Consider the following 222,354-nt stretch of genomic DNA (forward strand, 5'->3'; position numbering starts at 1 on the left):
CAAAAAATGCGCGGTCAAAATTCTCCCCGTCGCCTGAGGCGGCCTGACTGGATGGTGGTCGCGGCAGGTGTCCTGCTGTTTGTCGCGACGGCGGCGATCGCCCAGGTGGTGCCGCAAACCGTGCCGCAGCTGGAGGGGCCGACGCCGTCCATGGCGACGGATGCCGCAGCACCGCTGCCGAAATGGATCGTCGACGACAAGCGCCGGATGCGCGCCTATCCCGACCAGCCGCCGGTCATCCCGCATTCGATCGAGGGCTACGAGCTTTCTGTCAATGCGAACCGTTGCCTGTCCTGCCACAAGCGCGAGTTCACGCAGAGTTCCGGCGCTTTGATGATCAGTGTGACCCATTACATGGACCGCGACGGCCAGATGCTCGCCGACGTTTCGCCGCGGCGCTACTTCTGCACCGCCTGCCACGTGCCGCAGGCCGACACGCAGCCGCTGGTCAACAACGTCTTCAAGGACATGAGCGAGATGGGTGTCAAGCCCGCCGGAAGCGAGTGACGCCATGATCGCATGGATCAAGAAGATCGTTCTCTGGGCCTGGAATATCATCGCCACACCGGCGGGCACGCTCGGTCTCGGCTTCCTGACGCTCGGCGGCTTCGTCGGCGGCGTGATGTTCTGGGGCGCCTTCAACACCGCGCTGGAGCTGACCAACACCGAGCAGTTCTGCACGTCCTGCCACGAGATGCACGACAACGTCTATCAGGAGCTGACGCGCACCATTCACTTCTCGAACCGCTCCGGCGTGCGGGCCTCCTGCCCAGACTGCCATGTTCCCCACGAATGGACCGACAAGATCGCCCGCAAGATGCAGGCCTCGAAAGAGGTGTGGGGCAAGATCTTCGGTACGATCAACACGCGGCCGAAGTTTCTCGAAAAACGCCTCGAACTGGCGCAACGCGAATGGGCACGGCTGAAGGCCAACGACAGCCTCGAATGCCGCAACTGCCATTCGTCGATTGCAATGGATCTGCAAAAACAGACGCAGCGGGCTGCGGAGATCCACACGCGCTATCTGCTCCCCGGCCGGGCCACCTGCATCGATTGCCACAAGGGCATCGCGCATGAATTGCCCAACATGGAAGGCATCGATCCCGGCTGGAGGATGCCGCCGGAAGTCGAGGGGAAGAGTGCGGCGAACGCGACGCCGATCGGCGACCTGAGCCGTGCGATGGCGGAGTTGCACGCCGAGGCGTTCTGACCGGCAGGGAGGCCGCCCGGTCTGAGTGAGCGCCTGCATCGCCACAGCATGGCGGCGACGCGGGTGGGCATGCATGACGCCACGACAAGTGACGCACACCGCCACTGCAGCGGCGGTATGCCACCCGAGCCAAGCGTCGTAGCTTTAGGCGACCCTATTGAGCTTCCTGACAGGCCTTCAGCGCCTTGAAGGCAGCATCAGTTCCGGCAAGCTTGACGACAACCGGATTGCCCCCTTCCGGGGTAATCGTAACGGCATTCTTTTTGGCAAGATCGTAGATGAAGTCAGCATTATTCACCCACACGTACGCTCCGCGGTAGCCTCCGATCACCTGGCCCTCGGCTTCACCGCTGAATTTTTGCCCGTCGACGTCAAAAAGAACCGGAATTTTCTTGCCGGAGGCGACATTGGCATCGGCCTTTGTGTAGAGCGCCATGTAGCCGCGCATCTTACCCTTCGCATCGATGCCCATCTGGATCTGCGTCCCGTCGGCGTTGGCCTTCTTGATCAGGCATCCGGGGCCCATGTCGTCCTTCACCAGGATCTCCCAACCGGCTTCCGAACCGTATTTCTTCTGGGCGATCGCCCCCGTCGCAGCCAGGGCCGAGAAGGCCAGGGCCATTCCCACGATGATCTCGCTTCGCATGACAGGCTCCTTTCTGTTCGGCTCGTCCCGAGCCGAAGCGCACAAAAGACCTCAGTTGAGCGGGACACCGTGCGCGACCGGCCGGTGTCGATTTTACGCCGTCATTCTCCCGCGTCGCAGCGCGCGGCTGCTCGCAAACAAATGCATCCCTATCCCTGTTGGGACGAGAAGACATGGATGAGGTTTGAGTTGTCTGCTGCCTTCAACTCCTACGTCGCTCGGGCCGTCCGCAGCGCTTCATGGTTGGGCAGAACAGGGCGCAATATGCCACTATCAAGGCTCAAAATCCAGCCGAAGCAGCGCAAATCGAAGTTCAAGCGGCGACAGCATTGCCGCATTGCGGCGTTGGAACACGGCGCCGCGCCACGGTAAGCTGCTGTATCGGGAGGTCTTTTGGGCCACGCCCGAGCGCCCAGAAGACTCTGGCCGGATGCGCTTGAGGGGCCATGCGCGACTGAGCCGATCCGGCTCAGTTCGTCATCCTGTCGGGCGTCCACGGCGGGTCATAGGTGAGCGTAACCGCGACGTCGCGCACGCCGTCGACGCCGGCCGCACAGGTGCGCACCGCCTCCTGCAGAAAAGCCGCGGCCGGACAGCCCGGCGTCGTCGTCGTCATCGAGATCGCCACGTTGCCGTCCTCGTCGTCGGCGATGTCGTAGATCAGGCCGAGGTCGACGACGTTCTTTCCCAGTTCGGGATCCATGACGATCGTCAAGGCTTCGCGAATTCGCCGGTTCAGCTCCGTTCGTTCGATCTGTGCCATCTATGTCGCCTTTCCCAGGCGAATCATGATGCGATAGGTTTCGCCCGTCTCGTCGAAATTGCCGAACCACTGATGCCCGCGCTTGGCAAGCTCCGGGTACAGCAGCAGTGGCTCGCGCGACAGAAGCGCGAAGATGACCTCGCCTGGCTGCCGGGCCTCCGCTTCAGAAAGGATCTGCACCAACGGTTCGGGCGGGGCCAGGTCGGTCAGGTCCAGCTCCACGACGGGATCGGGCCAAAGCTCGGGCGCATCGGCCTCCTCGGAGAGCTGCACGTCGGGCAATGCCCTGGGAATGAAACGGACCTCGAAGCCGCCTTCGATCTCGTTCACTTCATGGTCGAAACCGCGACTGTCCATGACGGCATAGAGCGGCTGAGGTCGGAAGGGCGCCAGAAGCCTCAACCCCTGTCCTGGCTGGAGGGCGCTGACGGCGCTCATGATCGCCTGAAACGGCTCGCCGCCATTCTGCAGGAGGGGTCTGACGTCAAGTTCCGCGAAGTTTTCGGTCATTGTCATCTCCAATAGGAAGAAACAGGCGGGGCCGCGGCACGCCCGGCGGCAGGCGTATCTCGGGCGGTGCCCAGGAGAGCCGGCGCGCGCGCATAAATTCGACGATCAGGCCCAGGGTTGCAAGGATCTGCAGCACCCCCGCGGCCATGAAAAGCTCAAGCTCATGGACGAACAGCGCCAGCGCCGAGACGGCTACGGTGATGATGTACAGACCGAACCACCAGGCTGCTCTTTTCTCGTTGACGAGATCCTGCACCCGCGGCACCGCCGTCTTGCCCAGAACCGGACCGTAGCATTCCATCCAGGTCAGAAAAGGGACGATCTTGTAGAGCTGCCCGAGGCCCAGCGAGGTAAGCCAGCCCATGGCCAGCACGTAGACGAGCACGCCAGCGTTGTCGGCGAGGGTGCCGCTAACAGCAAAGGCGGCAAAAAGGATGGCGGATAACAGCAGAAACGCCACGGCAGCCAGGCTGATCAGCGTGTTGAGCTCCGCCGTCTTGCGCCGGCGTTGCCGGAAGATGCTGACGACATCGTACGCGTAAAGACCGAGACCGACGAAGGAGACGGCTGCGGCCGCATAGAGCGGCAAGGCCCTCGGCGCCTCGATTCCCGTCAGCACGGTCGCGATCGCAACGAGCAGCAGCGCGATGACGGCGGCGGCAAAGACCAGGCGGGTCGTCCGGCGGTCGCGTTCCGGCGCCAACAGAAACATGGCGAGCAGGCGATAGGACACCCCCATGGCCATGATCGTCATCCAGCCGATCAGGCCGATCGCGGCATGCAGGCCGATGCCGTCGAGCACAAGGTTGAGCACATGCGTGTCCTCGACCAGTCCGGACAGGACTGCGGTGAAGCACAGGCCCAGCAACACCGTCATTGCCATGGCGGCCAGCCCGACGGCGACGAAGCGTGCGGGAAGACCGATCGGCCGCGCCGACCAGATCGTCTCGCCGATGCTTGTCGAAAGGGCCGCAAACCCGCCGACCAGAAGCACGCCGCCGGCCGGCAGGACGAGTGGGTCGACGGCCAACCGCCCGTTCAGGCCGAGAAACCCCGCAAGCAATGCCAGCAGGCCGGAAACGATCAGGACCAGCGCGGGCAGCGCCAGAGAAGGAGCCTTCAGCGGCTTGGCCACGAGCACCGGAACGAACTGCAGGAGCGCGCCGGAAAACAGCAGTCCCAGCCAACCAATGGCGATGGTATGAACGATGATCAGCGTCTCCGGCGCCTCGACGGGCAGCACGGGGTAGCCGAAGCCTGCTGTCAGCAGGACCTCGCCGGCGAGCAGGAACGCCAGTGCGACAGCAAAATAGGACATCGTCCAACGGGACAGCGTGGCACCGGGCATTTCGTCACCTCGTCGATACAAGGCCGGTTATTGGCTCAGTGTCCGCAACTGCAGCCGCAACCCGAACTCTGGTTGCGCTGGATTTCCACTCGCCAGACCTGCGGACCCTGCTCGAGATACTGCCACTGGAACTGATCCGGATAGCGGGTCGCAATCTGGTAGTGCAACGGACGCGGATCGTGATCGCTCGTCACATGCATGATGCCGCCCGGCGCCAGCGCGGCCAGCACACCGAAGATCTTCGGGTGGCGATCCGGCGGGGCAATCGTCCGGACATCGATCAGCGGAATGTTTTCGGAGTTTGACATGGTGTTTCCCATTGGCCCCTGTCGAGTTCGTCGGGCGACTGGACCGACATCACCCCACCTCGAAAACCTAGCGATGCGCTGCCCGCTTCAATTTGTCGCCGGGCAAACAATAGTCAAAAACCGCTCCGCGGCATTTGCGATTCATCAAAGACTGAGTGTTGTTGCCCCCCTAGGGTCGCCTGCAGAGCCAACGAGCAGAGAAATCCGATGTCCCAAGCCATCATGGAAAAATACGGCGAGGCGCGATTGCCCCGCTACACCAGCTATCCGACCGCACCGCATTTTGCGCCACTTGCGGACAAATCGGTCTATTCCGACTGGCTCTGTGCCATTCCGGGCGGCGAGCGGACCTCGGTCTATCTGCACATTCCCTTCTGCCGGTCGATGTGCTGGTACTGCGGCTGCCATACGACGATCACCGAACGCGATCGTCCGATCCTCGACTATCTCGACGTGCTGCACCAGGAGATCGAACTGGTGGCGAAGACGAAGGGAGAGACCTTTTCGGTCGGCGAGATTCACTTCGGCGGCGGCACGCCGACGATCATCAAGCCCGGCGAGTTCGTGTCGCTGATGGATGCGCTGCGAAGCCGGCTCGGCTTTACCGGTCAGGTGAACACGGCCGTGGAGATCGATCCGCGCACCCTGACCGAAGAGATGGCCGCAGCGCTCGGCCAGTCCGGCGTGACGCGCGCAAGTCTCGGCGTACAGAGCTTCGACCCGGTGGTTCAGAAGGCGATCAACCGGATCCAGAGCGTCGAGACCACCAGCCTCGCGGTCGAGAACCTGAGAAAGGCCGGCGTCTCGGCCCTGAACTTCGACCTGATCTACGGCCTGCCGTTTCAGACCGTCGAGTCCTGCGTGGCGACCGTCCAGGCTGCGGTCGGCTTGCGCCCGGATCGCCTTGCCGTGTTCGGCTACGCCCATATCCCGACCTTCAAGAAGCACCAGCGCATGATCGACGAGGCGGCGCTTCCCGATGCCGTACAGCGCAGCGCGCAGGCCGAAGCGATCGCCGCCGCGCTTGTTGCCGCGGGCTACGATCGCATCGGTTTGGATCACTTCGCCCTGCCGGGTGACGAACTCGCGCTCGCCCAGCGGGAGGGCCGCCTGCACCGCAATTTCCAAGGTTACACCACCGACGATTGCTCGACGCTGATCGGTCTTGGCGCCTCGTCGATCGGCAAGTACGCGCAGGGCTACATTCAGAATGAAGTGCCGCCCGGCCTCTACGCCGGTCGTATCGCCAGCGGCGAGCTTGCCGCCGCCAAGGGGTACAGCCTGACGGCCGAGGACCGGTTCCGGGCCGAGCTGATTGAACGGGTGATGTGCGACTTTTCCGTCGACGTCGCGTCGATCGCCTCCAGGCACGGTTTCGAGCCGCAGGCCGTGCTCGAAGGCAACGCCGTGCTCGATGAACTCGAGCAGGACGGACTGATCGCGGTCGACAACGGTGTCGTCCGGGTGGAGGAGCGCTATCGCTTCATCGTCCGCTCGGTCGCCTCCGCGTTCGACGCCTACCTCGGCAAGAGCGCGCGCACTTTCAGCAAGGCGGCCTGAACCCGCGTCCATCCCATAGCGAACCGAAAGCAGAAGAAGGCCCAGCATTCCGCCGATGCTGGGCCTTCAGTGCAGAGGAAGTCCAAGTGGAGCCAACCTTTGGACTTCCCCGCGCTCACATCGCGGAAACTGGTCCCCCTAGACCGTCAGTCCGCGATAGATCGTGGGCAACGCCACCGGCAGCTTCGAGATGTCGCCGACAAGCGCAAATCCGTTCCGGCCGAAGAGGGTCGGCAGGTAGTTGTTGGCATCGCGGTCGACGGTGACCGCGAACACGCTGGTGCCGGCGCGGCGCGCCTCCTGCACGGAGCGACGGGTGTCCTCCAGGGCGAAACGACCTTCGTAGTGGTCGATGTCGTTCGGCTTGCCGTCGGTCAGCACAAGCAGCAGCTTCTTCCGGCTCGGCTGCTTTTGCAGTTCCGCGTTCGCATGCCGGATCGCCGTTCCCATGCGGGTGTAGTAACCCGGCTTCAGGCCGGCGATGCGATCCTCGATCGTGCCATTGAGCGTCTCGCCGAACCCCTTGATCGTTTCGATGCGCACCCAGGAGCGGCGCCGCGACGTGAAGGTGAGAATGGAGTGGGTGCTGCCGCAAGCCGCCAGCCCGTGCGCTAGCACGAGCAGGGCCTCCTTTTCCACGTCGAGGACGCGGCGGTCGTCCACCCATGCGTCCGTCGACAGCGACACGTCGACAAGGATCGTCGTCGCCAGGTCCGGCGCGACCGGCCGGCTCGCCAGGTGGATGCGGTCGCTGCCCTGGCCGCCGGCGGCAAGGTCGGCACGTGAACGGATGACGGCATCGAGATCCAGTTCCGCCCCGTCCAGTTGCGCCTTGAGGAGTTCATGGCGAGGACGCAGCACCTCGAACTGCCGCCGCACCTTGCGCATGAGCGCCCGGGTCTCGTCGTTCGGGGCGCTTCTCTCTCCAAGGGTGGTCGCAGGCACGGCGAGGACGTTCGTGTAGTTGTCGAGATAGCGACCCTTGCGGTAGTCCCACTCCGGATAGCTGATTTCGGCGGCGATGGCGGAAAGATCGACCATCTCCGGCGGCAGATCGAGATCGAAGCGGAACTTCGACGAGGGCCGTTCCTTGCGCTGGCCGAGCTTCATCTCGTCGAGGTCGTCCGCCGCCTTGCTGTCGCTCTCTTCGCTGTCGTCCGTCGGTCGATCGACATTGACCATCTCGGCCATCGCCAGGATCTTCTCGAAGCGGTTGAGGATGAAGGGGCTGCGGTCGGAAACTCGATCCTCGTCCGTCTGTCTCGTCGCCAGGTAGCGCGCGTTGCCAGCCATTGCCGGCCCTTCCGGGCCGTTCCGGCCGGCGTCTTCGGTCTTCGTCGCCGTTTCCGCGCGGACATGGAACTCCGGCCACAGCGGCACGCCCATCATCGGCTGGTAGCCGGCCGGTGCGTGATGCGGAAAAATCGCTGGCGGGGTGCCATCGGCAATCCCGCCGCCTTTCCGCAACAGGCCGAGGATGCGGTTTTCCACCAGTTGCTCCACGGCGGGAAGGATGCCGCGGGTGCGTTCCTTCAGGATCGCGCGACACAGCCGCCCATAGATCTGCCGCAGCCCCGGCAAGGCGTCGAGGACGTTTGCGACCGTTCGCTGCGCCGCTTCGATCCGTTGCAGGTCGCGGTGCAGCGGGTCCGTGGCGTCGGGCTCAGCCAGCTCCATCGCCGCCATTGCCGCGGCGAGCCAGATGTAGAGATCGCGGTTCAGTTGCCGGTCGGGAAAGTGGTCGATCACCGGCGGCAGCATGGCCGTGGCGTGGTCGCGGGTGGCGCCGGCGACCTTCTCCTCGCCGAGCCCCACCAGTTGTCTTATCCGCAGGCGATGGCGCGAGGTGCGCGCATGGGCCGGCGTCAGCTGGACCGCCGACTCTCCGCCGAAGCCTCTAAAGCAGGTGGGGAGGATCGGCTTCAACTCGTCGAAGGAAACCGCATGCTCGGGATAGCGTGGCATGCTCGCCGTCGTTCCGACGAGCCGATGCCAGAACTTGCCGACCGTTTCCTCCAGTTCGAGAAAGTCGAGCATGGCCAAGCCCTCAGTTGATGACGGCGTTGGTGACTTCGACCAGCGCGGCGCGGATGTCCGGCTCGTCTGTGAGCGGTTCGATCAGAGCGGCCAGGACCGCTTCCTTCACCGGCATCCCGCTGTCGATGAGGGCCGCGCAGTAGACCAGCAGGCGCGTCGAGACGCCCTCCTCGAGGTCATGGCCCTTCATCGCCCGCAGCCGATAGGCAAGATCGACCAGCGGCGCGACCTTGGCGGCGTCCAGCCCGCTTTCGATCGCGACGACAGCAATCTCCTGTTCACGCGGCAGGAAGTCGAATTCGATGGCGACGAAGCGCTGCTTCGTCGAGGGCTTCAGCGCCTTCAGGATGTTCTGGTAGCCGGGATTGTAGGACACCACGAGCATGAAGGTGTCCGGCGCCTCCAGCGTCTCGCCGGTGCGCTCCAGCGGCAGGATCCGGCGGTCGTCGGTGAGCGGATGCAGAACGACGGCGACGTCCTTGCGGGCTTCAACGATCTCGTCGAGGTAGCAGACGCCGCCGTTGCGCACGGCGGTCGTCAGCGGACCGTCGACCCAGACCGTGTCGCCGCCCTTCAGGAGATAACGGCCGGTCAGGTCGGCGGCGGCGAGGTCGTCATGGCAGGAAACCGTCGTCAGCGACAGGCCGAGGCGGGCGGCCATGTGGCTGACGAAGCGGGTCTTGCCGCATCCCGTCGGCCCTTTCAGCAGCAATGGCAACTGCCGCACCAGCGCGGTCTCGAACAGCGCGCATTCGTTGCCTTTGGGCACGTAGTGCGGGATATTTTCCTGCGAATGCAATAGCGGGGTCTTCAGAAGGTTCATGGCGGAATTCCTAGAAAGAGAAGGGGGTGAATGCGGCTCCGTCGGGTACGGAGCCGCATTCCCTCATTCGGCCGGCTGGATTGCCGAGGAGACGCGGGGATTGCGCTCCTTGCCCGGCACGAACAGGGCCCAGAGGAACATCAGCGCGGAGATCAGGACGACGACACCCGAGCCGAGGCGGATCCAGTAGAACAGGGCGAGCTGGTCCTGCACGTCCATGTAGCTCTCGCCGAGGACGCGCTGCAGGTGGACCTGAAGCACGCCGGCAAAGGTCAGTGCGAAGGTCATCACCGACATGGCGGTGCACATGATCCAGAAGCTTGCGATTGACAGCCACTGGTTGTACGGCGCGCGGCCGCGGATCTCGGGAACCGCATAGGCCATGATCGCGAGGTTGAGCATCACGTAGGCGCCGAAGAAGGCGAGGTGGCCGTGGGCGGCGGTGACCTGGGTGCCGTGGGTGTAGTAGTTCACCGACGACAGCGTGTGCAGGAAGCCCCAGACGCCGGCACCGAAGAAGGCCATGACCGAGCAGCCGATCGACCAGAGCAGGGCGGCGCGGTTCGGGTGCTTGCGGCCGGCCTTCCAGGTCATGACGAAGGTGAACATGACCATGGTGAAGAACGGTGCGACTTCAAGGGTGGAGAAGAGCGAGCCGATCCACTGCCAGTAGCCCGGAGCGCCGATCCAGTAGTAGTGGTGGCCGGTACCCAGGATGCCCGAGAACAGCGCCAGGCCGACGATGACGTAGAGCCACTTCTCGACGACCTCGCGGTCGACGCCGGTGAGCTTGATCATCAGGAAGGCCAGAACCGAGGCCATGATCAGCTCCCACACGCCTTCGACCCAGAGATGGACGACGTACCACCAGTACATCTTGTCGAGGGCGAGATTGATCGGGTTGTAGAAGGCGAACAGGAAGAAGATCGCGACACCCCAGAGTCCGAAGATCAGGATGTTGGTGACCACCGTCTTGCGTCCCTTCAGAACCGTCAGCGTGATGTTGTAGAGGAACATCAGGCAGACGACGACAATGCCGACCTTGATCGCAAACGGCTGTTCTAGGAACTCGCGCCCCTCGTGAACGTGGAGAAGATAGCCGACGACGGCGATCGCCGCGGCGACGAGGAAGAGCCAGAACTGCACGATGGCGATCTTGGTGCTGTAGAGCTCGGTTTCGGCCTCTTCCGGAAGCAGGTAGTAGGTCGCGCCCATGAAGCCCATCAGCAGCCAGACGATCAGGGCGTTGGTGTGGACCATACGGACGATGTTGAACGGCAGGAGTTCGGCGAGCGTGTTCGGCAACACGTAGATCATGCCGGCGAGCACCCCGAACAGGACCTGGGCGAGAAACAGGCCGAGCGCGCCGTAGAAATACAGCATCGCGACCTTCTGGGTTTGATATTTCATGTGAAGGTTCCTTTCCCGGTCAGCCGGCGTCGTTCGGCGGCCACTTCTGCGTCTTGATGCGGCTCGTCCATTCCAGGAAATCCGCCAGATCGTTCAGTTCCTGCTCGGTGAGATTGAATTGCGGCATCTGGCGTCGGCCCTCGATGCCTGACGGCTGTGCAGCCATCCAGCCCTTCAGGGTTTCGCGGGCGGCCTCCGGATCGGTGTCGCCGCCCCAGCGTTTCCAGACATTGCCGATTTCAGGCGCGTAATAGGCGCCTTCGCCAAGCAGCGTATGGCAGTTGATGCAGGAGTTTTTCTCCCAGACATGCTTGCCGCGTGCGACGGAGTCCGTGAGCGTCGACTCATCGGTGGACGTCGTGCGGATGTAGAAGTGGCTATGGGCGGTGAGCCCGATGAAGATTGCGAAAAAGAAGGCCGAGCCGCCGTAGAAGACGTTTCGGGCTCCTGTCTTTGTGAGGCGTTCCGCCATTCCAAGGTCCCCTTGATTTGAGCGGCCGCATCGTCCCCATGCGCCGAGCCGTCATGCTCGCCGCAACCTCCGGGTACGACCGGACGCAAACGACCATCAGTTCCTTCGGATTTTTCCCGGGTCGCTTCTTTGCGATTTGGCAAAGAAGAAAACGGTGAGGGGAGGCGGGGCCGCGGCAGGAAATGGCGACGCGTTTGACGCTCCGGCGGGAGGCCGAAACGCGGCTTTGCGGGCATGTCGGGGAGTGTCGGCGCAGCATTTCGCTGGCGCCTGCGCGTTCATGCGGAGTGATCGCTCAGAGCGTATCGAGAAGGCCGGCCGCGAGCGACTTCGCCAGGATTGCGACCGCGAAAAACACCGGCCAGGCAAGAAGCGCTGCTGCGAGCCCGGGACGTTCGCCGCGCAGGTGCATGAAGTCCAGGATGATCAGGCGAGCCTTGAAGAGCGTCAGGGCGAGAATGACGATGACGGCGGCAAGCGGCAGTGCTTCATGCTTCCATTGCGCGGCGATCAGCCCGGAAACGATGCCCATCATCAGGATCCAGTTGGTGCTGGCAAACAGCGAGGCGGAGGACGTGGCTCTCATCGACATCACCCGAAGTAGATCAGAGGGAACATGACGAGCCAGACAAGATCGATGACATGCCAGACGGTCGTCAGGATCAGGATGTTGCCGCGCTCGGGCCTCCGGGCGACAAGCACGAACAGGCCGGCGACGAAGGCAACGTGCGCCAGATGGAAACCGGTAATCATGAAGTACAGCTCGAAGAAACTGCTGAAGGTTTCGTCGCCGGCATATTTCCATTCCGAGCTGTATTCGATGAACTTCAGGGCGACGAACAGAAAGCCCAGTGCCGCGGCCAACAGGAGGCAGACGCGCTGCTGCAACAGGCTGGCGCCTTTGCGGGCCGCGAGCGCTGCCTGCCATCCGCTTGTGATCAGGACGATCGTGTTGATGCTGGCGATGCGGGACGACAGGTGCAACTGGGCCGCATCGAAGGTCTCGGCATGAAGGATCGACATGACGAGGTAGCCGAACAGGAGAATGCCGAAGGCGGCCAGTTCGCTCCAGACGAGCACCCAGAGCAGCAGGTCGCCGCCTTCGTCGGTGGAGTCGGCCTGTGACAACGGCGCCATCGTCATATCAATCTCCAGCTCTGTTTGCGCCTTGATTGACGCATTCCGGCGGCCCGCTCTTTGCCTTTTCGCAAAGACGGACGCAGGCGGGGCGCTAGCATTGGCAAAAATCAAGAGGTTCCTGATATGTCCGACGCCCAGGCCGGCCTGCTCGTAGCTACCCCCGTCATCGTCGCCTTCGCGATCGCCCTTCACCGGATGGGTGTGCTGCAGCGGTACAGTGCGGTCGCTGCGGTTCTTTTTTCCGTCGCGATCGCCACGGTGCTGTTTCTGCAGCAGTGAGGTCGGGCCGGGCGGACCGCGGGAAAAATCGGTCGATCCCTCAGCCTGGCGCTGGCGAGCGACGATCTGCGCGATCAGCTTCGCATGCGGGCGCTGAGCACCGGGCGCGGGATCGGACGGCGCAGGGACGCCAGGTGGGCCTTGAGAAAGAGCGCCCAGCCTGCCATCCACAGCAGCGCGGCAACGGGCACCGGATCGAGCCTATCCGCCGGAAACAAACCGGCGGCGATCCGGACCGGCGCCGACAGCCACACGAGCGCGAATGCGGAGGCGAGGGTCGGCGAAAGCACAAGCCTTTCGCCCTGCCGCAGCATCGCCGCCCGCCCCATGATCGCAAGCATCATCGTGCCCATCGCGCCCATGGTCAGGCCGTGCAAGGCCGTGGCAACCCCGATGACGTCTGGCGCAACCAGGGCATGCCCGACCAGCAGCAATCCTGCCGGAAGCCAGGCCCAGGCGAGGTGCAGCAGGAAGAGCGCCGGATAGCGGATCGTCGCCCTCGGCCGCCATTTGGCCATCCGGACGAATTGCAGGACGGCCGACGCGACGAGACAGACGCCGGCAGCGATGTCCATTCGCGAAAGGGCCAGGCAAATGCCCGCTGACAGTGTCCCGATTGCGGCCGCCGACAGCCTCTGGCTGTCTCGCAGGCGCGCCGGGATTTTCGCGCGTTCGAGCCAGTGGCGGGTGAAGGCAGGCACGGCGCGCCCACCGATGCCACTGATCAGAAACGCAAAGGCCAAGACGGCTGCGAGCAAAGTCCCGCCGGTGCGCAAGCCGGCCGGATCGAGGAGCAAACCGCAGTCAGCCGCGGTGAGGCCGATGACGGGTGCGAGAATCCATGTCTTTGACCAGAGACCGGCGGAGAGCAGTGTCCAGGCGAGAAACCCTGCGAGGAAGAGAAAGTAGGCAAGTGTGGCGACCAGTTGCAGGCCAAGGGGCAGCGATCCGGCCGCAGCAAAACCCAGGCGGGAAAGCAGCCACAGCGCCGTGAAAACCATCGTTGCTCTGCAGGAAACCTTTCGTCCGGTCCAGGCCGGCAAGGCCGTCAGCAGATAGCCACCGGCCGCGGCGCCGCCCATGCCGAACATCAGTTCGTGCAGATGCCAGAGGACGGGATCACCTCCGATTCCGCCCGGAAGCAGCCAGACAGCAGGCGCCGCCACCGCCCATAGTCCTGCTAACAGGAACAGTGGACGGTGCGGCGCCTGCCAGAACGGATGGGTCGCCCGCGTCAGGGAGGCTGTCAGGCGGGAATACCGCTGCGCTCGAAGCGCGGGAACAGCACGCCGTCTTCGAGATGCATGTGGGTCACGAGGTCGTCGCAGAATTTACGCACGCCGGTGTAGAGCGCGGTCCAGGACCCGCAAGCGCCTGCCGGCAGTGCCAGGCCGTGCGTGGCATGTTCGATCGCGGCCAGCAATTTCGCCGTATCGTCATGCTCGTCGCGCATCTGGGCCAGCGGGTGATCGATCATTGGACTGCCGCCGCGCCGCATCATCGGAAACAGCAATTGTTCCTCCCGGTGCATATGGCCATCGAGATCCTCGCGCATGGCGATCAAGGCGTCGGCCAGGCCCAGCGGCGCGTTCGGATGGTCGCCATGCACGCGCTCCACCTTCTGCGCCAGCGGGATCAGCCATTCGAGTTCCTCCCGGTGAACCTGGTGATAGCGATTGATGAGGTGGTCGATCAGTTCACCGGTTTCCGCCGGCGCATCGCGGCCCGCGGCTGCCACCAGCGCCTCAAGCTCGGCTGCCAGCGCTTCGGGCACCAGCCCGGCTTTGCCTGCGGCATCGGCCAGCGAAACATTGCCGCCGCAACAGAAATTGATGCCGGCGCGGCGAAAGAGTTCGGCGGCACCGGGCACTTCCGCGGCGAGGGCGCTCACGGTCTTGTCCAGGGAAATGTCGGTCATCAGTGTCTCCTTCGCCGAGTGGCTTGATTGTCTGTGCCCGTGAACTCGCGGTCAGCGGGCGGGGCGGAAGCTCGCGATCCGGGTCGGATCGGTTTCGATGCGGCCGGCGCCGATCAGGTCCAGGCAATAGGGAACGGCGGCAAACACGGTATTGAGGCTGAGCCGGATCGAGGCCGGGTTGCCGGGAAGATTGACGATCAGGGTCTTGCCTCTGATCCCGGCGGTCTGCCGCGACAGGATCGCTGTCGGCGTCTGCTGGAGGCTGGCGCGACGCAATTGCTCGCCAAAGCCCGGTAACTCCTTGTGCAGGATGGCGATGGTGCCCTCCGGCGTCTCGTCGCGCGGCGAGGGGCCCGTTCCGCCTGTGGTGAGGATGAGATCGACGCCGTCCTCGTCGCAAAGCGCTGCAAGCGTTGCGCTCACACTGTCTCGCCCATCCGGAATGAGCCGCAAGGCCGTCTCGAAGGGCGTGGTGATGACGGCGCGCAGCCAAGCCTCGATCTCCGGGCCACCCAGGTCAGGATATTCGCCGCGGCTTGCGCGGTCCGAAACGGTGACGATTGCGATTTTGGTGGTCTGTTGAGTTTCCATGGCCGGGTCCCTTTCTTGCTGGATCAGCCTTGCCAGGGCAGGGCGATCGGCCCCGAGGGCAATGCCAGGAGATCGATGGCGCGGGCGGCAAGGTGATCGACGATCTCCTCGACTGTCTTTGGCCGGTGATAGAAAGCCGGCACCGGCGGCATGACGATCGCGCCCATTTCCGTCACCGCGCACATGCTGCGCAGATGACCGAGATGCAGCGGCGTTTCGCGGGCCAGCAGCACCAGCCGGCGCCGCTCCTTCAACTGCACGTCGGCTGCGCGGGTCAGCAGCGTGTCGGCCCGGCCCGTGGCGATCGCCGACAGTGTCTGCATCGAGCAGGGGGCGACGATCATGCCGCGGACCGGAAAGGAACCGCTGGCGATGTTGGCGCCGACATCGGCGATGGGATGATGCCGATAAATGCGCTGCAACAGGTAGTCCAGGGCGTCGGGTCCGTATTCGAGATCCAGCGTCCGCCGCGCGGCATCGGACACGACGAGGTGGGTCTCGACATCGGCGATCTCCGCCAGCCGCTCGACGATCCGAACCGCGATCGCAGCGCCCGAGGCGCCGGAAATGCCGACGACGATGCGTTCCGTCATGGCCCGACCTCTGCCAGCCCGAGCGAGGCCCAGATCCGGTCGACCTTCGAGGCGACGTCGGGTGACATCTTCAACACCTGTCCCCACTCGCGGTCGGTTTCGGTGCCGATCTTAGTGGTGGCATCGAGCCCGAGCTTGCCGCCGAGCCCCGATCGCGGGGAGGCGAAATCGAGATAGTCGATCGGCGTGTTCTCGATGACCATCAGGTCGCGACTTGCATCGAAGCGGGTCGACAGCGCCCAGATCACGTCCTGCCAGTTCTTCACGTCGATGTCGCTGTCCACCGCGATGATCAGCTTTGTGTAGTTGAACTGCGGCAGGATCGACCACAGCCCCATCATGATCCGCCTGGCCTGCCCCGGATAGCGCTTGTCGATCGAGACCACCATCGCGCGGTAGGAGCAGCCTTCCGGCGGCAGCCAAAGGTCGCGGATCTCGGGGAACTGCCGCTTGACCAGTGGCACGAACAACTCCGTCATCGCCTCGCCCAGCCGGGAAGGCTCGTCCGGCGGGCGGCCGGTGTAGGTGGACAGGTAGATCGGGTTCTTGCGCATGGTGATCGCCGAAAGCGTCATCACCGGGAAGCTCTCGACGGAATTGTAGTAGCCGGTGTGGTCCCCATAGGGACCTTCGTCGGCCGTCTCGCTCGCCGAAACGGTGCCTTCCAGCACGATCTCGGCGTTTGCAGGCAGCGGCAGCGGAATGGTCGCCCCTTGTGCGATCTCCTGGCGCTTGCCCTTGAGCAGCCCGGCGAAACTCAGTTCGCTCATGCCGTCCGGCAGCGGCATGACGGCCGAAAGGATCGTCGCGGGGTCCGCGCCGATCGCAACCGCCACCGGCATGTCGCGGCCGAGCGCCTGCCAGAGGCGATGGTGTCGTGCGCCGCCGCGATGGGCGAGCCAACGCATGATCAAACGGTTCCGCCCGAGTTTCTGCATGCGGTAGATGCCGACATTGACGTCGCTCGGGTCGTCCGGCGCTTGGGTGATCACCAGCGGCCACGTGACGAGCGGCGCGGGTTCTCCGGGCCAGCAGCTCTGGATCGGCAAGCGATCGAGATCGAGTTCGCCGTTGCGCCAGATCACCTGCTGGCAGGGCGCGCGCGCCACCGAACGCGGGTTCATCGACAACGCCGCCTTCAGGTGCGGCAGCTTATGCCAGGCGTCGCGCATCGAACGCGGCGGCTTCGGATCACGCAGGTCGGCGAGGAAGGCGGCCAGTTGCGGCAGGCCGCCCTTGCCCAGGCCAAGCCCCCACTCGATCCGCTCCCGGGTCCCGAAGAGATTGGCGAGCAGCGGAATTGGCTGCACGTTGCCGGCGGCGTCAACCGGCTTTTCGAACAGGAGTGCCGGGCCCTCGTCGGCCAGCACGCGCCGATGGATTTCGGTGATTTCATGCACCAGCGAGACGGGACGGGAGATGCGCTTCAGCCGTGCCCGGCTCTCGAGCGTGGCGACGAACTCCTGGAGGCCGGAAAAGCTGCGCGGGATGGGAACATCGGCTTTCATCGTTGAAACCTTGCCGAGGAAATATTCGAGCGTCTTTGCGTTGGCGCAAACTGGTTCGGCGTGCCGTTCCGTAGATTTGCGGCAGTCGTTCATTGCCGAAGGTTCGCCGCATGACACTTCCGCCTGCCTTGGTCACGCCGATCTCCGCCGCCCCGCTGTGGCTGGTCGAGCGTGTCGCAAGGACCATCTTTGCCGGGGTCCTCAGGGCTCACCCCGACCTGTTCGAGCGCCTCGGCGAGTATCGGCAAATGCGCTACTGTTTTACGCCCTCCGACCTGCCGTGGAATTTTCTGGTCGTTCCGGCGACCCGGACGCTCAACGTTTCGCGCAAAGCGCAGAAGCCGGCTTCGGACGCCTGCATCGAGGGGCCGCTCGTGCTGCTGCTGGGTCTGCTCGAGGGGCGGTGCGACGCCGACGCCCTGTTCTTCTCGCGCGACCTTTCCGTCACCGGCGACATGGAGGCGATGCTGGCGCTGCGCAACGCGCTCGATGACAGCGCCATCGACCTCCCGGACGAACTCGCTGCGCTGGCCGGACCACTGGCGCCGTTCGTCAAGGGTACGGCGCGCTACATCCGCAAGCAAGCGCTGGCAGGAAAGGCCGCGTCATGGAACTGATCTGTCCCGCTGGCACGCCGTCGGCCTTCCGCGAGGCCGTCGATGCCGGTGCCGATGCCGTCTATTGCGGCTTCCGCGATGAAACCAATGCCCGCAATTTCCCCGGCTTGAACTTCAGCCGCCAGGAACTGCGCGACTCGATCGGCTATGCGCGGAAAAAGAACGTCCAGACTTTCATCGCGCTCAACACCTTCATGCGGGCCGGCGACGAGGCGCTCTGGTACCGGGCGGCCGACGATGCCGCTGAAATGGGCGCCGACGCGCTGATCCTCGCCGACTTCGGCCTGATGGCCTATGTCGCGGAAAAATACCCCGAGCAGCGACTGCATGTCTCCGTGCAGGCTTCGGCCTCGAACCGGGACGCCATTCAGTTTCTCATCGACGCCTTTGGCGCCAGGCGCGTGGTGTTGCCGCGCGTTTTGACGGTCCAGGACATCGCCAGGCTGACGCGGCAGATCGACTGCGAGGTGGAAGTCTTCGCCTTCGGCGGGCTGTGCGTCATGGCGGAAGGGCGCTGTTCGCTCTCGTCCTATGCCACCGGCAAGTCACCGAACATGAACGGCGTCTGCTCGCCCGCAAGCCACGTGAAATACCGCCAGGACGGCAAGACGCTTGTCTCGGAACTGGGCGACTACACGATCAACCGCTTCGCTCCCGGCGAGGCCTCCGGTTATCCGACACTCTGCAAGGGCCGCTTCGAGATCGGCGACACGCACGGCTATGCCTTCGAGGACCCGGTGTCGCTGGATGTCGTCGACCATATCGACGCGCTGAAGGATGCGGGGGTCTCGGCGCTGAAGATCGAGGGGCGCCAGCGCGGCAAGGCCTATGTCGCCGAGGTGGTCTCGACCCTGAAACGGGCGCTGGCAGCCGAGCCGTCGGAGCGATCCGCACTTGTTTCGCGCCTCCGCACGATGAGCGAGGGCCAACGCACCACCTCCGGTGCCTACGAAAAGCGCTGGCGATAGGGGACAACATGACGACTGCGTTCAAGCCGACGCTGAGCCTCGGCCCGGTCTATTATCTTTGGGACGGTCCGAAGTGGCGCGACTTCTATTTCCGCATCGCCGACGAGGCGCCCGTGGAGCATGTGGTCCTCGGCGAAACCGTCTGTTCCAAGCGCCAGCATTTCACCGAACCCCATATCGCCGAGGTCATCGAGCGGCTCGAGGCCGCTGGCAAAAGGGTCACGCTTTCAACGCTTGCCATGGTCACGCTCGAGCGCGAGAGCCGGCATGTGCGCGACCTGATCCGCGACAGCGACCATCCGATCGAGGCCAACGACCTCTCGGCGCTCGGCCTGATCAAGGGAAAACCGCATTCGATCGGTCCGCTGGTGAATGTCTATAGTGCGGCAACGGCAAGGGTGCTCGCCGCCCGCGGTGCCGACAATATCTGCCTGCCGCCGGAACTGCCGATGCGCTCGATCGAGAACATATTGCAGGCGATGCCCGGCTTTTCCTTCGAGATCTTCGCCTTCGGACGGATGCCGCTCGCGATCTCGGCGCGTTGCGCGCACGCCCGCTCCAAGGGGCTGACGAAGGACAACTGCCAGTTCATCTGCGGCGAGGAGTCGGACGGCCTGCCGCTGCGGACCCTTGACCGCCAGTCGTTCCTGGTTCTCAACGGCGTGCAGACCATGTCGAACACCTGCGTGGTCCTGCTCGACGAACTGGCGTCCCTTGCGGCGGCCGGGACCGCGCGGGTGCGCCTGTCGCCGCAGGACTGCGACATGGTCGCGGCGGCCCGGCTGTATCACGCGGTGCTTGACGGAAGCATGGAGGGCGAGGAAGCGATCGCCGGGCTGGCGGAGGTCTATCCGGGCGCGGTCTTTTCCAACGGTTTCTATCACCAGAGGGAAGGGGCGGCATGGGTGGCACGAGGCCGTGACGCCGCTCTGGGGCACGGCTGAGCGTCGACGCCCGCGGCAGGCATGTCGCCTGAAAGACCTGCGAAGTGCTTTCGGACGGCCTGTCTGCGGAAACCTCACGCACCGGACAGCGATGCTGAAGTTCGTCCTCAGATCATGGTGATCCGTTTGCTCGTCGAACCGCGGCGGTCAATGCGGCTCAGGGCCAGCGCCACCGTCAACCGGCCGACCTGAAGCATCGGATCCGTTCCCCGCCCACTCGTCCGCGCGGATTTCGCGTTCCAGCAGGTCGATGAAGTGGCCCATGTCGGCGGAGGCGGTTGTCTGTGACATCAAGATGTCCAGCAAGCCGTCCCTGTCGGTGCAGCGCGGCTGCTGTCTCATCGGGCGGTCCTCATTGTAGGCTTTGGGCCTGCGGTATGTTCAGCCGGCGCTATTTTTTTCCGTGTCGCCTTCGAGGCGCAGCATCTCCCGGAGCAAGGTCGAGCCGAGCGCGGCTTCGGATGCAATGTCGTGGAGCAGCAGGCTGGCTTCGGAGAGTTCGCCTTGGTCGGCCGCCGCAGGGTCGAAATCGCCAAGCAGATCGAGCAGCCCCGTGACCTTGCGCTTCTGGGCCCGTACGGCCTCCGAAAGGCGCTTCTTTTCCCGGCGCTGCTCGAAGTGCTCAAAACCCCGGATGGCGTCGGCCACCCGATCGCGGCACCGGCAATCCAGGGCACTGTCGAGGACAACCGACCGCACCCGCCTTATGGCACCCAGGATGTCGTCTCGTGGACGAGGTCCGTCGCCCTCTCCGACATGGAGCGTAAGATGCGGTTCCTTCATGCCTGCCCCCCGGGGCGGGTGTGTCGACGATCTCGTTTGTCTTGCCGGATCGCCCACCGAGACGAGCAATCCGGGCTCTCGTGTCGCCGTTGCCTTACAGGCCGGCAGAGGCAATCGCCGCGTCGAGGCGCTCGCGGGCCTTCTTCGGAAGCTTGCCGGTCTTGACCGCGTCGATATTTGCCGGAGCGTCGTCGACGACGACCAGGGCAACCATGCCCATGCCGACATGCGGCGTGCATTTGACCGCATAGGCGCCGGAGGTGTCGAAGGTGACCTTGATCGCCTCATTGATCTTGCCCTTGAACGGCGCCGCGCCGTCGGGGATCATATCCTTGATGGATTCGACGTTGTGGGACTTGTCGGTCGGAACGAAGGTGACCGTGTCTCCCTTGGCAATCTTGATGGAGGCCGGTTCGAAGACCATCGCCCCATCCTTGCCCTTGTTCAGCATGTGGATCTCATGGTCCGCGGCAACAGCGTAGCCGCCGAGAGCGGCGGTCAAAAAAGCAGCGCCCGCCAAAGAACGAAGGATCATGCGCATTTTGTATACTCCTGCATCGGAAGCCCCACCGGCTTCGTCAGGAGCAGATTACCGCGGTGCGAAAGGTAATCTTTGACATAACGCAAACAATCAACGCGCAAGCGCAACAGCGGCTGCGTCAATCCTTCGCATGGTCGGCCAGGGCCGTCAGGCCGGTGATGTCGAGGATGATCAGCTTCTGGCGTCCGCCTTCGACGAGGCCCTTGCCTTCCCAGGCGCTGAGAATGCGCGACACGGTGTGAAGCGTGGTTCCCGTCATCTCGGCGATATCCTGCCGGGAAATGGGGAAGTCGATCCTGACGCCCGGGCCCTCCTTCTTGCCCGCCTGTTCGGCAAGGCGCAGGACGGCGTGGGCGACCCGGCGTTCGACCTCCTGCGTCGACATTTCGCGGATGCGCGTGTGCGCTTCCTCCAGTCGCTGACCGATCGTCTGCATGGCGGTGACGGCAAGGCGCGGATTCCGGTCGATGAACTGCGGCCAAAGCTCGGTCGGCCAGCAAAGCGCAATGCTCTCGGAGACCGCCAGCGCCGTTCCGGGGTAGTCCGATCGCTGCAGGGCTTTGGCGAAGCCGAACAGATCTCCGGGATGGACGACGCGCACGATGATCTGCTGGCCGTCCTCGGTCACCTGGGTCACCTTGAGCCGGCCGTGCAGCAGGAGGAAGAAATGCGTTGCCGCAGCCCCCTGCTCGAACACCGCCTCGCCCGTCGGCACCCGGCGGGGCACCGCGTGGCCCAGGAACTTGTCCAGATCCGCGTCGCTCATCCGGTCGAACAGCGCAATGGATCTGACCAGGCTCTTATCGATCTTCACGGTTCCCACTCCATCGCTGACCCTTACCGTTCTACGGTCAGAACGGACTGCGTTGCAAGGGCAATAGCAGCCGGGCCGGCCCTGCATTGATCTGGATCAGACGGAGAAGGGGGCGGCCCCGATTTCCCGAACCAGGTCAGCCCATCGTTCTCAGGCATTACAGGTTGATGCCCCTGTCGCGCAGCGCTTTCAGCAGCGGCGCATACCATTCGGTCGATTTGACCAGTCGGAAACCGAGGTTGTCCGGCGGTGTGCCGACGGCGCAGCCACCACCCTTCGGATCGCGGACGAACGAGGTCATCGGGGCGCGATGGTTGCCCACCGTGACATAGACGCCGCAGATGTCCTCGCTGCTGACAACCGCGCCGTCTTTGTCCAACTTGACGCGGCGATGGCAGGTATTGGTCCACTCCCAGACGTTGCCGCCGAAGTCGGACAGGCCGTACTCGTTCTCGCCGTAGCTGCCGAGAATGCGCGGCACGGGATCCCGTTTCGAGCGCTCGGCCGCCTCGCGGCGATAGTCCGCAAGCCAGCGGATGGCGGGGTTGGTGCCATCATCCTCCAGCCCGAAGGCATCGTCGGGGAAGTCCGTTCCTGCCGCGAATGCCAACTGGCGGTCGGTCGGCAGCGTCCACAGCTCGCCGGTCTTTGCCGACAGCCACTTCGCATAGGTCTGCGCGTCGTCGTAGTTCACGCCGGTCACCGGCACGTTCCCGACCGTGTAGGAGACCCCTTCCGGCGACTTGCAGATACCGTCGGAAACGCAGACGCCGTATTCGGCCAGCGAGACCTGATGCTTCATGATGGTCAGCGGCCGGCTTTCGGTGACGGTCTGCATCGGCGCATCGATTGCATAGGTGCCGCGGATGAACTCGCCGTCGCTGCGATAGGAGAACGTGCGCGGTGGAATGGTGACCGTCTGCGGCGCAAACAGTGCTGCTGTGGACGGTTGGGGTGTGAAAAAGCCCGTCTGGTGCGCGATGCCGGCGGTGAGACCGGCCAGGATCGCAACGGGAACAAGCGTCTGAAGCAACGGGTTCGATAGTGCTGCTTGGAATGTTGACATCGTCGCCCCCCAGAGGCGAGAGCCGCCGTGAGCGGCCGGAATGCCGATAAAGGCGCCGCACGGCGAGGCCGGACGGGCCAGGGCGATACGGGCCCGTCTGGCGAGCCCGTATCCGGTTTGTTAGCCGTTACGACTGCGACGGGGCCAGGACGGCGGTCATCAGGTCGTCGTTCCAGTCACCGGTGACGGTGAAGTGGCCGGCGGCGCCGAGCTCGAACGCCTCGATCAGGTTGTGGTTCACGTAGGCGTAGATGCCGGGCTGCTCGAAGGTGTAGAAGGCAGCGCCTGCGGTTCCCCCCGGAATGAACCAGGTTTCCTGGTCGCGGTCCGGCACGTTGTTGAACTTGCCGGTCTGCCAGACGTAGTCACCGTGTCCGCCGATCAGGTGCGGGCGGGTGTCGCGGTTTGCCTGCGAGTGGACGATCAGAACCTTCTCGCCCACCGCCGCCTTGAGCGCATTCTCGCCGGTCAAGGCACCGACGGCACCGTTGAAGACCACGTGGCTCGGGGTCAGCGTACGCATCACTGCGAGCGTGTCGGCATAGGCATCGCCGGCGGTTTCGTACTTCTTGAAGTTGCCGTCTTCATCCTTCGGCACATAGAAGTCCTGTTCGCCCACATAGTAGACGCGGTCGTAGACGAGTTCCTTGCCGTGGCCGTCGGTCAGGCCTTCGCGCGGCAGCACCATGATCGCGCCGTTCATGCCCGAGACGACGTGCCAGGGGACCATGCCGGGAGGTGCGCAGTGGTAGACGAAGACGCCGGCCTTAGTGGCCTTGAAGCGCAGGATGGCCTTTTCGCCGGGGTTGACGATCGTCAGCGCACCGCCACCGAGCGCACCCGTTGCCGAGTGAAAGTCGATGTTGTGCTGCAGCGTGTTGGTTTCCGGGTTGATCAGCGTCAGTTCGACATAGTCGTCCTGGTGCACGACCATCAGCGGACCGGGTACCGAGCCGTTGAAGGTCATCGCGTGCACTTCGGTGCCGGCGTCGTCGAGGATCATCTTCTTCTCTTCGATCGTCAGCGTGAACTCGACGATCTTCGGGCCGCCCTCGGCCTTCTGGGTGTGTTCGTGGACAAACGGAGGCTTGACGAGATCAACCTTGACGCGTGGCAGGTGCGACAGATCGGTCGGGTTCATCTTGGCGGGCGCCTCTTCGGCCTGCGCAAATGTCGCAGTCACAATCGGCGCCACAGCGCTTGCAAACGCGGCTCCAGCCAGCATCGTACGTCTGGTTACCTGGAATTGGTCGGTCATCGGTCTTCTCCTTAGACGAGACCGGGGCTATCCCCCGATCTGTTGGAGAGGAATTTACGCCACTCGCCATGGTGGTCTTTGATCCACCACAAACTTTCGCATCTCCTTTGCTTGCGAGATGTCAACGACCCACGCAATCCTTTGCTTAAGTTTGGGGCCTGCGCAGGAGGGGCGATCCGATGGCAGCGACGTCGCAATCGAAGAGATCCGGAGGCATTCCGCGGGGGCTTTCGCAAACCGGTCCGGTGCTCTTTTCCTATGGCTTCCGGCCGTTCTTCCTCGGCGGGGCGCTATGGGCCTTCGCTGCCATGGCGCTCTGGATCGCAGCACTCTCCGGGCTCGAATTTGCCGGAGAATACGGCGTTTCCCACTGGCACGCGCACGAGATGCTGTTTGGCTACACCTCGGCAATTCTCACCGGATTTCTGCTGACGGCCGTACCGAACTGGACGGGCCGACTGCCGGTTTCGGGCTGGCCGCTGTTCTGGCTGTTTCTGCTATGGCTGGCCGGACGGCTGGCGCTTGTTGCCTCCGACATGATCGGCGTCCGCGTCGCGGTCGTGGTGGACCTGCTCTTCCTGCCGGTCATGCTTCTTGCCTGTCTGCGCGAAGTTGTCGCAGGCCGCAAGTGGAACGATCTGAAGGGGATCACCGCGCTGCTGGCGCTTTCTCTCGCCAATGCCGGCTTTCACTACGAAGTGCTTGCCGGCGGCCAGACTGACCGGGCCTATCGGCTTGCGATCGCGGCCTATGTCGGTCTGATCATGATTGTCGGCGGACGAATCGTCCCGAGCTTTACGCGCAACTGGATCAACCGGCTCGGCCGCAAGGATTTCCCGGCGCCCTCCAGCGGCTTCGACACCGCCGCGACCACCGCTGGCGTCGCCTGCCTTTGCGTGTGGGTGACGCTGCCCGAAAGCCGCCTGACCGCGGCGGGCGCTTTGGTGGCGGCCGCGTTTCATGTCGTGCGCCTGCATCGCTGGCGTGGCTGGACGACGCTCTCGGAAATGCTGGTCGCGATCCTCCATGTGGCCTATCTGTTCGTGCCGCTCGGCTTCTTCGCGATCAGCATGGCGGCGCTCGGCATCCTCGATCCAAAATCTGCCTTGCATGTTGTGACGATCGGCACGGTCGCCATGATGATGCTCGCCGTGATGACGCGCGCAACCCGCGGTCATACCGGCCGTAACCTTGCAGCCTCGCGCATGACGACCTTTTCGTATCTGACGCTGGTGCTGTGCGCGTTGGTGCGCCCGGTGGCAGGCTTTGTCCCTGACCATGCACCGGCGATCTACGGCGTTTCCGGTGCCCTGTGGCTGGCAGCCTTCGCCCTGTTTCTCATCGAATACGGTCCGATGCTGGCGCGCACGCGCCGAAAGATCTGATCGGCGCGGACGGAACAATCTGCGTGGAGGATCACCGCTTCTTGATGTAGATCCCCGCTTCCTCCGCGGCTCTGATGAAGGCTTCGCGGGCGATCTGTCTCGGCGCCCCGCTCACCAGGACGGCGCGGAAGACGCGCTTGGCTTCGCTATAGGCAATACCTTGCTTGTCGGGCCACCGTTTCAGGCATTCCGACGCTTCAAGAGTACTTCGCACTTTCTGGAAACGACCGGGGCCGGCCAACTCCAGTTCCACAGATTTCGTCCAGTACATCGGATCCATTATGCCACTCCTCCAGTCCCTCGATGGGAAAGAAACGGGCCAGGGCAAGCAGAGTTCCCCAAGACACGCTTTGGCCGCGATCTGCTTCACCGGCATACTATTGCGGTTCGTTCTGTCTAACGGGCGGTAACAGCCTTTCCTTCCCCGGCAAATCTCCCGGTTGACGGTGGAACAGCACCACGCTGAGCACGATTGCTGCCAAGGCGCACAACAGGGCCACGAAGACGAAGCCGGACTTGTCCATGACGCACTCTAGCACCGCCAGGGCGGCAGAGAATTGCGATGCGTCAAAAAATCGGGTCGCTTTTTTCGCGCTTGCTGCTCGTTTTGGCAGCCGATCGAGACGGTGTGTTGCGCGCCGAGCCTATTGCACCCGGGCGCGCAGGCGGTCGGTGACGAACTCCATGACCAGCACGATGACGAAGATCACCAGAATGATGGTGGATGCATTCTTGTACTGGAAGAGATCGAAGGCGACCTTCAACTCCTGACCGATGCCGCCGGCGCCCACCAGGCCCAGCACCACCGAGGAGCGCACCGCCTTCTCCAGCGCGAACAACGTCGTGTTGATCAGCGACGGCATGGCATCCGGCAGCACGGCCCCGCACAGCACCGAGAGCCGGCTTGCGCCGATTGCGAACAGCGCCTCCTGCGGCTTCTCGTCGGCATCCTCCATGGCTTCGGCAAAGAAGCGGCCGCAAAAGCCGATCGTGTCCACCATGATCGTCATCGTTCCTGCCACCGCGCCCAGCCCGACGGAAGCAACGAAGATCAGCGCCCAGACCAGGTCGGGCACGGTGCGGAAGAGCGAGACGAGCATCTTGAAGACATGCCGGAAGGCGCCCGCCGGCGAGATGGCCTTGGATGACAGCCAGGCGATCGGCAGGCTGATCGCGACCCCGAGGACCGTTCCGACAAGCGCGATCTGGAACGTCTCGATCATCCGCCAAAACACGCGCTGCAGGAAGGCGCCCTCGAGATTGGGCGGCAACATGCGCCCGACCAGTTCCGCCATCCGGGGCCCGCCCTGGGCGAGTTGCGCCGGCGACGGCGCCACCTGCTGCAGCGACGCGACCAATAGCGCCCCGGCCGCCACCAGCAGCGCGAAGGTCAGCGGCGAAATGCGCGGCAAGCGCGCCGGCAATGTGCCCTCAGCCATGGAAGGCCTCCTGGAGCGTTGCGCGCGTCAGGTTCGCGGTCGGCTGGTCGAAGAGGATGGAGCCGGATTTCAGGGCGATGATGCGGTCAGAAAACTCGAGCGCATGGTCCATGTCGTGTGTCGTGTAGATCAGCGTGGTGCCACTGTCTTGCGACAGCTGCGAAAAGAGGGCCATGACATCGCGGCCGGAGGCCGGATCGAGGCTTGCCGCCGGCTCGTCGGCGATCAGGAGCTTGGGTTTTCGGACCAGCGCGCGGGCGATTGCGACCCGCTGCGCCTGGCCGCCGGACAGCTCGTCCGCCCGTGCCGCGGCCTTGTGGCAGAGACCGACCTGGCTCAGCGCCTCGTGCGCCTCATTGCGCCATTGCTGGCGAGAAATCGATTGATGCCAAGCGTGCCAGGCACCCGCCAGGCCGAGCTTGCCATGCACGACGTTGGTGAGCACCGACTGCCGGGAAACCAGCCCATGATGCTGGAACACCACGCCGATGCGCTGCCGCAATTTTCGCAGCTGGCGCGACGAAGGCCTGATGCCGATGCTTTCGCCGAGCGTGCTCACCTCGCCGCCGTTGAGCGGCAGGAGCCCGATCAGGCATTTGAGCAGAGTGGATTTACCAGCACCGTTGGAGCCGATCAGCGCCACCCGCTCGGTCGCCGACACGGTCAGCCCGATGCCGGAAAAGACCGTCTTCCCGTCCGCATATTTCTTCGTAACGCCGCGGGCGCAAATGATCTCGCTCATGATGTCTGTCCTGGCCGCTGGATAATCGCTGGTTGCGACGAAGGCAGCCGGCTGATCCGGCTGCCTTCAAGGTCGGGGTGCGAAGTGCTCAGTTGACGAAGTCGGTGAAAGTTTCGACGCCGATGGTGCGGTACATCGAGCGGACGTAGTCGTAGTCGCTGTCCGTGACGTCGGTCAGGAAGAAGCCGCCCTTGAACTTCTGATTGTCTTCGCCGGTAAGGACCGCCTGCATCAGCTCGTTGCCCTTGGCTGCGAAGGCATCGCGCACGGCGTTGAACACGTCGTCAGGGATGTCCTTGCGCGCGACCAGGATGTCGTTCGGCAGGTCGCGGCCGCGGGCGATCACAGCGAAGGCCTTGTCCGGAAATGCTTCGCGGACCGAAGCGAGGTGGCCGAAGTTGAGACCGATGGCAGCAATGTCGCCGCGGGTGAGGGCCTCGGCGGCAACGTTGCGGGAGATGATGACCGGTTCGTAATCGAGGCCATACTTCAGGCCGAAGTCGGCGAGCGCCTGGGCCGGCCCGAGATGCTGCGAGGTGGAGCCGACGGAACCAAAGGCGACCTTCTTGCCCTTCAGGTCTTCGATCGAGCGGATCGGACCATCGGCCAGAACCGCGATCTGCGCGAAGTAGTCCGGGCGCTGCCAGGCCACGACGATCTTCGGCTGGCTCAGTTCCTTCATGACGACATATTCGGCGGGGCCGGTCAGAACCAGATCGACCTGGGCCGAATTCAACGCCTCGACGGCCGTGGTGCGGGAGGCGACGGGATAGAGCTCGATCTCGAGACCGGTGGCTTCTTCCAGCGCAAGCTCGAAGCCCCCTCACTCTTGCTGCAACGCTTCAAGACCCTCGATGTCGGTGACGGCGAATTTGACGGGATCGGCAAGGGCCGGCATTGCGGTTGCAAGCGTAAGCGCAAGGGCGGCTGCGAGTTTGCGGATCATGATTTTTCCTCTGCTGTGTAGACAGGATGCGATCGACGCGATACCTGTATAGACAGCAGATGACGCCTGCATGACACCTTGCCATGAGATGAATGACCCATAAGGATCGCAGATGCACTGGACCATCAGGGGCGGCCGCGCGCTCGCCGGAAACCGCTTGTCGTCCACCGACATTCACGTTGCAGGGGGGAAGATCGTCCCGGCTCCCGACCGCGAGGCGCAGGTCATCGAGGCGAACGGCCTTCTCGTGCTCCCCGGTATCGTCGACATCCACGGCGATGGCTTTGAACGGCAGATCATGCCGCGGCCTGGCGTGCGCTTCGACACGGCGCTTGCGCTTCGCGACACCGACCGGCAGTTGGTGGCAAACGGCATCACTACCGCCTTTCACGGCGTCACCATCTCGTGGGAACCGGGGCTGCGATCGGCGGAGGCGGCGGCGGACCTGATCGCGGAAGTGACGCGAATGCGCTCCTCGCTGCGATGCGATACCCGCCTGCACCTGCGCTGGGAAACCTTTGCATTGGATCAAATGCCGATGGTCATGCAGTGGCTGTCGCTCGACCCGAGGCCGATCCTTGCGCTCAACGACCATACGACCGGGACGGTCATGAAGGGCACGATCGCCCGCAAGATCGGCCAGATGGCATCGCGCTCCGGGCTGAGCCAGGAGGCCTATACGGCCTTGCTCGACAGCGTCTGGTCGCGGCGCGCCGAGGTGCCGGCCGCCATCGAGGAGCTTGCCAGTGCAGCCAGATCGTCTGGCAATATCCTGCTCGCCCACGACGAGGCGTCGCCGGAGGAACGGCTGAAATTCCGGCAGCTGGGCGCCGTGACCTCCGAATTTCCGCTCAATCGCGAGACCGCCGAAGCGGCCCGGGCGGCGGGCGAACACATCGTCCTCGGTGCCCCCAACGTCGTGCGCGGCGGCAGCCACAACGGCGCACTCGACGCAACGGACGCCGTGCGCTCCGGGTTCTGCAGCGTGCTTGCAAGCGACTATCATTACCCGTCGCCGCTGCACGCCGCCTTCAAGCTGGCCCGGCCCGACTTCGACGATCTGGCCGAAACATGGGCGCTGGTGTCGGCCAACGCCGCGATGGCAGCCGGCCTGGAGGACCGGGGCATCCTGCAACCGGGCATGCGGGCCGACATCATCCTGGTCGACGCGCGCGACCCGGCGCATCCGCACGTGGTGGCAACGATGGTGGGCGGCGACCTGGTCTATTCCGCCGGCGGTCATGGAGTGTCTGTTCCCTCCCTGTCACGAAATGCGGAAGGGGTCCCGGCATGAAGGCCAGCACCGGCTCCGCTCCCGGAATCGAAAAAGGCACTGACCTTCTGGCCGGCTTCGCGGACGTCGTCCGGCCACGCAGCGATATGCCGATCTGGCAGCAGATCTACGGCCACATCCTCGGGCTGATCGAAAGCGATTTCCTCACGCCGGGCAGCCAGTTGCCGGGCGAAAACCACATGGCCGAGAAACTCGGCGTGACGCGCATCACGCTGCGGCGCGCCTTGCAGCAGTTGCAGCGCGAAGGCCATCTCACCGCCCGCAAGGGCGTCGGCATTTTTGTGCGCAGTCTGCCCTCCGTCTTCACGGTTCGGGACGACCGCCCGTTCCTGGAAAATTTCAATGCCGGCGGCAAGGCGGTCGTGACGCAGACACTGGTCCTGTGCCGCGAACCCGTCACGGCGGCTGCAGCAAGCAAGTTGGCTCTCGCCGCGGATGCGGAGATCATCCGCCTCTGCCGGATACGGAGCGCCGACGGCCACCCGCTGTATGTCAATACCAAGCTTTTTCCCGCCAGTCGCTTCCCGGACTTCGAGTCCGTCTATCAGCGGCAGCAATCGGTGACCGATGTCTTCCGAGCCCATGGCCTCACCAAGTATCATCGGCACGAAACCCGTGTCAGCGGCGGTTTTGCCGCTCCGGATGAGGCCGATATGCTGAAGCTGACGCCGGGAACGCCGGTTTTCCGGGTAAACGCCCTCAATCACGACGAACGCTCCCGACCGATCGAGTGGACGCTCGGGTGCTGGCCGCTTACATCCGTGGAATTCGTGTTCTGACGCCTCGCACGCAGCAACGGAGAACGTTTGGCGGCATCTGGGTGGCGGGCGAGTCCCGAAACTGCATTCCGGTGAGGGGACCTTGGCCCCCTCAACCGCCATGTCATCAATTGCCGTTATGATCGGCTACCGCTCCGCGATTCTCCGCCTTTCTTTCCGGCTTCCGAAGCGCGTTCCGGGTCGTTCTTGAAGTTTCCGCTCGATTCCTTTCCGCCCCTCGATGCGGCTTCGCGTTGCTTGTCGTCATCCATCGAGGCAAACCCGCGCTTCGAGGTGTCGGAGCGCTGGTTGCGGTCTTCATGCTTCTGTTCGGGCATTTTCTTTCTCCATGTTCATTCATGAGTACTTGAGTTGCCTGCGCAGGCAGTTCCCTAACAGCCTGGGGGAGGTCTGGTTCCGTGGCCCGTAGAGATTTTATTGGATTGCCGGAGGCAAAAGTGCGCACAGCAACATCGAACGTTGAAAGGCGCCTCGCATGCGCGCGGCGGGGACAGTCCTCCGGATTTAGATAGAATTGGCTATCGTCCGACGCATGGCGGAGGCGTACACTGGCACTCTTGGCATAACCCGATGCCCTGCTAAGCCGCGATCGTGACCGGTCTCTGCCCGCCGTGGGCTTGACCTGTCTTGCATCGAGTTCATTGTGCCTGTGACATTCCACGCATTTCGCATCAACGCTCCCACGCGAGTGCGTTAATCCGGCGGACATGGCGATGAAAACCGTACTCAGCCCCGAGGAGATGGGTATATTTTTCCCCCAGGATCTGGAGGAAATCCAACGGATCTTTCAAAAACTCTGTGACGAGCGCGGTCTGGCCCGGGGCAGCGAAGGAGCCAGCAGTCTGGCGCGCTCGATTCTGGTGTATTACAGTCAGGGCGTCAGAGACCCGGCCGCCCTGGAGCGGTTGTTGCGCGGTCCTCCCGGTAAAAGTCACCGGGCGCCATGAAGCCAGGTCGAAACGTCTACACCCCATGGCAGTGGCGGCGCTTGCGCTTGCGCTTGCGCTTGCCTCTTCATTTTCTCTCAATTGCGAACGATTCATCGCCGCGGCGCGCTGCCGGCAATGCGTCTCTTTTTGCAGAGCGAGACTCTGGACGTTCAACAAGCCGGCGCGTTGCTCAGGGGCAAATTGTGAGCGCCGGTCCTGATCCACCCATCATCAATCAGCGTACCGTGAAGGTCTCCAACAATGTTGTCGACGCAGGGCCTTTCGAGACAAGGCGTAAGCGCGTTGCGCAATCAGACGGACAGGAGAATTCACCATGGACAGCATCACCGGTACTGTTGTTGCGGCCAGCGGATCCAGCGGGTACGATCAAAATGGTAACGACTTCGATATCCTGCGCGATCTTCTAATCACGGCAGACAAGATATCTGCGGAACCTTTTGGCGGGATCGGATTGGTCGCAGCGCTCGATACGGTTCCGAACCTGACGACCTTCGCGCCCAACGACAATGCCTTCCGCGACCTCGCTTCCTCCATTGCGGCCCTGACAGGAAACAAGACCCCCACCGGCGAAGGGCAAACGATCGGGTTTCTTGCCGACACGTTGACGCTGTTGGGAAAGGGCGATGCATCCGGTCTGCTGACCGATATCCTGACTTATCACGTCGCGCCGGGTGAGTTCAGACTGGCCGACGTCCTAGCGCTCGGCGACGGCGCGGCCGTGCCGACGCTTCAGGGAACGAATCTGCAAACGGATCTGGACACCACGCCGCCCAGCATTATCGATCGGGACGATGGCGTGCGCAATCCGGGCATCATCGCCACAGATATAGAAGCATCGAACGGAGTTATCCATGTGATCGACGGCGTTCTGTTGCCGGTGTCGGTTTCGAGCATACTGTCCAAGCCAGGGACGGATCTCAAGATCGGCGATCAAGGCGCGGATCATTTTTCCACCGGGATGGGCAATGATTTCGTCGACGGCAACGGCGGCCGCGACATCATGTGGCTCGGGTCCGGTAACGACGTCGCGATTGGCGGCGAAGGAAACGACTGGATTTCCGGCGGAAGCGGTGTGGATGTGCTGCTGGGTGAAGCCGGCCGCGACAAGATCTATGGCGGCGCCGGACAGGATACCATCGATGGCGGCGCCGGTCGTGACTGGATCGCCGGCGGATCGGGAGGCGACATATTCGTCTTCAAGCACGGCAGCAATCGCGACGTAATTGTCGACTACCGCGATGGAAAGGACACAGTGGATCTGTCGGGCTATGTCGGCATCGACGGGTTCGATGACCTTACGGTTCGCGACGGCTGGCTTGGCGCCAAGATCGAGCTCGACGACGGTGACAGCATCACACTCGTGGGTGTGCGCAAGAGCCAGATCGACGCTGGTGATTTCCTGTTTGCAGACGCCGCCGTCGCTTGAGGCATTGCGCAATCCTGGTGTGCTGCCCCGCCTTGCGTCATCCCAGCGATGGGATGACGCCCAATGCAAGGCGAAATCGCAAAGGCAATGCATCCCAAGCTCCGCCCCCCCAACCCACTGAAGGCCTGCCGTTTACAGTTATTGCCTGTCTGGTCCGATGACCTGCACCGGCAGCCAATGTGGCTGCGATCCTGTGTTTGCCTGAGGGAAGGAGCCTCCTGCAGCGCTGGCGAGGGAGCAGAGCTCCTAAGCATGGCACTCGCAAATCCTGAAAGCAGATCGGGTGAGGAAGCAGCAGATGCATAATTGTTGCGCTGCAGGAGGCGTACGAGAAGCAATCGTGCAGTTTCATCGCCTCATTTCGAAATTAAGCTTCCAATCTGCCTGTTCTGAGACTAGACTGAAATAAATAGTCGGCACTTGAGCCCCGTTTCGATCGCGTCCACCCACGCGCATCGTCGGGGCTTTTTGTATGGATTTTTGATGAAGCGCATCGTAGACATAGGCGTACTTCTGTCACGCGAAGGCATGTATGCCGCATTGTCACGCGCCAGTCGCGCCGGTGTGTTTCGTGGCGTGGACGAGGTGAATGCCGATCCGAGCCTCGACGTTTCCTTTCGCGTCGTCGAGCGTGACCCGGAAGGCCGACTCGATCGCTATGCGCCGCTTTGCCGCGAAATCCTGCGCGGGTCCGAGGCCCGCCACATCTTCGGCTGCATCACCTCTGCCAGCCGAAAGGAGGTTATTCCCGAGCTCGAGCGCTTCGACGGGGTTCTCTGGTACCCGGTGCCTTATGAGGGATTCGAAGCATCCGAGCGCGTCGCCTACATGCACTCTTGCCCCAGCCAGCACCTGCTGCCGCTTCTCGACTGGGCGCTACCGACGCTGGGCACGCGCACCTATCTCGTCGGCTCCAACTATATCTGGGGCTGGGAAATGGCGCAGATAGCCCGCGAACGGGTCGCGGCGGCCGACGGCCAGGTGCTCGGTGATCGCTACCTTGCGATCGGCGACACCGACCTCGATCACATCATCCAGGACATCCGTGCGCTGAAGCCCGATTTCATCCTGAACTCGCTGATCGGAGAGAGCTCCTACGCGTTCCTGGCACGGCTTTCCGAGCTGAAGCGGGCGCCTGAATTCGCCCATCGCCTGACCGTCCTGTCGTGCAATTTCACCGAATGCGAGATCGGCGCTGCCGGCGACGCGGCCGAGGGGCTGATCTCGGCCGGCCCCTGGTTCGAGCCGGACGGCGGCACCGGCGGGTCGTTTCACGAGATGGCGCGGCAATCCGTGCATGAGCTGGCTTTGCTGCTCCAGGGGCGTCCGGGGGCGGAGGGGCTCTCCCTTGCCGAGGCGCTCAATGCGGCCATGCGCGCCGGCCACACGCCGCGGCTCGACCCTGCCCATCTCCATGCGCGTCAGCCCGCCATCATCGCCCGGCTCGAGAACGGCCGGTTTCACGAGATCAAGCGGTTGCCGGCCCTGCGCGCCGACCCCTATCTCACGCACCGTTCACAAACCTCTCATGGCGGCTCGATGCTGAAGGTGGTTTCATGACGCGCATCAGGACCGAAAACCTTGGTGGCGCGATAGCCTGGATCCTGCATCGACCGCACCCCTCCGTGCAGGGGCTCATCCGCCAGCTCGGCGTGATCGGGCTTCAGGTTCGCGAGGCCTGGCCGGAGCTTTCGGCCGAGGCGATCGGGGCGGACTTCATCTTCTACGACGCAGACATGGGGCACGACGGTCAGTTCCCCTGGGCGCCGGGCCAATCGCCGATGCCGATGATCGCGCTGATCGGGTCGGAGGCGCCCGGCCGGCTGAAGTGGGCGATGGAGATGGGCGCGCACGCACAGATCCTCAAGCCGATGAGCGACAAGGGCGTTTATGCCGCGCTCCTCGTCGCGCGCAGCAATTTCGACCGCGCCAACGCATCCGAGGCGCTGATCGCCGACCTGCAGAACCGGCTGTCGGCCCGGCAGACGATCGTGCGCGCCGTCATGATCTTCGTGATGAAGGGCAAGACGGAAGCCGAAGCCTATGACCTGTTGCGCCAGACCGCCATGGCCTGGCGCGTGACGATCGAAACCGCCGCGGAGCGGCTGGTTGCGAACCATTCGAACGAGAGGGGCACCGACGATGGCAGACGCATCGATCTCGCCTGAACCATTGGTCGCGCCGGAGAACGGGCCGTCCGTGCTGCGCAGGCTTGCGCAGCGCAAGCTCGCCCTGCTGGGATTGCTGATCATCCTCATCTGCGTCGGCGGGGCGGTGTTCGCCAGGTGGATCGCGCCGCTGGATCCCTACGAGCAGTTCTTCGACGGCCTGACGATCGAGGGCGCGCCGCTGCCGCCGAACGCGACGTTCTGGTTCGGCACGGATCTCTTGGGGCGCGATCTCTTCTCGCGCATCCTCTACGGTGCGCAGACCTCGCTGGTGATCGGCCTGGTCGCCAATGGCGCAGCCCTTCTGATCGGCACGATCGTCGGCGTGACCGCGGGCTATTTCCGCGGCGTGGTCGGCGCGGTGCTGATGCGCTTCACCGACCTGATGATGGCATTTCCTGCGCTTCTTCTCGCGATCTGCCTGGCCGCGATCTTTTCGCCGTCGCTGTGGATCGTCGCGATGGTCATCGCCTTCGTCAACTGGGTGCAGACGGCTCGCGTGATCTTCACCCAGACCTCGTCGCTCGCCGAGCGCGACTACATCGCTGCGGAGAAGACGCTCGGCGCCGGCCACGGCCGCATCCTCTTCATGCACATCCTGCCGCATCTGATCCCGACGCTGATCGTCTGGGGCACGCTCGGCATTTCGACGACCGTCCTGCTCGAGGCGACGCTGTCGTTCCTCGGCATCGGCGTTCAGCCGCCGATCCCGTCGTGGGGCAACATCATCTTCGAGAACCAGACCTACTTCCAGTCCGCACCTTGGCTCGTCTTCATTCCGGGCGCAGCGATCCTGCTGCTCGCGCTTGCCTTCAACCTCGTGGGCGACGCACTGCGCGACATTCTCGATCCGACACAACAGGGGCGTGACTGATGGCTGCCTATATCCTTAGACGCCTCGTCCAGTCGGCGCTGATCCTGCTCGGCGTCTCGTTCATCACCTTCGTGCTGCTCTACGTGCTGCCGGCAGACCCGGTGCGGCAGATCGCCGGCCGGTCCGCCACCGCGGCGACGGTCGAGAGCATCCGCCAGCAACTCGGGCTCGACCAGCCGTTCTTCGTCCAGTACGCAAATTACTTGCTCAACCTTGTACAGGGCGATTTCGGCCGCTCCTACCTGCAGAAGACCGAGGTGGCCGAGCTGATCGCTTCCCGTCTGCCGGCAACGCTTCTCCTGCTCGTCGCGGCCATTGGCTGTGAACTGCTGATCGGCCTGCCGCTCGGCATCATCGCCGCGCTCAATCGCGGCAAGGCGATCGACAACAGCCTGATGCTGACGAGCTTCCTGACCGTTTCCGCGCCGCAGTTCGTCGTCGCCTTGCTGCTGCTGTTCGTCTTCGCCGTGAAGCTCGGCTGGTTTCCGATCGGCGGCTACGGCACGTTCGCGCATCTCGTGCTGCCGGCGCTGACGCTCGGCATCCTTGGTTCGGGCTGGTATTCGCGCATCATGCGATCCTCGATGATCGATGTGCTGCGCGCCGACTTCATCCGCACCGCGCGAGCCAAGGGCCTCGGCCGCAGCAAGGTCATTCTCGGCCATGCGCTGCCGAACGCGATCCTGCCCATCATCGCCATGATCGGCATCGACATCGGCCTGTTCATGTCCGGCATCGTCGTTGTCGAGAGCGTGTTCGGCTGGCCCGGCATCGGCCAACTGGCCTGGCAGGCGATCCAGCGCGTCGACATCCCGATCATCATGGGCGTCACGCTCGTGTCCGCCTGCGGCATCGTCATCGGCAACCTCATCGCCGACCTGATCTCGCCGCTCATCGATCCGCGCATCAAGCTGCGCTGAACAATCAACCAACTGGAGGGACTATAAATGAAGAAGTTCTTACTTTCGACCGCGCTGGCAGGCATCCTCGCCATGCCCGCTCTTGCCCCGGCGAAGGCCGAGGAGCCCAAGCACGGCGGCAACATGATCGTCACCTACAAGGACGACGTGGCGACCCTGGATCCGGCGATCGGCTACGACTGGCAGAACTGGTCGATGATCAAGTCGGTCTTCGACGGCCTGATGGACTACGAGCCGGGCACCACGACCCTGCGTCCGGGCCTCGCTGAAAGCTACGCGATTTCCGATGACGGCCTGACCTACACCTTCAAGATGCGCCCGGGTGTCAAGTTCCACAACGGCCGCGAACTGGTTGCCGACGACGTCGTCTATTCGATCAACCGCGTCGTCAACCCGGCGACCCAGTCGCCCGGCCAGGGCTTCTTCGCCATGATCGAGGGCTACGACGCAGCGGCAGAAGGCAAGGCCGACACCGTTTCCGGCGTTTCCGCTCCCGATGCCGGCACCGTCGTCTTCAAGCTGTCGCGTCCGGACGCCACCTTCCTGCACGTGATGGCGCTGAACTTCTCGTTCATCGTCCCGAAGGAAGCCGTCGAGGCGGCCGGCGCCGATTTCGGCAAGAAGCCGGTCGGCACCGGCGCCTTCAAGCTGACCGAATGGACGCTCGGCCAGCGCCTCGTGTTCGAGAAGAACGCCGACTACTGGATTTCGGGCGTGCCTTACCTCGACAGCTTCACGGTCGAGGTCGGCCAGGAGCCGGTCGTTGCCCTGCTGCGCGCGCAGAACGGCGAAGTCGACATTCCGGGCGACGGCATTCCGCCGGCGAAATTCGTCGAAGTCATGAAGGACAAGGCCCAGGCCAGCCTCGTCGTCGAGGGCGGCCAGTTGCATACCGGCTACATCACCATGAACGTCACGCAGGCTCCGTTCGACAAGGTCGAGGTGCGCCGCGCCGTCAACATGGCGATCAACAAGGATCGCATCGTCCAGGTCATCAATGGCCGTGCCGTTCCTGCCAACCAGCCGCTGCCGCCGTCCATGCCGGGCTACACCAAGGGCTATGAAGGCTACAAGTACGATCCGGAAGGCGCCAAGAAGCTGCTCGCCGACGCGGGCTACGCGGACGGCTTCGCGACCGAGCTGTTCGTCATGAACACCGACCCGAACCCGCGCATCGCCCAGGCGATCCAGCAGGACCTCAAGGCGATCGGCATCAACGCTTCGATCAAGTCGCTGGCGCAGGCCAACGTGATCGAGGCCGGCGGCGCCGGCACGGCTCCGATGATCTGGTCGGGCGGCATGGCGTGGATCGCCGACTTCCCGGATCCGGCAAACTTCTACGGCCCGATCCTCGGCTGCGGCGGTGCCGTCGAAGGCGGCTGGAACTGGGCGAAGTACTGCAACGAGGATCTCGACAAGATGGCTGCCGAAGCAGACTCCATCGTCGACCCCGCCAAGGTGGACGAGCGTCTCGCCAAGTGGTCGGAGATCTACATGAAGGTGATGGAAGACGCGCCGTGGGCGCCGGTGTTCAACGAGCAGCGCTTTACCCTGAAGTCCGCCCGCATGGGCGGTGACGACGCGCTCTACGTCGACCCGGTCTCGATCCCGGTCAACTACGACTACGTCTTCATCAAGGAGTAACCTCGGTTATGTGCAAGCACTGCAACCACACGATCCACGCCCATCAGCACCATTTCGGCTGGGACAATTCCTTTGCCCCCGCCCTTAAGGCTGCGCCGGGTGAGACGATCCTGTTTCAGTGCCTCGACAGCTCTGGGGGCCAACTCGGCCCCCAGTCCACCGTCGAGGACGTGAAGGCGCTTGATTTCGCCAAAATCAACCCGGTTTCCGGGCCGATCTACGTCGATGGTGCCAAGCCGGGCGACGTCCTCAAGGTGACGATCGAGAGCTTCACGCCGCAGCTTCGCGACGGCGCGGGCTTCGGCTGGACCGCCAACATCCCGGGCTTCGGCCTGCTCGCCGACCAGTTCACCGAACCGGCCCTCAATGTCTGGAAGTTCGACGCCGCCAGCATGGAACCGGCGCTGTTCGGCAAGAACGGCCGCGTGCCGCTGAAGCCGTTTGCCGGGACCATCGGCAACGCGCTGGCCGAAAACGGCCACCACTCGGTCGTCCCGCCGCGCCGGGTCGGCGGCAATCTCGATATCCGTGACCTTGCGGCCGGCACCACCCTCTATCTGCCGGTCGAGGTCGAGGGCGCGCTGTTCTCCGTCGGCGATACCCACGCCGCTCAGGGCGATGGCGAAGTCTGCGGCACCGCGATCGAGAGCCCGTTCGACGTCGTGCTGACGCTCGACCTCATCAAGGACCAGCCGCTGAAGACGCCGCGCTTCACGACGCCGGGTCCGGTCACGCGGCATCTCGACGCCAAGGGCTACGAGGTCACGACCGGCATCGGTCCGGACCTGTGGGCCGCGGCCAAGGACGCCGTCGCCAACATGGTCGATCTTCTCGCGACGACGCAGAAGATGGATCCGGTCGACGCCTACATGCTCGTTTCGACCTGCGGCGATCTTCGCATTTCCGAGATCGTCGACATGCCGAACGTCGTGGTCAGCTTCTACTTCCCGAGGGCCGTCTTCGAATGACCGCAGCCATGCTTTCTCCCGCAGTCGATGCGGCCGTCGACGTCGTATTGTCAGTGCGCGACCTGCAGGTTTCCGCCCGCTCGGACCAGGGGCTGGTTCCGCTGGTCGAGGGGCTCAGCTTCGATCTTCATCGGGGCGAGACGCTTGCGATCGCGGGGGAAAGCGGCTCGGGCAAGTCGATCACGTCGCTTGCCTGCATGGGGCTTTTGCCCGCGCCCGCGGTCCGGGTGACGGGCGGCTCCATCCGCTTCGGCGAAACGGAACTGACGACCTTGCCCGAGAAGAAGATGCAGGCGATGCGCGGCGCGCGCATCGCCATGATCTTCCAGGAGCCGATGACCGCGCTCAACCCGGTCATGAGCATCGGCCGCCAACTCGTGGAGGCCATTCGCGCCCACGAGCCGCTGTCGGTGTCACAGGCGCGTGCCCGCGCACTCGAGGCGGTGAAGGCCGTGCGCCTGTCGCAGCCGGAAAAGCGGCTCGAACAGTATCCGCACGAGCTTTCGGGCGGCATGCGCCAGCGCGTGATGATCGCCATGGCGATCGCGCTCCGCCCCGCCGTCCTCATCGCCGACGAACCGACGACGGCGCTGGACGTGACGGTACAGCGCGAGGTTCTCGACCTGCTGCGCGACCTGCAGAAAGAACTCGGAACCGCCGTCATTCTGATCACCCATGACATGGGCGTCGTCGCCGAGATGGCCGACCGCGTCATCGTCATGCGCAAGGGCAAGATGGTCGAAGCGGCCCCGACCATCGACCTCTTCGATGCTCCCAAGGAGCAATACACCCGCGACCTGCTCGCAGCGGTGCCGCGCATCGGCACCGGCGCGTTAAGGCCGCAGCATGAGGCACGCGACATCCTCGTGCGCTACGAGGACGTGTCGGTGAACTTCCCCATCCGGCAGGGCCTGCTCGGCCGCGTGGCCGCGCGCGTCCACGCCGTCGAGCACGTGTCGCTGGAAATCTTCCGCGGCGAGACGCTGTCTCTTGTCGGCGAATCGGGCTGCGGCAAGTCGACCATGGCGAAGGCGCTGGTCGGCCTCGTGCCCCATACCGGCCGGATCGAGATCAACGGCCAGGCGCTGAGCGACCTCGATGGCCGGGGCCGCAAGGCGATCCGCCGCGACCTGCAGATCGTCTTCCAGGACCCGATGGCGGCCCTCGATGCGCGGATGACGGTCGGCGAGCTGATCCGCGAACCGCTGGTCATTCACGGCATCGGCACGCCGGAGGAGCAGAAGGCGCGCGTGCGCGAACTGCTGGAGCGCGTGGAGTTGTCGCCGAACGTCTACAACCGCTACCCGCACCAGTTCTCCGGCGGCCAGCGCCAGCGCGTCTGCATTGCGCGTGCGCTGGCGCTGAAACCGAAGCTGATCGTCTGCGACGAGAGCGTGGCTGCGCTCGACGTGTCGATCCAGGCGAAGGTGCTGGACCTGCTGCGCGACCTGCAGAAGGAAAGCGGCGTCACCTACCTGTTCATCAGCCACGACATGGCGGTGGTGGAGAACATCTCCGACCGCGTCGCCGTCATGTATCTCGGCCAGATCGTCGAGATGGGAACGCGCGCGCAACTGTTCGGCAATCCTCAGCATCCCTATACCAGGCGCCTGTTGGAAGCGGTGCCGGTTCCGGACCCGCGCCGCGAACGTCAACCGGGCCTGCGGCTTTCGGGCGAGATCCCGAGCCCCGTCTGGAAGGTCGGCGAGGCCCCGGAAAAGGTGAACCTCGTCGACATCGGCGGCGGCCACCTCGTCGCGAAGCCAATCCTAAATCACGCGTGATTCCACTCCCGACCCGCGAAAGTAGGCGATGACTAGAGCGGAGACTCAACGTAGGATGAAGTCCCGCAAGCCACGTCCCGCCTGTGGTTCGCCTTCGAACCGGCAGATAACATGCATGTGGGCGTGGAAGACGTGCTGCCCACCGACCTCACCCGCGTTCCAGCCCAGAGTGAAGCCAGCGGGCTTGAACTGCCCTAGATGAGCGCGGGCCTCCTCCATCATCTCGCCAAGGTCACCCCATTCCTCAGGCGTCATCTCGAACGGGTTCTCGACATGTCTGCGGGTCACAACTAATGCGCCCGGATAACTGTGGTGCGGCTTGTCCATCAGAAGGGGAGATCGGTTCTCGGCAATCGGCTTCTGGTCCGGTCGCACCACTTGCAGGCGTGTGATTTGGTTGGCATAGCTTGTCCGTGACGTCATATCGCGAGAAATTTAACGGCCATGACCGACCCTGCCAATACATCCTCCACTAGAAGCCAACCGGCTGCCTTTGCGGGCGGCACGATCATCGGCATGCTGGGAGGTCTGATCGGCCTCGGTGGTGCTGAATTCCGGTTGCCGCTGCTGATCGGCCTCTTCCACTTCGCGGCGCTTGAGGCGGTTATCCTGAACAAGGCGATGAGCTTGGTGGTGGTTGCCACGGCCTTGCCGTTCCGGGCTGCTACGGTGCCCTTGAGCGAGGTCGCCTCTCATTGGCCGATCATGGCCAACCTCTTGGCCGGAAGCCTCCTGGGGGCTTGGTTCGGGGCAGGATGGGCCACTCGGCTCAAGTCGGAGACGCTCTATCGGGTCATCGCTACGCTGCTGGTCCTGATCGCCATCGCGTTGGTGTTCGGGCATGGTGCAGCCGCTGGTCAGCCGCTTCTCACTGGGGCGCTGCAGTTCATTGCGGGCGTGATCGCTGGTTTCTGTATCGGCATTGTCGCGTCCCTTCTAGGAGTGGCCGGTGGCGAACTGCTCATTCCCACGCTGGTCCTGTTGTTCGGGGCAGACATCAAGCTCGCTGGCAGCCTCTCGCTGGCGGTCAGCCTCCCGACCATGATCGTGGGTTTTGCCCGCTACAGCCAGGACAGCAGCTTCGCCATCCTCGGTAAGAACCGGATGTTCGTCGCGGTCATGGCCGCAGGCTCAATCCTCGGAACCTTCCTCGGTGGCCAACTCCTCGGCTTGGTACCGAACACGTTCCTGCTGCCGCTGCTCGCGGTCATCCTGCTGATCTCGGCGGTGAAGGTCTGGCGACATAGCTAGGAGCTTCGGGCGTCCGTGCTATCGAGAGACCAGAACTCGCGTCTATTGAGGTACAAGTTCGGGTACGGACTGAGGTACGAACCCTTGGGCAAGGTATTGATTTTATTGCGTGAAAAATAGATGGCTGGGGAACCTGGATTCGAACCAGGACTAACGGAGTCAGAGTCCGTGGGTCTACCGTTAACCTATTCCCCACCAGCCGGCTGCGACCGAGATGGCCTGTGCCTGTGAGGCGGGCTTATAACCAAAAGGCTGGCGGATGCAAATAGGGGTCTCGATTTTTTTTGTGGGTACGCCCGGCGCATCTTTTGAGGACGCCCGCGCGACAGCATCTGCCGAGTTCGCCGGCTCGGCTGCGGTTGCAGGCCGCGTCAAGCATGCTGCCGCACAGAAAAGCAATTGTCCAAAGCGGTCCGCGCTGGTAAGGTCTCGGCAACGAAAATCGAGAGAGCGCCTGCTGCAGCTCTATAGGCTTTGCGCGGCGCGATAGGCAGACACGTGAACGACCCCGACCACGGCCAGAGGCCGTCCGTTTCCGGGGGGCAGGCCACGGGTGGACCGGCAAGACCAAAGCGGTCGCGCCGCCGCAAGGGAAAGCCAAAGCGGGCACAAGGTCCGTCTTCCGGCTCCCTTTCCCCGGGCAACGATTCCAGCCACAGTCTGGAAACCCGCCCCCAAACCGTCGCCAAGGATGGCGAAGCTGTGCGCAAGCGCAAGCGTCGTCGCCGCGGCAAGGGTGGCGGCCAACCCAACCCGGCAACGCCGGCCGGTGCCGGGTCTCCCGCGCCAGCCGTCTCGGAGCGATCCGGGCAGGGGCATTCGGGCCGGCCGCCCCATCACCAGCGCGGCCTGCAGGGCCGGCCGCTGAAGGGTCCGGAACGGCCACCGGAGGCCGTCGGGCCGTCGCTGAAGTCCGTGCCGTCGTCGGTCGCGCCCCAGCCGTTTGCGAAAACAGCCGGCCGTGCCGGCGGCCAGCCATCGGCGGTCAGCGGATCGCGCGGCGAGCAAAACGACACCTCGCTCTACGCCGCGCTCGACCTCGGCACCAACAACTGCCGGCTGCTGGTCGCGCAGCCCACCCGCCCCGGCCAGTTCCGCGTCGTTGACGCCTTCTCGCGGATCGTGCGGCTCGGCGAAGGGCTGGCCGCAAGCGGCCGGCTGTCCGACGAGGCGATGGACCGCTCGGTCGAGGCTTTGAAGATCTGTGCGGCCAAGCTCAAGAGCCGCAACATCCGCCGCAGCCGGCTGATTGCCACCGAGGCCTGCCGGCGGGCGGAGAACGGCGAGGCCTTCCTCGATCGCGTCCGGTCGGAGACCGGCCTGGAGCTCGAAATCATCAACCGGGAGACGGAAGCGCGGCTTGCCGTTTCCGGCTGCTCGTCGCTGGTCGGGCGCGAGGCAAAATCCGTCGTCCTGTTCGACATCGGCGGCGGCTCGTCAGAAATCGCGGTGATCCGCATCGGCGAAAATCGCTCCAGCCGGCTGGCCAACCACATCACCCACTGGACATCGCTTCCGGTCGGCGTCGTGACGCTGTCGGAACGCCATGGCGGCCGCGACGTGACGCCCGAGAGCTTTGCGGCCATGGTCCGTGAAGTGGAGGCCATGCTTGCCGATTTCGACTGCTCGGCGCAGGGCGCCCATGCGGCAACGGAGGACTTCCATCTGATCGGAACGTCAGGAACCGTCACGACGCTCGCCGGAGTGCATCTCGACCTTCCGCGCTACGACCGGCGCCAGGTGGATGGCGTATGGCTGTCGGATGCGGAAGTGACTGCCATGCAGGCCCGCCTGCTGTCGTGGGACTTTTCCGCGCGCGCCGCCAATCCATGCATCGGTCCCGACCGCGCCGATCTTGTTCTGGCCGGCTGCGCCATTCTCGAGGCGATCCGCAACCGCTGGCCCTCGACGCGCATGCGCGTCGCCGATCGCGGCCTGCGCGAGGGGCTTTTGACCGACATGATGGCCGACGACGGCGTCTGGCGACGCGGCCGCCATCGCCGGCAGAACCGCAGCCAATCCGGCAGATCGGAAGGACGAGAAAAATGACCAAGCCTCCTGTCGGCGGCAATCGCTCCGGCCGCAAGCTCGGCCAGAAGGTGAAGAAGGGCAAGCTCAAGGCGTCCTCGCGGCGCTGGATCGAGCGCCACATCAACGACCCCTACGTACAGCGCGCGCGGCTCGAGGGCTATCGCGCGCGCGCCGCATTCAAGCTTCTGGAGATCGACGAGAAACACAAGATCCTCGAGGGTGCCAGGCGCATCATCGACCTGGGGGCGGCGCCGGGAAGCTGGTCGCAGATCGCCGCCAAGGTGACGAATTCGACCGACGCCGATCCCCGCGTCGCGGCAATCGACTTTCTCGAGATGGACCTGCTGCCCGGCGTGAAGATCCTGCAGATGGATTTCCTCGATCCGCAGGCGCCGGAGAAGCTGAAGGAGGCGATCGGCGGCACGCCCGACCTCGTCATCTCCGACATGGCGGCTCCGACCACGGGGCACCGGCAGACCGACCATTTGCGCACCATGCACCTGTGCGAGGTCGCCGCCTACTTCGCCGTCGAGGTGCTGGCGGAGGGCGGCCACTTCCTGGCGAAGACGTTCCAGGGCGGCACCGAGCGCGACCTGCTCAACATGCTCAAGCAGAATTTCAAGCAGGTCATCCATGTCAAGCCGGCGGCCTCGCGCGCCGAATCGGTCGAGATGTTCCTGCTCGCCAAGGGCTTCAAGGGACGCGGCAAGTCTTCCGCCGCGACGGCAGCCGAGGCGGCGGAGGAGGCGTGATGCTTCTCTATGTGACCGTCGGCACGAACGACCTCGAACGGGCCGGAAGATTCTACGACGCGGTGCTGCCGTTGCTCGGGTATCGTCGCCAGAAGCAGGCACAGGGCGAGATCGGCTATGGCGCGGACGACGACGTGCGCTGCCGTTTCTGGGTGGTCGAGCCGTTCAACCGCGAACCGGCGACCTTCGGCAATGGGGTGACGGTCGCCCTCGACGCGCCAAGCCGCGCTGCGGTGGACGAATTCCACGCCGCCGTATTGTCGAACGGCGGAACGGACGAGGGCGCGCCGGGCATTCGGCCGTACCATCAGGATTTCTACGCCGCCTTCGTGCGCGACCTCGACGGCAACAAGCTGTCGATCGTATGCGAGCGTCCCGAGTGACGTCGGCTATTTGATCGCCGCGGACTGTTCCTTCGTGCCGATCCGGTGGCCGGAGACCGAGGCGCCGGCATTGCGTGCCATGGTCAGGAACGGCACGACGGCGATGAGCGTCAGCACCGCGATGATCATGAAGGCGACGTGAAAGTCGCGCAGCTGGAGTTGTGTGCCCGTGAGCATCGACTGGACCTCCAGGATCGTACCGGCGATCGCGACACCGAGCGCCAGGCTCATCTGCTGCAGCACCGCACTCATCGAGGTCGCCTTGCTGGCGTCTTTGTCGGTAATGTCTGCAAACGACAGAGCGTTGACGCTGGTAAAGAAGAACGAGCGCGCGAAGCCGGCCAGAAGCAGGACAAAGGACATCAGTGCCACCGATGTGTCCGGCGTGAAGAGGCTGTTGACGGCGGTGAGGACGGCGCCGGCGATGGTTGCGACGATCAGCGTCGTGCGGAACCCGACAAGCGTCAGGACGCGCTTGGCGATAAACTTCGTCGTGATCGCGCCGACCGCGCCGGTGAAGGTGATGAGGCCGGACTGAAACGGCGAAAAGCCGAAACCGACCTGCAGCATCAGCGGCATCAGGAAGGGGATCGCGCCGACCGAGAGCCGGAACAGCGTTCCGCCGATCGCGGCAGCGCGGAACGAGCCGTCCCGGAAGAGGTTCAAATCCAGAAGCGGCGCCGGGTGGCTTCGGGCATGGCGCACATAGAGCCAGCCGGACAACAGCCCCGCGGTCGTCGCGGCGAGACCGATTTCCGGTGGAAGGGCCGGCAGGCTGATGACCGACAGGCCGAACATCGTGCCGCCCGCGGCGACGGCGCCGAGCAAAAAGCCCTTGATGTCCAGCCCGGCAGGCCGGGCGGATTGGATCTCCGGCAGGTAAATGCCCGACAACACGTATCCGACGATGCCGACCGGCACGTTGATGAGAAAGATCCAGTGCCAGGCGAAATAGGTGGTGATGAAGCCGCCGAGCGGCGGTCCGGCGAGCGGGCCGACGAGGGCGGGAATCGTCAGCATCGCCATGGCCGAGACGAGGTCGCTGCGCGAGGTGCTGCGCACGAGAACGAGACGCGCCACCGGCGTCATCATCGCCCCGCCCATGCCCTGGACGAAGCGCGAGACGACAAAGGAAACCAGGCTGTTCGACACCGCGCAGAGGATGGAACCGAACACGAAGACGAGGATCGCCAGCCGAAAAATGCGCTTGGCGCCGAAGCGATCCGCCATCCAGCCGGAGAGGGGGATGAAGATGGCGAGCGACACCATGTAGGCCGTCAACGCCAGCTTCAGCGTGATCGGCCCGACACCGAGATCATGGGCGATTGCCGGCAGCGAGGTGGCGATGACGGTCGAATCCATCTGCTCCATGAAAAGCGCGACGGCAAGGATGAGGGGGACGAGACGGTTCATGCAATAGGCCGCGGATCGGAACGGGGGAACAGGCGTTCAAAGTGAAAGACATGGTTTCGGTGCGTTGCCGCCCGGCAGTCGTTCGCCTTTTGCGCCTGCTTCCATCCGCTGTCAAACCGGTCACGGGCACTTTGCTATTTCCATTCCGTCACGAACGTGTTACGAGCCCTCGCCAACTTCCAAGACTTATCTTGCAAGCGACCAGGTGGACCGTTCCCAAGCGCTCCCTTGGCCCGCAGCCTATTACACCGAAGGGATTGGCCATGGCACGCATCGTAGAAACCGCAACCGGACTGGAAGCACTCACCTTCGACGACGTGCTGTTGCAGCCGGGTCACTCGGAGGTCATGCCGGGTCAGACGAACATCGCCACCCGCATTGCCAGGGATTTCGACCTCAACCTGCCGATCCTCTCATCGGCGATGGACACGGTCACCGAGGCGCGGCTGGCGATTGCCATGGCCCAGGCCGGCGGCCTCGGCGTGATCCACCGCAATCTCACACCTGCCGAGCAGGCAGAAGAGGTCCGCCAGGTGAAGAAGTTCGAAAGCGGCATGGTGATCAATCCCGTCACGATCGGCCCTGACGCCACGCTCGCCGATGCGTTGGCGCTGATGAAGACGCATGGCATTTCGGGCATTCCGGTGGTCGAGGACGCCACCAAGGGCGTTGCCGGCCGGCTCGTCGGCATCCTGACGAACCGCGACGTCCGTTTCGCGTCGGATCAGAAGCAGAAGATCTATGAGCTGATGACGCGGGAAAACCTCGTCACGGTCAAGGAGAATGTCGAGCAACAGGAAGCCAAGCGCCTCCTCCACAAGCACCGCATCGAAAAGCTTCTTGTCGTCGATGCCGACGGGCGCTGCGTCGGCCTGATCACGGTCAAGGACATGGAGAAGTCGCAGCTGAACCCGAACGCCTCGAAGGACGCGCAGGGCCGGCTTCGCGCTGCCGCGGCGATCTCGGTCGGCGACGACGGCCTCGAACGGGCCGAGCGCCTGATCGATGCCGGCGTCGATCTTTTGGTGGTCGATACGGCGCACGGCCATTCGCAGCGCGTTCTCGACGCCGTGTCGCAGGTGAAGAAGCTCTCCAACTCCGTCCGCATCATGGCCGGCAACGTCGCCACCGTCGACGGCACGAAGGCGCTGATCGACGCAGGCGCGGACGCGGTCAAGGTCGGCATCGGCCCGGGCTCGATCTGCACGACCCGCATTGTCGCCGGCGTCGGCGTTCCGCAACTCGCCGCGATCATGGCGGCGGTCGCAGCCGCGCGTGACGCCGATGTGCCGGTCATCGCCGACGGGGGCATCAAGTTTTCCGGCGACCTTGCCAAGGCGATTGCCGCCGGCGCCTCGGCCTGCATGGTCGGCTCGCTGCTCGCCGGTACGGACGAGAGCCCGGGCGAGGTGTTCCTCTATCAGGGCCGCTCCTTCAAGGCTTATCGCGGCATGGGTTCGGTCGGGGCGATGGCGCGCGGCTCGGCCGACCGCTACTTCCAGGCCGAGGTACGCGACACGCTCAAGCTCGTTCCGGAGGGCGTCGAAGGCCAGGTGCCCTACAAGGGCCCGGTGTCGGGCGTCCTGCACCAGCTCGCCGGTGGCCTGAAGGCGTCGATGGGCTATGTCGGCGGCCGCAACATCAAGGAATTCCAGGAGAAGGCGACGTTCGTACGCATTTCCGGCGCAGGCCTGCGCGAAAGCCACGCGCACGACGTCACCATCACCCGCGAGAGCCCGAACTACCCGGGTGCGATGGGCTGATCCGAACGATCTGGATGAAAACAAAAGGCGGCGGCATCGAAGGTGGCCGCCGCTTTCCTTTGATGCAGTGATAGCGACCGGGGAGAGGGATCCACTTCGCATCGTCATTCACTGAGTGGTCGAGCACGCCCCCGATCAGCAAGCAGTGCGTGCAAGCCCTTTCCTCGCTAATTCCCCGTGGTTATAGAGGCGCTGGCGGCACTTCCGCCGCCTGACTGGGGGAAACGTCATGAAACATACATTGGCACTCGCGTTGCTCGCCTTCGGCCTTTGCGCGCCCGCGGCCGCGCAGACGGTTAGCGCCGGCACCTATACCGTCGAGGGCACCAATCTCGATGGATCGAGCTACGGCGGCACGGCCACCATCACGCTCGAAAGCGACACGACCTGCTCGATCGAGTGGCAGACCGGCGATACGGCATCGCAGGGCGTCTGCATGCTCAACGACAATGCGTTTGCTGCGGCATACGTGCTCGATGATGCGATCGGTCTTGTCGTCTACGAGGTCAAGCCCGGCGGTGTTCTTGAAGGCGTCTGGACGATTACTGGTCAGGACGGGTCGGGAACGGAAGTGCTGACGCTGAAAAAATAGCAGTCTCGAGCAATCCTCTGTGCAAGGCGGGCTGCTGAAACTCCCGCCTTTTCTTTCTCTTCCGACCGTTGATGTCCGATGCCGCATCCTTGCAAGCGACGCAGCACGAATCACGCAACCGTGAGGAGGTGTTGCTCGGACATTGGTCCCGCCTTGGCATATTCTTTCGCGCGAGCGCCCGACGGAGGCGCAAGGGAACGCGGGAGAAGACTTCATGGAACCGACACCGAAGATCACGCAGGCGATGATCGACGCCTATGACGAATACACCCATCTGTCGCTCGACCGCCGTCGCTTCATGGAGCGGCTGACGGCGCTTGCCGGGTCTGCGGCAGGTGCTGCCGCCATCGCGCCATTGCTGGCCGCCAACAGTGCCAGCGCCCAGATTGTGGCGGAAGGCGATGCGCGCCTGATTGCCGAGGAGGTGTCCTTCGCCGCGCGGAAGGGGCAGATGAAGGGCTATATCGCCCGCCCGAAGGATGCACAGGGCCCGCTCGGCGGCGTCATCGTCATCCACGAGAACCGCGGCCTCAACCCGCACATCCGCGACGTGGCGCGCCGCATGGCGCTGGAAGGGTTCGTGGCGCTGGCGCCCGATTTTCTGTCGCCGGACGGCGGCACGCCCGCCGACGAGGACAAGGCCCGCGAAATGATCGGCAAGCTCGACCGTGGCGCGACCGTCGAGAACGCGGTCGCGACCGCCGCCTATCTGTCGGAACTGGATTTGGTGAACGGCCAGGTTGGCGCCGTCGGCTTCTGCTGGGGTGGCGGGCTGGTCAACCAGATTGCGGTCGCCGATCCGAACCTGAAAGCCGCCGTCGCCTACTACGGAGCTCAGCCGCCGGCCGAAGCCGTACCGAAGATCAAGGCCGCGGTGATGCTGCACTATGCCGGCCTCGACGAGCGGATCAATGCGGGCATCGATGCCTACAAGAAGGCGTTGGACGAGAATGGCAAGACCTATGAGCTGTTCGTCTACGAGGGGGTGAACCACGCCTTCAACAACGACACCTCAACCGCCCGCTATGACAAGGCGGCCGCCGAGCTGGCCTGGAAGCGGACGGTCGAGTTCCTCAAGAAGAATTTGTCCTGACGAACAGACAAACCGCGCCTGCCTGCGCGACCGGAGCGTTGTAATCTCCCGCTGTCTCGGCGTCCTGGCAAAGGCCGGGGCGCTTCGCCGGCCTGTCAGGATTTCACCACCCTGGCATCATGTGCCCCGGACGCAGGCGCGACAGCCGCGGGAATTGCTTCACGTCCGCCTCCGGCAGGTCGTCGTTGACGGCGAGCGGGGAGATATTGTCGAGGCAGGCGGTGATGTGGCTGGTGATCGCATTCATCAGCGACGGCGACAGGCCCGGCCGCTTCATGATGCCGATCTGCACAGGCGCCAGCGGCGGGAAGCCATCCGCCTGGGTCAGCACCTTCATGCCCGGTCTCAATGCCGACTCCGGCAGGACCGAAACCGCCATGCCGGCCATCACGGCCGCCGCGACGACGGTGGAGGACCAGCTCGTGAACAGAACCTGATAGTCCCGGCCGACGGAATCGAGCGCGGCACAGGCGACCTGCCGCCACTGGCAGTCGCGCCGGCCGACCGCAAGCGGCACCGGCGCGTTTTCCGGCAGCGGATGATTGGCCGACATGACCCAGCAGAGCGGCTCCGTCCGGACCACGTCGGACTGACGCTGGCGCGGGTTGTGGGTGACGAGCGCGATGTCGAGCTCGCCCTTGCTCATCTTTTCGGCGAGATCGACCGAGGGTTCGCAGACGATATAGAGCTCCACGTTCGGGTGCGTCTTGGCGAACCGCATGATGATCTCGGGCATGTAGCGGTCGGCATAGTCGTCGGGCGTTCCGATCCGAAGCGTGCCTTCCAGGCGATTGTCGTCAAAGGCAGCGATCGCCTCGTTGTTCAGGCGGATCATCCGCCGGGCGAAATTCAAGAGCCGCTCGCCTTCCGCCGTCAGCCGGTTGCCTCGCCCGTCCTTCATGAACAGTTGCTTGCCGATGCGTTCTTCAAGCCGCCGCATCTGCATCGAAACGGCGGACTGGGTCTTGAAGACCCTTTCCGCCGCCCTGGTGAAGGAGCCGGTGTCGGCGATTGCGACGAAAGTCTGGAGCTGATCGATGTCTAGCGGCGCGGACATGGCGACATTCCATAAGAGGGTTTGATTGATACTATTAAAAACATTCGTTGGACTGATCAATGTCTATCTGCGACAAAGAGACACAAAGTGAATTGCCCCGGTGCCGGCTCTTTATTTTGACTTCGGTCCCACGTGCCGGTGGGGTGGGAAGATTACATTGAAGTATTGAGAGAATTTGACCGCCAGTCGTGCCGATTGGCGAAACGAATATGGCTATGCGCGCAGTTTTCCGCCGAGTGAGGCGATGCGCCCTGCCGGAAAGGAGAAATGCCATGCGCATGATTGAAAGCCTAAATGGTCTCGAGGTTGCCGCCTATCGTTCGTCCGCTCCCTCCGTTCTTGCCCGCTTTCGTCGGGCCACGACACGGATCGTGCGCACCTGGCGGAACCGTTCGGCGCTCAATCGGCTGAACGATCTCGACGATCACATGCTGCTCGATATCGGCCTGCGGCGGGAGGATGTGCGCAACGCGCTGATCTCCTCCTATTACTGGGCCGATCCCGACATGCACCTGACGATCACGGCGCGTGACCGCGCCCGCAGACATTTGCGGAGCGGTCGTCCCGACTAGGGCGCCTCCCAGCTTCCCCGCAGGGTGAGAGCCAATAGCCCTGCCGCTTGCCCGGCGCGCGACCCCCCAGGTCCCGCCGGGCTTTTTCTTTGCGAGGTGCTGGGCAAGTCAGTCCGGCTTCTTGTCCGGTTCCGGTGATCTCGTTGACGATGCTTTGCTCATCGTGTCGAAGATGCCTTCAATGCTCTTCTGGTAATCCTTCTGCATCTCGATCCCGGTGTCGAACATGGTCGTCACGAGTTGCGTCAGCGAATCCGCCGGCGTCGCCTTGTCATCGGCGGGCGCTTCGGGTGATTTTCCGCCCATGGCCGTCATCATGTCGGTAAAGGCCTTGGCGAACGGATTGTCGAGGAAGGGATTTTCGGCCGGCTTCTTGTCGGAACCGGTGCCGAAGAAGGCCTGGGTGAAGGGATTGTTGAAGGGGTTGGTCTGAGGCTCCGGCTTCTTTGCCATGCCGGTCGCCTCCATCCACTGCCGCATGGCCGCAGCGAAAGGATTGTCCGTGTCCGGCTGCATGGCCGCGAAGAACGGCGCGAACGACTGCTTGAGCAACCCGCCCATCAGCGTGCTGGCGACCACCGGCAGCATCTGCTTGTAGATCTCCTGGCCAATGCCGGTCATCTGCGCCGCTTGCGCGGCGACTGCGCGCGAAACCTCCTTCGAGCCGAAAAACTGACCGAGGAGATCGTTGCCTTCTTCAATGCCCTTCGGCGTGAACGCCTTCGTCATGTCGTCGAAATACTTGGCATAGTCGCCTGAATAGAGCGCCTTGAGAAACGAACCGAAATCGTAGGGATTGGCGGTGCTGCGCTTCAGCCCTTCCGAGAAGGCCGGCATCAGGGCCGCAATGGCGTCGTTCGCCTGCTTTTGCGCCAGCCCGAACTGTTTCGCCATCACATCCAGCGCGCCGCCGTTCTGTGCCTGCAGCATCAAGTCGTAAAGCGGGATCATCGCCGGTCCTTTCGTCATCGGTGCGGGCATTCCGCATGCGACACGCACCTGCCGGCGCTGGGCGCCGCGGCGGGTGCGGGAGCATGCCTGTCGCACTATAACGGGAATATGCGGGACGAAAACCGCTTTCTTGGGTGTGGGCTTTCGGCGGTCAGTACTGGTAATCAGCAAAGACCGGTTCGACGGACCGGTTCCAGCGGCCGTTGTAGAGCGCCAGCATGTCTTCTGCGAGCGTCGACTTCTTGGCCAGGACCTCGTCCAGCGGCGCAAGGAACACCGATTCGTCCACACCGTCGTCGTTGACCCTGCCGCGTGCGACAAGGCCGGAACGAGCGATCGACAGCACCTCGCGGCCGATGTCCCAGAGCGTCACGCCCCGGTGCCTTGCATCGAGCCCTTGCGCGGGAACTGCATCGCGGAGGGCGGTGACCTCCTCGACCGTCCAGTCGCGCGTCAGGTCCTCGGCGGCCGAAAGGGCGCTGTCGTCGTAGAGCAGCCCCACCCAGAAGGCCGGCAGCGCGCAAATGCGCCGCCAGGGGCCGCCATCGGCGCCGCGCATCTCCAGGAAGCGCTTGAGGCGCACGTCCGGGAACAGCGTGGAGAGATGGTTGGTCCAGTCGCCCATGTTGGGCTCCCAGTCGGCGATCTCGCCCTTGAGTGCCCCGGCCATGAACTGGCGGAAGGTGATGTGCGTGCAGTCGTGATACTTGCCGTCGCGCACGACGAAATACATCGGAACGTCCAGCGCCCATTCGACGTAGCGCTCGAACCCGAAGTCCGGAGCGAAGGCGAAGGGGATCAGGCCGGAACGGTTGTTGTCCGTGTCGCGCCAGATGTCGCCGCGCCAGGAAAGAAGTCCGTTCGGCTTGCCCTCGGTAAAGGGGGAGGAAGCAAAGAAGGCGGTGGCAAGCGATTGCAGCTTCAGCGACACCTGGATCTTGCGACGCATGTCGGCTTCGGAGGAGAAGTCGAGGTTCACCTGGATCGTGCAGGTGCGGTACATCATGTCGAGGCCGTGGGAGCCGACCTTGGGCATGTAGCGCGTCATGATGTCATAGCGCGACTTCGGCATCCGCGGCGTCTCGGCGAGCGACCATTTCGGGCTGCCGCCCATGCCGAGGAAGCGGATGCCGAGCGGCTCGGCCACGTCGCGCAGCGTCGCCAGATGCTGGTTCGACTCCTTGCAGGTCTCGTGGATGGTTTCCAGCGGCGCACCGGAAAGCTCGAACTGGCCGCCGGGTTCCAGCGAGATCGCTCCGGCGCCGGCCGGGCCGGCAAGCCCGATGATGTTGTCGCCGTCCATGATCGGCTCCCAACCCGTCTTGGACTGCATGCCGGCCAAGAGCGCGGAGATGCTGCGCTCGCCGAAATAGGGAACCGGGCCGTTGTCGGCGGTGAAGAAGACAAACTTCTCATGCTCCGTGCCGATGCGAAACGCGTCCTTCGGCTTGCATCCGGAGGCCAGGTATTCGGTCATGTCCGCTGTCGAGCGAACCGGCGTCTGGTCGGTGGTATCACGGGCCATGGGCGTCTTCTTGTCAGGTGGGCGCCGGCCGACTGGCCGGGCAAGTGGAGGGTGCTTGAACCGTATTTAAGTGCGGTGCAAGCGAATTTCTTTCAAGATGCCATCAAAAAAACGGAAAGCTCGTCCTTGGCGCAGGCAATGTCGCTGCCGCGAAACTGGCTATTTCCAGTCGCCAATCGTGGCCTGGATGACGGCCAGGGCCGCGACTGCGGCGGTGTCAGCCCTGAGGATGCGCGGGCCGAGCGGGATCGGCGTCACGAACGGCAGGTTGCGCAAAATGGCCCGCTCGCCGTCGGAGAAGCCGCCTTCCGGGCCGACCAGAAGCGCCAGCTTGCTCTCCCGCACCGCATGGAGCGCGGGCAGGGGGTTCTGGCTGTCATGGCCCTCGTCGCAAAACAGGATGCGTCTATCCTGCGGCCAGTCCTGAAGGAGGTCGTCCAACCGCCGGGAGGCTGCGACCTGCGGGATGGCGAGGATTCCGCACTGTTCGGCGGCCTCGATCACATTCGCCTCGATCCGGTCCAGGCTGGTTATCTTGCCTTGCACGTGCTGCGTCATGACCGGCTGCAGCACGCCCGCGCCCATCTCCACGGCCTTTTGCACGAGATAGTCGAGGCGACCGACCTTTAAAGGCGCGAAGAGATAGTGCAGGTCGCTCGATGCGGGCTGCGGCCGCGTCTGTTCCATGACGGTCAGCAACAGGCGCTTGCGGGTCGGGTAGGAAAGTTGCGCCCGCCACTCGCCGTCGCGGCCGTTGAAGACCAGAACCTCCGTGCCTTCCTCCGCCCGCAGCACGTTGGCAAGGTAGTGGAACTGATCCTTCGCCGCCTCGAACACGGAGCCTTGGGAAAGGCCCGGTTCGACAAAAAGGCGTTGCATGCGGTAGTTGGCGCGCATTGTGATCCCTCTCAGCCGAACAAGGTGTTGAGCAGGCTGAAGAGGATGGCGGCGGCCATCGCGGTCAGCGGCACGGTGATGATCCAGGCCGCGACGATGGTCATGAAATGCGAGCGCCGCACCAGACGCCGCCGCCGGACTTCATCGGGGTTGCGATCCTCCAGTTCCTCAAGATCGACGATGCCGCCGCGCCTGCGGATGTAGTCCAGGCGGCGTTTCGAATTGCGGGTGTACCATTCGCGGAAGAACCCGACACCGAAGACGGAGCCGACGGCGATGTGGGTCGAACTGACCGGCAGGCCGAACGCTGAGGCGACGAGGACCGTCGCCGCCGCCGAAAGTGCCACGCAATAGGACCGCATCGGGTTGAGCTTGGTGATGTCCTTGCCGACGAGCTCGATGAGCTTCGGCCCGAACAGCAGCAGCCCGATCGAGATGCCAAGCGCGCCGATCAGCATCACCCACTGCGGCACGGCGTGACCGAAGCTGCTCTGTGCCGTCTGCGAGGCACGGACGATCGCCGCAAGTGGGCCGACCGCGTTCGCCACGTCGTTCGCGCCATGGGCGAAGGAGAGCAGGGCGGCCGAAATGATCAGCGGAATCCGGAAAAGCTTGCGCAGCGACTGGTTGCGATTCTCCAGGCCGATCGATTGCCGCGCGATGAAGGGGACGCTTGCCGCATAGGTCAAGGCGCCTGCGGCCAATCCGAGCAGGACGCTCGTGCCGAGGCCGACATCGAGCAGATGATTGAGCGGGCTGATCAGCAGATAGGCCGTGAAGCTGCCGCTCATCAGCCCGATCAGCACCGGCACCCAGCGGCGGGCGGCGTCGATCTTGTCGTCGCGATAGACGATCATCTCCTTGATGAAAAACAGCAGCAGGGCCGCGATCACGCCGCCGAGCAGGGGTGAGATGACCCAACTCGCGGCGATGCCTGACATCAGTTTCCAGTCGACCGAATCTGCACCGGCGGCAACAATGCCCGCGCCCATCACGGCGCCGACGATCGCGTGTGTCGTCGAGACCGGCGCGCCAAGCCAGGTGGCGGCGTTGATCCACACCGCGGCGGAAAGCAGCGCGGCGAGCATGGCGCGGACCAGCATCTCCGGAGGCATCGACGACTGCGCGACGATTCTCTCCGAAATGGTCGAGACCACTTCGCCGCCCGCAAGCATGGCGCCAAGCGTCTCGAAGACGGCCGCGATGGCAAGGGCCGCCGCCATCGTCAGGGCGCGCGAGCCGACCGCCGGGCTGACGTTGTTGGTGACGTCGTTAGCGCCGATGTTCATGGCCATGTAGGCGGCGAGGGCGGCGGCGGCGACAATGACTGCGGCGTCTGGTCGGTCGATCACGAAAGCGCCGGCGACGATCATGGCGAGCGCAAGGAAGATCAAGCCGGTGCCGGGTGCGAGCAGGCCTCTCGAAATGAAATGCGTCGCCTCCTCGAGGCGCGTCAGCTTGTCGAGATCCTTGTCAAGAGTAGGCTTTCCCAACCGCGTGGGGGTATTGTCCATCCACATGCTCCAGAAGTCATCGTGGCACTACTGCCTCAGCACATCGAGAGCAATATGGCGTGGTGTTCAGGCCTGCGCATTTTTGTCCGAAACAGGCTGGTGCGGAGCAAGCCCGTTGCGTCCAAAATCCAAAATCAGCTTCTTCAAGCCTGGTTCGGCGACGCGCGCGGCGGCCTCGGAGTAACTGACCCATTCCAGGCGGCGCTCGCCTTTTTCCGGAAAGTTCTTGGAAAGTTCGTCCACTTCCAATGAGTAGACTTGCACCTTGCAACGCACCTTCAGCCCCTGGGAAAGGACCTTGTGATATATGTAGTGACCGATCGGCTCCTTTTGCACCCTGCCCTTGACGCCGGCCTCTTCAAAGGCTTCGCGCTCGGCGACGGCATAGGACGGCCGCCCCTCCATCGGCCAGCCTTTCGGTATGACCCAGCGTCCAGTGTCACGGCTGGTGATGAGAAGCACCTCGATCTCGCCCCGCTTCTTCCTCAATCGGAAGCACAGCGCAGCGTACTGAATCCGGGCCGGTCGCCGGAGCATCAGCCGCACGTCGCTGGCAATTCGGGTCAGGATGGTCAATCTCTTCTTCATTCCTTCTATTCGCTGCTGAGGCTGATTCGTTTTGGACACCTTCGTGGAGTATGGGCGCATTTGTGTGACTGTAAACGGCTGCCTCACCGGTGTTCCCGCCGACCGCCGTCAATAGCGACGAAAAGCACGGGCTAATCGCCCCTGCCGACCGAGCGTTGCTGCATGCGCAGTTGCGAAATGCGCTGCCACTCGCCCGTGCGTTCCGCTTCGCGGATGGCGCCAGCGATATAGTCTATATGGGCCTGTGCGGCCGCCTTTGCCATAACGGGATCGGCGTGAATAATGGCATCGCAGATCGCTTCATGCTGTTCGAGCAGGTCGCCGCGCGCCTTGTCCGAAGCAAACACCAGATGCCGGTTGAAGAAGATTCCCTGCTCGAGCAAGCGGTAACAGGCCCGCAGAGTATGCAGGAGGATGATGTTGTGGGCGGCCTCGCCGATCGCATTGTGCAGGCTCACGTCGGCGGCAAGCTCGTCTTCGAAGCGACCACTTGCGTGGGCCCTCTGCATGTCCTCCAGAATGGTTCTCAGAGCCTGCCTGTCATAGGCCGTTGCCCTCTGAGCGGCGAGTTCGGCGGTCATCCCTTCGAGCGCACGGCGGTATTCGAGAAAATCGATCGTGGCACGCCGGTGACGGGCGATCAGGTCGATCACCGGCCTGGAGAAGATCTGGCCAATGATATCAGCCACATAGGTGCCGCCGCCATGATGGCTGACGAGAAGGCCGCGGGCCTCCAATTCCTTCAGGGCCTCGCGCAGGATCGGCCGCGACACGTCCAGCCGCTTCGAAAGCTCTCGTTCGCCAGGCAACCGGTCGCCGTCGCGCAGGACCCCTTGCAGCAGGAGCAGTTCGATCTGGCGTACGACCTCGTCCGCCGTACGGCCGTGGCTGACGCGGGCGAACAGGTCGAAGGAGGTGTCGGCATGCAGGTTTTCCATGACTGGAGGATAGCAGCCCGCCATGACTGGTCAATAAACTTGTCCACCGGTGCGGGTCGCGAGCGATCGCTCGGCGTGACTGGTCACGCTGTTCTTGCCAGGACAGACGGACACAATGGCCGCAAGAGTCTTGTGGATGGCTTGGATATTCAACACCCTGCGTCAATGCGCCATTCTTCCCGCGCATTTGTCATTTGCTAAACAAGCGAAGGTGGATGCAGCACGAGGGGGACGATGCAGGCATGACCAATGGAAGCTTTGCCTTTCCAACCGCTGCGGCCCGGGCGCAGGCTCTGGGCGAGATACACGCCAGGCCCTACGCGCTGGTGCCGTCGCCGCGCGTCATCTTTCAGCTCGCTTTCCTGACCGAGGGTGGCACGGTCGTCGACCATGCGGTGCTTTCCGACCTCTCCCGTTCGCGCGGGATTTCGCCGCCGGCGCGCGACGCCAGCCACCATGCGATGAGCTGGGGGCATGGGACGCTGCGCTGGGAGCGCCATACCGAGTTCTCCACCTACTTCTGGGACTGCCCGGTACCGGAGAAGTTTGGCGGCGTGGTTCCCGTCCACCCGTTCGGCGACAGTTTTGCGCCGCCGGGTACGCTGATCTCCGGCGTTCGCCTGGAGATCCGCCCGGACACGCCGCAGACGCGCGAAGCAATCGACACTTTCGACCCGACGAGCCTTTGCTACAGCGAGGTCAAGGACGGGCAGGCGGTGATCTTGACCGACTTCCGCCAGAACGGCGACGGGCTGACGCAGATCCTGGTGATCGACCGGGGCATGACGGAAGCCGGGCGCGGCGCGCTGGTGCAGCGCTTGCTCGACATCGAGACCTACCGGACACTGGCGATGATGGGCCTGCCGCTCGCCCAGTCGCTGTCGCCGGAGATCCGCCGCATCGAGGACGGGTTGACGGCCGTGACGCAGCGCATGAAGCAGCATGCGCGCGACGAGGCCGATCAGATGCTGTCCGAGATCACGCGCTTGGCCGCCGAACTCGAGGCCAATGCGGCGCTGAGCCTCTATCGCTTCGGTGCCAGCCGCGCCTATTACGGCATCGTGCAGGAGCGCATCCGGACGCTGGCGGAGACCGCCATTCCCGGCTACGAGACGCTCGGCTTCTTCCTCGAGCGGCGGCTGGCGCCGGCCATGCGCACCTGCCAGTCCGTCGAGGAGCGGCAGGCGAACCTGTCGCGCAAGCTCGCGCGTGCGACGGCGTTGTTGCGCAGCTGGATCGACGTGGAACTGGAGCAGTTGAACACGGGCCTGCTCAACTCGATGGACCGGCGCGCCAAGCTGCAACTCCGCCTTCAGCAAACCGTCGAGGGGTTGTCGGTCGCAGCGATCTCCTACTATGTCGTCGGCCTGTTCGGCTATCTCGCCAAGGCTGCGCACGGTCTCGGACTGCCGGTGAAGCCGGAAACGCTGACGGGGCTCTCCGTACCCATCGTCGTCCTTGGCATGTGGTTGCTGGTCCGGGCGATCCGGCGCAGGCACGCCGAAGAGGACGCGCACTGACGATCAGCCAGGCACCCGGCCATGCTCCCAGTAGGGTGTCGGGCCATAGAGGTCGGCGAGGTAGTCGATGAAGACGCGGACCTTGGCCGGAAGGAACTGGCGGCTGGCGTAGATCGCGGAGAGCACGACGTTGCGCGACCCTTCGTACTGCGGCAGCACCTGCACCAGCCGGCCGTCCCGCAGCTCCGGGCCGATGTCCCAGGTCGAGCGCAGCGCGATGCCCATGCCGGCGGTCACCGCCTCGCGCACGACCTCGCTCGAATTGGTGATCAGCCTTCCCTGCGGCCGATAGGTTACTGCGCCCTCCGGCCCCTCCAGCCGCCAGACGTCCTGGCTGTGCGGCGGCAGGCAGGTGTGCTGCGCCAGATCGGCGATCGTGCGCGGCGCGCCGCGGCGTTCCAGGTAGGCAGGGGAAGCGGTGAGCACGCGCCGCACCGGGGCAAGCCGGCGGGCGACGAGCGAGGAATCCTCCAGTTCGCCGATGCGGATCGCCAGGTCGAACGCTTCGCCGACGATGTCGGAAAAATCGTCCGTCAGCACGAGGTTGACGGTCAGGTCCGGATTGGCCTCCATGAAGGGCATCAGATGCGGCGCGATGTGCATCCGGCCGAAGGAGGTCGGGGCGGAGATCCGCAGCATTCCGCGCATGGCGCCGGCGCGCCCGGATACGAAGGCTTCGGCCTCCTCGATGCCGGCGAGGATGCCGAGAATGCGCTCATGGAAGCCGTGCCCGGCTTCCGTCAGCGAGACCTGCCGGGTCGTGCGCTGCAACAGCCGCGTGCCCAGCCGTTCCTCCAGCCGCTTGATGCGCTTCGAGACGACGGCGGGCGAGAGCCCCAGTGCCCGCCCGGCGGCGGACATGCTGCCGGTGCTCACGACGCGCGAGAATATTTCCAGATCGCCCAAATTCGTCATAAATGAGATCCATTTTCGCCACGGCGGAGATAATCCTTAGCATTTGCCTGGTCCTGGGCACAGTGGTAAAGAAAAAATACCATTTGCAGGATTGGGAGATCTCAGGGATGGAGCAGATCGGCTTTCTGCCGCCGAAGCCGGCCGTGTTGTCACGGCGGCGCGAGATCGTCGGGGATCTTCTGGATCTGTTGCCGGAGGGATGCCTGGTGCATGAGCCGCGTGCGCTGGTGCCGTTCGAGACCGACGCCTTCGTTTCCTACCGGCGCGTGCCGCTGGCAGTGGCTCTGCCGGAGACGACCGCCCAGGTCGCAGCCGTGCTGAAATACTGCCATCGCTACGGCATTCCCGTCGTGCCGCGCGGAGCGGGGACATCCTTGTCTGGCGGCGCGATCCCGCAGGAAGACGCCGTCGTTCTGGGGCTGTCCAAGATGGCGCGCATCCTCGAGGTCGACTACGCCAACCGCACGGCCATTGTCCAGGCCGGGGTGACCAACCTTGCCATTTCCGAGGCGGTCTCCGCTGACGGTTATTTCTACGCCCCGGACCCAAGCTCGCAACTCGCCTGCACGATCGGCGGCAACATCGGCATGAACTCCGGCGGCGCCCACTGTCTGAAGTACGGCGTGACCACCAACAACCTGCTCGGCGTGAAGATGGTGCTGGTGGACGGCACGGTGATCGAGCTTGGCGGCAAGGCGCTGGATGCGCCGGGTCTTGACCTGCTCGGTCTCGTCTGCGGTTCCGAAGGCCAGCTCGGCGTCGTCACCGAGGCGACCGTGCGGCTGATTGCCAAGCCCGAGGGCGCCCGGCCGGTGCTGTTCGGCTTCGACAGCTCCGAGGCGGCCGGCGCTTGTGTCGCCGACATCATCGGCGCGGGCATCATCCCGGTCGCGATCGAATTCATGGACAAGCCGGCGATCGAGATCTGCGAGGCCTTTGCCCAGGCCGGGTATCCGATGGACGTCGAGGCGCTGCTGATCGTCGAGGTCGAGGGCTCCGAGGCCGAGATGGATGGCATGCTGGAGAACATCATCGCGATCGCCCGCCGCCACGGCGTCAAGGTCGTCAAGGAGAGCCAGTCGGCCACGCAGGCCGCGCTGATCTGGAAAGGCCGCAAGTCCGCCTTCGGCGCAACAGGGCGGATCGCCGACTACATCTGCATGGACGGCACCGTGCCGCTCAGCCAGCTCTCGAACGTTTTGCGCGGCACCGCCGAGATCGTCGCCCGCCACGGCCTGCGCGTCGCCAACGTCTTCCACGCCGGCGACGGCAACATGCATCCGCTCATCCTTTTCAACGCCAACGACCCCGAGGATGCCGCGCGCGCGGAAGCAGCCGGCAACGACATCCTCAAGCTCTGCGTCGACGCCGGCGGCTGCCTCACCGGCGAGCATGGTGTCGGCATCGAGAAGCGCGACCTGATGCGCCACCAATTCACCGAGGCCGACCTGATCCAGCAGATGGGCGTGCGCGCGGCCTTCGATCCGCAATGGATCCTCAATCCCTCGAAAGTCTTCCCGCTGGAGGGGCGTCCGGACGCATGACCATGATCCATGATCCCTTGTCCGAGGAGGCCGCCTCCCGGATCGTCCGCGCCGCTGCCGCCTCATCCGCACCGCTCGAAATCCGCGGCGGCGGAACGCGCACGCTTCCGCTCGGCCAGGCGAGCCGGGACGTGCTGTCGTCGGCCGGCCTGTCCGGCATCGTCGCGTACAATCCGGCCGAGATGACGATGACCGCGAAGTCCGGCACGCCGCTGGACGAGGTCGCCGCGGCCCTTGCCGAAAGACGGCAGATGCTGGCCTTCGAGCCCCTCGACCTGCGTCCGGTGCTTGGCACGGGCGGAATTCCGACCATCGGTGGGGTCTTTGCGACCAATGCCTCCGGCCCCCGCCGCTTCGTCGCCGGTGCGGCGCGCGACAGCCTTCTCGGCGTCCGCTTCGTCAACGGCACCGGCGAGATCGTCAAGGCCGGCGGACGGGTGATGAAAAACGTTACCGGGCTGGACCTGACCAAGTTGCTGGCTGGCTCGCGCGGCACGCTCGCCTTCCTGACGGAGGTGACGTTCCGGCTGCTGCCCGTTGCGGAAACGGCGGCCACCATCGTCATCTCCGGCCTGAACGATGCGGAAGCCGCAGCGGCGATGGCGACGGCGATGTCGATGTCGGTGGAGGTGTCCGGCGCGGCGCACCTTCCTGAAAGCGTCTGCGGACGGTTCGTCGGCGGCCGTCTGCCCGAGGGAGCGGCGACGGTGCTGCGGATCGAGGGCCTTGCCGCCTCGGTCGCGGTGCGCGCCGAGAAGCTGAAGACGGCGTTGGCATCGTTCGGCGCGATCTCGTCCCTGAATGCCGAAGACACGGGGCTGCTCTGGCGCGAGGTTCGCGACGTCCACCCCTATGCCGACGGCACGGCCCGCCCGGTGTGGCGCGTCTCCGTCGCGCCGACGGCAGGCCACCAGCTCGTCGCAGCCCTCCGTCTGGAAACGGGCGTCGACGCCTATTTCGACTGGCAGGGCGGCTTGGCGTGGTTGCGCATGGAGGCAGATCCGGAAGCCGAACTGGTGCGCCGCTACATCAAGGCGCTCGGGGGTGGGCATGCCACGCTGATGCGGGCGGCGCCGGCGGTGCTGGCCGCGACGCCAGTCTTCCAGCCGCAGGCCGAGGCGATCGAGCTTTTGAGCGCGAGGATCAAGGAAAAGTTCGATCCGGCGGGGACCTTCCTGGGCGTATCGGTGGGCGAGGCGTAGACGATGCAGACCAATTTCACCGCCGAACAGCTTGCCGACCCGCACGTCGCAACCTCCGAGCAGATCCTGCGCAAGTGCGTGCATTGCGGCTTCTGCACCGCCACCTGTCCCACCTATGTGACGCTCGGCAACGAGCTCGACAGCCCGCGCGGCCGCATCTACCTGATCAAGGACATGCTGGAGAACGGCCGGCCGGCCGACGAGCAGGTGGTGACCCACATCGACCGCTGCCTGTCGTGCCTTTCCTGCATGACCACCTGTCCCTCCGGCGTCGACTACATGCATCTGGTCGACCACGCCCGCATGCACATCGAAAACACCTATCGCCGCCCGTTCTGGGATCGGGTCACCCGCAACCTGCTCGCGGCCGTACTGCCCTATCCGCGGCGCTTCCGGCTGGCCCTGCACGCTGCCGCGCTCGGTAGGCCCTTCGCTGGCTTGTTGAAGCGGGTAAAGGGGATGGAACCCTTCGGCGCCATGCTGGATCTGGCGCCGCGGCATGTGCCGAAGCGGTCGTCAAGTGCGCGGCCGGGTACACACCCGGCGGCGGGAACGAAACGCGGCCGGGTCGCGATCCTGTCCGGCTGCGCGCAGCCGGTTCTGAAGCCGGAGATCAACGAGGCGACGATCCGGCTTCTGACCCGCCTCGGCGTCGAGGTCGTGGCGCCGGCCGGCGAGGTCTGCTGCGGTTCTCTCGTGCACCACATGGGCCGCGAGGAGCAGGCGCTCGAGGCAGCGCGCCGCAACGTCGACGTTTGGCTGCGCGAGATGGAAAACGGCGGCCTTGACGCGATCATCGTCACCGCGTCCGGCTGCGGCACGACGATCAAGGACTACGGCTTCATGCTGAGGCTCGATCCGGCCTATGCTGAAAAAGCCGCGAAGGTGTCCGCACTCGCCAGGGACGTGACGGAATATCTCGCCACGCTCGACCTGCCGCCGCAGGAAACGAAGCGTCTCACCGTCGCCTACCACTCCGCCTGTTCGATGCAACACGGCCAGAAGATCACGACGCTGCCGAAAACGCTCCTGAAAAACGCCGGCTTCACCGTGCGCGATCCGGCCGAAGGGCACCTGTGCTGCGGCTCCGCCGGCACTTACAACATCCTGCAGCCGGAAATCTCCGCCAAGCTGAAGGCGCGCAAGGTGAAGAACCTGGAGGCGACGAGGCCGGACGTGATCGCCACCGGCAACATCGGCTGCATCACCCAGATCGCCACCGGCACCGAGGTGCCGATCCTGCACACGGTCGAGCTGCTGGATTGGGCCTATGGCGGCGAGAAGCCGGCGGGGCTGGCCTAGGCGGTCGGAGGTGTGTCTCGGTTCCGCACGCCTGCGTGGGGAGCGAAGACATTCATCTTCCCGCGGCATTTGTTGGAGTTTCTCATGCGTTTACGCAGTCTTGTTTTTCTCGTGAGCCTGACTTCGCTGGCTTCGACGGCCACCGCCCATGCGACCGGCGGCTTTGGCTGCACGATTGACGACGACAATCTGAAGCTCGAGATCGAAAGCGCATTCGGCCACGGCAACGGCGCTCCCCTCCTGAATTTCCGCGGCCAGTTCACCCTCCCGCCGGCGATCGCGCCGAAGGGGCTGGAACGGGTGACGCTGGACCGCGCCAACCTTCCGCAGAACTGGCTCCATCAGGACGAACTGCGCCTGCTGATCTACGTCGAGACTGTTGGCGATCTGCCGTTTGCCTCTACAGAAATCGTGATCATGACGAAGGCGGGTGATGACGACATCGCCTACGATGGCGAATACGAAATGCGACTGTTCACTGCTGCAGGCGAGGGGGAGGCGACCCAGAGACGGGGCAAGGTCAGTTGTTCGGTCGGTTGAGGCCGGACCATTCGCTCGTAAATGTTTGCAGCGCGCAGCCGCAGGCCGCGCGCTGCAAACTGGCAGGGTTTGCCCGCCTCAACCGCCGAAGCTGCCGAAGATCGTGCGCAGCACGTCGACGCCGCGGTCGTCGTAGCTGACCTTGCCCTGCTTGTTGCCGGGGCCGACGACGACCACCTTTGCGCCTAGGTCGGCGCGCTCGTAAAGGTGCTCGACGTCCTTGTTCATCATGCGGATGCAGCCGGACGACATGTTGAGGCCGATCGACCAGGGCTCGTTGGTGCCGTGGATGCGGAACGCCGTGTCATGGCCGGCCTTGCTGTAGAGATAGAGCGCGCGGGCGCCGAGCGGGTTGTTGATGCCGCCTTCCATGTAGGCGGGCAGGATCCGGCCCTTCTTGCGCTCGCGCGCGATCATTTCCGGCGGCGGCGTCCAGCCCGGCCACTCGGCCTTGCGGCCGACCTTGACGACGCCCGACCAGCCGAAACCCTCGCGGCCGACGCCGATGCCGTAACGGATCGCCCGATTCTTGCTTTCGACGAGATAGAGAAACTTGTTGTTGGTATCGACGATGATCGTGCCCGGCCGCTCGTCCGTCACCAGCCGCACCATGCGCCGATGGTACTTTGGCGCGACAGGCTTTTGCTGCGCCACCTGAAGGATGTCGGTGGACGCCACATTAGGCAGTCCGGCCGATCCAGCGGTGAAAGCGTTCGCGGATGCCACCGGCAACACGGATGCGAGCGCGACCCCCGCTGCCAGCAGCATGTGCACCAGTTTCGTCATTTCATCGTCCTCTCGATCCCGAAGTCGCGCGGAGGCTAGCGAAGTTTTGCTGCTTTTCAAGCGGAGCAGCCGCGGACCGAGGTATTGTTGAGGCAGTATAGCACCAGTAATGCGTTGGGTGTTGCCCATGGCACACAGCACAAGGGCGGCACGATTGCCGCCCTTGTCGATAGTTCATCCGTCGATACTGGCTAGTCGGCGAACCGCCGCCTTCGACACCCCGCTCAGATCACGATGACCTTGGTGCCGACATTGACGCGTTCGTAGAGATCGACCACGTCCTCGTTGCGCATGCGGATGCAGCCGGAGGAAACCCCGTAGCCGATCGTCCAGGGGGCATTGGTTCCGTGGATCCGGTACAGCGTCGAGCCGAGATACATGGCGCGCGAACCGAGCGGGTTGGCGGGACCACCTTCCATGAACTCGGGCAGGTATCGACCCTTGGCGGCCTCGCGCGCGATCATTTCCTTCGGCGGCGTCCAGCTCGGCCATTCCTTCTTGGCGGTAACCTTATGAGTGCCGGCCCATTCGAAGCCGGGCTTGCCGACGCCGACGCCGTACCGCCGCGCCTTGCCGCCGTCGAGAACCAAGTAGAGGAAGCGATTGTTGGTGTCGATGACGATCGTACCGGGTTTGTGGGCGCTTTCGTAGTCGACGATTTGCGGCAGGTACATTGGATCGATCTGGGGCCTGGCCGGTTGCGCGCCGTTCACGGCGGCAAGCTGCACGCCGGCGGTGTTCGGATGCACGAACCGCTTTTGCCGTGCCGTCTGGCGAGTGTCGGGCCTGCGCGTCGAGACGGCCGGCCGGACGCCCTGGCCGCTCAGTTGCATGACCCAGGGCGCGGTGAGGTCAGGGCTGACGACCACCGGTGGCCGACTGGCGTAGCGGTCGCTCGCCTCAGCCACCGGAATGGCGCAAAGAAGGCTGGCGGAAAGCAGAAGGGATTTTCTCAGCATGGGGCGTACTCTCAACCTTTCGCCGGACATGATGGTCCGTCACCCGGATGGGCGGCGGAATGTCGAACGCAAATGCGCGCCATCTTGGCGCATCGTCCGCGATGCTCGCACCTGGCCGGAAGCGAAAGGTAAATTCCCGTTCATTAAATGGCACTGGAACCATGAAAGCTTCGGGTAGGGTTATTGTCGCCTTTCCGAATCTGGTTGATGAATGGTAAAGGGGAACAAAGAGGAAACACGGAGAGCGAAATGACAGAGAAAGGCATTGTCACGGGCGAGGATGGTCGGCAGCGTTGCGCCTGGCACGGCAACCTGGAGGATTACCGCCGGTATCACGATGCGGAATGGGGGCGTCCAGTCACCGATGACGTTCGCCTGTTCGAGAAGATCTGTCTTGAGGGTTTTCAGTCCGGCCTGTCCTGGCTGACGATCCTGCGCAAGCGCGAGAACTTCCGTGCCGCCTTCGCCGGCTTCGACTTCGACCGGGTGGCCGCCTTCGGTGACGACGACATCGCCCGCTGCCTTGCCGATCCCGGCATCGTGCGCCATCGCGGCAAGATCGTCTCCACCATCAACAATGCCCGCCGGGCGCAGGACATGCGTGCCGAATTCGGTTCGCTGGCGAGCTATTTCTGGAGCCACGAGCCGCCGGCCGGGGAACGGCCGGCCGTCATGGACTATGAGACGCTGATCGCCAATCCGAGCACGCCGACCTCCGTGCGGATCTCCAAGGACCTGAAGAAGCGCGGCTGGACCTTCGTCGGGCCGACCACCGTCTATGCCTTCATGCAGGCGATGGGGCTGGTCAACGATCACCTCTCGGGGTGCTACTGCCAACCGGAGGTCGAACGCCTCCGCCAGGCAATGGACAGACCGGCCAGGATCGCGTCCGTGCGCTAAGAAGCCGTGCCGTCGACGGCAGTTGCGGTTTTAATTTCTGTGGGACGAACGTCGTCGTTTCAACCGGGTTTGTCGGATCGCGTGTATTTTGCGGCGAATCATGTATCGTTCCGGTTGCGGAGCGCTCAGATCAACCGGGAAGTTTTTGCGTTTCCAGCCCGGGTGCACCGTTCAGTGCTGAATGATTTGGCCAGCGGGGACGTCATGGCGCAAGACGGAAACAGACTTGAGGTTTGGGCCTGCAACAAGGCTCAGGAAATCGTTCTGCGCGAGGGGTTCGACCTCATCCGCTCGGCACGAACCGGCAGCAGCATTGAAATTCGACAGCACAGCCTGACCCTGGCCAAGGCAATCGCGGCTTCGCTGCTCGAGGCATCGGCTGCGACCGATAAGCAGTTTACCTCTGCGGGGGAATGACCAGCCGGCCTGCGATCGAGCCCGGCTGCAGCTGCGCCGGGCCCGTCGCCCTTGCTGTTACTTGGCGTTCTTTTCCAGCCAGGCCTTCATCATCTCGATTTCGCCTTCCTGGGCCTTGATCACGTCTTCGGCCAATTTGCGCATGGCCGGGTCCTTGCCGTATTCGAGCTCGATCCTCGCCATGTCGATTGCGCCTTGGTGATGGGCGATCATGCCGCGGGCGAAGTCGACGTCGGCATTGCCGCTGAACTCGATGTCCATTCCGGCATGCATCCTGGCGTTGGCCTCGGCGAAGGCCTTGCTGGAGGGTCCGTTGTCCCCCTTCGGCTCGGCCACCTGCATGGTGCTGCCGTTCGACATCTGATGGCTGGAGTGGTCCTGCGCAAAGGCGGGGAGCGCGAAAGAGAGCGCCAGGGCTAGGCCCGGTGCGACGTATCTGATGGTCATTGGAGTGTCCTATCTGAATGGGATGTCTGCGGGGCAGCGCCCCGTGTGGCAAGGTTCGTCAGAAGGCGGGGCTTCGGGGTGGTGGTTCCAGCGGCAGGACATATCCGCCGGTCAATGTGTCGCTGATCGCGACGGGGCGGGTTGGGCGAACCAGCGGCGGTGCGATCCGCGCCGCCTCGGCCACAACGGCAAAACAGGCCGAGCACAGCAGCGGGTGCACCGCCTTGTGCTTCTGGTCGCCGTGATGGGCGTGCTCGTTGTCGGCCCTATAATCGGCGTGTTCGCTTGCCACCGCGGCCGCGTGCAGCGACGCTGCCATAGCGGGCGTCCAGCCGGCCAGGAGGGCGGCGACAAAGGCCAGGATCACGAACAATCTTCTCACGTCGCTGATGTAGGACGGCAATCTGGAGGTGAAAAGTCCCCGACCGGCTTTTTTCGGCGGGTTCCGAGTGTGATCGCCGGCACTCTCATCCCGCGGATCGCGGCTCCGGCATCTGCGGTCGCCCTTGCCGCACCCGGCCCAATCCGCTAGGGAAGCCTCCAAAAGCGATATCAGCATTTTTGGGCGCCCCGATGAGCGAAAAGCAGAAGAAACCGCAGAAACTGAAGGCCCGCCTGCCGCGCGGCTTCGTCGACCGTTCCGCCGCCGATATTCGCGCCGTCGACGAGATGACGGCAAAAATCCGCGAGGTCTACGAACGCTATGGTTTCGACCCGGTCGAGACGCCTTTGTTCGAATATACCGATGCGCTCGGCAAGTTTTTGCCCGACAGCGACCGCCCGAACGAGGGCGTGTTCTCGCTGCAGGACGACGACGACCAGTGGATGTCGCTTCGCTACGACCTGACGGCGCCGCTCGCCCGCCATGTGGCCGAGAATTTCAACGAGATCCAGCTGCCCTACCGCACCTATCGCGCCGGCTATGTCTTCCGCAACGAGAAGCCGGGACCGGGGCGTTTCCGGCAGTTCATGCAGTTCGATGCCGACACCGTCGGCGCCGCCGGCGTCCAGGCGGACGCCGAGATGTGCATGATGATGGCCGACACGATGGAGGCGCTCGGCATCAGGCGCGGCGACTACGTCATCCGCGTCAACAACCGCAAGGTCCTCGACGGGGTGATGGAAGCGATCGGCCTCGGCGGCGACGACAAGGCCAATGCCCGCCTGACCGTGCTGCGCGCCATCGACAAGCTGGACAAGTTTGGCCCCGAGGGCGTGCGCCTGCTGCTCGGCGAAGGCCGCAAGGACGAGAGCGGCGATTTTACCAAGGGTGCCGGGCTCGGCGCCGAGCAGATCGAGAAGGTACTCTTCTTTGTCGGTATCAAGGACTACCTCGAGAGCGCGGACCACCTGGCTGAACTTGTCGCCGGAACCGCCAAGGGACCGGAAGGCGTGGATGAACTCAACCAGATCGCCCATCTGGTGACGTCCGCCGGTTACGAGTCTGACCGCATCAAGATCGACCCTTCGGTCGTCCGTGGTCTCGAATATTACACCGGCCCGGTCTTCGAGGCGGAGCTGCAGTTCGCGGTCACCAACGAGAAGGGCGAGAAGGTCGTGTTCGGCTCCGTCGGCGGCGGCGGCCGCTATGACGGGCTCGTCTCGCGGTTCATGGGCCAGCCGGTGCCGGCGACGGGTTTCTCGATCGGCGTTTCGCGCCTGATGACGGCGCTGAAAAACCTCGGCAAGCTCGGGCAGGACGAGGTGGTGGCACCGGTGCTCGTCACCGTCATGGACGGCGACGCCGAGAGCATGGGCCGCTATCAGCGCTTCACCCAGGCTTTGCGGGCTGCCGGCATCCGCGCCGAGATGTACCAGGGCAACTGGAAGAAGTTCGGCAACCAGCTGAAATACGCCGACCGCCGCGGCTGCCCGATCGCCATCATCCAGGGTGGCGACGAGCGCGCGCTCGGCGTCGTGCAGATCAAGGACCTGATCGAGGGCAAGCGGCTTGCCGGCGACATCGAGGACAACGTCACCTGGCGCGAGGCGCGCGTGGCGCAGGTGGTGGTTTCGGAAGAAGACATGATCCAGCGCGTGCGCGAGATCTTGGCCCACCAGGCCGACGATCGTAGCCGGGCGGGCAGGGGCTGAGGGAAGGCGTTTAATGCCGCTGATCAATCTCCCGACCTTCGCCCCCGACCTGCTCGCCGATTTCGCCAGCCTGGGCACGGAGCGTGTCGACACGCCGGTGATCCAGCCGGCCGAACCGTTTCTCGACATGGCCGGCGAGGATCTGCGCCGGCGCATCTTCATGACCGAGAGCGAGACCGGGCAGAGCCTGTGCCTGCGGCCGGAATTCACGATTCCTGTCTGTCTGCGCCATATCGAGACCGCGACCGGGACGCCCCGGCGCTACGCCTATCTCGGCGAGGTGTTCCGCCAGCGGCGCGAGGGCGCGAACGAGTTCTATCAGGCCGGCATCGAGGATCTGGGCGAAGGCGACGTTGCCCGCGCCGATGCGCGCGCCGTCCATGATGCGCTGTTCGTGCTCGGCAACCGGCTGCCTGGGCGCACGTTCCGCGTCGTGCTTGGGGACCAGAGCGTCTTCGAGGCGGTCGTGGCCGCCTGCGGGCTGCCTTCGGGCTGGCAGAAGCGCCTGATCCATGCTTTCGGCAATCAGGATCGGCTGCGCAAGCTCCTGTCGGAGCTGTCGGAGCCCGTCACGAAGGGGGTGTTCGGTCCGGAGGTCGAACGCCTGGCGGGCCTTGGCCTCATCGAGGACGAGGCGGCGCTTGCCCGCCACATCGACGAGACGATGCAGGCGACGGGCTACTCGACCAACGCCAGCCGCAGCCCGGTCGATATTGCCCGGCGTCTTCGCGAGAAGATGACGCTGGCGAGCACCCGCCTGGACGCCGGCACGCTGGACACCCTTCGTGCCTTTCTTGCCATCGAAGCACCCTTTGCGGATGCACCCAAGGTCCTGTTCGATTTTGCCCGCACGGCTGGCCTTGCCATCGACGAGGCGCTGCCGCGGTTTGAGGCCCGGGCGAAGGCGCTGGCCGACGCGGGCGTCGATCCGGCGTCGATCACCTACCGCAGCGCGTTCGGCCGGCCGCTCGACTATTACACCGGCCTCGTCTTCGAGATCACCGCCAACGGCAATCCGGCGGTGCTGGCCGGCGGGGGGCGTTTCGACCGGCTAATGACGCTGCTCGGAGCGACGACGCGCATCCCGGCCGTGGGCTTTTCGCTTTGGCTCGACCGTATCGAACAGGCGATTTCGGAAGGTGCCTCCGCATGACCATCACCATCGCGCTTCCTTCCAAGGGCCGCATGAAGGAGGACGCCTCGGAGATCTTTTCCAGGGCGGGCTTCACGATCACCTCTGTCGGCAACGACCGCTCGTATCGCGGACGCGTTGAAGGCCGCGACGACATCGAGATCGCCTTCCTCTCAGCGTCGGAAATCTCCCGCGAGATCGGCAACGGTTCGATCGATTTCGGTGTCACCGGCGAGGATCTGGTGCGCGAGGGCCTGGCTGAGGCCGACGCCCGCGTCGAGTTCTGTGCCCGCCTCGGCTTCGGCCACGCCGACGTCGTCGTCGCGGTGCCGGAAATCTGGCTCGACGTCGACACCATGGCCGATCTCGGCGACGTGGCCGCTGATTTCCGCGCCCGCCATGGCCGCCGCCTGACAATCGCGACCAAATACTGGCGGCTGACGCAGCAGTTCTTTTCCGGCAACCATGGCATCCAGCTCTATCGCATCGTCGAGAGCCTCGGCGCCACCGAAGGTGCGCCGGCCTCGGGCTCGGCCGACATCATCGTCGACATCACCTCGACCGGCTCGACGCTTCATGCCAACCACTTGAAGATACTGTCCGATGGCGTGATCTTGAAATCCGAGGCCTGCCTCGTGCGCGCCCGCAAGCCGGAGCATGCGGCAAATCCGGTGGTGGCGGAGATCATCCAGGCGGTCCGCAAGGTTCTTTGATAGGGGGACTGGCCCGGGCAGAAGCCGCAACCTATGTAGGGGGCTCCGATCAAAAAAGGAGTTGTCCGTTGGCTGACCTTTCCACCTTCCCGATCACCAACAAGTGGCCCGCAAAGAACCCCGATATCATCCAGCTCTATTCGCTGCCGACTCCGAATGGCGTGAAGATCTCCATTGCGCTGGAAGAACTCGGCCTGCCTTACGAGACTCACCGCGTCGATTTCGGGGCCAACGAACAGAAGTCTCCGGAGTTCGAGTCCCTCAATCCGAACGGCCGCATCCCGGCGCTGATCGATCCGAACGGTCCCGATGGCAAGCCGATCGGTCTGTTCGAGTCCGGTGCGATCCTCTACTATCTCGCCGAGAAGACGGGCAAGCTGATCCCCGGCGATGCCGCGGGCCGCTACGAGACGCTGTGCTGGGTGATGTTCCAGATGGGCGGCGTCGGGCCGATGTTCGGCCAGTTCGGCCATTTCTACAAATATGCCGCCGAGAAGGTCGCCAACAATTCCTATCCGATGGAGCGCTATCGCGACGAGGCCAAGCGGCTGCTCGGCGTGATGGAGGGCCGGTTGAAGAACCGGCAGTGGATCATGGGCGACACCTACACGATCGCCGACATCGCGCTGTTCCCGTGGGTGCGCGGTGTGGATGTGTTCTACGGCGGCCGAGACGTCATCGGCTTCGACGATTTCCCAGCCGTGATGGACTGGCTGGAGCGCTGCCTCGCCCGTCCGGCCTCAAGCAGGGGTATCGACGTCCCCGCCAAGGAGTGACGCGCCGCGCGATCGCGCGGCGCGGCGGCGCGTTGACGCCGCCGGTCGCCGCGCGCTACCTCTGACGAAACGCAGCAACGCAGGAACAGCATCGTGACCGGAAGATTGGTAGTCGTCGGCGGCGGCCAGGCCGCGTTTGCGCTGGTTGCAAAACTGCGGGCGCTGAAGGACATGCGCCCGATCACGATCGTCAGCGCCGAAGCGAGCCTGCCCTACCAGCGCCCGCCGCTTTCGAAGAAATACCTCCTCGGCGAGGCCGATCTCAGCCGGCTGCAGTTCCGCCCCGAAAGCTGGTATCCGGAAAACCACGTCGAGCTCAGGCTTTCGACGGAGGTGACCTCGATCGACCGGACGGCCAAGACCGTCACGCTGTCCGACGGATCCACGATCGACTATGAGCACCTGGCGCTTGCGACGGGTGCGAGGCCCCGCCGGCTTCCCGCAGAGATCGGTGGCGACCTGACGGGCGTCTACACCGTGCGCGACTATCTCGATGCCGACCGGCTCGGGCTCGAGATGACCGAGGGGCGCAAGGCGTTGATCGTCGGTGGCGGCTATATCGGCTTGGAGGCGGCCGCGGTCGCCCACGGCAGGGGACTCGGCGTCACCGTCATCGAGATGGCCGACCGGATCCTCCAGCGCGTCGCCTCGCCGGCGACCGCGACGATCCTCAAGGCGATCCACACTGCCCGTGGCGTCGATGTCCGCGAGAAGACGGGCCTCGTCCGCCTCCTTGGCGAAAACGGCCGCGTCACCGGGGCGGAACTCTCGGATGGGACGGTCCTTCCCGCCGACATCGTCATCGTCGGGATCGGCATCACGCCGAACGATCAACTGGCGCGCGACGCCGGCCTCGAGGTCTCGAACGGCATTGTCGTCGACGCGTTTGCCCGCACCTCCGACCCGGCGATCTTTGCGATGGGCGACTGCGCGATCCTGCCCTTCGAGGGCAAGATGGTCCGGCTGGAATCCGTGCAAAACGCCGTCGACCAGGCGGAGGCCGCCGCCGCCGTCATCGCTGGCGGCGATGAGCCCTACGTGCCGAAGCCGTGGTTCTGGTCGGATCAGTACGATGTGAAGCTGCAGATTGCCGGCTTCTGCATGGGCTATGACGACACGCTGGTCCGGCCGGGCCCACGGGAGGGAAGCGTGTCGGTCTGGTATTTCCGCGAGGGGCGTTTCATCGCTGTTGACGCGGTCAACGACGCAAAGGCCTATGTGGTCGGCAAGAAGCTGCTTGAGCTCGGCCGCAGCCCGGATCGGGCGCAGCTCGAGGATCCCGCCTTGGATCTGAAGACGCTGACACTTTGACCGACCCGGTCACTGCGACATGAAGCAGTGGCCGACGCGGTCGAGCTGGAAGCGCGGAAAAAAGAACACGCCGATGATCGTGCCCGCATAGCGCTGCTCGAGGCCGGTCGATTCGCCGATGCAGAACACCGGTTGGCGCGGTGCGCCCGTCACGTTGATGATCGTCGAAAAGCAGAAGTTCGAAGATGCCGTCGCCGCCTGCTCGAACAGCTCAAGCACGCGGCCTCGATCCTGCGGCTCATAGCAGCGCACGAGGTTGAGAAGGCCGCAATTGCGCTGGTCCAGCCCGTGCAATCGCGCAGCTTTGTCACCCAAATGAAAGAGGCCGTTCGACAGGTCGCCCGTCCAGCGCTCAGTGATGCAGTATTGCGTCAGCAGCTCATTGTCCGAGGAATCGAAAGAGACGGAATTGGGTACGAATGGCGAAGCGAAAGCGGTCTTGGCAATCTTGAACACATCTAACCCCAACCGGCAGGTCCGGCTCGACCACTGATACCGCCTTGTCGCCGCGGCAGTGCAAGCAAAATCATCGTCCCGGGTGAGCTGCGGCTTCACCCAATTTCTATCACGACCCCTGTCCGGCGCTTGGAGAGAGGCCCGTGAACTGTGGTCCGCCGGCGGGCCCACGATCCTGCCGGCAACTCCACTATGATCGGTCGCTTTATGATTTCAACGGGCAGTTTGGCGCACGGTTAACGCGCTACCGCTCCGTGTCATTCTACCGGCTGCTCCCCTCGCCAGTCTATCGCTCGCTTGAGGGGCTTCTATACTGCGTTTTCTGCAATCGGCAAGAACGCGGACTGAAATAGATCAGTTCCCGCAAGTTAAATTCGGCCATAGAAGTGGCAAACATCAACAAAAAGGGCGGCCCGAAGGCCGCCCTCTGTATGCCTTAGACTTTCGTCTAATTACATCATTCCGTCCATGCCCATGCCGCCCATGCCGCCCGGCATGCCGCCCGCAGCTTCCTTCTTCGGCAGCTCGGCGATCATGGCTTCGGTGGTGACGAGCAGGCCGGCAACCGAGGCTGCGTCCTGCAGCGCGGTGCGGACGACCTTGACCGGGTCGACGATGCCCATGGCGATCATGTCGCCATACTCGCCGGTCTGGGCGTTGTAGCCGAAGTTGTCGTCGTTCTTGTCGAGGATCTTGCCGACAACGATCGAGGCTTCGTCACCAGCGTTCTCGGCGATCTGGCGGGCCGGAGCCTGCAGCGCGCGACGAACGATGTTGATACCGGCTTCCTGATCGTCATTGACGCCCTTGACGGTGATCTTGACGGAAGAGCGCAGCAGGGCAACGCCGCCGCCCGGTACGATGCCTTCCTGAACGGCCGCACGGGTCGCGTTCAGAGCGTCGTCGATGCGGTCCTTCTTTTCCTTCACTTCGACTTCCGTCGAGCCGCCGACGCGGATGACGGCAACGCCGCCAGCGAGCTTGGCCAGGCGTTCCTGCAGCTTCTCGCGGTCGTAGTCGGAGGTGGTCTCTTCGATCTGGGCCTTGATCTGCGCGACGCGGCCTTCGATCTCGGCCTTCTGGCCGGCACCGTCGACGATCGTCGTGTTTTCCTTGGAGATCGAAACCTTCTTCGCACGGCCGAGCATGTCGAGCGTGACGTTTTCGAGCTTGATGCCGAGGTCTTCGGAGATCACCGTGCCGCCCGTGAGGATGGCGATGTCTTCGAGCATGGCCTTGCGGCGATCGCCGAAGCCCGGAGCCTTGACGGCAGCGATCTTCAGGCCGCCACGCAGCTTGTTGACGACGAGCGTTGCGAGTGCTTCGCCTTCGACGTCCTCAGCGATGATGACGAGCGGCTTGCCGGTCTGGACGACGGCTTCGAGAACCGGGAGCATCGCCTGCAGGTTGGAGAGCTTCTTCTCGTGCAGGAGAACGTAGGCGTCTTCGAGATCGGCCACCATCTTTTCCGGGTTGGTCACGAAGTAGGGCGACAGGTAGCCGCGGTCGAACTGCATGCCTTCGACGACTTCGAGTTCGGTTTCGGCGGTCTTGGCTTCTTCAACCGTGATGACGCCTTCGTTGCCGACCTTCTGCATGGCTTCTGCAATGTCGAGGCCGATCTGGCGCTCGCCGTTTGCGGAAATCGTGCCGACCTGGGCAACTTCTTCGGAAGTGTTGATCTTCTTGGCCTTGGCCTGCAGATCCTTGACGACTTCGTTGACAGCGAGGTCGATGCCGCGCTTCAGGTCCATCGGGTTCATGCCGGCAGCAACGGCCTTGGCGCCTTCGCGAACGATCGCCTGGGCCAGAACGGTTGCGGTGGTGGTGCCGTCACCGGCGATGTCGTTGGTCTTCGAAGCGACTTCGCGGACCATCTGGGCGCCCATGTTCTCGAACTTGTCTTCGAGTTCGATTTCCTTGGCGACGGAAACGCCGTCCTTGGTGATGCGCGGCGCGCCGAAGGACTTGTCGATGATGACGTTACGACCCTTCGGGCCGAGCGTGACCTTCACTGCGTCTGCGAGGATGTCGACGCCACGCAGCATCTTTTCGCGCGCGGTGCGGCCGAACTTGATTTCTTTGGCTGCCATTTTCAAAACTCCTGGTTTCGAAAAGCCGGATGACCCGGCTGGGATTTAGGGAAGGTACGGGGAAAACCGGCGATCAGCCGATGATGCCCATGATGTCGGCTTCCTTCATGATCAGAAGGTCTTCGCCGTTGAGCTTGACTTCGGTGCCCGACCACTTGCCGAACAGGACGCGATCGCCGACCTTGACGTCGAGAGCGATGATCTTGCCGCTTTCGTCACGAGCGCCCGAACCGACGGCAACGATTTCGCCTTCCTGCGGCTTTTCCTTTGCGGTGTCCGGAATGATGATGCCGCCCTTGGTCTTTTCCTCGGACTCGACGCGACGTACGACGACGCGGTCGTGCAGCGGACGGAAGTTGGTGCTTGCCATTGTCTAATCCCTCGATCAAATGACATGTCCGGATCGGGACCGATCCGGTTGGATGGGTGTTAGCACTCGCCGTTGGTGAGTGCCAGCGAATTCGAGATAGGCGTGGAGCCGGGGCGAGTCAAGAAACGGCCTTCAAAAATCTTTCGTACAGTTTGGTTACCACGCGACCATGACACCCGTGACAAACGACCTGCCAAAAAAAGCCGTACCGCCGCATCCCTCCTTTCGCGAGGCGCTCGCCGTCTGGGCCAAGATCGGTCTTTTGAGTTTCGGCGGCCCCGCCGGCCAGATCGCGCTGATGCACAAGGAACTGGTCGACGAGCGCCGCTGGATCTCGGAGAGCCGGTTCCTGCATGCACTGAACTACTGCATGCTGCTGCCGGGCCCGGAGGCCCAGCAGCTTGCGGTTTATATTGGCTGGCTCCTGCATGGCACGCGCGGCGGGATCGTGGCGGGGACGCTGTTCGTCCTGCCTGGTTTCCTCGTCATCTGCGCCCTGTCGGCGGCCTATGCGCTGTTCCAGCGAACCGATTGGCTGCAGAACCTGTTCTTCGGCCTGAAGGCCGCGGTGCTGGCGATCGTGCTCGAGGCACTGGTTCGGGTTGCAAGCCGCGCCCTGAAAACCCCGTTCACGCGCCTGCTGGCGGCGGTCGCCTTCATCTGCCTGTTCTTCCTTGCGCTGCCGTTTCCGCTGGTCATCGCCGCCGCAGGGATCTGCGGCTATCTTGTCGCGCGAACGTCGCCGGGGCTCCTGCAGCCGCCGGTCGGTCACAAGGCGCACGCGCCGGACATGCCTTCCGTGATTGGCGACGCGTTCCCCGACAGGCGACGCAGATTCGGCGCGACCGTCGGCATCGTCATAGCCGGTGCCGTCCTCTGGGCGGCGCCCTTCGTCGTCCTGATGCTTCTCCCGGAGGGACCGGGTGCCTTTGCCGCCATCGGCGTCTTCTTCTCAAAGATGGCGGTCGTCACCTTCGGCGGCGCCTATGCGGTGCTCGCCTATGTCGCCCAGCAGGCGGTCGAGACCTATCACTGGCTGAAGCCGGGCGAGATGCTGGACGGGCTGGCGCTGGCAGAGACGACGCCGGGGCCGCTGGTTCTCGTCCTTTCCTTCGTCGGCTTCCTTGCCGCTTTCCGCGATACGGCAGGGCTCGATCCGCTCGCAGCAGGCCTGCTGGGGGCGTTTCTCACCACCTGGGTCACCTTCGTTCCCTGTTTCCTGTGGATCTTCCTCGGCGCGCCTTACGTGGAGCGCCTTCGTGCCAATGCAGCGCTGTCAGGGGCGCTTGCGGCGATCTCCGCCGCCGTCGTCGGCGTCATCCTCAATCTGGCGGTGTGGTTCGGTCTGCACGTGCTCTTTCGCGAAGTCGGCAGCTTGCGGCTTGGCCCGATCTCGATGGCGCTGCCGGAGCCGGGCTCGCTCGACGCGCTCTCCCTTCTCCTGACGGTCGCTGCGGCCGTGATGCTGTTCCGGCTACGCCTCGGCATCGTCTACACGCTGCTTGTCTGTGCGGTGGCGGGGTTCGCCCTCAACGCGCTCATTTAGTCGCGGCGGTGGCAAAATTGTCGGCAGGCCCTTGTTTTCTCGATCCGGCTTTGCGATGTCAGCCGGGCTTATCAGGATCGGGAAACAGCATGGCCAAGCGCATTCAGTCCTTCCGCGAGATCACGGACCAATACGATGTCGTGCTCTGTGACGTCTGGGGCGTGCTGCACAACGGCGTGGAAGCCTTTGCGCAGGCCTCGGAGGCATTGGCGCAGGCACGTGCCGCCGGGCTGACCGTCGTGCTGATCACCAACTCGCCGCGCCCCCGGCCCGGCGTGAAAGTGCAGATCCGCGGACTTGGCGTGCTGGACGAGGCCTACGACCGCATCGTCACCTCCGGCGACGTGACCCGCTCGCTGATCACCGCCGGCCCGGAAAAGATCTATTTCATCGGTGCACGCAAGGACGAGGCGCTGCTGGAAGGGCTTGGCGTGGAGGCCGTCTCGGCGGAAGAGGCGGGCATCGTCGTCTGCGCGGGCCTGCGCAACGACGAGAAGGAAACGGCGGACGATTATCGCGCAGAGCTGGAGACGCTCGCGGCCCGTCATCTGCCCTTCATCTGTGCCAATCCCGATCTGGTGGTGGAGCGCGGTCACCGGCTGATCCCCTGCGCCGGCGCGCTCGCCAAGCTCTATGCAGAGATGGGCGGAAGCACGCTGATCGCCGGCAAGCCGCATCGTCCGATCTACGAGAAGTCGCTGGAGGAGGCGCGCGAGGTGCGGGACGGGTTCGACCTTTCCCGCGTGATCGCGATCGGCGACGGCATGCCGACCGACGTGCGCGGCGCCGAAGCCTTCGGCCTCGATGTGCTCTATATTTCCGGCGGCATCCACGCCAAGGAGTACGTCAAGGACGGCACGACCGACGAGGCCAGGCTGGACGCGTTCCTGGCCCGCGAACAGGCGACGCCGAAATGGTGGATGCCACGATTGCAGTGATTGGACGGCGAGACGCATGACCGTATTCCATCGCAACGAAACCAGGGAGCCGCTGCCCGAGCATCTGCGCGCGGGCGTGATTGCGATCGGCAATTTCGATGGCGTTCATCGCGGTCATCAGTCGGTCTTGCAGCGGGCGCTGGACATTGCGAACGCGCGCGGCGTGCCGGCGCTTGTCCTCACCTTCGAGCCGCACCCCCGCACGGTCTTCCGACCCGATCAACCCGTCTTTCGCCTGACGCCGGCGCACCTGAAGGCGCGGATCCTGGAGGGGATGGGGTTCTCGGCGGTGATCGAATATCCCTTCAACCGGCAGTTTTCGCAGACGGCGGCAGCAGACTTCGTCCGCCAGGTGCTGATGGACTGGCTGCACGCCAGCCACATCGTCACCGGCTTCGACTTCCATTTCGGCAGGGGCCGGGAGGGCGGGCCGGCCTTCCTGATGGCGGCCGGCGAGGAAAACGGCTTCGGCGTGACCCTGGTCGATGCCTTCCGCGACGAGAATGCCGAGGTGATTTCGTCGAGCCGTATCCGCGAGTTGCTTGCCAAAGGCGACGTCGCGGAGGCCGCGGGCCTGCTCGGCTACCGCTACACGGTCGAAACCCAGGTGATCGGCGGCAAGAAGCTTGGCCGGACGCTCGGCTTTCCGACCGCCAACATGCAGCTTCCGCCCGAAGTGGAACTGCGCACCGGCATCTATGCAGTTCGCTATCGCCGCGCCGATGGGACGCTGTTCGACGGCGTTGCCAGCTTCGGCCGCCGCCCGACGGTGGACAGCAACGGCGCGCCGCTGCTGGAGACCTTCGTCTTCGACTTTTCCGGTGACCTCTATGGCGAGACCTGCACGGTGTCCTTCTTCGAGCACCTGCGCGACGAGCTCAAGTTCGACGGTCTCGACGCGCTGGTCGTGCAGATGAAGCGCGACGAGGAAGAGGCACGCGCACTGCTTTCCGGCGTGCGCCCGCTCGGGGCGATCGACAGGATGCTCTGTTTCTGAAAGAAGAAATCGTGCGGCCACGCCCGCTGCACCTTTTCAATCGGCCGAAAACGCCGTAATACCGCGCGTCATGATGTTCTACCGGCTGACCATCGACCTGCGAATTAGTGGCCCGGCCTTCCGCGCGCTCTGAGCGAGGCCGGAAGGTCCGGGATTTCGGGCGTTCCGAACCGCGCCCCCGCCGTCACCGACAGACAGATCCCCTCTTGCAGCGCGACAACTCGCGCGATGAAGCGATAGCCAAGCCATGACCGACACGCCCGAGAAGATCGACTATTCCTCCACCCTCTACCTGCCGCAGACGGATTTTCCGATGCGCGCCGGCCTGCCGCAGAAGGAGCCGGAGACGGTGGCCCGCTGGCAGAAGATGGACCTCTACAAGAAGCTGCGCGCCTCCGCTGCCGGCCGGGAAAAATTCGTCCTGCACGACGGCCCGCCCTATGCCAACGGCAACATCCACATCGGCCACGCGCTGAACAAGATCCTCAAGGACGTCATCAACCGCTCGTTCCAGATGCGGGGCTATGACGCCAACTACGTTCCCGGCTGGGACTGCCACGGCCTGCCGATCGAGTGGAAGATCGAGGAGAAGTACCGCGAGAAGGGCAAGAACAAGGACGAGGTGCCGGTCAACGAGTTCCGCCAGGAATGCCGTGACTTCGCCTCCGGCTGGATCAAGGTGCAGACCGAGGAGTTCAAGCGCCTCGGCATCGAGGGCGACTTCGAAAACCCCTACACGACGATGAACTTCCACGCGGAGGCTCGCATCGCCGGCGAACTGATGAAGATCGCCAAGAGCGGCCAGCTCTACCGCGGCTCCAAGCCGATCATGTGGTCGGTGGTCGAGCGCACCGCGCTCGCCGAGGCCGAGGTCGAGTATGCCGACGTCGAGAGCGACATGATCTGGGTGAAGTTCCCGGTCAAGGAAGGCCCGGAGGCGCTTGCCGGCACCTTCGTCGTCATCTGGACCACCACCCCGTGGACGATCCCCGGCAACCGGGCGATCGCCTATTCCTCGCGCTACGCCTACGGCCTCTACGAAGTCGCGACCGCCGAGAACGATTTCGGCCCGCAGCCGGGCGAAAAGCTGATCTTCGCCAAGCGGCTGGCCGACGAATCCGCCGCCAAGGCCAAGCTGACCTTCAACCTCGTCCGTGACGTCGAGGCCGACGAACTGGCCGCGATCACCTGCGCCCATCCGCTGCACGGCCTCGGCGGCGGCTACGACTTCAAGGTGCCGCTGCTCGACGGCGACCACGTCACCGACGACGCCGGCACCGGCTTCGTCCACACCGCCCCCGGCCATGGCCGCGAAGACTTCGATGCGTGGATGGACTCCGCGCGCGCTCTAGAAGCCCGCGGCATCTCCTCGGCGATCCCATTCACGGTCGACGATGCCGGTTACTTCACGTCTGACGCGCCCGGCTTCGGTCCGGATGCGGAAGGTGGCGCAGGCCGCGTCATCGACGACAAGGGCAAGAAGGGCGATGCCAACGAGCGCGTCATCAAGGCGCTGATCGCCCGCCATGCGCTGTTCGCGCGCGGTCGCCTGAAGCACTCCTATCCGCATTCCTGGCGCTCCAAGAAGCCGGTGATCTTCCGCAACACGCCGCAGTGGTTCGTCTACATGGACAAGGACTTCGGCGACGGCACGACGCTGCGCTCGCGCTCGCTGTCGGCGATCGACGATACCCGCTTCGTTCCCGCCGCCGGCCAGAACCGCCTGCGCGCCATGATTGAGGCACGCCCGGACTGGGTGCTGTCGCGCCAGCGCGCCTGGGGCGTACCGATCGCGATCTTCGCCGACGAGCAGGGCGAAATCCTCGTCGACGACGCGGTCAATGCCCGCATCCTCGAGGCCTTCGAGAAGGAGGGCGCCGACGCCTGGTTTGCCGATGGGGCCAAGGAGCGTTTCCTCGGGTCTGATCACGACCATGGTCGCTGGCAGCAGGTGATGGACATCCTCGACGTCTGGTTCGATTCGGGCTCGACGCACACCTTCACGTTGGAGGACCGCCCGGACCTGAAGTGGCCGGCCGACGTCTACCTGGAAGGCTCCGACCAGCATCGCGGTTGGTTCCATTCGTCGCTGCTGGAAAGCTGCGCCACGCGCGGCCGCGCGCCCTATGACGCCGTCGTCACCCATGGCTTCACCATGGACGAGAAGGGCGAGAAGATGTCGAAGTCGAAGGGCAACGTCGTCGCGCCGCAGGACGTGATGAAGGACGCTGGCGCTGACATCCTGCGCCTGTGGGTGATGACCACCGACTACTGGGAAGACCAGCGCCTCGGCAAGACGATCATCCAGACCAACATCGACGCCTACCGCAAGCTGCGCAACACGATCCGCTGGATGCTCGGCACGCTCGCCCACGACAAGGGCGAGGAGATCGCCTACGCCGACATGCCGGAACTGGAGAAGCTGATGCTGCACCGGCTGTCGGAACTCGACCAGCTGGTGCGTGAAGGCTACGACGCCTTCGACTTCAAGAAGATCGCTCGCGCCCTGATCGACTTCTCCAACGTCGAGCTGTCGGCCTTCTACTTCGACGTGCGCAAGGATGCGCTCTACTGCGACGCGCCCTCGAGCCTGCGCCGCCGTGCGGCGCTGGCCGTGATCCGCAAGCTGTTCGACTGCCTGGTGCTGTGGCTGGCGCCGATGCTGCCGTTCACGACGGAAGAGGCCTGGCTGTCGCGCAAACCCGATGCCGTCTCGGTCCACCTCGAACAGTTCCCGGCAATCCCGGCCGAATGGAGGAACGACGCGCTGGAAGAAAAGTGGGAGAAGATCCGCGCCGTCCGAACCGTCGTCACCGGCGCGCTCGAGATCGAGCGTCGCGAGAAGCGGATCGGCTCGTCGCTGGAAGCGGCCCCGACCGTCTACATCACCGATCCGGCATTGATGGCGGCGCTGGAAGGCGAGGATTTCGCCGAGATCTGTATCACGTCGGCGATCACGCTCGTTGCCGGCGAGGGGCCGGCCGAGGCCTTCCGTCTGCCGGAGGTCGCCGGTGTCGCCGTCGAACCGAAGCTGGCCGAGGGCAAAAAATGCGCCCGCTCCTGGCGCATCACCACCGATGTCGGCTCGGATCCGGACTATCCGGACGTTTCCGCACGTGATGCGGCTGCGTTGCGCGAGATCGGCTTCCGCACAGCCGCCTGAAGGCTCAGCCAGACGAAAGGTTGTGCACAAGACAGGCAAGATACCGGATGAATTGCGCTTTTGCGCCTCATCCGGTATTGCTGCCTGAAAATCGTCGGATTTTTCGCCCAACGCACGGCATTCGAGGGCCGTAAATGGCGCGATTCGCCGGCTTTGCTGGGAAAGGTTTGCATGAGAATGACGCGAGGAATTCGACTGGGCGCCACCGTGGCGCTGCTTGGCGCATGCGCTGTTCTTTCCGGCTGCATCGGCGGCCCGACCTATGGGACCGACAAGACCAGCGGCGAGCAACTGATGGACGACATTGGCAACTCGGTGATGCTCAGGCCGCCGAGCGGCAGCGACAAGAAGATCGCCTACCAGCCGCGCGGCGCGCTCGTGGTCCCCAAGGACCAGGGGCAGCTTGTACAGCCGCAGAAATCGCTTGCCTCCACCGCCGACAATCCGCAGTGGGTGGAAAACCCAGAGGACATGCGCGAGCGTCTCAAGGCGGAAGCGACCGAGAACGAGCGCAAGATCGGCTACAATTCGCCGCTGCAGACGCAGCACAACACGATGCGGCAGCTCTCGACGAAGGAGCAGACGGAGCAGTATCGCGAGGCGCGCCGTGTGCAGCAGGGCCTCTACTCCGACAAGCGCCGCTATCTGAGCGATCCGCCGCTCGACTACCGCAAGCTGCCCGAAGAAGCCGCCGCCGATCTCGGCGAGCCGGAGATGAAGAAGGAGCGCCGGCGCCTGAAGGAGGCCAAGATGGCCAACAGCGGCACTAAGACGTGGTGGCCGTTCTGATCCGATGAGCTACCGTATTCGCAACGCGACCGCCGCCGATGCGGCGATCATCCTGCGTTTCATCACCGAACTGGCCGTCTACGAGAAGGCGGGGCATGAGGTCGAGGCGACCGTCGAAACGCTGGCGGAATCGCTGTTCGGTCCCGGCTCCGTGACGCGCGCCGTCATCTGCGAAAGCGAGGCGGGTGAACCGGTCGGTTTCGCTGTCTGGTTCTACAACTATTCCACCTGGCAGGCCCGCAACGGGCTCTATCTCGAAGATCTCTACGTCACGCCGGAGCATCGCGGCGCCGGTGTGGGGCGCCAACTCCTGCGGCATCTGGCCAAGGTTGCCGTGGCCGAAGGCTGCGGCCGCTTCGAGTGGAGCGTGCTCGACTGGAACGAGCCGGCGATCCGCGCCTACGATGCGATCGGCGCCGAGCCGCAGAACGAATGGATCCGCTACCGTCTGACCGGGGACAAGCTGAAGGCATTTGCCGGCGGCTGAGTGTCATCGGCGAGCGGCAAAGAAGTCCTTGAGTATTTCGGACGCTTCCTGTCCGCCGATTCCCGAATAGACCTCGGGCGCGTGGTGGCAGGTGGATTGGGCGTAAAAGCGCACGCCGCTGTCGACGCCGCCGCCCTTGGGGTCCTCGGCGCCATAGTACAACCGCCTGAGCCTGGCAAAGGAGATGGCGGCGGCGCACATGGTGCAGGGTTCAAGCGTGACATAGAGGTCCGCCTCGTTGAGCCGCTCGTTGCCGAGGACTTCGGCGGCTTCGCGGATGACCAGGATTTCGGCATGGGCGGTGACGTCGCGATCCTCGCGCGTGCGGTTGCCGGCGCGAGCGACGACCTTTCCCTCATGGACGAGAACGGCGCCGATCGGCACTTCGCCGCGCTCGGCGGCCTGACGCGCCTCCGCCAAAGCCTGGTCCATGAACCTATTCGTCATGCCCAATTGAGAATTCCTCTTAACCCCGGTCGCCTGACCTGATACGACACGCCAAAACGGTAGGCAAACAACATATGACATCGAGAGACAAGCCAAAACGCCCGGGCGCAAAGCCCTTCGACCGCGATCGCAAGCCGCGTGACGGCGCCGGCAAGCCGGATGGCAGGAAGCCGTTCGGCGCGGGTGCAAAGGCGTCAGGCTTTGCCAAGTCCGAACGGGGTTCGTCCAAGCCGCAGGGATCGTCGAAGGGCGAAAAGCGCGACTTTGGCAAGAAGGCGGGAGCGCGCGCCCCGGCGGCCGCCGGCCCGTCCACCGGGCAGGAGCCCGAGCGCATTTCCAAGCTGCTCGCGCGCGCAGGCGTGGCCTCGCGCCGCGACGTCGAGCGCATGATCATGGACGGAAGGGTTCGGGTGAACGGCGTCGTGCTCGACACACCGGTCGTCAACGTCACCTTCGCCGACCAGATCGAGGTGGATGGCGTTCCCATCCGCGGCATCGAGCGCACGCGTCTGTGGCTCTTCCACAAGCCCGCCGGCCTGGTGACCACCAATGCCGATCCCGAAGGTCGCCCGACCGTGTTCGAGCACCTGCCGGAGGATCTGCCGCGCGTGATGTCGGTCGGCCGTCTCGACATCAACACCGAAGGCCTGCTTCTTCTGACCAATGACGGTGGCCTTGCGCGCGTCCTCGAACTGCCGACCACGGGCTGGCTGCGCCGCTATCGCGTGCGCGCCCACGGCAAGATTGACCAGGAAGCGCTGGACCGGCTCAAGGATGGCATTGCCGTCGATGGCGTGCTCTACGGCGGCATCGAGGCGACGCTGGACAAGGTTCAGGGTGCAAACGTCTGGATCACGATGGGGCTTCGCGAAGGCAAGAACCGAGAGGTCAAGAACGTGCTCGGCGCGCTCGGCCTGGAGGTGAACCGCTTGATCCGTATTTCCTTCGGGCCGTTCCAGCTCGGCGACTTGCCGGAAGGACAGGCGCTGGAAGTTCGCGGCCGCACGCTGCGCGATCAACTCGGCCCGCGGCTGATCGAGGACGCCAAGGCGAACTTCGAGGCGCCGCTGTTCGAGCACCAGCACGACGACAAGGAGGAAACGCCCGCGCACGCCGATAAGGGTGGACGTGAGGCGCGTCAACCCGCGCCATTCCGCGAAAAGGACGGCGACCGCCGGGAAAAGGCGAGAGCGCGGCTGGATACGAAGCGCGACAACCGGTTTGGCGACAAGCGGGACGACAAGCGCGGACGCGACCGCGACGATGACCGCTTTGCCGACCGGCCGAAGCGCGAGCCGGGCAATCGGGCCCGCAAGTCGAATGTCTGGATGGCGCCCGGCGCCCGTCCCGTGGCGGAGCGGGGTCAGAAGGCTGCCGAGGGTGAGGAAGCGGTCAAGCGCACGCCGCGTGACCGGCCGGAAGGCGCTCCCAAGACGAAGCGCTATGGCCGGACCCGGGATGGCGAGGCGACGAAAACGGCCCACAAGTTCGATCCCGACCGGAAAAAGCCCGGCGGCCGTTTCGAGGAACGTGGTGATCGCGACCGCAGCAGCCGCAACCGCGACCTTGGCGGGCGCGGTCCGCGTGTTCTTGGCGCCGGGGATGAAGGCGGCGAATGGATCCGCGCCAGCGAACCGGAAGCGCCTTCGCGTGACGATCGCGGCGGTGGGTTCGGCCGCCCGCGCTCCGGGGCCGGCGATGCGCGTGCTCCGCGTGAGTTTGGTGATCGCCCTGGACGCGACGACCGCAAGCCGCGCGGCAAACCCTTCGGCGATCGCGGTGGCGACAAGCCGTTCGGCAAGCGCGAGGACAGGCCGTTCCGTGGACGTGAAAACGACAGGGGCGAACGCTCTTTCGGCGACAAGCCTTCCGGCGGCCGAGGCGGCGAGCGCTCTTTCGGTGACAAGCCTGCTGGCGGGCGCGGGGGGGAGCGGTCGTTCGGCGGCAAGCCGGGCGGCAAGTCCTTTGGCGGCAGACCGTCCTTCGGCAAGCCGGCCGGTGGCCGACCGGGCGGAAAGCCCGGTGGTGGCAGGCCTGCGGGTAAGCCTGGTGGCGGTCGCCCGGCCGGCGGCAAGCCACGCGGCCGGGGGAACTGACGCGCCGTGCGCATCGTGGGTGGAACATTGCGCGGCCGACCGCTCGCCACGCCGAAGAGCAATGACGTCCGGCCGACCACCGACCGCACGCGCGAGAGCCTCTTCAACATCCTGGCGCACGCCTATCCCGAGCATGTCGACGGCGCCCGTGTTCTCGACCTGTTCGCCGGAACGGGCGCCGTCGGTCTCGAGGCGGTCTCGCGCGGCGCGCGCGCCGTGCTGTTCGTCGAGCAGGGTGTGGAGGGCCGCGGCCTGATCCATACGAACATCGAGGCATTCGGCCTGCAGGGCAAGGCCAAGATCTTCCGGCGCGATGCGACGTCATTGGGTACGGTCGGGACGATGGAGCCATTCGACCTCTTGTTCGCCGACCCGCCCTATGGTCTCGGTCTGGGCGAGAAAGCCCTTGACGCGGCGGCAAAGGGTGGATGGCTTGTGCCCGGCGCCCTTGCCATTCTGGAAGAGCGCGCCGATGTGACGCCCGCCGTTGTCGAAAGCTACGAGCCGCTGGAGGTTCGCACGTTCGGCGACACGCGCATGCATTTCTACCGGTACGCGCCCGCCTGAGGACTTGCGGGCAGAGGAGGTTCGATGCTGGACGATGCCCCCAAGCCGGAAACGTCAAAGAGCAGCGCGCGACACGCGACGCCGACGGTTGCGCTCGCCCTTGGCGGCGGCGGTGCGCGCGGCCTTGCGCATATCCATGTGATCGAGGTCCTTGACGAGCTCGGCATTCGGCCGCAACTGATCGCCGGATCGTCGATTGGCGCGATCATGGGGGCGGCCATGGCCGCCGGCCTTAGCGGCAAGGAAATCCGTGAACACACGCTTGCCGCCGTCGGCCGCCCGGCTGAAGCGCTCGGCCGTATCTGGGGCCTGCGGCCGGCCACGCTTGCCGAAGCATGGATAAACGGGTTTCGGATCGGACAGTTTAATCTGGAGCGCGTTCTACGGGCCTTCCTGCACCCGCAGATACCCGATCGTTTCGAGGACCTGCGGATTCCGCTGAAGGTGATCACGGCCGATTTCTACGAGCAGTGCGAGCGGGTGCAGGAACGCGGCCCCCTTTACCCGGCGCTTGCAGCCTCCGCCTCGCTTCCGGCCGTGTTTCTTCCCGTTCGGATCGACGGGCGCATTCTCATCGACGGCGGCTTGTGGAACCCGATACCGTTCGATCACCTGGCCGGAGCGGCGGATATTACCATTGGCGTCGATGTTGTCGGCAGGCCGACAGGCGACGAGGGCGCGATCCCCAACAGCATCGACAGTCTCTACGGAGCAAGCCAGCTGACGATGCGCGCGATGATCGCACTCAAGCTGGAGCAATGCCGGCCCGACATATTGCTCCAGCCCGAGGTCGGCCGGTTCAGGGTTCTTGATTTTCTGCGGGCGAAAGACATTCTCGACCAATCCGCCGGTGTGCGCGACGATCTCAAACGGGCGCTGGAAATGCGGCTTTCGGGGAAAGCCGACGGGCAGGAGTAGCAGGCAGCGTCAGTCGGCAACCGTCTGTGCCATCACTGCCATGCCCTCTTCTTCGTCGTCCGCCACCTGCTCCGTATGCTTCGGCTTGATCAGCGGCTCAGGCCGCACGGGGCGGGAGTGCAGCATGTGCCGGCCCGCCGTCAGGCCTTCGGCCGCCTGCAGGATCAGGCGCTCTTCGTCGCGGCGGCGGATATCGTCGCTGATCGCCAGCGCCTCGTCGTCGCCGACACCGAGTCCCTCCAGGGTCTTGCGGCCGAACAGCAGACCGGACTCGAAGGTCTCACGCACTTCGACATCCACGCCGCGGGCCCGGAGCGACAGGGTGTGGATGCGGTCGTAGGAGCGGACGTAGACCCGCGCGTTCGGGTAGTCCGACTGCACGAGGTCGACGATCCGGTCGGTGATGTCGGCCTTGTGCGTGCAGACGGCGACGATCTTCGCCTTCTCGATACCGGCCGCCCGGAGCACCTCCTTGCGCGTCCCGTCGCCGAAATAGATGCGAAAGCCAAAGCTCGCCGCCTGCCGGACGCGGTCGGCGGAGAAATCGATGACGGTCACGTCGCGCCCGCCTGCCAAAAGGATCTGCGCGGCGATCTGGCCGAAACGCGAAAAGCCGATCATCAGCACGTCCGACCCGGCGCCTTCGAAGTCCTCCTCGATCTCCTCGCGGCCGTCCTCCCGGATGAGCACGCCGGCCAGAAGCGAGGCGATCGGGGTGAGCGCCATCGAGAGGGTGACGATCACCACCAGCAGCGAAGCAACGGCTGACGAGAAGACGCCCGCAGCCGCCGCGGCTGTGAACAGCACGAACCCGAACTCTCCGCCCTGCAGCAACAGCAGCGCCACCCGTACCGCGTCGTTGTGGGGCGAGCGCCCCATGCGGCAGATCAGATAGATCACGATGGCCTTGGCCAGCATCAGCGTCGGCACCGCGATGAGGATGACCTGGTAGTTGCGGAACACCACGTCGATGTCGAGCGATAGCCCGACGGCCATGAAGAACAGGGCAAGCAGGATCCCGCGAAACGGTTCGATGTCGGCCTCCAGTTCGTGCCGATAGGAAGATTCCGACAGGAGCACGCCGGCGAGAAAGGCGCCCATGGCCATCGACAGGCCGGCGAACTGCAAGAGCGTCGCCGAGCCGAGGACCACGAACAGGGCCGCCGCGATCATCGCCTCACGCGCGCCGGTGCGGGCGATGATCTGGAACAACGGATTGAGCACATAGCGCCCGATCATCAGCATGGCGGCGATGGCGGAGATGGCGACGAGGAAGTCTTGGAGCGCCGTGGTCGTGTCTTCCGGTGCCTGCGTCGCCAGGAGCGGGATCAGGGCCAGCAGCGGAACGATGGCAAGATCCTGAAATAGCAGCAGCGAGAAGGACCGCTGACCGTAGCGCGTGTTGGTGTCGCCTTTTTCGTCCAGGATCTGCAGCGCGAATGCGGTCGAGGAAAGGGCGAGACCAAAACCGATGATCAGCGCCGCCTGCCACTTCTCCACGCCGATCAGCAAGACAAGCGCCGTCAGTACAAGTCCGGTCGCCAGGACTTGTGCGGTGCCGAGACCGAAGATCTCCCTGCGCATCTGCCAAAGCCGCGAGGGTTGCAGTTCCAGCCCGATGATAAAGAGCAGGAAGACGATGCCGAGTTCGGCCACCCCCAGGATCTCCTCGCCGTCGTGGATATAGTGCAGGATCGGACCGATCACGACGCCCGCCGCGAGGTAGCCGAGAATGGTGCCGAGCCCGAGCTTCTTGAAGATGGGCGCAGCCAGAACCGCGCCTCCGAGAAGGAGCAATGCTTCGGCAAACAGGGCATGCGTATTTGCCATGCGAGTAAAGGTCCTTCGGAGTGTTAGAACGGTGCGGGCCAAGAATCACGGGTTCGACCCTTGATGCCTCTGCCAGTGCACAATAAATGGGGCAGGAATGAAAGGCCAAATCATGTCCGAGACCATCGATTCCGAAAGCCTTCTCGCCCGCGCCGGGGACCTCATCGATCATGCGATGAGAGCGGGCGCAGATGCTGCCGACGCGGTCGTCGTGCGCGGCCGCTCCCGCTCCGTCACGGTCCGCCTCGGCAAGGTGGAGGGGACGGAAGCTTCTGAGAGCGATGACTTTTCGCTTCGCGTCTTCATCGGCAAGCGGGTGGCGAGCGTTTCGGCCAATCCCGGGTTCGACCTCAAGCTTCTGGCGGAGCGTGCTGTCGCGATGGCTAAGGCTTCGCCCGAGGATCCCTTCGCCGCTCTGGCTGATCCGGCGGACCTGGCGAAGACCTGGCCCGATCTGGAGCTGTTCGATCCGACCGATGTCTCTTCCGACGATCTGGCGGAAGCCGCCCTTGCCATGGAGCAAGCCGCGCTGGATGTTGCCGGGGTGACGAACTCCAGCGGCGCAGGCGCCTCGGCCGGCATGGGCGGGCTCGTGCTCGCCACCTCGCACGGGTTCTCCGGCGCCTATTCGGCCAGCCGCTTCGGCCGCTCCGTCAGCGTGATCGCGGGCGAGGGCACCAAGATGGAGCGCGACTACGATTTCGACAGCCGGCTCTATTTCGCCGACCTGCGCGGCGTCGACGACGTCGGTCGCACGGCGGGCGAGCGCGCGGTCAGGCGTCTCAATCCCCGCCAGGTGCCGACGGCCAAGGATGTGACCGTCGTGTTCGATCCGCGCATGGCGCGCGGCATGGCCGGTCACATCGCCAGCGCCATCAATGGCGCCTCGGTGGCGCGCAAGACCAGTTTCTTGCGCGACAAGATGGGCAAGCAGGTGCTGAAGGCAGGGCTTTCGGTAACCGACGATCCGCTGATCGTCCGCGGCTCGTCCTCGCGCCCGTTCGACGGCGAGGGCGTCACTGGCGAGCGCCTGGTGATGATCGAGGATGGGGTCTTGAACCATTGGTTCCTGTCGACCTCGACGGCGCGCGAGCTTGGCCTGCACACCAACGGCCGCGGCGTGCGCGGCGGCACCGCCGTCAGCCCGGCCTGCACCAATTTCGCGCTTGAACCGGGCGATGTCCTGCCCGAGGATCTCATCCGCTCGATCGGCACAGGTTTCTACGTGACCGAACTCATCGGGCACGGCGTGAACATGGTGACCGGCGAATACAGCCGCGGGGCCTCCGGCTTCTGGATCGAGAACGGCGAGTTGGCCTACCCGGTTTCGGAAGTAACGATTGCATCCAATCTGACGGACATGTTCATGCGGATGACACCGGCCAACGACATCGACAGGAAGTTCGGCGTGGCCGCACCGACGCTTGCGATCGAGGGCATGACGCTCGCTGGCAAGTGAGGATGGCCGCAAGCCCGGGTCGAATGGAAACTGGAGCACACATGCCGGTCGGCAGCAATCAGTCCCAGTGGGAAGACGATCTCAACCTGCTGCTCGAAGCGGCGCAGGCTGCCGGCGCACGCGCGATGGAGTATTTTCGCAACGGGCCGGAGGTCTGGTGGAAGAATGAGGGGCGTTCGCCCGTCAGTGCCGCCGACATCGCCGCGAACGACATTCTCAGGTCGACCCTGCTTTCGGCGCGGCCGGGCTATGGCTGGCTGTCGGAGGAAACGGACGATGATCCGACGCGTCTGTCCCGCGAAACGCTGTTCGTGGTCGATCCGATTGACGGCACGCGCGCTTTCATCGCCGGAAAGGATCAATGGTGCGTCAGCGCGGCTGTGGTGCATCAGGGCCGGCCCGTTGCCGGCGTGCTGGTGGCGCCCGCACTGGGCGAGGTCTTTGCCTCGAGGGTCGGCGGAGCGACCCTGAGGAACGGATTGCAGGTTTGCGTGTCGGAGCCGGATGGAGAGCGCCCCTTGCGAATGGCTGGGGCGGCGGACATGGTGGTGCGGCTGGATCGCCGCGCCCTTGGCACGATCCAGCCCATTCCGCACGTTCCCTCGCTTGCCTATCGTCTGGCCATGGTGGCGGACGGCAGGATCGATGGCACGCTGGTCAAGGTCAATTCGCACGACTGGGACCTTGCCGCTGCCGATCTCATTCTCGCCAATGCGGGCGGTGGATTGGTGACGCTCGATGGTGCCGCGCTCACCTACAACCGCGCCGATGTCCGCCATGACGTCCTGTGCGCGGCCGGCAATGCCTGGCTCGGAAGATTGATTAGCGCCTCATGCGACCTTGCCGGCCATTGACCTTTTTGCACGGATGGCCCAAATCCGGTGTGAAATAATATCACAATTGAAGAGAGCACCATGACAGAGACTGGCGACAACAAGCAGCGCCTGCATCTCGTTTTCGGCGGCGAATTGACGACGCTGAAGGACGTGCAGTTCCGCGACCTCGACAACCTCGATATCGTCGGGATCTATCCCGACTATGCGAGCGCTCTGGTGGCGTGGAAGTCGAAGGCGCATCAGACCGTCGACAATGCGCACATGCGCTATTTCATCGTGCATATGCACAAGCTGCTCGATCCGGAAAACGCTTGACGCCTTCATTTTGCCTTGCGGCTGCTCTTGATGCCGCGGGGCAACCAATGACCGAGACCCCCATGAACGCTTTCGGACGGATCAACGCAGCCGGCAGGTGCCGATGAGCAATGCTCTCGCGCGCCTGGCGCTCTCCGCCTATCGCTGGGTCGGCCTCGGCCTCTACCCGGTCATGCGCCCCTACCTGGCCTACCGGGCTGCGAAGGGCAAGGAGGAGCGGGGCCGCCGCAGCGAGCGCTTCGGCCGCGCGAGCGTCGAGCGGCCGGCCGGACCGCTGGTCTGGATCCATGCGGCGAGCGTCGGGGAGACCAACGCGGTGTCGCCGCTGATCCGGGAGGTGCGCCGGCGGGGGATCAGCGTCGTGCTGACCACCGGTACCGTCACATCGGCCCGCGTTGCCCGGGAACGACTGGGCGATAGCGTCATCCACCAGTACGTGCCGCTCGACCTGAAACCCGTGATCGGGCGCTTTCTCGACCATTGGCAGCCGGACCTGGCGATCATGGTGGAATCGGAGATCTGGCCGATGACCATTCTGGAGCTTGGTGCGCGGCACATCGCCCAGGTGCTGGTCAACGGGCGGATGTCCGACCGCTCGTTTGCGCGCTGGAAGAAGCGCCCGGCGATCGCCGACGCGTTGTTCGAGAAGTTCGCCCTTGTCATTGCCCAGTCGGACGCGGACGCAGAACGCTTCCGCACCCTCGGCGCCCTGCCGGTGCTCGTCTCCGGCAACCTGAAGGTCGATACCGACGCGCCTCCGCATGATCCCGCCGTTCTCGCCGCCTACCGCAGCCAGCTCGGCCCCCGGAAGACCTGGGCGGCGATCTCGACCTTCGACGGCGAGGAACTGGCGGCGGGCACCGTTCACGCCATGCTGAAGGAGCACCTCGGGATTCTCACCATCATCGTGCCGCGCCATCCGGAGCGTGCAGACGCGATCGAGGAGGCGCTTGTCGCCAGGGGGCTGAAGGTGGCGCGCCGGACGCGCAACGATCCGCTCACGGCGGACACCGATGTTTTTCTGGGGGACACGATCGGCGAAATGGGCCTCTACCTGCGCATGACGGAAATTGCTTTCGTCGGCCGCTCGCTTTTCGGCGAGGGCGGGCAGAACCCGCTCGAGCCGGCGATGCTTGGCTGCGCCGTTCTGTCCGGCCCGAATGTCCAGAATTTCCGCGATAGCTATCAACGGCTTGCCAAGAGCGGCTGCGCCAGGATGGTGCGCGACGTCGAGATGCTGGCCAAGGGTGTTGGCTATCTCCTCGTCAACGACGACATGCGCCACAAGATGATCGCCGCCGGACAGGATTCGTTGCAGGAGATGCGCGGTGCGCTGACGGAAACGGTGCGCGGCCTCGAACCCTATCTCAACCCCTTGACGGTAAAGGCGCGCCTCCATCCACGCGAGGCCCCATGAGCGACATCACCATGGAAAAGACACGGACGATTTCCGGCATCCTGTTCGACAAGGATGGAACGCTGCTCGACTATGCGAAAAGCTGGGTTCCGGTGAACTACGAACTCGCGCGCATCGCCGCCAAGGGCGACGAGGGCCTGGCCCGCCGATTGCTCGTCGCCGGCGGCATGGACCCGGATACCGGTCACGTCGCGCCGGATACGCTGCTTGCCGCCGGCAATACCGTCGAGATCGCCGAGGGCATGGTTGCCGCCGGTTCGCCGATGACGGTGGTGGAGCTTTCGACACTGTTCGACGGGCTTTTCGCCCAATCGGCGTCGCTGGCTGTGGCCGTGACCGACCTCGCCGGGTTCTTCGCCGCGCTGCACGGCAAGGGCTATCGCCTCGGCGTCGCCTCGAGCGACAACGAGCAGTCCATCCGGCAGACGGCGCGCCGCTTCGGGTTCGACCAGTATCTCCACTACGTGGCCGGCTACGACAGCGGCTTCGGCATCAAGCCGGAGCCGGGCATGGTGTTGGGCTTCTGCGCCGCGACCGGCCTCGATCCGCACGAGGTCGCCGTCGTTGGCGACAATAACCACGACATGCACATGGGACGTCGCGCCGGCGCCGGGTTGACGGTCGCGGTTCTCACGGGAACCGGTTCGCGAGAATCCCTGGCGGCGGCTTCCGACTATTGCCTCAACGACATCACCGAATTGCACGCACTGTTGCCCGACGACGGTGCACCGCGCCGGGTAATCGCCTGAAACCGTTGCATTCCTTCGTTTTCCGGGCATTGTTAGGCATGTGTCCCGCAAGTGGGAACCGGTTTCGGGACAAATGCGAAAAAACAAGGGTCCAAAGCGTGGCAAGCGAATCTGAAAGTTCGCGACACGCTTTGGTGCGATTGCGGCGGGCTTGGGCAGCGGAATGCGCCGCAATCGAGACTTTACCCAGCCATGTTCGCAGGGGCTTGCCGTCGCAAGGCGATCGGATCGGGGGATGGAATGGTTTCTGAGGCTCCGCCGTTCTGGTGGATGAAGCCGGATTGGCGCGCCTACGCGCTGTGGCCGGCGTCGCGGCTCTACGGCTTGATTGCCGGGGCCCGCATGCGGCGTGCGCGCCGGACCGCCATTCCGGTGCCGGTCATCTGCGTCGGCAATTTCACCGTCGGCGGCGCCGGTAAGACGCCGACCTCGATCGCGCTTGCCCGTGCCGCCAAGGCGCGCGGCCTGCGCCCCGGGTTTCTCAGCCGAGGCTATGGCGGCTCGCTGGACGTCATCACCGTGGTGGATCCTGATCGTCACCGCGCCCGCGATGTCGGCGACGAACCGCTGCTGTTGGCGCGCGAGGCACTGACAGTGATCTCGCGTCGTCGCGTCGGCGGGGCGCGGCGGCTCGTGGACGAAGGCGTCGACCTCATCATCATGGACGACGGGTTCCAGAGTGCCCGGCTTGTCTTCGACCATGCGCTGCTCGTCGTCGACTCGCGGCGCGGCATCGGCAATGGCTACCTGATACCGAGCGGTCCCGTGCGGGCGCCGCTGTCCGAACAGATGCGGCAGGCGTCGGCTCTTCTGGTGATCGGCGATGGAAACGCGGCAGACGCGCTGATCCGCCAGGCGTCGCGGGCCGGCAAGGCGGTCCATACGGCGACGCTTGCGACCGTCGATGTGTCGGACCTCGTCGACAGGCCGGTGCTGGCCTGGTCGGGGCTTGCCGACAACGAAAAGTTCTTCCGCACTGTCGAGAGTACCGGCGCGTCGCTCTACGACACCCGCAGCTTTCCGGATCACCACCACCTCTCCGACGACGAGGTTGCCGACATCCTCGACCACGCCGAGGCGCATGGCTACGGCATCGTGACGACGGCCAAGGACAGCGTGCGCCTTGCGGGCGGGCACGGGCGATCGGAGGAACTGAGGGCGAAGAGCCGCGTGATCGAGGTCGAGATCCGGTTCGATGACCCGCGCGCACCGGACAAGATCATCGAGGCGGCCCTGGAAACTGCCCGCAAGCGCAGGCTAGGAACCCCGCGAAACCGCTGAAGGCGTGAACGGCAGGCGCGCGTCCCGCGCTTTTGCGGACCTCAGCCGGCCTGATTTGGAAGCGCGCCGGCGCGTTTTTCCGCTTCGAAGGATGCGGCCGCATCGACATAGGCCTCCTGGCGGGCAACGCTCCAGTAGCGCAGCTCGTCGATAGGAATCTGTTCTCCGGTCACGGCGCAGACAACGTAGGCGCCGGGCATCAGGATCTGGAAATCGCCATCGAGGTAACGGATCTTGGCCTCACGGCTTCCTTCAATTCGGTTCATCGTCCGCGTCTCCTGTTGCCTGCGCCTGCTGGCCGGGAAGGGGCGTCGCGAGGCGCTCATGGTCGGCAGGTTCCTGTTTGCCGTCTCGCCCTGTGCTCCGGCATGGCCGTCATTCCTGTGCCATATCGTGGCGTGTCGCCGAACGCCAGCGGTTTCAGCTTCTGCCGAACAAGCGTTCGATGTCGGCGAGCTTCAGTTCGATGTAGGTCGGCCGGCCATGGTTGCATTGGCCGGAGCCCGGGGTGGTTTCCATCTGCCGCAAAAGCGCGTTCATTTCCTCCGGCCGCATGCGCCGCCCCGAGCGCACCGAACCGTGGCAGGCCATGGTCGCGGCAAGATAGTCAAGCCGGCTGGCAAGCCCGTTCGCCGTGTCCCATTCCGCGAGTTCGTCGGCGAGCTGCCGGACCAGGCCGGCGGCATCCATCTCGCCGAGCATCGCCGGTGTCTCCCGGACGGCGACTGCGCCCGGCCCGAAGCGCTCGATGCCGAGGCCCAACCTCGCGAAAGCCTCCGCATGGGCGACGAGGCGGTCGCAGTCGTCCTCCGGCAGATCGACGATTTCCGGAATGAGAAGCGCCTGCGCCGGGATGGGGCGCGCATGCAGCGCGGTGCGCATCGCCTCGAAGACAAGCCGTTCATGCGCGGCATGCTGGTCGACGATGACGAGGCCGTCCTCGGTCTGCGCGACGATATAGTTTTCGTGCAGTTGCGCCCGCGCTGCGCCGAGCGGATGACGCTGCGGTTCCACATCGGCGGCGGGCGCGGCCATCGGAGCCAACGGCTCGGTGCGCGCCGAGGGCTGGATGCCCATGTCGAAGCCGGCCTGGTCGAAGCCGGCCTGGCGGGTCTCCGAAAAACCGTTCACGGCAGGCTGGCCCGCGAGCGGCCGATAGGGGGAGGTCGACGGGCTCCAGGCCTTTGAGGGGCGAGCCGTCTCCGGCCGGAACGCCCGCATCAACCCGGCAGCGCCGGACGTGGCGGCGCGGTCGCCCTCGCGCGTGAGCGCCTGGCGGATCGCCCCGATGATCAGACCACGCACCAGTCCGGGATCGCGAAAGCGAACATCCGACTTCGCCGGATGCACGTTGACGTCGACCAGTTCCGGGTCGATGGCGATTTCGAGGACGGCGACCGGATAGCGACCGCTCGGCACCGTCTCGGCATAGGCCCCGCGCAGCGCCGACCAGATCAACTTGTCCTGCACCGGCCGCCCGTTGACGAAGGCGAATTGCTGCAGACTGTTGCCGCGGTTGAAGGTCGGCACCCCGGCAAAGCCGGTCAGCCGCACGCCCTCGCGTTCGGCATCGATCTCGATCGCGTTGTCGCGGAAATCCTTGCCCAGCACCTGGGCGATGCGGGCCAGCCGGTCGCTTCCGGTGGCCGGCAGCTCCAGCGTCGAGCGGTCCGGCCCGGACAGCACGAAGCGAATCGCCGGGAAGGCGATCGCCATCCGGCGCACCACCTCGGTGATGGCGGCGGCCTCCGCCTTCTCGCTCTTCATGAATTTCAGCCGCGCGGGCGTGGCAAAGAACAGGTCGCGCACCTCGACCACCGTGCCGCGATTGGCCGGCGTCGGCCGCACCGGTTCCACACGCCCGCCGACCACGGTGATCTCCGAGCCTTCGGGAGCATCGGCCGTCCGGCTCTGGATCGACAGCTTCGCCACCGAGCCGATCGAGGGGAGGGCCTCGCCACGAAAACCGAGCGTGCGCACGTCGTCGAGACTGTGGTCGATCTTCGATGTGCAATGGCGCCTGACAGCAAGCGCCAGATCGCCGGGCGACATCCCCGAGCCGTTGTCGCTCACCCGCAGGAGCGTCTTGCCGCCGCCCGCCGTGGCGATCTCGATCCGGGACGCCCCCGCGTCGATGGCGTTTTCGATCAGTTCCTTGGCCGCGCTTGCCGGCCGCTCGATGACTTCGCCGGCGGCAATCTGGTTGATCAGGGTTTCGGAGAGCTGGCGTATCGACATGGTCGCATTTTCCGGGATTCGCGCTCGCGTGAAAAGGGTCAAAGTTTCAGGGTTCCGCTTCTCCCGGCTTTTCCGCCGGGAGCGGATTTTCGTGCCGCTTCCGTCGCTTAATTCGACTTTAATAAAATGCTGCCAAGCTGCCGCTCTGGCTTGTATGAGCACAAGCTGGCCGGATCTACCGGCGGACCATTTCAGCGCTGCTGGCCGCTGAATTCCTCGCGTCCAAGGGCATTCTGCCTGATCAGCATGGTTGGCGTAATCGCATGGGCGGCGGGGACTGCAGAGAATGAACGATGGTGCGTCCATCGACGCAGACATCCAATCCGGTATGTTCGACGCGGCGTGCGACCTCCTGGGCGTGGGTGTGTTCGTTTATGACCGAAACGATTGCCTCGTCTTCGCCAGCCGGCAGATCCACCGTTTCCTGCCGATCCCCCCCGATGTCGTGCGACCCGGCGCGCGCCTGCGCGATGTGCTGGGCGCCATCTTCGACGCGGGCATTCGCTACGGCATTCCTCCGGAACAGCGGCACAAGGTGATCAATCGCGAGGAATGGATCTCGGCGCGCATATCCGCCCATTGGCGTGAGCAGCACGAGATGGTGGAGCGGCTTGGCAAGGACCGCTGGGTGCTGTTTCGCAAGCGCCGCCTGCCGAACGGCTACAATATCTCGACGTTGAGCGACGTCTCGGAGCAGCGCAAGCAGGAAGAGCAGTGGCGCGCCGATCTGGAACGGGTCGCGCTGACCGAGCAGGTGCTCGACACGCTGCCGCATCCGCTCATCGTCAAGGACAAGAATCTCGCCTACGTCGCCGTGAACAAGGCGTTTTGCGCCATCCATGGTTCAGAGAGCGGGGCGATCCTTGGCCGCACGGTTTGGGATCTGGTTGATGCCGAAAATGCGACGCGCATCGACACAAGCGACCGCGACGTTCTGGAAACCGGCATACCTTTTCGATGCGAAGAGCGTATCGTGGGAACAGACGGCAGCCACCTTTACGTCGTCACGCGCAAATACCGGATCGGTTCCCCGGACAACTTCATTCTCATCACGATCATGGACGACGTGACCCATATCGTGGAACCGAAGGAAGAGATGGCGGCGGATGGTGTCACCTTGCGCGCGACGACCCGATTCCGCAAAGCCGAAGTCTGCTTCGATCCGGTTCGTGAGGCGGAGACGCGGCTGTTGCTGCAGTGGTGCCAGGACGACGAGACAGATATCGCCGGCAAGCGGATCCTTCTGGTGACACCGACGCGGCGGACCGAAGAGTTGCTGATCGGCCAGTTGCAGGCGCGCGGCGCCGACTGCGGCGCGGTCCGCTCGCTTGACGAGTTTTATGCCGTTCTCGACGCCGCGAACAGTTACGGCGTTGGCCTCGACCTCGTACTGGTCGACGACACCATGGATGGCTACGAGGCCATCGCCGAGGCCGGCGGCCTATCGGTGCGGGTCGTCACGCCGGACCGGATCGGGGTCGACTTCTTTCGGGCACTGGTGGAGCCGCATGCGGCGGCGGAGGCCATGCCGACCGATGTTCTCACCCCCTCGGCGCTGTTCGACGACTGGTATATCGCGACAGACGCCGACGCGATGATCGTTCAGGGCGATATCGAGGTGCTGGTCGCCGAGGACAACCAGATCAATCAGTTCGTCTTTTCGCAGATCCTGGAGGGCATGGGCGTCTCGCACCGGATCGCTGAGAACGGCGAGGAGGCGGTCGCTCTGTGGCGCAAGCACCAGCCGCGACTGGTGCTCATGGACATTGCCATGCCTGTCATGAACGGTCTGGATGCAACCCTCGAGATCCGCGAGGCGGAGAAGACGCTCCACACCCGGACGCCCATCGTCGCGGTGACCGCCCAGGCGTTGAACGTCGACATGCAGAACTGCCTCGATGCCGGCATGGACGACTACATCACAAAGCCGGTCAGCCCGGACATGATCGAAAGCGTCTACAACCGGTTCGTGACGCAGAGACGCGCGCAGAACGCCGCATGAGGGCGCGAATCCCCGTCAACTCCCCACTTTTCGGGGGTGACAGGGGCGATCGTGAAATCGCCTGCTATGTCTTTGTTAAGTCTCGTGCCTCATCCTGGCATCCGCAGATGGTACGTATCGGGAAAGTCGGTAAATGAAATCGGGTGAGTATTCGGATACGGACGTTTCCACGAGCGATCTGCATGCCATGGCCTACACGGACCCGCTAACGGGTCTGGGCAACACCTACCGCCTGCGCGACAAGGTGCGCCAGCTCGCCGCGGAACGTGCGGACGATCCGGCACCCTTCGCCGTAGGGATCGCCAATCTCGACGGGTTCAAGCCGATCAACGATCTGTTCGGACCCGAGGCCGGCGACGAGATCCTCTGCCAGGTCGCCCATCGCCTGAAAGCCTGCATTCCGGACGGAGCGACGGTAACGCGCCACGGCGGCGACGAGTTCGCCTTTCTGTTCCCGCTCGTGTTCGAGCGCAAGGGCGCTGAAAAGCTCGGGCATATGCTGCGCGAAGTGCTTTCGGCGCCGTTCGATCTCGGCGACCGCAATGTCCGGCTGTCGGCGTCCTTCGGGCTTGCGATCTACCCCTTTGCCGGCGAGGACTTCACCGACCTCTTGAAGAGCGCCGACACCGCCCTCTATCGTTCGAAGCGTCGTGGCCGCGGGCAGGTGACCGTCTATTCGCAGGAAATTGCCCAGGAGATGAAGCGCGCCACCCATCTGGAGCAGGCGCTGCGCAACGCGATCATGGCCAACGAGGTCGATGTGCATTTCCAGCCGATCGTCAGCCTGCGCAACGACATGGTGGTCGGCTTCGAGGCGCTTGCGCGCTGGTGCGATGCCGATCTCGGTTACGTGTCGCCGGCCGTTTTCGTGCCGCTTGCGGAGGAGCGCGGCTTTATCGATACGCTCTCCGACACGTTGCTGCGCAAGGCGGCGGAAGCGGCGCTGTCCTGGCCGAAGGAACTGTTTTTGTCCTTCAACCTCTCGTCGGCGCAACTGATGGACCCGAAGACCAGCCTGACGACGCTGGCGATCCTCAACCGGGTCGGGCTGGACCCGCGGCGGCTTGAGCTCGAAATCACCGAGACGGCAGTCATGACCGATGCGGCGACGGCGCAGAAGATCGTGGCGGAGCTGCGCGGCGCGGGCGTGCGCGTCTCGCTGGACGATTTCGGCACCGGCCAGTCCAGTCTCGGCCGCCTGCGCGATTTCACCTTCGACAAGGTGAAGATCGACCGTGCCTTCGTTTCACGCATTTCCGACGACCGCGTGTCCGAACACATCATCAAGGCAATCGTCGCCATGTGCGAGGGGCTCGACCTGGAGGTCGTGGCGGAAGGTATCGAGGATTTCTCCGAGGCGCTGAAACTGAAGGCGCTCGGCTGCGGCATGGGGCAGGGCTATTTCTACGGCAAGCCTGCCGACGCGGTCGCGACGATGCGCTTCCTGGCCGACCGCTACATGCGCATCGAACCCGAATTGGCGCACGGCTGAAGCCCGTTCCGGCGATGAGCGGTTAACCATCTGTTTTCCATCCGCCTTAGCCGGAAATAAAGCCACCGGACCTAACGTTACGGCATCCAAACAAGAATAAGGGGCAAATGGGATGCTACAGAACATCAAGGATATGCCAGTCCGGACCAACGACCGTTCAAAGGTGCGAATTTTCGCTACGGTGAAAGTGATGCACGAGAAAAGCCGTGCAAGGGTCGTCGACCTTTCGCCGACCGGCATGGCGCTCGATATCGAAAAGCCGATCCGGATCATGCCCGGTCAGATCGTCACCATCGAAAGCGAGGAACTGGGCCAGTTGACGGGGACGGTTCGCTGGTACAACAACGGCCGCCTCGGTATTCAGTACAAGCTCAACACCAATGCGCTGGCGCAGATTTCCTCCTACTTCCGCTTCTTCCACGAGGAAGTGAAGCCCGTCATGCGCCGCTGACCGACCGCGTCAGCTATCTGTCGGCGGACGCTCCCGCCTGCCTTCCGCCAGCAGCCAGTCGCGCACGCGCCGCGCCTGGCTGTTGAGTTCCCGAGACCGCGGCCAGACCACGTAGAAGGCCAATCCCGTCTCCAATACGTGCCCGCCGACTGGCACCAGTGCGCCGGATCCGATCTGCTGGGCGATCAGGTGCTGCCAGCCGAGCGCGATGCCTTCGCCCGCCAGAACAGCCTGGATCACGAGCACATAGTCGTTGATGGCGAGGCGCCGGGATTGTGCCGGATAGCGCAATCCCGCGCTTGCGAACCACTCCGGCCAGTCGCAGGCCTGCCGCACCGGCTCCTCCAGATGGATCAGCGGCTGGCGCAACAGCTCTTGCGGTGTCCTCGGCATGCCATGCGCGTCAATAAAGGCGGAACTGGCGACGGCGGTGATCACCTCAGGGGCGAGCAGGGCGGCATGGTAGCGCGGCCATTTGGCGGGATCGCCGCCGCGGATGCCGAGTGGAATCGGCTCCTCCTCCAGGTCGAGGTCGCGGACGCTCGTCTGGATCCGGAGATCGATTTCCGGAAGATCCTCGCGCAGCTTTGCCAGCCGCGGCAACATCCACATCGAAGCAAACGCCGTGGAGGCGGCGAGGGTCACGTTGACCTCGCGCCCCTTTGCGCGGATGTCCTCGGCCGACTTCTGGATCCGCCAGAGGCCGACCGAGACCTCGGTGTGGAAGCGTTCGCCCGCGTCGGTCAGTGCCACGGCACGATGGACGCGGTGGAAGAGCGGCACGCCGAGCTGCTCCTCCAGGCCGCGGATGGCGTAGGAGACTGCGGCCTGGGTCATGCCAAGTTCCTTGGCCGCATGGGTGAAGTTCTGGTGGCGCCCGGCCGCCTCGAAGACGATCAGGCTGGCTGCGGAAGGCAGAAGGCGGCGAAGTGTTTCCATAAATCCAGCTTATATCTGCCCCAAGTTTTTTCCAGCGTTACAGGGGCATTATTCCCGTCTAGCCTCCCTTGCAGTTATGGAGGAAGACATGGTGGCGACGGCGACAGTTGAAAACGCGACACGGCGCGGGAGAGGAGGACGGCCGCAGCGCCGCGAGGGAACCGCCCAGGTGAAGGGTGTCCCCTACATCCAGCGCAACATCCCGACCTACGACATCCTGTCAGAGGAAAACCTGCAGAAGATCGAGCGCACCGCCGACCGGATCCTCGCCGAGGTCGGCATCGAGTTCCGCGACGATCCGGCTGCGATCGATCACTGGAAGCGGGCCGGCGCCAAGGTCGACGGCCTGCTCGTGCGCTTCGAGCCGGCCATGCTCAACGAGATCGTGTCGACCGCGCCCGCACAGTTCACGCAGTTTGCCCGCAATCCTGCCAACAATGTCGAGATCGGCGGCAACAACGTCGTCTTCTCTCCGGCTTACGGTTCGCCTTTCGTCATGGATCTCGACAAGGGACGGCGCTACGGCACGATCGAGGATTTCCGCAACTTCATCAAGCTGGCCCAGTCCAGCCCCTGGCTGCACCATTCCGGCGGCACGATCTGCGAACCGGTCGACGTGCCGGTCAACAAACGCCATCTCGACATGGTCTACAGCCATATCAAGTATTCCGACCGGGCCTTCATGGGGTCGATCACGGCGGAGGAGCGGGCGGAAGATTCGATCGACATGGCGCGCATCCTGTTCGGCGCCGATTTCGTCGACAAAAACTGCGTCATTCTCGGCAACGTCAACGTCAACTCGCCGCTTGTCTGGGACGGCACCATGACGCGGTCGCTGCGGGCCTATGCCCGTGCGAACCAGGCCGCGGTGATCGTCCCCTTCATCCTTGGCGGCGCCATGGGTCCGGTGACGAATGCCGGCGCGATCGCCCAGTCCTATGCGGAAACCCTTGCCGGCTGTGCGCTGACTCAGCTGGAACGCAAGGGCGCGCCGGTTATCTTCGGCAACTTCCTCTCCTCCATGTCGCTCCGGTCCGGCTCGCCGACCTTCGGCACGCCGGAACCGGCCATCGGCTCGATGGTGATCGGCCAGCTCGCCCGGCGGCTGAAGCTGCCGTTGCGCTGCGCCGGCAACTTTTCCAATTCGAAGCTGCCGGACGGGCAGGCGGTGCAGGAAGGGCTGATGTCGATGCTGTCGGCGATCCATTGCGGCGCAAACTTCATCCTGCATTCCGCCGGCTTCCTCGACGGTCTGCTCGCCATGTCCTACGAGAAGTTCGTGATGGATGCCGACCTGTGCGGGGCGCTGCACTCCTATCTCGCCGGCGTCACGGTCGACGACAACACGCTGGCGATGGACGCCTTCCTGCAGGTCGGGCCGGGCAGCCACTTCCTGGGCTGCGACCACACGATGCGCAACTACCAGACCGCCTTCTGGGATTCGACGCTATCGGACAACGAACCCTTCGAGAAGTGGAGCGGGGAGGGTGGCTCCACGGATATTGCCACGCGCGCCAATCGGCAGTGGAAGAAGATGCTTGCCGAATACGAGGCGCCGCCTTTGGATGAAGCCATCGACGAGGCGCTCTGCGACTATGTCGAACGACGCAAGGCCGGGATGGCCGATGCGTGGTACTGACCATCCCGCCGTTGTGAGCGGCTGACGGCCGCGTAACGAACAAGCCCGGCAGACCTCATGGGTTGCCGGGCTTGGCGCTCCTGCCGCCCGCTTAGTTCGCGGGTTCCGTTGTCGGAGCCGGAGCCGGTGTCGCGGGAGCCGGCGCCATGGTCGTAGAGCCGGTTGCGGTCGTATCGACCGTGGAGCGTTCGGCGACCTTCTGCGTCAGCGTCTTGAACTCCGGCGCTGCCTGCAGGCTTTCCGCCGTTTCGGTGGTGGTCAGCTTGACCTCGCCGCCATCGGGCGCCTGGGCTATCGATATGTTGCCGAACGGTACGGCGACCCACTTCTCGCCGATCCCCAGGAAGCCGCCGACACCGATGACTGCAGCGGTGATGCCGCCGTCCTTCTCGATGATCAGGTCGTGGATCGAGCCGATGCTCTCGTCCGCTGCGTTATAGACGGACTGGCCGATATAGGTGTTGGCGCTGATCTCATCCGGCGACTGCTCGGTCAGATAGGTCTTGTCCATCGCAGTCGTGACAGCCGGGTCCGTGGATGGCGTCGTCTGGGCGTTGTCCATCGGTTTGACCGGATCGGCACTGGCGTCAGGCATGGCCGGCGACTGATCCGTCTTCATCTGCGTGTGCGTCTCCGGCTGCGCGGGTTGCGTCGTGTCCTGCGCGAACGCTGCCGGAGCGACGGCCGCGCCGAGGAGAATTGCACCAGCGGCCACGGAAGTGAGAAGCGTCTTGGTCATGATAACCCTGCCTTTCTTCTGCGTTGGATATCAAGGGCGGCGGATGCTTTGCTGCTCGTCCGTCCGCACCAGTTGATGTTTCCAGAACTCGCTTGCCGACGAATGGTTCCGCAGAAATGGCGTTCCCAAGCCGTTTCGCCAATGAAAACAGCTTCGGACGACAAGCCGAAGCTGCAACATGAGCGGCGATCGTGCCGGTTTCAGAGCCGGAAGGCCGGTTCGAACCGCCCCCTCACGGCGATGCCGAGTTCGAATGTGCGGCCCGCTTCCGGATCCGCTGCCCGCGCGCGCTCGTCCATCCCCTGCCAGGCCGAAGTGACAAGCAGCCGGTCCGCCGCGGCGCCAATGAAAGCCGGGCAGGTCGCCTGTGTCGCCGGCACCGCGTAGCGCCGGACCCTCATGCCATCCGGCCGGTACACGTCGATGGTCGCGGCACCCCAGCGGGCGTTCCAGATCAGCCCGTCCGCATCGCAGACCGCGCCGTCTATGCCGCCGGGCTCGCCCTTGTGCTGGCTGAGCACCTCGGGCGCACCGACCGGCAGGCCGGTCCTTGGATCGACCGCGACGCGCATCAGGTCGTTGACGGTGGTATCGGTGAAATAGGCGGTGGCGCCGTCCGGCGAAAAGCAGATGCCGTTCGGGATCGTGATGCTGGAAAAGAGCCGCGTCACCACGCTGCCGGCGACATGGTAGATGGCGCCGGCGTCCTTCTCGGCATTATATCCCATCGTCCCGATCCAGAGCGCGCCGCTCTGGTGCACGCGGCCGTCGTTGGATCGGTTGCCGGGCTTGTCCTCGATCGTGGCAAAGTGTTCGAGCTTTCCCGACTCTGTTTCGCGAACGAAAAGACCCTGGTCGGAGGCGATCAGCTGGCGCGACGGGTCAATCGTGGCGATGACGCTGCCCATGAAGGGCAGGTCGTGGACCCGCTTCGTCGACGAGGACACGTGCAGTTCGTGCAGCTTGCGGGCGGTGATGTCGAACCACCAGGCGGTGTCGGTCGCGGGATCGTAGCTCGGCCCTTCGCCGAGTTCGCTCTCGACCGGACACAGCGTCCGGCCGGTGAAGGGGACGATGTCCGTCATGTCAGCCTCCATAGACGCGGTCATAGGCTGCGATCGTTGCGCGGGCGCGCGTGGCGACGTCCGCGGCGGCCATGCCCGGCTGGTAAAGGCTCGAACCGAGGCCGAAGCTGCTGATGCCCACCTTTGCATAGTCGGCGAAATTTTTCTCCGAAACGCCGCCTACCGCAGCGATTTCGAGATCGGCGGGCAGAACGGCGCGGATCGCGTGTATGCCGGACGGCCCGAGCACGCTGGCGGGGAAGAACTTGAGCCCGCTGGCACCTGCCCGCGCGGCAGCAAGGGCTTCGGTCGGCGTGAAGACACCCGGCATCGTTACCATCCCCTTGGCCGCGGCGAGCGAGATCACCGCCGGTTCGACATTCGGGCTTACCATCAGGCGTCCGCCGACGGCGTCGAGGTGTTCGACCTGATCCGTCGTCAGCACCGTTCCGGCACCGATCAGGCAGCCGTTCGGTGCCATTTTCGCGGCGGTCTCGATCGAACGGAACGGATCGGGCGAGTTCAGCGGGATCTCGATCGCCGTAAAGCCGGCTTCGATCAGGGCGCCGACGACCCCCTCGGTCTCGGCGGGCTTCAGCCCGCGCAAAATGGCGATGAGCGGACGCTTCATCGCGGGAAAGGGGATGCGGTTCATAGGCAATCGTCCTTCGGGAGACTGGCGATAAAAGTTCAAAGGGCCCAGAGGCTGCGCGCGGCCACGGCGAGCCCGGCGCGGACGGCATTATCGGCGTCGACGATCATCGGCTTGACCCCGGCGCAATCCAGTGCGCTTTCATAGAGCGAACCAAGCGCGCCCGAGGCGACGAGGACCACGGGCGCCCCCGGCTGGCCAGCGTCAAGCGCGCCTGCGATTTCAAGGCCGATCAGGGTGCCGGAGATCAGCGCTTTGGCATCCGCCGGGGATAGACCGTTAAGGAGTGCCCCCGATCGGGCACCGAAGAGAAGGCTGGTTGCAGCAGTCGGATTGCGGATGACCTCCTCGACGGCCTGCCGAAAGGCGTCGCTGCCGCCGTCAACTGCACCTGCGTCGGCGATCGAGTGCTTGAGGATCGTGTGCCTTGCAACGGCGTCGAAAAGCTCTCCGGTCATGAAGGTGTGGAACCGGGTCACCAAGCCGTCCGCGACATGCACCCACTTGCTGTGGGTGCCGGGCATGCAGACGAGGCTGTGCGCATCGGTCAGATCGTTAAGAGCGCCGAGGAGTTGTGTTTCTTCTCCGCGCATGACGTCGGGATGCGCGCTGTCGCGCTGGGCAAGGCCCGGCAGGATGCGGATGTCGGCTGCAACATCGGGCACGCGCACGGCGGCAAAGGGAATCGTGGAAAGCGCGGCGGGAACGTCGAGGTAGCCGGCCTCGACCCAACCCTGCCGGGCGCCGGCCATGCCGCAGATGATCACCGGCAGGTCTGCGGGAGCCGATACGGCTTGGCGATGGTTCGCCAGCACCGCGCCAAAGCCGGTCGCCGCCGCCGCCGTCATGCCTTCGTTGCTGCGCCGTTCAGCAAGGACGCTGCCGTCGCTGCCGATCAGCCACAGACGAAAACTGGAGGTGCCCCAGTCGACTGCGACATAGGCTGGTTTCACCATCAAAATACCCCTCTATCGATGGATTGCGCGGTCAGCGCGCCGCGATCTCGTAGTTCCGGAGAGGATGCGGCGCGCACCGGACATGGCGGTCTCCTTGCCGACTTCAGAATGAACGCGATAAGGTGTTCCAGTATATGGAATTCGGTTTGAATATATGGAATTATGTTCACCAGTTCGAGCTTGTCAAGCGATCGCGCGGAGGGGACATGGCCAGGCGGAATGGGGTGGAATCCGGTGCTTCGAACACGGGGACACTCGGCAAGGCGATCGCCGTCCTCGAACTGGTCGCACTTTCGGACCGGCCGATGCGCTTCACCGAGATCCTGGAGCGGGCGGGTCAGCCGCGCGGCACGCTGCACCGCCAGTTGAGCCACCTGCTCGAAGAGGGGCTGCTCGACCTCAACGCCGACCATTGCTACGAGCCCGGCCTTCGCTTGCTGAAGCTTGCCTCCAGCGCCTGGGCGCGCAGCGACCTGCGCCGATTGGCAGCCCCGCATTTGCAGACACTGCATGAACTGACCGGCGAGACGGTCCACCTCGGCGTGCTGAAAGGCGCGGAGATCATCTATCTCGACAAGGTTGAAAGCCGCCAGGCGGTGCGGATGACTTCGCAGATCGGCAAGGCCTCGCCCGCCTATTGCACCGGGGTCGGCAAGGCCGCCCTTTCAGTCTTGCCGGAGCCGCATCTGGCCGATCTTCTGCGCGATGCTCCGTTTCGGTGCTTCACGGCGCAGACGATCACCAGCCTCGGAGCGCTGAGGGTGGAACTCGAGGCGATCCGCACGGCGGGATATGCCTTCGACCGGGAAGAGCACGAGCCGGGAATTCGCTGCGTGGCGGCTGCGATTGCCGATCCAGCGCTAAGCTTTGTGGGAGGTGTGTCGGTGACAGGACCTGCATACCGCGTCGGCGAAGAGGTGCTGCAGGCCTGGGCACCGCTGGTCCAGAGGGTGGCGGCCACGATCACCGAGGAAATTGCCGCCCGGCTCGGCCCCTCTCGCTAGCCGGAGCCATCGGATGGCAGCAGTCTCGAAGCCATTTTACGGTAAATTAGCAAAATGCGCTGGACGGACTTCGGGGGCGTGGTTAGCTTCCACTTCTGAGTGAACATTTCTGGGTGCTTCGTCGTTGCCTTGCGAGGAAGAAGCCGCGCCAAGGCATGTTCCTGGAGGAAAGGTACGAAGTGTGCCGGGCCGGTTTGCGTCCCAACGCTTGCACGCCGCGGTTCACGGCAGAAAGACTTGGAATGACCGAACATCTTCTTGGGATGGCATCACGGACTCCGCCTCACTGGGCGCGTCGCTTTGCCGAGGTCGGTTCGGAACGCGACGTGTCCACGCTCCTGTCCCATGTGACGAACGAGTATGGCCTTTCCCACTACCTCCTGATCAATGTTCCCGCCAGCGCATCGACTGAAATTTCGCCCCATGTCCTGATGACGACCTGGCCTGACGAGATGCTGCGGGGGTACGACCAGGCGGAATTGATCCTGGGCAGTCCGGTCATTCACCATCTGCGGCGCAGCACGAATCCATTTACCTATGACATGATCAGCACCAACAGCGCCCGGCATGATGGCAAGGCGCAGATCGCCATTCGCCTGTTTGCGCAATACGGTCTGCCCCGGGGTGCGTATTTCCCCGCCCACAATCCCCTCGGACAGCGTGGCGCCCTTGCATTTGGCGGCAGCCGATCCGTGCTGACCCACATGGAGATGGCGGAATTGAACGCGATCGCCAACCTCGCCTTCACCAGGGTGCTCGAGTTTCGCAGTGAGGCCCGGGTGAGTGCATCGCTGTCGCGCCGCGAAATTGAATGCCTGTCCTGGGCATCGGCCGGCAAGACGAGCGCCGAGATGTCCGAAATCCTTGGCCTGTCCGAATATACGGTCAATCACTACCTGAACCGGGCAACGCGCAAACTGGATGCGGTCAATCGCGTTCAGGCGGTTGCCAAGGCAATTCGCGCCGGGCTGCTGAATTGAGCGTTGTGGAGGCGCGGCGCGGTTGCGAATGCCGCCGATCCAAGCAAAAGCTTGCAGGGGGCGCAGAGCAAGGATGCAGAACGACATGACGGCGGAAGAAGAAGCTCGCGAGGAACCGAACGGCATTGATGCCAGCGCCGAGATTGCGGCCCTCGAGACTCAGTTCGACGTGATGCGTTTTCTGCGGCGAACGGGTGAAACTTTTTCGTTAAAACACTTCATCGTCTTTCTGCTCCCCGGTTTCGACGCGGAAAAGCTGGCCACGCACTCCATTGTCAGCAATTTTCCCTCGGAGGTCATCGCCAGGTATGATGCCCTCAATCTGGTTCGCCGCAGCCCCGGTATACGCAAGCTCCGGGCGTCGACGGTCCCGTTCTCCCTCGACTTGGCAAATTGGGTCGACGATGCCGGGCAGGACGAGGATCTGACCGACCTCGCAGAATTTTTTCAGCGTCATGGCATGCAGGCGGCACACGTCTTCCCCGTTCACGACGCGCTTGGCAATCGCGGCGCGATTGTCTGGAGCGGCGAGAAGCGCGCGCTGGGCTTTGATGATCGGCTGTTGTTGCAGATGATCTCGATACAGGTGTTCAATCGCCTTGCGGAGATCGGCGCAGCCTGGAAAACCGGGCAGGTGGTGTTGACGGAGCGCGAGATCGAGTGCCTGAGCTGGACTGCCGCCGGCAAGACGAGCCTGGAGATTGCCGAGATCCTCGGCCTCTCCGAACACACGATCAATCACTACCTCAATCAGGTGACGCGCAAGCTCGGGGCGGTGAACCGCACCCAGGCCGTGGTCAAGGCGATCCGTCGCGGCTTCATTGCCTGAAGTGCTGCGGCGCGGCGCAGTGGCGTCGCTGCGGCACGGCATTGACCGGGCATCTTGCCGCACCGGCCGGCATCGAACGGGCAAGCGTGCCGAATACCGTTCCGCTTCGACCGGGAATGCGCTATCAAGGCGCCAACGAAGATCGGCGAGGTTTGCATGACGGACGTTTCGAAGGACCTGGTACTGGAAAAGCTCAAGTCGGTTCGCGGGCCGGACATGGACGGCAATATCGTCGACCTCGGGCTGGTCTCCGACGTGTTCATTTCCGACGGCAAGGTCTACTTCTCGATCACGGTCCCGGCGGAGCGGGCAAAGGAGCTTGATCCCATGCGCGCCGCGGCGGAGCGTGTGGTGCGCGACATCCCCGGCGTGAAGGCGGCGATGGTGGCGCTGACGGCCGACAAGAGGGCCGGCGCGGGATCGGCACCGGTGACGCGACCGGCGCCGCAGGCGGCACATGCGCACGGCGCACCCGGCCAGCAGCCGCAGCGCGCCAAGACGGGAGTCCCCGGCGTTGGCGCCATCATCGCGGTTGCCTCGGGCAAGGGCGGCGTCGGAAAATCGACCACCTCGGTCAATCTGGCGCTTGCGCTTAAGGCCAACGGCCTTCGCGTCGGTATTCTCGACGCCGACATCTACGGCCCCTCGATGCCACGCCTTCTCGGGATTTCCGGCCGTCCGCAGCAGATCGAAAACCGCATCATCAAGCCGATGGAAAATTACGGCATCAGGGTGATGTCCATGGGCTTCCTCGTCGATGAGGACGTGGCGATGATCTGGCGCGGCCCGATGATCCAGTCGGCATTGATGCAGATGCTGCGGGAGGTGGCATGGGGTGAACTCGACGTTCTGGTCGTCGACATGCCGCCGGGAACGGGCGACGCCCAGCTGACGATGGCGCAGCAGGTGCCACTTGCCGGTGCCGTGATTGTGTCCACGCCGCAGGACCTGGCGCTCATCGACGCCCGCAAGGGTCTGAACATGTTCAACAAGGTCGAGGTGCCGGTGCTCGGGTTGATCGAGAACATGAGCTATTTCATCGCGCCTGACACCGGTAACCGCTACGACATCTTTGGCCATGGCGGCGCGCGCAGGGAAGCCGAAAAGATCGGCGTTCCCTTCCTCGGCGAGGTGCCGTTGACGATGGAGATCCGCGAAACGTCGGACGCCGGAACCCCGGTTGTGGTCTCGGATCCGGAAGGGGTGGCGGCGAAGACCTATCGCGAGATTGCCGCTTGCGTGTGGAGCGAGCTGAAGGCACGGCAGGCGACTGGCGCCCACGCCGCGCCGAGCATCGTCTTCGACTGAGGTCGGCCGTTTCCGCCCGTCACCGTCAAGGGGCGGGGACTTGATTTCGGAACCGCGCTGCGCAATATGCGCATCCGCCCTGCCGACCGCTTGGCGTTAATTTGGGCAAAGGTGCGCGTTTGGTCTTCTTCGGAGCCGCCCGCAGGTGATAACGGTCTATCGTTCCAGCGGGGAAGCTGTGCTTCTTTCGCCCGAAATGCTGGCGGATTCCCATGCGGTTCCGCCGGATGTCGTTTGGGTGGACCTCCTCTCGCCGACCCATGAAGAAGATGCTTTCGTCGAGAAGATCCTCGATATCGACGTGCCCACACGCGACGAGTTGAAGGATATCGAGCCGTCGAGCCGGCTCTACACCGAGAACGGCACGGTCTACATGACGGCCTCAGTGGTCTGGAAGGCTGATAGCGATCACCCGGAACTGACCGACATCGCCTTCATCCTGACGGATCGTTGCCTCCTGACGATCCGTTATGCCGAACCTCGCTCGTTCGAGCTCTTCCGGGCGGCCATGCCGCGGTTGGCGGGGGGCTGCGGCACGGGCACGGCAATCATCACGCGTCTGTTGGAAACGATCGTCGATCGAACGGCCGAGATTCTCGAGGTGTCCGTCGCAACGGCAGACAAGCTCTCGCTGGAAGTGTTCAGCGACAGGCGCCATACGCATCGACGGGCGCCGCGCTATCTCGAAGAGCGGCTGGTGGCGGTTTCCGCCCTGCATCGGCTGGTGGCGAAGACACGCGACAGCCTGATGTCGCTGTCGCGGCTGATGATATTCCTCTACACCGTGCCGCCGTTGCAGGCGGACCTGGACAGTCGGGAACTGTGCCGCACCGTTTCGCGCGACATCCAGTCGCTTTCCGAGCACGCGAACTTCATCGCGAGCAACATCTCGTTCCTGCTCGACGCCTCGCTGGGCTTGATCAATCTGGAGCAGAACCAGATTATCAAGATCTTTTCCATCGCATCGGTCGTGTTGCTGCCGCCGACCCTGATCGCGTCGATCTACGGCATGAATTTCGAGTTCATGCCGGAACTGCACCTTGCCTACGCCTATCCGTTGTCGCTGGGCGCGATGGTTGTGTCAGCTGTGGTACCCTTTTTCTTCTTTCGCTGGAAAGGCTGGCTCTAGGGCCTGTTCAAAACGATGTCGCACTCCGAAGCACACGCAGCAAACGGCGGTGGCCGTGCACGCACGCTGTTTTTCCTGGCGCTCGGCTCGGTCGGTGTCGTCTATGGGGACATCGGCACCAGTCCACTCTATGCCTTCCGCGAGGCGCTGCGCCCGATTTCCCGCGACGGCGTCACGTGGGACGAGGTCGTGGGGCTGATCTCGCTGGTGATCTGGACGCTGACCATCATCGTGACCCTGAAATACGTGCTTTTCCTGCTGCGCGCCGACAATGGCGGGGAGGGCGGCACGCTGTCGCTGCTAGCCCTGCTGCGCAAGACGGCGAACGGACACAAGGCGGTTCTCTTCTTCATGGGGCTCACCGGCGCGGCGCTCTTCATCGGTGACGCCATGATCACGCCGGCGCTGTCGGTGCTTTCCGCTGTCGAGGGCCTGAAGCTCGTCACACCCGATCTGTCCGATTATGTCGTGCCGATCTCGGTCGTGATCCTCGTCATGCTGTTTGCGATGCAATCCTGGGGCACCGATGCCGTGTCGCGGTTCTTCGGCCCGATCACGGCGCTTTGGTTCATCGTCATGGCCGTTGCCGGCGCTGCGCACCTGGGCGACGACCTCAGCATCCTTGCCGCCTTCAACCCCGCCTACGCCGTGGTCTTCCTCTACAATGACGGCTATCTCGGCTTCGTCGTGCTCGGGGCGGTGTTCCTGACGGTGACCGGGGCGGAGGCCCTCTATGCGGACCTCGGTCATTTCGGCCGCAAGCCGATCCAGTGGGCCTGGTTCTGCCTGGTCTTTCCGGCGTTGACGCTGAACTACCTGGGACAAGGGGCCCTTGTCCTGAAGCACCCCGAAGCGATCGAGAACCCGTTCTTCCTGTTGTTTCCGAAATGGGCGCTGCTTCCCGCCGTGATCCTGGCCACCGCGGCCACGATCATCGCCAGCCAGGCCGTCATCACCGGCGCCTTCTCGATTGCGCGCCAGGCAATCCATCTCGGCTTCCTGCCGCGCATGGAAATCTTCCACACTTCGGCAACCCAGACCGGGCAGATCTACCTGCCGGCCGTCAACGCCGTCCTGCTGTTCGGGGTGATGACCCTCGTGTTCCTGTTCGGCTCGTCCGAAGGACTGGCAACCGCCTACGGCATCTCCGTCACCGGGGCGATGGTCGTTACCACCGTGCTCGCCTTCGAGTTCGTTCGCATGCGCTGGCGCTGGAAACCCGGCTACGCGGTGCTCATGCTGCTGCCGCTTTTCCTGCTCGAACTGGTTTTCCTCGCCGCCAATCTGCTGAAGGTCCACGACGGCGGCTATGTCCCGATCCTGATTGCGGCCACCTGCATGCTGATCATGTGGACCTGGGTCCGCGGAACGGCGCTCCTTCGCGACAAGACGCGGCATATCGAGGTGCCGCTGGATGTTTTCATCAAGTCGATTGAAAAGAAGAGCGCCCATGCTCCCGTCTCTGTCAGCGGAACCGCGATCTTCCTGACGAGCGATCCGGATTTCACGCCTGCAGCCCTGCTGCACAACATCAAGCACAATCACGTGCTGCACGAGCAGAACTTCATCCTGACGGTTATCTCGACCAATACGCCGAAAGTCACGCCGGCCGAACGCTGCAGCATGGAGCGCATCTCAGACCGCTTCGCCCGCATCCAAATTCGCTTCGGCTTCATGGAAACGCAGAACGTGTCGCAGGCGCTCGGGCTTTTCCGCAAGTCGGGCGTGAAGTTCGACATCATGTCGACCTCCTTCTATCTCGGCCGGCGCAAGCTGGTGCCCGATCGCCATTCGGGCATGCCTTACTGGCAGGATCGCCTCTATATCGCCATGGCAAATGCGGCGGTCGATCCCTCGGACTACTTCCGCTTGCCGACGAACCGCGTCGTCGAACTCGGCTCTCAGGTCATCATCTGAGGTGCGCCGCCAAGACGGACGCCGGGCGCCGGCGCGGCGATAGCTGCCCTTTCAGTGTCCGAGGCACCGCGGAACGGCCGGCGTTAACCGTCCATCAAGGTTAATTCTTCATCCTCCGTCAATGAAACGAGCCGGTTCGCCCGCTTTCCCGGGCTCGGCTTCAGCAAGAGTGATGGCCAGAAGGTTTAGCACCCGGCTCGTCGGGTGACGACGCCGCGCGGCTATGTGTTGTCGGAGTGTGTCGGTGCGTAGGCGTATCGTTCGTGTGAAATGGTCGGCTTTGTGGCGGCGCGATTGGCTGGCTCGGACGGCCCTCGGAGTTTGCCTCTATGCGGCATTGCCCGCCGAAGCCGGGCATTCCGATCTGGCGACCTTCATCTCCGGCGTCAACCGCAAGGGCGGGAACCAGCAGGTGGTGATGACCCCTTCGCCGGCGGGATCCATCCACATGGTCGATGTGGCCTTTAACGACCCGCGAACGACCGGAGCGCTTTCCGGCGGTGCCGGGCTGAGACTGCCCGGCGGGGCCGAGGCCTCGATGGTCAGCAGTCGCAAAGGGGCGGGCGGCATCCCGGATGAGGATCGCATCAATCGCCGCGAAAAGAAAAAGCGCATCGTCGCCGTGACGCCGGTGGCGCCGCCGAAGGCCTTTTCCGCAGGGTCGGTGCTCGACCGGCAGGCGTCGCTGTTGACGCCCGATTTCGACAGCGCCGAACGCATGCGCTTCAGCACACCCAAGATCAAGGGCAAGGAAATCGAGATCGCCACGGCCTTCTACAAGAAGAGGCCGCTGGTGGAGGCCCCCGGCGTCCCGTCCATGCTGGCCGGCCTCGTCACCAACGACAATGCCGATATTCTTGCCACCGCCTATGCCCCGAGCGAGCCGGACTACGCCCGGGTTTCACCGTTTGATTCGATCCTGACGAAGAAGGATGCGGCCGGCGGCCGGTTCATCCCGGAGATCGCGCCCGAAGACCATGCCTGGGCGGCCACGGTGCTGCCGGCCAGCGTGTTCTCCCCGGCCGAGCAGAAGTGCCTGACGAACGGGATCTACTTCGAGGCGCGTGGGGAATCGCTGAAAGGCCAGGCGGCCGTGGCCCAGGTTATCCTGAACCGCGTCCGCAACCCGGCCTATCCCGATACCGTCTGCGGGGTCGTCTACCAGGGCGAAAAGCTGCGCACCGGCTGCCAGTTTTCCTTCACCTGCGACCACATTCCAGACCTTGTGCTGGCACCCTGGCACTGGAAGACGGCCAAGGAGGTCGCCCTGGCGGTTACCGCCGGCAAGATCTGGCTGCCGGAGGTGGGCTCGGCCACGCATTATCATGCGACCTATGTGAAGCCGAACTGGGGTCCGACGATGCAGCGGGTCGCCAAGATCGGCAAGCACATCTTCTACCGCACCTACGGCGGAGGCTGGATCTGAGTCTGGTGCCGGGGGCGCGGCAAGTGGCCACGCCTCCGGCGATTCCCTGTTGCTCAACCCGAACGATTTCCCGATTTTTCTCTAAAATATTGATTCTTCATGCTAAAATTCACGCCTGGCAAAGCTCTGCTCCGCCTTGACTATGCTAGTGCCTAAAACTATGTTGCGCCCGACTTCAAACGGGCCTGGAGCTGGCTTAAAACCTAGCCGTGAATATGTCCGCAATAGGGCGCACTGCGCTGCGGAAACGGAAGGGGAGCGCCATGAAGGGCGGCCGCAAGGAAAGTCTGGAAGAACGCATGCAGCGCCTCAACGCGGAACTCGCGAAGCGGCGTGTGGATGACAATGCAGGTGATGCAGCCGAGGAGAGGGCAGCCGAAAGCCGCAAGGGCTATGCGGTTGCGATGAAGCTCTCCAGCGAGTTCGTCGCCGCAGTCATCGTCGGTGCGCTTCTTGGCTACCTGGTGGATCGTTTCGTCGGCACCGCGCCGTGGGGCATGATAGTGCTGCTGCTGCTCGGCTTCTGTGCGGGCGTGTTGAACGTGATGCGGTCGGCGGGAATGGTGGCTTCACCCCATCCGGTCGACAGGATGGCCGGCAGAGACGCCGAGCACAAGAAAAACGAGGATGGCGCCTGAGTGCTGTCCGGGTTAGAGGAATAACCGTCCGGCGGGCGGCAAACGAGAGAGATTAGCGGTGTCCAACGATCCGACCCATCAGTTTCTGGTCAACAAGATTGTTCCGATCGAAATTGGCGGAATCGATTTCTCCTTTACCAATGCGTCGCTGTTCATGGTGGCGTCCGCTGCTGTCGCCGCGGGCTTTCTCTACATGACGACGTCGCAGCGCGGCATCATCCCGAGCCGCATGCAGTCCGTCTCGGAAATGTCCTATGAGTTCATCGCCTCGATGCTGCGCGAAGGTGCGGGCAGCGGCGGCATGAAGTTCTTCCCGATGGTGTTCTCGCTGTTCATGTTCATCCTGACGGCGAACCTACTCGGCATGGTGCCGTACTTCTTCACCGTCACCAGCCAGATCATCGTGACCCTCGCCCTTGCCATTCTTGTCATCGGGACGGTGATTTTCTACGGCTTCTACAAGCATGGGTTCGGCTTCCTGAAGATCTTCGTGCCGCAGGGCGTTCCCGGCGCGCTTCTGCCGCTCGTCGTCGCGATCGAAATCATTTCGTTCCTGTCGCGTCCGATCAGCCTCTCCGTCCGTCTGTTCGCCAACATGCTGGCGGGCCACATCACGCTCAAGGTGTTCGCGGGCTTCGTTGCCTCGCTTGGAGCCCTTGGCGCGCTCGGCATCGGCGGCGCGGTTCTTCCCCTCATCATGACGGTCGCCCTGACCGGTCTCGAGTTCCTCGTGGCATTCCTGCAGGCCTACGTCTTTGCGGTACTGACGTGCATGTACCTCAACGACGCTGTGCATCCGGGCGGCCACTAAGGAGAAAGTCGTTGGTGCGTTCCGCACCAGTCCAAGCCGCAACAACCCATTCGAAGGAGTTCATCATGGAAGCGGAAGCAGCAAAGTTCATCGGCGCAGGTCTCGCATGCTTTGGCATGGCCGGCACGGCCCTCGGCCTCGGCAACATCTTCGGCAGCTACCTGTCCGGCGCACTGCGCAACCCGTCTGCTGCTGACGGCCAGTTCGGCCGCCTCGTATTCGGCTTCGCCGTTACGGAAGCTCTGGGCATCTTCTCGCTGCTCATCGCCCTGCTGCTGCTCTTCGCCGTCTGATAACGGCTGGAAGACCGGATCACGGCCCGCTGCGGCCGTGATCCGCTTACTGTTTGAGTGCACCTGGAGGTGAGCATGTCTGCGACCGCGGCCAAGGCCGAGTCCATCCCATTCACGATCGCTCAGGCCGAGACCACGACGGAAACGCACGACGCTGCCCCGGCGGGCGATGCGCATCAGGCTGCTCCGGCGACCGATGCCCAAGGCGCTGCCGCCCCCACCGGCGAACTGCACACCGAGACGGGTGTCGCCCACGGCGAAGCGCCCGGAAGCGGTGTCTTTCCGCCTTTCGACGCATCCACCTTTCCCTCCCAACTCCTGTGGCTGGCGATCACCTTCGGCATTTTCTACCTGATCATGTCCAAGATCATCGTGCCGCGCGTCGGCTCCATCCTGGAGACGCGTCACGACCGTATCGCCCAGGATCTGGACGAGGCTGCGCGCCTGAAGACCGAGGCGGACAACGCAATTTCGACCTATGAGAAGGAACTGGCTGACGCCCGCACCAAGGGCCACGCCATTGCGTCGGAGGCACGTGACGCCGCCAAGGCCAAGGCCGACGCCGAGCGCCTGAAGATCGAAGAAAGCCTGAACGGCAAGATCGCCGCTGCCGAGACCCGCATTGCCGGGATCAAGGAAAAGGCACTCGCCGACGTCGGCGCGATCGCCGAAGAGACTGCCGCGGCTGTCGTCGAACAGCTCATTGGCGGAAAGACCACCAAGGCCGAGATTGCGGCCGCGGTGAAGTCGGCGGCAGCGAAGTAAGGAAGCGACCATGGCATTTGACGCAACTTTCTACGCCTTCGTCGGTCTCGTCCTCTTCCTGGCGCTGATCGTCTACCTGAAGGTGCCCGGCACGATGGGCAAGGCCCTCGACCAGCGGGCCGAGAAGATCTCCAACGAACTGATGGAGGCCAAGCGCCTGCGCGAAGAGGCCCAGAGCCTGCTGGCAGAATACCAGCGCAAGCGCAAGGAAGCCGAGGCCGAGGCCGCCGCCATCGTGGCGACCGCCCAGCGCGAGGCCGAGGCACTGACAGCCGAAGCCAAGGAAAAGACGGAAGAGTATGTCGCCCGTCGCACCGCGCTGTCGGAGCAGAAGATCAAGCAGGCCGAGGTCGATGCGATCAACGCCGTTCGTTCGGCCGCCGTCGACCTCGCCATCAGCGCCGCCGAGAACGTGCTTGCGAACAAGGCCGATGCAGCCACCAGCATGTCGCTGTTCGACAAGGCCGTCGCGGAAGTGAAGACCCGCCTGAACTGATGTTCCGGCGCACAGCCTAGAGATCAAGAGGCCGGAGCGATCCGGCCTTTTTTCATGGGCGCATCGATGCACTACCGTCCGCTGCGTTGCGATTTTCCGGGGTCACTTGGTCGGCTTTCGGTCCTTGCGCTCCCGCATCGCTCTGTCGAGAAAACCGCCCCCGCTTTCGCGAGACGTGCTGCCGGCACCCTGCGAGTGTTGTACCTTCGGGTCGGGCCAGGTAAAGGGCCCTGCCCTTGGCGTGGGCAGCCGTGGCGAAATCGGTCCCCGCGTCGCGACACAGGAATCTGCCTGGACGGGCGCTTTCTTTTTTGGTGGGTCTATTGCTCAGTCGGGCGCGTCCGAGCGGAACGGCCGGAAACTCATACGGTGCAGTACACAGGGTCCGAATTGGCCGATTGCATCGCGGTGGCGTTCGGTCGCATAGCCGGCATGAGCCGAGAAGCCATAGGCGGGATAGGTGGTCTCCGCACGGGCCATCATCCGGTCCCTGATCACCTTGGCCACGATCGAGGCGGCGGCGATTGAAAGCACGCGCGCATCGCCCTTGACGACCGCGCGACCGTCGCAACCAAGCCCTGGCGGCACGTCGAGACCATCGGTGAGCACCAGGCCTGGCCGGACGGGAAGGGCGTTCACGGCGCGCCGCATAGCGTCGAGACTGGCCTTTCGAATATCCGTCCGATCGATGCGGCGGGCGCTGCTGGAGGCGACCGTGACCATCGCCGTGGCCATGATGGCGGCAAACAGCGCCTCGCGCTTGGCCGCAGTCAGTTGCTTGGAATCATGAAGCCCGTCCGGAATTCTCTCCGGATCGAGAATGACGGCAGCGGCCACCACCGGGCCGGCAAGCGGTCCGCGACCGGCCTCATCTGCGCCGGCCACGGGCCATTGGCCGGCCTTGCGGGCGGCCAGTTCCATCAGGAAATCCGGGCCTTCGGGAAGGTCGAAGAGGAGGGGGGAATCGGTGGTCGCGCGGCGTGGCATGCGGCGACCCTCGCACGACCAACCGATTCCCTGCAAGTCCCTCGGCGAGGCGGCACCGAGGGAAGCCCGACATTGCTGGGGACGGTGCAATGTCGATCTCGTCTGGCCGGCCGGTCACGCCGCGGCCATTCGTGTTCGCAAGCCTTTTCCCCCCGGCCGGATCTTCAACGGCGGGACACGGACTTCAGAGCAGCGAGAGCTGAACGCCACTGCCCGAGGGCGGAACGAACAGGTCGGTTGCGAGACTGCGCCGGATCCGGTTCAGCTTGAGCCGCTTCGTCGCCAGCTCGAACCGCCGGGCGATCTGCCAGGCATAGGGGCCGGCGCCCTTCATCCGTTTGCCGAACTCGGCGTCATAGTCCTTGCCGCCGCGCATCGAGCGTACGAGCGACATCACGTGCCGGTAGCGGTCGGGATACTCCCGCAGCAGCCAGTCGCGGAACAAGGGGCTGACTTCCAGCGGCAGGCGCAGAAGCACATAGCTTGCTTCCTGGGCGCCGGCGGCCTTGCCGGAATCAAGGATGCGCTCCAGTTCGTGGTCGTTCAGGCCGGGGATGAGCGGCGCCGCCATGACGCTGACCGGAACGCCAGCCTCCGACAAGGCACGCATCGCCTCGAGCCGCCGCGCCGGCGTTGCCGCGCGCGGCTCCATCGTGCGCGCCAGCTTGCGGTCGAGCGTCGTCACAGACAGGCCCACCCAGGCAAGCCCCTTGGCGGCCATGCGCGACAGGATATCGATATCGCGCATGACGAGGGCCGACTTGGTGACAATCGAGACCGGATGGTCGGCGGCTTCCAGCACCTCCAGGATCTGGCGCATGATCCGCCACTCCTTTTCGATCGGCTGATAGGGATCCGTATTGGTGCCGATCGCGATCACCCGAGGCCGGTAGCCCGGCTTGGAAAGCTCGCGCTCCAGCAGTCGCGGGGCATCGGGCTTGGCAAACAGCCTGGACTCGAAGTCCAGCCCGGCGGACAGTCCCATGAAAGCGTGGGACGGGCGGGCAAAGCAATAGATGCAGCCGTGCTCGCAGCCGCGATAGGGGTTGACGGAGCGGTCGAACGGGATGTCGGGCGACTCGTTGCGGGTGATGATGCTGCGCGGCTTCTCCACCTGCACTTCAGTCTTGAACGGCGGCAGATCCTCAAGCGACTGCCAGCCGTCATCGACGCTCTCGCGTGTCTGCGGCTCGAAGCGGCCGGAAAAGTTCAGGCCGGCCCCGCGCCCGCGGCGCCGGTCCACGTCGATGCGCAGACCCGTCTGCGCCATCAGCGCGTCGGCAATATCGACCGTATTGGCGGGCGCAAGCGCGCCCTCCCTGAGGCTTCGCAGTTCGGTCATCGGGGTTCTCCATTGAGGGAATCGCTTCCCTCCAATGACTTTATTCCTAACAGTGAAAGAAGAACAAGACAAGAACAAAGTTCAGCGCAGCTGCACGACGCACCCTGTCGATCGGGGCGCCGCGTGTCCGCGAAGCCGGCGCTTGAGCCGAATTGGCCAATGCCGTCAGTGGCTTTGTTTGTTGCAATGCGGTAGTGGTGGAAAATGCTGACGGTTATCATCGAGTGCAGAGACAACGAACCCGAACTGGCGCAGACGCTGGCAGCCCTTGTTGCCGGGGCCGTGGAGGGGCTGGTCAAGGATGTCATCGTGCTCGACCATGGATCTTGCGACGGCTCGTCCCAGGTGGCCGATGCCGCAGGCTGCGCGTTCCTGACGGATTGGGACATCCAGGATGTCGTGCGATCGGCTCGTGGCGAGTGGCTGCTGATGCTCGAGCCGGGCGCTCGCCCGCTGAACGGCTGGGTCGATGCGGTGGCGGAATATGTCGCGCTGAATGAGGCGCCGGCCCGCTTTGCAGGGTCGCGCAACCATCGCCTTCCGTTCCACAAGCGGATACTGCGGCGGCGGCCAACGCTTGAGGAGGGGCTGCTGGTTTCCAAGCGGCAGGCTCGCGCGCTGGTCCGGCCGGGCATGAGGCTTGACCAGCTTGCCAGTGGCGTCGCGGCACGGCAGTTGGGTGCGGAACTCGTGCCCGCCTGGGCGGTGCGCGCGCTGCGGCAGAAAGCAGGGGCATAGCCCCCCTGAATATGGCTGGCGGGCCCTACTTCCGCTTCAGGTGCTCGTCCAGGCGCGGCATGATCTCGACGAAGTTGCAGGGCATGTGCCGGTAGTCCAACTGCGCGGCGAGGATGCCATCCCATGCATCGCGACAAGCGCCGGGCGAACCGGGCAGCACGAAGATGAATGTCGAGTTGGCAACACCACCGGTGGCGCGGGACTGGATGGTCGAGGTGCCGATCTTGTCGTAGGAGATGCGGTGGAACACCTCCGAAAACCCGTCCATCTTCTTTTCGAACAACGGTTCGAGCGCCTCCGGGGTCACATCGCGGCCGGTGAAACCGGTCCCGCCGGTGGTGATCACGACGTCGATGCCGGCATCCTTCGTCCAGTCTTCGACCTGGGCGCGGATCGCCGCCTTGTCGTCCGGCACGATCGCGCGCGCGGCGAGCCGGTGCCCGGCCTTCTCCAGCCGATCGACCAGCGTGTCGCCCGAGCGGTCGTCTGCAGGCGTTCGGGTGTCCGATACGGTCAGGACGGCGATCGAAAGGCCAATGAAGGGTCTCGTCTCGTCAAGCCGCGCCATGGGGGTCCCCTCCGTCATAACTTTCGGTGGCAACAACGAACCAGTCCGGCCGCGCCGTCTCCAGCGCCTGGGCCGCCCGGCGCGCCGCCTCGGTGGTGCCATAGAGGCCGAAGCAGGTGGCGCCGGAGCCGGACATGCGCACCAGTTGCGCCCCGCTTCGGTCCAGTTCCGTTCGCACCGCGTCGATCACGGGACAGATGACCCGCGCCGGCTCCTCGAGATCGTTGCGCATCGATCGCATCGCCGAAAGCCATGCCGCCGCGCCAATGGCCGCCGATGCGGCGAGCGGCGGATTTTCCTTCGTCGAAAGCCGCCGGAAGATGTCCGGCGTCGAAACGCCGACGAGGGGATTGACGAGAACGATCGGAAAGGAGGGCAGGTCTTCGAGCACGGTGAGGCGTTCGCCGATCCCGGCGGCGACGAGCGGCCGCGCCAACAGGCACATCGGGACGTCGGCGCCCAGTTGCAGCGCGAGGTCCGCCAATTCGGCTGCCGGGAGCGCGGCGCGCCAGTGCCGCAAGAGCACGCGCAAGGTGGCGGCCGCGTCGGCCGAACCGCCGCCGATGCCGGAGGCGACGGGCAGGTTCTTCTCCAGATGCAGGTGAACGGGAGGGGCGGCCGTGCCCTGGCGCAGCAGCGCAACCCGCAGCAGGTCTCGCGCCTTCAGCGCGAGATTGCCGCTCGCCGGACCGTCCTGCAGTTGCGGCGCAAACCGGCCCGAGAGCGTGAAGCGGTCTGCTTCGGCCGGCGCGATTCCGACGCGGTCGCCGAACCGCGTGAAGGTCACCAGCATGTCGAGAAGGTGGTAGCCATCGGGTCGCTGGCCGACGACATGCAGCGCCAGATTGATCTTGGCGGGCGCCGGCTCCGTCTGCACGAAGCCGGTCATACCTTGGTTGCGCGCCATTGTCGGATCAGGACTTCTTGTCGCTTTCCGTGACCGTCAGCGAGGGGGTCTTGATCGGCTCCTTGCTGTCGGTCGCCTGGGCGGCGGCCGGCGGTGGGTCGGTGAGTTCGGGCAGCCCGGCTTCGATTTTCGCCTTGATCTTGGGGATTTCGGCTTCCTCCGGTTTGAGCCCGAGGGCGCGGTTCCACTGGAAGGTTGCTTCCAGCTTGCGGCCGACACGCCAGTAGGCATCGCCGAGATGGTCGTTGATCGTCGCGTCGCCCGCGCGCAATTCGGCCGCGCGCTCCAACTCCGCCACCGCGTCGTCGAACTGGCCGAGGCGGAAGTAGGCCCAGCCGAGCGAATCGACGATGTAGCCGTCGTCGGGCTTGACGCTGACCGCCTTGCGGATCATGTCCAGCCCTTCCTGCAGGTTGATGTTCATATCGACCCAGGAATAGCCGAGATAGTTCAGCACCTGCGGCTGGTCCGGGTTCAGTTCCAGCGCCTTGCGGAAGTTGGGCTCGGCGAGCTCCCATTTCTTCTGGCGTTCATAGGCGATGCCGCGCTGGAAGAAGATCGTCCAGTGCGAGCGGTTGGGTACGTTGCCGATCACCCCGACCGCGCGGTCGTAGACTTCGCCCATCTCCTTGTATTCCTTGGCATCGGAGAGAACGCTGCCATAGGCGAGATAGCTGCGCATGTCCTTCGGGTCCGCTTCGATCAGCGCCTTCAGGTGCTTTTTCGCCTCGTCCACCTTGCCCAGGTCGGCGAGCTGGAGACCGAGCTGCAGCTCGGAGATGCGGCGCATCGGCGAATCCTTCGGCACCTGCTGATAGTACTCGATCGCCAGTTCCGGTTTTTTCTGGTTCTCCGCAATGCCCCCAAGCAGCACGAGCGTGTCGGCGCTGTCGGGATCGAGTGCACGCGCAACCTGCAGGTAGAGCGAGACGATGTCCTCCGCGCCTTCGCGGTTCAGCGCGCCGCCGATCGAAAAGAGCACGGCGGAAGCGCCCTGGGCGGCCGTGCGGACCTGCTGTTCCTGCTTCTCGCCCCGTTCGACCCCCTCGCGCAGGGCCTTCAGCGGCGCATAGTTGGAAATCAGGTTCTCGCCCACCGAGATCGCGTCGAGCGCCTTCTGCTTGTTGCCCTCGCGTGCCTCGAGCCGGGCCAGCGTCATCACCGCCCGCATGAAGGTGTCGGGTGCGGCGCTGCCACCGTCCCGATCGAGGATCGCGTCGTTCAGCCGCTTGCGTGCGGTGGACTTGTCGCCCGCGGCGGCCGCGATGGCGCCCGCATGGTAGTTCTTGAAAATCCCGAACCAATCCGGACCCTTCATGTCCGAGATGGTGGCGAGTGCCTCCTTCGTCTTGCCGTCGCCGAACTTCGCCCAGGCCACGAGCAGGCCGGTCATCATGCGGTCGAGATCGTTCGGGCCGCTGTAGCGCAGGATCTTTTCCGCCGTGCGGTACTCGCGCTTGCGGATTGCGTCCATGCCGCGCACGATCGTCGTGATCCGCTCGACGGCGGCATCGCCCTTTAGCGCCTCGGCTAACTTTACCCCCTCGTCGAACTGGCCGTTCATCAAGAGCGTGATCATCAGACGCTCTTTGACCTCGACGTTGGTCGGGTCGTATTGCAGCGCAATCCGGTAGAGCGCGATGGCATTGTCGAAGTCCTTGTCGACATCGGCGGTGCGGGCGGCAAGGAAAGCGCCGGAGAAGCTGTTGACGCTCTGCGGATCGAAAGGGGCCTCCTCGGTGGCGGCGGCAGGCGCATCCTGGGCCGTGGCGGCCGGAAGGCCCGCAAAGGCAACGCCGGCCACGATGGCAACGCCCGATAGAAGCCTGATGATCAGGGAATGCCGCATACAGATGCCTTTCACACTTGCGGTGCGGGCAGCTGCGGCCGCCGGCACGTCGCGATCCTGTCCAAATCAACTGGACTCATGGCTTGAGAGAATGGCTTTTTTGGCGCGGTGCGGCAAGAATTTCCTGCGCAACGGGAAGCAGTTCTTCGCGATCAGCCGACGCGGGAAATGCAGAAATCGATCACTTCGAGAAGCGCGGATTTCCAAGGGCTCGCCGGCAGCGGCGCCAGCGCATCGCGGGCGATCGTGCCATAGTGCTGCGCCCGCGCGATGGTGTCCGACAGGCCGCCGTAACGGGTGATCAGCCCGAGGGCATGCTCCAGGTTCGCGTCGTTGCTCTCGCCGCCCTCGATCGCCTTGCGCCAGAACGCGCGGTCCTCGGCGGTTCCGCGCCGCCAGGAGAGGATGACCGGAAGCGTGATCTTTCCCTCGCGAAAGTCGTCGCCGACGTTCTTGCCCAGATCGGCGGCCTTGCCGCCATAGTCGAGCGCATCGTCAACGAGCTGGAAGGCAAGCCCGAGGTTCATGCCGTAGGATCTGAGCGCATTGCGTTCAGCCCGGCTGGTGTTCGCGACGATCGGGCCGACTTCGGCGGCGGCGGCAAAAAGGGCCGCCGTCTTGGCGCGGATCACTTCGAGGTAATCGTCCTCGGTCGTCTCCATGTTCTTGGCGACCGAGAGCTGCATCACTTCGCCTTCGGCGATCACGGTGGCAGCGGAGGAGAGCACGTCGAGCGCCTCCAGCGAACCGACCTCGACCATCATCTTGAAGGCCTGGCCGAGCAGGAAGTCGCCGACGAGAACGCTCGCCTGGTTGCCCCAGATCATCCGGGCCGTCGATTTTCCGCGGCGCAGGTCGCTTTCATCGACGACGTCGTCGTGCAGGAGCGTTGCGGTGTGCATGAACTCGACGCTGGTCGCGAGCTTGATGTGATGGTCGCCCTCATAGCCGAACAACGACGCTGCGGCGAGCGTCAGCATCGGCCGCAGGCGCTTGCCGCCCGAAGAAATCAGGTGGTTGGCCACTTCCGGTATCATCTGGACGTCGGAGCCGGCCTTCGACAGGATCAGTTGGTTGACCCGCTCCATGTCGGCTTTCGTCAGGTCCACCAGGGGTTTGACCGACGCCAGTTTGTTTTTGCCCTCGTCAAGCGGTATCACGACGCCCAAATGCCTGGACTCCTGTTCAATTCCGTTGCGGGACAATAGAAAGGGGGGACTGTCTGAGCAAGAGGCGAATTGTCCCGGCCGCTCAAATATAGCTGGAAAAACGAATGATTGAACTGATCCGCACCAACGATGCAGTCCTGCTCTCCTTCGCCGAGAGCCTGTTGCGGGATGCCGGCATCCATTGTCTGGTCGCGGACCAGGGCATGAGTATCCTGGAGGGCTCGCTCGGGATGTTGCCGCGACGCTTGCTGGTGGTTGCGGACCGCGAGGACGAGGCAAGGCGGATCCTGCGGGATGCCGGGCTCGCAGCGGAGTTGCGGCCGTGACGACAGCGCAGGACGAGGCGACCGCGACCCGAACCATCGACGCCTTTCATCGCGGCCGATTTCACATCGTCCAGCCCAAGGGTGGCGGACATCGGTCCGGCATGGACGCGATGCTGCTCGCTTCGCTCGTCGTTGAAGAGGGGGCGATGCGCGTCGCCGATCTCGGAGCCGGGGCCGGCGCGGCGGGCCTTGCCGTCGCGTCGCGAATCGAGGGCGCGCGTGTGCTGTTGGTCGAGCGCTCGCCGATCATGGCCGACTACGCCCGCAAGAGCCTGGCGCTGCCGGAAAACGGCCGCCTTGCCGGCCGTGTCGAGGTTGTCGAGGCGGACGTGACCCTGACTGGCCGGGCCAGGCTTGCGGCGGGACTGGAGGACGAGGTGCAGGACCACGTCATCATGAACCCTCCGTTCAACGACGCCAGCGACCGCCGCACGCCGGACGCGCTCAAGGCCGAGGCGCATGCGATGCAGGACGGCCTGTTTGAACAGTGGATCCGCACCGCCGGCGCCATCATGAAGCCCGGCGGCCAGCTCTCCCTGATCGCCCGGCCGGAATCGATCGCGGCGATCATCGATGCCTGCGGCCGGCGGTTCGGCGGCATCGAAATCACCGCCCTGCACCCGCGCCCCGGCGAGAGCGCCGTGCGCATCCTCGTAACCGCGATCAAGGGTTCGCGGGCGCGCCTGACGCTGCGCGCGCCGCTCGTCATGCACGAGGACAACAGTCACCGTTTCTCGGCCGTCGTCGACGATCTCAACAACGGGCGGGCGGGGTATGCGCGGCTGACGGCCGGCCGGCGGCGGGTGCGATGACGGCCGCACGCGCGGGCGCGATGCGCCCGCGCAATCGAGGGATTTTGTTGCAAAACCATTGCGTTTTTCCGCTGCGTGCATACATCTGGCCATGAAACGCGCATCGGAGACACGATAACGACATGACCGGTTTTTTCAGGAAGTTGATGCCGAAGCGGTTCCGCAGGGACGGCGTCACAATCCCGGTCGTGCGGCTGCATGGCGCGATCATGGCAGGCGGAGGCCCGTTCCGCACCACGCTCAATCTGGCGGCCGTCGCCCCCATCCTTGAAAAGGCCTTCGCGATAAAGGACGCGCCCGCCGTCGCCATTGCGATCAATTCGCCTGGCGGCTCGCCGGTGCAGTCGCGGCTGATCTTCCAGCGCATCCGCGATCTGTCCAGCGAGAAGAACAAGCGCGTTCTCGTCTTCGTCGAGGATGTTGCCGCCTCAGGCGGTTACATGATCGCGCTTGCCGGCGACGAGATCTTTGCCGATACGACCTCGATCGTCGGTTCGATCGGCGTGGTTTCCGGCGGCTTCGGCTTCCCCGAGCTCTTGCGGAAGATCGGCGTCGAACGGCGCGTCTACACGGCCGGTGAGAACAAGGTGATCCTGGACCCGTTCAAGCCGGAGCGGGAATCCGACATCGAGTATCTCAAATCGCTGCAGGTCGAGATCCACGACGTCTTCATCGGCATGGTCAAGGAGCGGCGCGGGCCGCGCCTGTCCAGTGATCCGGACCTCTTTTCCGGTTTGTTCTGGACCGGCCAGCGTGGTCTGGCCCTGGGCCTGATCGACGGCCTTGCCGATATGCGCGGCGAAGTTCAACGGCGTTACGGGCCGAACGCAAGGCTCCAGCTGATTTCTCCGGCGCGCGGCCTTTTCGGCCGCAAGATTCCGGGCGTGGGTGCGGGTCTGCTGGCGGGCGCCGCCGCGGAGGTCGGGGCCGCCGGAATTTGTACGCTCGCTGAGATTGCGGAAGAAAAGGCGCTCTGGTCGCGCTACGGCCGCTAGGGCCGGGGGAGGGGAGATGCCGCAACTCATATTCCTGCTGATCGTCGCCGCGGTGGCCTGGCTCGGCTATCGCAAGTTCGTCGCCGATGCCGAACGGCTTTCGCGCAAGCGCCGTGCCGCAGAGAAGGAACACCAGACCGGGGCGATCGGCACGCTCGTGAAGGACCCCGAGACCGGCGAATACCGACTTCGCAAGGACGATGAATAGGCTGGCAGAGCTCGCGTTTGTGCCGTTTCGGGATGCCGTCGCCACCTTCCGTACCGGTTCGGATCATTAACCAGATCGCGTAAGGTTAACGCCGCATAAAGGCCTTGCGACCCGCCGGTGTGCATTGCGTTGCTCCGTCAAAGCCACGAAATCTGCCACTCCAGATTGCTTTGAACGGGAAGGCAGACACCATGGCTTCGCTCGACCTCGCCAGCATCCGCACCATCGTCGTCACCGGCGGCGCCGGGTTCATCGGCTCGCATGTGGTAGACGACCTGCTTGAGGCCTGCCCGGGCGCGCAGATCCGTGTGCTTGATTCCTTCACCTATGCCGCCGACATGGCCAACCTCGATCGCGCCATGCGCTCGGGCCGGGTGACGCTGCGCCAGGGCGACATCGGCAATCTCGAGCTGGTGACCGATCTGCTTCGTGGCGCCGACCTGGTCGTCAACGCGGCCGGCGAAAGTCACGTCGACCGCTCGTTGCTTTCGCCCGAGCGCTTCAGCGTCTCCAACGCCATCGGCACCCAGGTCCTCGCGGAGGCGATGGCGCGGCGGCGCGTTCCGCTGATGGTTCACGTGAGCACGGCGGAGGTCTACGGTTCCTCGGACGCGCCGCTGACCGAAATGGCGGCGATGCAGCCGGACAACCCGCTCGGCGCCTCGAAGGCCGCCGCCGAGATGCTGCTTTCCGGGTTGTGCGTGGTTTACGATCTCGACATCCGCGTGTTGCGCCCCGTCAATATCGTCGGCACCCGTCAGAACGCCGAGAAACTGATCCCGCGGTTTCTCGAGCTTGCCGCCGTCGGCAAGCCGCTGACGATCCACGGCGACGGCAGCCAGCGCCGTTCGTTCCTGGCGGTCTCCGACTTCTGCGCCGGACTGCGCGCCGTCGCCAGCCGCGGCCAGAGAAACGGCGTCTACAACATATCCGGGCCGGAGACCCATTCGGTGCTGGAGGTTGCCCGCATGGTGCTTGAATCGGTTCCCGATCCGGCCGCCGGCCTGGTCTTCAACAACGGCCGTCCGGCCGACTACACCCGTGCGCCGGTCGTGACGGAGGCCATAGCCGGCCTAGGCTGGCGCGCCGAGGCTTCGTTGAGCGGGGAACTGAAGGCGCTCGCCGGCTGGTATCGCTCACGGCTGGCGCCGCTGTCGCGCACCGTCTTCCGCACCGTTCCGGATCTGGCGGCGGGCCACGCCACCGTCACGACGCAGCCGGCCGGCTCCGGTCTCTTCCGTTCGCTCGAACGGCACTGAGGATGTGATGCGGCGCGAAAGCCGCCGCCGCACCCTTGACCGTGCCGGCGTGCCGTGGCACCTGTCCGCGCATTCCAAAGACCATCCGGACCGGACCGATGACCCCTGCAGCCCTGCCTGACCACATGCACCCGACGCGCTCCTTCCAGGGGTTGATCCTGACGCTGCACAATTACTGGGCGGACAAGGGCTGTGCGGTCCTGCAGCCCTATGACATGGAGGTCGGTGCCGGCACGTTCCATCCGGCGACGACGCTGCGCGCGCTTGGCCCCCGTCCGTGGAAGGCGGCCTATGTCCAGCCCTCCCGCCGCCCCTCCGACGGCCGCTACGGCGAGAATCCGAACCGCCTGCAGCACTACTACCAGTACCAGGTGATCCTGAAGCCGAACCCGTCGAACCTGCAGGAACTCTACCTCGGCTCGCTCGCCGCGATCGGCCTCGACCCGCTGCTGCACGACGTTCGCTTCGTCGAGGACGACTGGGAAAGCCCGACGCTCGGCGCCTGGGGCCTCGGCTGGGAATGCTGGTGCGACGGCATGGAAGTCTCGCAGTTCACCTATTTCCAGCAGGTCTGCGGCATCGAATGCGCCCCCGTCGCCGGCGAACTCACCTATGGCCTCGAACGGCTCGCCATGTACGTGCAGGGCGTCGACAACGTCTATGACCTCAACTTCAACGGTCGTGAAGGCGAGGACAAGATCAGCTATGGCGACGTCTTCCTGCAGGCCGAGCAGGAATATTCCCGCCACAACTTCGAGTTCGCCGATACGGCGATGCTGCACCGCCACTTCATCGACGCGGAAAAGGAATGCCTGGCCCTTCTGGCGGCAGGCGCCCCCGGCGACACGGCCAACGGCTACCACAAGTGCGTGCTGCCGGCCTACGACCAGTGCATCAAGGCCAGCCACGTCTTCAACCTGCTCGACGCCCGCGGCGTGATCTCGGTCACCGAGCGCCAGAGCTACATTTTGCGCGTGCGCACGCTGGCAAAGGCCTGCGGCGAGGCCTTCCTGCTGACCGACGCCGGCGGCGTGAACTGGGTCGAGAAGGCGGCGTAACGAAAACGTGTGGTCTTGTTGATCTGCAACTTGACGATAACGTAGACGTAGGCAACTCTACCCGGATAACGGGTGGGGGCATCTATGAGCACAATTGAAGAGAGCCTGCGCGCGATATCTGAGCGCGTGAAGTCGCATTCCAGCACAATGGCCACTGAAGAGGCAGTCAAGACTGCTGTTGTCCTGCCATTCCTGCGATCCTTGGGGTACGATGTTTTCGATCCTTCCGAAGTGATTCCCGAATTCACGGCCGATGCCGTAGGAAAGAAGGGCGAGAAGGTCGACTACGCAATAAAAATCGATGGCGATATACGGATACTGATAGAGTGCAAGCCGATATCCGTTGCACTGGATAAGAAGCACCTTGATCAACTCTATCGTTACTTCAGCGTTACAAACGCAAAGTTCGCGATTCTAACGAACGGTCGCACCTTCAATTTCTATACCGACCTAGAGGCCCCGAACAAACTTGATGTCAGGCCATTCTTCGTCTTTGACGTAACAGACTTCAATGCCGGTATCGTCAATGAATTGCGCAAGTTCGAGAAATCGACCTTCGACGTTTCCGCGATTTTGGCTACCGCGGAAAGGCTCAAGTACACGTCAGGCGTTAAGCAGGTCATCGCCAAGTTGATTGAAGATCCATCCGAGGAATTTGTACGAATTGTAGCGGGTGACGTCTACGAAGGACGGATGACCGCGACGGCCCGAGAAATGTTGACGGGCGTTGTTCGTTCAGCCTTCAGAGAAGTAATTATGGATACTGTTAAGAGTCGCCTGTCGAGCGCTCTTGCGGATACACAAGAAGTAATTGAAAAAATTGATGATCCTGTTTCGGACGAACCGGACATTGTGACGACGGATGAGGAGCGGGAGGGCTATATGATCGTAAAGGCCATCGTACGCGACACGATTAGTCCAAAGCGGGTGATAATGCGCGACCAGAAATCCTATTGCGGCATACTCATTGATAACAACAATCGAAAGCCGCTTTCGCGTCTTTGGTTCAATCGCTCGGTGAAATACATAGGCCTGTTCGATGGTGAGAGCGAAGAGAGGATCATTATCGATTCGCTCGACCAAATCTACGAACACTCCGATCGCTTGAGGGCTACTGCCGCGAAATATGTCAACGGCGCTTAGGCGAGGCCTTCCTGCTCACCGACGCCGGCGGTGTGAACTGGGTCGAGAAGGCGGCGTAGTAGACGGTCGACCGTCCGTTCAGTAAGGGGGTGGGTTTCATCGCGGGGCTCATCCGTTCACACCTTTGCGCGCGTCATCGCGCGTCGTTCCTGCATCTGTTCGAGCGTCGGAAAGCCGCCGGTCGGGTGCTGGCCGGCATAGGTCTGCAGCGCCCGGCGCACGCCGGTCGGGCGGTCCACCGGACCGCCTTCCGTATAGGCGATGAAGAGTGCGGTAAAACCGAGGATGTTGAGGGCGGTTGCGAGCGTTTTCATGGCCGTCGGCCTTGCGGGTTGATGCGGGTTGATGGCCCAATATGACGTCAACCGCGCAGCTTTGCGGTTCCCGGGGGAACAGGCTCGGATCCATTCTCGATGCCAGGAACGGACGGCCTGAAACCGGGACCGCATCGGCGGCGGCCGCTTCTGCCCGCGATTGCTGTCCTGTTTGCAACTGCCCGGCGAAATCGGTCAGGGGGACTTCCCTACGCCGGCGTGAATGCTACCTTCGCGACGCTTCGCTCTGTCAACGGAGGACACCATGATCGGTCTGGCAATCGCAGCAGTGGTCGCGGTCTACGCGATCCTTCTTTACAACGGCCTGGTGAAGGCCCGGCAGGTCAAGGAGGAGGCCTGGTCGGGGATCGACGTGCAGTTGAAGCGCCGCGCCGATCTCATCCCGAACCTGATCGAAACGGTCAAGGGGTATGCGAAGCACGAGCGGGAAACGCTGGAGCAGGTGGTGGAACTGCGCAACAGGGCGCAGGCCGTGCCTTCGGGCGACGTCGCCGGACGGGCGGTCGCCGAAGGCATGCTCGGCCAGGCGCTCGGCAAGCTGATGGCGCTCGCCGAGGCCTATCCCGACCTGAAGGCCAACCAGAACTTCAGCGAATTGCAGCAGTCGCTCGAAACCATCGAAAACGAGATCCAGATGTCGCGCCGCTACTACAACGGCGCTGCCCGCGATCTGAACGTCAGGGTCGAGAGTTTCCCGTCCAATCTGCTGGCGACCGCCTTCTCCTTCGCCAAGGCGCCCTTCTTCGAAATCGAGAACGCCGCCGACCGCGCGGTCCCGACGGTGAAGTTCTAGCAACCGGAGCGAACCATGCCGCGGATCGCAGCCTCCCTGCTGTTTCTGTTTGCGCTTGTTGCGGCCGGGGTCGCTCAGGCGGCGGAGGTCATCTCCTCCTTCCACGCCGATATCGACGTTGCCAGGGACGGGGAACTGACCGTCACCGAGACGATTAAGGTCAATGCCGAGGGCAACCTGATCCGCCGCGGCATCTACCGCGACTTTCCGCTCACCTTCGTCGATGATGAGGGCCGACAGCGGCAGGTTGGCTTCGAGATCCTGGAGGTGCTGCGGGATGGCGAGACCGAGCCCTTTCACACCGAGCAGGAGCGCGGGGCGATCCGCATCTATTTCGGCGCCTCCGACGTGCTGCTTGATCCGGGGCCGCACACCTACGAACTGACATACCGGACAGATCGCCAGATCCGCTATTTCGACACGCACGACGAACTGTTCTGGAACGTCACCGGCACCGAGTGGGCGTTTCCGATCCGCCAGGCCTCGGCGACGGTGAGGCTGCCCGAGGGCGTCGAGCCGCAGGACCTGACTTTTTTCACCGGCGCCTATGGCGCGACCGGCAGGAATGCCCGGGCCAGTTCCGCCGGCAACCGGGCCGAGTTCGTCACGACGCGCGGGCTTGGTCCGCACGAGGGGCTGACGATCGCCGTGAAACTTCCAGCCGGCAGCATCGACCGGCCGAGCGCCGCAAAGGAGCGGCTGTGGTTCCTTAAGGACAATGCCGGCGCGCTGATCGGTCTCGGCGGGCTCGTGCTGGTCGCGTTCTACTATCTGCGTGCCTGGACCATTGCCGGGCGCGATCCGACCGGTGGCGTCATCGTCCCGCAGTGGCACCCGCCGGACGGTGCCTCGCCGGCGCTGGTGAACTACATCGACAACAAGGGTTTCGGCGGCGAGGGCTGGACGGCATTGTCGGCGGCCCTGCTGAACCTCGCTGTGAAGGGGTATGTCAGGCTCGAGGATCTGAAGCAATCGATCGTCGTGACGCGCACGGCAAAGCCGGTCGATGGCAGGCTTCCGGCCGGTGAGGGTGTCCTACTGAAATCGGTTGGCGGCGAGGGCGACCGGTTGACCATCGACAAGGCCAATGGAACCCGCGTCCAGACTCTCGGTTCCCGGTTCCGCCAGTCGATGGAGGCGGAGCACCGTGGCAAGTACTACCGCGCCAACTGGGGCTATATCGTCGGCGGCGTCGTGCTGTCGGCGCTCTGCCTGTTGGCGCTGCTCGTCTTTGGCAACCTGTCCGAGGACGGGATCGCGCTGGTCGTCGTCCCGGCCGCGGCCGCCTTCTTTCTCTCCGTCTTCGCCGTGTCCTTCGGCAAGTCGCTGGGCGGCGCCAGAAGCCTCGGCCAGCGCATCATGTCGGTCGTGATCGTCGCCTTCTTCGGGTTCGTGTTCCTTAGCATCTTCGGCGCCGTGCTTGCCGGGCTTGTCGCAAGCGGCGTCGAAAGCGGAAACCTCGCCATCCTTGCCGCCGTCGGCGGCATCATCCTGCTCAACTTGCTCTTCTATTTCCTGATGGGCGCGCCGACGCCGATCGGCCGGAAGATGATGGACGGGATCGACGGGCTGCGCCAGTACCTGACGCTGGCCGAAAAGGAGCGGATGAACCTCGCCGGGGTGCCGGAGATGTCGCCGCAGCACTACGAGACGCTGTTGCCTTACGCAGTGGCGCTCGGCGTCGAAAAGCCCTGGTCGGAAACCTTTCAGCGCTGGCTTGCCGTTGCCGCGGCGGGGGCGGCTGCGGCCGCCTACCAGCCGAACTGGTACAGCGGCGACGGCTTCGGCTCCGGCAATTTCGCCGACCGCATGGGCGGCTTCGCCAGTTCCATGGCTGACACGATCACGTCTTCGCTTCCGCCCCCGCCGAAGAGTTCGTCGTCCGGCTTTTCCAGCGGCTCCGGCGGCGGCTTCTCCGGCGGCGGTGGTGGCGGCGGCGGTGGTGGCGGGTGGTGATCGCAGCAGCGCTGCCGAGACTTTTCGCCATCGAACGGATGACATTTGCTGCCGGGCTTGCTAAGTCCGCCGCAGTCCAACGATCTCCACGAAAAGCGCCCCCATGCCCGATCTTCTGCTTGAGCTCCGTTCCGAGGAAATTCCCGCCCGCATGCAGCGCAAGGCGGCTGGCGACCTGAAGAAGCTCGTCACCGACGCGCTTGTGGAGGCTGGCCTCACCTACGAGGGGGCCCGGGAATACTGGACGCCGCGCCGGCTGACGCTTGATATCCGCGGGCTGAATGCGCGCTCTAGCGACGTGCGCGAGGACATCAAGGGACCGGCAACATCGGCTCCCGAGCAGGCGATCCAAGGCTTTCTGCGCAAGGCAGGTCTGGCCTCGATCTCCGAAGCCCACGTCCATTCGGATCCGAAGAAGGGCGATTTCTACGTCGCCCACATCGTCAAGCCGGGCCGGCCGGCCGACGAGATCATCGCCGAGGTGATGCCGGGCATCATCCGCAATTTTTCCTGGCCGAAGTCGATGCGTTCGGGTGCGGCCTCGGCCCGGCCCGGCGCACTGCGCTGGGTGCGGCCGCTGCAGTCGATCGTCTGCGTGTTCGGCTCCGAGACCGAAGAAACGCGGGTCATCCCCTTCGAGGTCGACGGCATCGTTGCCGGGAACGTCACCTACGGCCACCGCTTCCATGCGCCGGAGGCCTTCACGGTCCGCCGCTTCGCCGACTATGTCGCCGGCCTCGAAAAGGCCAAGGTCGTCCTCGACGCCGAGCGCCGCAAGCAGATCATCGCGGCGGACGCCGCCAATGTCGCCTTTGCCAACGGTCTTGAACTGGTCGAGGACGAAGGGCTGCTCGAGGAGGTCTCCGGCCTCGTCGAATGGCCGCAGGTGCTGATGGGCACCTTCGAGGAGGAATTTTTGGCGATCCCGGCGGAAATCATTCGCCTGACGATCAAGACGAACCAGAAATGCTTCGTCACCCGTCCGGCCGGCGGGGAAGGCCTCTCCAACCATTTCATCCTCGTCGCCAACATCGAGGCGAAGGATGGCGGCAAGGAGATCGTCCACGGCAACGGCAAGGTCGTACGGGCCCGCCTCTCCGACGCCCGCCACTTCTGGACCCGCGATCAGCACGACCTGCCGGATCTCGAAACCCTCGTCGCCTCGGCGGAGAAATTCGAGCTCGACCTGAAGAAGCCGCTCGACCAGCGCATGGCCAAGCTCGACGCGCTGAACGTCACCTTCCACGCCAAGCTCGGCACGCAGGGAGAGCGCGTCCAGCGCATCCGTGCATTGGCGGCGGAGCTTGCCAAGGTCACCGGCGCCGATCCGAAGCTCGTCGACCGGGCCGTGGTGCTGGCCAAGGCCGACCTGCGCACCGAAGCCGTCGGCGAGTTCCCCGAACTGCAGGGCATCATGGGCCACAAGTACGCGCTGCTGCAGGGCGAGCCCCAGGCCGTCGCCGATGCGATCGAGGACCACTACAAGCCGCAAGGCCCTTCCGACCGTGTGCCCTCCGATCCGGTCGCCATCACCGTTGCGCTCGCCGACAAGCTGGATACGCTGATCGGCTTCTGGGCGATCGACGAGAAGCCGACCGGGTCGAAGGACCCGTATGCGCTGCGTCGTGCGGCGCTCGGCGTCATCCGCATTCTGCTAGAGAAGGGCGTTCGCCTGCCGCTGCTGTCGGTCGTCAAGGATGCCGATCTCCTATCCTTCTTCCACGACCGCCTCAAGGTCTACCTGCGCGATCTCGGCGCGCGCCACGACCTGATCGACGCGGTGCTGACGCCGAACGCCGACGATCTGCTGATGGTCGCCCGCCGCGTCGAGGCGCTGACGGCCTTCATCACCTCCGAGGACGGCAAGAACCTGCTCGCCGGCACCAAGCGCGCCACGCAGCTTCTCGCCGCCGAGGAGAAGAAGGGCACCGTCGTCGCCGACGGGATTGCCTCCGACCTGTTCCGGATTGCCGCGGAGAAGGACCTGCACGATGCGATCGTCGTCGCCACGAGCGAGGCCGCCGACGCCGTCGCCAGGGAGGACTTCCAGTCCGCCATGACGGCGCTGTCGAAGCTGCGCGCCCCGGTCGACACGTTCTTCGACGACGTCCTCGTCAACGATGAGGACGCGGCGATCCGGGCGAACCGTCTGGCGCTGCTGGCCGCGATCCGCTCGGCCACCGGCACGGTCGCGGACTTTTCGAAGATCACGGGTTGACCCCGTAATCGGCGCTGCGTTTTGAAACATGGAGAGGTGCTGATGCCCGGAAAAATCCTCATCAGCGCCTGTCTCATGGGCCTGCCGGTTCGCTACAACGGCGCGTCCAAGCCGCTGCTGCACGAGGCAATCGCGCGCTGGCAGGCAGAGGGGCGGCTGGTGACGATCTGTCCCGAGCTGGCGGGCGGCTTTGCCGTTCCCCGTCCACCGGCCGAGATCGAAGGGGCGATGACCGGAGACGAAGTCCTCGACGGTGTCGCGCGTGTCGTCGAAGCGACCGGTGGCGACGTGACCACGGGTTTTGTCGAGGGCGCCCTGCGGGCGCTCGCCTTGGCGCGCGAGAGCGATTGTCGATATGCGCTTCTGATCGACGGCAGCCCGTCCTGCGGCTCCGGTTTCGTCTATGACGGAAGTTTTTCCGGCAAGCGCCTGGCCGGCGCCGGTGTCACGGCGGCCTGTCTCAAGCGCCACGGCATTGCAGTCTTTGCCGATACCGAGATCGATGCTCTCATCGCGCGGATCAAGAAAGACGATGCCGACGGGTGATAAAACTTGCGCCCCTGCTTCTCTTCAGGGGCGCAAGACATCCGCCGCTCAGGCGGATGCCCAATCAGCCTGGAGGGGCCGATGGGGCAGGGAACGCTGTTATTATGGGGTCAATTGACCCGAAGTTCAAACCTTGACGGATCAAGCTCTTGTGAACCGGCCTTTTGCGCGCCCGCCGCGGCAGTGGCGGCAACTGCGGCCGATTTGGTTTCGAGCGCGCCGGTCGTGGCTTCGGGATCGATGCTGTTGCCGGTTTCGGCCGATGCACCCGCCACCGCACCCTTGGCCTCGGTGTTCCCCGCCGCCACCTCTTCCGGCGCCTTGCTGACGAAAACCACCGGCGAGCCGCCGAGCCAGGCCTCGCTGCGGAAGACCTTTCGTTCGCCGTCGACTTCACGGATCTCGACCTTTTGCGTGCCTGGTTCGATGTCGGGGACGACGTAGGTCTTGCTCCGCTTCTTTTCCTTCAGGGCCGGGCAATCGGTGCAGGAAATCGTCTGGACGCTGCCCTGGCCCTTTCCGCCGGCGGCGATCGGCTCGATCGAGGAGGCAAGGGCAGGGGCGCCAAGAAGCGCAAATGCAACGGACAGCAAGAGGCTACGCATCACTGGTTCTCCCGTAAGGTCGACGGAAAGACTATCTCGTTTTCCGTTACCTTCCGGTCAGGAGAATTGGTAAAAATTGAATGATGCGTCGTTTTCTGCCGCCTGCAGCGGTCAATCGGCTCAGGCCCTGTCGCGGTCAACCGCGCGCCAGCCGATATCCCTTCGGCAGAAGCCGTTTTGCCATTTCACCTGATCCGCCAGGGCATAGGCGCGGGCCTGCGCCTCGGCGACGGTGGGCGCCACCGCGGTTGCGTTGAGCACGCGGCCGCCGGTGGCGACCAGTTCGCCGTCCTTCAGCGCTGTGCCGGCATGAAACACCTTGGTCGTGTCGCCGTCTGCCGGAATGAACGCGATCGGCGTGTTCTTTTCGTAGGCGCCCGGATAGCCCTTCGACGCAAGCACGACGGTCAGCGCCGTTTCGTCCTTCCAGGTGGCGCAGGCCGTGTCGAGCGAACCGGTCGCCGCCGCGTGCAGCAATTCCAGCAGGTCGCTCTCGAGCCGCATCATCAGCACCTGGCACTCCGGATCGCCGAAGCGGACGTTGTACTCGATCAGTTCCGGCCCCTTCTTCGTGATCATCAGGCCGGCGAACAGCACGCCGGTGAAGGGGTGGCCATCGGCGGCCATGCCGTAAATGGTGGGCTCGATGATCTCCTTCATCGTCCGCTCGACCATCTCCGCCGTCATCACGGGGGCAGGGGAATAGGCGCCCATGCCGCCGGTGTTCGGGCCGGTGTCGCCGTCGCCGACGCGCTTGTGGTCCTGGGCCGAGGCGAGCGGCAACGCGTTCTTGCCGTCGCAGAGGCAGAAGAAGCTCGCTTCCTCGCCGTCGAGGAAGGCCTCGACCACCACTTCCGCCCCCGCCGCGCCGAAGGCGCCGTCGAAGCAGTCGGCGATGGCCGAAAGCGCCTCGTCGACGGTCATCGCCACCGTCACGCCCTTGCCGGCGGCAAGCCCGTCCGCCTTGATGACGATCGGAGCGCCCTGTTCCATCACATAGGCCTTTGCCGAAGCTGCATCCGAGAAGCGCCGGTAGGCGCCGGTCGGGATCGCGTACTTGGCGCAGAGGTCCTTGGTGAAGCCCTTGGAGCCTTCCAGTTGTGCGGCCGCGGCCGAGGGGCCGAAGACGGCGATGCCGTCGGCGCGCAGCCGGTCGGCCAGGCCCGCCACCAGCGGTGCCTCGGGGCCGACGACGACGAAGGAGACGCCGTTGTCGCGGCAGAAGGCAGAGACGGCGGCATGGTTGTCGACGTCGAGCGCGACGAGCGTTGCACACTCGGCCATGCCGGGATTGCCGGGAGCGGCAAAGAGCGCGGTCAGCCGTGGCGACTGGGCCAGCTTCCAGGCCAGTGCATGTTCGCGCCCGCCCGAACCGATCAACAGAACCTTCATGGCCTAATCCCCTGCAATCCGCGTAAGCTCCGCCGGTTAAGCGGGCGGGGGGCAAAGGTCAAGTGCCGCGTTTGCGGGAATCGGGGGGCGACAAGGGAAGATTTGGTTCGCTTTGCAGTGACACGCCTCCGCGCGCCAGGTTGGGCGTCCTGCCGCCCTGATCGGCGAACGCGCACATCGGCCTTGACCCGAGCCAGCCGGACTGCGAACTAGGCGCATGAGCATCAATCCCGATTCCGGGCGCGTTGCCGACGCGCCCTCCGACAACTGGGTCTATCGCGTTCTTCCCCGCTCGCTCTGGCCCTATGCGCAACTCGCCCGCTGGGACCGGCCGATCGGCTGGCAGCTGCTGATGTGGCCCTGCCTGTGGTCGGCCGCACTTGCGGCCAACGTGGCGCGGGCGGCTTCCTCCTACTCGATGTCACAGTTTGTCTGGCACCTGCTGCTGTTCGTCATCGGCTCGATTGCCATGCGCGGTGCCGGCTGCACCTACAACGACCTGGTCGATCACGAGATCGACAAGGCGGTGGCGCGCACCCGCTCGCGGCCGTTGCCGTCGGGCCGCGTCACGCGAGGCCAGGCGAAGCTGTTCATCGCCCTGCAGGCGCTGGTCGGCCTGCTGGTCCTGCTGCAGTTCAACCTCTTCTCGGTCATGCTCGGCATTGCGTCGCTTGCAATCGTCGCGATCTATCCCTTCGCCAAGCGCTTCACCGACTGGCCGCAGTTCTTTCTCGGGCTGGCCTTCTCCTGGGGGGCGCTGATGGGCTGGTCGGCGCAGTTCGGCACGCTGTCTCTCGCCGCGATCGCGCTCTTTGGCGGCGCCGTCGTCTGGACGATCGGCTACGACACGATCTACGCCCACCAGGACAAGGAAGATGATGCCTTGATCGGCGTCAGATCGACCGCGCGCCTGTTTGCCGAGCGAACCCGTCAGTGGCTCGTCAGCCTTTATGGGCTGTCTGTGCTGCTGATCCTCGTGTCGTTCGCTCTCGCCGGTGTCGGCATCCTTGCCTATCTGGGTCTCGCCGTCGCCGCCGGGATGCTCGCCTGGCAGATCGTCACGATCGATATCGACGACCCCGACCAGTGCCTGGCACTGTTCAAGTTCAACGGGGTCGTCGGTCTGATCCTGTTTGTCGGCCTTCTTGCCGCATTGGCTTTCGCCTGAGGTGTCAGGCGGACTTCAGCATATTGGCCCGCGCGTCGTCCGCATCCACGCGGCGTGCGCCGCCATAGACCGTCGTGCGATCGAAACCGATGCCTGACGCGCCGGAGCGGCGGTTGGTGGCGATGACCTGGAAGGCGTTGAGCGCGCCGCGGTGGAAGGAGAGGGCGCAGAGCGAGAGGTAGAGCAGCCAGATGCGCGTCTGCGGCATGCCCACGAGGGCGGCGCCCTCTTCCCTGCGGTCGTAGAGACGGCGCACCCAGTGTTCCGTCGTGTAGCCGAAATGTTCGCGCACGGCCTCGACCTCGTGGACTTCGAAGCCGGCCTGCTCCAGCACGCCCGTCGTCATGCCGATATGGTCCAGCTCGCCGCCCGGGAAAATGTACTTGATGATGAACTGCATATAGGGCGTCAGCCGCGGGAAGTCTTCCGGCCGCGCCGTATTCCGGCGGAAGCTGGCCTGGCCGAAATAGACGCCGCGCGGGCGCATGTGCTTGCGAAGGTACTTGTAGAAGTCCTGATGGTTGGCGATGCCGACATGCTCGATCATCTCCACCTGGGCGATTTTGTCGAAGATCTGGTCGTCTGCGAGACTGCGGCAGTCGCGCAGTTCCACCTTGACGCGATCGCCGAGGCCCATAGTCGCGACCTTGGCCTTCACATGGGCGAACTGCTCTTCCGACAGCGTCGTGCCATAGGCCTCGACGCCATAATGCCGGGCGGCATGGCACAGCAGACCACCCCAGCCGCAGCCGGGATCGAACAGCTTGTCGCCGGGTGCAAGCCGCAGCTTGCGGCAGATGAGGTCCAGCTTGTACAGCTGCGCCTCGTCGAGCGAGGAGTCCGGCGTCGGGAAATAGGCGGAAGAATACACCATCTCCTTGTCGAGGAAGAGGGAGTAGAACTCGTTGGAGAGGTCGTAGTGGAAGCCGATCATCTCCTTGTCGTTCCGGCCGCTGTTCGGCGTGACGCCGGCCTCTTTCGTGAAGCGCTTGACGAAGGAGGAGACGGAATAGCTCTTCAGAAGGATGGGCAGGGCCATCTTCAGCATGCGCGCCTTGTTGACCTTTCGCGGCAGTGCCAGGAACTGCAAGTGGTCGACATGCCGCATCGCATCGACCGGGTTGGCGCCGACGACGTCGAGGTCGCCCGTCGCGTACAGTTCGGCAACACTGATCAGCGACGGCTGGCGCAGCAGGCGGCGCAACACGTTGGCGGAAGCGATGACGAAGCGGATCTCTTCCTGCGCGCCCTGACCGAGCGGGATGATCGTGCCGTCCCAAAGCTCCAGGCAAATGTTGACGTCAAGATGTTTCGCCAATTCCCCGATGACGGCCTTGGTTGCTTGCAATTCACGTTCAGTCCCAAGTTCACGCGACATATAGTGACTTCCCAACGTTGAAGAAAAACCGCAGTGCAATGTGCGGTTTAACATCCTGTTGTCAACCACTGATTGTCTTGCCGTGGCGCAGCAGGTGGGCGCCGATGGGGGTGCTCTTGCGCGTTCAGGGGCGTCGGGGCGTAGCGCGGCCTCGACCGCTCGTGTCGAACCCGTTTTCGCACGCCGCCCGTCAGGCATGAAAAAAGCCGGCCGCGGGGAGGCGGCCGGCTTTGGCGCAAGTCCATGGCGCGAGGCGATCGCGACCGGAATGGCCGAAAGGATCAGGCGTTGTCGTGACTGGAGGAACGCGCAACACCCTATCGGTTCTGATCGTCATTGCATGTTCAATGGCGCGCGATGATCTCGCGGCCGTCGATCCTCATCGTCAGGCCGAGGTCGCCGGTCGAGCGGCGAACGAGAAAGCGCGGCCGGCGATCGGCGAAGTAGGTGTGATGGCGACGCTTGCGCGCCGGGCGGGCGGGGAGCGAGCCGAGGTGCATCTCCAGCGGCCGGGCGATACCATCGGCCTCGATCATCAGCATCGGGATGCGATAGGCGTCGGCCCAACTGCGCCAATCTGCAGCGATATCGCAGAGATCGTGCGCCACGAGCAGCGGAATGCACAGGTCCGGATCGTCGTGATGCAGTTCGAGCGTCACGGTCACTTCGCCGTTGCCGTGGTCGATCGCGCGAGCGGCCACGCCCTTGAAGGCGCGGGCGGGCAGGGCAAACGAAAGTGGCAGGCCGCTGGAGGGCAGGATCTTGCGCAGCACGGCGCCGCGCTCGTCGAGCGTGATGGTGACGTCGCTCGCGTCGCTGCGCAGAGCATAGGTGATCTGCTGGGGAAATCGCTTGGGGTCGAGCCGCAGGGTGCTTCCGGCCCAGGCCGGCTTGGAAACGGTGTTCAACATGTCTTTCGCCCTTGTCTTCCTTGAGAGCCGGTGACCGGTCTTCTCCGGGGACTTTTTCGTCCCTCTATGGCGGGAAGATTAGGCGCCGCATCTTCCGCTCCGCTTAAAAATCGCGGTTAAGAAAACTTTGCCCGAGCGGATGGTTAGCAAAATGCCGCCTGGTCAGGGTTTCCGTTTCGTCAACGCGTGGTTCGACAGCCACGGACAAGGCAATGCGGCTAGGATCGGCAAAGCAATGGCGCACGCGTGCGGCGATCGCTGCAGCAAGGTGCAAAAGGGATAGTCTTGCAATGCTTTCGACCTATACGAGCTATAATCTCTTCACCAAGGATCTACTGACATCGCTGAACCGCGTTGCGCAGCAGACGATGAATGCGCGCGACGCCGAGTACTACAAGGAAAACATCGGCAAGGTCGGCTCAATCGACGAATTCCTGGATGATTACCGGCTCTACAATTATGCGATGAAGGCCTATGGGCTGGAGGAAATGGCCTATGCCAAGGCGTTCATGCGCAAGGTCCTGGAAAGCGACCTGACGGACGCCAACAGTTTCGTCAACCGCCTGACCGACACCAAGTACCGGACCTTTGCGCAGTCCTTTTCGTTTCGGAGCGAAACGGCGGTTGCCCAGTCGGATGCCCAGCTGGATGAACTGATCGGGCTCTACACCGCCACGGTGAACAACGCCGGCAAGGCGCAGCAGGAAGAGACGCGCTATTACAACATTGTCATCGACAAGATCACCACGGTCGATCAGCTGCTGCAGAATGACAAGATGAAGGCTTACGTCTTCACGACATTCGGCATCGACCCCGCCACGTTCTCCTACCAGGCCGTACGCGGTGCGCTGACGAGCGATCTGGATGATCCCGACAGTTACGTCAATCAGACCTTCGGTGCGGCCATTGTCGATTACACGGCCAAGATCACGGAGGCGAACACCCAGCTTGCCGATCCCGACCTCACCGCCGCGGAAAAGGCGGCGATAAGGTCGAAAATTTCCAATTGGTATGCTCAGATCTCCGTCGCAGAGAAATATCTGGCACTGGCCGCGGCCTACAATTTCAATCCGGACGGCACACTGCCGGCCGACACGCTGGCGCAGACGGAAGCGCAGAAGAAGGCCACCAATGAGGGCTATGCGCTTTCCACCCCGCGCGTGACATCCGCCGCCGCACTGTTGAACAAGGCGCACTTTGAGGAGGCCGTTGCCGCCGCCACCACGGTCGATGAGCTTCTGGGGGACGTCCGCGTCCTCAACTACATCAAGATTGCCTACGACCTGAACGGCGTCACGATCATGCCTTCAACGATCAGGAACATCCTGACCAGCGATCCCGACGATCCCACCAGCTACATCTATACGGTCGGCAACGGCGACAAGCGATATGTTGCGCTGGCCAGGGCGTTCAACTTCCAGCCCGACGGCACGCTCGCCGCCGGCGATCAGGCGCAGGCGCCTGAAAAGACCGCCGAAGCCGGCCAACTCTATATGAGTCGTTACAATGACGCCGACGAAGCGGCCGATGCGAAACTCATCGCGGACTACAAGCTGAAGGTCGGCCAGATCACCTCGGTCAAGGATTTCCTGAAGGCGCCGAGCGTCTACAAGCTCGCGCTCAATGCCGTCGGTCTCAACCCGGCCACCGAAAGCAGCTACAAGATAAAGCAGGTCCTGCTCAGTGACCTCAGCGATCCCAAAAGCTATGTCTACGGCCTGAAGGACAGTCGCTATCTCGAATTGGCCAGAGCCTTCAATTTCGACGAAAAAGGCAACGTCGATGTGCCGATCATGGCCCAGACCGAGGCGGAGATCCAGATCGTCTCCAAGGCCTATGTGATCGAAAAATCCCGTTTCGCAACGGCAGACGACAAGAAGAAGGCCGAGGCCGAGGCGAAGTACTACTCCGAGCAGATCCAGAAAGTCGGGTCGCTCAAGGAATTCCTGGCCAACACCAGGCTCGTCAACTTCGTGCTTGAGGCGAACAACATCGATCCGAAGACGGTGCCGGAAGGGTTCATGGCGCAGATCTTTGCGTCCGACCTTGACGACCCGGACAGCTTCGTCAACCAGCAGGCCGACCGCAGCTATCGCACCATCGTCGCCTCCTTCAACTTCAGCGCGACAGGTCAGGTGGAGCGTCCGCACGATGCCGCGATCCAGACCCGGCGCGGCATCTATCAGACCCTCGACAACTATATTCGCCAGGCCATGGAAGTCGAAGCGGGCGAGGAGAACGCCGGTGTTCGTCTGGCGCTGTATTTCGAGCGCAGCGCGAACTCGATTTCCAGCCCCTACGATATCCTGGCCGATGACGCAATGTATCAGGTCTTCAAGACCCTCAATGGTCTCCCCGAGGATATCGGCAGCGCCGACATCGATGCCCAGGCCGAACTGATCAAGCGCTATATGGACCTGAAGGATCTGCAGGATCCGCAAAAGGTGTCGAAGATGATCGCCAAGTTCGCCGTCCTCTATGACCTGGAGAACTTCAGCGAGACGTCCGGTGCCGTGGCCGTCCTCAGCGGTGGGGGTGGGAACATCAGCGCCGACACGCTGCTCAGCATGGCGCAGCTGCGAGCCGGCGGGATCTGACCGGAGGTTCAGTCGTTCATGGCCGCGGGTCGGGTCAAGGTCCGGTCCGCAGCACCTTGCCCGGATTCATGATGCCGGCCGGATCGAAGGCGTGCTTGATCCGGCGCATCAGGTCGATTTCGATCGGTGCGCGGATCTCGGCCAGCTCGTCGCGCTTCAACTGGCCGATGCCGTGCTCGGCAGAGATCGATCCGTCGAACCTGCGCACGATGCCGTGTACGACCGTGCTGACGTCCTTCCAGCGGTCGAGAAAGGCCTGCTTGTCTGCGCCGACAGGCTGGGAGAGGTTGTAGTGGATGTTGCCGTCTCCCATGTGACCGAAAGCGCAGATGCGCACGCCCGGGATCATCGCGCTGACCGCCTCGTCCGCTTCCGCCATGAAAGCCGGAATGCGGGAAACCGGGACGGAGACGTCGTGCTTGATCGATCCGCCTTCCGGTCTTTGCGCCAGCGACAGGCTTTCGCGCATGTGCCAAAGCGCGCGCCGCTGCTCGCCGCTTGCGGCGATGACGGCATCCTGGACGAGTTCCTTTTCCAGGGCCTCCTGGAGCAGCGCTTCGATCATCTGGCGCGCGGCCTCGGCTGAAGCCGAGGTGGAAACGTCGATCAACACGTACCAGTCGTGGCGTGTTTGCAGCGGATCGCGGACGCCGGCGATATGCCGCGACGCGAACTCGACTCCGATCCTTGGCATAAGCTCGAAGCCGGTCAGCGCCGCGCCACAGCGCTGCGAAGCCAATTCGAACACCGCCAGCGCATCGGCCACGGAACGCAATCCGGCGAAGGCCACCTCGTGCCCTGCGGGGCGGGGAACCAGCTTCAGCACCGCCGCCGTGATGACGCCAAGCGTGCCTTCGGCGCCGATGAAGAGGTCGCGCAGGTCGTAGCCGGTATTGTCCTTCTTCAGCCGCCGCAGCCCGTCCCACACTTCGCCGGTCGGGAGCACGACTTCCAGCCCGAGGCAAAGCTGGCGGGCGTTGCCGTAGGCGAGCACCGCCGTCCCGCCGGCATTGCTCGAGAGATTGCCGCCGATCTGGCACGTCCCTTCCGAGCCAAGCGAGAGGGGAAAGAGCCGGTCGACCGCTTCGGCCGCCTTCTGGATCTCGGCCAGCACGCAGCCGGCCTCGGCGACGATGAGATTGCCGATCGGGTCGACATCGCGGATACGGTTGAGGCGGGAGAGCGACAGCACGACATCGGAAGCCCCCTCCCGCGGGATCTGCCCCGCCACGTGCCCGGTGTTGCCGCCCTGCGGCACGATTGCGGTGCCGGTCGCGCTCGCGAGCCGGAGGATCTCGGAGATCTCGCCGGTGCTTGCCGGCCGCAACACCAGCGGGGTCGTTCCATGGTAGATCCCCCGCGTCTCGACCAGGTAGGGGGCGACCGCGCTCGCATCGGTGAGTGCGTACCTTTCGCCGGTGATGGCGGCAAAGCGGGCAATCAGCTCCGCCGGGAGGGCTGTCGTGGGCATCTGTCAGTTCCTCGGCGCGGCAGCGCGTTCGAGCCGATCGTTGATCGCCTCGCCCAACCCCGTAGCGGGTATCGGCGAGAATGCGATCGTGCGGGCACCGGTCGCGTCCGCCTCCTGCATATAACCGAAAAGGTTGGCGGCCGCCTCGCGCAGGTCGCCGGCCGGGCTCAGGTCGAGCACGATGGCGGCCCTTTCCTCGCCCGGCAGCGCCGTTCCTCCGAAGCGTATCAGCGCCTCGCCGGGCGTGACCTGACGGGCATTGAGCCGCACGCCGGCATGCGGCGCATAGTGTGAGGCAAGCATCCCGGGCGCCTCGATCGTCGCCCCGGCGCCCTTCGGGCGGATCACCTTGCTGCCGGTCAGCCTTTCGACGTCCGCGACGTTGAGGCCTCCGGGCCGAAGGAGATGGACCGAACCGTCGACCACCTTCAGGATGGTGGATTCCAGCCCGACCTTTGCCGCGCCACCGTCGAGGATCAGTTCGATCCTGTCGCCGAGATCGGCATTGACGTGGTCGGCGTTCGTCGGGCTGATCCGTCCCGACGTGTTGGCGCTCGGTGCGGCGAGCGGCCGTCCGAACGCGGCAATCAACCGATTTGCAAAGCCGTCAGGCACGCGGATCCCGACCGTTTCGAGCCCGGCACGAACGAGCGGATGGATCGGCGCGTCCGGTCTTACCGGCAGTATCAGTGTCAGCGGACCCGGCCAGAACGCTTCGGCGAGTATTCGTGACAGAGGATCGAAACGCACATACCGGTCCGCCATCTCCAGATCCGCCACGTGGCATATCAGCGGATTGAAGCGCGGCCGCCCCTTGGTCTCGTAGATGCGGGCGATGGCCTCCGGATTGGTCGCGTCCGCAGCCAGCCCGTAGACCGTTTCCGTCGGGATCGCGATCGGCAAGCCTCTCCCGAGAACCGCGACCGCCTCCTGAAGGGCCGCTTCGGGGGCCGTCCGCGTGTCGATGACCTTTGCCATCTCGTCTCTTCTTTGCGTTTGATCGGCCCTCGCTTTACAGCCTTTGGCGGCCGGATGCCAAGTCGAAAGCACATGGCGGACGGGCCTGCGAAAAAGTGAAGTCGCGTCCAACGGCGCGCCCTGGCGTTAGATGCTTCGTAACCGATCGCTGGTAATGCGGAAAGAACAGGGGAGTGGGTGCATAAAAATGAACCATAGGAAATCTTCCACGAACGACATTGCCTTGCGTATCGCCACAGCAATGCACCAGATGGGCATCGACGGTCTGCCGCGAAATTATGAACTGGTCTACGAGGCCTATGCCGGCGCCAATCCGGATCTGGTCCGCGAGTTTGTTGCGCTTGGAAAATTCAAGACGCAGGCATCCCTGGACGAACTTGGTCGCAAGTATCTGCCGCATCATCACGAAGAGGGCGTGCTGCAGCGCTCGGCCGGCGCCGTCCGCGACGAGATGGCGAACTTCATGGCATTGCTGCAGCAGGAGGAGATCTCCCTCAGCGACTACGGCCGCTTGATCGGAGAGGCCTCGCAGGCGATCATTGCCGAGAGCCCCGACACGTCTGCGCTCGGCATGTCGATCGAGCGGCTGCGCCAGGCAACCGAACAGCAGGCCACCCGCAATGCCGCAATGGCGGCAAGCGTCGCGGCGCAGTCGGAAAACATGGACGCGATTCAGCGCGACCTGGCTTCGTTCGAGGCAACCAAATTCGCCGATGCGGCGACGGGTCTTGGCAATCGCCGCGCCTTCAACAAGGCCGTCGCCAAGGTTTATGCCAACGCTGAACTGCCGGTATCGTGCGGTCTCGCCATCGTCGAGGTCGATGCCGGCAAGCGCTTTTCGCCCGCTCAGGCCGAAGCGCTCAATGACTACCTCATCCGCCATTATGGCGCCCTGATCAAGCGCGCGACGCCGGCCACCGACGTCGTCAGTCGTTTCGAGGGGCTGCGTTTCGGCTTCCTGTTCTATACCTCCGACGAAAACGAGATCGTCCGGCTGCTGGCGATGTTGCGCTCGGCCTTCGCCGCAGCACCGCTGCGACACCCGGAAACCGCGCGCAACTTGGGCTGCCTCACGTTCTCGGCCGGCGTCTGCATGGTTGACGGGGTCGGAAATGCCTTCGACCTGGTCTCCTTCGCGGAAAAGGCCCTGCAGCAGGCGCAGGCGGCAGGAGGCAATCGCCTGGTCGTCCATCGCGGCGGCAGCGACGGGCCAGAGGGCAAGGACTGGATGATCTACAAGAACGGCTAGCACCGCTTCCGGTTCATCGGTGAAACTTTGCGCGATCGCGTTGATCGTTGGCTCTGGCCGCGTTGGCCTCCGATATTAGCGTTGCCTACAGGAGGGAATGGTGCAAACCTGTGCGCCTTCGTTCCCTGATCATCGTCTAACGACGAGGAGGTGTGTGGTGACGCTTGCTATCAACGACCTGGCGCCGGACTTCCGGGCGCAGACGACCGAAGGCGAGATCCGGTTTCATGAGTGGCTCGGCGATTCCTGGGCGGTGCTGTTCTCGCACCCTAAGGACTTCACGCCGGTTTGCACCACGGAACTGGGCTATATGGCGAAGATAAAGCCTGAATTCGACAGACGCGGCGTCAAGATCATCGGCCTTTCCGTCGATCCGCTTGATCGTCACGCCGGGTGGGCGAGCGATATCGAGGAAACGCAGGGACATGCGCCCAATTTCCCGATGATCGCCGATGTCGATTTCACCGTTTCGAAGCTCTATGGCATGTTGCCGGCCTCGGTGTCGGGGGACCCGACGACACGGACACCTGCCGACAATCAGACCGTCCGCAACGTCTTCGTTATCGGGCCTGACAAGAAGGTCAAGCTGATCCTGGTCTATCCGATGACAACGGGCCGCAACTTCGATGAGGTGTTGCGGGTGATCGACTCGCTGCAATTGACGGCGCAACACAAGGTCGCGACCCCGGTCAACTGGAAGCAGGGCGAGGACGTGATCATTGCCGGCTCCGTTTCCGACGAAGACGCGCGCAAACAATATCCCGATGGCTGGCGCGCGCCCAAGCCGTACATCCGGATCGTGCCTCAGCCGGGGATGTGAGGACAGGCGCCGTCCCACCGGTGCGGGTGAGCGTTTTCTGGAGGTGCCGATGATCTTTCGCCAGCTTTTCGACAGTGTCTCCGGCACCTACACCTATCTCATCGCCAGCCGCTCGGGAGGCGAGGCGCTGATCATCGACCCCGTGCTGGAAAAGGTCGATCGTTACCTGCGCCTCGTGGAGGAACTGGACCTCAAGCTCGTCAAGGCGGTCGATACCCACCTGCACGCCGATCACGTGACCGGCCTCGGCGCGTTGCGCGACCGCACCCATTGCATAACGGTGATGGGCGAGCAGACGGCAGCCGACGTGGTCTCCATGCGTGTTTCCGAAGGCGACCGCATTGCGATCGAGGGCCTGAGCCTGGACGTGCTCTACACGCCCGGCCACACGGACGATTCCTACTCATTCCTGATGGGCGGGCGTGTGTTCACCGGCGACACGCTCCTGATCCGCGGCACCGGGCGCACCGATTTCCAGAACGGCGATCCGCGACAGCAATACGACTCCATCTTCAACAAGCTTCTCAAGCTGCCGGAGGAAACGCTGGTCTATCCGGCGCACGACTACAAGGGCGACACGGTCTCGACCATCGGTGAGGAGAAGCGCTTCAATCCGCGGCTGAGGGTCGGCTCCGTCGACGAGTATGTCGACCTGATGAACAACTTGCACCTGCCCAATCCGAAGATGATGGACGTGGCCGTCCCCGCCAACATGCGGGTCGGCCTGCATCAGGAGGAGATCGCCAGGAGGGGCTGGGCGGTGACGGCGGCAGAGGCACTGGCGCTGCGGGGCAGCCGCGATGTCGTGCTCGTCGATCTGCGCGAGACGGCCGAGCGCCAGAAGCACGGCATCATCCCCGGCTCGCTCCACGCGCCTTACCCGGATCTGCAGGAAAACGTCAGCGCCGGCGGGATGCTGCATGAACTCGCCGCCGCGACCGGCAAGCGGATCGTCTTTTACTGCGCCTTCGGCGAGCGCTCGGCCATGGCGGTCGAGGCCGCCCAGGATGCCGGGCTGACCAACGCCTGCCACATCGAGGGCGGAATGGCCGCGTGGAAGAAGGCGAGCGGCCCGGTCGTCCGGTGACCCGTTTGCAGGTTGCCGCGTCGGCGGTTCAGATCGCGCGGATGATCTTGCGCAGTTCGTCGCTGCGGGCGCCGAGCAGGAGCACGTTCTTCATGGCCAGCTTCGGGTCGTGGGTGTGGAACAGCACCCCGTCCTCGCCGACCGCTCGATTGATTTCCAGCCGCTCGCCGCTCTGCGAGGGGCAGGTCGCCACGGCAAAGTACATGCGCGAGAATTTCGGGCTGATCGCTTCGAAAAAGCGTTCGCCGTCGCCGATCTCCGCATAGAAATTGGCCATGTAGAACGACCACTGGACGTCCTCCTGCCTGGCAAGGCGTGTCTTGGAGAGGGTGACGTGGCAATAGCCGAGATGCGGCATGGAGGCGAGGGTGCGGTGGAAGATCAGCTTGGGAAAGCGGATCGCCCGGTGGAAGCCGTTGATGCGCGCATGGGTGAGGGTGCCGGCCTTCTCCAGTTTCCGGCCGGTCTGCTCGGCAACCTCCGGGTAGCTCATGTACCGCTTGCCGGTCCGCTTCCCGTCGCCAAGCTTGTCGAGCTTGCCGGTCCGAAGGAACTCGGTATGGGCGAGCGACCGCGTGCCTTGCGCCCGCTTGTAGGCGGCGGCGTCGTAATATTTCAGTGTCGGCGTGGGCTGCACGGGGGCACTCCGGAAGGGGCGTATTCGGAGTGGATCATGCGTGCTTATGGTTAACGCCGCCTTACGCAAAGTGCAGCCTGGCCGAACAACGCAGGGCCGAGCCAGGCGGGCTGTGACGATCCGGTCGGAGGGCGTTGACCCGAATTCGCAGCCTCGGAAGGCTCAATAATCCCGATAGTTCAGAGGTAGGGCCGGATTTCTGCCGGGATGTGCCGCGGCAGGTGTGACCGCACCGTCCACGGGAGAGGGCTCGTTTGCCGATGATGCCATCATCGCGGAGGTTCCGCCGCCATCCAAACTCGAGCTTGCAACTGCGGCAACGCCGGCAATCGTTTCCGCCGTGACTTTCACCGGCATCGATTTGGGTTCGTCGGCCGCCGCTCCGCGGTTCACCGACGCCGTCACGATCTCGTCGACCGGGACTTCGTCAGCGCCACCAAGCGGCTTCTCCGGCAGAAGGTCGCCAAAGGCCCAGATCTTCGCCAGCGCCGAACGGCTCATCGGAGCGACATTGACATCGATGTCGTTGAGCGTGCCCTTGACGCGATAGGGACAGCGCCGCTTGTTGCAGTTGGCGGCTGCGGAAAACTGCCAGAGCGCATAATTGTCCCAGTTGCCGAGCGGGAAGACGGCGCGGATGCCCGGCTTGTAGCGGGCGTACCAGAGCGGCAGACGCGAGAGTATGCGGTACTTGCTGCGGTTCGCGGCGATGTATTTTGCCGTCGAGTGGTTGGTGTAGAGAACGGGGTACCGGCCCGTGCGCGCGCGAATGTGGCCGGCGAAGACTTGCGCGTCTGCGAGCGACATGTACTGCTCCGGGTCGATCCCTTCGATGTCGAGCGCCATCATCTCGCCGGGTTGCGGCTTGGCGTAGTCGAGGAAGTGATTGGCCTGGTCGACGGGGTTGCCCGGGCGCGCGAGATGATAGGCGCCCCACAAGAGGCCCTGTGCCTTCGCCAGCAATCGCCGCGTCTCGTAGAGTTCCCGGCTGACGGCATATTTGCGCCACATCGTCTTGCAGTGCGCGACCGTGTCGCCGTCATGTTCGCCCTTGCAATCAAAGCTTTCCGGCAAGCCGTCGGATGCCTTCGAGATGAAACCGGCGATGCGCTTGTCGGCAAGCATCAGCGGCCAGTCGATCGCGTTCATCTCGTAGGCATCGATGACGATCGCATTTTCCGCGTTTCTCCAGGGCTCAAGGTCGGTTGCGGAAAGCCCGCCGGGCAGGGTCAGCAGCAGCGTAGCAGCGGCGGCAACCAATCGCTTCATCGTCGTCATGCTTCGATCCCCGCTTCTGCCCCTCCGCCCCGGATGGTGCCGTCGACATGGTTAGCACGACGTTAACATTGGGGTCTGGCTTAGCCGTCCCCCGAGCCGGTTGTTCCCCGGAACGACCGGGAAACTGCGGCGTCTATCTATGCCGGTCAGTTTTGCTGTGCGTGAGATGAAGAATTCCCCTGCCTCACGTTTCCGAAAGGCAGTCCTAATTTACACGGGGCAGATCAGTTGAAAAGTGAAAAAGCGCCTGCTTCCCGAAAGGGCGGGATCGACGGGTCACTTGGCGTGGCTTTGGCTTTGACGCTTACGTAAAAATAAATACCCTGCCGCGCATTGCGCCTTTGCCGTTCGACCGCCATGCTTCGGCCGAAGGCGTGCGCAGAGGAATCAGTGGAGGACATCATGTACAAGGCTCCGGTCGACCAGATCGCGTTCACGCTTCGCCATGTCGCCGGCCTTGAGGCGGTGTTGGGCGAAGGGCGATTTGGCGATCTGTCCGGTGACCTCGTCGACGCGATCCTTGTTGAGGCCGGGCGTTTTGCCAGCGATGAGATTGCGCCGCGGGCAGAAGCCGGCGATCGCCGGGGCGCGACGCTGCGGGATGGACGCGTGACCACGCCCGAAGGCTGGCCGGCGCTCTACCGGGCCTGGGCGGAGGCTGGCTGGAACTCGCTGACGGCGCAACCCGCGGTTGGCGGGCAGGGACTGCCGCACATGCTCCACGTCGCGACGATGGAGATGTGGAACGGCGGCTCCATGGCCTTTGCCATCGGCCCGACCCTGACGATCGGCGCGGTGGAGGCCCTTTCGGCGCATGGTTCGCAGACGCTGAAGCAGACCTACCTGCCGAAGATGGTGTCCGGCGAATGGATGGGGTCGATGAACCTCACCGAGCCGCACGCCGGATCCGATCTTGGCGTGATGAAGACGCGCGCCGAGCGGCGCGACGACGGCACCTACCGCATCTTCGGCCAGAAGATCTTCATCACCTACGGCGAGCACGATTTCACCGACAACATCGTCCATCTGGTGCTGGCGCGCCTGCCGGATGCGCCGGCTGGAACGCGCGGCATTTCGCTGTTCCTCGTCCCGAAGTTCCTCGTCAGCGCCGATGGGGCGCTCGGTGCCCGCAACGACGTGTTCTGCCACTCGATCGAGCACAAGCTCGGCATTCACGCCTCGCCAACCTGCACGATGATCTATGGCGACGGGCGGTTCGGCGACGAGCCGGGCGCGATCGGCTGGCTGGTCGGCGAGGAAAACAAGGGGCTGGCCTGCATGTTCACGATGATGAACAACGCGCGGCTCGCCGTCGGCATGCAGGGGGTTGCCATCGCCGAGGCCGCCACGCAAAAGGCGGTCGCCTATGCCAGAGAGCGCACCCAGGGCAAGGCGCCGGGCTGGCAGGGCGCGGGCATGAGCCCGATCGTCGAACACCCCGACGTCACCCGCATGCTGCTGACGATGACGGCGCTGACGCAGGGGGCGCGCGCCATCACCTATGCCTGCGCCCACGCAATCGACATGTCGCATGTGACGGACGGCGACGAGGCGCGGCATTGGGCCGAACGGGCGAGCCTGCTGACGCCGATCGCCAAGAGCTTTGCGACCGATGCCGGCGTCGACGTCGCCTCCCTCGGCATCCAGGTTCACGGCGGAATGGGCTTTATCGAGGAGACCGGCGCCGCCCGTCTTTATCGCGATGCCCGCATCGCGCCGATCTACGAAGGTACGAACGGCATCCAGGCAATCGACCTCGTCACCCGCAAGCTGCCGCTCTCGGATGGTGTCCAAATCAAGGGTTTCATCGAGGAACTGAAAGCGATTGCGCGCGCCGTGGCCGCCTCCAGCGATCCGGCCTTCGGCGAAACGCCCTCCCGGCTGGAGGCGAGCCTCGCCGATCTCGAGGCCGCCACTGCCTGGCTCGGCAAGGCGCTCGCGGATGGCCGCCAGGCGGAAGCGCTCGCGGGCGCAACACCTTATCAGCGCCTCTTCGGCCTTGCCCTGACCGGTGCCTATCTCGCCAAGGGCGCGCTGGCCGATGCCGGCGACGGCCGCAGGGGGGAGCGGACCGCGCTGTGCCGCTTCGCCGCGGAAAATCTCATGGCCGAGACGGCGGCATTGAAGGATCGGATCGTCAACGGAGCGGCGAGCCTTGCGACGGCGCGCGCGGTTCTCGGCTGAGGAGAAAAACCAGATGACCGACCATGTGCTTATCGACCGTCCCGAGACGCTGCCCGGTGTGCAGGTGATCCGCCTGAACCGGCCGGAAAAGAAGAACGCCATCACCCGTGCGATGTATCAGACGATGACGGGTGCATTGCGTGCAGCCGACGCCGACCCCTCGATCCGAGTCACGTTGCTGCTCGGGTCGGACGGCTGCTTCTCCGCCGGCAACGACATGGCCGACTTCCTGGCCTTCGCCATGGGCGGCATCATGGGCCGGGAGGTCGTCGATTTTCTGCACGCGCTCGCCGCCCACACCAAGCCGCTGGTCTCCGGTGTCGACGGGATGGCGATCGGCATCGGCACCACGATCCATCTGCATTGCGACCTGACCGTCGCCTCGCGGCGTTCGTCCTTCAGCGCGCCCTTCGTCGATCTGGCGCTCGTGCCGGAGGCCGCCTCCAGCCTGATCGCACCGCGGCTGATGGGGCACCAGCGTGCCTTCGCCCTGCTTGTGGCCGGCGAGAACTTTTCCGCCGAGGAGGCCCGTGCCGCCGGCCTGATCTGGAAGGTCGTGGACGCGGTCGAGACCGAAGCGGTGGAACTTGCGCGGCGCCTGGCAGCCAAGCCGCCGGAGGCCTTGCGGACCGCACGCGAACTGCTGCGCGGCGATCGCGAGGAGATCGCCGGCCGGATCGATGAGGAGACGCATCATTTCGCCGTGCGGTTGCGCAGCGCCGAGGCCCGCGCCGCCCTCGAGGCCTTCATGGCGAAGAAGTAGCCGCGTCGATCGCCGGTGAAGCCGATGCTTTCGTTGCACGATCCGAGGTTTGACAAATCGATCCTGCGGCCCCACCTGCATTCGAATGCACATTGCGTCCAAATGGAGTTCGAGAAATTGAGCGTTGCCTTCGTCAAGGAAGAGAGTGCCGAAACGGCTGCGGAAACCCTGTTGCCCGACCGCCCGGTTTCGCCGCACCCGAACCTCGTCACCGAAGCGGGGCTGAAAGCCCTGGAATTGCAGCTTCAACAGGCGCGCGAGGCCTACCATGCGGCAAACACGATCGAAGACGTGAACGAACGGCGCCGGCAGGCGGCCGGGCCCTTGCGTGACCTGCGCTACTACGCTGAACGGGTCCGGACGGCCGAACTCGTCCCCGACCCGACATCGTCCGAGACCGTCGCATTCGGCAGCACGGTGACATTTGCCCGTGACGACGGCCGCGTGCAGACCTACCGGATCGTCGGCGAGGACGAAGCCGATCCGAAGGCCGGTACGATTTCCTATGTTTCTCCCGTGGCCAGGGTTCTCATGGGCAAGTCGATCGGCGATGTCGCCAGCATCGGCGAGCAGGAACTCGAGATCACCGCCATCGCGTAAAGGACAACGCTTCAGCGCCTTTTTGCGCCAGAAACTCCGTTTCCGGTTTGTCACTCGGCAGCAGCGAGCTTTCCCTTGCAATCATGTTTGATCATCGCCGCGGCGAGGTTCTCTCGCCCGGCTCCGGTCGCTTTGGCCTCTGCCACAGCCATGTCCCTGCACCAATCGGCGTCAAGCACTTCCTCCGGGATGCGGGTCATGCAGGACGACAGCAGCAAGAGCGAGCATAGGGCAAGGACACGCATCCGCGGACTCCGTTCAGGGGGTAGTCAATCCATTATGCGCCGGCAACCCCTCCCGCCTACTTCTCCAGCGTCGCCACCGCCTCCACATGGGACGACCAGAGGAACTGGTCGATCGGCGTCACGCCGGTGATGCGGTAGCCGGCGGCAGCCAGGATCGAAAGGTCGCGGGCCAGCGTCACCGGGTTGCACGAGACGGCGGCGATCTTCTTCACCCCCGAACGGGCGAGTTCCCGGCATTGATGCTCTGCGCCCGCCCGCGGCGGATCGAACACCACGGCGTCGAACACCTTCAGTTCCGAGGCCATCAGCGGCCGGCGGAACAGGTCGCGCTTTTCAACTGTCACGGGTTTCAGACCCTGCGCATGCCGCGAGGCGTGGTCGAGGGCCTGCAGCGCCTTCTCGTCGCCTTCCACGGCATGGACGCGGGCCGTCCGGGCGATCCGTAGCGCAAACGTGCCGGACCCGGAAAAGAGGTCGGCAACGCGCTTTGCCTTGTCGAGATGGTCGAGCACGAGGCTCGCCATTGCCTCCTCGGCCTGTTTCGTCGCCTGGGTGAAGCCGCCGGCCGGCGGGATGACCGGCACGCCACCGAAGTCGATCTGCGGCTTCTGCGGTTCGATCAGGATCTCGCCGTCGTTGGACACGCGGGCGATGCCGCGCATGGAGAGCACGCATTCGGTGACGGCGCGGCGCTGCTTGTCGCCGATCTTGCGGATCCCCTCGAAGGCGAGATCCAGGCCCGAAAGCGTTTCCAGCACGGTCAGCCGGAAGCCCTGGCTGTCGGTCGCCAATGCGTCGGCGACCAGGCGGATCGCGTCCAGCCGCGAGACGATCCCCGGGCTGCTGATCGGACATTCGTCGATGTCGACGATGTGGTGGCTGGACGCCTGGTTGAAGCCGAGCAGCATGCCCTTCTCGGTCTTGCGGGCGGTGAAGACCATCCGCCGCCGCTCACCAGGGCGGGCGATGACGAGGGGTGCCACGTCGGGCGTCAAACCCTTCGACTTGAGCGCGTCCACCACGAGGCCGCGCTTGTAGGCGTGATACAGCGTCTCGCCGGCGTGCTGCAGCGAACAGCCGCCGCAAGCACCGTTCCTGCCGTCGGGGCCGAAATGGTGGCAGGCCGGGGAGACCCGGTCGGGGGAGGCGACGGACGTCGACATCACCGTCCCGTGGTTCTTCACCCGGGCGATCGCGACGGTTTCGCCGGGAAGGGTGAAGGGAACGTAGACGGGACCGTCCGGACCGGCGGCAATGCCGTCGCCGCCGCTGCCGAGCCTGTTGATGGTGACCGTTTCCGTGCTCATGGTTTGCGTCCTGCGAGAAGAAATTCCTGGTTGCCGTCGCCGCCGGCAATCGGCGAGGGGATGATGCCGAGGCTCGCCCAGCCCATTTCCTCGACAAGCCAGCGCTCGAGCGTTGCGGCGACCTCCGGCCCCGTTGCGGGATCCTTGAGCAGGCCGCCCTTGCCGATCGCCTCGCGCCCGGCCTCGAATTGCGGCTTGACGAGCAGCACGCAGAAGGCGCCGGGTCGTGCCAACGAAAGCGCCGGCGGCAGCGCCAGCCTCAGCGAGATGAAGGAGACGTCGGAGACGACGCAGCCGATCGCCCGCTGGCCGACCTCAGCCGTCGACAGCACGCGTGCGTTCAGTCCTTCGAGATTGGTGACACGGTTGTCCTGCGCGATGCGGGGATGCATCTGGCCGTGGCCGACGTCGACCGCCACCACATGCTGCGCCCCCCGTTGCAGCAGCACTTCGGTGAAGCCGCCGGTGGAGGCGCCGATGTCGAGACAGTCGAGCCCGGTCGGATCGAGCCCGAAATGGTCGAGTGCTGCGACAAGCTTGAGTGCTGCGCGCGACACATAGGCGCGCGCCGGATCATCGAGGTCGATCGAGGCGTCCACGCCGACGGTCGCGCCCGCCTTGGTCGTGACCTTTCCGTCGACGCGCACGGTGCCGCGAGCGATGGCGTCGCGGGCGCGCGATCGGCTGTCGAACAGGCCGCGGGCGACGAGCAACTGGTCGAGACGCAGGGATGTGGCGGGCGTGTCGGTCATCGCCTCTCATGGCGTGTTGCGGCCATCGAGGCAAGTCCGTTGCGTGCGCTGAAGGCCGGAGGCAAGAGAAATCAGCCGGCGACGCCGACGCCGATATCCTTCTGGCCGAGCGCCTTGAAGACGGTGGCGACGATGCCGGCGCGGTCAAGCCCCGCCTTCGCATACATGCTTTCCGGTTTCGCCTGCTCCATCCAGATGTCGGGCAGCACCAGCGGCCGCACCTTCAGGCCGGTCTCCAGCAGCCCCTCGACGGCCAGTAACTGCAGGACATGGCTGCCGAAACCGCCAATCGAGCCTTCCTCGATGGTCACCAGCACCTCATGATGGCGGGCAAGCTGGCGGATCAGGTCGTGGTCGAGCGGCTTTGCGAAGCGCGCGTCGGCAACGGTGGTGGAGAGGCCCGCGGCATCGAGGTCTTCGGCTGCAAGCAGACATTCCGCCAGTCGCGTGCCGAAAGAAAGCAGCGCAACCTTCGTTCCCTGCTTGATGAGGCGACCCTTGCCGATGGCCAGGATTTCGCCGCGCTCGGGCAGGTCGACGCCCACGCCCTCGCCGCGCGGATAGCGGAACGAGATCGGACCCTCGTCATAGGCTGCGGCCGTTCGCACCATGTGTTTCAGTTCCGCCTCGTCGGCGGCGGCCATGACGACGAAACCCGGCAGCGACGCGAGATAGGTGGTGTCGAACGATCCCGCATGGGTTGGCCCGTCGGCGCCGACGAAGCCGGCGCGGTCGATCGGGAAGCGGACCGGCAGGCCCTGGATCGCCACGTCGTGCACCACCTGGTCGTAGGCCCGCTGCAGGAACGTCGAATAGAGCGCCGCAAACGGCTTGTAGCCTTCAGCGGCGAGGCCGGCGGCGAAGGTCACCGCGTGCTGCTCGGCGATCCCGACGTCGAAGAGGCGCGTCGGATAGATCCCGCCGAACTTGTCGAGGCCGGTGCCATTCGGCATGGCGGCGGTAATGCCGACGATCTTGTCGTCGAAGCCGGCCTCCTGGATCAGCGCGTCGGCGAAGACGGACGTGTAGGAGGGCGCATTCGGCTTGACCTTGGCCTGCGCGCCGGTGATGACGTCGAACTTGTTGACGCCATGATACTTGTCGGCGGCGGCCTCTGCCGGCGGATAGCCCTTGCCCTTCTGCGTCACCACATGGATCAGCACCGGGCCCTTGCCATTGTCGCGGACGTTGCGCAGGACGGGCAGAAGGTGCTCGAACGAATGGCCGTCGATCGGGCCGATATGATAGAAGCCCATCTCCTCGAACAGCGTGCCGCCGGTGACGTAGCCGCGTGCGTGCTCGACGGCGCGGGTGATCGCGCGGTCGACCGACTTGCCGAGATAGGCGGTCATCTTCTTGCCGAGCTCGCGCATGCCCATGTAGGTGCGGCCAGAAGCCAGGCGGGCAAGATACGCGCTCATCGCGCCGGTCGGCGGGGCGATCGACATGTCGTTGTCGTTGAGGATGACGATCAGGCGGGCGTCGAGCGCGCCGGCATTGTTCATCGCCTCGTAGGCCATGCCGGCCGACATCGCCCCGTCGCCGATGACGGCGATCACATTGCGAGGCGTGCCGGAAAGCTCGGACGCCACCGCCATGCCGAGGCCGGCCGAGATCGATGTGGAGGAGTGCGCCGCGCCGAAGGGGTCGTACTCGCTCTCCGCCCGGCGGGTGAAGCCCGAAATGCCGTCTTCCTGCCGCAGCGTGCGGATCCGGTCGCGCCGGCCGGTCAGGATCTTGTGCGGGTAGCACTGGTGGCCGACGTCGAAGATCAGCCGGTCGTGCGGCGTGTCGAACACCTTGTGGATGGCGATGGTGAGCTCGACGACGCCAAGGCCGGCGCCGAGATGGCCGCCGGTCACCGAAACGGCGTCGATCATCTCGTCGCGCAACTCGGCGGCGAGCTGCGGCAAGTCGCGATCGTCCACCTTCTTCAGATCTGCCGGGGTATTCACCTGATCGAGCAGGGGGGTGGCTGGCAATTGTCTCACTCTTGATGCCCTTTTGCCGACCGCCGGCTGGACGAGCCTTCGCGGGCCGTGCCGATGGTCCTGTTCTGCCTGTCATTGCCGATGCGTCGGCGCTTTGCAACCTTCACGCCAACTTATGCGCTATTTGCCGACAATGAAACCGCGCCGAACGCCGGATTACGCGCTTCTGGAACGACAAGAAGGCTTTGTCGGGGCAGGCACGCCTCAGTCTTCGGGCAATGGGATGAATTCTTCCTCGTCGCCCGGCACGATGTCGAAGCGTCCCGTCCGCCACTCCTGCTTGGCCTGTTCGATTCGCTCCCGCGAGGAGGAGACGAAATTCCACCAGATGTGGCGCTTCGAGCCGAGCGCCGCACCGCCGAACAGCGCGACGTGACAGCCTTCGGCGCCGGCCTTCAGCGTGATGGCATCACCGGGACGGAACACCAGCAGCCGGTCGGCCCCGAATATGTCACCGGCCACGTCGAGTTCGCCGGACAGCACATAGACGGCGCGCTCCTCCCAGTCCGCCGCCAGCGGCGCGCTGGCGCCGGGCGCCAGCATCAGGTCGGTGTAGAGCGTGTCGGTGGGCGCCTTGACCGGCGAACGATGGCCTTCGTAGTGGCCGATGATCACGCGCCCCTGGACGCCGTCGGAGGCAAAGACCGGCAGCTCGTCGTGCGTCGTATGAACGAAGGCCGGATCGATTTCCTCTTGACCGTCGGGAAGGGCAAGCCAGGTCTGCAGGCCCGAAAGGCTGTGCGGATGGCCGCGGACGTTTTCCGGCGAGCGCTCCGAGTGGACGATGCCACGTCCGGCCGTCATCAGGTTGAGATCGCCGGGCCGGATGACCATTTCGGTCCCCAGGCTGTCGCGGTGCTTGATCTCGCCATCGAACAGATAGGTGACGGTCGAAAGGCCGATGTGCGGGTGCGGTCGCACATCGATCGCCTGTCCCGCCCTGAACAGGGCCGGTCCCATCCGGTCGAAAAAGATGAAGGGTCCGACAAGCCGGCGCTTTGCCGTTGGCAGCGCCCGGCGCACTTCAAAGCCGCCGAGATCGCTGGTGCGGGGGATGATCAGATGTTCCAAGGCGTCGCAGGCGGCAGCGTCGCCTGCGACGGGATCCGGTCCAGGGAAGAAGCTCATGTCGCGCACTCCGTTTCATCTGTGGAGACAGTGAACAAGAGGCGGCCAGTCGTGGCAAGTGGTCATGTGGAGTTGCCGCGTGAACACTGTGTTCAGGGCAGGGGGGTGACCGTCTGCTGGTCGAAGGTCCTTTGCGCCGCCTCGATCTCCGCGCTGTTTTCGCGAACCCATTCGACCAGTTCCGACACCGGCTTGAGCAGCTTGAAGCCGAGAGGCGTGAGCGCATAGTCGACGCGCGGCGGGATCGTTGCAAACATCGTGCGGGTGACCAGGCCGTCACGCTCGAGATGGCGGAGCGTCAGCGTCAGCATGCGCTGGGAGATTCCTTCGACCTGCTTCTTCAGTTCATTGAAGCGCAACGGGCCGTGGCAGAGGGTTTCGATGACCGACAACGACCATTTGTCGCCAACCCGGTCAAGAATATGGCGGCTCGCGCCGAGAGAGTGATGACGGCGTTCGGATGGGGGGTGACAATTCAGCATGAGAGGCCTGCATATTGAATGGGGGCAAGAGAGTCGTCAAAATCGCGCGTTAAGCGCCGTCGGGGTGGGAGGAGACCCTGACCGCTTGAAAATGCTCTTCATTTTTCCTTCGTCACGTCTTGCCCGTGGTATTTCGATTGTATCGTGTCAGCGGTGGCTGGATGCACGTGCATAAGGTGATCCCATTTAATGAGGGGACTCCTTATGTGGGGACTACTTGATCGGTCTTTTCATTTTTTGCAATCCCCCAATAGCGAGCCCATGCAAAAGTGGCGTGACGAATTGGCTGGCAAACGAGGATTGCTCAAGACTTTGAAAGAATGCAAAAATGTTGAAACCCCAGCCGTTGCGGACAGCCGGGGTTGGTCGCGGACCGGTTTGCGGGGTAAGCGATGACACAGGGTCACGATTGTGTGACCCGATGACATCCTGGGGCTTAGCCGTTGTCGAGCGGCTCCGCGCCCTGTGGATTGCCAGCGCGGTCGAGCCTGATCTTTTCGATTCGGTTTTCGGCAGCGTTCAAGAGTTTCTCGCAGTGCTTCTTGAGCGCCTCGCCGCGTTCGTAAATCTCGATCGACTTGTCGAGGGCCACGTCGCCGCGTTCCAGCGCCGCCACGATTTTCTCGAGCTCTTCCACGGCCTGCTCGAAGGAAAGCGCGGAGACATCCGCAATGGGGGTCGTTGTGGTCATGATCAGCCTCTCATCAGCCGGTGGATATGCAGGGCGGCCGATTCCGCCAGCCCCTGCAGGTCGTAGCCGCCTTCAAGCAGGCTGACCACCCTGTTCGATGCTGACCGTTCGGCGATGTCCATCAGTTTTGCCGTCGCCCAGTCGAAGTCGTCGGCGACGAGGTGGAGTTGCGCCAGCGGGTCGCGATGGTGCGCGTCGAAGCCTGCGGAGATGACGATCAGGTCGGGTCGGAACTCGGTGACCCGCGGCAGCACGCGGCTCCTGAAGGCTTCGCGAAAGTGATCGCTGCCGGTCTCCGGCGACAGCGGCGCGTTGACGACGTTGCCGGCGCCGACCTCGTCCTTTGCCCCGGTGCCGGGGTAGAGCGGCATCTGGTGGGTGGAGCAGAACAGCACCGACGGGTCGTCCCAGAAGATGTCCTGCGTGCCATTGCCGTGGTGGACGTCCCAGTCGACGATGGCGATGCGTTCGGCGCCGTGCCGTTTTTGCGCGTGGCGTGCGGCGATGGCCGCGGAGTTGAAGAAGCAGAAGCCCATCGCCTTCGACCTCTCGGCGTGATGGCCGGGCGGCCGCGCGGCGATGAAGGCGTTGTCCGCCTCGCCGGTAAACACCGCGTCGACCGCCGAGATCGCGCCGCCGATCGCGGTCAGCGCCGCCTGAAGACTGGCAGGGCTGGCATAGGTGTCGGACTCGAACTGGTTGATGCCCTCTTCGGGGATCGCCTTCATAACGGCGCGCAGATGAGCCTCGGGATGGGCAAGGAGGACGAAGTCTTCGCTTGCCGGCTCGGCCGTCTTGCGGACGAGCGACTGGAAACGCTCGTGTTCCAGGGCAAGGTTCAGCGCCCGAAGCCGGTCGGCCCGCTCGGGATGCCCCTCGGGTGTCTTGTGCTCGAGAAAAATCGGGCTTTCGAAGAGGAGCGTCGTCATGATCGGAGGCTATCCGCTGCGCACAGTATGGTCCACGGGAAATGGGGCGGTGCGGCGCGCTTTTCAACAGCCGTGCAAACGGAAGTAGGCGGGCGCCGACGGCGCCCGCCATTGGTGCGAATCAGGTGCGGACCGGCAGCAGCGGATAGCCGGCCAGCACGGCACGGCCCGCCAGCATCGCCACGAAGGCCTTGACCAGGTCGCCGGGGATGAAGATGAGCGAGGCGAGCGTCGTTTCGACGAAGGCCTTGCCGCTCATGTAGGAGAGCCAGGCGATGCCGAAGAGATAGACGATCCCGATGCCGCCGACGGATGCAGCGACGAGAAATCCGAGAAGCTGCTGGAACTCTGCCTGACCCTCGCGCACCAGGCGCTCGGCGATCAGCCCGGTCACATAGGCGCCCGCAACCCAGCCGACGAGGTAGCCGGCGGTCGGTCCGGCGAAAACGGCAAGTCCGCCGCGCCCGCCCGACAGCACCGGCAGGCCGATCGCCACCAGAAGCACGACCAAAAGAACGGCGGCCGCGCCACGCTTGGCACCGAGGATGCAGCCGGCCAGCATGACGCCGAGCGATTGGGCCGTGATCGGCACCGGAATGAAGCCGAGCGTGATCGGCGGCAACAGGCCGAGCACGATGATGATGGCGGCAAAGAGGGCGACGAGGACGAGGTCTCTGGTGGTCATGCAGGTCTTCCCGGCAAAAAGCTGCGGCGTGCCGAAGATCGCGGTCGGTTTCGGCAGGCGCATGGTCTCCGAAGTCGTAGGTTTTCGCGGCATATGTCGAGATTGAAGGCCGCCAATATGAGGTTATTGACGGCGAAATCCGCGCGCGTCAATCGCCATGGCGACGGTATCGGCGTCCTTCAGCGTCAAGATGATCAGCGGCAGCAGAATTCCCAGCGGACGCACGCGCAGACCGCGCGCCCTGTGCGCGTCGCGGATGTCGCCGTAGCGCGCCAAGATTTCCGGCGTGAACCGCAGCACCAGCCCGACGGCCAGGCTGACGTCGGCGGCGCGGACGAAGCCGAAGCGCTCGAGCGGGCGCAGCAGCCGCGTGATCTCGTCCATGAACGCAGAAATCGTCGTGGTCGCCGTGACGGCGGCGGCGAGCAGCACGAGCGCGGTCAGCCGGAACAGCACGGAAAGGGCGTCTGCGAGCGAATGGAAGAGGTAGTTCGCCAGTGCCACGAGCAGAACGGTGAACAGCACGAAGCGCACCCGGCGAAAGGCCTCGCGAGGATGGATGCCGGTCGAGCCGTACAATCCGGCGGCGACAATGGCGCCGCCCGCCAACAGCCACGGGCTGTCCTGCAGGAACAGAGCGATCGCCGCGACAAACAGCAGGATCAGCTTGGCGCGACCCGACAGGCGGTGCAGCGGCGTATCGCCTTGGATGTCGAGGCCGGTCAGCATGCGGCGATTTCCCGATAGATGCGGACCGCTTCGGCCGGCGTGGTATCGGCGGCAAGCCGGCCGAGATGGAACAGAAGCACCCGGTCGAAGCGGTCGAGCAGCGGTAGGTCGTGCGTGATCACGATCGCCTGTTCGGGAAGTGCGGCGATCGTGCGTTCGATCAGGCCGCGGTTCCTCAGGTCCAGCTGGTTCGTCGGCTCGTCGAGGATCAGGACGTCCGGTCCCGTCACCAGAACGCTGGCGATCGCGGCAAGCTGGTTCTCGCCGCCCGAAAGCTCATGCACGCGGCGCGTTGCCAGATGCCCAATGCCGAAGCGCTCAAGCACGGCCTCCGTTCGCCTGGAAATCTCGTCCCTTGCCAGTCCGCGGCTCTTCAGGCCGAAGGCGATATCCTCGGCCAGCACCGGCAGGATCATCTGGTGCTGCGGGTTCTGGAAGATGAAGCCCACCCGCCCGCGCGCCGCTTCCTCGTCCTTCACCGTGTCCAGGCCGCCAACCGTCACCCGGCCGGAGGCCGGGCGAACCAGCCCGTTGATCAAGCGTGCGAAGGTCGTCTTGCCGGAGCCGTTCAGGCCGATGATACCGATGCGGCGCTCGCTGAGCCTCAGCGAGAGGGGATGCAGCGCGGTTTGTCCGGCGAAGCTGGCCGAAGCGTCGCTGAAAACGATGTCCAATGGGAACTCCCGGGCCGGTGACGTGGCGCGAGCTATAGAGCTTTTCCGGGTCGAATTGAAGCGTGCGGCCGGGCATCCTTCTGAACGATCAGACCCGTGACATCCTGCCTCGGCGGGATGCGTTAACCCGAAACGCTGTCGAGCTCGCCCGCAACGGAAACGGGTTGGAAGATGTGGGAATATATGCCTATCATGGCGCATGACGACTCTGGTTAAGAACTCTGACGCCCGCCGCGTCTTCCTGGCAAGGCAGGGGCTTTGCACGCCACCCGGCCGCATACTCGGCAAGGACGGCCTGCTGCGGCTGATCCATGACATCGGCTTCGTCCAGGTCGACAGCATCGCCACGGTCGAGCGCGCCCATCATCAGATCCTGTTTTCCCGCAACCAGACCTATCGCCGCGAGCACCTGGCCGACCTGCTGGAAAAGGACGGGGAGCTGTTCGAGAACTGGACGCACGACGCCTCGATCATTCCGAGCGCCTTCTACCGTTACTGGAAGCACAAGTTCCGGCGGGAAAATGGCGCCATCCTCGAACGGTGGCGCCGCTGGCAGGGGGAGGGGTTCGACACGACTTTCGAGGAGACCCACCGCAGGATCGCAGAGGGCGGTGCGGTGCTGTCGCGCGAGCTGAAGTCCGCCGACCACGAATCCGGCGGCTGGTGGAACTGGCATCCGAACAAGACGGCGCTGGAATACCTTTGGCGCACGGGCAAGATCGCAATTGCACGGCGGGAGAACTTCCAGAAAGTCTACGATCTCGCCGAACGGGTGGTGCCGCAGCACCATCACGAGCCGGAAGTGGATCATGACACATTTGTCGACTGGGCCTGCCGCAGCGCGCTGTCGCGGCTCGGCTTCGCCACCCATGGCGAGATTGCCGCATTCTGGGACCTGGTTTCCCCGGAGGAAGCGCGGTGCTGGGTCGAAGCCCACCGCGACGAACTTCGGCCGGTCCTCGTCGAGCCGGCCAACGGCGGCAAACCGCGCGCCTGCCACGCCTCCGCCGACCTCCCGGAAGCACTCGCCGACGCACCCGCGCCGCCCGCCCGGTTGCGCGTGCTGTCGCCGTTCGACCCGCTTATCCGCGATCGCAACCGCACGGAACGGCTGTTCGGCTTTTTCTACCGCATCGAGGTGTTCGTGCCGGAGCCGAAGCGGCAATACGGCTACTATGTCTTCCCGCTCCTGGAAGGCGATCGCCTGATCGGGCGCATCGACATGAAGGCGGACCGCAAGGCCGGCCAACTGGTGGTCAGAAAGCTCTGGCTCGAGCCCGGCGTGAGGTGCTCGGCGGGGCGAATGGAGCGCCTCGAGGCGGAACTGGCCCGGTTGGCCCGCTTCACCGGCGTCGAGACGGTCTGCCATCTCGACGGTTGGCGGCCGGATTGAAGCCGCATGAACACCCGGCGTGGATGGTGTTCACGACCTTCAGAAGCGAACCCGTTTCCGCAGCTTGCGCCATTTGACCAGCATGCGCTTGCCGATGTTCATGGCGGCAAGGGGAGGATAGGTCTTGCGGGTCTTTTGGAGGGCGGTCTGCAGCAGTTCCTGCACGGCCGGAACCCTGCGCAGTTCTTCCTCGTCGTAATACGCAAACTCTGCTGCGTGCCGTGAGAAGATCCGATCGCCAGCCGGCCGCGGATGCATACGCTCACGCAACGTGTTCAGCAGGCGCGCCTCGACCGTGCGGAAATCCTCGGATTCGCGCTGCAGCACGAGCGTGCGGCGCGCCGAAGCACCATCGCTTGCGATAGCATCGACGATGCGCGCCTTCTCCTCGGGCGTGAACAGGTAGCGCACGACCTGGCCGATGTGGAGTGCCTTGCGGCTGTTCGATTTCCCTGTGGGAAATCTGCTGTCCTTGGCCAGCAGTCGGATGAATTCCGTCATCTCGATCGGCAGCCGCTCGTTGGTCGATGGTTTGGTCGCCTTGAGGTCATGGATGTCGAGCGCCGTCTCGAGGAAGTAGGCGAAGATGTCCAGCTTCTGCCGGCGGATCTCCTCGTAGAGCAGAACCTTGTAGTCCACGCCCGGCAGCGCGAGCACCGGCCGGATCTCCCTCAGCGGGTTCAGGTAGGGTGCCCGCAACGGGTTTCGCAGCGGTTTTTCCATCCACTGCGGCAGGCTTGGCGCAGACCCCATGCCGGCTTTCTGCGCCCACAGCGAATAGATCGTGTCGAGCGGATCACGCAGGGTATAGACGAGCTGCAGGGAGCGGTTGCCGATCATCTCCGCGACAGCCTGGAAGTGCTCCTTTTTCCAGCGCCTGAAACCCTCCGACGAGAGAAGGATGTTGAGACCTTCCCGGTCGGCGTTCTGGAGCACCTTGAGAAAATCGGAATAGGCAGCGCCGTCGCGCTTGAGAAATTGCGCCTCATGGTCGGAGAGGTCGTGATGGGCGATGCCGACACGCTCGCCGATTGCCGGATAGAGCCAGCCCCGCTCCCGCAGCCGATTGGCGTTGTGGTGGAAATTGGCCTGCATATAGGTGGTCGCGGTCTTGTGCGGACCGATATGCATCACCAGGCGTAGAGGCTTGTCCTGCTTCATGCAGCTTTCACGTTCCGCCACGGGAAATTCGCGACTGCCATGGCCGCGTCTAGCAAATGTCCGTCGCCGCGATATGGATGCCGAAGCCTTCGAGCCCGACATAGTGGCGTTCGCGGGAAGCCATGAGCCTGATGGAGGTTATGCCGAGGTCCTTGAGGATCTGTGCGCCGAGGCCGATCTCCAGCCATTCGTTCTCGCGCGCCATCGCCTCGCTGTGTCCCTCGCGGTCGTGGCTGCCCTTGCGCGCCGTCTTCGATACGCCGACGCCGACGGAGCCCTCGCGCAGATAGACGATCACGCCGCGGCCGTGTTCGGTGATGCGCTTCATGATCGCCTCTAGCTGCCGGTCCCTGCCGAAGACGTCCTCGCCGACGTTCTCCAGGTGCAGCCGGACGGGGATGTCGACCCCGTCGCGGATGTCGCCGAAGACGACGGCCATATGGTGCATCGAATCCCACGGCAGGGAGTAGGTTGTCGCCTGCGCCTTGCCGAAGGGGGTGTCGATGTCAAAAGTGGCGCCCTGTTCGATCAGGGTTTCCTTGCGCTGGCGATAGGCGATCAGGTCGGCCACCGACACCTGCTTGAGCCCGTGCGTCTCGGCGAACTGCGCCACCTGCGGCCCGCGCGTCACGGTGCCGTCGTCGTTGACGAGTTCGCAGATGACGCCGACCGGCGGCAGGCTCGCAAGCTTGCAGAGGTCGACGGCCGCCTCCGTATGGCCGGAACGCATCAGCACGCCGCCCTCGCGGGCAACCAGCGGGAAGATGTGGCCGGGACGGACGAAATCGGCAGGGCCGATATTGGGATTGGCGAGATTGCGCACGGTCAGCGTCCGGTCCTCGGCGGAAATCCCGGTGGTGGTGCCGTGCTTGAAGTCGACCGAGACCGTAAACGCGGTGGTGTGCGCCGAATCGTTGTCTGCCACCATGGCGCTGAGGTTCAGGCGCTTGGCCTCCTCGCGCGGCATGGGCACGCAGACGATGCCGGAGGTGTGGCGGACGATGAAGGCCATCTTTTCCGGCGTGCAATGAACCGCGGCGACGATCAGGTCACCCTCGTTCTCGCGCCCGTCGTCGTCGGTCACGACGACGATCTCGCCGGCCTCGAACGCCCGGATCGCATCGACAACGCGCTTCTGGTCAAAGGACATTTCGTAACTCCTGGTCGTGTCGCGGTTAAGCCAGCCGGCCGGTCTGGCCCCGGTCCCGCAAATAGTGGTCGGCGATCGCGCAGGCAACCATGGCCTCGCCGATCGGCACCGCCCGGATCCCCACGCACGGGTCGTGCCGGCCCTTGGTGCGCACGTCCACCTCGTTGCCGTCGCTGTCGATCGAGCGGCGCTCGGTCAGAATCGACGACGTCGGCTTGATGGCGAAGCGGGCAATGACCGGCTGGCCCGTCGCGATGCCGCCGAGGATGCCGCCGGCATGGTTCGACAGGAAGATCGGCCGGCCGTCGGGGCCGATGCGCATCTCGTCGGCATTCTCCTCGCCAGTGATTTCGGCGGCGCCGAAGCCGTTGCCGATCTCAACGCCCTTCACGGCGTTGATCGACATCAGGTTGGCGGCGATGTCCTGGTCGAGCTTGCCGTAGATCGGCGCGCCGATGCCCGCCGGCACGCCTTCGGCCACAACTTCCACAACCGCCCCCACCGAGGAGCCGGCCTTGCGGATGCCGTCGAGATACTCTTCCCACACCGGCACGATCTCCGGGTCGGGCGCGAAGAACGGGTTGGTGTCGACGACGCTCCAGTCCCAGTTGGTGCGGTTGATCCTGTGCTTGCCAATCTGCACGAGGGCCGCCCGCACGGTCAGGCCGGGCACGACCTTCCGCGCGATCCCGCCGGCAGCGACGCGCGCCGCCGTCTCGCGCGCCGACGAGCGTCCGCCGCCGCGATAGTCGCGAATGCCGTATTTCAGGTCGTAGGTGTAGTCCGCGTGACCGGGACGGTAGCGCTTGGCGATCTCGGAATAATCCTTCGAGCGCTGGTCGGTGTTCTCGATCATCATCGAGATCGGCGTGCCGGTGGCGATCATCGTCTCGCCGTCGTCATCGAGCATGACGCCGGAGAGCACGCGCACCAGATCGTCTTCGCGGCGCTGGGTGACGAAGCGCGACTGCCCGGGCTTGCGCTTGTCGAGCCAGGCCTGGATCTCCGCGAGCGTGAAGCGGATGCCGGGCGGGCAGCCGTCGACGACGCATCCAAGCGCCGGGCCGTGGCTCTCGCCCCAGGTGGTCACGCGGAAAAGATGGCCGAAAGTATTGTGCGACATGAAATCCTGCCCGAAGCGCTCACGGCGCGACATGCGCCACGATCCGGTCCTTCCTGTTGCGGCACTCATAGTGCCGATTGCCGCAAAGTTGAAGCCTTTTTGATGGGAAAGCGCGGGTGACGCAGAGTTATCAGAGTGCGCGTCTCGGGCCGGTGCTAAAGCGCGTCGCGATCTTCCAGTTTAGCTTGCCACGCTTTAGGCCCTTGTTCTTTCGGATGTCTTTGTCGCGAAACCGGTTCCCACCGTCGGGAGACAGGTTCTATGAGGCCGCCTTCCATCGATGTTCGAGGGCGTAGGCCTGAAATTTCTTGCTTGGCAGCGGCGCGGCGAAGGCAAAGCCCTGCAGAAGGTCGCAGCCGAGCGCGCTCAGCATCTCTGCATGCGCCATCGTCTCAACGCCCTCGGCGACGATCTCGATCCCCAGTGACTTGCCGATGTCGATGATCGAGCGGACCAGGGCCTGTTCATGGCGCGAAGCGAGGATCGGCGCTACAAGCTGGCGATCGATCTTCAGCCGTTTTGGCCGCAGTTTCAGCAGGCTGACGATCGACGTATGCCCGGTACCGAAATCGTCGATCTCGATATCGATGCCAAGATCCTTGATGCGCTCGATGTTGCCGAGGACGATGTCGTCGCTCTCGTCGAGAAAGATGGACTCCACGAGCTCGAACGAAATCTGGCCGGGCAGGATCTGCAGGCCGGTCAAGGTCTCGACCAGCGTTTCGTCGCGCAGGCGCCGGGCCGAGACGTTGACCGAGATCTTCGGCATCAGGATGCCCTTTGCGGCCCATCGGCTGCAGTCGATCAGCGCCTTTTCCAGCACGATCCGGTCCAGCGTCGCCGTGACGTTCAGATCCTCGGCAACCTTCAGAAAGCGATCGGGAAACAGAAGTCCGTCCCGCGGGTGTCGCCAGCGGATCAGTGCCTCGACGCCCGCAAGCTTCAGGGTGCGCGCGCAGATCTGCGGCTGGTAGTAGGGGATGAACTCGTTGTTCTCGATGCCGGTCAGGATATTGTCGGCCATGCGCTTGTTGCTGACGATTTCGGCCTCGAGAACCGACGTGAAGAACTCGTGCCGGTTGCGCCCGAGCCCCTTGGCCCGGTAAAGTGCGATATCAGCGTTGACGAGCAGCTTGCGCGTGTCCAGCCGGGTGCCGCTTGCGACGGCGATGCCGATGCTCACGCCGAAGCGGCACATGTGGCCGTTGTAGTCGACCGGTTGGCGCATCAGGGCGATGATGCGTTGCGACAGGGCCGTCAGACGGGTGTTGTCGTCGCTTTCGATCACCACAACGAATTCGTCGCCGCCGATGCGCGCGACCAGGTCGTTCGGATCGGCCGTAGAGCGCAGGATCTCTCCGGCATGGACGAGAAGCGCATCGCCGGCCGCATGGCCAAGGGTGTCGTTGATCTGCTTGAACCGGTCGAGATCGATGTGGAGGATGCCGATGCTGACCGTTTCGCCGCGGCTGCGTTCTGCCAGGGCCCCCAGCTGCGCGTCCAGCTTCCGCCGATTGCCGAGGCCCGTCAGCGGATCGTGCAGCGAATTGTGCTCGATGCGGTCCTTTGCCTGCTCCAGTTCGAGGTTCTTCGCATCGGCCATGGCCTTGGCGTGTTTCAGTTGTTCGGTCATCAGCACGTCGTCGGTGACATCGAAGGCGAGCCCGACGAACTTGCGCTTCCCACTCGCCTCGACGTGCAGTTTGCCGACCGACTGGATATATCGCACCGTACCATCGGCGTGCACGACGCGCGACTTGCGCAGGTAGGGCTCGCCCGTCTCGATGCATTCCGCTGCCAGGGCCTCGGCTTCCTGGCGGTCATCGGGATGAATGGCGTTCAGCCATGTCTCATGGGAGATATGCTCGCCTGCATCGGAAATACCGTAGAGCTGGCGCATACGCTCATCCCAGCGTGTCAGCCCCTCGTCCAGGTCCGCCTCCCACAGGCCGCACCGGTAGGCGCTCAACGCCATGTCGAGGCGCTGGGTGATCTTGAAGAGTGCGTCCTTCTGCCGGTCGGATTGCTCCTTGGCCGTCTTCAGCCGTTCGTTGAGGAGCACGTCCTCGGTGACATCCCAACTGATGCCGGTGAGCTTTTCCTCGTCGCCGATCGTCAGTCGCGAGCCGACGCTGCGGATGTGACGGACATTGCCGCCCGGCAGCACCACCCGATATTGCGACCGGTAGTCGGACCCATCCGCAATGGCGGCGGCGATTGCCGCTTCGGCGGCAGGAATGTCATCGGGATGCACGGTGGATCGCCACGCTTCCTCGCTGAGCGGCAGCTCTTCGGCGAGGCCATGCAGGCTGTACATCTGACGATCCCACTCCCGGCTGCGGTCGGACAGCGATAGTTCCCAAATGCCGGTCTTGGATGCTTCCAGGGCGAGGTCCAGCCGCTGCGAGAGCGAGCGGATCTGCGTCTCGCGCGCCTTGAGGCCTGCAATGTGCCGCCGTCGCTCCCCGACAAGTCCGCCGGCCAGGAAGATCGGTGCGATGATGACGAGGGCAGCGATCGCGGTCGAAAGGCGGATCCGCCTTTGACTGTCCGCCGGTGTTTCCCAGCCTTCGGCCGGGACGGCGGCGAGTTCCCAGGTCCCGCCCGGGAAACTGGCTGTGCGCCTGACAGCTTCGCCGTCGAAGATCTCGGGGTTGCCATAGATCGGTTCATGGTCTGACCCGGCACCGGCATTGCGAATGGAAAGGTTCAGGTCCGCGCCACCTTTCCGAATTTCGCTCCGCGCTTCCGTCCGGTCCACCAGCCCGGCTTGGAGATACAGCCTATGTTCGTCGATGCTGCCTGCCACGTAGCCCCACCAGGCGTTGGGTCCGGCGCCGGTGCTGATGACGGGGATGAACAGGTCGAATCCGCGGCTGCCGTCGGGCAACTGCATGGGCCCGATCATGACCGGTCCCCCGAAGGTCCGGCTCGCCTCGGACGCGATGCGAAACGAGGAAAATCGGCTGAGGTCGCTCCCATCGTACCGCTCGTTATCCCTGAGCGGAAAGGTCTGCGCCACGAGCCCGTTCGGAGCCGCGGCGACGCGACGGAACTGGACGTTCTGCGTCAGCAGCTTGCGTGCAAAGAATGGGAACTGGGCGGCCGCCTGGTCGGGCGCTGCGGCGAACATGTTCGCAAGGCCCTGTAGCGCGGTCATGTTGCGGTTGATTTCGCTTTCCAGCCGGGCGCCGATGAGGCCGAGTTCATTGTCCACCCGGGCATGCAACTCGCTTCGGTGGAGCCGGTCGGTCTGTTTTTCATAGGCGAAGCCGGCACCGAAAATGACGATGGCGGCAATCGCGGCTGGCAGGAGCGATGGCCTGGCCCAATCAGCAACGGTGTTGATTCTGTGTCCTATCCGCCCCGGCCGCAATATTACGCCACCCCCTCAGGTCAACTGCACGCTAGGATGGTTTGATTAAGATTGGATTGATGGCTCCGCATAGGTTGTGGCGATGGCAGCCACCCGGCTCGCGAGCGGGGATGGCCTCGATTGGGACTTGATCGCACCGCTATTTGCCTGCATCCATTTGAACGCAAAGCGTCGCAGCGGGCGAATTTCGCCATATTCGAAAGGCATCAAGCGTGACAGACAAGACCATTGCTTCGACCATGGGGGTTCGCAAGATGCGTTTCATGATAGTTGCGCTGCTGGCTGCGGTCGGCATGCTCGCGCCGCTGACATCGTACGCCGAGAGTGCCGATGTCGAGGCCGTCATCACCAAGGTCGACACGACCGGACTGAGTCTCTCGCTCGATGACGGAAAGAAGTATCAGGCGCCTGAGGAGTTTAACTTCGAGGGGCTTTCACCGGGCGTGAAGGTGCTGGTGTTCTACACCGAGGTCGATGGCAAGCGCATCATCGACGACCTGGAAATCATCCAGTAGCACGCAGGGCGCTTCTGCGGTGGCGCCCCCCTGCAGCGGGCGGCGCCGGCTACAGCCATGTTGCTCCATCGTCGTCGATCCGAAGCACACGGTCCTGATACACCGGCGCATTGGCCGCCTCGGTGACCGGCATGCCGCTGAACTTGAAGAGCGCCCGGAACACGCCGCCATGGCTGACGCATACGGTCGGCCTGTCGATGGCCTTGAACCATGATCCGACACGCCAGGACAGAATTTCGTAGCTCTCGGCGTCGTCTCCGGGTGGGATGAAGTCCCATTTTGAACGCGAGCGCTCCTTGACCCGTTCGCGAACGGTCTTCTTCAGCTCGGTAATGGTGAACCCTTCCCAGTCGCCGAAGGAGACTTCGATCAGGCGATCGTCGGTGCGGTAGGCGAGGGGATCGATGCCCATGGCGCCACGCACCAGTTCCATCGTCTCGCGGGTGCGCCCGAGCGGACTTGCGACATAATCGAAATCATGGGCGGCACTGCCGAGAACGGCCTTCAAGGCTCGCCCGTTTTCGGACGCCTGCCGGCGTCCGATGGCGTTCAGGGGAATGTCCTTCTGGCCTTGCAGCCGTCCCTCGGCATTCCAGTCGGTCTGCCCATGACGGATCATGTAGACAAGCACCGCCGTGCTCCGCAGTAAGCCTCAGTCCTTGACGACCGAGATATCGGGGGCGTCAACGGCCTTCATGCCGACGACATGATAGCCGCTGTCGGCGTGATGCACTTCGCCGGTAACGGAGCGCGAGAGGTCCGACAGCATGTACAGGCCGACATCGCCGATGTCTTCGATCGTCACGGTCCGGCGCAGCGGCGCATTGTACTCGTTCCACTTCAGAATGTAGCGGAAGTCGCCGATGCCGGAGGCGGCGAGCGTCTTGATCGGGCCGGCCGAGATCGCGTTGACGCGGATGTTCTTCGGTCCAAGGTCTACGGCGAGATACTTCACGCTCGCCTCCAGTGCCGCCTTGGCGACGCCCATGACATTGTAGTTCGGCATGACCTTCTCGGCGCCGTAGTAGGTGAGCGTCAGCATCGAGCCGCCGTCCGCCATCAGCCTCTCGGCGCGGCGTGCGACCGAGGTGAACGAGTAGACGGAAATCAGCATCGTCTTGGCGAAGTTCTCAGCCGACGTGTCGATGTAGCGGCCCGTCAGTTCGTCCTTGTCGGAGAAGCCGATGGCGTGCACGAAAAAGTCGATTTTGCCCCAGGTCTTCTCGATGTTCTCGAAGACGGCGTCGATGGAAGCCTCGTCTGTGACGTCGCAATGGCCGGCGAGAATGCCGCCGAGTTCTGCCGCAAGCGGTTCGACGCGCTTCTTGAGGGCCTCGCCCTGGTAGGTGAGGGCTATTTCTGCGCCCTGCGCACGAATGGCCTTCGCGATACCCCAAGCGATTGACCGGTTGTTCGCCACGCCCATGATGACGCCGCGCTTGCCGCTCATCAGACCGGATACCTGAACCATGGAATGTCCCTTGCTGATTTCCTTTGGGTTTTGCCTATGACATAGGCAGCATTAGGGTTCAAGCACGACGGGTTCAGGAACTGTTAGCACTGGTAACAATGAGTGCGCATTTCACAGAACCGTTACAAATAGAGTCCTTCGCGCAGGCTGCGCATAAGGTCGATCATTTTGTCGTCGGGTCTGTCCCACAGGAGAAGCCGGAGCTCGACAACGAGCTTGCCGCGCTTGCCTTCCTCGTCCGCAAGGCCTTGGTCGTCGATGAGGATGATATGGTCCGAACTGGACCAGGCCGGAACGACCACCGGCACGTCGTCGCCGTTCGGCCCGGTGACCGTGGTCTCACAGCCGAGGACCGCGTTCTCGATCGTCACCGGCAGGGTCATGCGCAGGTCGAAGCCGTCGACGCGGAAAGGACCCGGGGCCACCCGGACGGTGAGCACGGCGTCGCCGCGCTTCAGATCATTGATCCGATGCCCCTGATCCTTCAGGCGAATGACGGTGCCGTCCGTCGTGCCGGCCGCAAGCGGCACCTTCAGCGTTTCACCGTTGATCTCCAGCGTGACGCGCGACTGCTTCATCAGATCTTCGAGCGTTACCACAAGGTTGCAAACAAGATCCGGCGCCTTATCGACCACTGGCCGGAGACCGCGTATGCGCCGGACGATGGCCGAAAGGATATCGACTGCCGCGGTGGTGCGGCGTGCCGCCGGGAGCAGCGTTTCAGAATTGTCCGGGCTTGAAGCGGCCGGCGCTCCGGGCGCTCCCTGCCGTTCGCCGTTGGCCGAAGGCTTGGGCTGGGGCGCGGCATTGCTCGCCGCCTGCTGCTGGCGCGGATCGATGCCGAAAATGCGCGACACCACGTCCTCGGCACTCTCTGTCGTGCCTTGAACAGTCTCCGGCTGGACCTTGCGATCGCCCTGGCGGCGGCGCATCTGCTCCATGCGGCGCAGTTCCATTTCCCGCCGGATTTCGGCTTCGCGGTGTGCCCGGTCGTATCGGCTGCGCCTCTCCGGGTCGCGCAAAAGGTCATAGGCGCGGCCGGCCTCGGTGAAGCGGATGGTCGCGAAGGGATCGTCCTGGTTCTGATCGGGGTGGACGGTCTTGGCCAGGGTTCGCCAGGCCGCCCGGATCTCTTCCTGCCCCGCGTCGCGCTTGACGCCCAGGACCGCATACGGATCACGCATCAACATATAGCCGCTCTTCTTTTCCCTGGAGCCTTTAACGCTTGTCGTCTCTCGGGCCCCTGCTACGCCCGCGGAGATCGATGATGCCAACAACGTCCTAACCGATGGTTACGGGATCCATCGCGGAATCGCATAGGATGCATCGCGCGTGATGCTGGTTTCCGCAGCAGATGGGGGGCTATTGCTGCCGTTCGAAGCGCGTCAGAGACCACACGCCGTCGCCGCCGACGCAGGTCCGGCCGTCATAGTTGGCAATGCCCGAGTAGGAATGAAGTGTCGTGGTGAAGTCGCGGCACGTCCGGCCTGCCTCGTCGTTCAGCTCCAGAATGCTGCTGACGACGCCGGCGCTGCCTGAAACGGTATTCGCCCAGGGGATCGGGTTGCCGGCGTTGCGGGCAAGGTCGGCAGACGAAACGGCATTGCGCACGGTCGCCGCGTCCGTGGTGCTGTCGAGACGCGCACCGGGGACCGCGCTCGTCTTGACGGCCTTGTCGACCGACATTTCAGAAGCGAAATCGAGCCCGCTCATGCATCCCGACAGGGGGGCAAGGCAAAGCGCCAACAGGGCGATCCGTGACCGTCTCGTCCACAATATCGTTGTTTCCCGTCCTGACTTTGCTATGACTTCAACCCCGGCATGTCCCAACGGACCGATATTCGGCATTGGATTCAAATATGAGCGACATAGAGTTAACAACCGGTGACTTTACCGAGGAAAGCGAGCCCTTCTCCCTGTTCGGAAAGTGGCTGGAGGATGCGGAGAAAAGCGAACCGAACGACCCAAACGCCGTGGCGCTTGCGACTGTCGATGCTTCCGGTCTGCCCAATGTGCGCATGGTTCTCCTGAAGGGATTCGATGAACGCGGCTTTGTCTTCTACACGAATTTCGAGAGTCAGAAAGGTCAGGAAGTCCTGGGTGCAGGGAAAGCGGCGATGTGTTTCCACTGGAAATCGCTGCGACGCCAGGTGCGGGTTCGCGGACCCGTAGAGGTCGTCTCCGACGCGGAGGCCGACGCCTACTACGCATCGCGGCCGCGCGGCAGCCGCATCGGTGCCTGGGCCTCGAAGCAGTCCCGGCCGCTCGAAAGCCGCTTCGCGCTTGAAAAGGCCGTCGCGGAATATACCGCCCGCTACGCGATCGGCGAAATCCCGCGTCCCCCCCACTGGTCGGGCTTCCGCATCAAGCCGGTGTCGATCGAGTTCTGGCACGATCGACCCTTCCGTCTGCACGACCGGCTGGAGTTCCGTCGCACTGCGGAGGGCGAAGGATGGGAAAAGGTCCGGATGTATCCCTGATGGATGATGGCTGAGACGACCGCCCTTGTGCCGGCCGCCTGCGGTGGCCGGCCGTCACGGGTCACCAAGCACGCACAGGCCGCAAAGGGCCGCCGGAGTATACAACTCCAATTGGTGTGCTATATTTTTTTGCCAGGACAGGACACCATTTTGGCCCGCAGTTCACTGCACGGGCACGTCGCATTCTATTTTTGAAGCGACACTACGCGCATCAGGCAAGGCTGAATCTCGAGGCATTCATGCGGAGGAGAATTCAATGGCCAGCAATCTCGTTTCCTATCTCATGCAATTCTTGACCCCCGACGTGATCGCGCGACTGGCAGCCGCGCTGGGGCTCGATACCGACAAGGTCCAGCGCGGTGTGACAGCCGCCGTGCCGGCGGTCCTCGCCGGTCTGGCGAGTGTTGCCACGCAACCCGGCGGTGCTCAGAAGGTCGCCGACGCCGCCAGACAGCAAAGCGGCGTGCTCGACAACCTGGCCGGCCTGCTTTCCGGCGGTGGCCAATCTCCGCTCATGCAGTCCGGTTCGCAGTTGCTCTCCTCTCTCGTGGGCGGCAACACCAGCGGCGCGCTGGCGAACGCGATCGGCAGCTACTCCGGTCTCGGCCAGAACGCCGGCGGCTCCCTGCTCGGCATGCTGGCTCCACTCGTCCTGGGTGGCATCGCCAGGAACGCGGGTGGCGACCTCAGCGCAAACGCGATCGCCGGATTGCTGGCCGGTCAGAAGGACAACATCGCGGCCGCGATGCCGTCGGGGCTGAGGGACATGCTGGCCGGCACCGGATTGCTCGACTCGCTTGGTGGAGCGGCGCGGGCGGCCACAGCGGCCGGCAGCGAGGCCGCGGCGCGCACCACCTCGTCGGCGACCTCCGCCGCCCGAACGACCGCGGCGACGGCGACCACTGCCGCCCGCAGCAGCAACTGGCTCTATTGGCTTCTGGCGGCGTTGGTGCTCCTGGCGATTCTCTACTATCTGTTCGGCCGCCCGACCCAGCGCACGGCGGAGCAGACGCCACCCGCGCCCGAGACCCCGGCCCAGACCGAGACCCAGCCGGCACAGCCACAAACCCCGGCTCCGGCCGAGACCCAGCCTCAGCCCGCCCAGCCGCAAACCCCGGCGCCGACCGAGACCCAGACCCAGACCCAGCCTGCTACGCCCGCCGCTCCGTCACTGACGGTTGCCGGCGTCGACATCGGCAAGCAGGTCACGGACACCATGGCCGAGTTGCAGACGACCCTGAACGGCGTCACGGATGCGGCGACGGCTCAGGCCGCCTTGCCCAAGCTGCAAACTGCAAGCGACACCTTCGACAAGGTGGGCGGGATGCTCGGGCAGCTTTCGGCCGAGCAGAAGGCGATGCTGTCGGGGATGGTCAAGCCTGGAATGACGAGCCTTAACAGCTTGTTCGACAAGGTACTGGCGATCCCGGGCGTCTCGGACGTCCTGAAACCGGCGATCGACACGTTGAAGGCAAAGATGGCGATGCTGGCGCCTTGACCCCTTGAGAAGGGGTCTCGCCGGCCGATCGCCGGCGGCCCCCGGCCAGACCCTCCCGCACGTCAACTCTTGCAAGAGGAGGCGATCAGCGATGGCTGATAAAACGACGTTTACGCCCGACGAATGGAATCAACTTCTGCAAGGCGTGATGGCGGCGGGAATTGCCGTCACCGCGGCCGAACCGAGCGGTCTCTGGGGCATGCTGAAAGAGGGCCTGGCGAGCAGTCGCGCGTTGCTGCAGGCAAAATCCGACACCGGCTCGACCCAGCTGATGACCGCGATCGTCGAGAGCTTCGAATCCTCCGAGGGCCGCAACGCCGCCCGCGACGGGCTGCAGGCCGCGCTGAAAGGCGCGAAATCCGGGGAGATCAAGGGCAAGTGCATCGAGGTGGTCCGGCGGGCGGCGGAGATCGTCGACGCCAAGGCACCCGCCGAGGCGCCGGCCTTCAAGGCTTGGCTGCTGCAGATCAGCACGGATGTCGCCGAAGCTTCGAAAGAGGGCGGGTTCCTCGGATTTGGTGGCACCCCGGTGAGCGAGGCGGAGAAGGCGACGGTCGCCGAGATTTCGTCGGCTCTGAAGCTCGCCTAGAAAATGGCCACGGGCACCGACTGACGGGCCGGGACTGACGGACTGCCGGTTAGCGCCGCAGCAGCCTGAAGGGGATGCCGGAGGCAAGCGCCGAAACGTATTTGCGCTTCTGGTAGAGCCCGTTCAGCGAGATGCGCGGCAACGCCATCGGTGCGTCGAAGCTGCGTGCGTCGAGCGTTCCGGGGTCCGTGGTGACGGCGACGGTGAAGCCAAGTTCGCCCGCGATCTGGTGTTCTCGCCGCGAAACGGTGGGGTGGAAACCGTAAGGATAGGCGAAAGCCAGCGGACGAACGCCGGTGAGGCATTCCAGCCGCTCGGCGGAAGCCTGCATTTCTTCCCTGGCCTCGTGTTCGTCAAGCCGGGCCAGCGCGCGATGGCTGATCGTGTGGGCCCCGAGCGTTGCAAGCGGGTTTAGGACCAGGCTCTTGAGTTCCGGCTCCCGCATGACCAGCCGCTCGGTAATCAGCAGCGGGTCCATGCCGTTCGCCCTTGCCGCCGCGTCGAGCGCCTTGATCGCGGCCGTCTCGTCGGCCGAATGGATGAAGGCGGAAAAACGCGCGAAGGCGGCCTCCTTGTGGCGGTTGGTGGCCAGCGGCAGCGTCACCGGGCCGGAGCCGAAGTCGAACTCGATATGGGGCAGGGCGCGCAGCAGTTCCGCCAGGGTTTCCCACCAGATGCTGTGCGTGCGGCAAGCGAAGCCGCCGGTAATGAAGACGGTGAACGGAACCCGGTGCTCGGTGAAGATCGGCTGGGCGTGGAGGGCATTGTTCCGGTAGCCGTCATCCAGGGTAAAGGCCGCGAACCGCTCCTCGGGACGGGCGATCGCCATGCGCGCGGCCAGGTGATGCAGGGCGACGAACTGGTATCCGTCCGCAGCGAGGAAGCGGATCGTCTCATCGAGGAATTCGGGGGTGATTTCCAGATGGGCGTTCGGGTCAAAGGCGTGCTCGGTCTTCGGCCGCACATGGTGCAGCGTGAAGATCGCGCCGCGGCCGCGCGCGGACGCCAGCAGGCCGGCGCGCCCGGCCAGGTTGGACAGTTCCAGCCCGCCGGTAATGGCGGCGCGCTTGAGGCTCCGGCGCATAACATTTTGCAATGTCGGCATCTGCGCTCCCGTCGGCGATTCTCCCGCCGCCTTTATGCGGGGGCTATGGTATCCGCGCAGTTAACGCGTCCGGCGAGCGGCATCCGCCGCCGCGGTTCACGTCCTTGTGCCGCCGACGGTGATCTGGTCCATGCGCAGATGCGGCTGGCCGACGCCGACCGGCACGCTCTGGCCGGCCTTGCCGCACATGCCGATACCGGTGTCGAGCTTGGAGTCGTTGCCGATCATCGTGACCCGCCGCATGGCCTCGGGGCCGTTGCCGATGATCATCGCGCCCTTGACCGGTGCGCCGACCCTGCCGTTCTCGATCAGATAGGCCTCGGTGCAACCGAAGACGAACTTGCCGGAGGTGATGTCCACCTGGCCGCCGCCGAAGGAGACGGCATAGATGCCGTTCTTCACTGAGGCGATGATCTCGTCCGGCGTCTTGTCGCCCGACAGCATGTAGGTGTTGGTCATGCGCGGCATCGGGCTGTGCGCATAGGACTGACGGCGGCCGTTGCCGGTCGCCTTCATGCCCATCAGCCGCGCGTTCTGCCGGTCCTGCATGTAGCCGACCAGCTTGCCGTCCTCGATCAGCACGTTGTAGCCCGACGGCGTGCCCTCGTCGTCGACGGTCAGCGAACCGCGGCGGGACTCGATCGTGCCGTCGTCGACGACCGTGACGCCCTTCGCCGCGACCTGCTCGCCCATCAGGCCGGAAAATGCGGAGGTCTTTTTTCTGTTGAAATCGCCCTCGAGCCCATGGCCGACCGCCTCGTGCAGCATCACGCCGGGCCAGCCGGACGACAGCACGACATCCATCGTGCCGGCCGGCGCATCGATCGCCTCGAGGTTCACAAGCGCCTGTCGCAATGCCTCATCCGCCCCGTGCTGCCAGCTCTCCGTCGTCAGGAATTCGCCGAAGCCACGCCGCCCGCCCATGCCGAAGGAGCCGGTCTCCTGCCGGTCGCCTTCGCCGACGACGACGGAGATGTTGACGCGCGTCATCGGCCGCACGTCGACGACCTTGTGGCCATCGGCGCGGAGAATATTGACCACCTGCCAGCTGGCCGCGATCGATGCCGTGACCTGGCGCACCTTTGCATCCTTGCCGCGCAGATAGGCATCGATCTCCTGCAGCAGCGTCACCTTTTCCTCGAACGTCGGGCTGCCGATCGGGTTCTCCTGGCCGTAGAGCCGGCGGTTCGTGCCTTGCGGCGCGGCGGCATAGCTGCCGGCATGGCCGCGCGTCACTGCGGCCGCGGCATCCGCAGCCCGCTTCAGCGCCGACAAGGACAATTCCCCCGAATGCGCATAGCCGACCGCCTCGCCGGCAACCGCGCGCAGGCCGAACCCCTGGTCGGTGTTGAAGCTGCCGCCCTTCAGCCGTCCGTTATCGAAGGTCAGCGACTCCGCCTGGGCGTGTTCAAGATACAGTTCGCCGTCGTCCGCATTTGCCAGGCTCTGGCCCAGTACCTTGCGGACCGCTGCCTCGTCGGCGTCAAAGAGGGAGAGAAGGTCGGTGTTCATGGTTGGCTCCGCGCAGAGGCTGACGTTTCGCCTCTCCATGTAGAGAGGCGGCTGGCAAACGGCAAGTTTGCACGCGCTCGGCGACTGCGAAGCCGGGGGCCGCGGGGATCCATTTGTGCGAAGCGAACGCCGACACGGCCGCTGCTCAAGGCAGTGCGTCGTAGCCCTCGCCGAAGCCCTTCAGGTCGACGGGAATGCCGATGCCTTCCTCGGGCGTCTGGAACACGATGAAGGTGGCGGTCGCGCCGGAGCGGAAGGTTTTCATCAGTTCGTCTTCCAGCACCACCTCGGCATAGCAGCCATCGGAGAAACAGCGGACGAAATAAGCGCGGCCGATATCCTTGCCGTCGACGTTGAGGCCGAGTCCGTTCGGCAGCAGCACGCCGAGCGGCGCAAGCACGCGCAAGATCTTCGCCTTTCGATCCGCCGTCTTGAGAATGACGACCGACAGGCCGACCTCCGGACGATCCTCGGCGATCACGTTCTGCATCAGGGCGCACTGTTCGGACGAAGCCCCGGCCGGCTGGTCGCACACGATCGACCAGGCGCCGTGGTTCGATTTCACCGTGCCCGGCTGCTGCTGGGCCTGCGAGAGGGCAGGCGAGCTCACCGCGATCACGGCCAGAGCGGCAAATGCGCGAACCGCCCTGACCAGGCGCGAAGGGGAACCGGAACCCATGTGAACCTCGAAGTCTCGAATCATACGCGCCATTCTTGAATAGCGATCGCGCAAATTAAAAGCCCTTAGCGCTCTTTTCCAGTTTATGCGGCGGAAATTGGACGTGGTCGGCGATTCTTTATGCTTATGGATCGGCGACAGCGCGTTCCGCAGCGAGGTGGGTGCACCCGACGCCTTGGTTCGCCGGAAGCGCGCGCCGCATTTTCAGGCGTCCCTCTCAAGAGTCTGGTGAAAATTTGACGGCCTACGCCCCAGACTTGGCTTTGCGCAAAAATGCCGCATGAGCATTCATCCGAGGCGGTTGCGGCGAGCATGAAACTGTGATTTTAAGCACTCAGCATTGCAGGATTCTGCGCGTTGTTTGATCCCAATCAAACACTTTGGGGAGATATGTTGTGATAAAGAAAGCTTTTGCAGCGCTGGCCGCCATCGGCTTTTCGCTGTTTGCTTCGAGCGCCCTGGCCGACCAGCCGGTCGATTGGCAGAAGGGACTCCAGCCTGCCGCCACCTCGATCATGGAAGAGATCCGCTGGTTCGAGCAATATACCCTGTGGTTCATAGTCCCGATCACGATCCTTGTTCTGGTTCTCCTCATTGTCGTCATCGTGCGGTTCCGCGAGGGGGCGAACCCGGTTCCGTCCAGGACCAGCCACAACACGATGATCGAAGTGATCTGGACCATTGGCCCGGTCATCATTCTTCTGTTCCTTGCCGTTCCTTCGTTCCAGTTGCTGACCAAGCAGCTGGCGCCGACGGAAGAGCCGGAATTGACGGTCAAGGCGACCGGCTATCAGTGGTACTGGGGCTACGAGTATCAGGTTGGCGATAATCCCGTTTCCTTCGATTCCCTGCTGCTGCAGGACAAGGATCGTGCCGCCGCAGGCAAAGAGGACAGGGCCGAATATCCGCGTCTGCTTGCCGTGGACAATGAGGCCGTCGTTCCGGTGGGCAAGCATGTCCGGCTTCTCGTGACCGGCGCCGACGTTATCCATGCCTTCGCAATGCCGTCCTTCGGCATCAAGATCGACGCCGTCCCGGGCCGCATGAACGAGACCTGGTTCAAGGCCGATCGTGAGGGTCTCTTCTATGGCCAGTGTTCCGAGCTGTGCGGCAAGGATCATGCCTACATGCCGATCGCCATCCGAGTCGTATCGCAGGAAAAGTTCGACACCTGGCTTGCCGCCGCCGCGACCAATCTTGGCGAGGCAAACAAGGCTCTGTTGGCATCCATCGACGGTGAAAAAAAGACCGTTGATGTCGCCCAGAACGCCGCGCAGTAATTCCAAGGGAGTGTAATCCATGGCCGGAACAGCCGCTGCCCACGATGACCACGGTCATCACGAACACAAGCCTTCGTTCTTCGTCCGCTGGTTCCTCTCGACGAACCACAAGGATATTGGGACGCTTTATCTGATCTTCGCAATCATCGCCGGCATCATCGGCGGTGGGCTGTCGATCTTCATGCGCGCCGAGCTGCAGGAGCCGGGCATTCAGATCTTCCACGGTCTTGCCCAGATGGTCTACGGCTTCGAGGGCGATGCTGCCATCGATGGCGGCAAGCACATGTTCAACGTCTTCACGACCGCGCATGCGCTCATCATGATCTTCTTCATGGTGATGCCGGCGCTGATCGGCGGCTTTGCCAACTGGATGGTGCCGATTATGATCGGTGCGCCGGACATGGCGTTTCCGCGCATGAACAACATTTCGTTCTGGCTGATCGTGCCGGCCTTCCTGCTCGTGCTTCTTTCGATGTTCGTCGAAGGTCCGGCGGGTGCCTATGGTGCGGGTGGCGGCTGGACGCTCTATCCGCCGTTCTCGACGTCCGGCATGCCCGGTCCGGCGATGGACTTCGCGATCCTCGGCATTCACATCGCCGGTGCTTCGTCGATCCTCGGCGCGATCAACTTCATCACCACGATCTTCAACATGCGCGCACCTGGCATGACGATGCACAAGATGCCGCTCTTTGCCTGGTCGGTGCTGATCACCGCCTTCCTGCTGTTGCTGTCGCTGCCGGTGCTGGCAGGCGGCATCACCATGCTCCTGACCGACCGCAACTTCGGCACCGCGTTCTTCGCGCCTGAGGGCGGCGGCGACCCGATCCTTTACCAGCACCTGTTCTGGTTCTTCGGTCACCCGGAAGTCTACATTCTGATCCTGCCCGGTTTCGGCATCGTCAGCCACATCATCTCGACCTTCTCGCGCAAGCCGATCTTCGGCTACCTCGGCATGGCCTATGCCATGGTCGCGATTGGCGCCGTCGGCTTCATCGTGTGGGCCCACCACATGTATACGGTCGGCCTGTCTCTCGACACGCAGCGCTACTTCGTGTTCGCCACGATGGTCATCGCCATCCCGACAGGTATCAAGATCTTCTCGTGGATCGCGACGATGTGGGGCGGTTCGATCCGCTTCACCACCCCGATGATCTGGGCGCTCGGCTTCATCCTGCTCTTCACCGTCGGTGGCGTAACAGGCGTACAGCTCGCCAATGCCGGCCTCGACCGCGCGATGCACGACACCTACTACGTGGTTGCCCACTTCCACTACGTGCTGTCGCTCGGCGCCGTGTTTGCGATCTTTGCCGCCTGGTACTACTGGTTCCCGAAGATGACCGGCTACATGTACTCGGAATTCCTCGGCAAACTGCACTTCTGGGTGATGTTCGTCGGCGTGAACCTGGTGTTCTTCCCGCAGCACTTCCTGGGGCTGGCCGGCATGCCGCGCCGCTACATCGACTACCCGGATGCGTTCGCCGGCTGGAACAGGGTGTCTTCTTACGGCTCCTACATTGCAGCCTTCGGCGTCCTGATCTTCCTGTTCTGCGTCTTCGAAGCTTTCGCCCGCAAGCGGGTCGCCGGCAACAACCCGTGGGGTGAGGGTGCGAATACCCTCGAGTGGCAGCTCTCTTCGCCGCCGCCGTTCCACCAGTGGGAACAGCTCCCGAAGATCAAGTAAGATCTGACACGAACACGGAGGCCGCCGTCGAAAGGCGGCCTCTCCAAGTCCCGGCCGGTCGATCGGCCACAGCAAGTGACAGGCAAAATGGCAATCATCGATCATCACGAAGCGGCTGCGGAGGGCGGGGACATGATCCTCTCTGAGGCGACTGCGCGCGATTACTTCGAGCTTCTGAAGCCACGCGTGATGTCGCTCGTAGTTTTCACCGCGTTTGCCGGCCTGGTTCTGGCACCCGGTCACATCAACCCGGTCATCGGCGTGATCGCAATCCTGTGCATCGCCGTCGGCGCCGGCGCCTCCGGCGCACTCAACATGTGGTACGACGCCGACATCGACGCGGTCATGTCGCGCACCGCAAAGCGCCCCATTCCCGCCGGCCGCGTGCAGCCGCGCGAAGCGCTCGCCTTCGGGCTGACGCTTTCGGCTTTCTCGGTCGCGATCCTCGGTCTGGCGGTCAACTGGCTGTCGGCCGGTTTGCTCGCCTTCACCATCTTCTTCTATGCCGTCATCTACACGATGTGGCTGAAACGTTCGACGCCGCAGAACATCGTCATCGGCGGAGCCGCCGGTGCATTTCCGCCGATGATCGGCTGGGCCTGCGTGACGAACGGCGTGTCGATCGAAAGCATCGTCCTTTTCCTCATCACGTTCCTCTGGACTCCGCCGCATTTCTGGGCGCTCGCGCTCTTCAAGATGCGCGACTACGGCGCCGTTGGCGTACCGATGCTGCCGAACGTGGCGGGCGAGAAGACGACGAAGCAGCAGATTATGGTCTATGCCGTCCTGACGGCGCTCATCTCCGTCGCGCCGAGCTATCTTGGCTTTGCCAGCCTCGGCTATGGCATCTTTGCCGCCGCCATGGGCATCGCATTCGTCTGGTACTCGATCGGGGTGCTGCGCATGCCGGAGGCCGATCGCGTCATGGTTCCGGCGAAGAAACTGTTCGCCTATTCGATCTTCTACCTCTTCGCCATTTTCTCCGGCCTGATGATCGATCACGCCGTCACGGCCGTCGGTTGGACGGCAGGATGGAGCTTCTGATGGAAATGATCAGCCTCACCGACAAGCAGAAGAAATCGCGGCGCGGCCGCAACATGGCGCTGGCGGCGACGCTCGTCGGCCTGGTCGTGCTCTTCTACATCATCACGCTGGTGAAGTTCGCCGGCGGCATGGCGGGTTAAGCCATGGCTGGGACCACGCCCGCAAGGCAGCAGAAAATCGGCAATGGCACGATCGTCGCCATCTGCCTCACCTTTGCCCTCGGCATGCTCGGCATGGCCTATGCCGCCGTTCCGCTCTACGATCTGTTCTGCAAGGTCACCGGCTACGGCGGCACGACCCAGCGCGTCGAACAGGCCTCCTCCGTCATCCTCGACCGGAAGATCAAGGTCCGCTTCGATTCCAATACCGGACCCGGCCTGCCCTGGTCGTTCGAGCCCGTACAGCGCGAGATCGAACTGAAGATCGGCGAGACGGTGCAGGTCCTCTACAAGGCGCGCAACAATTCGAGCGCCGATGCGACGGGACAGGCGACCTTCAACGTCACGCCGCAGGCGGCTGGCGCCTACTTCAACAAGGTGCAGTGTTTCTGCTTTACCGAAACCACGTTGAAACCCGGCGAAGAGATGGAGATGCCGGTCGTCTTTTTCGTCGACCCGGCGATCGTGGAACCGGTCGAGACCAAGGACGTGCACACGATTACGCTCTCCTACACCTTCTTCCCGCACGAGAAGACGAAGCCGGTGGCTTCGGCGGAAATGACGGACAAGGAAGCGAGCAAGCTTTGAGAGACAGGCGTTTCCGGCCAGGCCGGGAGCGAGAACGTATACATGGGGATGACTGACATGGCGCAAGCGCATCAGAAGAATCACGACTACCACATCATCGATCCAAGCCCGTGGCCGCTGCTGTCATCGATCGGCGCCTTCGTGCTGGCGATCGGCGGCATCATCTACATGCGCTACCTCGCCGGCGGTTCGCTGCAGATCTTCGGGTTGGAGTTCGCCAATCCCTGGGTCTTCGTGATCGGCATCGCGATCACGCTCTATTCCATGTACGGCTGGTGGGCGGACACGATCAAGGAAGGCGACGAGGGCCATCATACGCGCGTCGTCTCGCTGCACCTGCGCTACGGCATGATCATGTTCATCGCGTCCGAAGTGATGTTCTTCGTCGCCTGGTTCTGGGCGTTCTTCGATGCAAGCCTGTTCCCGGGCGAAGCCATCCAGGCCGTGCGCGTCGAGCATACCGGCGGCGTCTGGCCTCCGAAGGGCATCGAGGTTCTCGATCCCTGGCACCTGCCGCTCTACAACACCATCATCCTGCTGCTGTCGGGAACCTGCGTGACCTGGGCGCACCATGCGATCCTGCACAACGATCGCAAGGGTCTCATCCAGGGTCTCACCCTGACGGTGTTGCTCGGCGTCCTGTTCTCGTTCGTTCAGGCCTACGAATACGTGCACGCCCCGTTTGCCTTCAAGGATTCGATCTACGGCGCGACCTTCTTCATGGCGACCGGCTTCCACGGCTTCCACGTTTTCGTCGGCACCGTCTTCCTGCTGGTCTGCCTGATCCGCGCGATCAATGGCGCCTTCACGCCGAAGCAGCATTTCGGCCTCGAGGCCGCCGCCTGGTATTGGCATTTCGTCGACGTCGTCTGGCTGTTCCTGTTCTTCTCCATCTACATCTGGGGAAGCTGGGGCGGGACCATCGCCCACGGCTGATCTGCCGGGATATCGTTCAGGAACGGCCGCAGCAATGCGGCCGTTCTCATTTGCGAGGGGCGCTATGTCGCATCTGCGTGGTTGGACGCAACGGCTCGATAGGCGTACCTATATTTGACAATTGGCACGTGGCGAAGCGCGCTGGATGGTGAATGCCGTTCCGACAATGGCTCTTCCGCGATCGCCTGATCGAGTGTCAGCGGGGATTACGACGATGAATGATGACAAGGCCCTATACCCACCCGTCGACCCCATCTCGACCGGATTGCGGGGACATTGTCCACGCTGCGGTCAGGGCAAGCTTTTCGACGGCTATCTGAAGGTCAAGCCACGTTGCACCGTCTGTGGGCTCGACAACGCATTTGCCGATTCCGGCGACGGTCCGGTGGTTTTCGTGCTCCTGATCGTCGGGTTCATCGTGGTCGGCCTCGCTCTTTGGATGGAGGTGAACTTCGGTCCGCCGCTCTGGCTGCACTTCCTGCTGTGGATCCCGCTGACCATCATCTTCGGCCTGGCGCTGACGCGCATGCTGAAGGGGGTGCTGATCGCACTGCAGTATCGCAACAATGCCCGCCCCGGCGAGATCGATCGTGGCTGAGGTTGCGCGAGGGGGGCGGCGATCCGCGCGCACGGCGCTGACGGCTGCCGTGCTGCTTCTCGTGCTGGCAATCCTGCTGTCGCTCGGCACCTGGCAGATGCAGCGATTGGCCTGGAAGCAGAAACTGCTCACAGATATCGCCGAGCGGCATGCGCAGCCGCCAGTGGACCTCGCGGTAGTCGAGAGCATGTGGAGATCTGGCGGCGACATCGAGTATCGACCAGTCATGCTGAATGGAACGTTCGAGCACGACAAGGAACGGCATTTCTTTGCCACCTGGAACGGCCAGTCCGGCTATCACGTCTATACGCCGCTTCGACTGGCCGATGGACGGTACGTGTTCGTCAATCGCGGCTTTGTCCCCTACGACATGAAGGACCCCAAGTCTCGCAATGCGGGCGAAGTCGGCGGCGAGCAGCAGGTTTCGGGGCTGGCCCGGGTCCGGCTGGACGGCAAGCCATCGTCACTCGTGCCTGACAACGATCTGGCCAAGAACGTCTTCTACTGGAAGGATCTGGACGCGATGGCGTCGAGCACGGGGATCGCGCCGGAAAAACTGGTGCCGTTCTTCGTCGATGCGGACAATGCGTCCAATCCCGGTGGATTGCCAATCGGAGGCGTGACCCAGTTCGACCTGCCCAACAATCACCTGCAATACGCGCTGACCTGGTACGGTCTGGCTGCAGCGCTGCTGGGTGTAAGCGGGATCTATTTCTGGCGCGCGCGCCGCTGACGGCCGCGCGGTACAGGCGCTGCAGCAATTCTCCGTCTGGAGGGAGCGAGTGCGCCTTTCATCGGCCGCAAATTGTGCTAAATCCGACATGCTCCTTGCAACAACCCGGTGGCTGGTGCCAGCCCCCGTTGCGCTCCCGAAATGGCCCTATGGAGGGGCTGCCCGCGATCCTATCGGTGACATTCTGACATGGCTTCCTCGACCGCACTCTCGCCCCTGACAATCCGCCTTTGCGGCCCGCGCGGCTTCTGCGCCGGCGTCGACCGGGCGATCCAGATCGTCGTGCTGGCGCTCAAGGCCTACGGGGCGCCGGTCTACGTCCGCCACGAGATCGTCCACAACCGTTATGTGGTTGAGGGGCTGGAGGCGAAGGGGGCGATCTTCGTCGAGGAACTGGACGAAATCCCCGAGGAGCACCATGCTCAGCCGGTCGTCTTTTCGGCCCATGGCGTGCCGAAGTCCGTGCCGGCCGACGCGGCCGCCCGCAATCTCTTCTATCTTGATGCGACCTGCCCGCTGGTCTCCAAGGTCCACAAGCAGGCGATGCGCCACCAGCGCCTCGGCCGCCACGTCATCCTCATCGGCCATGCCGGTCATCCCGAGGTGATCGGCACGATGGGGCAGTTGCCGGAGGGCTCCGTCTCGCTGGTCGAGACCGTCGAGGATGCCGACGCCTATGTGCCGGCCGACCCGGACAACCTCGGCTTCGTCACCCAGACGACGCTGTCGGTCGATGATACCGCCGGCGTCATCGCGCGCCTGAAGGAGCGCTTTCCCAACCTGACCGCACCGGCTGCCGATTCGATCTGTTATGCCACGACCAACCGGCAGGAGGCCGTCAAGCAGGCCGCACCCGGCTGCGACCTGTTCCTCGTCGTCGGCGCGCCGAATTCCTCCAACTCCAGGCGCCTCGTCGAGGTGGCGTTGCGCGCCGGTGCAAAAAAGTCGTTGCTCGTCCAGCGCGCAGCGGAAATCGACTGGAATGAACTCGGTGAAATTCGTACCGTTGGCTTGTCGGCGGGTGCTTCGGCGCCGGAGGTGATCGTCGACGAGATCATCGAGGCGTTCCGCGCCCGCTATCACACGACGGTGGAGCTTGCCGATACGGTCGAGGAGACGGAGAACTTTCTCGTCAATCGTGAGCTTCGCAACATCGAACTGACGACGGCCGACATGGCCTTCGTCAATGGGGAATAGGATTAAGGCTTGCCTCCCGGGCCTTCAATCGTGAGCTAGAAATTTGGCAGTCTATACCGATATCACCGAGGACGACCTCGCACGCTTCCTTTCCGAGTATGAGGCGGGAACGCTGCTTTCCTACAAGGGCATCGCCGAAGGTGTGGAGAATTCCAACTTTCTCCTGCACACGACGAAGGGCGCTTTCATCCTGACACTCTACGAAAAGCGCGTCGATCCGAAGGACCTGCCGTTCTTCCTCGGCCTGATGCACCATCTCGCCGACCGCGGCCTCAACTGCCCGCTGCCGCTGTCGCGCAAGGACGGCGAGCTTCTGGGTGAACTCTCGGGTCGTCCTGCCGCGATGATCTCCTTTCTCGAAGGCACCTGGCTCAGGAAGCCGGCCGCCAAGCATTGCCGTGAGGTCGGCCGCGCCTTGGCCGAGATGCATTTGGCCGGGCAGGGCTTTGCGCTGTCCCGCAAGAACGCCCTTTCCGTCGATGGCTGGCGGCCCCTGTGGGAAAAGTCGGCCGCCCGCGCCGACGAGGTGGAGCCCGGTTTGCAGGACGAGATCGCCGAGGAACTCGCCTTCCTTGAAAGCCATTGGCCGAAGACGCTGCCGCACGGCATCATCCATGCCGATCTGTTTCCGGACAACGTCTTCTTCATCGGCGACCAGCTCTCGGGGCTGATCGACTTCTATTTCGCCTGCAATGACGCCTATGCCTATGACGTCGTCACCTGCCTGAACGCCTGGTGCTTCGAAAAGGACGGCTCGTTCAACATGACCAAGGGCATGGCGCTGCTCGACGGCTACGAACAGGTACGCCCGCTGAACGGCGCGGAGCTGAAGTCGCTGCCGTTGCTGGCGCGCGGCTCGGCATTGCGCTTCTTCCTGACACGCCTCTACGACTGGCTGATGACGCCGCCGGGTGCGCTGGTGGTCAAGAAGGATCCGCTCGAATATCTGCGCAAGCTGCGCTTCCATCGCCAGGTAAAATCGGCGGAAGAGTACGGCCTGGTGCATCGATGAAGCACGTCGACATCTTCACCGACGGCGCCTGTTCGGGCAATCCGGGACCGGGCGGCTGGGGCGCGGTGCTGCGCTATGGCGAGGTCGAGAAGGAACTCTCCGGCGGCGAGGCGGCCACGACGAACAATCGGATGGAGCTTCTGGCGGCGATCACGGCACTGGACGCGCTCAAGGCGTCCTGCGAGGTCGACCTCTACACCGACTCGAAATACGTCATGGACGGCATCGAGAAGTGGATCCACGGCTGGAAGAAGAACGGCTGGAAGACGGCCGACAAGAAGCCCGTGAAGAACGGCGAGCTCTGGCAGGCCCTCGATGAGGCCCGGCGTCGACACAAGGTGACGTTCCACTGGGTCAAGGGCCACGCCGGCCACCCGGAGAACGAGCGCGCCGACGAACTGGCGCGGATGGGGATGGAGCCGTTCAAGAGGCGGTGAGGGTTCGTCCCGCCCGGCTTCAATGACAATGCCCGCGAGATCGCGGGCATTGTTGATTTGGACGAGACGTTCCCAATAGGCGTCGCTTCAGAGCTGCTCGATCATCGCGGCCGCGGCCGACACGGTCGCCTGGCCGGGGCTTTCCTCGATGTTGAGTTTCTTCACCTCGCCGTCCTCGACCAGCATCGAGTAGCGCTTGGAGCGCACGCCGAGGCCGGCTGCGGTCAGGTCGATGTCGAGGCCGAGGGCCTTGGCAAAAGCAGCGCTGCCATCGGCGAGGAAGCGCAGCTTGCCGGCGCCGCCGCTTTCCTTGGCCCATGCCGTCATCACGAACGCGTCGTTGACTGCGACGACGACGATGTCGTCCACGCCCTTGGCCAGGATCGCGTCGCGGTTGTCCAGGTAGCCCGGCAGGTGGTTCAGCGAGCAGGTGGGGGTGAAGGCGCCCGGAACGGCAAAGAGCACAACGCGCTTGCCCTTGAAGAGATCGCCGGTCGAAACCTCCGCCGGTCCGTCCGGCGTGGCTTCCTTCAGCTTCAGGTCGGGCAATTTTTCTCCAACGGCAATCGTCACGATCAGTCTCCTTGCTTGCTCCAGCCCACGCCGTGTGCGCGAACAGTCAGCGCGGAATATAGGCCGTGGTCAGTCGATGGCAAGCGGCGTTTCCATCGACCGGTCGCCGCTTTCAGCGGTGAAGAGGATCGCGGCGCCGGCGAGGCTGGCCGACTTCGGTTTGTGCAGGAGGGGAACGTCGACACGATAGGCGTCGCCGACGCGCTGCGGCATGGCGCCTGTGCCGAACTGGAAGCCGTCCGGCCCGGAGACGAACACCTGCGGCGGTGTATCCGATGGCTGGGCGGGGGCGGTGAAGGTGATCGACAGCGACTTGCCCTCGTCGTCCCAGCGTGCGTCCCTGACGTTGAAGTCGGGTGAGGGCGGTTCCGGAAGGTCGGCTTCGGCCGCTGCGACGATGGTTTCGTCCCCGGGGTCGGCCATCGCGGCAGCATTTAGGTCGACCGTCAGTTCGGTCTGCACGGGGATGCAAATCTCCTTGCAGACGCCAAGGAAGATCGAGGCGGTCACTTCACCGCTGCCGACGGCGGGATCCTTGCGCTTCAGCGTCAAAGGAAAGGCAACCGACTGGTCGTAGCCGGTGTAGCGTGAATAGCCGTCGTCGAATTGTTTCGGCACCGGAAAACGCATCGACTCCAGCACCAGGCCGGTTCGGTCTGGAATGCTGACCGATGGCGGAATGCCGCTTTGGCCGGGATCGCGCCAATAGGTCTTCCAGCCCGGCTTGAGGTGGACGTCCAGCAGCGCCGGAATCTGCCCGTCGGCCTGTTCCGGCAACACAACCAGGCGGACGCGCCCGCCCTCCGTCTCGATCCAGTCGGAACTGGCGCCGGCCGCCAACGTCGGGGCCATCACCATGGCCGATAGGGCGAACAAGGTAGAACGCAAGCCTCTCATGGGCGAAAGATGTAGCCTTCGTCCACCGAAGTTTCCACCAAGTTTGCCGCTTTCTGGATCATATTCTCTTGATCGCGGCGCACGCTGCACCACTTCTATAGGAGTAGTGGTTCTTGGGGTGCCGTGCAAAAGGCGCGCACACTCATAAGGCGCTTTTCATTTGGCCGTGAATTGATAGGCTCTGGCTATGGCGACATCGGTCCTGAAGAAAAATCGAGAGCGCGGCTTTCTTGACGGTCATTTCCTGATCGCCATGCCAGGCATGCTCGACAAGAATTTCGAGCGGACCGTCGTCTATATCTGTGCCCATTCAGAAGATGGCGCCATGGGCTTCATCATCAATCGAACGCAGCAGATGAGTTTCATGGACGTGCTCCTCCACCTGCAACTGGTGGGGGAAGACGAGGCGATCCGAATGCCCGATAGCACGGTCGATTTCCCTATCCGTGCCGGCGGCCCTTGTGAGAGCGGCCGCGGGTTCGTCCTGCATTCGGACGACTACTCCTCCGAATCCAGCATCCCTGTGAGTGACGACATCAGCCTGACCGCTACGCTCGACATTGTCCGGGCGATCTCGCGCGGGGAGGGGCCGAGGCGTGGCATGCTCATGCTCGGCTATGCCGGCTGGGGTGCGGGGCAACTGGAGCATGAGATTGCCGCCAACGGCTGGCTGACCTGTCCGGCCTCGGAGGATCTGATCTTCGATGCCGCAATCGAGGACAAGTATGATCGTGCCCTGGCGCTGATGGGGGTTACCCCTGCGATGCTGTCGATGGAGGCCGGGCACGCGTGAGCCGGCAAGCCCCGCGACCCATTTAGTCAAGCGCCCTTAAATCACGTCCCGGCCGTTCGGCATTGCCTTGAAGCGCTGGGTGGCTGCTCTCATGGGTGGGCGCAGAGCAGTCAGGCCCGCTTCATAAGCGGAAACCGCTCCTTCAACAGGCGCAGCACCGAATCGCAGCCGATCGGCGGGCCGAACAGGTAGCTCTGACCGAACTGGCAGCCCATCCGTCCGAGTTCGACCGCGTCTTCCTCCGTCTCGATGCCTTCGGCGACGACCTGCATCTCCATTTCGAGCGCCATGGAGATCACCGAACGCAGCAGAACGGTGCGCTTGTCCGAACTGTCCCGCACCAACGCCTTGTCGATCTTGATCGTGTCGAAGGGGAAACGGGTGAGATAGGCGAGCGAGGAGTAGCCGGTGCCGAAGTCGTCGAGCGCCAGGCCGAGGCCTGCCTCGCGCAACTTGTTCAGAACGAGCCGTGCCTGCTCGGCATTCTCCATCACCACGGACTCCGTCAGCTCGAACTTCAGCTTGTGCGGCTCGCAGCGGGTCTTCGACAGCACCGCCCTGACGTCGTTGTAGAGTTCGTTGTTGAGCAGTTGCGCACTGGAGAGGTTGACCGAGACGAAGATCGGCAGGTCTCCGGTCTGCAATTGCCAGTCCATGAGGTCGCTCGCCGCCTTGTCGAAGGCGAAGGCGCCAAGCTGGCTGATCAGGCCCGACTGCTCGGCGACCGGAATGAATTCCTCCGGGGAGATGCTGCCGCGCTTCGGGTGCTCCCAGCGCATCAGGGCCTCGAAGCCGGCGATCTCCGCATCCGAGAGCCGTACGATCGGCTGGTAGACGAGCGAGAGTTCCTTGCGGTCGATTGCGCGGCGGAGGTCCGTCTCCATCTGCAGCCGGTCGGTCCCCATGCTGCGGAAGGCGGGCCGGAACGGCTCGACGCGATTCCCCCCGGCCTTCTTCGCCCGGTACATGGCAAGCTCGGCGTCGTTGAGCAGGCTGGCCGCGTCCTGCTGCGGGTCGAGGCAGGAGACGAGGCCGATCGAGGCGGTGAGAATGATCTCGCGATTGGCAAAGTTGATCGGAACGGTGATCGCCTTGCTGACCGCATCGGCGAAATCCGCCACCTTGGCCGGGTCGCGCTCCGACAGCAGGATCAGGCCGAACTGGTCGCCCGATAGCCGAGCAAGCGTGTCCTGCGGTTTCAGGATCCGTCGCAGCCGCCGCGACAGCGCGACGAGGATATTGTCGCCGGCGGCGATCCCGAGCGCGTCGTTCACCTGCTTGTAGCGGTCGATGTCGATGGCAAGCACGGTCGGCCGGACCGTTTCGCCGGAGCCGGCGATGGACAGGACCGATTGCAGCCGGTCCAGGAAGACCTGACGGTTCGGCAGGCCGGTGAGATTGTCGTGCAGCGCGTCCTGCAGCAGGCGGTCGACGGAGTTGCGCTGCTCGGTGATGTCGACGATCGTGCCGACGCAGCGGATGATCTCGCCGTTGGCGCCGAGCACTGGCCGCGCCCGGATCGCCAGCCAGTGATAATGCCCGTCCTCGGCGCGGACACGGAACTGGTGGTTCAGCCGGCCGCGGCGATGTTCCAGCAGAACGTCCAGCGTGGCGCGGAAGCGGTCGCGGTCGTCGGGGTGCAGGCGCGGCAGCCAGTTGCGGGCAGGGCCATGCATGACGCCCGGAGACAGGCCGAGCTGGGTGGAGATGTCGGGGATGGTGACGACCCGGTCGCGGGCCACGTCCCAGTCCCAGACGGTGTCGCCCGAACCGGTCAGCGCGAGCGACTGCCGCTCGAGGTCGGAGAACAGCCCCTGCTGGTAGGCGCCGCCGGCAAAGGCGTGCTGCATCACCGTGAAACCGATCAGAAGCACGATCAGTACGAGGCCGCCGCCGAGCGCGGGCTGGATGATGTCGTTGTCGAGCCTTCCCGTCACCGTCATCCAGGCGCCGAACAGCCAGACCAGGATCAGCGCCCAGGCCGGAACGAGCAGGATGGCCCGGTCGTAGCGGTTGAAGCCGAGATAGGCGATCAGGATGATGCCGGCGGAGGCGGTCAATGCGAACGAGAGGCGGGCAATGCCCGCCGCGATCGGCGGATCATAGATCGCGACGCCGAACAGCAGTCCGAGCCCGATGATCCAGGCGAGTGTCGCATAGGAAAGGTGCGCGTGCCAGCGGTTGAGGCTCAGATAGGTGAACAGGAACACGACGAGGCCGACGGCCAGCGACACCTCCGTCCCGGCCCGCCAGATGCGCTCGTCGCCGGCCGTGACGCTGATGAGCTTGGAAAGAAAGCCGAAGTCGACGCAGATATAGCCCAGCACCGCCCAGGCGAGCGCTGCCGTTGCCGGCAACATGGAGGTCCCCTTCACCACGAAGAGGATGGTCAGGAACACGGCCAGAAGACCGGCGATCCCGAGCACGATGCCGCGATAGAGCGTGAACGCGTTGACGGTGTCCTTGTAGGCGTCGGGCTCCCAGAGGTAGATCTGCGGCAGCTCCGGGGTCGCGAGTTCCGCGACGAAGGTGACGACCGAACCGGGATTGAGCGTGATGCGGAACACGTCCGCCTCATCGCTCGGCTGGCGGTCGAGCGCGAAGCCTTCGCTCGGCGTGATCGAGAGGATTCGTTTGGAGCCCAGGTCGGGCCAGAAGAGCTTGGAGCGCACCAGCCGGAAATGCGGGGCGACGATCACCCGCTCGAACTGCTCGTCGGACACGTTCGCCAGTGCAAACACCGCCCAGTCGCCCTCGTGGCCGGGATTGGTTGCCCGCACCTCGATGCGCCGGACGATGCCGTCGGTACCGGGCGCGGTCGAAACCTGGAACGCCTCGCCGCGACCGGTGTAGATTTCGGTCGTCGCCGTCAGGTCGAGCGCGGTGTCGTCGCGGGAGATCTGCACCGGCTCGACGGCCTCAGCTGTTGCAGCGAGCGGCCCGACAAGCGACAGCGCCGTCAGTAGGATGAGGGCGAGCGCCCGGCTGACGAGCAGCAGTGTCGGCACGGAACGGAATGTCATCGAAACGCTATTTTCCTGTCGTCTGGGATGCGAGCACCCCTCTCCCCTGCGCGGCCTGCACCCGCTGTTGGCCTCTGTCCCCCGCCAGCAGTGAGTACATCACGTGGTCACGCCACTCCCCGTTTATCTTCAAGTATTCGCGAAGATAGCCTTCGCGCTGAAAGCCGGCCTTTTCAAGGAGCCGGATGCTCCTCACATTGTCAGGAATACAGGCTGCCTCGATACGGTGCAACTGAAGGCCCGAAAAGATGTAGGGGATCGACAGGTTCAGCGCGCGCAGCATATGGCCGTGACCGGCGTAGCGTTCGCCCATCCAGTAGCCGATCATGCAGCACTGGGCCGCTCCGCGGCGGATGTAGCCGATGGTCAGCCCGCCCAGGAGCTGTTGCTCTGCCTTCAGGAACAAAAACAGCGGCAGGGCCTGGCCACTCGCATATTCCTGTTCGTTGCGAACCACGCGACCCCGAAACGCGCTCTCGGTCAGTTCGTCGCTGCGCCAGCTCGGCTCCCAGGGCTCGAGGAATTGACGGCTCTCGGAGCGCAACGGATACCATTGCCGATAGTCGGAGTAGCGTGGCAGGCGCAGCAGGTGGGTTTCGTCTTCGAGCACGACGGTGTCGGGCTGTCTGGACAGAAACCGAAATACCGATCGCGTCATCTATGCCTCTCCGCTGCGACAACCACACGCGTCGGCTCGTACCTGATCCAGCCCGCCATCTGCGAACTTTACGCCAGCGTCTGCGACGCCGTCAAACAGCAATAGCCCAAGACCCTAGAACGCCTCTCAGTTTCGCCGGGCACGCTTTAGGTCCTTGTCCGCTTCCCACGTCAGGGAGACATGCTTTAGCTGGCCACACGATGGGCCACATCGCCGCGCGCGAGCGCACCGATGATATCGTCGGCGGAGGCAAGGTGCTCCAGCGGGCCAATCGCCGAAAGCGTGGGGCGCGTGTCGAAGAACAGCCGACCGGCGAGGTCGGTCAGGCGGGCCGCGTTGATGCCGGCAAGCCGCTCCATCAATTCCTCGTTCGGAATGGGGCGGCCATAAAGCATCATCTGCCGGGCGATCTGGCCCGCGCGCGCCGCCGGGCTTTCCTGCCCCATCAGCAACTGCGCACGGATCTGCGCGCGCGCCCGGTCGATTTCCTGCTCGTCGATCCGGTCGGCGGATTTGCGCAACTCCTCGATGATGACCGGCACGAGTTCCGGAAGGTTTTCGCCGCCGGTCGCCGCATGGATGCCGAAGATGCCGGTGTCGGAGAAGCCCCAATGAAAGGCATAGACCGAGTAACAGAGGCCGCGGTGCTCGCGAACCTCCTGGAACAGCCTGGAGGACATGCCGCCGCCGAGGATATTCGCCAGAATCTGCGAACAGTAGAAATCGCGGGCGTGGTAGGCCTTGCCTTCGAAGCCGAGCAGCACCTGCGCGTCCATCAGGTCGCGCGTTTCGCGCGTGTCGCCACCGGTGTAGCGGGCTGCCTCCGAAACGGGCGGAGCCGAAGGCGCCTGCGGCAGCGAGGCGAAGCGCTTCTCCACGTCGCGCACGAAGCTGTCGTGGTCGACAGCGCCGGCTGCGACGACGAACATGCGATCCGTCGTGTAGTTGCGGTCGAGATAGGCGCGGATTTCGCTGGGTTCGAAGGAGAGCACCGTCTCCGGCGTGCCGAGAATGGCGCGCCCGATCGTCTGGTCGCGATAGGCGACCTCTGAGAACTTGTCGAACACGACATCGTCGGGCGTGTCGTTCGCCGCGCCGATCTCCTGGAGGATGACCTGCTTTTCGCGGGCGAGTTCTTCCTCGTCGAACACCGACTCCGTCAGGATGTCGGCCAGGATGTCGGTCGCCAGCGGCACGTGGTCCATCAGCACGCGGGCATAGTAGGAGGTGGTCTCGGTCGAGGTGGCGGCGTTGACCTCGCCGCCGACGTTTTCGATCTCCTCGGCGATCTGCCGGGCCGAGCGGCGGGTCGTGCCCTTGAAGGCCATGTGCTCGAGCAGGTGGGCGATGCCGTGTTCGTCCGCCGTCTCGTTGCGGGAACCGGACTTGATCCACACGCCAAGAGCAGCGCTCTCGAGGTGTGGCATGTTCTCGGTGACGACCGTCAGGCCGGACGGCAGCCTGGTACACTCAACTTTCATTTTCCGACTTTCCGCGATCACTAACCCCGAATGCGGGAGTGGCTGCCGACATAGGCTTCCACCTTTGCAAGATCCGGATCCAGGATTTCGTAACGCTCCTCCCTTTGCATCATGCCAGCAAGCCACGGCGGGAGCGTCGGGTCAATACCGCTCGCCGATTTTACGGCGTCGGGGAATTTCGCCGGGTGCGCGGTCGCAAGCGTCACCATCGGGCTCGCAGCACGGGCATTCCTCGCCGCGACGAAGACACCGGTGGCGGTGTGAGGATCGAGAAGGTAGCCGGTCTTTTCCAGCGTTTCGGCGATGGTCCTGGCAACCTGCTTCTGGGTAGCGCGGCCGGCGCGGAATTCCTTGCGGATCGCCTTCAGCGCCTTGTCGCCGATCTGGAATGATCCCGACTGCTTCAAGCCGCCCATCAGGGTGCGGATCTCGGCCGGATCCCGGTCGGTGGCCTCGAACAGGAGGCGCTCGAAGTTCGAGGAGATCTGGATGTCCATCGACGGCGAGGTGGTGGCGACGACGCCGCGCATCTCGTAGCGCCCTGTCTTCAGGGTGCGGGCGAGGATGTCGTTGTCGTTGGTGGCGATCACCAGCCGGTCGATCGACAGGCCCATGCGCTTGGCGACAAAGCCGGCGAAAATATCGCCGAAATTGCCGGTCGGCACGGTGAACGAAATCTTCCTGTCCGGCGCACCGAGCGCAATGGCGCTGGTGAAGTAGTAGACGATCTGGGCCATGATGCGGGCCCAGTTGATCGAGTTGACGCCGGAAAGCTGCATTCTTTCGCGGAAACCCTTGTCGTTGAACATCGCCTTGACGAGGTTCTGGCAGTCGTCGAACGTGCCCCTGACGGCAAGCGCGTGGACGTTGCCGGCGGCCGAGGTGGTCATCTGGCGCTGCTGCACTGGCGAGACTTTGCCGTGCGGGAAGAGAATGAAGATGTCGGTGCGCTCGCGACCGGCAAAGGCGTCGATGGCCGCCCCGCCCGTATCGCCGGAGGTGGCGCCTACGATCGTCGCACGCTGGCCGCGCTCGGCAAGCACATGGTCCATCAACCGCGCCAGAAGCTGCATCGCCACGTCCTTGAACGCAAGCGTCGTGCCGTGGAAGAGTTCGAGGATGAAGTCGTTCGGGCCGGTTTGCACCAGCGGCGTGATCGCCGGGTGACGGAACGTGGCATAGGCCTCGTCGATCATCGCGCGGACGGTCTTGTCGTCGATCTCGCCGTCGACAAACGGCGACAGCACGGCGAATGCGATTTGCTGGTAAGTCATGCCGCGCATCGCGCGGATCTGCTTCTTCGTAAACGCGGGCCACTGCTGCGGCACGTAGAGGCCGCCGTCGCTTGCAAGACCGGCAAGCAGCGCGTCGCAGAAACCGAGGGAAGGGGCCTCGCCCCGCGTCGAAATGTACTTCACGTCATGATCCCTGAAAGTAAGCGGCAGACTGGCGGAAGGAAACGGCCGGGTGCAGGAGGCCAGGGTCGGCGCAGGGCTGCGGTCACAAAGACTTCCTTCCGGTTCGGACGCGACGAACGTCGCGCCGGGCGAGACTGATCGAACCGGCTGGGCGCGCGGTTCTCCGTGCGGCGAGCGACGTCAAGGTCTTTCGCCTGCGGATACAGCAAAAAGTGGAACGTCAGTTTTGGACAATCGATTTTTTGCTGCACCGCTGCTATAGAGCATCCGCGTGGGTCGAGAAAGGCCCGTTTTTTGTAAGTTGAACGGGCATCTCAAGTCCGAACGCAGGGGTGAGACAAACGTGACTGCTACCACTGGCCGCCGCCTTCTGGCCGTTTCCCTACTCGCCATCGCCGCAGGCTGCAATCAGACGGAAAAGGCCGCCGACCTCGGCGTGTCGTCCGGCGCGGGCCAGCAGCAGGTGGTTTCGCAACAAGCCCCGGTCATTCAGGGCGCGTGCCCGCAGGTCTTCTTGCGTGAAGGTACCTCCGTCCATCGCGCCTATGCCAAGGGTGCCAAGGACGATCCCCAGAAGGTGCTCTACCAGGCGACCTTGGCTGCGACCACGCGCCAGTGCGTGCAGACCGCCGACGCGCTGAAGATCACCGTCATGGCCCAGGGGCGCATCGTCGCCGGCCCGGCCGGGTCCCCGGGCGCTGTGAACCTGCCGATCCGGGTTGCCGCCACGGACGGCGAGAACACGCTGTACTCGAACCTCTCGAAGTTCAGCGTCACCATCCCGTCCGAAGGCACGACCCAGTACGTCTTTACCGACGCCAACGTCGTCATACCCGGCGGCGCGGGCTCCTTTGCCAAGATCTATGTCGGCTTCGACGAAGGTCCCTACAACAACTGAGCTCTTCGCTGGCACGATCCGTTGCCCCTCCCGTCGTCCTCAGCGTGAACGAAGGGGCGGATAGCCGGTCACGGGACGGGCATCAATGGCGATGACGCGACCCGCCGGTCCCGTCAGATGGCTTCCTGCCACTCCGCGAGTGCCGCGATGACGCCGGGCAGGTCGCTCATGCGCGAGATCACCGTTTCGGCGCCCGCATCCGTCAGCCGGTCGGCATGCGAGGGATAGGTGTGCGAGGCGCCGGTGAAGCCGACGACGCGCATGCCGGCCGAGCGCGCCCCATGAATGCCGTGAACGGAATCCTCGATGACGAGGGTGCGCGCCGGATCGGCGTCGAATTGCCTGGCGCCGTGCAGGAAGATGTCCGGCTTCGGCTTCACCCGGTCGGGCCCGAGATCCTTTGCCGAATAGATGTGCGGCGCGAAGACCTCCTTGAGGCCGACCCGGCTCAGCATCAGGTCGAGCCGGTGCGAGGCGGAGTTGGAGCAGATGCAATAGGGCCGCTTCAGCCGCGACAGTGCCAGCTTCACCCCGTCGATGACCTGCACCTCGTTGGCGAGCCTTGCGTCCAGTAGCTTCTCCGACTTGTCGATAAGCGAGGCCGAAAGCGGGATCGAGGCTTCGCGCTCGATCGTCAGCAGGATGTTCTGCCAGGTCATGCCGGCGAAGCGCTCGCCCATCTCCTCGACGCCGATCGGATAGCCGGCCTCGGTCAAAAGCCGCGACTCGACTTCGGCCGCGATGATCTCGGAATCGACCAGCACGCCGTCGCAATCGAAGATGATGAGGTCGAAACCGTCCATGAAGATCGTCCTTGAGGATGGGGATTGCACCGGCAAGCGCCTGGCGGCCGGGCAGCGGCGCCATTGGATATGTAGACGCGCCATTTATACGAAGACGGCCCAAAGCTCAACCTTCCGGCAGAGCTGATTGGCGCCGACCGACGACCGCCGCGCCTGTGCCGGGGCCATTTTGGAACGGCGGCCGGGTCGAGGAATGCGCACCCCACCGGGTGCAGGAACTCCAGCCGACAGGGGGCGCGCGTTGCGGCTGGCCCGCCAGCCCCGTTGGTGCGATATTGGAGCCAGCGGGGGCACGTCGGGTGCGCCCGTAAACCGCCACGAGCCGCCGGATACGTCACTTTCTTCCAGGCCTTTCACCCTTCGGTAACCATCTTCGGTAACCATAAGGGTCAGACAGTCCGTATCCGAGTAAGCGTATCAGCGAGTTTCCCATGTCAAAATTTCTTTCGCTTGCCGAAGCCCGTTCGGTCCGCCCCAATGGCTGGCTCGACTCGATCATCAAGGGCGATTGCGTCGCAGCCCTGGAGGCGCTTCCGGACCAGTCCGTCGACGTCATCTTCGCCGACCCGCCCTACAATCTTCAGCTCGGCGGCACGCTGCACCGCCCCGATCAGTCGCTGGTCGACGCCGTCGATGACGAATGGGACCAGTTCGCCTCCTTCGCGGCTTACGACGCCTTCACCCGCGCCTGGCTGCTCGCCTGCCGCCGCGTGCTCAAGCCGAACGGCACCATCTGGGTGATCGGCTCCTATCACAACATCTTCCGCGTCGGCGCCACGCTGCAGGACCTCAACTTCTGGATCCTCAACGACGTCGTCTGGCGCAAGACCAATCCCATGCCGAACTTCAAGGGCCGCCGCTTCCAGAACGCGCACGAGACGATGATCTGGGCGAGCCGGGACCCGAAGGCGAAGGGCTATACGTTCAACTACGATGCGATGAAGGCCGCCAACGACGACGTGCAGATGCGCTCCGACTGGCTGTTTCCGATCTGCTCCGGCGGCGAACGGCTGAAGGATGCCGACGGCAAGAAGATCCACCCGACGCAGAAGCCGGAGGCGCTCTTGGCCCGCGTCATCATGGCTTCCACCAAGCCCGGTGACATCGTCCTCGACCCCTTCTTCGGCTCCGGCACCACTGGCGCCGTCGCCAAGCGCCTCGGCCGCCACTTCGTCGGCATCGAGCGCGAGCAGGATTATATCGATGCCGCTCTTGCCCGGATCGACGCGGTGGAACCGCTCGGCAAGCAGACGCTGACGGTCCTGAGCGGCAAGAAGGCCGAGCCGCGCGTTGCCTTCATCACACTGATCGAGAGCGGTCTCATCGCGCCGGGAACGGTGCTGACCGATGCCAAGCGCCGTTACAGCGCGATCGTGCGGGCGGACGGCACGCTCGCCGCCGGCAACGAAGCCGGATCGATCCATCGCCTCGGCGCCAAGGTGCAGGGGCTGGACGCCTGCAATGGCTGGACCTTCTGGCACTATGCCGAGGGCAAGGAACTGAAGCCGATCGACGACCTGCGTGCGGTCATTCGCAGTGACATGGCCAGGCTCGACTGAGCCTGGCACGCATCAGAGAAAGATACCTCCTGAGGCGGCCTTCGGCGCTCCCGTGCCGGAGGTCGCTGCAGTATGCAGGCTGGGTGCCCGACGTTGCGATGCGAGTGAGCGATACTCATATTAGGCATCAATAATACATGGACAAGGCGCCGGCGCTATGATCTCAATGGCCTTGCACATGCGAGCAGAGTGATGCCGGTCACCATGTGTCGGGACCGGAACCTGGGGCGAAGGATTGCGTTATACCTCGTCAGTTGGGAGGCGATCATGAGGCATATCGAGATCAGGCATCTGGACCGCGAGCGGGCCAGGCATGTTTGGGAGGTGTCCGACTATTGCCGCAAGGCCGGCATCCACAGGGCCGAAGAGAAGCGGCTCATCAAGATTCTCGGCCGCTATGCGTCCGCCCACGAATTGCAAATGAACGTCATTCGCCCGAACAACCGTTCGCGCTGATCGCTTTGCAGTCAAATTGGCGACCCGGTTTCACGGGTCGTGCATCCCGGTTCAATTCGCCAGCAGAGGCCAGCGCAGCAACCGCTCGTTGAGCACTCCTATGCAAGCTTTTGGGAATCTTGGAGAAATCGTCACTGGCGTGGAGCTTGTTCAATCGCTGTTAACCACCACGCCATAGGATGACTGCAGCAAATGTGAAGGCAGCCGCAAAGGCCCCTTCACCCAAACCGCTTCTGCCTTCCGGTTTCGTACCTTCAGTCCCGGACAGGCACGAACGCCCGAAGCCTCTGGCTTCGGGCGTTTCTCTTTGTTGAGAAGATCAAAGCCTGACGCCGTGGGCGGCAAGGTCGTTTTTCAGCTTTTCAGTGCCGGTGAAGAGAACCGCGTTCCAGCCCGCCAGGCGCGCGCCCTCGACATTCTTGTCGCTGTCATCGATGAAGAGCGTGTGTGCCGGTTCGAGCCCAAAGTCGCGGCTGTGCTTCTCGTAGATCGCCGGATCCGGCTTGATCAGCCCGACCTCGCCGGAGACGGTGACGCCGCGGGGCAGGTCGAGGAATGGATAGAGCTTGCGCGCCTGCTTGAACGTGTCCGCCGCAAAGTTTGTCAGCATGGTGACGTCGCGCCCGTCCTCTATCAGCGCTTCCATGATCGCCACGCTCTCGGCATAGGCGTGCGAGACCATCTCGTGCCAGTGTTTGCGGAAGGCACGGATCAGCTCTTCGTGCTGCGGATAGTCGGCGATCAGCAGCGCCTCGGCCTCTTCCCACGCCCGGCCGCGATCCTGCTCGATGTTCCAGTCGTGGGTGCAGACATTGGCGAAGAACCAGTTCCGCTGCGCCTCGTCGGGGATCAGCCGGCTGTAGGGGATCTGGGGATCGTAGTGGATCAGCACACGTCCGATATCGAAGACGATGTGCCGGATTTCGCTTGTCATGGTGTCCTCACCTTTTCGCGCACAGGTGCATTCGGCTCGAAGGCCGCCGGGAGCGCCTGCTTGATTGCCTTCTTCATGACGGTCGGCAATGCCTGTCCGTCAAGCGTATGCCACGGCTCCCACCATCCGGGCCCCCCGGCCGCGGCGCGGCTGACCCTGCAGCGGAAGACGGCAAGTCGCAACTCAAAATGTGTGAACACGTGTATGATTGTACCGCAGGTTTGCCAGTCGGCGGCGAAGGGGGCAGCGTCCGGTTCCGTCCCGCCGTCGCGCCGGGCCGTCCAGTCGCTGTTGGGCACTTCCGTCATGCCGCCGAGCAGGCCGTGCCCGGGCCGCTTGCGCAGGAAGACGGCGTCCGCCTCGTCGATTGCAACGAATGCGGCGCCGAGCCGCACGGGCTTCTCCCTCTTTGCCACCTTGACGGGGAAGCGTTCCGGCTCGTCTGCGGCCAGCGCCCGACATGTCTCCTTCAGCGGGCAGAGCGCGCAGGCTGGCCGCTTCGGCGTGCAGATCGTGGCACCGAGGTCCATCATCGCCTGGGCGAAGTCGCCGGGCCGGTCCGCCGGCGTCATCGCGGCCACGAGCGCGCGCATCTGCGGCTTTGCGCCGGGCAGGGGGGCGTCGATCGCGTGGAAGCGCGAGATCACCCGCTCGACGTTGCCGTCGAGCACGGCCGCTTGCCGATCGAAGGCGATCGCGGCGATGGCTGCGGCGGTGTAGTCGCCGATGCCGGGAAGCGCCTTTAGTCCCGCCTCGGTGTCGGGAAATCGGCCGTCATGCGAAAGGGCGACGGTTTCGGCGCATTTCTTCAGGTTGCGCGCCCGTGCGTAGTAGCCAAGCCCCGCCCAGGCTTTCATCACCTCTTCCGTCTCCGCCTCCGCAAGATCGGCCACGGTCGGCCATGTCGACGTGAAGAGATCGAAATAGCGCTTGACCGCCTGCACCGTCGTCTGCTGCAGCATCACCTCGGACAGCCACACCCGGTAGGGATCGGCCCGGATGCCGCGTGCGGCCATGGCCGGGGTGACGCGCCAGGGCAGGTCGCGATGGTGTCGGTCGTACCAGGCCAGGATCTGGCGGGTCGGGTCTGTCCCTGGATGCGCGTCGGTCATTATTTGCCTGAATGCGAAGACGAAGCGTATAACTGGCCAAGCAACGCACTTTCTTCAAGGCAAATCTCGCCGGACGAGGGAAGGTCAACAGCTGGAGTACCGACCACCGTGAGTTCCCGTCCATTCCGCAGGGGCGCCATGCAGATCAGCGAAGTCGCCAACGACCTGATCGACCCGGTGCTTGCCAAGCGCGCCGGCATCAACACGATGCTGCTCGGCGCGTGGGACGAGATCGCCGGCAGTGCGTTCGCCGATTGCAGCCGTCCCGAAAAGATCGCCTGGCCGCGCCGGGCGTCCGAGATGGCGGGCGAGGGCGGCGGCTACCAGCCGGGGGTCCTGACGATTGCCTGCGAGGGCTCGCGCGCGCTCTTTCTATCGCACCAGCAGGGCGAGCTCATCCAGCGCATCAACGAATTTTTCGGCTTTCCCGCGATCCGGCAGGTCAGGATCGTGCAGAAGCCGGTCTCGCCGCCGACGAAGCGCCGGTGGGCGCCGCGGCCGTTGACCGGAGAGGCTGCACGCCACCTCGATGATCTGGTGCAGGGAATCGAAGGGGACGCGCTGAAGGCGGCGCTGAAGCGGCTGGGCACAGCCGTGCTCGGCAAGCAAGGCTCGACCCGGCGCTGAGGCGTACCATCACGTGGTCACAATTCTTTGAGGATCATGATCTTGGCGGTGCTTGTTCGCATCCGAAAGCCGGTATATCCGGGTTGCCGAAAGTATTTTTCATTGTCCCCACAGGAGCGACCATGTCCCTTTCCGAAATGAGCCTTTTAAAGCGACTGATGGGCGGCGTCGCCGTTACCGCGCTCGCCGTCACGCTTGCCGCCTGCAGCGACGAGAAGAAGGAGACGGCGTCGGCTCCGGAGCCCAAGCCGGCCGCGACGGAAAGCGCCGAAACCAAACCTGCGGACACGGCCACCACCGCGGCGACTGCCCCTGCCGCCAGCGAAACCGCCCAGGCGCCTGCGGCCCAGTCGACCCCGGCTGCTCCCGCCGTCAAGGCCGAGGTCCCGGCCGCCGACGGCGACGTCGACATGGCCAAGGTGCTCGAGCCCGGCCCGCTGCCGGAAATGGCCATCGGCGACGCGAACGCGCCGGTCACGATCGTCGAATACATGTCGATGACCTGCCCGCATTGCGCCACCTTCCACAACGAGACCTTCGAGCCGATCAAGCAGAAGTATGTCGACACCGGCAAGGTCCGCTTCATCGTGCGCGAATTCCCGTTCGATCCGCGTGCCGCGGCCGCCTTCATGCTGGCCCGTTGCGCGCCGACCGAGCAGTATTTCCCGATGATCTCCATGCTGTTCAAGCAGCAGGAACAATGGGCCGCGGCGGAAAACGGCCGCGAAGCACTGCTGCAGATGTCGAAACTCGCCGGTTTTACACAGGAGAGCTTCGAGGCTTGCTTGACGAACCAGAAACTTCTCGATGATGTGAACGCGGTACGCGAGCGCGGTGCCAAGGAATTCGGCATTGCGGCAACGCCGACCTTCCTGATCAACGGCCAGCGTTATTCCGGAGGCATGTCGGTTGACACCATGTCGGCCCTTATCGACAGCAAGCTCTGATCTGGACGCCGCTTTGCATGCGGGCGCCGGCCCAAGCCGCGCGGCTGAGATATACCTCCCCCTTGAGGGGGGAGGTCCCGCGAATGCGCGGGTGGGGGTGACGAGCGCGGCGATCACCCCACCCCGGAGCTGCGCTCCGCCCCTCCCCCTCAAGGGGAGGGTATACTCATGAAATTCACCAAGCTCCGCCTTCTTGGCTTCAAGTCCTTCGTCGAGCCGACCGAGTTCGTCATCGAACGCGGCCTCACCGGCGTCGTCGGCCCGAACGGCTGCGGCAAGTCGAACCTCGTCGAGGCGCTGCGCTGGGTCATGGGAGAAAACTCCTACAAGAACATGCGCGCGTCCGGCATGGACGACGTGATCTTCTCCGGCTCCGGCAATCGGCCGGCGCGCAACACCGCGGAAGTCGGCCTCTACCTCGACAATTCCGACCGCACCGCGCCGGCGGCCTTCAACGACAGCGACGAGATCCAGGTGTCGCGCCGCATCGAGCGCGAGCAGGGCTCGGTCTATCGCATCAACGGCAAGGAGGCACGCGCCAAGGACGTGCAGCTTCTCTTCGCCGACGCCTCCACCGGCGCCCGCTCGCCCTCGATGGTGGGACAGGGGCGGATCGGCGAACTGATCCAGGCCAAGCCGCAGGCGCGCCGCCAGTTGCTCGAAGAGGCCGCCGGCATCTCCGGCCTGCACTCGCGCCGGCACGAGGCCGAATTGCGGCTGCGCGCCGCCGAAACCAATCTGGAGCGCCTCGACGACGTCACCTCGCAGCTCGAAAGCCAGATCGACAGCCTCAAGCGCCAGTCGCGCCAGGCGAACCGCTTCAAGATGCTGTCGGCCGACATCCGCCGCCACGAGGCGATGCTGCTGCACATCCGCTGGGCCCAGGCCAAGGAGGCCGAAGGTGAGGCGGAAAGCCAGCTGAACCAGGCAACCTCGCTGGTCGCCGAACGGGCGCAAATGCAGATGGAGGCTGCGAAGGTTCAGGCCATTGCCAGCCTGAAGCTGCCGGAACTGCGCGAGAATGAAGCAAGGTTCGCCGCCGCCCTGCAGCGCCTGCAGATTGCCCGTTCGCAACTCGAGGAGGATGCCGGCCGTCTGCTGCGCCGCCGCGACGAGCTGGCCCGCCGCCTGACCCAGCTCGCCGAGGACATCGCGCGCGAGGAGGCGATGGTCGCCGACAACGCCGAAATCCTCGAACGGCTTGCGGGCGAGGAGGAGGAGATCGGCGAAATCCTCGGCGAGGCCGACGACCGTGCGGAGGCCGCGCGCGAGACCATGGATGCCGCTGCGGAAAAGCTGGCCGACAGCGAACAGGTGCTCGGCGCGATTACGGCCGAGCGCGCCGAGGCCCAGGCGGCGCGCAACCAGCTTGAAAAGACGATCCGCGATCTTTCCGATCGCCGGGCGCGCCTTGCCCAGCAGTTCATGAACCTCGAAGCCGAAATCGCGGCCATGGACGAGCGCATCGCCGCACTGCCGGATCCGGAGCAGAAGCGGCAAGACGTCCAGACCGCCGAGAGTGTGCTGGAAGAGGCGGGCGAGCGCCTCGCCGAGGCTGAAGAGGCGCTCGAGACGGCGCGGCTTGCCGAAATCGAGGCGCGTCCTCCGGTGGAAGCGGCGCGCGGACAGGTCAACGCCGTCGAAACCGAGATGCGGACCATCCGGCGCATCCTGGAAGCCGGCACCGTCGGCGGTTCCTTCGCCCCGATTGTCGAGGACGTGCAGGTCGACAAAGGCTTTGAAGCCGCGCTCGGCGCCGCGCTTGGCGACGATCTGGATTCACCGGCGGACACGGCTGCCCCCGCACATTGGCGCCTTGCCGGCGAGGGCGCCGACGACGCGAGCCTGCCCGATGGTGTCGTGCCGCTGCTGTCCCACGTGCGCGGCCCCGCAGTCTTGACCCGCAGCCTGCGACAGATCGGCATCGTCGCCGACCAGGAACAGGCGCTTGCAATTCTTTCCGTCCTGCAGCCGGGCCAGCGCCTCGTCACCCGCGAGGGTGCGGTCTTCCGTTGGGACGGTCATGTGACCGGTGCGGATGCCCCAAGTGCCGCCGCCCTGCGACTGGCGCAGAAGAACCGTCTTCGCGAGCTGGAACTGGAGCTGACCGAGGCACAAGGTACGCTCGCGGCCGCACAGCAAGGCCTCGAACTGGCTGCGGCCGCCGTTCGCGCCGAGATGCAACGGGTGCAGATGTCGCGTGACGCCCAGCGGCTCGCCGTCCGTGCGCTGGCGGAGGCGCGCGAGGCGCTTGAAGCCGCAGAACGGGCCTCGGGCGACCTGATCCGCCGTCGCGACGTTCTCTCCGAGACGAAGGCGCAGCTCGAGGGGCAGGTGGAGGAGGCGGCCGACGCGCTCGAGGAGGCACGAAGCGTGCTCGAGGAGGCACCCGATGTCGCCGTGCTTGACTTGAGGCTTTCGACGCAGTCGGCCGCGGTCGCCACCGACCGCGCCGCCCTGGCCGAGGCGCGTGCGCTCCATGACGGCCTTGCCCGCGAAATGGCCGAGCGCCGGCGGCGGCTGACGGCGATTGCCGCCGAGCGCGACACCTGGCGCAACCGCGCCGCCAATGCCGAGCGCCACATCGCTTCGCTGCGTGAGCGTGCGGCCGAAGCACAGGAGGAGGCCGAGCAGATCGCCGAGGCTCCGGAGGAGATCGAGGAAAAACGCCGCTCGCTGATGAGCGAACTTGCCCTGGCCGAGCAGGCCCGCCGCGTCGCTGCCGACGAACTGCAGGCGGCGGAAAACCGCCAGCGCGAAGCCGACCAGGTCGCCGCTACCGCGCTGTCGCAACTGGCCGAGTCGCGCGAGAAGCGCGGTCGCGCCGAGGAGCGCCTGGTCTCCGCCCGCGAGCGTCGCGTCGATGGCGAGGCGCGCATCCGCGAGGCGTTGCATTGCGCCCCGCACGAGGCGCTGAAGCTGGCCGAGCACCCCGCCGACAGGCCGCTGCCGGATCCGCGCGAGACCGAAATCGAGCTTGATCGCCTGAAGATCGAACGCGAGCGGCTCGGTGCGGTCAACCTGCGCGCCGAGGAGGAGCAGAAGGAGCTTTCGGAGAAGCTGCAGGCGATCATCACCGAGCGCGAGGACATCATCGAGGCGATTCGCAAGCTGCGCTCGGCTATCCAGAGCCTGAACCGCGAGGGGCGCGAGCGGCTGCTTGCCGCCTTCGATATCGTCAACGCCCAGTTCCAGCGGCTCTTCACCCACCTCTTCGGCGGCGGTACGGCGGAGCTGCAACTGATCGAGAGCGAGGATCCGCTCGATGCCGGTCTCGAAATCCTCGCCCGCCCGCCCGGCAAGAAGCCGCAGACGATGACGCTGCTGTCGGGTGGCGAGCAGGCGCTGACGGCAATGGCGCTGATCTTCGCCGTCTTCCTCACCAACCCGGCGCCGATCTGTGTGCTCGACGAGGTGGACGCGCCGCTCGACGACCACAATGTCGAGCGCTACTGCAACCTGATGGACGAGATGGCGGCCTCCACCGAGACCCGTTTCGTCATCATCACCCACAATCCGATCACGATGGCCCGCATGAACCGCCTGTTCGGCGTCACCATGGCCGAGCAGGGCGTGTCCCAGCTCGTCTCCGTCGACCTGCAGACCGCCGAGCAGCTGCGCGAAGCGGTGTAGCGCGCGGCAGCGAATGTTGCTCGCTTGAAACGCAACCGCGTCGAGGTTATCTTCCAGGAGTGGCGGGCAAGGTTGCTGCCTTTGCCCGCCGTTTACGTTATCTTGTGAAATGGATCCGGACGGAGATTAACCAGCCCGTCCGGGTCTTCCTCAAGATAAGCGCGATGCTAGTCGGCATTCGCCTCATAACATCACCTCCTGTTCGAGAGCGAGGCACTCGCCTGTGTCGAGGTGGCCCATCCTCCTCGATGCGCCGGCTGGTCGCGGCGCCAGCTGCTTCCGCTCTCGAAACCCTGAACCGACCGAAATGCTATCTCTGATTGTGGCGAGATGTCCAGATCGGCTGCCACGGGGGGCGCTCGGCAACCATTTGGGGTCTGCCGGCAGGCGGTCTAACCCGTTCAAGCGAGTCCCGCCGCGCGAGCGCGAACGGAACAATTGCAACCGCACCGCGTTGATTTACCGAACAGAACGCAGGGGATAACCATGAGCAAGAATGCCCTCTACATGATCATCGGTGCGCTCGTCGTCGTGGTGGCGGGCTTCTCCTATTATGCCTACCAACAAGAGAAGCAGCCCGATGGCGTCGAGATCCGGGTCGGCAAGGACGGGCTGTCGATCCAGGAAAAATGACGCCTCCCAAAGCGGTCTTTGGCGCAAACACGCAAAACACGGTCTTGCATGTCGTTTTTGATGCTGCGGTGCCGTTGCCTTTTTGGTGCATTGCAACAATCTGTCGGCGGCACTCCGTTTCCAACGCGTGTCATATGTTATAAATCTGTCGCAGTAGACAGTTTCGGGGGTGGAGAACGGCAATGCAGAAGTGGGTTTACACCTTTGGCGGGGGGACCGCCGAGGGGCATGCCGGTGATCGCAATCTTCTTGGTGGCAAGGGCGCCAATCTCGCCGAGATGTGCAAGCTCGGGCTGCCGGTGCCTCCCGGGTTGACGATCATCACCACTGCCTGCACCCACTATTATGAAAACAGTCGCACCATTCCCGACAGCCTGAAGGAGGAGGTCCGTTCGGGCATCCGCCGGATGGAGGAGATCACGGGTCGCACCTTTGGCCACAACGAGCGGCCATTGCTGCTGTCGGTTCGATCCGGCGCACGCGCCTCCATGCCGGGCATGATGGACACGGTGCTCAACCTCGGTCTGAACGACGAGACGGTGCAGGCGCTCGGTCACGATGCCGGTGATGCGCGCTTCGCCTGGGACAGCTATCGCCGCTTCATCCAGATGTACGGCGACGTCGTCATGGGGCTCGACCACGAGGTGTTTGAGGAAATCCTGGAGGACGAAAAGGCACGCCTCGGCCACGAGCAGGACACCGAGCTCTCCGCCGTCGAATGGCAGCATGTGATTGCGCGCTACAAGCAGACCATCGAGGAAGAGCTGGGAGAAAGCTTCCCGCAGGATCCCGAAGTGCAGCTGTGGGGCGCGATCGGCGCGGTTTTCGCCAGCTGGATGAACGCCCGCGCGGTCACCTATCGCAACTTGCACAATATCCCGGCCGATTGGGGCACGGCGGTCAACGTCCAGGCGATGGTGTTCGGCAATCTCGGCAATTCCTCGGCGACCGGCGTTGCCTTCACCCGCAATCCCTCGACCGGCGAAAGCGCGCTCTATGGCGAGTTCCTAGTCAATGCCCAGGGCGAAGATGTCGTTGCCGGCATACGCACGCCGCAGAACATCACCGAAGACGCCCGTATCGCTTCCGGCTCCGACAAGCCGTCGCTGGAAAAGCTGATGCCCGAGGCCTTCGCCGAATTCAGCGAGATCTGCGCGCGGCTCGAGGGCCACTACCGCGACATGCAGGATCTGGAGTTCACGATCGAACGCGGCAAGCTCTGGATGCTGCAGACGCGTTCCGGCAAGCGCACCGCCAAGGCCGCGCTCAAGATCGCCGTCGAGATGGCGGAGGAGGGGCTGATCAGCAAGGAAGAGGCGGTCGCCCGCATCGACCCCGCTTCGCTCGATCAGTTGCTGCATCCCACCATCGACCCGCGCGCCCGGCGCGATGTGATCGGCTCGGGCCTGCCGGCATCGCCCGGTGCGGCCACCGGCGAGATCGTCTTCACCTCCGAGGAGGCGGTCCACGCGCAGGACGAGGGCCGCAAGGTCATCCTGGTCCGCGTCGAGACGAGCCCGGAGGACATCCACGGAATGCACGCCGCCGAAGGCATCCTGACGACCCGCGGCGGCATGACAAGCCACGCGGCCGTCGTTGCCCGCGGCATGGGCACGCCCTGCGTTTCGGGAGCCGGCACGCTGCGTGTCGACCTGCGCAACGAACTCTTGATCGCCCAGGGCGTGACGCTGAAAAAGGGCGACATCATCACCATCGACGGCTCGTCCGGCCAGGTGCTGAAGGGGGCGATCCCGATGCTGCAGCCGGAGCTGTCCGGCGATTTCGGCCGCATCATGGAATGGGCCGACGCCACCCGCCGCATGAAGGTGCGCACCAATGCCGAGACACCGGCCGATGCTCGCGCCGCGCGCTCCTTCGGCGCGGAAGGCATCGGCCTTTGCCGCACCGAGCACATGTTCTTCGAGGACGGGCGCATCAACGTGATGCGCGAGATGATCCTCGCGGAAGACGAGGCCGGTCGCCGCACAGCCCTGGCAAAGCTCCTGCCGATGCAGCGTTCGGACTTTGTCGAACTGTTCGAGATCATGCACGGCCTGCCCGTGACGATCCGCCTGCTCGACCCGCCGCTGCACGAATTCCTGCCGAAGACCGACGCGGAAATCGAAGAGGTCGCTTCGATCCTTTCCTTCGATCCGGCGGAACTGCGCCAGCGGGTGGATGCCCTGCACGAGTTCAACCCGATGCTGGGCCACCGCGGCTGCCGCCTGGCGATCTCCTATCCGGAAATCGCCGAGATGCAGGCGCGCGCCATCTTCGAGGCGGCCTGTCTGGCGGCCAAGAGTACGGGCGCTGCCGTGGTGCCGGAAATCATGGTGCCGCTCGTCGGCCTGAAGGCCGAGCTCGACTTCGTCAAGGAGCGCATCGAGGCCGTGGCCAGGGAGGTGATCGCCGAAGCCGGCGTCAGCATCGAATATCTGATCGGCACGATGATCGAGCTACCGCGGGCGGCCCTTCGCGCCCATGTGATCGCCGAATCGGCCGAGTTCTTTTCTTTCGGCACCAACGACCTGACCCAGACGACGTTCGGCATTTCGCGCGATGACGCATCCGCGTTCCTGTCGACCTACCTGCAGAAGGGGATCGTCGAGCGCGATCCGTTCGTCCAACTCGACTTCGACGGGGTGGGTGAACTGATCCAGATCGCCGCCGAGCGCGGCCGGCGGACGCGCAACAACCTCAAGCTCGGCATTTGCGGCGAGCACGGCGGCGATCCGGCGTCGATCCATTTCTGCGAGGAAGCGGGGCTCGACTACGTCTCCTGTTCGCCGTTCCGGGTGCCGATCGCACGCCTTGCGGCCGCACAGGCGGCTTTTGTCGGGCGGACATCGGCGGGCCGATCGAACGACTGACGGCGGTGCTCACCAGCCGGGTCCGGGGCCATACCAGGGACGGTACCAGCCGAATTCCACGGCCGTTTCGACGCGTCTGGCGCGCGCGTTGGCGCTGCGGTCGAGGTCGATGCGCTGGAGGCAGTCGGCAAAGGCGGTCGTGCCGCGCCTGAACCCATAATCGAGGCATTGGCGCTCGTCGGCGGCGCGCTGCTGCTCGGGCGTTATCGTCTGGCAACCGGCAAGGACGGCGGCCATGGCGGCAGGCGCAACCAGGATCAGCGCGCGCATCAGGGGCCTCCATCGACAGCGTGGCATCGCTTCTACCCGAAGCGATATAGCGGTCGCGATCGGGCCGGCAAGTTCACTGCATGCGCTCGAGAACACCCACGAAGGAATCGGCGAAGTTCTTCAGCCCGGTCGTCTCTGCCGATGGGTCCTCCACGCGAATGCCCGTGCCGTCGCCGTCAAGAAGCGCAAAGACGATCTTCATGCCGTTGCCGTTTGCCTCGGGGATGCGCAGGGCGGCGATCCGCTGGCAATCCTCGGCAAGCCCGGAAGCGGGCAGGTCGAAGAGGAACTCGCCCTCGAGCGCCTTGGCGGCGCGGCGCACCGCCTCGGAAAAACCGTCCTGCTCGGTGGCAAACCCGTCGAGCGACAGTTCCAGTTCGATCAATTCCAGCGCGAGGGCAGGCTCGCTGGCCGGGGGAGGCAAGGCCAGACGGACGTCCTGGCCAATCATCGATGTCGATGCCATGCAGTATTCTCCATTTGCCCGCCCATGGGGGAAAATCGTTAACGAGCGTGGCATTTTTGCGGCACACAAGGAGATTCGGCGTCTCGCGATCTGGTCCACCGATTTCGGATCGCGGTCGATCACGGCCGGATCACGGATTGACCTTGCCGCCGCGAGAGAGTTGTTTGTTGCAGTGTTTTGCGTTGTCGCGCTTCGGGCGGCGCGCGGCAGAGAAGAGGAGCGGCCAATGGCGATGGTCATTCGATACGAGCGGCCCTATTCCCATGCGGCGCACTGGGCGCGCCGCATGGCAGCCTTTGCGCTCGTGCTTTTTCTCGCTGCCGCCTTGTCACATCGGTTCGGGCCGCTGACGACGCCACACTTCCTCGTGCTTGCCGGCATCGCTGCCGGTCTTGCCTTGTGCGCCGTGCTGCTCGCCGTCATCGGACTGGTCCGGCTGTGGCGGGTCGGCGCGCGGGGCGGCAAGGCGGCCTTTGCCGCGCTCCTGTTTGCCGCCCTTCCGCTCGGCGTGGCCGGCTATGCCGCCCAGGCCTATTTCACCCGGCCGATGCTCTACGACGTAACGACTGATCCCTATGCGTCGCCCCCCTGGCTGAAGGTGCCGCTTGCGAACCAGGACTTTCTGCCGCGGCCGCCGGTGACGGTCAGGGACCGGGAGGTCCAGGAAGTCGCCTATCCGGGCTTGACCGGTCGCCGCTACGAGGGCGCGCTCGACCGCGTCCTGCAGGGGGTGCGCAAGGTTGCCGAGGAACAGGGCATCGTCTTCACCGAGGAAAGCGGCATGGAGAACGTGATCGCCGATCTGGAGGACCTGGTGGTCA

General features: G+C 64.3%; 218 protein-coding genes and 1 tRNA gene (2 of these 219 running past the window's edge). 117 read left to right on the forward strand and 102 right to left on the reverse strand.

Features of this window, described 5'->3' with window-relative positions; all coding sequences use genetic code 11:
• The 3 genes in view from napA to JNC62_RS00435 are tightly spaced (at most 7 nt apart) and all read left to right on the forward strand, a layout consistent with a single transcriptional unit that may run on beyond the window.
• On the forward strand, nt 1–37 hold the end of the coding sequence (gene napA, locus JNC62_RS00425) for a periplasmic nitrate reductase subunit alpha (protein ID WP_374834906.1). Its footprint begins 2,468 nt before the window's first position; 37 of the gene's 2,505 nt are visible here — the last part of the coding sequence; the start codon falls outside the window, past its left edge; the stop codon is at nt 35–37.
• Nucleotides 7–507: a nitrate reductase cytochrome c-type subunit gene (locus tag JNC62_RS00430; protein WP_374834907.1), complete on the forward strand. Its 501-nt coding sequence runs from the start codon at nt 7–9 to the stop codon at nt 505–507. The genes napA and JNC62_RS00430 overlap by 31 nt, the downstream gene beginning before the upstream one ends.
• Nucleotides 508–514: 7 nt before the next feature.
• Nucleotides 515–1,210: a NapC/NirT family cytochrome c gene (locus JNC62_RS00435; protein ID WP_374835629.1), complete on the forward strand. Its 696-nt coding sequence runs from the start codon at nt 515–517 to the stop codon at nt 1,208–1,210.
• 154 nt (nt 1,211–1,364) lie between these two features.
• On the opposite strand, the gene JNC62_RS00440 is transcribed toward JNC62_RS00435, so the two are convergent.
• The 5 genes from JNC62_RS00440 to JNC62_RS00460 form a co-directional block, all read right to left on the reverse strand.
• Nucleotides 1,365–1,832: a hypothetical protein gene (locus JNC62_RS00440; RefSeq protein ID WP_374835631.1), complete on the reverse strand. Its 468-nt coding sequence runs from the start codon at nt 1,830–1,832 to the stop codon at nt 1,365–1,367.
• A gap of 493 nt (nt 1,833–2,325) precedes the next feature.
• Nucleotides 2,326–2,619 (reverse strand): metal-sulfur cluster assembly factor, encoded by a 294-nt coding sequence (locus JNC62_RS00445; protein ID WP_374834908.1) that lies wholly within the window; start codon nt 2,617–2,619, stop codon nt 2,326–2,328.
• Nucleotides 2,620–3,129, reverse strand: a complete 510-nt coding sequence (locus JNC62_RS00450) for a DUF2249 domain-containing protein (RefSeq protein WP_374834909.1) — start codon at nt 3,127–3,129, stop codon at nt 2,620–2,622.
• Complete coding sequence (locus tag JNC62_RS00455) at nt 3,104–4,477, reverse strand: hypothetical protein (protein ID WP_374834910.1); 1,374 nt, start codon at nt 4,475–4,477, stop codon at nt 3,104–3,106. Before JNC62_RS00455 ends, JNC62_RS00450 begins: the two co-directional genes overlap by 26 nt.
• Before the next feature lie 35 nt (nt 4,478–4,512).
• Nucleotides 4,513–4,785, reverse strand: a complete 273-nt coding sequence (locus tag JNC62_RS00460) for a DUF2249 domain-containing protein (RefSeq protein WP_374834911.1) — start codon at nt 4,783–4,785, stop codon at nt 4,513–4,515.
• Between the two features lie 207 nt (nt 4,786–4,992).
• Between JNC62_RS00460 and hemN the strand changes: the two genes are divergently transcribed.
• Nucleotides 4,993–6,345: an oxygen-independent coproporphyrinogen III oxidase gene (gene hemN / locus JNC62_RS00465; protein WP_374834912.1), complete on the forward strand. Its 1,353-nt coding sequence runs from the start codon at nt 4,993–4,995 to the stop codon at nt 6,343–6,345.
• Between the two features lie 138 nt (nt 6,346–6,483).
• Here hemN and JNC62_RS00470 read toward each other — a convergent pair whose 3' ends face one another.
• The 6 genes from JNC62_RS00470 to JNC62_RS00495 form a co-directional block, all read right to left on the reverse strand.
• A complete protein-coding gene (locus JNC62_RS00470; protein ID WP_374834913.1) occupies nt 6,484–8,382 on the reverse strand; it encodes a nitric oxide reductase activation protein NorD in 1,899 nt (632 codons plus the stop codon).
• Between the two features lie 10 nt (nt 8,383–8,392).
• Complete coding sequence (locus JNC62_RS00475; protein WP_374834914.1) at nt 8,393–9,205, reverse strand: CbbQ/NirQ/NorQ/GpvN family protein; 813 nt, start codon at nt 9,203–9,205, stop codon at nt 8,393–8,395.
• Nucleotides 9,206–9,268: 63 nt separating this feature from the next.
• Entirely contained in the window at nt 9,269–10,615 is a 1,347-nt protein-coding gene (locus tag JNC62_RS00480) for a cbb3-type cytochrome c oxidase subunit I (protein WP_374834915.1), read from the reverse strand.
• Between the two features lie 19 nt (nt 10,616–10,634).
• Nucleotides 10,635–11,087 carry a c-type cytochrome gene (locus tag JNC62_RS00485; protein WP_374834916.1) on the reverse strand — a complete coding sequence of 151 codons (453 nt, stop codon included), beginning with the start codon at nt 11,085–11,087 and terminating at the stop codon, nt 10,635–10,637.
• 295 nt (nt 11,088–11,382) lie between these two features.
• Nucleotides 11,383–11,673, reverse strand: a complete 291-nt coding sequence (locus JNC62_RS00490) for a cytochrome C oxidase subunit IV family protein (RefSeq protein ID WP_374834917.1) — start codon at nt 11,671–11,673, stop codon at nt 11,383–11,385.
• Between the two features lie 5 nt (nt 11,674–11,678).
• Nucleotides 11,679–12,230, reverse strand: a complete 552-nt coding sequence (locus tag JNC62_RS00495; RefSeq protein WP_374834918.1) for a cytochrome c oxidase subunit 3 family protein — start codon at nt 12,228–12,230, stop codon at nt 11,679–11,681.
• 120 nt (nt 12,231–12,350) lie between these two features.
• On the opposite strand from JNC62_RS00495, the gene JNC62_RS00500 reads away from it, so the two are divergent.
• Nucleotides 12,351–12,506, forward strand: coding sequence for a hypothetical protein (locus tag JNC62_RS00500; protein ID WP_374834919.1), 156 nt, complete (start codon nt 12,351–12,353; stop codon nt 12,504–12,506).
• A gap of 74 nt (nt 12,507–12,580) precedes the next feature.
• Here the strand turns inward: JNC62_RS00500 and JNC62_RS00505 are convergent, their stop codons facing one another.
• The 5 genes from JNC62_RS00505 to JNC62_RS00525 are packed head-to-tail and all read right to left on the reverse strand — an operon-like array spanning nt 12,581 to nt 17,116.
• The gene (locus JNC62_RS00505; RefSeq protein WP_374835632.1) at nt 12,581–13,756 is read right to left on the reverse strand and encodes an NnrS family protein; all 1,176 of its coding nucleotides are present in this window, start codon (nt 13,754–13,756) and stop codon (nt 12,581–12,583) included.
• Nucleotides 13,753–14,424: an iron-sulfur cluster repair di-iron protein gene (gene ric, locus JNC62_RS00510; protein WP_374834920.1), complete on the reverse strand. Its 672-nt coding sequence runs from the start codon at nt 14,422–14,424 to the stop codon at nt 13,753–13,755. The genes JNC62_RS00505 and ric overlap by 4 nt, the downstream gene beginning before the upstream one ends.
• 51 nt (nt 14,425–14,475) lie before the next feature.
• Complete coding sequence (gene mog / locus JNC62_RS00515) at nt 14,476–15,015, reverse strand: molybdopterin adenylyltransferase (RefSeq protein WP_374834921.1); 540 nt, start codon at nt 15,013–15,015, stop codon at nt 14,476–14,478.
• Nucleotides 15,016–15,038: 23 nt separating this feature from the next.
• Nucleotides 15,039–15,608, reverse strand: a complete 570-nt coding sequence (locus tag JNC62_RS00520; protein ID WP_374834922.1) for a UbiX family flavin prenyltransferase — start codon at nt 15,606–15,608, stop codon at nt 15,039–15,041.
• On the reverse strand, nt 15,605–17,116 hold the full coding sequence (locus tag JNC62_RS00525) for a UbiD family decarboxylase (protein WP_374834923.1): 1,512 nt from the start codon (nt 17,114–17,116) through the stop codon (nt 15,605–15,607). The genes JNC62_RS00520 and JNC62_RS00525 overlap by 4 nt, the downstream gene beginning before the upstream one ends.
• 110 nt (nt 17,117–17,226) lie before the next feature.
• Here JNC62_RS00525 and ubiT point away from each other — a divergent pair, with 110 nt between their 5' ends.
• Genes ubiT through ubiV form a run of 3 tightly spaced genes read left to right on the forward strand, consistent with a single transcriptional unit; the run spans nt 17,227 to nt 19,645 of the window.
• Nucleotides 17,227–17,733, forward strand: coding sequence for a ubiquinone anaerobic biosynthesis accessory factor UbiT (ubiT, locus tag JNC62_RS00530; protein WP_374834924.1), 507 nt, complete (start codon nt 17,227–17,229; stop codon nt 17,731–17,733).
• Nucleotides 17,724–18,701, forward strand: a complete 978-nt coding sequence (gene ubiU, locus JNC62_RS00535; protein ID WP_374834925.1) for a ubiquinone anaerobic biosynthesis protein UbiU — start codon at nt 17,724–17,726, stop codon at nt 18,699–18,701. Before ubiT ends, ubiU begins: the two co-directional genes overlap by 10 nt.
• 8 nt (nt 18,702–18,709) lie before the next feature.
• Nucleotides 18,710–19,645: a ubiquinone anaerobic biosynthesis protein UbiV gene (gene ubiV / locus JNC62_RS00540; protein WP_374834926.1), complete on the forward strand. Its 936-nt coding sequence runs from the start codon at nt 18,710–18,712 to the stop codon at nt 19,643–19,645.
• A 147-nt stretch (nt 19,646–19,792) separates the two neighbouring features.
• Here ubiV and JNC62_RS00545 read toward each other — a convergent pair whose 3' ends face one another.
• The 6 genes from JNC62_RS00545 to nirK all read right to left on the reverse strand — a co-directional run bounded on the left by JNC62_RS00545 (nt 19,793) and on the right by nirK (nt 24,107).
• Nucleotides 19,793–19,987, reverse strand: coding sequence for a hypothetical protein (locus JNC62_RS00545; RefSeq protein ID WP_374834927.1), 195 nt, complete (start codon nt 19,985–19,987; stop codon nt 19,793–19,795).
• A gap of 39 nt (nt 19,988–20,026) precedes the next feature.
• Entirely contained in the window at nt 20,027–20,428 is a 402-nt protein-coding gene (locus JNC62_RS00550) for a hypothetical protein (RefSeq protein ID WP_374834928.1), read from the reverse strand.
• 94 nt (nt 20,429–20,522) lie between these two features.
• Nucleotides 20,523–20,969 carry a pseudoazurin gene (locus tag JNC62_RS00555; protein WP_374834929.1) on the reverse strand — a complete coding sequence of 149 codons (447 nt, stop codon included), beginning with the start codon at nt 20,967–20,969 and terminating at the stop codon, nt 20,523–20,525.
• 118 nt (nt 20,970–21,087) lie between these two features.
• A complete protein-coding gene (locus JNC62_RS00560; RefSeq protein ID WP_374834931.1) occupies nt 21,088–21,783 on the reverse strand; it encodes a Crp/Fnr family transcriptional regulator in 696 nt (231 codons plus the stop codon).
• 157 nt (nt 21,784–21,940) lie between these two features.
• Nucleotides 21,941–22,849, reverse strand: a complete 909-nt coding sequence (locus tag JNC62_RS00565; protein ID WP_374834933.1) for an SUMF1/EgtB/PvdO family nonheme iron enzyme — start codon at nt 22,847–22,849, stop codon at nt 21,941–21,943.
• A 127-nt stretch (nt 22,850–22,976) separates the two neighbouring features.
• A complete protein-coding gene (nirK, locus tag JNC62_RS00570; RefSeq protein ID WP_374834935.1) occupies nt 22,977–24,107 on the reverse strand; it encodes a copper-containing nitrite reductase in 1,131 nt (376 codons plus the stop codon).
• 179 nt (nt 24,108–24,286) lie between these two features.
• Between nirK and JNC62_RS00575 the strand changes: the two genes are divergently transcribed.
• The gene (locus JNC62_RS00575; RefSeq protein WP_374834937.1) at nt 24,287–25,492 is read left to right on the forward strand and encodes an NnrS family protein; all 1,206 of its coding nucleotides are present in this window, start codon (nt 24,287–24,289) and stop codon (nt 25,490–25,492) included.
• Between the two features lie 31 nt (nt 25,493–25,523).
• Here the strand turns inward: JNC62_RS00575 and JNC62_RS00580 are convergent, their stop codons facing one another.
• From JNC62_RS00580 to JNC62_RS00600, 5 genes are all read right to left on the reverse strand, one after another.
• On the reverse strand, nt 25,524–25,772 hold the full coding sequence (locus JNC62_RS00580; RefSeq protein WP_374834939.1) for a DUF982 domain-containing protein: 249 nt from the start codon (nt 25,770–25,772) through the stop codon (nt 25,524–25,526).
• Nucleotides 25,773–26,136: 364 nt separating this feature from the next.
• Nucleotides 26,137–26,931, reverse strand: a complete 795-nt coding sequence (phnE, locus tag JNC62_RS00585; protein WP_374834941.1) for a phosphonate ABC transporter, permease protein PhnE — start codon at nt 26,929–26,931, stop codon at nt 26,137–26,139.
• Nucleotides 26,924–27,673, reverse strand: coding sequence for a phosphonate ABC transporter ATP-binding protein (locus JNC62_RS00590; protein ID WP_374834943.1), 750 nt, complete (start codon nt 27,671–27,673; stop codon nt 26,924–26,926). Before JNC62_RS00590 ends, phnE begins: the two co-directional genes overlap by 8 nt.
• An 88-nt stretch (nt 27,674–27,761) precedes the next feature.
• The gene (locus tag JNC62_RS00595) at nt 27,762–28,478 is read right to left on the reverse strand and encodes a phosphate/phosphite/phosphonate ABC transporter substrate-binding protein (RefSeq protein WP_374835634.1); all 717 of its coding nucleotides are present in this window, start codon (nt 28,476–28,478) and stop codon (nt 27,762–27,764) included.
• An 18-nt stretch (nt 28,479–28,496) separates the two neighbouring features.
• Nucleotides 28,497–28,619: a hypothetical protein gene (locus tag JNC62_RS00600; RefSeq protein ID WP_374834945.1), complete on the reverse strand. Its 123-nt coding sequence runs from the start codon at nt 28,617–28,619 to the stop codon at nt 28,497–28,499.
• A gap of 112 nt (nt 28,620–28,731) precedes the next feature.
• Here JNC62_RS00600 and JNC62_RS00605 point away from each other — a divergent pair, with 112 nt between their 5' ends.
• Both JNC62_RS00605 and phnF read left to right on the forward strand, forming a co-directional pair.
• The gene (locus JNC62_RS00605; protein ID WP_374834947.1) at nt 28,732–29,913 is read left to right on the forward strand and encodes an alpha-D-ribose 1-methylphosphonate 5-triphosphate diphosphatase; all 1,182 of its coding nucleotides are present in this window, start codon (nt 28,732–28,734) and stop codon (nt 29,911–29,913) included.
• A complete protein-coding gene (gene phnF, locus JNC62_RS00610; protein ID WP_374834949.1) occupies nt 29,910–30,692 on the forward strand; it encodes a phosphonate metabolism transcriptional regulator PhnF in 783 nt (260 codons plus the stop codon). The genes JNC62_RS00605 and phnF overlap by 4 nt, the downstream gene beginning before the upstream one ends.
• A gap of 116 nt (nt 30,693–30,808) precedes the next feature.
• Here phnF and JNC62_RS00615 read toward each other — a convergent pair whose 3' ends face one another.
• Nucleotides 30,809–31,009: a con-10 family general stress protein gene (locus JNC62_RS00615; RefSeq protein ID WP_374834951.1), complete on the reverse strand. Its 201-nt coding sequence runs from the start codon at nt 31,007–31,009 to the stop codon at nt 30,809–30,811.
• A gap of 396 nt (nt 31,010–31,405) precedes the next feature.
• Here JNC62_RS00615 and JNC62_RS00620 point away from each other — a divergent pair, with 396 nt between their 5' ends.
• The 9 genes from JNC62_RS00620 to JNC62_RS00660 all read left to right on the forward strand — a co-directional run bounded on the left by JNC62_RS00620 (nt 31,406) and on the right by JNC62_RS00660 (nt 41,426).
• Nucleotides 31,406–31,639, forward strand: a complete 234-nt coding sequence (locus JNC62_RS00620) for a hypothetical protein (RefSeq protein ID WP_374834953.1) — start codon at nt 31,406–31,408, stop codon at nt 31,637–31,639.
• 316 nt (nt 31,640–31,955) lie between these two features.
• Nucleotides 31,956–33,068: a fasciclin domain-containing protein gene (locus JNC62_RS00625; protein WP_374834955.1), complete on the forward strand. Its 1,113-nt coding sequence runs from the start codon at nt 31,956–31,958 to the stop codon at nt 33,066–33,068.
• Nucleotides 33,069–33,551: 483 nt separating this feature from the next.
• Complete coding sequence (locus JNC62_RS00630; protein ID WP_374834957.1) at nt 33,552–34,628, forward strand: transporter substrate-binding protein; 1,077 nt, start codon at nt 33,552–33,554, stop codon at nt 34,626–34,628.
• Nucleotides 34,625–35,236, forward strand: a complete 612-nt coding sequence (locus tag JNC62_RS00635) for an ANTAR domain-containing response regulator (RefSeq protein ID WP_374834959.1) — start codon at nt 34,625–34,627, stop codon at nt 35,234–35,236. The genes JNC62_RS00630 and JNC62_RS00635 overlap by 4 nt, the downstream gene beginning before the upstream one ends.
• On the forward strand, nt 35,211–36,110 hold the full coding sequence (locus JNC62_RS00640; RefSeq protein ID WP_108003259.1) for an ABC transporter permease: 900 nt from the start codon (nt 35,211–35,213) through the stop codon (nt 36,108–36,110). The genes JNC62_RS00635 and JNC62_RS00640 overlap by 26 nt, the downstream gene beginning before the upstream one ends.
• Nucleotides 36,110–37,030: an ABC transporter permease gene (locus tag JNC62_RS00645; RefSeq protein WP_374834961.1), complete on the forward strand. Its 921-nt coding sequence runs from the start codon at nt 36,110–36,112 to the stop codon at nt 37,028–37,030. The genes JNC62_RS00640 and JNC62_RS00645 overlap by 1 nt, the downstream gene beginning before the upstream one ends.
• Nucleotides 37,031–37,057: 27 nt before the next feature.
• On the forward strand, nt 37,058–38,674 hold the full coding sequence (locus tag JNC62_RS00650) for an ABC transporter substrate-binding protein (protein WP_374834963.1): 1,617 nt from the start codon (nt 37,058–37,060) through the stop codon (nt 38,672–38,674).
• A gap of 8 nt (nt 38,675–38,682) precedes the next feature.
• Complete coding sequence (locus JNC62_RS00655; protein WP_374834965.1) at nt 38,683–39,642, forward strand: acetamidase/formamidase family protein; 960 nt, start codon at nt 38,683–38,685, stop codon at nt 39,640–39,642.
• Nucleotides 39,639–41,426 (forward strand): ABC transporter ATP-binding protein, encoded by a 1,788-nt coding sequence (locus JNC62_RS00660; protein WP_374834967.1) that lies wholly within the window; start codon nt 39,639–39,641, stop codon nt 41,424–41,426. The genes JNC62_RS00655 and JNC62_RS00660 overlap by 4 nt, the downstream gene beginning before the upstream one ends.
• A gap of 45 nt (nt 41,427–41,471) precedes the next feature.
• Here the strand turns inward: JNC62_RS00660 and JNC62_RS00665 are convergent, their stop codons facing one another.
• Nucleotides 41,472–41,753: an HIT family protein gene (locus JNC62_RS00665; RefSeq protein WP_374834969.1), complete on the reverse strand. Its 282-nt coding sequence runs from the start codon at nt 41,751–41,753 to the stop codon at nt 41,472–41,474.
• A gap of 117 nt (nt 41,754–41,870) precedes the next feature.
• Here JNC62_RS00665 and JNC62_RS00670 point away from each other — a divergent pair, with 117 nt between their 5' ends.
• Nucleotides 41,871–42,677 carry a sulfite exporter TauE/SafE family protein gene (locus tag JNC62_RS00670; RefSeq protein WP_374834970.1) on the forward strand — a complete coding sequence of 269 codons (807 nt, stop codon included), beginning with the start codon at nt 41,871–41,873 and terminating at the stop codon, nt 42,675–42,677.
• Nucleotides 42,678–42,798: 121 nt separating this feature from the next.
• Here JNC62_RS00670 and JNC62_RS00675 read toward each other — a convergent pair.
• Nucleotides 42,799–42,872: transfer RNA gene (locus tag JNC62_RS00675), tRNA-Gln, on the reverse strand.
• Between the two features lie 303 nt (nt 42,873–43,175).
• Here JNC62_RS00675 and JNC62_RS00680 point away from each other — a divergent pair.
• From JNC62_RS00680 to JNC62_RS00690, 3 genes are read left to right on the forward strand one after another with little or no spacing between them, the layout of a single operon-like run.
• Complete coding sequence (locus tag JNC62_RS00680) at nt 43,176–44,726, forward strand: Ppx/GppA phosphatase family protein (protein ID WP_374834972.1); 1,551 nt, start codon at nt 43,176–43,178, stop codon at nt 44,724–44,726.
• Nucleotides 44,723–45,460 carry an RlmE family RNA methyltransferase gene (locus JNC62_RS00685; protein WP_374834974.1) on the forward strand — a complete coding sequence of 246 codons (738 nt, stop codon included), beginning with the start codon at nt 44,723–44,725 and terminating at the stop codon, nt 45,458–45,460. Before JNC62_RS00680 ends, JNC62_RS00685 begins: the two co-directional genes overlap by 4 nt.
• On the forward strand, nt 45,460–45,843 hold the full coding sequence (locus JNC62_RS00690; protein WP_374834975.1) for a VOC family protein: 384 nt from the start codon (nt 45,460–45,462) through the stop codon (nt 45,841–45,843). The genes JNC62_RS00685 and JNC62_RS00690 overlap by 1 nt, the downstream gene beginning before the upstream one ends.
• 6 nt (nt 45,844–45,849) lie before the next feature.
• Here JNC62_RS00690 and JNC62_RS00695 read toward each other — a convergent pair whose 3' ends face one another.
• Complete coding sequence (locus JNC62_RS00695) at nt 45,850–47,256, reverse strand: MFS transporter (RefSeq protein ID WP_374834977.1); 1,407 nt, start codon at nt 47,254–47,256, stop codon at nt 45,850–45,852.
• Nucleotides 47,257–47,519: 263 nt separating this feature from the next.
• Here JNC62_RS00695 and guaB point away from each other — a divergent pair, with 263 nt between their 5' ends.
• The 3 genes from guaB to JNC62_RS00710 all read left to right on the forward strand — a co-directional run bounded on the left by guaB (nt 47,520) and on the right by JNC62_RS00710 (nt 50,704).
• Entirely contained in the window at nt 47,520–49,019 is a 1,500-nt protein-coding gene (guaB, locus tag JNC62_RS00700; RefSeq protein ID WP_374834979.1) for an IMP dehydrogenase, read from the forward strand.
• Nucleotides 49,020–49,248: 229 nt separating this feature from the next.
• The gene (locus tag JNC62_RS00705; protein WP_374834981.1) at nt 49,249–49,611 is read left to right on the forward strand and encodes a hypothetical protein; all 363 of its coding nucleotides are present in this window, start codon (nt 49,249–49,251) and stop codon (nt 49,609–49,611) included.
• Nucleotides 49,612–49,825: 214 nt separating this feature from the next.
• On the forward strand, nt 49,826–50,704 hold the full coding sequence (locus JNC62_RS00710; protein ID WP_374834982.1) for a dienelactone hydrolase family protein: 879 nt from the start codon (nt 49,826–49,828) through the stop codon (nt 50,702–50,704).
• Between the two features lie 103 nt (nt 50,705–50,807).
• Here JNC62_RS00710 and JNC62_RS00715 read toward each other — a convergent pair whose 3' ends face one another.
• Complete coding sequence (locus tag JNC62_RS00715; protein ID WP_374834984.1) at nt 50,808–51,761, reverse strand: LysR substrate-binding domain-containing protein; 954 nt, start codon at nt 51,759–51,761, stop codon at nt 50,808–50,810.
• Nucleotides 51,762–52,033: 272 nt separating this feature from the next.
• Between JNC62_RS00715 and JNC62_RS00720 the strand changes: the two genes are divergently transcribed.
• The gene (locus JNC62_RS00720; RefSeq protein WP_374834986.1) at nt 52,034–52,333 is read left to right on the forward strand and encodes a YjiS-like domain-containing protein; all 300 of its coding nucleotides are present in this window, start codon (nt 52,034–52,036) and stop codon (nt 52,331–52,333) included.
• Nucleotides 52,334–52,441: 108 nt separating this feature from the next.
• Here the strand turns inward: JNC62_RS00720 and JNC62_RS00725 are convergent, their stop codons facing one another.
• The 6 genes from JNC62_RS00725 to JNC62_RS00750 all read right to left on the reverse strand — a co-directional run bounded on the left by JNC62_RS00725 (nt 52,442) and on the right by JNC62_RS00750 (nt 58,746).
• Nucleotides 52,442–53,284 carry a DUF937 domain-containing protein gene (locus JNC62_RS00725; protein ID WP_374835636.1) on the reverse strand — a complete coding sequence of 281 codons (843 nt, stop codon included), beginning with the start codon at nt 53,282–53,284 and terminating at the stop codon, nt 52,442–52,444.
• A 151-nt stretch (nt 53,285–53,435) separates the two neighbouring features.
• A complete protein-coding gene (locus JNC62_RS00730) occupies nt 53,436–54,809 on the reverse strand; it encodes a glutamate--cysteine ligase (protein ID WP_374834988.1) in 1,374 nt (457 codons plus the stop codon).
• A gap of 159 nt (nt 54,810–54,968) precedes the next feature.
• Nucleotides 54,969–55,706 (reverse strand): 16S rRNA (uracil(1498)-N(3))-methyltransferase, encoded by a 738-nt coding sequence (locus tag JNC62_RS00735; RefSeq protein ID WP_374834990.1) that lies wholly within the window; start codon nt 55,704–55,706, stop codon nt 54,969–54,971.
• An 11-nt stretch (nt 55,707–55,717) separates the two neighbouring features.
• The gene (locus JNC62_RS00740; protein ID WP_374834992.1) at nt 55,718–57,220 is read right to left on the reverse strand and encodes an inorganic phosphate transporter; all 1,503 of its coding nucleotides are present in this window, start codon (nt 57,218–57,220) and stop codon (nt 55,718–55,720) included.
• 66 nt (nt 57,221–57,286) lie between these two features.
• Nucleotides 57,287–57,757: an NUDIX hydrolase gene (locus tag JNC62_RS00745; protein ID WP_374835638.1), complete on the reverse strand. Its 471-nt coding sequence runs from the start codon at nt 57,755–57,757 to the stop codon at nt 57,287–57,289.
• Nucleotides 57,758–57,939: 182 nt separating this feature from the next.
• Entirely contained in the window at nt 57,940–58,746 is an 807-nt protein-coding gene (locus JNC62_RS00750; protein WP_374834994.1) for a FadR/GntR family transcriptional regulator, read from the reverse strand.
• Nucleotides 58,747–58,988: 242 nt separating this feature from the next.
• Here JNC62_RS00750 and JNC62_RS00755 point away from each other — a divergent pair, with 242 nt between their 5' ends.
• A complete protein-coding gene (locus JNC62_RS00755) occupies nt 58,989–60,266 on the forward strand; it encodes a DUF3422 family protein (protein ID WP_374834996.1) in 1,278 nt (425 codons plus the stop codon).
• 3 nt (nt 60,267–60,269) lie between these two features.
• On the opposite strand, the gene JNC62_RS00760 is transcribed toward JNC62_RS00755, so the two are convergent.
• Nucleotides 60,270–61,181, reverse strand: coding sequence for a LysR family transcriptional regulator (locus JNC62_RS00760; RefSeq protein ID WP_374834998.1), 912 nt, complete (start codon nt 61,179–61,181; stop codon nt 60,270–60,272).
• Nucleotides 61,182–61,288: 107 nt separating this feature from the next.
• Between JNC62_RS00760 and JNC62_RS00765 the strand changes: the two genes are divergently transcribed.
• The 4 genes from JNC62_RS00765 to JNC62_RS00780 all read left to right on the forward strand — a co-directional run bounded on the left by JNC62_RS00765 (nt 61,289) and on the right by JNC62_RS00780 (nt 65,769).
• On the forward strand, nt 61,289–62,725 hold the full coding sequence (locus JNC62_RS00765; RefSeq protein WP_374834999.1) for an FAD-linked oxidase C-terminal domain-containing protein: 1,437 nt from the start codon (nt 61,289–61,291) through the stop codon (nt 62,723–62,725).
• Nucleotides 62,722–63,927, forward strand: coding sequence for an FAD-binding protein (locus JNC62_RS00770; RefSeq protein ID WP_374835001.1), 1,206 nt, complete (start codon nt 62,722–62,724; stop codon nt 63,925–63,927). The genes JNC62_RS00765 and JNC62_RS00770 overlap by 4 nt, the downstream gene beginning before the upstream one ends.
• 3 nt (nt 63,928–63,930) lie before the next feature.
• Complete coding sequence (glcF, locus tag JNC62_RS00775; RefSeq protein ID WP_374835003.1) at nt 63,931–65,229, forward strand: glycolate oxidase subunit GlcF; 1,299 nt, start codon at nt 63,931–63,933, stop codon at nt 65,227–65,229.
• A gap of 84 nt (nt 65,230–65,313) precedes the next feature.
• On the forward strand, nt 65,314–65,769 hold the full coding sequence (locus JNC62_RS00780; protein ID WP_374835005.1) for a hypothetical protein: 456 nt from the start codon (nt 65,314–65,316) through the stop codon (nt 65,767–65,769).
• 78 nt (nt 65,770–65,847) lie between these two features.
• Here JNC62_RS00780 and JNC62_RS00785 read toward each other — a convergent pair whose 3' ends face one another.
• Together JNC62_RS00785 and JNC62_RS00790 are read right to left on the reverse strand one after the other, a co-directional pair.
• The gene (locus JNC62_RS00785) at nt 65,848–66,555 is read right to left on the reverse strand and encodes a L,D-transpeptidase (protein ID WP_374835007.1); all 708 of its coding nucleotides are present in this window, start codon (nt 66,553–66,555) and stop codon (nt 65,848–65,850) included.
• Between the two features lie 224 nt (nt 66,556–66,779).
• Nucleotides 66,780–67,514 (reverse strand): L,D-transpeptidase, encoded by a 735-nt coding sequence (locus JNC62_RS00790; protein WP_374835009.1) that lies wholly within the window; start codon nt 67,512–67,514, stop codon nt 66,780–66,782.
• Nucleotides 67,515–67,763: 249 nt separating this feature from the next.
• Between JNC62_RS00790 and JNC62_RS00795 the strand changes: the two genes are divergently transcribed.
• Complete coding sequence (locus tag JNC62_RS00795; protein ID WP_374835011.1) at nt 67,764–68,414, forward strand: DNA-3-methyladenine glycosylase I; 651 nt, start codon at nt 67,764–67,766, stop codon at nt 68,412–68,414.
• A 204-nt stretch (nt 68,415–68,618) separates the two neighbouring features.
• Complete coding sequence (locus JNC62_RS00800) at nt 68,619–68,831, forward strand: hypothetical protein (protein WP_374835013.1); 213 nt, start codon at nt 68,619–68,621, stop codon at nt 68,829–68,831.
• Between the two features lie 57 nt (nt 68,832–68,888).
• Here the strand turns inward: JNC62_RS00800 and copM are convergent, their stop codons facing one another.
• Nucleotides 68,889–69,278, reverse strand: a complete 390-nt coding sequence (copM, locus tag JNC62_RS00805) for a CopM family metallochaperone (protein WP_374835015.1) — start codon at nt 69,276–69,278, stop codon at nt 68,889–68,891.
• Nucleotides 69,279–69,336: 58 nt separating this feature from the next.
• A complete protein-coding gene (locus JNC62_RS00810; RefSeq protein ID WP_374835016.1) occupies nt 69,337–69,651 on the reverse strand; it encodes a hypothetical protein in 315 nt (104 codons plus the stop codon).
• Between the two features lie 200 nt (nt 69,652–69,851).
• Between JNC62_RS00810 and hisS the strand changes: the two genes are divergently transcribed.
• The 5 genes from hisS (at nt 69,852) to JNC62_RS00835 (ending at nt 75,304) form a co-directional block, all read left to right on the forward strand.
• Nucleotides 69,852–71,372 (forward strand): histidine--tRNA ligase, encoded by a 1,521-nt coding sequence (hisS, locus tag JNC62_RS00815; protein WP_374835018.1) that lies wholly within the window; start codon nt 69,852–69,854, stop codon nt 71,370–71,372.
• 13 nt (nt 71,373–71,385) lie between these two features.
• Nucleotides 71,386–72,525, forward strand: a complete 1,140-nt coding sequence (locus JNC62_RS00820; protein ID WP_374835020.1) for an ATP phosphoribosyltransferase regulatory subunit — start codon at nt 71,386–71,388, stop codon at nt 72,523–72,525.
• Nucleotides 72,522–73,217 carry an ATP phosphoribosyltransferase gene (gene hisG, locus JNC62_RS00825; protein WP_374835022.1) on the forward strand — a complete coding sequence of 232 codons (696 nt, stop codon included), beginning with the start codon at nt 72,522–72,524 and terminating at the stop codon, nt 73,215–73,217. The genes JNC62_RS00820 and hisG overlap by 4 nt, the downstream gene beginning before the upstream one ends.
• Nucleotides 73,218–73,285: 68 nt before the next feature.
• Nucleotides 73,286–73,993 (forward strand): glutathione binding-like protein, encoded by a 708-nt coding sequence (locus JNC62_RS00830; protein ID WP_374835024.1) that lies wholly within the window; start codon nt 73,286–73,288, stop codon nt 73,991–73,993.
• Between the two features lie 93 nt (nt 73,994–74,086).
• Entirely contained in the window at nt 74,087–75,304 is a 1,218-nt protein-coding gene (locus JNC62_RS00835; RefSeq protein ID WP_374835026.1) for an NAD(P)/FAD-dependent oxidoreductase, read from the forward strand.
• Nucleotides 75,305–75,313: 9 nt separating this feature from the next.
• On the opposite strand, the gene JNC62_RS00840 is transcribed toward JNC62_RS00835, so the two are convergent.
• From JNC62_RS00840 to groES, 3 genes are all read right to left on the reverse strand, one after another.
• A complete protein-coding gene (locus tag JNC62_RS00840; RefSeq protein WP_374835028.1) occupies nt 75,314–75,859 on the reverse strand; it encodes a hypothetical protein in 546 nt (181 codons plus the stop codon).
• A 353-nt stretch (nt 75,860–76,212) separates the two neighbouring features.
• Nucleotides 76,213–77,853: a chaperonin GroEL gene (gene groL / locus JNC62_RS00845; RefSeq protein WP_374835030.1), complete on the reverse strand. Its 1,641-nt coding sequence runs from the start codon at nt 77,851–77,853 to the stop codon at nt 76,213–76,215.
• A gap of 73 nt (nt 77,854–77,926) precedes the next feature.
• Nucleotides 77,927–78,223, reverse strand: coding sequence for a co-chaperone GroES (gene groES, locus JNC62_RS00850; RefSeq protein ID WP_374835031.1), 297 nt, complete (start codon nt 78,221–78,223; stop codon nt 77,927–77,929).
• A gap of 169 nt (nt 78,224–78,392) precedes the next feature.
• Between groES and chrA the strand changes: the two genes are divergently transcribed.
• The 6 genes from chrA (at nt 78,393) to JNC62_RS00880 (ending at nt 86,143) form a co-directional block, all read left to right on the forward strand.
• On the forward strand, nt 78,393–79,769 hold the full coding sequence (gene chrA, locus JNC62_RS00855; protein ID WP_374835033.1) for a chromate efflux transporter: 1,377 nt from the start codon (nt 78,393–78,395) through the stop codon (nt 79,767–79,769).
• An 89-nt stretch (nt 79,770–79,858) separates the two neighbouring features.
• Nucleotides 79,859–80,707 (forward strand): TIGR01459 family HAD-type hydrolase, encoded by an 849-nt coding sequence (locus tag JNC62_RS00860; protein ID WP_374835035.1) that lies wholly within the window; start codon nt 79,859–79,861, stop codon nt 80,705–80,707.
• A gap of 16 nt (nt 80,708–80,723) precedes the next feature.
• Nucleotides 80,724–81,704 (forward strand): bifunctional riboflavin kinase/FAD synthetase, encoded by a 981-nt coding sequence (locus JNC62_RS00865; RefSeq protein ID WP_374835036.1) that lies wholly within the window; start codon nt 80,724–80,726, stop codon nt 81,702–81,704.
• 247 nt (nt 81,705–81,951) lie between these two features.
• Nucleotides 81,952–84,867, forward strand: a complete 2,916-nt coding sequence (gene ileS / locus JNC62_RS00870) for an isoleucine--tRNA ligase (protein WP_374835038.1) — start codon at nt 81,952–81,954, stop codon at nt 84,865–84,867.
• Between the two features lie 171 nt (nt 84,868–85,038).
• A complete protein-coding gene (locus JNC62_RS00875; RefSeq protein WP_374835039.1) occupies nt 85,039–85,656 on the forward strand; it encodes a hypothetical protein in 618 nt (205 codons plus the stop codon).
• 4 nt (nt 85,657–85,660) lie between these two features.
• The gene (locus JNC62_RS00880) at nt 85,661–86,143 is read left to right on the forward strand and encodes a GNAT family N-acetyltransferase (protein WP_374835041.1); all 483 of its coding nucleotides are present in this window, start codon (nt 85,661–85,663) and stop codon (nt 86,141–86,143) included.
• Between the two features lie 3 nt (nt 86,144–86,146).
• On the opposite strand, the gene JNC62_RS00885 is transcribed toward JNC62_RS00880, so the two are convergent.
• On the reverse strand, nt 86,147–86,596 hold the full coding sequence (locus JNC62_RS00885; protein ID WP_374835043.1) for a nucleoside deaminase: 450 nt from the start codon (nt 86,594–86,596) through the stop codon (nt 86,147–86,149).
• Nucleotides 86,597–86,664: 68 nt separating this feature from the next.
• Here JNC62_RS00885 and JNC62_RS00890 point away from each other — a divergent pair, with 68 nt between their 5' ends.
• Genes JNC62_RS00890 through JNC62_RS00900 form a run of 3 tightly spaced genes read left to right on the forward strand, consistent with a single transcriptional unit; the run spans nt 86,665 to nt 90,171 of the window.
• Complete coding sequence (locus tag JNC62_RS00890; RefSeq protein ID WP_374835045.1) at nt 86,665–88,686, forward strand: pseudouridine synthase; 2,022 nt, start codon at nt 86,665–86,667, stop codon at nt 88,684–88,686.
• 6 nt (nt 88,687–88,692) lie between these two features.
• A complete protein-coding gene (rsmD, locus tag JNC62_RS00895; RefSeq protein ID WP_374835046.1) occupies nt 88,693–89,253 on the forward strand; it encodes a 16S rRNA (guanine(966)-N(2))-methyltransferase RsmD in 561 nt (186 codons plus the stop codon).
• A gap of 24 nt (nt 89,254–89,277) precedes the next feature.
• Complete coding sequence (locus tag JNC62_RS00900; protein WP_374835048.1) at nt 89,278–90,171, forward strand: patatin-like phospholipase family protein; 894 nt, start codon at nt 89,278–89,280, stop codon at nt 90,169–90,171.
• 9 nt (nt 90,172–90,180) lie between these two features.
• Here JNC62_RS00900 and JNC62_RS00905 read toward each other — a convergent pair whose 3' ends face one another.
• Nucleotides 90,181–92,001 carry a monovalent cation:proton antiporter-2 (CPA2) family protein gene (locus JNC62_RS00905; protein WP_374835050.1) on the reverse strand — a complete coding sequence of 607 codons (1,821 nt, stop codon included), beginning with the start codon at nt 91,999–92,001 and terminating at the stop codon, nt 90,181–90,183.
• Nucleotides 92,002–92,113: 112 nt separating this feature from the next.
• Between JNC62_RS00905 and JNC62_RS00910 the strand changes: the two genes are divergently transcribed.
• The 6 genes from JNC62_RS00910 to lpxK all read left to right on the forward strand — a co-directional run bounded on the left by JNC62_RS00910 (nt 92,114) and on the right by lpxK (nt 98,058).
• Entirely contained in the window at nt 92,114–93,460 is a 1,347-nt protein-coding gene (locus JNC62_RS00910) for a TldD/PmbA family protein (protein WP_374835052.1), read from the forward strand.
• Between the two features lie 23 nt (nt 93,461–93,483).
• Entirely contained in the window at nt 93,484–94,314 is an 831-nt protein-coding gene (locus tag JNC62_RS00915; RefSeq protein WP_374835054.1) for a 3'(2'),5'-bisphosphate nucleotidase CysQ, read from the forward strand.
• Nucleotides 94,315–94,374: 60 nt separating this feature from the next.
• Nucleotides 94,375–94,611: a DUF4170 domain-containing protein gene (locus tag JNC62_RS00920; RefSeq protein WP_374835056.1), complete on the forward strand. Its 237-nt coding sequence runs from the start codon at nt 94,375–94,377 to the stop codon at nt 94,609–94,611.
• A 103-nt stretch (nt 94,612–94,714) separates the two neighbouring features.
• Complete coding sequence (waaA, locus tag JNC62_RS00925; protein WP_374835058.1) at nt 94,715–96,028, forward strand: lipid IV(A) 3-deoxy-D-manno-octulosonic acid transferase; 1,314 nt, start codon at nt 94,715–94,717, stop codon at nt 96,026–96,028.
• Between the two features lie 11 nt (nt 96,029–96,039).
• A complete protein-coding gene (locus JNC62_RS00930) occupies nt 96,040–96,777 on the forward strand; it encodes an HAD family hydrolase (RefSeq protein WP_374835640.1) in 738 nt (245 codons plus the stop codon).
• 240 nt (nt 96,778–97,017) lie between these two features.
• Nucleotides 97,018–98,058, forward strand: coding sequence for a tetraacyldisaccharide 4'-kinase (gene lpxK / locus JNC62_RS00935; RefSeq protein ID WP_374835060.1), 1,041 nt, complete (start codon nt 97,018–97,020; stop codon nt 98,056–98,058).
• Between the two features lie 41 nt (nt 98,059–98,099).
• Here lpxK and JNC62_RS00940 read toward each other — a convergent pair whose 3' ends face one another.
• Nucleotides 98,100–98,324, reverse strand: coding sequence for a DUF2093 domain-containing protein (locus tag JNC62_RS00940; RefSeq protein ID WP_374835062.1), 225 nt, complete (start codon nt 98,322–98,324; stop codon nt 98,100–98,102).
• A 154-nt stretch (nt 98,325–98,478) separates the two neighbouring features.
• Nucleotides 98,479–100,296 carry a DNA mismatch repair endonuclease MutL gene (gene mutL / locus JNC62_RS00945; protein ID WP_374835064.1) on the reverse strand — a complete coding sequence of 606 codons (1,818 nt, stop codon included), beginning with the start codon at nt 100,294–100,296 and terminating at the stop codon, nt 98,479–98,481.
• A 286-nt stretch (nt 100,297–100,582) separates the two neighbouring features.
• Between mutL and JNC62_RS00950 the strand changes: the two genes are divergently transcribed.
• The 3 genes from JNC62_RS00950 to JNC62_RS00960 all read left to right on the forward strand — a co-directional run bounded on the left by JNC62_RS00950 (nt 100,583) and on the right by JNC62_RS00960 (nt 104,241).
• Nucleotides 100,583–102,298 carry a response regulator gene (locus JNC62_RS00950; protein WP_374835067.1) on the forward strand — a complete coding sequence of 572 codons (1,716 nt, stop codon included), beginning with the start codon at nt 100,583–100,585 and terminating at the stop codon, nt 102,296–102,298.
• A 133-nt stretch (nt 102,299–102,431) separates the two neighbouring features.
• On the forward strand, nt 102,432–103,790 hold the full coding sequence (locus JNC62_RS00955) for a putative bifunctional diguanylate cyclase/phosphodiesterase (RefSeq protein WP_374835069.1): 1,359 nt from the start codon (nt 102,432–102,434) through the stop codon (nt 103,788–103,790).
• Between the two features lie 133 nt (nt 103,791–103,923).
• A complete protein-coding gene (locus JNC62_RS00960) occupies nt 103,924–104,241 on the forward strand; it encodes a PilZ domain-containing protein (RefSeq protein ID WP_374835642.1) in 318 nt (105 codons plus the stop codon).
• 9 nt (nt 104,242–104,250) lie between these two features.
• On the opposite strand, the gene JNC62_RS00965 is transcribed toward JNC62_RS00960, so the two are convergent.
• Nucleotides 104,251–105,180, reverse strand: a complete 930-nt coding sequence (locus JNC62_RS00965) for a LysR substrate-binding domain-containing protein (RefSeq protein WP_374835071.1) — start codon at nt 105,178–105,180, stop codon at nt 104,251–104,253.
• Nucleotides 105,181–105,268: 88 nt separating this feature from the next.
• Between JNC62_RS00965 and JNC62_RS00970 the strand changes: the two genes are divergently transcribed.
• Nucleotides 105,269–106,819, forward strand: a complete 1,551-nt coding sequence (locus JNC62_RS00970; protein ID WP_374835073.1) for a trimethylamine methyltransferase family protein — start codon at nt 105,269–105,271, stop codon at nt 106,817–106,819.
• Between the two features lie 91 nt (nt 106,820–106,910).
• Here JNC62_RS00970 and JNC62_RS00975 read toward each other — a convergent pair whose 3' ends face one another.
• From JNC62_RS00975 to JNC62_RS00990, 4 genes are all read right to left on the reverse strand, one after another.
• A complete protein-coding gene (locus JNC62_RS00975; RefSeq protein ID WP_374835075.1) occupies nt 106,911–107,558 on the reverse strand; it encodes a PRC-barrel domain-containing protein in 648 nt (215 codons plus the stop codon).
• Between the two features lie 200 nt (nt 107,559–107,758).
• Entirely contained in the window at nt 107,759–108,643 is an 885-nt protein-coding gene (locus tag JNC62_RS00980; protein ID WP_374835077.1) for an SMP-30/gluconolactonase/LRE family protein, read from the reverse strand.
• 1 nt (nt 108,644) lies between these two features.
• Nucleotides 108,645–109,277: a 2-dehydro-3-deoxy-6-phosphogalactonate aldolase gene (locus JNC62_RS00985; RefSeq protein ID WP_374835079.1), complete on the reverse strand. Its 633-nt coding sequence runs from the start codon at nt 109,275–109,277 to the stop codon at nt 108,645–108,647.
• Between the two features lie 35 nt (nt 109,278–109,312).
• Nucleotides 109,313–110,230: a 2-dehydro-3-deoxygalactonokinase gene (locus JNC62_RS00990; RefSeq protein ID WP_374835081.1), complete on the reverse strand. Its 918-nt coding sequence runs from the start codon at nt 110,228–110,230 to the stop codon at nt 109,313–109,315.
• A gap of 206 nt (nt 110,231–110,436) precedes the next feature.
• Between JNC62_RS00990 and JNC62_RS00995 the strand changes: the two genes are divergently transcribed.
• From JNC62_RS00995 to JNC62_RS01050, 12 genes are all read left to right on the forward strand, one after another.
• Nucleotides 110,437–111,234 (forward strand): IclR family transcriptional regulator, encoded by a 798-nt coding sequence (locus JNC62_RS00995; RefSeq protein WP_374835083.1) that lies wholly within the window; start codon nt 110,437–110,439, stop codon nt 111,232–111,234.
• Nucleotides 111,235–111,389: 155 nt separating this feature from the next.
• The gene (locus JNC62_RS01000; RefSeq protein WP_374835085.1) at nt 111,390–112,214 is read left to right on the forward strand and encodes a LuxR family transcriptional regulator; all 825 of its coding nucleotides are present in this window, start codon (nt 111,390–111,392) and stop codon (nt 112,212–112,214) included.
• 85 nt (nt 112,215–112,299) lie between these two features.
• A complete protein-coding gene (locus JNC62_RS01005; RefSeq protein WP_374835086.1) occupies nt 112,300–113,043 on the forward strand; it encodes a helix-turn-helix transcriptional regulator in 744 nt (247 codons plus the stop codon).
• 156 nt (nt 113,044–113,199) lie between these two features.
• Complete coding sequence (gene apbC, locus JNC62_RS01010; RefSeq protein ID WP_374835088.1) at nt 113,200–114,351, forward strand: iron-sulfur cluster carrier protein ApbC; 1,152 nt, start codon at nt 113,200–113,202, stop codon at nt 114,349–114,351.
• 145 nt (nt 114,352–114,496) lie between these two features.
• Nucleotides 114,497–115,480, forward strand: a complete 984-nt coding sequence (locus JNC62_RS01015) for a magnesium transporter CorA family protein (protein ID WP_374835090.1) — start codon at nt 114,497–114,499, stop codon at nt 115,478–115,480.
• A 15-nt stretch (nt 115,481–115,495) separates the two neighbouring features.
• Entirely contained in the window at nt 115,496–117,397 is a 1,902-nt protein-coding gene (locus JNC62_RS01020) for a potassium transporter Kup (RefSeq protein WP_374835092.1), read from the forward strand.
• 223 nt (nt 117,398–117,620) lie between these two features.
• Nucleotides 117,621–118,823: a cell wall hydrolase gene (locus JNC62_RS01025; protein WP_374835094.1), complete on the forward strand. Its 1,203-nt coding sequence runs from the start codon at nt 117,621–117,623 to the stop codon at nt 118,821–118,823.
• Nucleotides 118,824–119,086: 263 nt separating this feature from the next.
• Entirely contained in the window at nt 119,087–119,461 is a 375-nt protein-coding gene (locus JNC62_RS01030) for an AtpZ/AtpI family protein (protein ID WP_374835096.1), read from the forward strand.
• Between the two features lie 58 nt (nt 119,462–119,519).
• Entirely contained in the window at nt 119,520–120,272 is a 753-nt protein-coding gene (locus tag JNC62_RS01035; protein ID WP_374835098.1) for a F0F1 ATP synthase subunit A, read from the forward strand.
• Nucleotides 120,273–120,337: 65 nt separating this feature from the next.
• Nucleotides 120,338–120,565, forward strand: coding sequence for a F0F1 ATP synthase subunit C (locus JNC62_RS01040; RefSeq protein ID WP_374835100.1), 228 nt, complete (start codon nt 120,338–120,340; stop codon nt 120,563–120,565).
• A gap of 75 nt (nt 120,566–120,640) precedes the next feature.
• Nucleotides 120,641–121,330, forward strand: coding sequence for a F0F1 ATP synthase subunit B (locus JNC62_RS01045; RefSeq protein WP_374835101.1), 690 nt, complete (start codon nt 120,641–120,643; stop codon nt 121,328–121,330).
• A gap of 10 nt (nt 121,331–121,340) precedes the next feature.
• Nucleotides 121,341–121,826 (forward strand): F0F1 ATP synthase subunit B, encoded by a 486-nt coding sequence (locus tag JNC62_RS01050; protein ID WP_374835103.1) that lies wholly within the window; start codon nt 121,341–121,343, stop codon nt 121,824–121,826.
• Nucleotides 121,827–122,153: 327 nt separating this feature from the next.
• On the opposite strand, the gene rnhB is transcribed toward JNC62_RS01050, so the two are convergent.
• Both rnhB and JNC62_RS01060 read right to left on the reverse strand, forming a co-directional pair.
• A complete protein-coding gene (gene rnhB, locus JNC62_RS01055; protein WP_374835104.1) occupies nt 122,154–122,813 on the reverse strand; it encodes a ribonuclease HII in 660 nt (219 codons plus the stop codon).
• 184 nt (nt 122,814–122,997) lie between these two features.
• Nucleotides 122,998–124,155, reverse strand: coding sequence for a PA0069 family radical SAM protein (locus JNC62_RS01060; RefSeq protein WP_374835106.1), 1,158 nt, complete (start codon nt 124,153–124,155; stop codon nt 122,998–123,000).
• 204 nt (nt 124,156–124,359) lie between these two features.
• On the opposite strand from JNC62_RS01060, the gene JNC62_RS01065 reads away from it, so the two are divergent.
• The gene (locus JNC62_RS01065; protein WP_374835108.1) at nt 124,360–124,893 is read left to right on the forward strand and encodes a glycosyltransferase family protein; all 534 of its coding nucleotides are present in this window, start codon (nt 124,360–124,362) and stop codon (nt 124,891–124,893) included.
• 25 nt (nt 124,894–124,918) lie between these two features.
• Here JNC62_RS01065 and moaB read toward each other — a convergent pair whose 3' ends face one another.
• The 4 genes from moaB to JNC62_RS01085 form a co-directional block, all read right to left on the reverse strand.
• Nucleotides 124,919–125,461, reverse strand: a complete 543-nt coding sequence (gene moaB, locus JNC62_RS01070) for a molybdenum cofactor biosynthesis protein B (RefSeq protein ID WP_374835110.1) — start codon at nt 125,459–125,461, stop codon at nt 124,919–124,921.
• On the reverse strand, nt 125,448–126,368 hold the full coding sequence (locus JNC62_RS01075; protein ID WP_374835111.1) for a 4-(cytidine 5'-diphospho)-2-C-methyl-D-erythritol kinase: 921 nt from the start codon (nt 126,366–126,368) through the stop codon (nt 125,448–125,450). Before JNC62_RS01075 ends, moaB begins: the two co-directional genes overlap by 14 nt.
• A 7-nt stretch (nt 126,369–126,375) precedes the next feature.
• A complete protein-coding gene (locus tag JNC62_RS01080) occupies nt 126,376–128,217 on the reverse strand; it encodes a tetratricopeptide repeat protein (protein ID WP_374835113.1) in 1,842 nt (613 codons plus the stop codon).
• Between the two features lie 152 nt (nt 128,218–128,369).
• The gene (locus JNC62_RS01085; RefSeq protein ID WP_374835115.1) at nt 128,370–129,386 is read right to left on the reverse strand and encodes a polyprenyl synthetase family protein; all 1,017 of its coding nucleotides are present in this window, start codon (nt 129,384–129,386) and stop codon (nt 128,370–128,372) included.
• 104 nt (nt 129,387–129,490) lie between these two features.
• Here JNC62_RS01085 and JNC62_RS01090 point away from each other — a divergent pair, with 104 nt between their 5' ends.
• The 7 genes from JNC62_RS01090 (at nt 129,491) to JNC62_RS01120 (ending at nt 135,187) form a co-directional block, all read left to right on the forward strand.
• Nucleotides 129,491–129,712 carry a putative signal transducing protein gene (locus JNC62_RS01090; RefSeq protein ID WP_374835117.1) on the forward strand — a complete coding sequence of 74 codons (222 nt, stop codon included), beginning with the start codon at nt 129,491–129,493 and terminating at the stop codon, nt 129,710–129,712.
• On the forward strand, nt 129,709–130,524 hold the full coding sequence (locus JNC62_RS01095) for a tRNA1(Val) (adenine(37)-N6)-methyltransferase (protein WP_374835119.1): 816 nt from the start codon (nt 129,709–129,711) through the stop codon (nt 130,522–130,524). The genes JNC62_RS01090 and JNC62_RS01095 overlap by 4 nt, the downstream gene beginning before the upstream one ends.
• A gap of 122 nt (nt 130,525–130,646) precedes the next feature.
• Nucleotides 130,647–131,519, forward strand: coding sequence for a S49 family peptidase (locus tag JNC62_RS01100; protein WP_374835121.1), 873 nt, complete (start codon nt 130,647–130,649; stop codon nt 131,517–131,519).
• Nucleotides 131,520–131,535: 16 nt separating this feature from the next.
• Nucleotides 131,536–131,727 carry a hypothetical protein gene (locus tag JNC62_RS01105; RefSeq protein WP_374835123.1) on the forward strand — a complete coding sequence of 64 codons (192 nt, stop codon included), beginning with the start codon at nt 131,536–131,538 and terminating at the stop codon, nt 131,725–131,727.
• A 191-nt stretch (nt 131,728–131,918) separates the two neighbouring features.
• Nucleotides 131,919–132,986, forward strand: coding sequence for a dTDP-glucose 4,6-dehydratase (locus tag JNC62_RS01110; RefSeq protein ID WP_374835125.1), 1,068 nt, complete (start codon nt 131,919–131,921; stop codon nt 132,984–132,986).
• A gap of 98 nt (nt 132,987–133,084) precedes the next feature.
• A complete protein-coding gene (locus JNC62_RS01115) occupies nt 133,085–134,044 on the forward strand; it encodes a glycine--tRNA ligase subunit alpha (protein ID WP_374835127.1) in 960 nt (319 codons plus the stop codon).
• Between the two features lie 84 nt (nt 134,045–134,128).
• Nucleotides 134,129–135,187, forward strand: coding sequence for a type I restriction endonuclease (locus tag JNC62_RS01120; protein ID WP_374835129.1), 1,059 nt, complete (start codon nt 134,129–134,131; stop codon nt 135,185–135,187).
• 116 nt (nt 135,188–135,303) lie between these two features.
• Here the strand turns inward: JNC62_RS01120 and JNC62_RS01125 are convergent, their stop codons facing one another.
• A complete protein-coding gene (locus JNC62_RS01125; protein ID WP_374835130.1) occupies nt 135,304–135,501 on the reverse strand; it encodes a hypothetical protein in 198 nt (65 codons plus the stop codon).
• A 265-nt stretch (nt 135,502–135,766) separates the two neighbouring features.
• On the opposite strand from JNC62_RS01125, the gene JNC62_RS01130 reads away from it, so the two are divergent.
• From JNC62_RS01130 to JNC62_RS01145, 4 genes are all read left to right on the forward strand, one after another.
• Nucleotides 135,767–136,315 (forward strand): LemA family protein, encoded by a 549-nt coding sequence (locus JNC62_RS01130; protein ID WP_374835132.1) that lies wholly within the window; start codon nt 135,767–135,769, stop codon nt 136,313–136,315.
• 15 nt (nt 136,316–136,330) lie between these two features.
• Complete coding sequence (locus tag JNC62_RS01135) at nt 136,331–138,271, forward strand: DUF2207 domain-containing protein (RefSeq protein WP_374835134.1); 1,941 nt, start codon at nt 136,331–136,333, stop codon at nt 138,269–138,271.
• Between the two features lie 103 nt (nt 138,272–138,374).
• Nucleotides 138,375–140,489, forward strand: a complete 2,115-nt coding sequence (gene glyS / locus JNC62_RS01140) for a glycine--tRNA ligase subunit beta (protein ID WP_374835136.1) — start codon at nt 138,375–138,377, stop codon at nt 140,487–140,489.
• A gap of 42 nt (nt 140,490–140,531) precedes the next feature.
• Nucleotides 140,532–141,035 carry a 2-thiouracil desulfurase family protein gene (locus tag JNC62_RS01145; protein WP_374835138.1) on the forward strand — a complete coding sequence of 168 codons (504 nt, stop codon included), beginning with the start codon at nt 140,532–140,534 and terminating at the stop codon, nt 141,033–141,035.
• Between the two features lie 110 nt (nt 141,036–141,145).
• Here JNC62_RS01145 and JNC62_RS01150 read toward each other — a convergent pair whose 3' ends face one another.
• Complete coding sequence (locus JNC62_RS01150) at nt 141,146–141,640, reverse strand: plant virulence effector HPE1-like domain-containing protein (RefSeq protein WP_374835140.1); 495 nt, start codon at nt 141,638–141,640, stop codon at nt 141,146–141,148.
• A gap of 120 nt (nt 141,641–141,760) precedes the next feature.
• Nucleotides 141,761–143,032, reverse strand: a complete 1,272-nt coding sequence (purD, locus tag JNC62_RS01155; protein WP_374835142.1) for a phosphoribosylamine--glycine ligase — start codon at nt 143,030–143,032, stop codon at nt 141,761–141,763.
• A gap of 217 nt (nt 143,033–143,249) precedes the next feature.
• Between purD and ubiA the strand changes: the two genes are divergently transcribed.
• Nucleotides 143,250–144,200, forward strand: coding sequence for a 4-hydroxybenzoate octaprenyltransferase (ubiA, locus tag JNC62_RS01160; RefSeq protein WP_374835144.1), 951 nt, complete (start codon nt 143,250–143,252; stop codon nt 144,198–144,200).
• 4 nt (nt 144,201–144,204) lie between these two features.
• Here ubiA and JNC62_RS01165 read toward each other — a convergent pair whose 3' ends face one another.
• Together JNC62_RS01165 and JNC62_RS01170 are read right to left on the reverse strand one after the other, a co-directional pair.
• Nucleotides 144,205–145,578 carry a class I SAM-dependent methyltransferase gene (locus JNC62_RS01165; RefSeq protein ID WP_374835146.1) on the reverse strand — a complete coding sequence of 458 codons (1,374 nt, stop codon included), beginning with the start codon at nt 145,576–145,578 and terminating at the stop codon, nt 144,205–144,207.
• Nucleotides 145,579–145,922: 344 nt separating this feature from the next.
• A complete protein-coding gene (locus JNC62_RS01170; RefSeq protein ID WP_374835148.1) occupies nt 145,923–146,489 on the reverse strand; it encodes a DUF6101 family protein in 567 nt (188 codons plus the stop codon).
• A 290-nt stretch (nt 146,490–146,779) separates the two neighbouring features.
• Here JNC62_RS01170 and JNC62_RS01175 point away from each other — a divergent pair, with 290 nt between their 5' ends.
• Entirely contained in the window at nt 146,780–149,086 is a 2,307-nt protein-coding gene (locus JNC62_RS01175) for a DUF1217 domain-containing protein (RefSeq protein ID WP_374835150.1), read from the forward strand.
• A gap of 34 nt (nt 149,087–149,120) precedes the next feature.
• Here JNC62_RS01175 and JNC62_RS01180 read toward each other — a convergent pair whose 3' ends face one another.
• Together JNC62_RS01180 and JNC62_RS01185 are read right to left on the reverse strand one after the other, a co-directional pair.
• Nucleotides 149,121–150,557 carry an FAD-binding oxidoreductase gene (locus JNC62_RS01180; protein WP_374835152.1) on the reverse strand — a complete coding sequence of 479 codons (1,437 nt, stop codon included), beginning with the start codon at nt 150,555–150,557 and terminating at the stop codon, nt 149,121–149,123.
• 3 nt (nt 150,558–150,560) lie between these two features.
• Complete coding sequence (locus JNC62_RS01185) at nt 150,561–151,535, reverse strand: L-threonylcarbamoyladenylate synthase (protein WP_374835154.1); 975 nt, start codon at nt 151,533–151,535, stop codon at nt 150,561–150,563.
• A gap of 187 nt (nt 151,536–151,722) precedes the next feature.
• Here JNC62_RS01185 and JNC62_RS01190 point away from each other — a divergent pair, with 187 nt between their 5' ends.
• The 3 genes from JNC62_RS01190 to JNC62_RS01200 all read left to right on the forward strand — a co-directional run bounded on the left by JNC62_RS01190 (nt 151,723) and on the right by JNC62_RS01200 (nt 154,691).
• Nucleotides 151,723–152,784: a diguanylate cyclase domain-containing protein gene (locus JNC62_RS01190; RefSeq protein ID WP_374835156.1), complete on the forward strand. Its 1,062-nt coding sequence runs from the start codon at nt 151,723–151,725 to the stop codon at nt 152,782–152,784.
• Between the two features lie 157 nt (nt 152,785–152,941).
• Nucleotides 152,942–153,604, forward strand: coding sequence for a peroxiredoxin (locus JNC62_RS01195; RefSeq protein ID WP_374835644.1), 663 nt, complete (start codon nt 152,942–152,944; stop codon nt 153,602–153,604).
• A gap of 49 nt (nt 153,605–153,653) precedes the next feature.
• Entirely contained in the window at nt 153,654–154,691 is a 1,038-nt protein-coding gene (locus tag JNC62_RS01200; RefSeq protein WP_374835158.1) for an MBL fold metallo-hydrolase, read from the forward strand.
• A 28-nt stretch (nt 154,692–154,719) separates the two neighbouring features.
• Here the strand turns inward: JNC62_RS01200 and JNC62_RS01205 are convergent, their stop codons facing one another.
• A complete protein-coding gene (locus JNC62_RS01205; RefSeq protein ID WP_374835160.1) occupies nt 154,720–155,328 on the reverse strand; it encodes a DUF6656 family protein in 609 nt (202 codons plus the stop codon).
• 162 nt (nt 155,329–155,490) lie between these two features.
• Nucleotides 155,491–156,597: a glycoside hydrolase family 25 protein gene (locus tag JNC62_RS01210; RefSeq protein WP_374835645.1), complete on the reverse strand. Its 1,107-nt coding sequence runs from the start codon at nt 156,595–156,597 to the stop codon at nt 155,491–155,493.
• 411 nt (nt 156,598–157,008) lie between these two features.
• On the opposite strand from JNC62_RS01210, the gene JNC62_RS01215 reads away from it, so the two are divergent.
• The 3 genes from JNC62_RS01215 (at nt 157,009) to greA (ending at nt 160,153) form a co-directional block, all read left to right on the forward strand.
• Complete coding sequence (locus tag JNC62_RS01215; protein ID WP_374835162.1) at nt 157,009–158,790, forward strand: acyl-CoA dehydrogenase; 1,782 nt, start codon at nt 157,009–157,011, stop codon at nt 158,788–158,790.
• Between the two features lie 13 nt (nt 158,791–158,803).
• Nucleotides 158,804–159,553 (forward strand): crotonase/enoyl-CoA hydratase family protein, encoded by a 750-nt coding sequence (locus JNC62_RS01220; protein WP_374835164.1) that lies wholly within the window; start codon nt 158,804–158,806, stop codon nt 159,551–159,553.
• A gap of 117 nt (nt 159,554–159,670) precedes the next feature.
• On the forward strand, nt 159,671–160,153 hold the full coding sequence (gene greA, locus JNC62_RS01225; RefSeq protein WP_374835166.1) for a transcription elongation factor GreA: 483 nt from the start codon (nt 159,671–159,673) through the stop codon (nt 160,151–160,153).
• A 301-nt stretch (nt 160,154–160,454) separates the two neighbouring features.
• Here the strand turns inward: greA and JNC62_RS01230 are convergent, their stop codons facing one another.
• The 10 genes from JNC62_RS01230 to JNC62_RS01275 all read right to left on the reverse strand — a co-directional run bounded on the left by JNC62_RS01230 (nt 160,455) and on the right by JNC62_RS01275 (nt 169,766).
• Nucleotides 160,455–161,705 (reverse strand): class I SAM-dependent RNA methyltransferase, encoded by a 1,251-nt coding sequence (locus JNC62_RS01230; protein ID WP_374835167.1) that lies wholly within the window; start codon nt 161,703–161,705, stop codon nt 160,455–160,457.
• Nucleotides 161,702–162,457 (reverse strand): TlyA family RNA methyltransferase, encoded by a 756-nt coding sequence (locus JNC62_RS01235; protein WP_374835169.1) that lies wholly within the window; start codon nt 162,455–162,457, stop codon nt 161,702–161,704. The genes JNC62_RS01230 and JNC62_RS01235 overlap by 4 nt, the downstream gene beginning before the upstream one ends.
• Before the next feature lie 71 nt (nt 162,458–162,528).
• A complete protein-coding gene (gene dxs / locus JNC62_RS01240; protein ID WP_374835171.1) occupies nt 162,529–164,448 on the reverse strand; it encodes a 1-deoxy-D-xylulose-5-phosphate synthase in 1,920 nt (639 codons plus the stop codon).
• A gap of 204 nt (nt 164,449–164,652) precedes the next feature.
• Nucleotides 164,653–165,576, reverse strand: a complete 924-nt coding sequence (locus JNC62_RS01245; protein WP_374835172.1) for a pirin family protein — start codon at nt 165,574–165,576, stop codon at nt 164,653–164,655.
• Between the two features lie 92 nt (nt 165,577–165,668).
• Entirely contained in the window at nt 165,669–166,058 is a 390-nt protein-coding gene (locus tag JNC62_RS01250) for a winged helix-turn-helix transcriptional regulator (protein WP_374835174.1), read from the reverse strand.
• 436 nt (nt 166,059–166,494) lie between these two features.
• Nucleotides 166,495–166,749 (reverse strand): exodeoxyribonuclease VII small subunit, encoded by a 255-nt coding sequence (locus tag JNC62_RS01255; protein ID WP_374835176.1) that lies wholly within the window; start codon nt 166,747–166,749, stop codon nt 166,495–166,497.
• A gap of 2 nt (nt 166,750–166,751) precedes the next feature.
• Nucleotides 166,752–167,678: a histone deacetylase family protein gene (locus tag JNC62_RS01260; protein ID WP_374835178.1), complete on the reverse strand. Its 927-nt coding sequence runs from the start codon at nt 167,676–167,678 to the stop codon at nt 166,752–166,754.
• A 121-nt stretch (nt 167,679–167,799) separates the two neighbouring features.
• Nucleotides 167,800–168,363: a biotin transporter BioY gene (locus tag JNC62_RS01265; protein ID WP_374835180.1), complete on the reverse strand. Its 564-nt coding sequence runs from the start codon at nt 168,361–168,363 to the stop codon at nt 167,800–167,802.
• 123 nt (nt 168,364–168,486) lie between these two features.
• Entirely contained in the window at nt 168,487–169,092 is a 606-nt protein-coding gene (locus JNC62_RS01270) for an energy-coupling factor transporter transmembrane component T family protein (protein WP_374835182.1), read from the reverse strand.
• Nucleotides 169,086–169,766 (reverse strand): energy-coupling factor ABC transporter ATP-binding protein, encoded by a 681-nt coding sequence (locus JNC62_RS01275; RefSeq protein WP_374835184.1) that lies wholly within the window; start codon nt 169,764–169,766, stop codon nt 169,086–169,088. Before JNC62_RS01275 ends, JNC62_RS01270 begins: the two co-directional genes overlap by 7 nt.
• Nucleotides 169,767–169,965: 199 nt before the next feature.
• Between JNC62_RS01275 and JNC62_RS01280 the strand changes: the two genes are divergently transcribed.
• Nucleotides 169,966–171,159, forward strand: coding sequence for a winged helix-turn-helix domain-containing protein (locus JNC62_RS01280; protein WP_374835186.1), 1,194 nt, complete (start codon nt 169,966–169,968; stop codon nt 171,157–171,159).
• 39 nt (nt 171,160–171,198) lie between these two features.
• On the opposite strand, the gene JNC62_RS01285 is transcribed toward JNC62_RS01280, so the two are convergent.
• From JNC62_RS01285 to JNC62_RS01300, 4 genes are all read right to left on the reverse strand, one after another.
• Complete coding sequence (locus JNC62_RS01285) at nt 171,199–172,320, reverse strand: hypothetical protein (RefSeq protein WP_374835188.1); 1,122 nt, start codon at nt 172,318–172,320, stop codon at nt 171,199–171,201.
• Between the two features lie 49 nt (nt 172,321–172,369).
• Nucleotides 172,370–173,470: a 3,4-dihydroxy-2-butanone-4-phosphate synthase gene (gene ribB, locus JNC62_RS01290; RefSeq protein ID WP_374835190.1), complete on the reverse strand. Its 1,101-nt coding sequence runs from the start codon at nt 173,468–173,470 to the stop codon at nt 172,370–172,372.
• 25 nt (nt 173,471–173,495) lie between these two features.
• Nucleotides 173,496–174,593 (reverse strand): chorismate synthase, encoded by a 1,098-nt coding sequence (gene aroC / locus JNC62_RS01295; RefSeq protein WP_374835647.1) that lies wholly within the window; start codon nt 174,591–174,593, stop codon nt 173,496–173,498.
• A 259-nt stretch (nt 174,594–174,852) separates the two neighbouring features.
• Nucleotides 174,853–177,810: a bifunctional diguanylate cyclase/phosphodiesterase gene (locus JNC62_RS01300; protein WP_374835192.1), complete on the reverse strand. Its 2,958-nt coding sequence runs from the start codon at nt 177,808–177,810 to the stop codon at nt 174,853–174,855.
• A gap of 413 nt (nt 177,811–178,223) precedes the next feature.
• Between JNC62_RS01300 and JNC62_RS01305 the strand changes: the two genes are divergently transcribed.
• A complete protein-coding gene (locus JNC62_RS01305; protein ID WP_374835649.1) occupies nt 178,224–178,484 on the forward strand; it encodes a DUF1344 domain-containing protein in 261 nt (86 codons plus the stop codon).
• A gap of 49 nt (nt 178,485–178,533) precedes the next feature.
• Here the strand turns inward: JNC62_RS01305 and JNC62_RS01310 are convergent, their stop codons facing one another.
• From JNC62_RS01310 to JNC62_RS01325, 4 genes are all read right to left on the reverse strand, one after another.
• Entirely contained in the window at nt 178,534–179,115 is a 582-nt protein-coding gene (locus JNC62_RS01310; RefSeq protein ID WP_374835194.1) for a histidine phosphatase family protein, read from the reverse strand.
• Nucleotides 179,116–179,136: 21 nt separating this feature from the next.
• Nucleotides 179,137–179,955 (reverse strand): enoyl-ACP reductase FabI, encoded by an 819-nt coding sequence (gene fabI, locus JNC62_RS01315; protein WP_374835196.1) that lies wholly within the window; start codon nt 179,953–179,955, stop codon nt 179,137–179,139.
• A gap of 122 nt (nt 179,956–180,077) precedes the next feature.
• A complete protein-coding gene (locus JNC62_RS01320; RefSeq protein ID WP_374835651.1) occupies nt 180,078–181,139 on the reverse strand; it encodes a DnaJ C-terminal domain-containing protein in 1,062 nt (353 codons plus the stop codon).
• Between the two features lie 178 nt (nt 181,140–181,317).
• Nucleotides 181,318–181,668 (reverse strand): RT0821/Lpp0805 family surface protein, encoded by a 351-nt coding sequence (locus JNC62_RS01325; protein WP_374835198.1) that lies wholly within the window; start codon nt 181,666–181,668, stop codon nt 181,318–181,320.
• A gap of 146 nt (nt 181,669–181,814) precedes the next feature.
• Here JNC62_RS01325 and pdxH point away from each other — a divergent pair, with 146 nt between their 5' ends.
• The 3 genes from pdxH (at nt 181,815) to JNC62_RS01340 (ending at nt 184,522) form a co-directional block, all read left to right on the forward strand.
• Nucleotides 181,815–182,435, forward strand: coding sequence for a pyridoxamine 5'-phosphate oxidase (pdxH, locus tag JNC62_RS01330; RefSeq protein WP_374835200.1), 621 nt, complete (start codon nt 181,815–181,817; stop codon nt 182,433–182,435).
• A gap of 256 nt (nt 182,436–182,691) precedes the next feature.
• Complete coding sequence (locus tag JNC62_RS01335; protein ID WP_374835202.1) at nt 182,692–183,933, forward strand: DUF937 domain-containing protein; 1,242 nt, start codon at nt 182,692–182,694, stop codon at nt 183,931–183,933.
• A 91-nt stretch (nt 183,934–184,024) separates the two neighbouring features.
• A complete protein-coding gene (locus JNC62_RS01340) occupies nt 184,025–184,522 on the forward strand; it encodes a hypothetical protein (RefSeq protein ID WP_374835204.1) in 498 nt (165 codons plus the stop codon).
• 49 nt (nt 184,523–184,571) lie between these two features.
• On the opposite strand, the gene JNC62_RS01345 is transcribed toward JNC62_RS01340, so the two are convergent.
• The 3 genes from JNC62_RS01345 to JNC62_RS01355 form a co-directional block, all read right to left on the reverse strand.
• Nucleotides 184,572–185,627, reverse strand: a complete 1,056-nt coding sequence (locus tag JNC62_RS01345) for a polysaccharide deacetylase family protein (RefSeq protein WP_374835206.1) — start codon at nt 185,625–185,627, stop codon at nt 184,572–184,574.
• Nucleotides 185,628–185,723: 96 nt separating this feature from the next.
• Nucleotides 185,724–187,139 carry a metalloprotease TldD gene (gene tldD / locus JNC62_RS01350; RefSeq protein ID WP_374835208.1) on the reverse strand — a complete coding sequence of 472 codons (1,416 nt, stop codon included), beginning with the start codon at nt 187,137–187,139 and terminating at the stop codon, nt 185,724–185,726.
• Between the two features lie 145 nt (nt 187,140–187,284).
• Nucleotides 187,285–187,818, reverse strand: a complete 534-nt coding sequence (locus tag JNC62_RS01355) for an invasion associated locus B family protein (RefSeq protein ID WP_374835210.1) — start codon at nt 187,816–187,818, stop codon at nt 187,285–187,287.
• A 395-nt stretch (nt 187,819–188,213) separates the two neighbouring features.
• Here JNC62_RS01355 and coxB point away from each other — a divergent pair, with 395 nt between their 5' ends.
• From coxB to rnhA, 11 genes are all read left to right on the forward strand, one after another.
• On the forward strand, nt 188,214–189,098 hold the full coding sequence (gene coxB / locus JNC62_RS01360; protein ID WP_374835212.1) for a cytochrome c oxidase subunit II: 885 nt from the start codon (nt 188,214–188,216) through the stop codon (nt 189,096–189,098).
• Between the two features lie 19 nt (nt 189,099–189,117).
• A complete protein-coding gene (gene ctaD, locus JNC62_RS01365; protein ID WP_374835214.1) occupies nt 189,118–190,779 on the forward strand; it encodes a cytochrome c oxidase subunit I in 1,662 nt (553 codons plus the stop codon).
• 87 nt (nt 190,780–190,866) lie between these two features.
• Entirely contained in the window at nt 190,867–191,823 is a 957-nt protein-coding gene (locus JNC62_RS01370) for a heme o synthase (RefSeq protein ID WP_374835216.1), read from the forward strand.
• Nucleotides 191,823–191,963 carry a cytochrome c oxidase system small membrane protein gene (locus tag JNC62_RS01375; RefSeq protein ID WP_374835218.1) on the forward strand — a complete coding sequence of 47 codons (141 nt, stop codon included), beginning with the start codon at nt 191,823–191,825 and terminating at the stop codon, nt 191,961–191,963. Before JNC62_RS01370 ends, JNC62_RS01375 begins: the two co-directional genes overlap by 1 nt.
• A gap of 3 nt (nt 191,964–191,966) precedes the next feature.
• Nucleotides 191,967–192,569, forward strand: coding sequence for a cytochrome c oxidase assembly protein (locus JNC62_RS01380; protein WP_374835220.1), 603 nt, complete (start codon nt 191,967–191,969; stop codon nt 192,567–192,569).
• 57 nt (nt 192,570–192,626) lie between these two features.
• Nucleotides 192,627–193,505 carry a cytochrome c oxidase subunit 3 gene (locus tag JNC62_RS01385; RefSeq protein ID WP_374835222.1) on the forward strand — a complete coding sequence of 293 codons (879 nt, stop codon included), beginning with the start codon at nt 192,627–192,629 and terminating at the stop codon, nt 193,503–193,505.
• A 214-nt stretch (nt 193,506–193,719) separates the two neighbouring features.
• Nucleotides 193,720–194,103 (forward strand): DUF983 domain-containing protein, encoded by a 384-nt coding sequence (locus tag JNC62_RS01390; RefSeq protein ID WP_374835224.1) that lies wholly within the window; start codon nt 193,720–193,722, stop codon nt 194,101–194,103.
• Entirely contained in the window at nt 194,072–194,836 is a 765-nt protein-coding gene (locus JNC62_RS01395; RefSeq protein ID WP_374835226.1) for an SURF1 family protein, read from the forward strand. Before JNC62_RS01390 ends, JNC62_RS01395 begins: the two co-directional genes overlap by 32 nt.
• Nucleotides 194,837–195,025: 189 nt before the next feature.
• Entirely contained in the window at nt 195,026–196,033 is a 1,008-nt protein-coding gene (gene ispH / locus JNC62_RS01400) for a 4-hydroxy-3-methylbut-2-enyl diphosphate reductase (protein ID WP_374835228.1), read from the forward strand.
• 43 nt (nt 196,034–196,076) lie between these two features.
• Entirely contained in the window at nt 196,077–197,045 is a 969-nt protein-coding gene (locus JNC62_RS01405; protein ID WP_374835230.1) for a homoserine kinase, read from the forward strand.
• Nucleotides 197,042–197,482, forward strand: a complete 441-nt coding sequence (gene rnhA / locus JNC62_RS01410) for a ribonuclease HI (RefSeq protein WP_374835232.1) — start codon at nt 197,042–197,044, stop codon at nt 197,480–197,482. Before JNC62_RS01405 ends, rnhA begins: the two co-directional genes overlap by 4 nt.
• An 87-nt stretch (nt 197,483–197,569) precedes the next feature.
• On the opposite strand, the gene JNC62_RS01415 is transcribed toward rnhA, so the two are convergent.
• Nucleotides 197,570–198,055 carry a peroxiredoxin gene (locus JNC62_RS01415; protein ID WP_374835234.1) on the reverse strand — a complete coding sequence of 162 codons (486 nt, stop codon included), beginning with the start codon at nt 198,053–198,055 and terminating at the stop codon, nt 197,570–197,572.
• Nucleotides 198,056–198,124: 69 nt separating this feature from the next.
• A complete protein-coding gene (locus tag JNC62_RS01420) occupies nt 198,125–198,943 on the reverse strand; it encodes a protein-disulfide reductase DsbD domain-containing protein (protein ID WP_374835236.1) in 819 nt (272 codons plus the stop codon).
• 196 nt (nt 198,944–199,139) lie between these two features.
• Between JNC62_RS01420 and JNC62_RS01425 the strand changes: the two genes are divergently transcribed.
• Nucleotides 199,140–199,745 (forward strand): YqgE/AlgH family protein, encoded by a 606-nt coding sequence (locus JNC62_RS01425; RefSeq protein WP_374835238.1) that lies wholly within the window; start codon nt 199,140–199,142, stop codon nt 199,743–199,745.
• Between the two features lie 110 nt (nt 199,746–199,855).
• Here the strand turns inward: JNC62_RS01425 and JNC62_RS01430 are convergent, their stop codons facing one another.
• From JNC62_RS01430 to thrC, 4 genes are all read right to left on the reverse strand, one after another.
• Nucleotides 199,856–202,768 carry an EAL domain-containing protein gene (locus JNC62_RS01430; protein ID WP_374835240.1) on the reverse strand — a complete coding sequence of 971 codons (2,913 nt, stop codon included), beginning with the start codon at nt 202,766–202,768 and terminating at the stop codon, nt 199,856–199,858.
• Nucleotides 202,769–202,775: 7 nt separating this feature from the next.
• Nucleotides 202,776–203,426, reverse strand: coding sequence for a GNAT family N-acetyltransferase (locus JNC62_RS01435; RefSeq protein WP_374835242.1), 651 nt, complete (start codon nt 203,424–203,426; stop codon nt 202,776–202,778).
• Between the two features lie 185 nt (nt 203,427–203,611).
• On the reverse strand, nt 203,612–204,907 hold the full coding sequence (locus tag JNC62_RS01440) for a M16 family metallopeptidase (protein ID WP_374835244.1): 1,296 nt from the start codon (nt 204,905–204,907) through the stop codon (nt 203,612–203,614).
• A gap of 20 nt (nt 204,908–204,927) precedes the next feature.
• The gene (thrC, locus tag JNC62_RS01445) at nt 204,928–206,325 is read right to left on the reverse strand and encodes a threonine synthase (protein ID WP_374835245.1); all 1,398 of its coding nucleotides are present in this window, start codon (nt 206,323–206,325) and stop codon (nt 204,928–204,930) included.
• A 436-nt stretch (nt 206,326–206,761) separates the two neighbouring features.
• Here thrC and JNC62_RS01450 point away from each other — a divergent pair, with 436 nt between their 5' ends.
• Nucleotides 206,762–207,223, forward strand: a complete 462-nt coding sequence (locus JNC62_RS01450; protein ID WP_374835653.1) for a hypothetical protein — start codon at nt 206,762–206,764, stop codon at nt 207,221–207,223.
• A gap of 113 nt (nt 207,224–207,336) precedes the next feature.
• Here JNC62_RS01450 and JNC62_RS01455 read toward each other — a convergent pair whose 3' ends face one another.
• On the reverse strand, nt 207,337–208,026 hold the full coding sequence (locus tag JNC62_RS01455) for an HAD family hydrolase (RefSeq protein WP_374835247.1): 690 nt from the start codon (nt 208,024–208,026) through the stop codon (nt 207,337–207,339).
• Nucleotides 208,027–208,457: 431 nt separating this feature from the next.
• Between JNC62_RS01455 and JNC62_RS01460 the strand changes: the two genes are divergently transcribed.
• Nucleotides 208,458–209,585: a site-specific DNA-methyltransferase gene (locus tag JNC62_RS01460; protein ID WP_374835248.1), complete on the forward strand. Its 1,128-nt coding sequence runs from the start codon at nt 208,458–208,460 to the stop codon at nt 209,583–209,585.
• Nucleotides 209,586–209,852: 267 nt separating this feature from the next.
• Nucleotides 209,853–210,041: a hypothetical protein gene (locus JNC62_RS01465; RefSeq protein ID WP_374835250.1), complete on the forward strand. Its 189-nt coding sequence runs from the start codon at nt 209,853–209,855 to the stop codon at nt 210,039–210,041.
• Nucleotides 210,042–210,360: 319 nt separating this feature from the next.
• On the opposite strand, the gene JNC62_RS01470 is transcribed toward JNC62_RS01465, so the two are convergent.
• Entirely contained in the window at nt 210,361–210,975 is a 615-nt protein-coding gene (locus JNC62_RS01470; protein ID WP_374835252.1) for an HAD family hydrolase, read from the reverse strand.
• Nucleotides 210,972–212,087 (reverse strand): A/G-specific adenine glycosylase, encoded by a 1,116-nt coding sequence (mutY, locus tag JNC62_RS01475; RefSeq protein WP_374835254.1) that lies wholly within the window; start codon nt 212,085–212,087, stop codon nt 210,972–210,974. Before mutY ends, JNC62_RS01470 begins: the two co-directional genes overlap by 4 nt.
• A gap of 108 nt (nt 212,088–212,195) precedes the next feature.
• Between mutY and JNC62_RS01480 the strand changes: the two genes are divergently transcribed.
• From JNC62_RS01480 to ppdK, 5 genes are all read left to right on the forward strand, one after another.
• Nucleotides 212,196–212,714, forward strand: coding sequence for a DUF721 domain-containing protein (locus tag JNC62_RS01480; RefSeq protein ID WP_374835256.1), 519 nt, complete (start codon nt 212,196–212,198; stop codon nt 212,712–212,714).
• 122 nt (nt 212,715–212,836) lie between these two features.
• A complete protein-coding gene (locus JNC62_RS01485) occupies nt 212,837–213,661 on the forward strand; it encodes a DsbA family protein (protein ID WP_374835258.1) in 825 nt (274 codons plus the stop codon).
• 168 nt (nt 213,662–213,829) lie between these two features.
• Nucleotides 213,830–217,294, forward strand: coding sequence for a chromosome segregation SMC family protein (locus tag JNC62_RS01490; RefSeq protein WP_374835260.1), 3,465 nt, complete (start codon nt 213,830–213,832; stop codon nt 217,292–217,294).
• Between the two features lie 486 nt (nt 217,295–217,780).
• Complete coding sequence (locus JNC62_RS01495; protein ID WP_374835262.1) at nt 217,781–217,927, forward strand: hypothetical protein; 147 nt, start codon at nt 217,781–217,783, stop codon at nt 217,925–217,927.
• 182 nt (nt 217,928–218,109) lie between these two features.
• Complete coding sequence (gene ppdK / locus JNC62_RS01500; protein WP_374835264.1) at nt 218,110–220,797, forward strand: pyruvate, phosphate dikinase; 2,688 nt, start codon at nt 218,110–218,112, stop codon at nt 220,795–220,797.
• Between the two features lie 9 nt (nt 220,798–220,806).
• Here the strand turns inward: ppdK and JNC62_RS01505 are convergent, their stop codons facing one another.
• Nucleotides 220,807–221,067, reverse strand: coding sequence for a hypothetical protein (locus JNC62_RS01505; protein WP_374835266.1), 261 nt, complete (start codon nt 221,065–221,067; stop codon nt 220,807–220,809).
• Between the two features lie 73 nt (nt 221,068–221,140).
• A complete protein-coding gene (locus JNC62_RS01510; protein WP_374835268.1) occupies nt 221,141–221,533 on the reverse strand; it encodes a hypothetical protein in 393 nt (130 codons plus the stop codon).
• 232 nt (nt 221,534–221,765) lie between these two features.
• Between JNC62_RS01510 and JNC62_RS01515 the strand changes: the two genes are divergently transcribed.
• Nucleotides 221,766–222,354, forward strand: partial view of a DUF1499 domain-containing protein gene (locus JNC62_RS01515; RefSeq protein ID WP_374835655.1) — the 5' portion only. It continues 314 nt past the right edge of the window; the window shows 589 of its 903 coding nt (coding positions 1–589); it begins with the start codon at nt 221,766–221,768; its stop codon lies off the right edge, out of view.

Source organism: Mycoplana ramosa, from assembly GCF_041930185.1.
Lineage (GTDB): Bacteria > Pseudomonadota > Alphaproteobacteria > Rhizobiales > Rhizobiaceae > Mycoplana > Mycoplana ramosa.

What these genes read in the sequence shown, in the direction of transcription:
- JNC62_RS01060 (WP_374835106.1), bottom strand. Translation starts at nt 124,155, where the DNA reads ATGACCGAACTGCGAAGCCTCAGGGAGGGCGCGCTTGCGCCCGCCAAT.
- JNC62_RS00795 (WP_374835011.1), top strand. Translation starts at nt 67,764, where the DNA reads ATGACAGAGAAAGGCATTGTCACGGGCGAGGATGGTCGGCAGCGTTGC.
- JNC62_RS00785 (WP_374835007.1), bottom strand. Translation starts at nt 66,555, where the DNA reads ATGACGAAACTGGTGCACATGCTGCTGGCAGCGGGGGTCGCGCTCGCA.
- JNC62_RS00450 (WP_374834909.1), bottom strand. Translation starts at nt 3,129, where the DNA reads ATGACCGAAAACTTCGCGGAACTTGACGTCAGACCCCTCCTGCAGAAT.
- JNC62_RS00645 (WP_374834961.1), top strand. Translation starts at nt 36,110, where the DNA reads ATGGCTGCCTATATCCTTAGACGCCTCGTCCAGTCGGCGCTGATCCTG.
- JNC62_RS00735 (WP_374834990.1), bottom strand. Translation starts at nt 55,706, where the DNA reads ATGCGCGCCAACTACCGCATGCAACGCCTTTTTGTCGAACCGGGCCTT.
- tldD (WP_374835208.1), bottom strand. Translation starts at nt 187,139, where the DNA reads ATGAACACCGACCTTCTCTCCCTCTTTGACGCCGACGAGGCAGCGGTC.
- JNC62_RS01340 (WP_374835204.1), top strand. Translation starts at nt 184,025, where the DNA reads ATGGCTGATAAAACGACGTTTACGCCCGACGAATGGAATCAACTTCTG.
- JNC62_RS00770 (WP_374835001.1), top strand. Translation starts at nt 62,722, where the DNA reads ATGACCATGATCCATGATCCCTTGTCCGAGGAGGCCGCCTCCCGGATC.
- JNC62_RS01460 (WP_374835248.1), top strand. Translation starts at nt 208,458, where the DNA reads ATGTCAAAATTTCTTTCGCTTGCCGAAGCCCGTTCGGTCCGCCCCAAT.
- ubiU (WP_374834925.1), top strand. Translation starts at nt 17,724, where the DNA reads ATGGAACTGATCTGTCCCGCTGGCACGCCGTCGGCCTTCCGCGAGGCC.
- JNC62_RS01000 (WP_374835085.1), top strand. Translation starts at nt 111,390, where the DNA reads ATGTTCCTGGAGGAAAGGTACGAAGTGTGCCGGGCCGGTTTGCGTCCC.
- JNC62_RS00915 (WP_374835054.1), top strand. Translation starts at nt 93,484, where the DNA reads ATGGAAACTGGAGCACACATGCCGGTCGGCAGCAATCAGTCCCAGTGG.
- JNC62_RS01265 (WP_374835180.1), bottom strand. Translation starts at nt 168,363, where the DNA reads ATGACCACCAGAGACCTCGTCCTCGTCGCCCTCTTTGCCGCCATCATC.
- JNC62_RS00470 (WP_374834913.1), bottom strand. Translation starts at nt 8,382, where the DNA reads ATGCTCGACTTTCTCGAACTGGAGGAAACGGTCGGCAAGTTCTGGCAT.
- JNC62_RS01470 (WP_374835252.1), bottom strand. Translation starts at nt 210,975, where the DNA reads ATGACAAGCGAAATCCGGCACATCGTCTTCGATATCGGACGTGTGCTG.
- JNC62_RS00995 (WP_374835083.1), top strand. Translation starts at nt 110,437, where the DNA reads ATGGCCAGGCGGAATGGGGTGGAATCCGGTGCTTCGAACACGGGGACA.
- JNC62_RS00905 (WP_374835050.1), bottom strand. Translation starts at nt 92,001, where the DNA reads ATGGCAAATACGCATGCCCTGTTTGCCGAAGCATTGCTCCTTCTCGGA.
- JNC62_RS00955 (WP_374835069.1), top strand. Translation starts at nt 102,432, where the DNA reads ATGAAATCGGGTGAGTATTCGGATACGGACGTTTCCACGAGCGATCTG.
- JNC62_RS00580 (WP_374834939.1), bottom strand. Translation starts at nt 25,772, where the DNA reads ATGGATCCGATGTACTGGACGAAATCTGTGGAACTGGAGTTGGCCGGC.
- JNC62_RS00460 (WP_374834911.1), bottom strand. Translation starts at nt 4,785, where the DNA reads ATGTCAAACTCCGAAAACATTCCGCTGATCGATGTCCGGACGATTGCC.
- JNC62_RS00890 (WP_374835045.1), top strand. Translation starts at nt 86,665, where the DNA reads ATGACATCGAGAGACAAGCCAAAACGCCCGGGCGCAAAGCCCTTCGAC.
- JNC62_RS01260 (WP_374835178.1), bottom strand. Translation starts at nt 167,678, where the DNA reads ATGACGACGCTCCTCTTCGAAAGCCCGATTTTTCTCGAGCACAAGACA.
- JNC62_RS00495 (WP_374834918.1), bottom strand. Translation starts at nt 12,230, where the DNA reads ATGACGATGGCGCCGTTGTCACAGGCCGACTCCACCGACGAAGGCGGC.
- JNC62_RS00500 (WP_374834919.1), top strand. Translation starts at nt 12,351, where the DNA reads ATGTCCGACGCCCAGGCCGGCCTGCTCGTAGCTACCCCCGTCATCGTC.
- JNC62_RS01335 (WP_374835202.1), top strand. Translation starts at nt 182,692, where the DNA reads ATGGCCAGCAATCTCGTTTCCTATCTCATGCAATTCTTGACCCCCGAC.
- JNC62_RS01495 (WP_374835262.1), top strand. Translation starts at nt 217,781, where the DNA reads ATGAGCAAGAATGCCCTCTACATGATCATCGGTGCGCTCGTCGTCGTG.
- JNC62_RS00780 (WP_374835005.1), top strand. Translation starts at nt 65,314, where the DNA reads ATGCGTTTACGCAGTCTTGTTTTTCTCGTGAGCCTGACTTCGCTGGCT.
- JNC62_RS00620 (WP_374834953.1), top strand. Translation starts at nt 31,406, where the DNA reads ATGAAAACCGTACTCAGCCCCGAGGAGATGGGTATATTTTTCCCCCAG.
- JNC62_RS01050 (WP_374835103.1), top strand. Translation starts at nt 121,341, where the DNA reads ATGGCATTTGACGCAACTTTCTACGCCTTCGTCGGTCTCGTCCTCTTC.
- JNC62_RS00625 (WP_374834955.1), top strand. Translation starts at nt 31,956, where the DNA reads ATGGACAGCATCACCGGTACTGTTGTTGCGGCCAGCGGATCCAGCGGG.
- JNC62_RS00485 (WP_374834916.1), bottom strand. Translation starts at nt 11,087, where the DNA reads ATGGCGGAACGCCTCACAAAGACAGGAGCCCGAAACGTCTTCTACGGC.
- JNC62_RS00665 (WP_374834969.1), bottom strand. Translation starts at nt 41,753, where the DNA reads ATGGACAAGCCGCACCACAGTTATCCGGGCGCATTAGTTGTGACCCGC.
- JNC62_RS01375 (WP_374835218.1), top strand. Translation starts at nt 191,823, where the DNA reads ATGGAAATGATCAGCCTCACCGACAAGCAGAAGAAATCGCGGCGCGGC.
- JNC62_RS01510 (WP_374835268.1), bottom strand. Translation starts at nt 221,533, where the DNA reads ATGGCATCGACATCGATGATTGGCCAGGACGTCCGTCTGGCCTTGCCT.
- JNC62_RS01280 (WP_374835186.1), top strand. Translation starts at nt 169,966, where the DNA reads ATGACGACTCTGGTTAAGAACTCTGACGCCCGCCGCGTCTTCCTGGCA.
- JNC62_RS01370 (WP_374835216.1), top strand. Translation starts at nt 190,867, where the DNA reads ATGGCAATCATCGATCATCACGAAGCGGCTGCGGAGGGCGGGGACATG.
- hemN (WP_374834912.1), top strand. Translation starts at nt 4,993, where the DNA reads ATGTCCCAAGCCATCATGGAAAAATACGGCGAGGCGCGATTGCCCCGC.
- JNC62_RS00440 (WP_374835631.1), bottom strand. Translation starts at nt 1,832, where the DNA reads ATGGCCCTGGCCTTCTCGGCCCTGGCTGCGACGGGGGCGATCGCCCAG.
- purD (WP_374835142.1), bottom strand. Translation starts at nt 143,032, where the DNA reads ATGAAGGTTCTGTTGATCGGTTCGGGCGGGCGCGAACATGCACTGGCC.
- ppdK (WP_374835264.1), top strand. Translation starts at nt 218,110, where the DNA reads ATGCAGAAGTGGGTTTACACCTTTGGCGGGGGGACCGCCGAGGGGCAT.
- JNC62_RS00920 (WP_374835056.1), top strand. Translation starts at nt 94,375, where the DNA reads ATGACAGAGACTGGCGACAACAAGCAGCGCCTGCATCTCGTTTTCGGC.
- groL (WP_374835030.1), bottom strand. Translation starts at nt 77,853, where the DNA reads ATGGCAGCCAAAGAAATCAAGTTCGGCCGCACCGCGCGCGAAAAGATG.
- JNC62_RS01040 (WP_374835100.1), top strand. Translation starts at nt 120,338, where the DNA reads ATGGAAGCGGAAGCAGCAAAGTTCATCGGCGCAGGTCTCGCATGCTTT.
- lpxK (WP_374835060.1), top strand. Translation starts at nt 97,018, where the DNA reads ATGGTTTCTGAGGCTCCGCCGTTCTGGTGGATGAAGCCGGATTGGCGC.
- JNC62_RS00525 (WP_374834923.1), bottom strand. Translation starts at nt 17,116, where the DNA reads ATGAAAGCCGATGTTCCCATCCCGCGCAGCTTTTCCGGCCTCCAGGAG.
- JNC62_RS00720 (WP_374834986.1), top strand. Translation starts at nt 52,034, where the DNA reads ATGCGCATGATTGAAAGCCTAAATGGTCTCGAGGTTGCCGCCTATCGT.
- JNC62_RS00750 (WP_374834994.1), bottom strand. Translation starts at nt 58,746, where the DNA reads ATGGAAAACCTGCATGCCGACACCTCCTTCGACCTGTTCGCCCGCGTC.
- JNC62_RS01175 (WP_374835150.1), top strand. Translation starts at nt 146,780, where the DNA reads ATGCTTTCGACCTATACGAGCTATAATCTCTTCACCAAGGATCTACTG.
- ubiA (WP_374835144.1), top strand. Translation starts at nt 143,250, where the DNA reads ATGAGCATCAATCCCGATTCCGGGCGCGTTGCCGACGCGCCCTCCGAC.
- JNC62_RS00875 (WP_374835039.1), top strand. Translation starts at nt 85,039, where the DNA reads ATGAGAATGACGCGAGGAATTCGACTGGGCGCCACCGTGGCGCTGCTT.
- JNC62_RS01250 (WP_374835174.1), bottom strand. Translation starts at nt 166,058, where the DNA reads ATGCTGAATTGTCACCCCCCATCCGAACGCCGTCATCACTCTCTCGGC.
- mog (WP_374834921.1), bottom strand. Translation starts at nt 15,015, where the DNA reads ATGGAAACTCAACAGACCACCAAAATCGCAATCGTCACCGTTTCGGAC.
- JNC62_RS00755 (WP_374834996.1), top strand. Translation starts at nt 58,989, where the DNA reads ATGACCAATGGAAGCTTTGCCTTTCCAACCGCTGCGGCCCGGGCGCAG.
- JNC62_RS01110 (WP_374835125.1), top strand. Translation starts at nt 131,919, where the DNA reads ATGGCTTCGCTCGACCTCGCCAGCATCCGCACCATCGTCGTCACCGGC.
- JNC62_RS01235 (WP_374835169.1), bottom strand. Translation starts at nt 162,457, where the DNA reads ATGACCGACACGCCCGCCACATCCCTGCGTCTCGACCAGTTGCTCGTC.
- JNC62_RS00965 (WP_374835071.1), bottom strand. Translation starts at nt 105,180, where the DNA reads ATGGAAACACTTCGCCGCCTTCTGCCTTCCGCAGCCAGCCTGATCGTC.
- ric (WP_374834920.1), bottom strand. Translation starts at nt 14,424, where the DNA reads ATGACCGACATTTCCCTGGACAAGACCGTGAGCGCCCTCGCCGCGGAA.
- waaA (WP_374835058.1), top strand. Translation starts at nt 94,715, where the DNA reads ATGAGCAATGCTCTCGCGCGCCTGGCGCTCTCCGCCTATCGCTGGGTC.
- JNC62_RS00490 (WP_374834917.1), bottom strand. Translation starts at nt 11,673, where the DNA reads ATGAGAGCCACGTCCTCCGCCTCGCTGTTTGCCAGCACCAACTGGATC.
- JNC62_RS00555 (WP_374834929.1), bottom strand. Translation starts at nt 20,969, where the DNA reads ATGCGCATGATCCTTCGTTCTTTGGCGGGCGCTGCTTTTTTGACCGCC.
- JNC62_RS01135 (WP_374835134.1), top strand. Translation starts at nt 136,331, where the DNA reads ATGCCGCGGATCGCAGCCTCCCTGCTGTTTCTGTTTGCGCTTGTTGCG.
- JNC62_RS00615 (WP_374834951.1), bottom strand. Translation starts at nt 31,009, where the DNA reads ATGCCCGAACAGAAGCATGAAGACCGCAACCAGCGCTCCGACACCTCG.
- JNC62_RS01190 (WP_374835156.1), top strand. Translation starts at nt 151,723, where the DNA reads ATGAACCATAGGAAATCTTCCACGAACGACATTGCCTTGCGTATCGCC.
- JNC62_RS01465 (WP_374835250.1), top strand. Translation starts at nt 209,853, where the DNA reads ATGAGGCATATCGAGATCAGGCATCTGGACCGCGAGCGGGCCAGGCAT.
- mutL (WP_374835064.1), bottom strand. Translation starts at nt 100,296, where the DNA reads ATGTCGATACGCCAGCTCTCCGAAACCCTGATCAACCAGATTGCCGCC.
- guaB (WP_374834979.1), top strand. Translation starts at nt 47,520, where the DNA reads ATGGCACGCATCGTAGAAACCGCAACCGGACTGGAAGCACTCACCTTC.
- JNC62_RS01395 (WP_374835226.1), top strand. Translation starts at nt 194,072, where the DNA reads ATGCCCGCCCCGGCGAGATCGATCGTGGCTGAGGTTGCGCGAGGGGGG.
- JNC62_RS00970 (WP_374835073.1), top strand. Translation starts at nt 105,269, where the DNA reads ATGGTGGCGACGGCGACAGTTGAAAACGCGACACGGCGCGGGAGAGGA.
- JNC62_RS00990 (WP_374835081.1), bottom strand. Translation starts at nt 110,230, where the DNA reads ATGGTGAAACCAGCCTATGTCGCAGTCGACTGGGGCACCTCCAGTTTT.
- JNC62_RS01485 (WP_374835258.1), top strand. Translation starts at nt 212,837, where the DNA reads ATGTCCCTTTCCGAAATGAGCCTTTTAAAGCGACTGATGGGCGGCGTC.
- mutY (WP_374835254.1), bottom strand. Translation starts at nt 212,087, where the DNA reads ATGACCGACGCGCATCCAGGGACAGACCCGACCCGCCAGATCCTGGCC.
- JNC62_RS01345 (WP_374835206.1), bottom strand. Translation starts at nt 185,627, where the DNA reads ATGCCGACATTGCAAAATGTTATGCGCCGGAGCCTCAAGCGCGCCGCC.
- JNC62_RS01270 (WP_374835182.1), bottom strand. Translation starts at nt 169,092, where the DNA reads ATGCTGACCGGCCTCGACATCCAAGGCGATACGCCGCTGCACCGCCTG.
- JNC62_RS00745 (WP_374835638.1), bottom strand. Translation starts at nt 57,757, where the DNA reads ATGCTCCGGCGACCGGCCCGGATTCAGTACGCTGCGCTGTGCTTCCGA.
- JNC62_RS01145 (WP_374835138.1), top strand. Translation starts at nt 140,532, where the DNA reads ATGCCCGGAAAAATCCTCATCAGCGCCTGTCTCATGGGCCTGCCGGTT.
- pdxH (WP_374835200.1), top strand. Translation starts at nt 181,815, where the DNA reads ATGAGCGACATAGAGTTAACAACCGGTGACTTTACCGAGGAAAGCGAG.
- JNC62_RS00475 (WP_374834914.1), bottom strand. Translation starts at nt 9,205, where the DNA reads ATGAACCTTCTGAAGACCCCGCTATTGCATTCGCAGGAAAATATCCCG.
- JNC62_RS00550 (WP_374834928.1), bottom strand. Translation starts at nt 20,428, where the DNA reads ATGAAGGAACCGCATCTTACGCTCCATGTCGGAGAGGGCGACGGACCT.
- JNC62_RS00715 (WP_374834984.1), bottom strand. Translation starts at nt 51,761, where the DNA reads ATGTCCGCGCCGCTAGACATCGATCAGCTCCAGACTTTCGTCGCAATC.
- JNC62_RS01355 (WP_374835210.1), bottom strand. Translation starts at nt 187,818, where the DNA reads ATGGGTTCCGGTTCCCCTTCGCGCCTGGTCAGGGCGGTTCGCGCATTT.
- ispH (WP_374835228.1), top strand. Translation starts at nt 195,026, where the DNA reads ATGGCTTCCTCGACCGCACTCTCGCCCCTGACAATCCGCCTTTGCGGC.
- JNC62_RS00575 (WP_374834937.1), top strand. Translation starts at nt 24,287, where the DNA reads ATGGCAGCGACGTCGCAATCGAAGAGATCCGGAGGCATTCCGCGGGGG.
- JNC62_RS01125 (WP_374835130.1), bottom strand. Translation starts at nt 135,501, where the DNA reads ATGAAAACGCTCGCAACCGCCCTCAACATCCTCGGTTTTACCGCACTC.
- JNC62_RS01285 (WP_374835188.1), bottom strand. Translation starts at nt 172,320, where the DNA reads ATGAAGCAGGACAAGCCTCTACGCCTGGTGATGCATATCGGTCCGCAC.
- JNC62_RS01030 (WP_374835096.1), top strand. Translation starts at nt 119,087, where the DNA reads ATGAAGGGCGGCCGCAAGGAAAGTCTGGAAGAACGCATGCAGCGCCTC.
- ileS (WP_374835038.1), top strand. Translation starts at nt 81,952, where the DNA reads ATGACCGACACGCCCGAGAAGATCGACTATTCCTCCACCCTCTACCTG.
- JNC62_RS00985 (WP_374835079.1), bottom strand. Translation starts at nt 109,277, where the DNA reads ATGAACCGCATCCCCTTTCCCGCGATGAAGCGTCCGCTCATCGCCATT.
- JNC62_RS00600 (WP_374834945.1), bottom strand. Translation starts at nt 28,619, where the DNA reads ATGATCCGCAAACTCGCAGCCGCCCTTGCGCTTACGCTTGCAACCGCA.
- JNC62_RS01075 (WP_374835111.1), bottom strand. Translation starts at nt 126,368, where the DNA reads ATGGCGCGCAACCAAGGTATGACCGGCTTCGTGCAGACGGAGCCGGCG.
- JNC62_RS01165 (WP_374835146.1), bottom strand. Translation starts at nt 145,578, where the DNA reads ATGTCGCGTGAACTTGGGACTGAACGTGAATTGCAAGCAACCAAGGCC.
- JNC62_RS00640 (WP_108003259.1), top strand. Translation starts at nt 35,211, where the DNA reads ATGGCAGACGCATCGATCTCGCCTGAACCATTGGTCGCGCCGGAGAAC.
- hisS (WP_374835018.1), top strand. Translation starts at nt 69,852, where the DNA reads ATGAGCGAAAAGCAGAAGAAACCGCAGAAACTGAAGGCCCGCCTGCCG.
- JNC62_RS01220 (WP_374835164.1), top strand. Translation starts at nt 158,804, where the DNA reads ATGACCGACCATGTGCTTATCGACCGTCCCGAGACGCTGCCCGGTGTG.
- apbC (WP_374835088.1), top strand. Translation starts at nt 113,200, where the DNA reads ATGACGGACGTTTCGAAGGACCTGGTACTGGAAAAGCTCAAGTCGGTT.
- JNC62_RS01215 (WP_374835162.1), top strand. Translation starts at nt 157,009, where the DNA reads ATGTACAAGGCTCCGGTCGACCAGATCGCGTTCACGCTTCGCCATGTC.
- JNC62_RS00660 (WP_374834967.1), top strand. Translation starts at nt 39,639, where the DNA reads ATGACCGCAGCCATGCTTTCTCCCGCAGTCGATGCGGCCGTCGACGTC.
- JNC62_RS00740 (WP_374834992.1), bottom strand. Translation starts at nt 57,220, where the DNA reads ATGGACAATACCCCCACGCGGTTGGGAAAGCCTACTCTTGACAAGGAT.
- ubiT (WP_374834924.1), top strand. Translation starts at nt 17,227, where the DNA reads ATGACACTTCCGCCTGCCTTGGTCACGCCGATCTCCGCCGCCCCGCTG.
- nirK (WP_374834935.1), bottom strand. Translation starts at nt 24,107, where the DNA reads ATGACCGACCAATTCCAGGTAACCAGACGTACGATGCTGGCTGGAGCC.
- JNC62_RS00980 (WP_374835077.1), bottom strand. Translation starts at nt 108,643, where the DNA reads ATGACGGACATCGTCCCCTTCACCGGCCGGACGCTGTGTCCGGTCGAG.
- fabI (WP_374835196.1), bottom strand. Translation starts at nt 179,955, where the DNA reads ATGGTTCAGGTATCCGGTCTGATGAGCGGCAAGCGCGGCGTCATCATG.
- JNC62_RS01025 (WP_374835094.1), top strand. Translation starts at nt 117,621, where the DNA reads ATGTGTTGTCGGAGTGTGTCGGTGCGTAGGCGTATCGTTCGTGTGAAA.
- glcF (WP_374835003.1), top strand. Translation starts at nt 63,931, where the DNA reads ATGCAGACCAATTTCACCGCCGAACAGCTTGCCGACCCGCACGTCGCA.
- JNC62_RS00765 (WP_374834999.1), top strand. Translation starts at nt 61,289, where the DNA reads ATGGAGCAGATCGGCTTTCTGCCGCCGAAGCCGGCCGTGTTGTCACGG.
- JNC62_RS01255 (WP_374835176.1), bottom strand. Translation starts at nt 166,749, where the DNA reads ATGACCACAACGACCCCCATTGCGGATGTCTCCGCGCTTTCCTTCGAG.
- JNC62_RS00930 (WP_374835640.1), top strand. Translation starts at nt 96,040, where the DNA reads ATGGAAAAGACACGGACGATTTCCGGCATCCTGTTCGACAAGGATGGA.
- JNC62_RS01045 (WP_374835101.1), top strand. Translation starts at nt 120,641, where the DNA reads ATGTCTGCGACCGCGGCCAAGGCCGAGTCCATCCCATTCACGATCGCT.
- JNC62_RS00760 (WP_374834998.1), bottom strand. Translation starts at nt 61,181, where the DNA reads ATGACGAATTTGGGCGATCTGGAAATATTCTCGCGCGTCGTGAGCACC.
- hisG (WP_374835022.1), top strand. Translation starts at nt 72,522, where the DNA reads ATGACCATCACCATCGCGCTTCCTTCCAAGGGCCGCATGAAGGAGGAC.
- JNC62_RS00820 (WP_374835020.1), top strand. Translation starts at nt 71,386, where the DNA reads ATGCCGCTGATCAATCTCCCGACCTTCGCCCCCGACCTGCTCGCCGAT.
- JNC62_RS01185 (WP_374835154.1), bottom strand. Translation starts at nt 151,535, where the DNA reads ATGGCAAAGGTCATCGACACGCGGACGGCCCCCGAAGCGGCCCTTCAG.
- JNC62_RS00710 (WP_374834982.1), top strand. Translation starts at nt 49,826, where the DNA reads ATGGAACCGACACCGAAGATCACGCAGGCGATGATCGACGCCTATGAC.
- JNC62_RS00950 (WP_374835067.1), top strand. Translation starts at nt 100,583, where the DNA reads ATGAACGATGGTGCGTCCATCGACGCAGACATCCAATCCGGTATGTTC.
- JNC62_RS00655 (WP_374834965.1), top strand. Translation starts at nt 38,683, where the DNA reads ATGTGCAAGCACTGCAACCACACGATCCACGCCCATCAGCACCATTTC.
- JNC62_RS01385 (WP_374835222.1), top strand. Translation starts at nt 192,627, where the DNA reads ATGGCGCAAGCGCATCAGAAGAATCACGACTACCACATCATCGATCCA.
- rnhB (WP_374835104.1), bottom strand. Translation starts at nt 122,813, where the DNA reads ATGCCACGCCGCGCGACCACCGATTCCCCCCTCCTCTTCGACCTTCCC.
- JNC62_RS00705 (WP_374834981.1), top strand. Translation starts at nt 49,249, where the DNA reads ATGAAACATACATTGGCACTCGCGTTGCTCGCCTTCGGCCTTTGCGCG.
- aroC (WP_374835647.1), bottom strand. Translation starts at nt 174,593, where the DNA reads ATGTCGCACAATACTTTCGGCCATCTTTTCCGCGTGACCACCTGGGGC.
- JNC62_RS00685 (WP_374834974.1), top strand. Translation starts at nt 44,723, where the DNA reads ATGACCAAGCCTCCTGTCGGCGGCAATCGCTCCGGCCGCAAGCTCGGC.
- JNC62_RS00880 (WP_374835041.1), top strand. Translation starts at nt 85,661, where the DNA reads ATGAGCTACCGTATTCGCAACGCGACCGCCGCCGATGCGGCGATCATC.
- JNC62_RS00630 (WP_374834957.1), top strand. Translation starts at nt 33,552, where the DNA reads ATGAAGCGCATCGTAGACATAGGCGTACTTCTGTCACGCGAAGGCATG.
- rnhA (WP_374835232.1), top strand. Translation starts at nt 197,042, where the DNA reads ATGAAGCACGTCGACATCTTCACCGACGGCGCCTGTTCGGGCAATCCG.
- JNC62_RS01170 (WP_374835148.1), bottom strand. Translation starts at nt 146,489, where the DNA reads ATGTTGAACACCGTTTCCAAGCCGGCCTGGGCCGGAAGCACCCTGCGG.
- JNC62_RS01020 (WP_374835092.1), top strand. Translation starts at nt 115,496, where the DNA reads ATGTCGCACTCCGAAGCACACGCAGCAAACGGCGGTGGCCGTGCACGC.
- JNC62_RS00900 (WP_374835048.1), top strand. Translation starts at nt 89,278, where the DNA reads ATGCTGGACGATGCCCCCAAGCCGGAAACGTCAAAGAGCAGCGCGCGA.
- JNC62_RS00725 (WP_374835636.1), bottom strand. Translation starts at nt 53,284, where the DNA reads ATGATCCCGCTTTACGACTTGATGCTGCAGGCACAGAACGGCGGCGCG.
- JNC62_RS00650 (WP_374834963.1), top strand. Translation starts at nt 37,058, where the DNA reads ATGAAGAAGTTCTTACTTTCGACCGCGCTGGCAGGCATCCTCGCCATG.
- JNC62_RS01230 (WP_374835167.1), bottom strand. Translation starts at nt 161,705, where the DNA reads ATGAGCACGGAAACGGTCACCATCAACAGGCTCGGCAGCGGCGGCGAC.
- JNC62_RS01065 (WP_374835108.1), top strand. Translation starts at nt 124,360, where the DNA reads ATGCTGACGGTTATCATCGAGTGCAGAGACAACGAACCCGAACTGGCG.
- JNC62_RS01005 (WP_374835086.1), top strand. Translation starts at nt 112,300, where the DNA reads ATGACGGCGGAAGAAGAAGCTCGCGAGGAACCGAACGGCATTGATGCC.
- JNC62_RS01245 (WP_374835172.1), bottom strand. Translation starts at nt 165,576, where the DNA reads ATGAGCTTCTTCCCTGGACCGGATCCCGTCGCAGGCGACGCTGCCGCC.
- ctaD (WP_374835214.1), top strand. Translation starts at nt 189,118, where the DNA reads ATGGCCGGAACAGCCGCTGCCCACGATGACCACGGTCATCACGAACAC.
- JNC62_RS00445 (WP_374834908.1), bottom strand. Translation starts at nt 2,619, where the DNA reads ATGGCACAGATCGAACGAACGGAGCTGAACCGGCGAATTCGCGAAGCC.
- JNC62_RS01305 (WP_374835649.1), top strand. Translation starts at nt 178,224, where the DNA reads ATGCGTTTCATGATAGTTGCGCTGCTGGCTGCGGTCGGCATGCTCGCG.
- copM (WP_374835015.1), bottom strand. Translation starts at nt 69,278, where the DNA reads ATGACCATCAGATACGTCGCACCGGGCCTAGCCCTGGCGCTCTCTTTC.
- JNC62_RS01430 (WP_374835240.1), bottom strand. Translation starts at nt 202,768, where the DNA reads ATGACATTCCGTTCCGTGCCGACACTGCTGCTCGTCAGCCGGGCGCTC.
- ribB (WP_374835190.1), bottom strand. Translation starts at nt 173,470, where the DNA reads ATGTCCTTTGACCAGAAGCGCGTTGTCGATGCGATCCGGGCGTTCGAG.
- JNC62_RS00565 (WP_374834933.1), bottom strand. Translation starts at nt 22,849, where the DNA reads ATGTCAACATTCCAAGCAGCACTATCGAACCCGTTGCTTCAGACGCTT.
- moaB (WP_374835110.1), bottom strand. Translation starts at nt 125,461, where the DNA reads ATGGCGCGGCTTGACGAGACGAGACCCTTCATTGGCCTTTCGATCGCC.
- JNC62_RS01455 (WP_374835247.1), bottom strand. Translation starts at nt 208,026, where the DNA reads ATGGACGGTTTCGACCTCATCATCTTCGATTGCGACGGCGTGCTGGTC.
- JNC62_RS00940 (WP_374835062.1), bottom strand. Translation starts at nt 98,324, where the DNA reads ATGAACCGAATTGAAGGAAGCCGTGAGGCCAAGATCCGTTACCTCGAT.
- JNC62_RS00695 (WP_374834977.1), bottom strand. Translation starts at nt 47,256, where the DNA reads ATGAACCGTCTCGTCCCCCTCATCCTTGCCGTCGCGCTTTTCATGGAG.
- JNC62_RS00545 (WP_374834927.1), bottom strand. Translation starts at nt 19,987, where the DNA reads ATGAGACAGCAGCCGCGCTGCACCGACAGGGACGGCTTGCTGGACATC.
- JNC62_RS01325 (WP_374835198.1), bottom strand. Translation starts at nt 181,668, where the DNA reads ATGAGCGGGCTCGATTTCGCTTCTGAAATGTCGGTCGACAAGGCCGTC.
- JNC62_RS00520 (WP_374834922.1), bottom strand. Translation starts at nt 15,608, where the DNA reads ATGACGGAACGCATCGTCGTCGGCATTTCCGGCGCCTCGGGCGCTGCG.
- phnF (WP_374834949.1), top strand. Translation starts at nt 29,910, where the DNA reads ATGAAGGCCAGCACCGGCTCCGCTCCCGGAATCGAAAAAGGCACTGAC.
- JNC62_RS01080 (WP_374835113.1), bottom strand. Translation starts at nt 128,217, where the DNA reads ATGCGGCATTCCCTGATCATCAGGCTTCTATCGGGCGTTGCCATCGTG.
- JNC62_RS00670 (WP_374834970.1), top strand. Translation starts at nt 41,871, where the DNA reads ATGACCGACCCTGCCAATACATCCTCCACTAGAAGCCAACCGGCTGCC.
- phnE (WP_374834941.1), bottom strand. Translation starts at nt 26,931, where the DNA reads ATGGCTGAGGGCACATTGCCGGCGCGCTTGCCGCGCATTTCGCCGCTG.
- JNC62_RS00430 (WP_374834907.1), top strand. Translation starts at nt 7, where the DNA reads ATGCGCGGTCAAAATTCTCCCCGTCGCCTGAGGCGGCCTGACTGGATG.
- JNC62_RS00800 (WP_374835013.1), top strand. Translation starts at nt 68,619, where the DNA reads ATGGCGCAAGACGGAAACAGACTTGAGGTTTGGGCCTGCAACAAGGCT.
- JNC62_RS01505 (WP_374835266.1), bottom strand. Translation starts at nt 221,067, where the DNA reads ATGCGCGCGCTGATCCTGGTTGCGCCTGCCGCCATGGCCGCCGTCCTT.
- JNC62_RS00590 (WP_374834943.1), bottom strand. Translation starts at nt 27,673, where the DNA reads ATGAGCGAGATCATTTGCGCCCGCGGCGTTACGAAGAAATATGCGGAC.
- JNC62_RS01100 (WP_374835121.1), top strand. Translation starts at nt 130,647, where the DNA reads ATGACCGGTTTTTTCAGGAAGTTGATGCCGAAGCGGTTCCGCAGGGAC.
- JNC62_RS01440 (WP_374835244.1), bottom strand. Translation starts at nt 204,907, where the DNA reads ATGAAAGTTGAGTGTACCAGGCTGCCGTCCGGCCTGACGGTCGTCACC.
- glyS (WP_374835136.1), top strand. Translation starts at nt 138,375, where the DNA reads ATGCCCGATCTTCTGCTTGAGCTCCGTTCCGAGGAAATTCCCGCCCGC.
- ubiV (WP_374834926.1), top strand. Translation starts at nt 18,710, where the DNA reads ATGACGACTGCGTTCAAGCCGACGCTGAGCCTCGGCCCGGTCTATTAT.
- JNC62_RS00730 (WP_374834988.1), bottom strand. Translation starts at nt 54,809, where the DNA reads ATGGCCCGTGATACCACCGACCAGACGCCGGTTCGCTCGACAGCGGAC.
- groES (WP_374835031.1), bottom strand. Translation starts at nt 78,223, where the DNA reads ATGGCAAGCACCAACTTCCGTCCGCTGCACGACCGCGTCGTCGTACGT.
- JNC62_RS01130 (WP_374835132.1), top strand. Translation starts at nt 135,767, where the DNA reads ATGATCGGTCTGGCAATCGCAGCAGTGGTCGCGGTCTACGCGATCCTT.
- JNC62_RS00480 (WP_374834915.1), bottom strand. Translation starts at nt 10,615, where the DNA reads ATGAAATATCAAACCCAGAAGGTCGCGATGCTGTATTTCTACGGCGCG.
- JNC62_RS01180 (WP_374835152.1), bottom strand. Translation starts at nt 150,557, where the DNA reads ATGCCCACGACAGCCCTCCCGGCGGAGCTGATTGCCCGCTTTGCCGCC.
- JNC62_RS00790 (WP_374835009.1), bottom strand. Translation starts at nt 67,514, where the DNA reads ATGCTGAGAAAATCCCTTCTGCTTTCCGCCAGCCTTCTTTGCGCCATT.
- JNC62_RS00455 (WP_374834910.1), bottom strand. Translation starts at nt 4,477, where the DNA reads ATGCCCGGTGCCACGCTGTCCCGTTGGACGATGTCCTATTTTGCTGTC.
- JNC62_RS01105 (WP_374835123.1), top strand. Translation starts at nt 131,536, where the DNA reads ATGCCGCAACTCATATTCCTGCTGATCGTCGCCGCGGTGGCCTGGCTC.
- JNC62_RS01490 (WP_374835260.1), top strand. Translation starts at nt 213,830, where the DNA reads ATGAAATTCACCAAGCTCCGCCTTCTTGGCTTCAAGTCCTTCGTCGAG.
- JNC62_RS01435 (WP_374835242.1), bottom strand. Translation starts at nt 203,426, where the DNA reads ATGACGCGATCGGTATTTCGGTTTCTGTCCAGACAGCCCGACACCGTC.
- JNC62_RS01120 (WP_374835129.1), top strand. Translation starts at nt 134,129, where the DNA reads ATGAGCACAATTGAAGAGAGCCTGCGCGCGATATCTGAGCGCGTGAAG.
- JNC62_RS00865 (WP_374835036.1), top strand. Translation starts at nt 80,724, where the DNA reads ATGACCGTATTCCATCGCAACGAAACCAGGGAGCCGCTGCCCGAGCAT.
- JNC62_RS01150 (WP_374835140.1), bottom strand. Translation starts at nt 141,640, where the DNA reads ATGCGTAGCCTCTTGCTGTCCGTTGCATTTGCGCTTCTTGGCGCCCCT.
- JNC62_RS00635 (WP_374834959.1), top strand. Translation starts at nt 34,625, where the DNA reads ATGACGCGCATCAGGACCGAAAACCTTGGTGGCGCGATAGCCTGGATC.
- JNC62_RS01090 (WP_374835117.1), top strand. Translation starts at nt 129,491, where the DNA reads ATGATTGAACTGATCCGCACCAACGATGCAGTCCTGCTCTCCTTCGCC.
- JNC62_RS01390 (WP_374835224.1), top strand. Translation starts at nt 193,720, where the DNA reads ATGAATGATGACAAGGCCCTATACCCACCCGTCGACCCCATCTCGACC.
- JNC62_RS01320 (WP_374835651.1), bottom strand. Translation starts at nt 181,139, where the DNA reads ATGCGTGATCCGTATGCGGTCCTGGGCGTCAAGCGCGACGCGGGGCAG.
- JNC62_RS00975 (WP_374835075.1), bottom strand. Translation starts at nt 107,558, where the DNA reads ATGACCAAGACGCTTCTCACTTCCGTGGCCGCTGGTGCAATTCTCCTC.
- JNC62_RS00860 (WP_374835035.1), top strand. Translation starts at nt 79,859, where the DNA reads ATGGCCAAGCGCATTCAGTCCTTCCGCGAGATCACGGACCAATACGAT.
- JNC62_RS01210 (WP_374835645.1), bottom strand. Translation starts at nt 156,597, where the DNA reads ATGAAGCGATTGGTTGCCGCCGCTGCTACGCTGCTGCTGACCCTGCCC.
- JNC62_RS01200 (WP_374835158.1), top strand. Translation starts at nt 153,654, where the DNA reads ATGATCTTTCGCCAGCTTTTCGACAGTGTCTCCGGCACCTACACCTAT.
- JNC62_RS01380 (WP_374835220.1), top strand. Translation starts at nt 191,967, where the DNA reads ATGGCTGGGACCACGCCCGCAAGGCAGCAGAAAATCGGCAATGGCACG.
- JNC62_RS01425 (WP_374835238.1), top strand. Translation starts at nt 199,140, where the DNA reads ATGGCGACATCGGTCCTGAAGAAAAATCGAGAGCGCGGCTTTCTTGAC.
- JNC62_RS00960 (WP_374835642.1), top strand. Translation starts at nt 103,924, where the DNA reads ATGCCAGTCCGGACCAACGACCGTTCAAAGGTGCGAATTTTCGCTACG.
- chrA (WP_374835033.1), top strand. Translation starts at nt 78,393, where the DNA reads ATGACACCCGTGACAAACGACCTGCCAAAAAAAGCCGTACCGCCGCAT.
- JNC62_RS00910 (WP_374835052.1), top strand. Translation starts at nt 92,114, where the DNA reads ATGTCCGAGACCATCGATTCCGAAAGCCTTCTCGCCCGCGCCGGGGAC.
- JNC62_RS01115 (WP_374835127.1), top strand. Translation starts at nt 133,085, where the DNA reads ATGACCCCTGCAGCCCTGCCTGACCACATGCACCCGACGCGCTCCTTC.
- JNC62_RS00690 (WP_374834975.1), top strand. Translation starts at nt 45,460, where the DNA reads ATGCTTCTCTATGTGACCGTCGGCACGAACGACCTCGAACGGGCCGGA.
- JNC62_RS00605 (WP_374834947.1), top strand. Translation starts at nt 28,732, where the DNA reads ATGCACTGGACCATCAGGGGCGGCCGCGCGCTCGCCGGAAACCGCTTG.